Annotated in this window: 179 protein-coding genes (1 of these 179 cut by a window edge); 116 read left to right on the top strand and 63 right to left on the bottom strand. The window is 41.5% G+C overall.

The annotated features are described in order from the left end of the window. The 4 genes from FLL46_RS27720 to FLL46_RS21675 form a co-directional block, all read left to right on the top strand. Positions 1-2,827, top strand: the final stretch of a protein-coding gene (locus FLL46_RS27720; RefSeq protein ID WP_142933648.1) for an Lcl domain-containing protein. Its footprint begins 9,179 nt before the window's first position; the window shows 2,827 of its 12,006 coding nt (coding positions 9,180-12,006); its start codon lies beyond the left edge, outside the window; it ends in the stop codon at positions 2,825-2,827. An 11-nt stretch (positions 2,828-2,838) separates the two neighbouring features. Then, positions 2,839-3,252: a DUF4279 domain-containing protein gene (locus tag FLL46_RS21685; RefSeq protein WP_142933646.1), complete on the top strand. Its 414-nt coding sequence runs from the start codon at positions 2,839-2,841 to the stop codon at positions 3,250-3,252. A gap of 568 nt (positions 3,253-3,820) precedes the next feature. Next, on the top strand, positions 3,821-4,021 hold the full coding sequence (locus tag FLL46_RS21680) for a hypothetical protein (protein ID WP_142933644.1): 201 nt from the start codon (positions 3,821-3,823) through the stop codon (positions 4,019-4,021). A gap of 278 nt (positions 4,022-4,299) precedes the next feature. Next, a complete protein-coding gene (locus FLL46_RS21675) occupies positions 4,300-8,265 on the top strand; it encodes a hybrid sensor histidine kinase/response regulator (protein WP_142933643.1) in 3,966 nt (1,321 codons plus the stop codon). Positions 8,266-8,451: 186 nt separating this feature from the next. On the opposite strand, the gene FLL46_RS21670 is transcribed toward FLL46_RS21675, so the two are convergent. Next, the gene (locus FLL46_RS21670; protein ID WP_142933641.1) at positions 8,452-8,853 is read right to left on the bottom strand and encodes a DUF4345 family protein; all 402 of its coding nucleotides are present in this window, start codon (positions 8,851-8,853) and stop codon (positions 8,452-8,454) included. A 105-nt stretch (positions 8,854-8,958) separates the two neighbouring features. On the opposite strand from FLL46_RS21670, the gene FLL46_RS21665 reads away from it, so the two are divergent. Beyond that, the gene (locus FLL46_RS21665; protein WP_142933639.1) at positions 8,959-9,687 is read left to right on the top strand and encodes a helix-turn-helix transcriptional regulator; all 729 of its coding nucleotides are present in this window, start codon (positions 8,959-8,961) and stop codon (positions 9,685-9,687) included. A gap of 164 nt (positions 9,688-9,851) precedes the next feature. Here FLL46_RS21665 and FLL46_RS21660 read toward each other — a convergent pair whose 3' ends face one another. From FLL46_RS21660 to ygfZ, 4 genes are all read right to left on the bottom strand, one after another. After that, positions 9,852-10,385, bottom strand: coding sequence for a hypothetical protein (locus FLL46_RS21660; protein WP_142933637.1), 534 nt, complete (start codon positions 10,383-10,385; stop codon positions 9,852-9,854). A 166-nt stretch (positions 10,386-10,551) separates the two neighbouring features. Beyond that, on the bottom strand, positions 10,552-14,088 hold the full coding sequence (locus tag FLL46_RS21655) for a DUF6701 domain-containing protein (RefSeq protein ID WP_142933635.1): 3,537 nt from the start codon (positions 14,086-14,088) through the stop codon (positions 10,552-10,554). Positions 14,089-14,258: 170 nt separating this feature from the next. Continuing rightward, positions 14,259-15,095 carry an HDOD domain-containing protein gene (locus FLL46_RS21650; RefSeq protein WP_142933633.1) on the bottom strand — a complete coding sequence of 279 codons (837 nt, stop codon included), beginning with the start codon at positions 15,093-15,095 and terminating at the stop codon, positions 14,259-14,261. Between the two features lie 14 nt (positions 15,096-15,109). Continuing rightward, positions 15,110-16,057, bottom strand: a complete 948-nt coding sequence (ygfZ, locus tag FLL46_RS21645) for a CAF17-like 4Fe-4S cluster assembly/insertion protein YgfZ (protein ID WP_142933631.1) — start codon at positions 16,055-16,057, stop codon at positions 15,110-15,112. A gap of 325 nt (positions 16,058-16,382) precedes the next feature. Between ygfZ and FLL46_RS21640 the strand changes: the two genes are divergently transcribed. Both FLL46_RS21640 and FLL46_RS21635 read left to right on the top strand, forming a co-directional pair. Continuing rightward, entirely contained in the window at positions 16,383-16,640 is a 258-nt protein-coding gene (locus FLL46_RS21640; RefSeq protein ID WP_142933629.1) for an FAD assembly factor SdhE, read from the top strand. Between the two features lie 16 nt (positions 16,641-16,656). Then, positions 16,657-17,136, top strand: a complete 480-nt coding sequence (locus FLL46_RS21635) for a protein YgfX (RefSeq protein ID WP_142933627.1) — start codon at positions 16,657-16,659, stop codon at positions 17,134-17,136. 60 nt (positions 17,137-17,196) lie between these two features. Here FLL46_RS21635 and nadB read toward each other — a convergent pair whose 3' ends face one another. Continuing rightward, positions 17,197-18,810, bottom strand: a complete 1,614-nt coding sequence (gene nadB / locus FLL46_RS21630; protein WP_142933625.1) for an L-aspartate oxidase — start codon at positions 18,808-18,810, stop codon at positions 17,197-17,199. Between the two features lie 421 nt (positions 18,811-19,231). Between nadB and rpoE the strand changes: the two genes are divergently transcribed. The 4 genes from rpoE (at position 19,232) to FLL46_RS21610 (ending at position 22,950) form a co-directional block, all read left to right on the top strand. After that, complete coding sequence (rpoE, locus tag FLL46_RS21625; protein ID WP_142933623.1) at positions 19,232-19,813, top strand: RNA polymerase sigma factor RpoE; 582 nt, start codon at positions 19,232-19,234, stop codon at positions 19,811-19,813. A gap of 325 nt (positions 19,814-20,138) precedes the next feature. Beyond that, on the top strand, positions 20,139-20,846 hold the full coding sequence (locus FLL46_RS21620; protein ID WP_142933621.1) for a sigma-E factor negative regulatory protein: 708 nt from the start codon (positions 20,139-20,141) through the stop codon (positions 20,844-20,846). A gap of 232 nt (positions 20,847-21,078) precedes the next feature. After that, complete coding sequence (locus tag FLL46_RS21615) at positions 21,079-21,561, top strand: SoxR reducing system RseC family protein (RefSeq protein ID WP_142933619.1); 483 nt, start codon at positions 21,079-21,081, stop codon at positions 21,559-21,561. Positions 21,562-21,576: 15 nt separating this feature from the next. Then, positions 21,577-22,950, top strand: a complete 1,374-nt coding sequence (locus tag FLL46_RS21610; protein ID WP_142933617.1) for a Do family serine endopeptidase — start codon at positions 21,577-21,579, stop codon at positions 22,948-22,950. A gap of 61 nt (positions 22,951-23,011) precedes the next feature. Here FLL46_RS21610 and FLL46_RS21605 read toward each other — a convergent pair whose 3' ends face one another. Beyond that, the gene (locus FLL46_RS21605) at positions 23,012-23,998 is read right to left on the bottom strand and encodes a phosphotransferase (RefSeq protein ID WP_168204281.1); all 987 of its coding nucleotides are present in this window, start codon (positions 23,996-23,998) and stop codon (positions 23,012-23,014) included. A gap of 393 nt (positions 23,999-24,391) precedes the next feature. On the opposite strand from FLL46_RS21605, the gene FLL46_RS21600 reads away from it, so the two are divergent. From FLL46_RS21600 to FLL46_RS21570, 7 genes are all read left to right on the top strand, one after another. Continuing rightward, positions 24,392-24,841, top strand: a complete 450-nt coding sequence (locus FLL46_RS21600) for a TlpA disulfide reductase family protein (RefSeq protein ID WP_210418784.1) — start codon at positions 24,392-24,394, stop codon at positions 24,839-24,841. Between the two features lie 4 nt (positions 24,842-24,845). Then, a complete protein-coding gene (locus FLL46_RS21595; protein WP_142933611.1) occupies positions 24,846-25,070 on the top strand; it encodes a DUF4266 domain-containing protein in 225 nt (74 codons plus the stop codon). Then, the gene (locus FLL46_RS21590) at positions 25,061-26,362 is read left to right on the top strand and encodes a DUF3570 domain-containing protein (protein ID WP_142933609.1); all 1,302 of its coding nucleotides are present in this window, start codon (positions 25,061-25,063) and stop codon (positions 26,360-26,362) included. Before FLL46_RS21595 ends, FLL46_RS21590 begins: the two co-directional genes overlap by 10 nt. A 122-nt stretch (positions 26,363-26,484) precedes the next feature. Next, complete coding sequence (locus FLL46_RS21585; RefSeq protein ID WP_142933607.1) at positions 26,485-27,435, top strand: FAD:protein FMN transferase; 951 nt, start codon at positions 26,485-26,487, stop codon at positions 27,433-27,435. A 162-nt stretch (positions 27,436-27,597) separates the two neighbouring features. Next, the gene (locus FLL46_RS21580) at positions 27,598-28,560 is read left to right on the top strand and encodes a transposase (RefSeq protein WP_142933605.1); all 963 of its coding nucleotides are present in this window, start codon (positions 27,598-27,600) and stop codon (positions 28,558-28,560) included. A gap of 461 nt (positions 28,561-29,021) precedes the next feature. Continuing rightward, positions 29,022-30,713 (top strand): M12 family metallopeptidase, encoded by a 1,692-nt coding sequence (locus FLL46_RS21575; RefSeq protein ID WP_142933603.1) that lies wholly within the window; start codon positions 29,022-29,024, stop codon positions 30,711-30,713. Between the two features lie 482 nt (positions 30,714-31,195). Further along, positions 31,196-32,521, top strand: a complete 1,326-nt coding sequence (locus FLL46_RS21570) for a S41 family peptidase (RefSeq protein ID WP_142933601.1) — start codon at positions 31,196-31,198, stop codon at positions 32,519-32,521. A 57-nt stretch (positions 32,522-32,578) separates the two neighbouring features. Here the strand turns inward: FLL46_RS21570 and FLL46_RS21565 are convergent, their stop codons facing one another. Both FLL46_RS21565 and FLL46_RS21560 read right to left on the bottom strand, forming a co-directional pair. After that, the gene (locus tag FLL46_RS21565) at positions 32,579-34,399 is read right to left on the bottom strand and encodes an ATP-binding protein (RefSeq protein ID WP_142933599.1); all 1,821 of its coding nucleotides are present in this window, start codon (positions 34,397-34,399) and stop codon (positions 32,579-32,581) included. A 27-nt stretch (positions 34,400-34,426) separates the two neighbouring features. Continuing rightward, positions 34,427-35,233 (bottom strand): response regulator transcription factor, encoded by an 807-nt coding sequence (locus tag FLL46_RS21560; RefSeq protein ID WP_142933597.1) that lies wholly within the window; start codon positions 35,231-35,233, stop codon positions 34,427-34,429. 278 nt (positions 35,234-35,511) lie between these two features. Between FLL46_RS21560 and FLL46_RS21555 the strand changes: the two genes are divergently transcribed. Beyond that, positions 35,512-36,975 carry a hypothetical protein gene (locus FLL46_RS21555; protein WP_210418783.1) on the top strand — a complete coding sequence of 488 codons (1,464 nt, stop codon included), beginning with the start codon at positions 35,512-35,514 and terminating at the stop codon, positions 36,973-36,975. A gap of 135 nt (positions 36,976-37,110) precedes the next feature. After that, entirely contained in the window at positions 37,111-37,755 is a 645-nt protein-coding gene (locus FLL46_RS21550; protein WP_210418782.1) for a vWA domain-containing protein, read from the top strand. A 102-nt stretch (positions 37,756-37,857) separates the two neighbouring features. Here FLL46_RS21550 and FLL46_RS21545 read toward each other — a convergent pair whose 3' ends face one another. Together FLL46_RS21545 and FLL46_RS21540 are read right to left on the bottom strand one after the other, a co-directional pair. After that, on the bottom strand, positions 37,858-38,454 hold the full coding sequence (locus tag FLL46_RS21545; protein ID WP_142933596.1) for a LysE family translocator: 597 nt from the start codon (positions 38,452-38,454) through the stop codon (positions 37,858-37,860). A 30-nt stretch (positions 38,455-38,484) separates the two neighbouring features. Continuing rightward, positions 38,485-38,937, bottom strand: a complete 453-nt coding sequence (locus FLL46_RS21540) for a DUF2000 domain-containing protein (protein ID WP_246119375.1) — start codon at positions 38,935-38,937, stop codon at positions 38,485-38,487. Positions 38,938-39,966: 1,029 nt separating this feature from the next. Here FLL46_RS21540 and FLL46_RS21535 point away from each other — a divergent pair. The 11 genes from FLL46_RS21535 (at position 39,967) to FLL46_RS21485 (ending at position 50,936) form a co-directional block, all read left to right on the top strand. Further along, positions 39,967-40,782, top strand: coding sequence for an iron-containing redox enzyme family protein (locus FLL46_RS21535; protein ID WP_210418781.1), 816 nt, complete (start codon positions 39,967-39,969; stop codon positions 40,780-40,782). Positions 40,783-40,790: 8 nt separating this feature from the next. Further along, positions 40,791-42,020: an ATP-grasp domain-containing protein gene (locus FLL46_RS21530; protein WP_142933594.1), complete on the top strand. Its 1,230-nt coding sequence runs from the start codon at positions 40,791-40,793 to the stop codon at positions 42,018-42,020. Between the two features lie 11 nt (positions 42,021-42,031). Then, complete coding sequence (locus FLL46_RS21525) at positions 42,032-43,309, top strand: MFS transporter (protein ID WP_142933592.1); 1,278 nt, start codon at positions 42,032-42,034, stop codon at positions 43,307-43,309. Positions 43,310-43,320: 11 nt separating this feature from the next. Beyond that, positions 43,321-44,103: a 2OG-Fe(II)-dependent halogenase WelO5 family protein gene (locus tag FLL46_RS21520; protein ID WP_142933590.1), complete on the top strand. Its 783-nt coding sequence runs from the start codon at positions 43,321-43,323 to the stop codon at positions 44,101-44,103. Between the two features lie 168 nt (positions 44,104-44,271). After that, entirely contained in the window at positions 44,272-45,873 is a 1,602-nt protein-coding gene (locus tag FLL46_RS21515; protein ID WP_142933588.1) for an ABC transporter substrate-binding protein, read from the top strand. A 112-nt stretch (positions 45,874-45,985) separates the two neighbouring features. Continuing rightward, the gene (locus tag FLL46_RS21510; RefSeq protein ID WP_142933586.1) at positions 45,986-47,002 is read left to right on the top strand and encodes an ABC transporter permease; all 1,017 of its coding nucleotides are present in this window, start codon (positions 45,986-45,988) and stop codon (positions 47,000-47,002) included. A gap of 1 nt (position 47,003) precedes the next feature. Beyond that, positions 47,004-47,915 (top strand): ABC transporter permease, encoded by a 912-nt coding sequence (locus FLL46_RS21505; protein ID WP_142933584.1) that lies wholly within the window; start codon positions 47,004-47,006, stop codon positions 47,913-47,915. Continuing rightward, entirely contained in the window at positions 47,912-48,883 is a 972-nt protein-coding gene (locus FLL46_RS21500; RefSeq protein WP_142933582.1) for an ABC transporter ATP-binding protein, read from the top strand. The genes FLL46_RS21505 and FLL46_RS21500 overlap by 4 nt, the downstream gene beginning before the upstream one ends. 2 nt (positions 48,884-48,885) lie before the next feature. After that, complete coding sequence (locus tag FLL46_RS21495) at positions 48,886-49,932, top strand: ABC transporter ATP-binding protein (protein WP_168204280.1); 1,047 nt, start codon at positions 48,886-48,888, stop codon at positions 49,930-49,932. A 36-nt stretch (positions 49,933-49,968) separates the two neighbouring features. Continuing rightward, positions 49,969-50,280 (top strand): 2Fe-2S iron-sulfur cluster-binding protein, encoded by a 312-nt coding sequence (locus FLL46_RS21490; protein ID WP_142933579.1) that lies wholly within the window; start codon positions 49,969-49,971, stop codon positions 50,278-50,280. A 71-nt stretch (positions 50,281-50,351) separates the two neighbouring features. Then, a complete protein-coding gene (locus FLL46_RS21485) occupies positions 50,352-50,936 on the top strand; it encodes a nitroreductase family protein (protein WP_142933577.1) in 585 nt (194 codons plus the stop codon). Positions 50,937-51,076: 140 nt separating this feature from the next. Here FLL46_RS21485 and FLL46_RS21480 read toward each other — a convergent pair whose 3' ends face one another. Continuing rightward, the gene (locus FLL46_RS21480) at positions 51,077-51,967 is read right to left on the bottom strand and encodes a LysR family transcriptional regulator (protein ID WP_142933575.1); all 891 of its coding nucleotides are present in this window, start codon (positions 51,965-51,967) and stop codon (positions 51,077-51,079) included. 339 nt (positions 51,968-52,306) lie between these two features. Beyond that, on the bottom strand, positions 52,307-52,861 hold the full coding sequence (locus FLL46_RS21475) for a thioredoxin family protein (protein WP_142933573.1): 555 nt from the start codon (positions 52,859-52,861) through the stop codon (positions 52,307-52,309). Positions 52,862-53,239: 378 nt separating this feature from the next. On the opposite strand from FLL46_RS21475, the gene FLL46_RS21470 reads away from it, so the two are divergent. The 3 genes from FLL46_RS21470 (at position 53,240) to FLL46_RS21460 (ending at position 56,730) form a co-directional block, all read left to right on the top strand. Beyond that, the gene (locus tag FLL46_RS21470; protein ID WP_142933571.1) at positions 53,240-55,183 is read left to right on the top strand and encodes a DUF885 domain-containing protein; all 1,944 of its coding nucleotides are present in this window, start codon (positions 53,240-53,242) and stop codon (positions 55,181-55,183) included. Positions 55,184-55,320: 137 nt separating this feature from the next. Then, positions 55,321-56,121, top strand: a complete 801-nt coding sequence (locus FLL46_RS21465) for a DUF817 domain-containing protein (RefSeq protein ID WP_210418793.1) — start codon at positions 55,321-55,323, stop codon at positions 56,119-56,121. A 129-nt stretch (positions 56,122-56,250) separates the two neighbouring features. Continuing rightward, a complete protein-coding gene (locus FLL46_RS21460; RefSeq protein ID WP_142933567.1) occupies positions 56,251-56,730 on the top strand; it encodes a hypothetical protein in 480 nt (159 codons plus the stop codon). Between the two features lie 115 nt (positions 56,731-56,845). On the opposite strand, the gene FLL46_RS21455 is transcribed toward FLL46_RS21460, so the two are convergent. The 7 genes from FLL46_RS21455 to FLL46_RS21425 form a co-directional block, all read right to left on the bottom strand. Further along, on the bottom strand, positions 56,846-57,424 hold the full coding sequence (locus FLL46_RS21455; RefSeq protein ID WP_142933565.1) for a GNAT family N-acetyltransferase: 579 nt from the start codon (positions 57,422-57,424) through the stop codon (positions 56,846-56,848). Between the two features lie 142 nt (positions 57,425-57,566). After that, positions 57,567-58,874, bottom strand: a complete 1,308-nt coding sequence (locus FLL46_RS21450; protein ID WP_142933563.1) for a glycerophosphodiester phosphodiesterase family protein — start codon at positions 58,872-58,874, stop codon at positions 57,567-57,569. Between the two features lie 219 nt (positions 58,875-59,093). Continuing rightward, positions 59,094-62,450: a PKD domain-containing protein gene (locus FLL46_RS21445; RefSeq protein ID WP_142933561.1), complete on the bottom strand. Its 3,357-nt coding sequence runs from the start codon at positions 62,448-62,450 to the stop codon at positions 59,094-59,096. A 27-nt stretch (positions 62,451-62,477) separates the two neighbouring features. Further along, positions 62,478-63,365: a tetratricopeptide repeat protein gene (locus FLL46_RS21440; RefSeq protein WP_142933559.1), complete on the bottom strand. Its 888-nt coding sequence runs from the start codon at positions 63,363-63,365 to the stop codon at positions 62,478-62,480. A 924-nt stretch (positions 63,366-64,289) separates the two neighbouring features. Continuing rightward, the gene (bamJ, locus tag FLL46_RS21435; RefSeq protein WP_142933557.1) at positions 64,290-65,102 is read right to left on the bottom strand and encodes a BamJ family beta-barrel-assembly machinery protein; all 813 of its coding nucleotides are present in this window, start codon (positions 65,100-65,102) and stop codon (positions 64,290-64,292) included. A 205-nt stretch (positions 65,103-65,307) separates the two neighbouring features. Continuing rightward, the gene (locus FLL46_RS21430) at positions 65,308-69,705 is read right to left on the bottom strand and encodes a PKD domain-containing protein (protein ID WP_142933555.1); all 4,398 of its coding nucleotides are present in this window, start codon (positions 69,703-69,705) and stop codon (positions 65,308-65,310) included. Between the two features lie 572 nt (positions 69,706-70,277). Next, complete coding sequence (locus FLL46_RS21425) at positions 70,278-73,094, bottom strand: TonB-dependent receptor plug domain-containing protein (RefSeq protein ID WP_142933553.1); 2,817 nt, start codon at positions 73,092-73,094, stop codon at positions 70,278-70,280. Positions 73,095-73,796: 702 nt separating this feature from the next. Here FLL46_RS21425 and FLL46_RS21420 point away from each other — a divergent pair. From FLL46_RS21420 to FLL46_RS21410, 3 genes are all read left to right on the top strand, one after another. Next, positions 73,797-75,914, top strand: coding sequence for a winged helix-turn-helix domain-containing protein (locus tag FLL46_RS21420; protein ID WP_142933552.1), 2,118 nt, complete (start codon positions 73,797-73,799; stop codon positions 75,912-75,914). A 410-nt stretch (positions 75,915-76,324) separates the two neighbouring features. Beyond that, entirely contained in the window at positions 76,325-77,545 is a 1,221-nt protein-coding gene (locus FLL46_RS21415; RefSeq protein ID WP_142933551.1) for a hypothetical protein, read from the top strand. A 289-nt stretch (positions 77,546-77,834) separates the two neighbouring features. Continuing rightward, positions 77,835-80,078, top strand: coding sequence for a S8 family serine peptidase (locus FLL46_RS21410; RefSeq protein WP_142933550.1), 2,244 nt, complete (start codon positions 77,835-77,837; stop codon positions 80,076-80,078). A gap of 140 nt (positions 80,079-80,218) precedes the next feature. Here the strand turns inward: FLL46_RS21410 and FLL46_RS21405 are convergent, their stop codons facing one another. The 4 genes from FLL46_RS21405 to FLL46_RS21390 all read right to left on the bottom strand — a co-directional run bounded on the left by FLL46_RS21405 (position 80,219) and on the right by FLL46_RS21390 (position 86,051). Next, positions 80,219-80,476 carry a TonB-dependent receptor gene (locus tag FLL46_RS21405; RefSeq protein ID WP_142933548.1) on the bottom strand — a complete coding sequence of 86 codons (258 nt, stop codon included), beginning with the start codon at positions 80,474-80,476 and terminating at the stop codon, positions 80,219-80,221. A 545-nt stretch (positions 80,477-81,021) separates the two neighbouring features. Next, complete coding sequence (glsB, locus tag FLL46_RS21400; protein ID WP_142933546.1) at positions 81,022-81,939, bottom strand: glutaminase B; 918 nt, start codon at positions 81,937-81,939, stop codon at positions 81,022-81,024. 296 nt (positions 81,940-82,235) lie between these two features. Further along, positions 82,236-84,368 (bottom strand): S8 family peptidase, encoded by a 2,133-nt coding sequence (locus FLL46_RS21395; RefSeq protein ID WP_210418780.1) that lies wholly within the window; start codon positions 84,366-84,368, stop codon positions 82,236-82,238. Between the two features lie 441 nt (positions 84,369-84,809). Next, on the bottom strand, positions 84,810-86,051 hold the full coding sequence (locus tag FLL46_RS21390) for a hypothetical protein (RefSeq protein WP_142933544.1): 1,242 nt from the start codon (positions 86,049-86,051) through the stop codon (positions 84,810-84,812). 682 nt (positions 86,052-86,733) lie between these two features. On the opposite strand from FLL46_RS21390, the gene FLL46_RS21385 reads away from it, so the two are divergent. From FLL46_RS21385 to FLL46_RS21350, 8 genes are all read left to right on the top strand, one after another. Beyond that, positions 86,734-89,283 carry an Ig-like domain-containing protein gene (locus FLL46_RS21385; protein ID WP_142933542.1) on the top strand — a complete coding sequence of 850 codons (2,550 nt, stop codon included), beginning with the start codon at positions 86,734-86,736 and terminating at the stop codon, positions 89,281-89,283. A gap of 236 nt (positions 89,284-89,519) precedes the next feature. Continuing rightward, positions 89,520-91,172: a lytic polysaccharide monooxygenase gene (locus FLL46_RS21380; RefSeq protein WP_142933540.1), complete on the top strand. Its 1,653-nt coding sequence runs from the start codon at positions 89,520-89,522 to the stop codon at positions 91,170-91,172. Positions 91,173-91,504: 332 nt separating this feature from the next. After that, positions 91,505-92,893 (top strand): gluzincin family metallopeptidase, encoded by a 1,389-nt coding sequence (locus tag FLL46_RS21375; protein WP_142933539.1) that lies wholly within the window; start codon positions 91,505-91,507, stop codon positions 92,891-92,893. Between the two features lie 270 nt (positions 92,894-93,163). After that, on the top strand, positions 93,164-95,998 hold the full coding sequence (locus FLL46_RS21370; RefSeq protein ID WP_142933537.1) for a coiled-coil domain-containing protein: 2,835 nt from the start codon (positions 93,164-93,166) through the stop codon (positions 95,996-95,998). Between the two features lie 546 nt (positions 95,999-96,544). After that, positions 96,545-99,022, top strand: a complete 2,478-nt coding sequence (locus FLL46_RS21365) for a M6 family metalloprotease domain-containing protein (RefSeq protein WP_168204279.1) — start codon at positions 96,545-96,547, stop codon at positions 99,020-99,022. Between the two features lie 498 nt (positions 99,023-99,520). Beyond that, a complete protein-coding gene (locus tag FLL46_RS21360) occupies positions 99,521-101,305 on the top strand; it encodes an RCC1 domain-containing protein (RefSeq protein WP_142933532.1) in 1,785 nt (594 codons plus the stop codon). 463 nt (positions 101,306-101,768) lie between these two features. Then, complete coding sequence (locus tag FLL46_RS21355; RefSeq protein WP_142933530.1) at positions 101,769-102,710, top strand: YbgA family protein; 942 nt, start codon at positions 101,769-101,771, stop codon at positions 102,708-102,710. 119 nt (positions 102,711-102,829) lie between these two features. Beyond that, complete coding sequence (locus FLL46_RS21350) at positions 102,830-104,236, top strand: cryptochrome/photolyase family protein (protein WP_142933528.1); 1,407 nt, start codon at positions 102,830-102,832, stop codon at positions 104,234-104,236. A gap of 73 nt (positions 104,237-104,309) precedes the next feature. On the opposite strand, the gene FLL46_RS21345 is transcribed toward FLL46_RS21350, so the two are convergent. Continuing rightward, positions 104,310-105,038, bottom strand: coding sequence for a ChrR family anti-sigma-E factor (locus tag FLL46_RS21345; protein ID WP_142933525.1), 729 nt, complete (start codon positions 105,036-105,038; stop codon positions 104,310-104,312). Continuing rightward, positions 105,035-105,601, bottom strand: coding sequence for an RNA polymerase sigma factor (locus tag FLL46_RS21340; protein ID WP_168204278.1), 567 nt, complete (start codon positions 105,599-105,601; stop codon positions 105,035-105,037). The genes FLL46_RS21345 and FLL46_RS21340 overlap by 4 nt, the downstream gene beginning before the upstream one ends. 320 nt (positions 105,602-105,921) lie before the next feature. Between FLL46_RS21340 and FLL46_RS21335 the strand changes: the two genes are divergently transcribed. The 12 genes from FLL46_RS21335 to FLL46_RS21285 all read left to right on the top strand — a co-directional run bounded on the left by FLL46_RS21335 (position 105,922) and on the right by FLL46_RS21285 (position 114,488). Further along, positions 105,922-106,479: a DUF3833 family protein gene (locus tag FLL46_RS21335; RefSeq protein WP_142933521.1), complete on the top strand. Its 558-nt coding sequence runs from the start codon at positions 105,922-105,924 to the stop codon at positions 106,477-106,479. Next, positions 106,466-106,621, top strand: a complete 156-nt coding sequence (locus FLL46_RS27150; protein ID WP_168204276.1) for a hypothetical protein — start codon at positions 106,466-106,468, stop codon at positions 106,619-106,621. Before FLL46_RS21335 ends, FLL46_RS27150 begins: the two co-directional genes overlap by 14 nt. Beyond that, complete coding sequence (locus FLL46_RS21330; RefSeq protein WP_246119374.1) at positions 106,612-107,703, top strand: acyl-CoA desaturase; 1,092 nt, start codon at positions 106,612-106,614, stop codon at positions 107,701-107,703. Before FLL46_RS27150 ends, FLL46_RS21330 begins: the two co-directional genes overlap by 10 nt. Continuing rightward, positions 107,703-108,119, top strand: coding sequence for a nuclear transport factor 2 family protein (locus FLL46_RS21325; RefSeq protein ID WP_168204275.1), 417 nt, complete (start codon positions 107,703-107,705; stop codon positions 108,117-108,119). Before FLL46_RS21330 ends, FLL46_RS21325 begins: the two co-directional genes overlap by 1 nt. A 1-nt stretch (position 108,120) precedes the next feature. Then, positions 108,121-108,882: an SDR family NAD(P)-dependent oxidoreductase gene (locus tag FLL46_RS21320; protein WP_142933516.1), complete on the top strand. Its 762-nt coding sequence runs from the start codon at positions 108,121-108,123 to the stop codon at positions 108,880-108,882. Then, positions 108,879-110,159, top strand: coding sequence for an NAD(P)/FAD-dependent oxidoreductase (locus tag FLL46_RS21315; RefSeq protein ID WP_142933514.1), 1,281 nt, complete (start codon positions 108,879-108,881; stop codon positions 110,157-110,159). Before FLL46_RS21320 ends, FLL46_RS21315 begins: the two co-directional genes overlap by 4 nt. Beyond that, on the top strand, positions 110,122-110,958 hold the full coding sequence (locus FLL46_RS21310; protein ID WP_142933511.1) for a DUF1365 domain-containing protein: 837 nt from the start codon (positions 110,122-110,124) through the stop codon (positions 110,956-110,958). Before FLL46_RS21315 ends, FLL46_RS21310 begins: the two co-directional genes overlap by 38 nt. Then, positions 110,951-112,351 carry an SAM-dependent methyltransferase gene (locus tag FLL46_RS21305; RefSeq protein ID WP_246119373.1) on the top strand — a complete coding sequence of 467 codons (1,401 nt, stop codon included), beginning with the start codon at positions 110,951-110,953 and terminating at the stop codon, positions 112,349-112,351. The genes FLL46_RS21310 and FLL46_RS21305 overlap by 8 nt, the downstream gene beginning before the upstream one ends. Beyond that, on the top strand, positions 112,335-112,880 hold the full coding sequence (locus tag FLL46_RS21300; protein ID WP_142933509.1) for a DUF2878 domain-containing protein: 546 nt from the start codon (positions 112,335-112,337) through the stop codon (positions 112,878-112,880). The genes FLL46_RS21305 and FLL46_RS21300 overlap by 17 nt, the downstream gene beginning before the upstream one ends. A gap of 175 nt (positions 112,881-113,055) precedes the next feature. Next, positions 113,056-113,331 (top strand): hypothetical protein, encoded by a 276-nt coding sequence (locus FLL46_RS21295; RefSeq protein WP_142933506.1) that lies wholly within the window; start codon positions 113,056-113,058, stop codon positions 113,329-113,331. A gap of 154 nt (positions 113,332-113,485) precedes the next feature. Next, positions 113,486-113,929 carry a GNAT family N-acetyltransferase gene (locus FLL46_RS21290; RefSeq protein WP_142933504.1) on the top strand — a complete coding sequence of 148 codons (444 nt, stop codon included), beginning with the start codon at positions 113,486-113,488 and terminating at the stop codon, positions 113,927-113,929. A gap of 127 nt (positions 113,930-114,056) precedes the next feature. Further along, positions 114,057-114,488, top strand: a complete 432-nt coding sequence (locus tag FLL46_RS21285; RefSeq protein ID WP_142933502.1) for a hypothetical protein — start codon at positions 114,057-114,059, stop codon at positions 114,486-114,488. Positions 114,489-114,683: 195 nt separating this feature from the next. On the opposite strand, the gene FLL46_RS21280 is transcribed toward FLL46_RS21285, so the two are convergent. Together FLL46_RS21280 and FLL46_RS21275 are read right to left on the bottom strand one after the other, a co-directional pair. Beyond that, positions 114,684-116,237 carry a M17 family metallopeptidase gene (locus FLL46_RS21280; RefSeq protein WP_142933500.1) on the bottom strand — a complete coding sequence of 518 codons (1,554 nt, stop codon included), beginning with the start codon at positions 116,235-116,237 and terminating at the stop codon, positions 114,684-114,686. Positions 116,238-116,639: 402 nt separating this feature from the next. Beyond that, the gene (locus tag FLL46_RS21275) at positions 116,640-117,530 is read right to left on the bottom strand and encodes an NAD-dependent epimerase/dehydratase family protein (RefSeq protein ID WP_168204273.1); all 891 of its coding nucleotides are present in this window, start codon (positions 117,528-117,530) and stop codon (positions 116,640-116,642) included. An 89-nt stretch (positions 117,531-117,619) separates the two neighbouring features. On the opposite strand from FLL46_RS21275, the gene FLL46_RS21270 reads away from it, so the two are divergent. Further along, the gene (locus tag FLL46_RS21270; RefSeq protein WP_142933494.1) at positions 117,620-118,525 is read left to right on the top strand and encodes a LysR family transcriptional regulator; all 906 of its coding nucleotides are present in this window, start codon (positions 117,620-117,622) and stop codon (positions 118,523-118,525) included. A gap of 143 nt (positions 118,526-118,668) precedes the next feature. Here FLL46_RS21270 and FLL46_RS21265 read toward each other — a convergent pair whose 3' ends face one another. The 5 genes from FLL46_RS21265 to FLL46_RS21245 form a co-directional block, all read right to left on the bottom strand. Then, positions 118,669-119,817 (bottom strand): hypothetical protein, encoded by a 1,149-nt coding sequence (locus FLL46_RS21265; protein WP_142933491.1) that lies wholly within the window; start codon positions 119,815-119,817, stop codon positions 118,669-118,671. 352 nt (positions 119,818-120,169) lie between these two features. Continuing rightward, positions 120,170-122,287 carry a TonB-dependent receptor domain-containing protein gene (locus FLL46_RS21260; RefSeq protein ID WP_142933488.1) on the bottom strand — a complete coding sequence of 706 codons (2,118 nt, stop codon included), beginning with the start codon at positions 122,285-122,287 and terminating at the stop codon, positions 120,170-120,172. 139 nt (positions 122,288-122,426) lie between these two features. Continuing rightward, on the bottom strand, positions 122,427-123,185 hold the full coding sequence (locus FLL46_RS21255) for a winged helix-turn-helix transcriptional regulator (protein WP_142933486.1): 759 nt from the start codon (positions 123,183-123,185) through the stop codon (positions 122,427-122,429). Between the two features lie 160 nt (positions 123,186-123,345). Continuing rightward, on the bottom strand, positions 123,346-123,534 hold the full coding sequence (locus FLL46_RS21250; protein ID WP_142933484.1) for a hypothetical protein: 189 nt from the start codon (positions 123,532-123,534) through the stop codon (positions 123,346-123,348). A gap of 203 nt (positions 123,535-123,737) precedes the next feature. Next, entirely contained in the window at positions 123,738-124,223 is a 486-nt protein-coding gene (locus FLL46_RS21245) for a GNAT family N-acetyltransferase (RefSeq protein WP_142933482.1), read from the bottom strand. Positions 124,224-124,465: 242 nt separating this feature from the next. Between FLL46_RS21245 and FLL46_RS21240 the strand changes: the two genes are divergently transcribed. The 5 genes from FLL46_RS21240 (at position 124,466) to FLL46_RS21220 (ending at position 128,481) form a co-directional block, all read left to right on the top strand. Continuing rightward, the gene (locus FLL46_RS21240; protein ID WP_142933480.1) at positions 124,466-126,379 is read left to right on the top strand and encodes a hypothetical protein; all 1,914 of its coding nucleotides are present in this window, start codon (positions 124,466-124,468) and stop codon (positions 126,377-126,379) included. 110 nt (positions 126,380-126,489) lie between these two features. Then, positions 126,490-127,143, top strand: a complete 654-nt coding sequence (locus FLL46_RS21235; RefSeq protein ID WP_210418779.1) for an RNA polymerase sigma factor — start codon at positions 126,490-126,492, stop codon at positions 127,141-127,143. 98 nt (positions 127,144-127,241) lie between these two features. Next, positions 127,242-127,556, top strand: coding sequence for a DUF3619 family protein (locus FLL46_RS21230; RefSeq protein ID WP_142933478.1), 315 nt, complete (start codon positions 127,242-127,244; stop codon positions 127,554-127,556). After that, a complete protein-coding gene (locus FLL46_RS21225; RefSeq protein ID WP_142933475.1) occupies positions 127,553-127,990 on the top strand; it encodes a hypothetical protein in 438 nt (145 codons plus the stop codon). Before FLL46_RS21230 ends, FLL46_RS21225 begins: the two co-directional genes overlap by 4 nt. Further along, positions 127,990-128,481, top strand: a complete 492-nt coding sequence (locus FLL46_RS21220) for a DUF3106 domain-containing protein (RefSeq protein ID WP_142933472.1) — start codon at positions 127,990-127,992, stop codon at positions 128,479-128,481. The genes FLL46_RS21225 and FLL46_RS21220 overlap by 1 nt, the downstream gene beginning before the upstream one ends. A 191-nt stretch (positions 128,482-128,672) precedes the next feature. Here FLL46_RS21220 and FLL46_RS21215 read toward each other — a convergent pair whose 3' ends face one another. After that, positions 128,673-129,611 carry an autotransporter outer membrane beta-barrel domain-containing protein gene (locus tag FLL46_RS21215; RefSeq protein WP_142933469.1) on the bottom strand — a complete coding sequence of 313 codons (939 nt, stop codon included), beginning with the start codon at positions 129,609-129,611 and terminating at the stop codon, positions 128,673-128,675. Positions 129,612-129,987: 376 nt separating this feature from the next. Here FLL46_RS21215 and FLL46_RS27900 point away from each other — a divergent pair, with 376 nt between their 5' ends. From FLL46_RS27900 to FLL46_RS21195, 4 genes are all read left to right on the top strand, one after another. Next, positions 129,988-131,052 carry a bifunctional transcriptional activator/DNA repair enzyme AdaA gene (locus FLL46_RS27900; protein ID WP_142933466.1) on the top strand — a complete coding sequence of 355 codons (1,065 nt, stop codon included), beginning with the start codon at positions 129,988-129,990 and terminating at the stop codon, positions 131,050-131,052. A gap of 120 nt (positions 131,053-131,172) precedes the next feature. Beyond that, positions 131,173-132,066 carry a DMT family transporter gene (locus FLL46_RS21205; protein ID WP_142933463.1) on the top strand — a complete coding sequence of 298 codons (894 nt, stop codon included), beginning with the start codon at positions 131,173-131,175 and terminating at the stop codon, positions 132,064-132,066. Positions 132,067-132,120: 54 nt separating this feature from the next. Next, positions 132,121-132,627, top strand: a complete 507-nt coding sequence (locus tag FLL46_RS21200; protein WP_142933461.1) for a DUF1203 domain-containing protein — start codon at positions 132,121-132,123, stop codon at positions 132,625-132,627. Continuing rightward, positions 132,624-133,112 carry a GNAT family N-acetyltransferase gene (locus tag FLL46_RS21195; protein ID WP_142933459.1) on the top strand — a complete coding sequence of 163 codons (489 nt, stop codon included), beginning with the start codon at positions 132,624-132,626 and terminating at the stop codon, positions 133,110-133,112. The genes FLL46_RS21200 and FLL46_RS21195 overlap by 4 nt, the downstream gene beginning before the upstream one ends. 47 nt (positions 133,113-133,159) lie before the next feature. Here the strand turns inward: FLL46_RS21195 and FLL46_RS21190 are convergent, their stop codons facing one another. After that, the gene (locus tag FLL46_RS21190) at positions 133,160-133,465 is read right to left on the bottom strand and encodes a DUF1330 domain-containing protein (RefSeq protein ID WP_142933457.1); all 306 of its coding nucleotides are present in this window, start codon (positions 133,463-133,465) and stop codon (positions 133,160-133,162) included. 249 nt (positions 133,466-133,714) lie between these two features. Between FLL46_RS21190 and FLL46_RS21185 the strand changes: the two genes are divergently transcribed. From FLL46_RS21185 to FLL46_RS27145, 5 genes are all read left to right on the top strand, one after another. Continuing rightward, positions 133,715-134,044, top strand: a complete 330-nt coding sequence (locus tag FLL46_RS21185) for a hypothetical protein (RefSeq protein ID WP_142933454.1) — start codon at positions 133,715-133,717, stop codon at positions 134,042-134,044. 312 nt (positions 134,045-134,356) lie between these two features. Beyond that, positions 134,357-135,058 carry a DUF3581 family protein gene (locus FLL46_RS21180; protein ID WP_142933452.1) on the top strand — a complete coding sequence of 234 codons (702 nt, stop codon included), beginning with the start codon at positions 134,357-134,359 and terminating at the stop codon, positions 135,056-135,058. A gap of 180 nt (positions 135,059-135,238) precedes the next feature. Continuing rightward, the gene (locus tag FLL46_RS21175) at positions 135,239-135,949 is read left to right on the top strand and encodes a ParA family protein (protein ID WP_142933449.1); all 711 of its coding nucleotides are present in this window, start codon (positions 135,239-135,241) and stop codon (positions 135,947-135,949) included. A gap of 296 nt (positions 135,950-136,245) precedes the next feature. After that, positions 136,246-139,119 carry an insulinase family protein gene (locus tag FLL46_RS21170; RefSeq protein ID WP_142933447.1) on the top strand — a complete coding sequence of 958 codons (2,874 nt, stop codon included), beginning with the start codon at positions 136,246-136,248 and terminating at the stop codon, positions 139,117-139,119. A gap of 99 nt (positions 139,120-139,218) precedes the next feature. After that, complete coding sequence (locus FLL46_RS27145; protein WP_168204272.1) at positions 139,219-139,389, top strand: hypothetical protein; 171 nt, start codon at positions 139,219-139,221, stop codon at positions 139,387-139,389. 8 nt (positions 139,390-139,397) lie between these two features. Here the strand turns inward: FLL46_RS27145 and mnmC1 are convergent, their stop codons facing one another. From mnmC1 to FLL46_RS21155, 3 genes are all read right to left on the bottom strand, one after another. Then, entirely contained in the window at positions 139,398-141,455 is a 2,058-nt protein-coding gene (gene mnmC1 / locus FLL46_RS21165) for an FAD-dependent 5-carboxymethylaminomethyl-2-thiouridine(34) oxidoreductase MnmC1 (protein ID WP_142933445.1), read from the bottom strand. Positions 141,456-141,479: 24 nt separating this feature from the next. Then, entirely contained in the window at positions 141,480-142,031 is a 552-nt protein-coding gene (gene folE, locus FLL46_RS21160) for a GTP cyclohydrolase I FolE (RefSeq protein WP_142933442.1), read from the bottom strand. Between the two features lie 69 nt (positions 142,032-142,100). Next, positions 142,101-142,649, bottom strand: a complete 549-nt coding sequence (locus FLL46_RS21155; RefSeq protein WP_246119371.1) for a LysE family translocator — start codon at positions 142,647-142,649, stop codon at positions 142,101-142,103. 227 nt (positions 142,650-142,876) lie between these two features. Between FLL46_RS21155 and FLL46_RS21150 the strand changes: the two genes are divergently transcribed. Next, positions 142,877-144,055: a 4-phosphoerythronate dehydrogenase gene (locus FLL46_RS21150; RefSeq protein ID WP_168204271.1), complete on the top strand. Its 1,179-nt coding sequence runs from the start codon at positions 142,877-142,879 to the stop codon at positions 144,053-144,055. On the opposite strand, the gene FLL46_RS21145 is transcribed toward FLL46_RS21150, so the two are convergent. Next, entirely contained in the window at positions 144,047-145,135 is a 1,089-nt protein-coding gene (locus FLL46_RS21145) for a DUF484 family protein (RefSeq protein ID WP_168204270.1), read from the bottom strand. The genes FLL46_RS21150 and FLL46_RS21145 overlap by 9 nt on opposite strands. Positions 145,136-145,521: 386 nt before the next feature. Between FLL46_RS21145 and FLL46_RS21140 the strand changes: the two genes are divergently transcribed. The 7 genes from FLL46_RS21140 to dinB all read left to right on the top strand — a co-directional run bounded on the left by FLL46_RS21140 (position 145,522) and on the right by dinB (position 154,486). Next, positions 145,522-145,746: a hypothetical protein gene (locus FLL46_RS21140; protein ID WP_142933435.1), complete on the top strand. Its 225-nt coding sequence runs from the start codon at positions 145,522-145,524 to the stop codon at positions 145,744-145,746. Between the two features lie 1,542 nt (positions 145,747-147,288). Next, a complete protein-coding gene (locus tag FLL46_RS21135) occupies positions 147,289-148,947 on the top strand; it encodes a DNA recombination protein RmuC (RefSeq protein WP_246119370.1) in 1,659 nt (552 codons plus the stop codon). Positions 148,948-149,161: 214 nt separating this feature from the next. Continuing rightward, a complete protein-coding gene (locus FLL46_RS21130; protein ID WP_142933434.1) occupies positions 149,162-150,550 on the top strand; it encodes an aminoacyl-tRNA deacylase and HDOD domain-containing protein in 1,389 nt (462 codons plus the stop codon). 372 nt (positions 150,551-150,922) lie between these two features. Further along, the gene (locus tag FLL46_RS21125; protein WP_142933431.1) at positions 150,923-151,189 is read left to right on the top strand and encodes a PepSY domain-containing protein; all 267 of its coding nucleotides are present in this window, start codon (positions 150,923-150,925) and stop codon (positions 151,187-151,189) included. Positions 151,190-151,194: 5 nt separating this feature from the next. Then, the gene (locus FLL46_RS21120) at positions 151,195-151,875 is read left to right on the top strand and encodes a response regulator transcription factor (RefSeq protein ID WP_142933429.1); all 681 of its coding nucleotides are present in this window, start codon (positions 151,195-151,197) and stop codon (positions 151,873-151,875) included. Positions 151,876-151,883: 8 nt separating this feature from the next. Continuing rightward, positions 151,884-153,221 carry an ATP-binding protein gene (locus tag FLL46_RS21115; RefSeq protein WP_142933427.1) on the top strand — a complete coding sequence of 446 codons (1,338 nt, stop codon included), beginning with the start codon at positions 151,884-151,886 and terminating at the stop codon, positions 153,219-153,221. Positions 153,222-153,427: 206 nt separating this feature from the next. Next, positions 153,428-154,486, top strand: coding sequence for a DNA polymerase IV (dinB, locus tag FLL46_RS21110; protein ID WP_142933425.1), 1,059 nt, complete (start codon positions 153,428-153,430; stop codon positions 154,484-154,486). 56 nt (positions 154,487-154,542) lie between these two features. On the opposite strand, the gene FLL46_RS21105 is transcribed toward dinB, so the two are convergent. After that, entirely contained in the window at positions 154,543-155,301 is a 759-nt protein-coding gene (locus tag FLL46_RS21105; protein WP_142933424.1) for an SDR family NAD(P)-dependent oxidoreductase, read from the bottom strand. Between the two features lie 254 nt (positions 155,302-155,555). Beyond that, entirely contained in the window at positions 155,556-155,942 is a 387-nt protein-coding gene (locus FLL46_RS21100; RefSeq protein ID WP_142933422.1) for a hypothetical protein, read from the bottom strand. Between the two features lie 103 nt (positions 155,943-156,045). Between FLL46_RS21100 and FLL46_RS21095 the strand changes: the two genes are divergently transcribed. Then, positions 156,046-157,059, top strand: a complete 1,014-nt coding sequence (locus FLL46_RS21095; RefSeq protein WP_142933419.1) for a phospholipase A — start codon at positions 156,046-156,048, stop codon at positions 157,057-157,059. Between the two features lie 81 nt (positions 157,060-157,140). Here FLL46_RS21095 and FLL46_RS21090 read toward each other — a convergent pair whose 3' ends face one another. Then, on the bottom strand, positions 157,141-158,256 hold the full coding sequence (locus tag FLL46_RS21090) for an isoaspartyl peptidase/L-asparaginase family protein (protein ID WP_142933417.1): 1,116 nt from the start codon (positions 158,254-158,256) through the stop codon (positions 157,141-157,143). A gap of 246 nt (positions 158,257-158,502) precedes the next feature. Between FLL46_RS21090 and FLL46_RS21085 the strand changes: the two genes are divergently transcribed. The 8 genes from FLL46_RS21085 (at position 158,503) to FLL46_RS21050 (ending at position 170,402) form a co-directional block, all read left to right on the top strand. Beyond that, on the top strand, positions 158,503-159,897 hold the full coding sequence (locus tag FLL46_RS21085; RefSeq protein WP_142933415.1) for a sodium-dependent transporter: 1,395 nt from the start codon (positions 158,503-158,505) through the stop codon (positions 159,895-159,897). 184 nt (positions 159,898-160,081) lie between these two features. Then, a complete protein-coding gene (locus FLL46_RS21080) occupies positions 160,082-161,482 on the top strand; it encodes an amidohydrolase (protein ID WP_142933413.1) in 1,401 nt (466 codons plus the stop codon). Next, positions 161,479-162,795, top strand: coding sequence for an amidohydrolase family protein (locus FLL46_RS21075; protein ID WP_142933410.1), 1,317 nt, complete (start codon positions 161,479-161,481; stop codon positions 162,793-162,795). The genes FLL46_RS21080 and FLL46_RS21075 overlap by 4 nt, the downstream gene beginning before the upstream one ends. 17 nt (positions 162,796-162,812) lie before the next feature. Further along, entirely contained in the window at positions 162,813-164,561 is a 1,749-nt protein-coding gene (locus FLL46_RS27710; RefSeq protein ID WP_246119369.1) for a Na+/H+ antiporter NhaC family protein, read from the top strand. Further along, positions 164,539-165,420 (top strand): MBL fold metallo-hydrolase, encoded by an 882-nt coding sequence (locus FLL46_RS21065; RefSeq protein WP_142933409.1) that lies wholly within the window; start codon positions 164,539-164,541, stop codon positions 165,418-165,420. Before FLL46_RS27710 ends, FLL46_RS21065 begins: the two co-directional genes overlap by 23 nt. 565 nt (positions 165,421-165,985) lie before the next feature. Beyond that, positions 165,986-166,801, top strand: a complete 816-nt coding sequence (locus tag FLL46_RS21060; protein WP_142933407.1) for a DUF4097 family beta strand repeat-containing protein — start codon at positions 165,986-165,988, stop codon at positions 166,799-166,801. A 647-nt stretch (positions 166,802-167,448) separates the two neighbouring features. Next, the gene (locus tag FLL46_RS21055; protein WP_142933404.1) at positions 167,449-169,413 is read left to right on the top strand and encodes a response regulator; all 1,965 of its coding nucleotides are present in this window, start codon (positions 167,449-167,451) and stop codon (positions 169,411-169,413) included. A 200-nt stretch (positions 169,414-169,613) separates the two neighbouring features. Beyond that, positions 169,614-170,402 (top strand): substrate-binding periplasmic protein, encoded by a 789-nt coding sequence (locus tag FLL46_RS21050; RefSeq protein ID WP_142933403.1) that lies wholly within the window; start codon positions 169,614-169,616, stop codon positions 170,400-170,402. 94 nt (positions 170,403-170,496) lie between these two features. On the opposite strand, the gene ppsR is transcribed toward FLL46_RS21050, so the two are convergent. Next, positions 170,497-171,315, bottom strand: a complete 819-nt coding sequence (gene ppsR, locus FLL46_RS21045; RefSeq protein WP_142933401.1) for a posphoenolpyruvate synthetase regulatory kinase/phosphorylase PpsR — start codon at positions 171,313-171,315, stop codon at positions 170,497-170,499. Positions 171,316-171,463: 148 nt separating this feature from the next. Between ppsR and ppsA the strand changes: the two genes are divergently transcribed. Then, positions 171,464-173,836 (top strand): phosphoenolpyruvate synthase, encoded by a 2,373-nt coding sequence (gene ppsA / locus FLL46_RS21040; protein WP_142933399.1) that lies wholly within the window; start codon positions 171,464-171,466, stop codon positions 173,834-173,836. Between the two features lie 436 nt (positions 173,837-174,272). Next, a complete protein-coding gene (locus FLL46_RS21035) occupies positions 174,273-178,928 on the top strand; it encodes a hybrid sensor histidine kinase/response regulator (RefSeq protein ID WP_142933397.1) in 4,656 nt (1,551 codons plus the stop codon). Between the two features lie 71 nt (positions 178,929-178,999). Here FLL46_RS21035 and FLL46_RS21030 read toward each other — a convergent pair whose 3' ends face one another. From FLL46_RS21030 to cobA, 6 genes are all read right to left on the bottom strand, one after another. Further along, entirely contained in the window at positions 179,000-179,881 is an 882-nt protein-coding gene (locus FLL46_RS21030) for a flagellar protein MotY (protein ID WP_142933395.1), read from the bottom strand. Between the two features lie 240 nt (positions 179,882-180,121). Continuing rightward, positions 180,122-181,933 (bottom strand): bifunctional protein-serine/threonine kinase/phosphatase, encoded by a 1,812-nt coding sequence (locus tag FLL46_RS21025; RefSeq protein ID WP_142933393.1) that lies wholly within the window; start codon positions 181,931-181,933, stop codon positions 180,122-180,124. Continuing rightward, positions 181,923-183,386 carry a NarK family nitrate/nitrite MFS transporter gene (locus FLL46_RS21020; RefSeq protein ID WP_210418777.1) on the bottom strand — a complete coding sequence of 488 codons (1,464 nt, stop codon included), beginning with the start codon at positions 183,384-183,386 and terminating at the stop codon, positions 181,923-181,925. Before FLL46_RS21020 ends, FLL46_RS21025 begins: the two co-directional genes overlap by 11 nt. Before the next feature lie 2 nt (positions 183,387-183,388). Then, positions 183,389-183,763 (bottom strand): nitrite reductase small subunit NirD, encoded by a 375-nt coding sequence (gene nirD / locus FLL46_RS21015; protein WP_246119368.1) that lies wholly within the window; start codon positions 183,761-183,763, stop codon positions 183,389-183,391. A gap of 32 nt (positions 183,764-183,795) precedes the next feature. Next, entirely contained in the window at positions 183,796-186,351 is a 2,556-nt protein-coding gene (nirB, locus tag FLL46_RS21010) for a nitrite reductase large subunit NirB (RefSeq protein WP_142933391.1), read from the bottom strand. Positions 186,352-186,361: 10 nt separating this feature from the next. Next, positions 186,362-187,216: a uroporphyrinogen-III C-methyltransferase gene (cobA, locus tag FLL46_RS21005; RefSeq protein ID WP_142933390.1), complete on the bottom strand. Its 855-nt coding sequence runs from the start codon at positions 187,214-187,216 to the stop codon at positions 186,362-186,364. A 525-nt stretch (positions 187,217-187,741) separates the two neighbouring features. On the opposite strand from cobA, the gene FLL46_RS21000 reads away from it, so the two are divergent. Together FLL46_RS21000 and rnt are read left to right on the top strand one after the other, a co-directional pair. Continuing rightward, complete coding sequence (locus FLL46_RS21000; protein ID WP_142933388.1) at positions 187,742-190,540, top strand: nitrate reductase; 2,799 nt, start codon at positions 187,742-187,744, stop codon at positions 190,538-190,540. A 266-nt stretch (positions 190,541-190,806) separates the two neighbouring features. Continuing rightward, complete coding sequence (gene rnt / locus FLL46_RS20995) at positions 190,807-191,415, top strand: ribonuclease T (RefSeq protein WP_210418786.1); 609 nt, start codon at positions 190,807-190,809, stop codon at positions 191,413-191,415. A gap of 723 nt (positions 191,416-192,138) precedes the next feature. Here the strand turns inward: rnt and FLL46_RS20990 are convergent. The 3 genes from FLL46_RS20990 to flgA form a co-directional block, all read right to left on the bottom strand. Next, on the bottom strand, positions 192,139-192,600 hold the full coding sequence (locus FLL46_RS20990) for a flagella synthesis protein FlgN (RefSeq protein WP_142933384.1): 462 nt from the start codon (positions 192,598-192,600) through the stop codon (positions 192,139-192,141). Between the two features lie 72 nt (positions 192,601-192,672). Next, the gene (gene flgM / locus FLL46_RS20985) at positions 192,673-192,984 is read right to left on the bottom strand and encodes a flagellar biosynthesis anti-sigma factor FlgM (protein WP_142933382.1); all 312 of its coding nucleotides are present in this window, start codon (positions 192,982-192,984) and stop codon (positions 192,673-192,675) included. A gap of 3 nt (positions 192,985-192,987) precedes the next feature. Next, positions 192,988-193,755 (bottom strand): flagellar basal body P-ring formation chaperone FlgA, encoded by a 768-nt coding sequence (gene flgA, locus FLL46_RS20980; protein ID WP_142933380.1) that lies wholly within the window; start codon positions 193,753-193,755, stop codon positions 192,988-192,990. A 312-nt stretch (positions 193,756-194,067) separates the two neighbouring features. On the opposite strand from flgA, the gene FLL46_RS20975 reads away from it, so the two are divergent. From FLL46_RS20975 to FLL46_RS20910, 14 genes are all read left to right on the top strand, one after another. Beyond that, positions 194,068-194,994, top strand: coding sequence for a chemotaxis protein CheV (locus FLL46_RS20975; protein ID WP_142933378.1), 927 nt, complete (start codon positions 194,068-194,070; stop codon positions 194,992-194,994). Between the two features lie 25 nt (positions 194,995-195,019). Then, the gene (locus FLL46_RS20970; protein WP_142933376.1) at positions 195,020-195,826 is read left to right on the top strand and encodes a CheR family methyltransferase; all 807 of its coding nucleotides are present in this window, start codon (positions 195,020-195,022) and stop codon (positions 195,824-195,826) included. A gap of 487 nt (positions 195,827-196,313) precedes the next feature. Continuing rightward, complete coding sequence (gene flgB / locus FLL46_RS20965) at positions 196,314-196,724, top strand: flagellar basal body rod protein FlgB (protein WP_142933374.1); 411 nt, start codon at positions 196,314-196,316, stop codon at positions 196,722-196,724. Positions 196,725-196,819: 95 nt separating this feature from the next. Beyond that, positions 196,820-197,245, top strand: coding sequence for a flagellar basal body rod protein FlgC (flgC, locus tag FLL46_RS20960; protein WP_142933371.1), 426 nt, complete (start codon positions 196,820-196,822; stop codon positions 197,243-197,245). 58 nt (positions 197,246-197,303) lie between these two features. Further along, positions 197,304-197,981 (top strand): flagellar hook assembly protein FlgD, encoded by a 678-nt coding sequence (locus FLL46_RS20955; RefSeq protein ID WP_142933369.1) that lies wholly within the window; start codon positions 197,304-197,306, stop codon positions 197,979-197,981. 104 nt (positions 197,982-198,085) lie between these two features. Next, on the top strand, positions 198,086-199,393 hold the full coding sequence (gene flgE / locus FLL46_RS20950) for a flagellar hook protein FlgE (RefSeq protein ID WP_142933367.1): 1,308 nt from the start codon (positions 198,086-198,088) through the stop codon (positions 199,391-199,393). Positions 199,394-199,466: 73 nt separating this feature from the next. Further along, positions 199,467-200,204, top strand: coding sequence for a flagellar basal body rod protein FlgF (locus FLL46_RS20945; protein WP_142933365.1), 738 nt, complete (start codon positions 199,467-199,469; stop codon positions 200,202-200,204). A gap of 58 nt (positions 200,205-200,262) precedes the next feature. Next, complete coding sequence (gene flgG / locus FLL46_RS20940) at positions 200,263-201,051, top strand: flagellar basal-body rod protein FlgG (protein WP_142933364.1); 789 nt, start codon at positions 200,263-200,265, stop codon at positions 201,049-201,051. A 30-nt stretch (positions 201,052-201,081) separates the two neighbouring features. After that, complete coding sequence (gene flgH, locus FLL46_RS20935; protein ID WP_142933362.1) at positions 201,082-201,780, top strand: flagellar basal body L-ring protein FlgH; 699 nt, start codon at positions 201,082-201,084, stop codon at positions 201,778-201,780. Positions 201,781-201,789: 9 nt separating this feature from the next. Next, positions 201,790-202,884 (top strand): flagellar basal body P-ring protein FlgI, encoded by a 1,095-nt coding sequence (locus tag FLL46_RS20930; protein ID WP_142933810.1) that lies wholly within the window; start codon positions 201,790-201,792, stop codon positions 202,882-202,884. 27 nt (positions 202,885-202,911) lie between these two features. Then, positions 202,912-204,078, top strand: coding sequence for a flagellar assembly peptidoglycan hydrolase FlgJ (gene flgJ, locus FLL46_RS20925; protein ID WP_142933360.1), 1,167 nt, complete (start codon positions 202,912-202,914; stop codon positions 204,076-204,078). Positions 204,079-204,172: 94 nt separating this feature from the next. Beyond that, complete coding sequence (gene flgK, locus FLL46_RS20920; RefSeq protein ID WP_142933358.1) at positions 204,173-206,161, top strand: flagellar hook-associated protein FlgK; 1,989 nt, start codon at positions 204,173-204,175, stop codon at positions 206,159-206,161. A 97-nt stretch (positions 206,162-206,258) separates the two neighbouring features. Further along, a complete protein-coding gene (gene flgL / locus FLL46_RS20915) occupies positions 206,259-207,473 on the top strand; it encodes a flagellar hook-associated protein FlgL (RefSeq protein ID WP_142933356.1) in 1,215 nt (404 codons plus the stop codon). Between the two features lie 319 nt (positions 207,474-207,792). Next, entirely contained in the window at positions 207,793-208,281 is a 489-nt protein-coding gene (locus FLL46_RS20910; protein WP_142933355.1) for an SRPBCC family protein, read from the top strand. 101 nt (positions 208,282-208,382) lie between these two features. Here the strand turns inward: FLL46_RS20910 and FLL46_RS20905 are convergent, their stop codons facing one another. Continuing rightward, on the bottom strand, positions 208,383-209,258 hold the full coding sequence (locus FLL46_RS20905) for a LysR family transcriptional regulator (protein ID WP_142933353.1): 876 nt from the start codon (positions 209,256-209,258) through the stop codon (positions 208,383-208,385). A gap of 132 nt (positions 209,259-209,390) precedes the next feature. Between FLL46_RS20905 and FLL46_RS20900 the strand changes: the two genes are divergently transcribed. From FLL46_RS20900 to FLL46_RS20880, 5 genes are all read left to right on the top strand, one after another. After that, entirely contained in the window at positions 209,391-210,473 is a 1,083-nt protein-coding gene (locus FLL46_RS20900) for an NAD(P)/FAD-dependent oxidoreductase (RefSeq protein WP_142933351.1), read from the top strand. A gap of 75 nt (positions 210,474-210,548) precedes the next feature. Then, the gene (locus FLL46_RS20895; protein ID WP_142933349.1) at positions 210,549-210,953 is read left to right on the top strand and encodes a hypothetical protein; all 405 of its coding nucleotides are present in this window, start codon (positions 210,549-210,551) and stop codon (positions 210,951-210,953) included. Between the two features lie 56 nt (positions 210,954-211,009). After that, the gene (locus FLL46_RS20890) at positions 211,010-211,306 is read left to right on the top strand and encodes a putative quinol monooxygenase (RefSeq protein ID WP_142933347.1); all 297 of its coding nucleotides are present in this window, start codon (positions 211,010-211,012) and stop codon (positions 211,304-211,306) included. A 34-nt stretch (positions 211,307-211,340) separates the two neighbouring features. Beyond that, complete coding sequence (locus FLL46_RS20885) at positions 211,341-212,273, top strand: hypothetical protein (RefSeq protein ID WP_142933345.1); 933 nt, start codon at positions 211,341-211,343, stop codon at positions 212,271-212,273. A 139-nt stretch (positions 212,274-212,412) separates the two neighbouring features. Further along, a complete protein-coding gene (locus tag FLL46_RS20880; RefSeq protein WP_142933343.1) occupies positions 212,413-213,492 on the top strand; it encodes a serine hydrolase domain-containing protein in 1,080 nt (359 codons plus the stop codon). On the opposite strand, the gene FLL46_RS20875 is transcribed toward FLL46_RS20880, so the two are convergent. Beyond that, the gene (locus FLL46_RS20875) at positions 213,489-214,397 is read right to left on the bottom strand and encodes a carbon-nitrogen hydrolase family protein (RefSeq protein WP_142933341.1); all 909 of its coding nucleotides are present in this window, start codon (positions 214,395-214,397) and stop codon (positions 213,489-213,491) included. The genes FLL46_RS20880 and FLL46_RS20875 overlap by 4 nt on opposite strands. Positions 214,398-214,557: 160 nt before the next feature. Between FLL46_RS20875 and FLL46_RS20870 the strand changes: the two genes are divergently transcribed. After that, positions 214,558-214,917: a YybH family protein gene (locus tag FLL46_RS20870; protein ID WP_142933339.1), complete on the top strand. Its 360-nt coding sequence runs from the start codon at positions 214,558-214,560 to the stop codon at positions 214,915-214,917. 71 nt (positions 214,918-214,988) lie between these two features. Here FLL46_RS20870 and FLL46_RS20865 read toward each other — a convergent pair whose 3' ends face one another. The 7 genes from FLL46_RS20865 to FLL46_RS27890 all read right to left on the bottom strand — a co-directional run bounded on the left by FLL46_RS20865 (position 214,989) and on the right by FLL46_RS27890 (position 221,988). Further along, positions 214,989-215,471, bottom strand: a complete 483-nt coding sequence (locus tag FLL46_RS20865) for a GNAT family N-acetyltransferase (RefSeq protein WP_142933337.1) — start codon at positions 215,469-215,471, stop codon at positions 214,989-214,991. Positions 215,472-215,606: 135 nt separating this feature from the next. Beyond that, positions 215,607-215,927: a hypothetical protein gene (locus FLL46_RS20860; RefSeq protein ID WP_142933336.1), complete on the bottom strand. Its 321-nt coding sequence runs from the start codon at positions 215,925-215,927 to the stop codon at positions 215,607-215,609. Between the two features lies 1 nt (position 215,928). Continuing rightward, positions 215,929-216,330, bottom strand: coding sequence for a flagellar export chaperone FliS (gene fliS / locus FLL46_RS20855; protein WP_142933334.1), 402 nt, complete (start codon positions 216,328-216,330; stop codon positions 215,929-215,931). 32 nt (positions 216,331-216,362) lie between these two features. Further along, the gene (fliD, locus tag FLL46_RS20850) at positions 216,363-217,745 is read right to left on the bottom strand and encodes a flagellar filament capping protein FliD (protein ID WP_142933332.1); all 1,383 of its coding nucleotides are present in this window, start codon (positions 217,743-217,745) and stop codon (positions 216,363-216,365) included. 165 nt (positions 217,746-217,910) lie between these two features. After that, positions 217,911-218,351 carry a flagellar protein FlaG gene (locus FLL46_RS20845; protein WP_142933331.1) on the bottom strand — a complete coding sequence of 147 codons (441 nt, stop codon included), beginning with the start codon at positions 218,349-218,351 and terminating at the stop codon, positions 217,911-217,913. 109 nt (positions 218,352-218,460) lie between these two features. Beyond that, positions 218,461-219,960, bottom strand: coding sequence for a flagellin N-terminal helical domain-containing protein (locus FLL46_RS27895; RefSeq protein WP_142933329.1), 1,500 nt, complete (start codon positions 219,958-219,960; stop codon positions 218,461-218,463). Positions 219,961-220,479: 519 nt separating this feature from the next. Next, positions 220,480-221,988: a flagellin N-terminal helical domain-containing protein gene (locus FLL46_RS27890; RefSeq protein ID WP_142933327.1), complete on the bottom strand. Its 1,509-nt coding sequence runs from the start codon at positions 221,986-221,988 to the stop codon at positions 220,480-220,482. A gap of 415 nt (positions 221,989-222,403) precedes the next feature. On the opposite strand from FLL46_RS27890, the gene FLL46_RS20830 reads away from it, so the two are divergent. Further along, positions 222,404-223,732: a class I SAM-dependent methyltransferase gene (locus FLL46_RS20830; protein WP_142933325.1), complete on the top strand. Its 1,329-nt coding sequence runs from the start codon at positions 222,404-222,406 to the stop codon at positions 223,730-223,732. A 230-nt stretch (positions 223,733-223,962) separates the two neighbouring features. On the opposite strand, the gene FLL46_RS20825 is transcribed toward FLL46_RS20830, so the two are convergent. Together FLL46_RS20825 and FLL46_RS20820 are read right to left on the bottom strand one after the other, a co-directional pair. After that, positions 223,963-226,896 (bottom strand): hypothetical protein, encoded by a 2,934-nt coding sequence (locus tag FLL46_RS20825; protein ID WP_142933323.1) that lies wholly within the window; start codon positions 226,894-226,896, stop codon positions 223,963-223,965. Positions 226,897-227,152: 256 nt separating this feature from the next. Beyond that, positions 227,153-227,446 (bottom strand): DUF6289 family protein, encoded by a 294-nt coding sequence (locus tag FLL46_RS20820; RefSeq protein ID WP_142933322.1) that lies wholly within the window; start codon positions 227,444-227,446, stop codon positions 227,153-227,155. A 484-nt stretch (positions 227,447-227,930) separates the two neighbouring features. On the opposite strand from FLL46_RS20820, the gene FLL46_RS20815 reads away from it, so the two are divergent. Beyond that, complete coding sequence (locus FLL46_RS20815; RefSeq protein ID WP_142933320.1) at positions 227,931-228,482, top strand: hypothetical protein; 552 nt, start codon at positions 227,931-227,933, stop codon at positions 228,480-228,482. A gap of 241 nt (positions 228,483-228,723) precedes the next feature. Beyond that, the coding region (locus tag FLL46_RS20810) for a winged helix-turn-helix domain-containing protein (RefSeq protein WP_142933318.1) at positions 228,724-230,686 on the top strand (1,963 nt) is incomplete at its 3' end.

The raw sequence follows: 230,686 nt of genomic DNA, 5'->3' as shown, positions 1-230,686 counted from the left end.
AGTTGACGAAAATAATGATTTACGTCGAGTGGAATATGACGATCAAAGTGGTTATGACTTTGTCTACCAAAATTCACTGATGACGGAAGAAACCGATCCCAAAGGCAATCAATTCGTTAAGACATACAATACTCTAGGCAGAGTTGAGCAGGTCGAGGATCCGGAAGGGGGCGTGTGGGGGTTCTTCAACGCAAAAGACGAAGCGACCAAGATTGTTAGTTATGGTATTACAACCGCGGAGAATACTCGGTTTGAAACCCAGGAATCCAGGTTAGCTAATGGTGATACGAGCTATACAACGACGCACCAAGATTTATCGCAGACAGGCATTATCAGGCAGGCTGATGATCTGAAAGAAACTTTCACCGGATCTGGTGTTGTGACTGTGATTGATAAAGTGATTGACACGAAAACTCGTCAGGAAATTCCTCATACGATCACCACGACGTTACCGAGTGGATTAATCAGCACTTCTCAAGTTGAAAAAATTTACGGTGAAAATGGTACTGACCTGAGCCAACTGACGCTCGAACTGACCCAGAATGGCAAAGTCAGTCAGGTGTTCAGCAATTTCGTTAATGGTCAAAAGACAGTGACTTCAGCCGAAGGTCGCACGACGACCAGCACCTTTGATCCGATAACGCAATTAATAACCGGGCAACAGATCACAGGACTCAACGCGGTTAGTTTTGACTATGATGACCGCGGCCGCTTAACCCAAATGAGTGTGGGTGATCGCAGTGTGACTTACGCCTTTGACGATGCGGTTAGCAAAGGTCAATTGACTTCATTTACTGACTCGCTGCAGCGAACCACTGCTTTTGAATATGATGCGCTGGGGCGTTTGAAAAAAACTATTTATCCCGATGGTAGCGAACTACTCCAAACTTGGGACGCTAATGGTAATCTGGCGACCTTGCAGCCACCAGGACAACCGGTTCATCGATTTAACTACAACAGTGTTAACAAAGAAAAGCAATACACACCGCCAGCAGTCAGTGGCGTGACCAAACCAGAGACGGTTTATGATTATGATAAAGACAGAAAACTAACCAAAATCACCCGACCTGATAATCAGGAGATAGGTTTTAATTATAAGCCTGGGACTGACCAATTATCATCGGTGGATATTCCAAGGGGCAGTTACACCTATGGTTATGATGGTCATGGTAATGTTGGCAGTATTACCGCGCCAGATAATGGTCAGTTAAGTTTTGATTATGATGGTAGTTTGCTGATCGAGCAAACCTGGGCAGAGAATATTGTTGGAAAAGTTAGTCAGAGTTATAACGCAGATTTTCTTGTTGACGAGCAATGTGTAAATACCAGTGATTGTGTGAGTTATGGTTATGATGATGATAATTTGCTTGTCAGTGCTGGCGGTTTAACGATTAGTCGGGAAGTCCAAAAAGCCGGCTTAATCAATGGCACCATGCTAAACAAAATCAGTACTAACATTGACTATAACCTGTTTGGAGAAATGAGTGGCTCCAGTTCGGTTTATGATAACAACACCAATTTATTTGAGACAACTTATGTGCACGATAAGCTGGGAAGGATTAGACAAAAAACAGAAACTATTGAAGGTAGCAGTTCCACCGAAATTTACACTTATGATGACGTTGGACGTATAGAGACTGTTACCAGAGGGAACGATACTACAACTTACACTTATGATGGTAACGGCAACCGTTTAACCAAAGTGAAAGATGGGAGCACCGAAACCGGGGTTTATGATGCGCAAGACCGACTGCTAAGTTATGCGGGCAATACGTATTCTTACAGTGACGATGGCGAACTGAAAAGTAAAACTGATACCATCATTAGTCAAACTACTACTTACACTTATGATGTATTAGGGAATTTGACTTCTGTTGTGATTCCAAATGGTCAATCGAATACAACGATTGACTATATTGTTGACGGACGAAATCGGCGAATTGGGAAAAAAGTTAATGGGACGTTGCTGCAGAGCTTTTTATACAGTGACAAACTAAATCCTATTGCTGAGTTGAATGGCAATAATCAAATTGTTAGTCGATTTGTTTATGGCACGAAAATTAATGTACCGGATTATTTGATTAAAGGAGGGGTGACATACCGAATTATCTCTGATTATCTAGGTAGTCCGAGGTTGGTTGTTAACGCTGCAAATGGTGATATTGTCCAGCGGATGGATTATGATGAGTTTGGGGTGGTTACCAATGACACTAATCCGGGATTCCAGCCATTTGGATTTGCTGGTGGTATTTATGATCGAGATACCAAACTTGTTCGTTTTGGGGCTAGGGATTATGATGCGGCAGTTGGGCGTTGGACGAAAAAAGATCCGATAAGGTTTAGTGGGGGTGACTCTAATATTTATGGGTATGTATTTAGTGATCCCATAAACCTAATTGACCCTGGCGGAAAACTGGCCTTTGTAGTTCCGTTTGTGCCTTGGATTATTACAGGCACTGACTTAGCAATCGTCGGTCTTGGTGGGGCTTGTATATTCACGAATTGTACAAAAGAGGCGGGAGAAGCGTTAAGCGATATTGTTAATCAGTATAATGAGGAAGCGGACGATTCTAAAGAGGTAGATTGCGACAAGGGGGAAGATGGGCGCTTGAAAGATAGGCCGCACGGATACATGCCAGGAGACAAAGGTGCTGAAAAATGGGGAAGAAAAGAAGGAGTCGGAGCAAAAGAAGGACGACGCAGATTTCATGAGATAAAATGGGACGACAATATGGCTGGAGCAAAAGAAAATTATTGGGTTGATCCTAACACTGGAGATGTTATTGATCCCGCTGGTGACTGGGTTGGAAATTTAAACGATGGATAAGTTAAGAGGTTATGAATATTTCTAAAGTCAAAATAATCGAAGACGTTACATTTAGAGTTTGGGGGGAGGAATTAATACCAGAGATAATTACTAGTGCTCTCGGTATTTCCCCAACAAAATCTCAAGTAAAAGGCGAGAAAATTATGTCGAAAAATGGCAGGTTTCGCTATTCCAAGATTGGTATGTGGGTTTTAAAAGCGAATGAATTTGATGGAGGAACTATAGAAGAAAAAATATGGAACTTAGTTAAACATCTTAAAAAGGCGAATAAGCGTTTGATAGAATGCAAGGGAGTTGAAGGGATGGTTATTAATATTTTTGTGGGTGTTGAGGAAGGAGAAGATAGTATAGAATGTCAATTCTCTCCAATGTTATTAGGCGAACTAGGTACGTTAGATATTGAACTGTCCTTAACAGTCCTTTAACTCAATTATCAAAAATACTAACCACTTAATAATTTATCGTGGTTTTAACTAATGGATAATCTCTTTCAGTTTCGTAGCCTCGATTAATAATCGAGGTTTTCTTAATGCAAAACAAAGCTAAAACCAGGTATTCTATTGTCGGCTAATCTCTTGCAAACAAAAGCTACTTTTGCTGACAAGCTTTCGAGCTAAAAATATTGTAAGACAAGTAAAATTACTGATAAGCCGATCAATAGTTACTTCAAGGCTAGGACAATCTACTACAGAGCTTTCGAGAATTTGACTATAAGTTGAATGCCCGTTTAAACTTATACCGTAAAGTGATTTAGTCGTAATTGTGCTTGTTTCTAGAAAGAATAATTTGTGTGCTGATAGAATCGTGTTATTTGCTCAAATCTACTTAAATGATAGAAACATCTCCCCGCTGATTATCAAGCTAGTCCAATTAATAATACTATCCGGGTATTTGTGGTTACTGGGTCTAATTGGATCCAATCCTGCCAGACTTTTTTCCCAGGGAGCAATGGGGCGCTTTCCATAACCATCCAACCATTTTGGATAACGATAGTTGCGACAACGTGAACGCCAATTGGATCACCACTGGAAAGCAATTGGCCAATACGAATATCGTTTGCAGGAAGAGCAATCTTCTGATGCAGAAACAGGACATTTGATGGAAACCATGCATGTGCTTGACATCAATGGTAAAAGCTTTATTCAACAAGTAAGTTTTAAAGGCCCGGATACCGCAGTGCCCAGACGCCGTTAGCTTGAGAATTACCTTATTGAGGAACTTCTAACAACCTGCATAGGCACAATGACTGGCTTGTGCAGGCTTTTTGCTGAAGTATTCTTAAGGTTAATTTAATCAGGCTTCTATAGTCGTGTCTGAAAGTATTACGGTGACCGCCAAACAATGTAGGCAAGATTTTTTAGGTTTATTTAGCATAGTTCGTTTGCGAGTCTGGCGAATGGCGTTATTTGCTTAGGCAATAAATTAGAACTATGTTTTGAGTATACTTTTTAATATTCCCATTGGATGGGCATATGATATCCGGTAACAAAAGCTTAAAATATCGAATGCCGAGTTTTGAAAAATTATTCATCGTTAACGATTTAGTTGAGTTAATCTGTTGGCTGAAAAAAAAGTCGAGTGAATCAACAATACCTGTTTTTATGTGTATTTGTTCGATTCGAACTATTTTTAGCGCTACATCATTTGTTTTAGTTGTCGGACTCATAACATTAATATCGCTACGAGCCTGGTCTTCATCTATGGCTGAAGTTGGTCGCCTACCTATTCAAAATTATAGCGTTGATGACTATGGCGCTCATCCTCAAAACTGGTGGGTGACTCAACACCCTAGCGGATTACTTTACGTCGGTAACTCAAATGGCTTGCTTGAATACGATGGGGTTGCCTGGCGACATATTCGGCTTGCGAATCGAGGGATTGTAAGGTCAATAGCTATTGATAAGCTTGGTCAGATTTTTGTCGGTGGAAATAATGAGGTAGGTTATCTGGAACCTGATTCAGCTGGCACTTTACAATACGTTTCTTTGGTTGAAAAACTGCCGCAACAAGCTCGTCTCTTTGGGCATGTGTGGAAGACCTTTGCAATGGCTGACGGGGTCTATTTTGCTAGCTATAAATTTTTGATGCGGTGGCATGAAGGTCAATTCAAAATATGGAAGCCCAAGCGGTATTTCTTTGCTTTTTCGGTGGGGGAGCACATATACGTGCAGGACAGCGCGCGTGAGTTGCTGCGCCTTGAAAATGATCAACTCATACCGGTGCAAGGTGGAGCTCAGTCTGGCCAGCCCAATCGTCCTATTAACGCGGTGCTGAAAAATAGAGACGATGGCTACATTATTGTGACCGCCAGACACGGATTATTTCAGTGTTTTAATTCTGCGCCTGTCGATAAAGAATGTAATCCATTTGCGCCGCAGCTTACCCAATTTTTAAATCAATTAAAACCTTATCGAGCGACCTTATTACCAGATGGCAGAATTGCCATTGCTACCTTATCCGGTGGCGTTGTATTGCTGGATAGTTCAGGCCAATTGTTTCGAGTTATCAATAAAACTCAAGGGTTGAGAAATGACAATGTGTGGTTCGTTTATCTCGACAGACAGCAGGGCCTGTGGATGGCGCTGAATAACGGGTTGGCCCGGGTCGACATGAGCGAAGAAATTTCTAAATTTGACGAAACTTCGGGGCTTAAAGGGAGTGTCCAGGCGGTAGTCAGGCACAAAGATGAATTGTTTGTGGGGACTAATAACGGGATTTTTCAATTGAAGTCGGGAGGTGGTGAAAAGCCTTCTCAATTTTTACATGTGAAACCGATTAGAGCTTGCTGGTCAATGGTGTCGACTGAGGTCGGATTGCTCGCGGGTTGCGGCATTCAAGTTTTCAATTTTGATATTCAGAAAGTTGTGTGGCAAACCCAAAAGTCAGGCCTTGTTTATTCCATGTTCCGCTCGCGCGTTGAGCCGTCTCGAATTTACCTTGGCCTTGAGAACGGGTTGGCTGTTTTGCGGTTACACCAGGGAGAGTGGCATTTAGCCGGTATGGTGGAAGGCGTTGATTTTGAAATACGTGCTTTCGCAGAAGATGCGCAAGGCCAACTCTGGATCAAAGCAGCAACTCAGGGGATATGGCGACTCAGGTTTGAGTCATTATCATCTGGCGCAGTTCGTTTGCAAGGCAAAGTCCAGGTAAAAGGATTCACCAAGGGGTGGATGCAGATCGCATCGGTGGGAGACAAAATTCTCGTGACTAATCGGGGGAAGCTTTATCAAATTCAGGGGCTTTCTGCTAACGAACCATATTTTATTCCCGAAGAAAAACTGTCCCAAGTCGCACCGCAAGAATTCTCATTTGAACAGATTGTTGAGGATAGCCGAGGAGTGGTATGGATGGTGGCTAAAGATGGGGGAGGAGTGGCTTTTCCTCAACAAGGCGGTGGATATGAGTTTTCGTTAACACAACTTGATCTATTACCTAAAAGAAATATCGAACATATTTATTCAGAGTCGAGTGAAACCACATGGGTAGGAAGAACAGATGGTTTAATTCGCATGACATTACCATCAAAGCGAAAGCGTTCAGGCTATCCAGTTTGGATTCGGCAAGTACAGACACAGGACGATAGAGTTCTGTTTGGCGGCGACCGTTCGAATGAGTCTAACAAGCTTATCTTACCTTATCGGGAAAATACGTTGCGTTTTTCTTTCGCCGCACCTCAGTTTGAGCGCCCCGAGCTGACAGAATACCGTACCTGGTTAGAAGGGCTGGATGAATGGTCGAACTGGCGCAAAGAAACATTCAAAGACTACAATAATTTGTCTGAAGGCCAATACTCTTTTCATGTTCAAGCAAAGGATGTGTTTTCGCAAAAAAGTCAGGAAGATGTTTTTAGTTTTGTCGTTTTACCGCCCTGGTATAGGATGTGGTGGGCTTGGACAATTTATGGTTTAGCTGCCTTTTTAATAATCTGGGCGGGTTATTATCTGCGAACTCGTCGTCTTTACAAACATAACCGCGAGCTTACCCTGGCAGTAAAAAATAGAACGGCAGAGTTGGTTGAAGCTAGAGATGCTGCCGAGGCAGCCAACCGAACTAAGAGCGTTTTTCTCGCCAATATGAGCCATGAACTGCGCACACCACTCAATGCAATACTGGGGTTTTCTGAAATTTCCGGTCAATCCAAAGGCGTGCCCAAGGTTGTCAGAAAATATTTGGGGACCATTCATGAAAGCGGACAGCATTTACTAGAATTGATTAATGATGTGCTGGATATGGCTAAAATTGAAGCTGGTAGAACGACTTTTGATGGGGTTGCTTTTGACCTTCATGTAGCGATTGACACCATTAAAGATATGTTCCATTTGAGTGTAGAGGAAAAAGGAATTGATTTGTTTTTTGAAGGCGTTGAAAGTGCCCCTCGCGTGATTAAAACGGACCAACGAAAATTGCGGCAGGTATTGATTAACTTATTGTCCAACGCAGTTAAATTTACAGTCAAAGGAGGCGTGAGTTTAAAGATTCATTACAGTGAAAACAGCGCACCTGGACGATTGGGTTTTAGTGTAGAAGATACAGGACCAGGCATTTCCAAACAGCAATTAAAGTTGTTGTTTAAAGCATTCAGTCAAACCGATTCCGGCAGGCAGGCCAATGAAGGATCTGGTTTAGGGCTGGCGATTAGCCGTGAATTTGTTGAGTTGATGGGGGGAGAAATTAAGGTTGACAGCGAGGTTGGAAGAGGCACGAAGTTTTCCTTTGAAATTGACTTTGAAGAGGCAGAGCTCGCGCAATTGGACGGCGGGCCAAATAGCAAAATTATAAGGTTAGCCGGCCAAGAGAAACGGCATCGCGTCTTGGTGGTGGACGACAGTCTTCAAGGACGCGAATTATTAGCGTTATTGATGGATAGATCGGGTTTTGAAGTCCAGCAGGCTGGTAACGGAAAAGAAGCGTTTCGGGAGTGGCAAAAATGGCATCCTGATTTAATCTGGATGGATATGCATATGCCGGTGATGAATGGCTTTGAGGCTACCAAAAAGATCAGAGAATTTGAAAAGATCCGAAAGACTAAAATTATAGGATTAACCGCCAGCGTGTTAGAGGAAGAACGCGAAAGAGTGATGATGTCCGGGTGTGACGATTTTGTACGCAAGCCCTATAGCGCTAATGACTTATATGATATTTTGAGTAATCATCTGGGCGTACAATTTGAGTATGAAGAGGTGGCCAAACCTAACCAGAGTCGGCAAAAAACTTTGACCTCAAAAGATCTATCTGAACTTTCTGAAATTCAAGTATCTGTTTTATTAGAAGCTGCAACAAGTGGTGATATTGAACGACTGGAGCAGCTAAGTGACGACATTTCGAAAAGTAATAGTGAGCTTGCTTTACAATTAAATTTTTTGATAGAGCAGTTTGAGTTTGAACCAATTATTGAGGCCATCAAAGGTCAACCCCATAATGATAAATCAACCCCATAGTGATAAATAATGAAAGAACAACCTTAATTGGAAATTAAATAAGTTGCATCGTTATAAAACGGGGTTGAAAGATATATTCCAATTTTTTGTAGAAAATTGTGCAGACTAATTTACAGATACTAAAAATATTGATACTTCAGAAAGAATCTATTCCAACTAAGGCTGTTTTTAATTCATTACTCTTAATTACGCTGTTTTATCAGTCGTGCTGACCATAAGTTTGTAAGCAATCAACATCAGTATCATAGCGATAGTTGTTGGTATGACGGAAACAACAAGCTGCGGAAACGAACCGTCCGCAAAATAACCCACAAGCCGACCTACAAAAACCATCAACAATGCGATAAAACCAACACAAATATAATCAACATTGGATCTTATTGCACCAAGTAGCACACTAGCCCACACCGCGATGGTTGTTCCTCCCCAAATCGCGCGGATACTCGAGAGTCCTCCCGCAGATTCAATAGGCTCGATAAACATGTGGTTAAGCATGTTAGCAGGGCTAAACATCAGCATCAGACCCGTTCCCATAAAGAATAAAGCTAAGAGTCCAAAAATACACCGGCCTATATCTGTCTTTTTCATAAAACCTCCGATTTTAGTTGAGTAAATAGTGTTATGTTTTCAAGTCAATTGAGTTGGATTAAGTATATGGACAAATGTGTCATTATATGACATATTTGTTTTGCTATGCGTGCATCCACTATTTCCCGAATCGACAGGCTTGAGATCATCACTGCTCGATTAAAAACAGACGAACCCATAACCATTGGCGAGATTGCCAGGGAAATAGGTGTCAGTGTTCGAACGCTCAATCGTGATATTGACCTATTAAGAAGCCAGGGATTACCAATTGAAACGGATGTTGGCAGGGGAGGTGGTATTCGTTTGGATAGGCACTGGGGGGTTGGCCGTATAAATCTCAACTATACGGAAGCTGTTGATCTAATGATTAGTTTAGCTATCGCTGAACAAATGAATTCTCCGCTTTTTATGGCACACTTAAGCAGCATCCGCCATAAGATCATGGCTTCTTTTTCGCCTTCTATGAAAAGTAAAGTGAATGGAATAAAGGCACGTATTATCATCGGACACTCCGCATCTGAATTTGTGCTATCGAATTTCTCTTCTCCGAAACACAAGGCTGTAGAAAAACTCCACCAAGCATTTTTAATGCTGCAACGTATTAGCGTTACATACAGAGACGAAAGTAGTAACAAAACTACTCGCACCATTGAGCCGCACTATCTTTTCCTCAGTTATCCTGTCTGGTATGTTTTGGCCTGGGATCATTTGCGTGACGATATACGGATCTTTCGTTGTGACAGGATTGAAAATATTCAAATTCTGGAAGAGGATTTCACACTTCTAGCGCTAAGTGTATTCAAAAATAAACGGGATGGAATAGCGACAAATTAAGACTCATATTTCAGATAAGTGAGATCTGAATCAATAGGGTTTGAGTATTATTTTTTTAATTATAAAAATAGTTTATGTTTTTGTCAGAGCAGATCTTAGTTTTCAATTTATGTAAAAAAAGAGTGACATTGTCACTCTTTTTTTTGGTTAGTTTGATTCGCTGATCAAACTTCATAAATGGCACGAACTTTTCCACTCCAGCGACTATGTTTTACTCTAAACTCGCGATATCCCTGTCCTCTGACTTTAAACACAAGCGTGTATTTAAAAGTCTTAAACCCGGCATCAACATTTTCTGCTTCGATAACTCTCGCGTGCCGTAAACCATACTTTCGCTTTATCTGGTGAATGGCCTGGTAAACATCGTCCACTGGAAAGTCGTAGTGACGGATTTGCGAAAAGGCATTGTGGTTATCATGATACCGACGAATCTCGCGACAGCTTCCACCACCTAACTCGATAAAGTACTGCTGTTCCGAGGTAAATTTACCGCGTAGCTTATGACCCCATGAATCGTGACATTTAAACAGTTGCACATCATAACCATAGTCTGGCTGATTCCAGTGACGTTCATGATTGCGGAAAACTTTTGTTTGCGCTGATTTACTTTTCACCTGCGCTTTTGCCGCTGTTTTGTTTGTCGCCGCGTTAGCCGTCAGTAATGGTAATAATAAAGTAAGTGCCAGTAGCTTTTTCATTTTTAGCCGCCTTTTTCAGTATGCTTGTAGTCTATTATGCGTGGCGCGACTGAACCTTAAATGAACGATATCAAAAAAACTAAAATTGGCAATTTTACCGGTTTCAAAACCTATTTTTTAAGACAGACTTTACAATTCCTAATTCCTAATTCCTAATTCCTAATTCCTAATTCCTAATTTCGCGCCAGTAAATTATTCGATCACTACCACGATAATAACCAAAGCTCAGTAAGCCGCTGGTTGGGTCCAAAGTATTATCACCATCCCAATCAAAACTCAGCCAGTTCTGACCTGTTAAATTTAGATTAACGACAACGCTACCATAGTTATTGACGCCAGGAGCCGAGAACTGGATGCCGTTAGCAATGGTACTGATTCCGTTTGCTAAATTTTGTGTTGTTACCGGTGAAAATGTTGCTGTCTCGCCTGCGTTCAGATTATCGGTGTAGCTAGCGGCATCGAAACTGGCGTCAGTTTGAATATAGGTTGTGCAACTATCTGCGTCGTTAATAATCCAGCTAGTTCCATCATAGTATTCACTTCTTAGTCGCATTTCGAGATCGCTAATTTCAGGTCCATAACTATCGATTAATCGAATTCGCCCCAGACGAACTTCAAAAGCATTTGAGTTAACTGTGCCGCTAGTAACGTTGTCGGAATCGGTTGCAGTCAGATCGAGGCGTAAATTAAACGCAGCCGCTAAACTGTCAAATTGATAATCTGTTGTGGGAGAGGAATAGTTGGTCACACCATTCACAAAGTTGAGTGCTGCTGGTGAGAAGTTGACTTGTCCTGAAGCATTGAGCCCTGTATTTGTGTTGAATGGTTGCACCGCTATATCTGAGTTGGTTAGTTTTGCAAATGCACCCGCATAGTTTAGTGTTGCTGCGTTGGCTGAATTTCTTGCCGTGATTGAGCCTGAAACATCGAAAGTTTGCCCATTTCTATCTAGCCCTGCGTTGACGCCGTCAAAAAATCCTGCATAGGTAAATGTGCCGCATTGCTCAGTGATTGCCGGCGCAGTCATCAGGAAGTTGTCTGGAATAAATCGACCGATATTAATTCTTTGACCGGTAACATTTTGGCCGCCGCCCATAAAGTCGTTAGTGAATGCGTCGATCTGTAAAATGCCGACTTCGCTCCAGCTTTGATTTAGCGTGAAGCTACCTGCGCCTGCCGCCCCGGGGGCAGGAAAGCTGGCGAATGAGACACTGGGATTCGAAAGGATTCCATTAGAATTGGTCACTACAAGCGCACTGGGGGTTAGCGCAATATTCCCTGTAATTTGTGAAATATTCGGTGTCACGCCATTGTTACTCAAATCACCGCCGCTATCGGGTTCGCCGTTTGCATCTGTATCGATAAATGGGTCGGGAACACCGTCATTATTTGTGTCATCGCCAGCCTGCCATAAGACACTGCGAATGGTCATAGAAAAATTATTGCCCGCGGTTGCAAATACGTCGTCATTGCCGTCGTCCGCATAGGGGTCGCCGCTAATCTGAATGTCATATCCAAATGGGCGAACAACAAACGGGCTGATGCCACCGATGATTTCATCGGCGCTGCCTGCTGGCGGTTCGCCGATGCCAGTTTCGTCTTTTGCGCTGATACCGATTTGACCGACGTCATTATATTGAGCGGCGATAACGGCTACACCATTGGTAAAAGTGATATTTTGCGCAACAGAAGCAGCTTCAGTGGCGGCAATATTGCTACCATTCACGGTAACCGACGTGTTGCTGGATGTTGGAGAAGAATAGGTTGACCAAAAATTGAGAGCTTGTACGCCGTTGTACTCTTCAATAACGCCACATTCTGGTTGTAATGGCGTTTGGCCTGCCGCGGTTAAAGTAATGTTGAATGGGCGACCGGCAACCTGAGTCGTTATTGGTGATGGAGTAAACACGAAACCATAGGGGCGAAAAGTGATATTGCCTTCGCTATTATCATCAGTAATCAGACCTTCGGCAACGCCGATATTCGCAGTTTCCGCGACAGTATTTTCCAGGTATAACACGACTGTTCCGAGATCAGCTGCAACAAACTCATAGGTTGCTGCGCCATTATTATCGCCAGCAGTGTCAGTTAATGTGCCTTGTGCAGGATCAGCACTGGCTCCAAAACTATCAACGGTAAACCAGTTGCCGTGGGCGGTAGAAAGGCTCAGGTTGGTTGTTCCTGCGTAGTCTGTGACCGTTGCACCGCCACTATCAACTGCGGTAATTGTGATGGCTTCGCGCAAGCAATTGATACCGTTACCATCGTGAGTGATAACAAAGTGATCGACTGCCGGTGCGCAGGGCTCCACTCTGGTGGCGGTAATGGTGACATTGTCAATTGCGATAAACTCAGTCGAGCCACCATAGTTATTTTCAATTCTTAATCGAATTCGGGTGTTTGTTGCCAGGAAAGATGAAATATCGTAACTAAAACTACCGGTAACATCGTTGGAAAAAGATTGCAGAATAGTGTAACTGGCGCCACCATTCGACGACACTGAAATATCGAATCGGTCGCTGCTTTCCAGATTGTTTGGCGTTCTCAGGTCAAGTGACAAAGTGGCAGAGATGTATGTCGATAAATCGACTTGCCGTTCAATAGCCGGTTCTCCACCTGTATTGGGAAAATCATCCATCACCAACTCATTTCCACTTATCAACACGTTTCCTGAAGTCGCCGAGCCGTCGTCGTCACTTTCAATCCAGTTGGCTGCCCAATTCTGCGTGCCATCATTGTTGCCGTAATTACTCGATGAGAATTGATCAATAAAGGTGTCGTTAACCTGGTTACCGAGAATAAATGTCGTATTCTGAGTGGGAAATGTGGTCGATAAAGTATAGGTGGTGCCAGTCGTCAGCGTACTGGTGGTTAACTCCACGGTGGTTGAATTGATATAAGTCGCTCCGGTGACAGTCACACCATTGTCGATGGAAAAGTTACTGGGATCATTGGCTCTTGCCGGCGAAATATCAGCGACAAAAGTGACAGTGACTGTATTTGGATCTGCGCAGCTCGCGGTGGCATCATCCAGGGCAGGAAATTCTCTTATCCAGAGAATATCATTAGCATCACTGACAGAATTACTGGTGTTGTATGAAAATTCGGTAAAATCAGAGTTTGAAACTTCAATCCCGATAGTCGCGCTTGAGCCGTTGACGTCATCGTTTCCATAACGAAATCGAACATTGCCGTTTTCATAAATGACTATCTGGGTAGAATAACTGGTTCCCGGGCCGTTGTAACGAGGCACGTTCTCCCATGATGCAACGAATCGTCGATTGGGCGCAGAACCTAACGTGCCATATCTGACTGTGCCGCCAAGGCTGGGTTCCAGATCGTCCCAATAACCTAATATTGCCCTGTCCGCAGCTTCTTCAAAACCGGGCCCGTCAATAATTCCTGTGATTGCTAAAGGTTCATTCGTATAGTCTTTGTGAAAACCTTGATCAGCACCAAAATGCAGTGCGCCATTGGCCAACACTCGAACTTGTGTGTAGCCTGTTTCGCCAAGATAAAAGGTAAAACCGATATTGACCAGCTCGTAGTCATCGTCGGTGGGAAATCCGGTCTGACTTGCGTCATTTGTCCACGCCACATCTGTTGTGACGGTATCAAATGCCTCGCCGGTGACCGTTTGAAATACATAGGCTGCATACAAATTCGTGCTAGCCAGCAAGCATAAAGTGAACGCTGTCCACACTAGGAAACTGCGTGTATTTTTAAGCAGATTTGCTACTTCGTTCGAACGCATGATAGACGAATAGTAACACGGTTAAACATTAAAGTTCGTGCGAACCGATTGGTATGTTGAAATGCGATTGCCGATTTTATCAAGGTAGTACTGCTCATCAGCCAGTTTGACTGGACTAATTAGGCAAATGCCTGTTTAGCTTCTTCGACTTCAACGGCGAGTTCGTCAACCTGGTGAAAATCAACTTCATGAGATAATCCAAGTTTTCTGAATGCCGGTACGGTGGCGGTATCTAAACCAGCGTAAGGGCCTTCGCCTTCAGGATAGGATTGAAGTTTGGCCACAGTAACCACGTCAACATAATCTGCGGTAGTACTTTCGTCTCGGGTAAAATCGGTACAACCGACCGGTACCGCGCGGAGTTCATCCGGAAATTCCCAGGCTTTTAGAATTGCGCGTCCTACTTTACCGTGTAAGCGAGAGATTATTTTATCCAAAACCGCTTCGTGTTCGAGTATTTGAGGGTTTTCTTCTGCGAGCGTTAGTATTGGCAAAATACCAATTTCATGGACTAAACCTGCGAGAGTTGCCTGATCCGGTTTCAAGCGGGTGAAGTTACTGGCCAATACATGGCTAATTGAGGCGACTTCTAATGAGTGCTCCCAGGAAGCTCTAAGTCGTTGGTCAACTGCGTCATGGGTCGCCTGAAACATTTGTTCCATCGCAAGACCAGTAGCGAGGTTTCTTACAAAAGTTATTCCCATTCTGGTGATCGCCAGTTGCAGATTATCGACCACAACCGCGCCGCGCATTAAAGGACTGTTAGCTACTTTGATTATTCTCGCTGCTAAAGCTGCATCTTGTCCGATAACAGAGGCAAGTCCGCCAGAAGAAACATCAGGATCGTCAACCGCTTCTCTAATTTTCAGCGCGACTTCCGGTAATGTCGGCAAGGTCAGCCGATCGTTGGTGATAGCGTCAATTAATTCCGCAAGAAATTCTTTTTCTAAACTCATAGACAGGTCTTAGTTTAATGATAATTAACTAACTCAAGTATAGGACCATTTTCATCATTCAACCGAAAAATTTTAGCGTCCAGATATCGGTCTTTCGCTAACGCTAATAAGGTTGATGTTCCATTGTGATTAGTGGCGCCACATATCACTTCGGCTGCTGCTTGCGATTCCACGTAAATCTTGTCGGTTGTGGTTATGTTTATTTCGACGTTGCAGCGGAATTGTTGCATGTGTGATTTCAGTTTTCCTTTGTATTGCATGCGCGCAATAACTTCCTGGCCCGTGTAACAACCTTTGTTGAAGTCGACGGCTTCCAATGTTGGTAAATTTAAATTGTGGGGCAAAAAGTGTGATGCACTCGCTTGACTTATCCATGGAATGCCATTCGAAGCCACGTTAAACAACCAGTCTTGCTCGGTTAATTGAGTTTTTGCCTGTTGGTCAGCTGATTGAGCTTGCGCCTGAGCATTTTTTGTCACAGCCATAATTATTGATGAGTCTGGCTCGGTAAAAGTCACATTAATCAGTTTGTGATTGTCAGAGTCATTTGAATTTTTTGGGTCTGTTATTGTGCCATAAATGTTTGTTGAATCAGTTCGATCATTAATTTCAGTTTTAAAAAATACCGCGTATTTTTTAAAATGATTAATGGTTGCTTCAATATTGTCTTTGGGCAAGATAAACCAAAATGAGTCGTGGTTAGACTCGTTCTGACTTAAAGTATCTTGATTGGCTGCTTCTTGAGTTGATGCACCAGGTTTTTTGGTCGCAAAAAAAACAGCGACACAGCGACCTTGCGGATTACAAACCGCCGCCAGAGATAATTTATTTTCAACAATGGAATCGGTATTGATGGTTATTTGACCTTGGAGAAAACGAGCGGCATCAACACCGGAAATTTCAAAAGTACCGAAACTTTCCAGCCTGGTTTGGTTGCCAATTAGTTCATCATGCGATGTCATTTATTCCATTCTCACAGAATTATGTTGGTTGTTTCCATTTTATCTGATTAGGCTTGATAACACACCTAATTAAGTCGTGATTCTTGTGTTGAGGTTGGCGGCCTGCTCGGATTCGCGTCGGTAAGCTTTAGCTTTGCGGTTGAGACTGATATCATTTCGTATATCGTGTGAGGCCATACAGCCATCACCCTCGATGGGTTTAATTGATGGCTGCTCGACAAACATGGTTTTTGACGAAGGTGATTAAATGCCGTGGGATTGATCAAAGTGAAATGACTGAGCAGTCAAATTAAGTAATAGATAGTGGGTAATAAATAGTAGAGTTATGAAAGATACCAGTGAAAAAAAGAAACTGACCTGGCAATGTCGCAGAGGAATGCTAGAGTTAGACGTGATCTTAAGCCCATTCTTACAGCAGCATTTTGATAGTTTATCGGTAGAACAACAAACTATTTTTGCTGATTTATTGAACGAAGCGGATCCCGATCTTTACACCTGGCTGATGGGGTATGGCACCTGTGATGATCCAAGGCTTGATCAAATTATTCAATTGATCAGAGTGAAAATGCAAATCAGCCAATAACGTAACAGGGTTTTAGTTGAAAACTGCAACTCGCTTTCCGGTTAAAACAGCTAAGTTATTAGTCGTCGCAATTGGTTTATTCCACGTCATTCTGCTGTTAGTATCTTTTATCTTTTTTGGAGTTAGCTGGTATGTTTTGGCAATATTCATTGCGTTATTGGTCTCCTGGTTTTATTCGAACAAAAATTACCGAAAGATTACTAACGCCATGGATGATCTTTGCTGGAGTGGTGAAAACTGGTTGATGCAATCAGATGAACGACTTGGTTCAATCACTTATCTTGAATTACAACCTGATAGCTGGGTTTCAAGTTTTGCTTGTTTGTTGCATTTCTCCGTTGGTGAAAAGCAATCAGTTGGTGACAAACATTTAGTTAGTGAAAAACAATATCACTGGTTATTTGTGAAAAAAAATTTAGGCGAACGATTGTATAGTGAACTCGTTTACCTGGTCACTCAAGATTTAAAAGCTAGTCATCAATCTGATGATGTCTAAATTCTATGTTGATTAATTTTTGGTCTACTCAAGTTAGTAATCGGGTCTGCAACCAAAGCATTAATCAAATTTAGAAACGATGGTATCTTTGGCGACATTGTCCGTTTGCAGGTAATCTAAAGTGTAGTGTAGCCCGCGACTTTCTTTACGCCGCATTGCACACTCGATGATTAGTTCTGCGACTGTAATCAGGTTTCGAAGTTCTAACAGATTACTGCTCACCTTAAAATTCGCGTAATATTCTCTGACTTCCTGCTTCAAAAGCTGAATTCGCCGTTGAGCTCTTTCTAATCTTTTGGTGGTGCGTACAATACCAACGTAGTTCCACATCAAATGGCGCAATTCGTGCCAGTTGTGGGAAACCACCACTTCTTCATCAGAATTTGAGACACGGCTTTCGTCCCAGGCTGGAATGATTGCTGATTCTGTCTTGATATCGTTTTTCTGGGAAATAATTTTGTCGGCCGCAGCTCTGGCATAAACCAGACATTCCAGTAAAGAATTACTGGCCATTCGATTGGCACCGTGAAGACCGGTAAAAGCAACCTCTCCAACGGCAAACAAATTAGGAATATCGGTTTCGGCGTGTTTGTTGGCCACGACACCCCCGCAAGTATAGTGGGCAGCAGGGACCACGGGGATCGGATCTTGTGTGATATCGATGTCTATTTTGAGCAAGCGTTGATAAATCGTTGGAAAATGAGATTTAATAAAGTCGGCGTCTTTATGGCTGATATCAAGGTAAACACAGTCAATTCCCAAACGCTTAATTTCATGGTCGATCGCTCTGGCGACTATGTCCCTGGGGGCCAGTTCTGCGCGCTCATCAAAACGCGGCATAAATCTTTCGCCATTCGGCAGTTTTAACAAAGCACCTTCACCGCGTAGTGCTTCAGTGATCAGGAATGAGTGAGCTTTACTATGGAAAAGGCAAGTCGGGTGAAATTGATTAAACTCCATGTTGGCGACTCGACATCCGCTCCGCCAGGCCATGGCAATTCCGTCACCGCTAGAGACGTCAGGGTTGCTGGTATAAAGATAAACTTTACTCGCGCCGCCAGTGGCTAGCACTACGAACTTTGCTTCAAATAACTCGACTTCACGGGTGGTTCGATTCAATGCGTAAGCGCCCATGCATTTATTTTTCGGCCCAATGAGTCCTAGCTTGTGAGAAGTGATCAGGTCAACTGCGTTATATTTTTCGAAAAGCGAGATACTGTCTTTTGTTTTGATTAACTCAGACAGGGTCGTTTGAACTTCTTTGCCAGTTGCATCGGCTGAGTGAATAATTCGCCGGTGACTGTGTCCGCCTTCACGCGTGAGGTGATAACTTTGCTCACCGTTTCCGTTCGATTCGGGCTCAAGGCTAAATGAAACTCCTTGAGAGATTAACCATTGAATGGCCTCTTTACTATTTTCTACTGTATATCTAACGGCATCTTCGTGGCACAAATCAGCACCGGCAATTAGCGTATCACTGACATGAGAGTCGACGGAATCTTCGTTATCCAAAACTGCGGCAATGCCACCTTGCGCGTAGTAAGTTGAGCCTTCACTTAATTCACTTTTGCTCAGGATATTGATTGAGAAATGATTGCAGAGCTGTAAAGCACAGGTCAACCCTGCGGCACCACTACCAATAATGAGGACATCGGAACGATGTTGTATGGTCATATTTTAAACCAGAACTTTTCCTACCAAACCTTAACGTGTTCGGCATATTAAGACGAATTCGCGTATTTTGCTGAAATATGACAGGAAAATCCAATGATATCTGGTGATTTGAGGTTAGTTCAGTGGAATCAACCGGGTTTTGCTATAATCCTAAGGCAGTCTTTAAATGGTGTCGTTAAGAAAAGAATAATCCTGATGTTTGGGGAACTAATGGTCACACTTAGTAGTCAACTCATGCGATAATCCGCCTGAAATGGCGGCGAAACTTTTTGTAAAATTGAGTTTATGAAAAAGTCATGTAAAGAACCGATGTATAAGAAAGTTCGTCAAAGAAAATTAGCGATCTAAAAGAATAATCACTCTGTCGGCCAATCAAAAAGATTCAACGGCTGACATGTTATTGGTGGAAAATTAAAAATAAATGAGTAATACGACTGACGCCGAATTAGTAGAAAGAGTTCAGAGAGGCGATAAAAGAGCATTTGATCTACTGGTTTCAAAGTATCAAAACAAGATTTTTGTGATTATTGGCCGATTTATTAATGATCACGCAGAAGTACACGATGTGGCACAAGATACCTTTATTAAAGCTTATCGCGCCTTACCTAATTTTAGAGGTGAAAGTCAGTTTTATACCTGGATTTACCGAATTGCGATTAATACTGCGAAAAATTACCTCACGGCACGGGGTCGACGCCCACCGGCGTCAGATATTGATTCTCAAGAGGCGGAAAACTTTGGTATTAGTGCTTCTCTCAAGGAAAATGCTTCTCCTGAGAGACTGTTGGCACGTGATCAACTTAAAAAGGTCATATTCGACACCATTGATGACTTACCGGAAGATTTAAAAACTGCGATTACGCTCCGTGAAATGGAAGGTATGAGTTATGAGGAAATTGCAGAATCGATGAATTGTCCGGTCGGTACGGTAAGGTCGCGAATTTTTCGAGCGCGAGAAGCAATTGATGAGCAAATTAAACCGCTAATGGATAGTCGTGATTAATTTGTATAAAAATGAAAAGATTCATGAACTTTTTGTAAACAGCTGTGTCAGAGTGAAGCATAAAGATTGAGGCTTATTGGTAGTTAGATTACGAAATAAACAAATTTAAATAGTTAAAATGTTTATTAGCGTCAATATTATAGTTTTTATTTAAGTTAAAAAAATAAAAAAGCTTAACTTTGAGTCAGTTGTTAGAGAGCTAACCCAATGATTTACAATATATTATTGAGTTAGGGTTGAGTCAGGTTGATTAACTTCTAAAATAGAAAAGTTTGCCTGAAGTTTAAAGCAAACACTTATTAAAACGGGTCGAGAGTAGCAAAGTATGTCAAACGATAAGTTGAACAAAAATCAGCACTTGTCTGATTTAATGGACGATAAACCTAGCAATCTAGCCATTGATGAGTTGTTAGGTGATGATGAGAAGGCCGAAACCTGGTTTCGTTACCAAACTGTTCGCTCCGTTTTAAACGATGAACATTCTGCGTTCAGCTCTTATGAATTTACTCAAGCGATTTCAGCGAAGATTGCCGATGAGCCGGCGATAATTGCACGACCCGACGTATCTAAAAATACCACTAATTATGATGATGTTTTGCCACAGCCGGCAGCGACAGCTCATGTTATCAGTAGAAGCTGGAGAAGAGCGGGCGGTGGGTTAGCCATTGCTGCGTCAGTTGCATTTGCAATGGTATTCTCAGTGCAAGTGAATAACAATTCATCATCTTCGTCAGCGCCTGGTTTGGCAAACACGCAAAGTGAATCCTCAACCGCGGCTGAAAATAATATTGCTCACGCGACTGTGTCACCATCGGATGATGCAGAACAGGCTAAACTCGACGCAATTCAGCGGATTCTTGAAGGGGTTAACAGGCCTGATGTCAATGAACAGTTGGTGAGTGGCGAGGTTATGGTTCAATCATATATTGTCAAAACCAATGACCCGGTTAGCCAGTTTGTACAGGAAGTTCGTAGTATGAAAAAACCTTCAGAAGTTAAAAAAGCTTCTAAAACAAATGAGAAAAAACAGTAACTTATCCCTTTGATTGATTAATTAATGGCGGATTTTTAATCCGCCTTTTTTTTCTCAACAATAATGATGAAATCAACCTTCAGGTCATAAGACCCTGAATCCTCTCAATTTTTCCGCTAATTTCTGCCGATATGTCGATTTAAGTGCTATTTGTTTACAATAGCAGGAAGTTACAATAATCGTATTGTTTTCAAAATCTTTGAATTACTTCATTCAATAACAGGCAAATAGAATGTTGCAAGAAACCGGCTTAGTCACCAAGATAGAGAATGATATTGTGTGGGTTAATACACAATCTAAGCTCGCATGTTCATCTTGCAAGGTTGAATCAACCTGCGGTAATGCTATTCTTGAAAAGTACCTATCAGGCAAAGTGTTTGTTTCCAAGATTAAAAATGAGCTGGGTGCTAAAGTGGGAGATGAAGTCATTATCGAAATACCAAAAGCCAGCGTCACCCGAGCATCTTTCATCGCATATGTCATTCCCTTATTTGGACTGATTATGGGAGCGGTGATTGGAGAATATTGGTTAAAATCTGAGTTAGCATCAATTGCTGTCAGTTTTTTCGGGTTGATTTGCGGATTAGCTTACATATCTTTTTACAATCGCAAGCAGGCTGATAATGAACGCTATACGCCTAAGATGGTCTCTAAAGTGTCTACGTCAATCAGAGCGTTAGAATTTGATTCTATTAAAGTTAAAAACATCGAATAATTAAAGAGATAAATAATGAAGCCCATAAAAATTATTGTTCCGCTGCTAATTTTAATTATCATCCAGTACTTTTACTTTGAAAATAAGCTAGAAAACGCACAAAAGCAGACTGCCGAATTTTCCAAACCATCCACCGAGTCCACTAAAACGACTCTCCAGCTGCCAGCATTTTCCGATTTGGCAGAACAAGCCAAGCAAAGTGTGGTGAGTATTGAAGTGTCTAGCGGTGAAACACGGCGTCGCGTTGATGGGATGGGGTCGGGTTTTGTTATTTCAGAAGATGGATATCTGCTGACCAATAATCATGTTACTGATGGTGCAAGGGATATTGTTGTCAAATTGGCTGATGGCAGTGAGCATAATGCTGAGTTGGTGGGAAGTGACGCTGATACTGACTTATCGTTACTCAAAATTGACGTCGCAGGGTTGAAACCTTTTGAATTTGGTAATGTAGAAAATACTAAAGTTGGCTCCTGGGTTGTTGCAATCGGCGCGCCGTTTGGCTTTGAGCAGACTGTTACCGCTGGAATTGTGAGTGCAAAAGGGCGAAGTGTCGGCGAGCAGTATGTTCCCTACATTCAAACGGATGTTGCCATTAATGTTGGTAATTCCGGCGGGCCGTTGATTAATATGGACGGTAAAGTGATCGGTATTAATTCTAAAATTGTGAGCACCTTTGGTGGTTCGTTAGGGCTTTCTTTTGCAATTCCAATTGACCTTGCCGTCGATGTAGTTAATCAATTGAAGACCAATGGTAAGGTAAAGCGCGGTTTTCTTGGCGTGGGTTACCAGGAAGTGACTCGTGAAATAGCGGAGAGTTTTTCCCTGAAAAGAAATCGCGGAGCATTAATTAACGGGGTGTCTCGAAACTCTCCTGCTGATAAAGGTGGGCTAAGAGTCGGTGATATAGTGACTGCCGTTGATGGTAAAAAAATCATTAATTATACCGAGTTACCATTTTTAATTGGTCGGTTAAGACCCGGAATGGAAACTGAGCTTTCTATCATTCGTGACGGAGAGCATGAAACTTTGAAATTGATCATAGGTAGTCGTGATCCACAGGAACGAGTTACCTATGAACAACCTGTGTTAGAGCCGGAGCAAGAAGACAATCCGCTCAAAATAAGAGTTTCTGATGTTCCTGACGACGTTAAGCAAGCACTGAACTTAAATGAAGGTATTTTAGTGGAGGAAGTTGAAGAAGGGCCGGCGTCTCAGTCTGGATTACGCCGTGGCGACATAATCATTTCAATTCAAACGACACCTATGAATAGCGTATCTGATTTTAATAACATTATGGAAAATCTGCCACAAAGCCGGACTTTTGCCGTGTTGATTACCCGGCCCGGCCAGGGGACCCGTTATATTGTCGTTGATTTAGACGGTTAACCTTAGCCTGCGAAAAGTCATGTTTCAGAAGCCTCAAATCTTTGAGGCTTTTTTTAGCCTTTTAGGCGGGAAAAAGCTGCGCCGCAATTTGTTGCCATGTTTCACGAGGACCTATGGTTGGAACTTGCTGCAGTACAAAATTAAAATCACAGGCAGGTCGTAACAAAGACACTGTCATTAATTCTTGTTGTAATTTTTTTGAGTTAGCTTGATCGAGTAGTTGATAATTTTTTAGCAAAGTATCGATGAGCATTTTATCCCCTTGGCACAAAAATAATATTGGGGTGGCTAATTCAAGTAGCCGACTACGACCAATAATCGCATCGCCAAAATCCAGAACGCCGCACAATCGATAATTATTGTTGTTTTTCTCGACCATTAAGTTCCATGGATGCAAGTCCATATGAATGAAAAATGTTTTACCATCATCAAAATGATAATTTGAATCTGATAAATAAGTCGGAATTTGTTCAATCAATGATTGTGGGACTTTATTGCGAGTGTGTCGTGGAACGCAGTCGGTATTAAGTTGCGCAATATAATTAGGCCAATCAACATTCATCAACGAACTATGATCGACAGGCAATTGATGTAGCTCGCGTATGAATTGCCCAAGCTGCCCGGTGATTAATCGTTTATTTTGAAAGTCCAGCTGATCCCAAACATCTGCGAGTGTTTCCCCCTTTAATATCGACATTACCACGTAAATCCAATTATTAATTTTGCCATGGGCAATAACTTCCGGTGTCGCCAAAGACAGTTTGCCTGTTACCATTTTTGATGATTCAATTTCGGCGTCTCCCTGGCCTACCCAGTTAGGGGGAACAAGTTTGATAATTAAAGATTGGTTTAGCTTGAATAAAGCATTCGCGCCTTCCTTAATTCGCACGAAATCGCCGCTTCTGAGTTGATGAGCATTTCGTATATGCTCCAAGGCCGGGGACCAATGTTCATCTGGCGCATTATCAATTAAGTCGCAGCTTTGCTGGTAAGTCGGTTGCGTCGGTAAAATGGTTTCCAATATGGAATGATTAGTATTGATTTCCATAATCATTATTTTATTGAGCGTTAAATTTCGCTGATGTTCTCGTTTGGGTAGAGGACTTTGCCATTGTTTCGCTATAATTTGAAGCTTAATTGGTCAATTTTGAGTAAGAAAAAGGTTTCTTAAGGAAAGAACAGGGGGAGACAGGACATCTTCCACTTCAAAAATATTGTATTTAGTGCAGTGCTAGTTGGTTATTTTTGAAACAATCCCTATGAGATTGAGTCGATAATATAACCCCTAAAGATTTTGTTAATGTTTTAAGTCATAAGGTATAGATAAACGCACAAAACGATGCAACTAACCGGCCTGTCTTCCGTATATAGATATTAAGGCTAGCGATATTCGAACGCTATTAATTGGCCAGTTTAGAATCTGACAGAGCACAGGAAAACCATGCGTTTCATTTTTATTTTGATAATTGCTTTATCCGCTAGTACCAAATCAGCGGCTCAAGATGTCGTTGATATTTCCCAATATAAAGGTAAAGTTGTGTATCTCGATTTTTGGGCTTCGTGGTGCATTCCATGTCGAAAATCATTTCCCTGGATGAATGAAATAAGACAAAAATATTCTCCAGATGAATTGGCTATTGTTGCTGTCAATCTTGATAAAGAACGAAAGTTGGCGGAAGAATTCCTGAAAAAATATCCAGCCGAGTTTGAAATTGTTTTCGATCCTGCAGGCAGCTCCGCGAAGAAATACCAAATTCTCGGCCTGCCGAGTAGTTTATTAATTGATAGAAATGGCAAAATAATTAGTACGCAAACGGGTTTTTTCAAAAAGAAAATTTCTCTCTACAACTCGAAAGTGGAAGCTGCCGTTCGACAGAAATCGGAGGAATAGTCATATGAAATCAAGTATTCGGTTTTGGTGTGTCATAGGGCTCGCAATAATACTGACAGGCTGTTCTTCAATGGGGGTTCAACCCTGGGAGCGAGATCTTCTGTCTAAACAGGTGATGGCGATTAATAGTTTTCCAGTCGACCAGGCAACTGACGAACATATTTACTTTAGTAAAGAAGCATCCAGCGGCGGTAAAAGTTTTGCAGGTGGCGGTTGCGGATGCAATTAAAAAAACGCAGAAAATTTTCGATTGCGGACAAACTGGCTGTTGCAGCAACTGCACTAGTCGGTTCGTCTGTTAATGCGGAAGCTGAAGAAGATGAATGGTCATTTGTCGGGTCTATTTTAGTCTATGACGAACCTGATAGAGTCAAAGCAGTTGAGGCGTTATTGCTGGCCGAAAAAAACTATGATGAGACAGCAAAGCTCACCTATAAAGTGGTTCTTGATACTTTGACGGGAGCCTCTGCTAATGGCGCAATTGCCCAAAATCAGATTCAGACTTTTACTCGCCCGTCGGGTAACGGGCAGTACACCATAGCGCCTCGGGAAACTCCACTTGACGACACCTTTCGAGATACTCGTGCACAGCTGAATTTGAGTTGGAGCGATGTGTTGGGGGAAGATGATCGTTACACAGTAGGCACCAATCTTTCTCGCGAATATGATTATCATTCGATCACTGTGAGCGGAGAGTATGCGAAAGACTTTGATCGAAAAAATACGACCTTGTCAGTTGGGGCATCATTTGCATTTGATAGTGTTCTACCGGAAGGCGGGCGACCACTAGCGTTTTCATCAATGGTGATTAATCAAGGGCAATTTGCGAACGATGCAGCATTTCGAAATGCGTTTAACGCGACACGAATTGATGGTGACGGAAGTATTGATACGGCGGAATTACTATTGGGTTGGACTCAAATTGTTAATCGACGAACCATCGTGCAATTTAACTACAGTTTTGCAGATATGAGTGGTTACCTGACCGACCCTTTTAAGGTTTTGTCGGTAGTGAATAACAACGCGATTTCTCAAGATTATGTGTACGAAAACCGCCCCGACTCAAGAACCCAACATACGCTGTTTGGACTGGTTAAACACCACCTGGAAGAATCTGTTCTGGATTTCTCTTATCGGTTTTTAACCGATGACTGGGAAATCGATTCTCATACATTGGATTTCAGATGGCATTTTTTCAGTCGCGATAATACATTTTGGGAACCCCATATTCGCTTTTATCAACAATCGGCGGCAGATTTTTATCGTCCATACTTGGTAGAAAACGAAGCGTTACCCGAATATGCAAGTGCGGATTATCGAGTAGGTGAGATGACTGCCTGGACGCTCGGATTAAAATATGGGTTTACCATAAATGGTGGCAAACGTTCCGAGGTTCGAGTTGAATATTACAAGCAAATGCCTGAAGCCAGCGGAGCAGAAGTGGTGGCAGCGGCTGAATCCCTTGACCTTTATCCTGAAGTTGACGCCATGACAGTTTTGTTTACTTATTTTTTTCAATAGAAGAATTTGTTTGCATATGTGAGCTATTGGTTCTAACTTATTCGATAAATTAAGTTTGGTTAAACTGAATAAGCTCAAGACTATTATCATTTGATGTTTAAAATTATGTTTGCCTGAAGTCTATGTCCGATATTCAAATTGAGCAGCAGAATAACCACTATAAAATTGCTTTTAATGCGATGGCCAGCCCCTGTGAAGTTTTACTCAATACGCGTGATGATTCTCTGGTCAATCAAATCGCTGAGTTAGCCGTTAATGAAACTCGGCGTGTTGAGAACAAGTTTAGTCGTTATCAGCAAGGCAACCTTTGTTGGGCAATGAATCATAGTGAGGGCCAATCTGTTTCAATTGACCAGGAGTGTTTTCAATTGCTGGAATATGCAGAACAGCTGTTTGAGTTAAGTGGCGGGCTGTTTGATATTACCTCCGGCGTTTTAAGAAAAATCTGGCGTTTTCAATCTGGTGAAAAAACGCCTTCAAAAGATCAGATAACCGCACATTGCCGTCATATTGGATTTCAAAAACTCCAATTTACTCAAACGAAATTTATTATGCCTAAACACATGGAAATCGATTTCGGCGGTATAGGTAAGGAGTATTGCGTTGATAAAGTAGCTAATCTAATAACACCACTTTGCCAGAAAAGTGGTGCTAGTTTTCTAGTCAATTTCGGCGGAGATTTAATTGCTGCCAATTTTAATAATACGCATCCTCCATGGGTTGTTGGCTTAGAAAATATTCAACAAGAGGAGGCGGGCACATCAAAAGAAACAAACTCGCCAAACCAAACCTGCTTACCAAAACAGAACAAGCAAACAGTTATTGAAGTGTCGCAAGGAGCTATCGCAACAAGCGGAAGTACAAAAAGATTTTTGGAATACGAAGGTAAGCAATATGCACACATTCTTAATCCAAAAACAGGTTATCCAATTAATGGGGCACCTCGAACGGTGACAGTGTTTGCTCAAACCTGCTCGTTAGCCGGCGGCATGAGCACCTTGGCCCAACTTCAAGGCAGTAGTGCAGAAGCGTTTTTAAAACAGTCAGGAGTAAAATATATTTGCAGCTGGTAGTTTTTATAAACCAAAAATACGCCATAAATCAGACACCCCGATCATATCTCAATTCTCACGAGTTTAATCAGCAATTTCGCACATCAATTTAATCAATCGACAATTCGGTTGTTTAAGTTGATCAGATAAACTGTCCTTCGATTTATTTTCAAGGAAGAATTTATGGCAATACCACGGCGAGAAATCGTTGACTCAGAAACACCGGGCTTTTATCACTGTATTTCTCGATGTGTTCGTCGTGCTTTCCTTTGTGGCGATGATCCATTTACTGGTAACAATTGCAACCATCGAAAAAACTGGTTGGAAAAACGAATGCTAGAGCTAGCAGATATATTCTCTGTTCAACTTTACGCATATGCTGTCATGGACAACCATTACCATTTAGTTCTCTATCTTGATCCTAAGGAGCCGCTTAGTTGGAGTGACGAAAAAGTTGCCGAAAATTGGTTAAGGGCCTATCCCGGAAAACTTGATCACCCAGAAAACAAATTGCTTCGAGAAGTCAAAAAGCAAGCCATATTAGCTAACGACAAAAAGCTCAAAAAATACCGGAAAAGACTCGGAAGCCTTTCCTGGTTTATGGCTAGACTTAATGAACCACTAGCCAAAAATAGTAATTTCGAAGATGGTGTTAAGGGACGTTTTTGGGAGTCTCGTTATCAGTCTATCGCGCTATTAGATGAGACAGCGGTGCTATCCTGTATGGCTTATGTTGATCTTAACCCCATTAGGGCGGGAGTTGTTAAGGAAATAGAAAAGTCTTTGCATACTTCCATGCAAAAAAGAATCAGTAAAGTCAGTAAGCTTGATGTTCCCATCCAGGCAATCGCAGGGGCGACCGGTGGACACTCTATTCAGATAAAATCTATTGATTACCTGCAGCTCGTCGAATGGACTGGTCGCGCTATTGTTCATCCGGAAAAAGCTTCCATACCACCACACCTTATCAGCTTATTTACTCGCCTTAACCTGCAACAGGATAATTGGTTGACCCAGATACATCGATTGGGAAACAACAATAGGGCAATTGGTTCACTCGAAAAACTAAGACTAAAAGCAATAGCGTTAAAACGAAAATGGATTAAAGGGGCTTCGGTTTCTTCACAACTATACGTTAGAGCTTGATAGACACTTAGTTGAAGGTAGTGACTCCAGGCCCTAATTAGAGCTTGTTAAAATTTACTTTTCATACTTTCTCTTCAAGAGTTGATTAAAAACTTTGCGACTTTACCGGCTTTTTACTTTCAAAAACTAAAACCGGGGTGTCTTGAATAATAAGCTCGAAGATTTCGATTTCAGCAGCTAGCTACCTTATTTCTTATTCATTTTTATTATATTTGATTTGCTCAAAAAGTGTGCTATAAATATTGGGGTGTATCTGAGAATGCTTTAAGGATTGTGTTTTTTTATAATGAGGAGGTGTAATTTACAGGTATAAAAAGATGGTCACACGCCGGAGCTTCGCTATTTTCGGTCTTGAGTTCGGACGCTTGTATTGATTTTGCCCGCTAAAATTGGAGGCTAAGCGGTCAGTAGGTGCGAACCGGTAATTACATTTTAAACAACCAGCAATTGGGGAATACTTAATGATAATAAAATCCGTTCTAAAAACAGGTGTAGTTGCTATTGCCAGCTTTATCACATGTTCTCATGTGTCAGCCACAGAAAGTATGTCTGCTAGCACACTTGACGTGGTATCTGAAAGTACGCAGCAGAGCGCAATTAGCCACAATCCCTTAACCTTAGGCGCACATAACGACAGCCAGGCTAACAGCCATTCTGGAGATAATTTGTGGGGCTATTCTAGCAAGGGAAGGGAAGTGTTTGATGTGGTGACTAGTGAAGGAAATATTATTAAAGCCGTTGATGTTAATGGGACGGCCTATTCCGGTGATATTATATTGGGGAATACTAGAGCGCTCAAAAATTTCGGTTTGAAAATTGTTCAATCTGATGAGGATGAAGCGCTTATTCAGCAAAACAGGCGTCACGAAATTCACGGGACCGTTATTCAACCTACTTCAGGTGCTAAATGGCCCAATGGTATCGTGCCCTATGTATTATCTTCCAACTTAACGACTGCTGGTCGAAATGCCGCTAACTACGGTATTAACCATTGGAACAATAACACCAACATCCAATTTGTTCCCCGTACCAACCAAAGTGACTATATCTTAATTCAGGATAGCACCGGGTGTGGTTCTAATGTTGGCCGCGTTGGTGGAATGCAAACAGTGAATCTTGCCAGTGGTTGCGGTAATCGCGGTGGTGTGCATGAACTTGGGCATGCTATTGGTTTTTGGCATGAACATACCAGACCAGATAGAGATAATTATGTGAGTATTAACTGGAATAATATTCCTTCTGCTAACCAACATAACTTTAATAAACAAACGGGTTCTGCTGGGCGAGGCTCATACGACTTTTATTCAATTATGCATTATCGCTTGAATGAGTGGGGAATTAATGGTTCGCAAACTATCGTACCGCAGGTAAGTGGTGTTGATACTTCGCGAGTTGGTTATGGCTCCACGTTAACCAGTGGTGATATTTCTGCTGCTAACTATTTGTATCCTGGTTCGGGCGGTGGAGGTGGTGGTGGGCAAACCGATACACCAATCCAGAACGGTTACTCAACGACGTTAAATATTAATTCAGGTCAATGGCGTTATTTCACATTCCAGGTTTCTTCTAACGCGAATCTGCAGTCAATTAGTGCGCAAACTAGCGGTGGAACCGGCGACGCGGATGTATTTATTCGGCTAGGCCAAAGACCCACCGGGCAAAGTGGATCAGCTTGTTCATCTGCACAAAGTGGCAATACTGAAACTTGTACTGTGAATAATCCGCAGCCAGGCACTTATTATATCGGAGTGTTATCCTGGACTGGACAGGGTTACACCACGCCAGTGAGAAACGCGAACTTCAGCTTCTCAACCACTACTAATAGTAACGGCGGTGGCCGCGGCAACACCGGCGGAAGCACAAGTTTCGCTAATATTTCTGGTGCAGCAGGAAGTTGGACTAACCATGAAATTCAGCTCCCTTCTGGTATGTCTTCATTGAATGTCACCATGTCCGGTGGAACTGGTGATGGGGATTTGTATGTACGCCGAGCTTCTTTGCCGACCCAACAAAGTTTTGATTGCCGTTCTTGGAACAGTAATAATAACGAGAATTGTTCAGTGGCGAATCCTGCCGCAGGAACTTGGTATGTCAGTGTGCGAGGCTACTCCAGTTTTTCTGGTGCGAATATTAATGTTGAGTGGAGCCCCTGATTAAAGAAAGTAATTAGCCCTGCAAAAAGCGGGGCTTTCTTATTTACTCAGTAGCGTGAATCCAATTTCGCACATTTGAAATTAGTTCTCAAACGAATATCGGCGAAAGAATATCAGACACCCCGGTTTGCGCGAATAATTTACGCTAGTGAGCTGGCGGCTTTCTTCACACTCAATCCTTTTTTAGTTACTAACCTTTTAAACAAGGTAGAGTTCGGAGTGTCTGGAATTAGTTTGGAAATCAGGGTGTCTGATATCCGTTTTGCTTAATCGATTTTCTTTAGTTATTAATGCCTTAAGTAAGGTAGAAATCGGGGTGTCCGGTATTTGTTGTCCGATATTTGTTTTTTAGCTTTCTTGCTTTTTTGGGGAGATTGCCTGCAAATTTTTTAACCCCGTAAAAAGAGTCAGTCCGTTTTTACTTTGCTCAATATATCAATGCTAAATTGCCGACTGCTAATGTTGAATAATCGAGGTATTTAATGAGAAATTTACTATTAAAACTATTCTTACTATTATTTTTCATCGCTAATTCCAATTTTGCGAATTCAGGCACAGAGAATAATCCTCTGACGTCAAAAGAGATAGAGGAAGTTATCCTCTCCTTGGGAAATATACTTAAAACGAACTACGTGTATCCAGAAAAGGCCAACAAAATGGCTGAGTTACTGGACAAAAATTATAGAGCTGGTAGATATCATCGAGTTAAGGAGGCACGTCAATTAGCAAGAAAACTACAAGAGGATATAAAATCCGTTTACCAAGATAAACATTTGCGGGTCCGTTTTGACCCAAAGGTAGTATTACGAATTCGAGCGCAAGAAAAACAGAGTAAAGATGATTTTTCGGATGAAAACGAGTTTCGAAAGATGCAGTTTCGTAATTTTGGTTTTAACGAGCTTAAAATATTAAGCGGAAACTTAGGCTATTTGGATCTCAGAGAGTTTTCTGATACTAAATATGCGACTGAAACGGCTGCTGCTGCAATGAATTTTTTGAGTAATACTGACGCCCTGATTATCGATCTACGATTTAATGGTGGCGGCTCTCCAACAATGACACAGTTTCTCAGCAGTTACCTGTTCAACTCTAAACCTGTGCACTTAAGCGGTATCTATTGGCGCCCAGATAATGAATATACCGAGTTTTACACCCTGTCTCAGGTTCCTGGAAAACGCAGACCAGACATCGATGTTTATATTTTGACAAGCGACAATACTTTTTCTGCAGCAGAGGAGTTTAGTTATAATTTGAAGAATTTAAAGCGAGCGACTTTGATTGGAGAAACAACGCGTGGTGGCGCTCATCCGGGGGAGCGAAAAGTTGTGAGTGATCGGTTTACTATATGGGTGCCTAGTGGTCGTGCCATTAATCCAATCACAAATAGCAACTGGGAAGGCGTTGGAGTAAAACCTCATGTAGAAATCCTGGCTTCAAAAGCACTACTGAAGGCACAAATAATTGCATTAGAAAAGCTAGCTAAACAAAAGGAAAATTTGGATAGTATTTATACCTGGTATATTACTGCATTGAAAGCTGAGTTAGATCCCGTTCAAATTGATGATGCAACACTTCAGCAATATGAAGGGAAATTTGGTTTCCTCACATGGTCTTTTGAAAATGGTAGCTTATATTCGAAAAGGAAAGGTGAGGAAAAACGCCAATTAGAAGCAATTGATAATAATTTATTTAGATTTCAAGGAGGAAAAAACTTGAGATTCAAAGTTCTAATGGAAAACGATAAAGTCATTGGCGTGCAGGAAGTATTTTATAACCGAGTCGGTAGAACCTTATTTAAATCGTCTTGAATACATTATATTGTTTTTTCGCGAATTCTTTCTTGAATAAAACCTGGAGATTAAGTTCTAGGTCAATGTATTCATTGAACGATTCATTTTTTCAACCTGCTGATCGATATCATCATCGATCATCATTGGCTCATCGTTTAAATGGGACTCTGCTGTGGGAATTTTAATATGAAAACAAACTCCCCCGATATCCAGAGGCTTAAAAGTGAGCTGATGTTTTTTCTTAAACGCATTCAGTTTTATCAACCATCGTGATGGCAAGTTTTCTGATGGTTCAAGCCACTCAATCGGATATCTACTGTCGGTATTTATTTCAAGTTGTTGTCTATCCGTTGAATTTGACTTTAGCTCGATGGCCTCAACAGGAATATCGTAGGATAGTGTCATTTCATCTATCCAGTTGTCTTCGCTCTTATCATCTGTGTTATTGTTTTGATAAACGCGCATTTTCCCGTCAATAAACTGGCAGGTTAAGCTCGACTTTATTGATTCTCCACTTGCCAGAATAACCGTTAAATGATATTGAGTTTCAGTGTTTTCAATATTGTCGACTTGAATACGGCCCTGGTAACCGTTGATAATTTGTTTGACAAAAAACAATCCAAGTCCTTTCCCATGATGTTGCTTATTTCTTCTTGTCGAATAGCCAAGCTTGAAAATCTGTTCTTTTTGTTCGTTGCCGATATGTGGGCCACGGTTGTATATTGAGAATGCCGCGTGGTTTTTTTCGGCAGTCAGATGAATTGAAATTCGATCTGAGGCTTGCTTGAAACGAACTTTGTTGGAAAAAAACTGAGCATTCTTAATCAGGTTTTCAAGTAGCAATATAATGTGGTTATGGTTGCCGAGCAGTTCAGGTGTGTGATGTAGTTGAAGTCGAAAAATTTCATTTTCAAATGTAAAGGTTTCTTTTAATACGTCAATATTTATTCTTGCCAACGATATCAGGTTTTTGATTTCCGCTTCATCACATAACAGAGCGATTGTTAACAAGGCTGCCATTTGCGGATGAAAAGTTGGAGATGTAGGAATGCTCTGTGTGATATCAAGACTTTTTTCTGAGTCTAGTTGTAATTGATAGTAATGTTCCTCGCACTCTATCAATTGATTTCCGATGTGGAGCTGCATGTTATCAGCAGTTGATAAATCTAATAGATCCCAAAGGTATCGCATGGCGTCGATCGCATTTTGGTAATTGGATAACGCGCTTAATGTGTGTGGCGATAGTGAATCCTGATCTTCATTATCTTGTTCGAGTTGATTATTTTTCTCATAGATGGTGAGAAAGTCCTGCTGCTCAATTGCCTTGTTGAGTGCTGTTATGACTTTATCGTAGCTAATCACACCATTGTGTCTTACTTCAGACGCTATCCCTTTAAAGTGAAGAAATTTCTCATCATATTCAATGTAGTCTAAAAGCTTATCACTAATAAATGTTTTAAGTTTATCTGCGTGACCTGAGTAAGTATTGGCTCTTTGCTGTTGCTTTTTCTTGGCTTCAAGTACTTTGGCAAACTGTTGCTGTATTTCTGAAATTTGTTGTTGAGCTCGTTTTTTTCTCGATAAAAACAGGCGCGCATCGAATAGATAGATAAATCCTAGAACGACGATATAAAGAATAAGAACCTTATCAGTCAATAAGTAATCAGGTAGCTGATAGTAGGTTTGTAGTATCTTATCTGATCGTGCAATCAACAAAACAATTAGTAGCAGTGAAGACAAAATGCTCAATAGTGGATAATGGAATCCTGGTATGTTGCTCGTTATTTGTTGAGTACTATCAGTGGCCGAATTTTGTTGGCGATGCATATCGGGCGTTCGAGTAGGCTGGTTTACCTTGTCGCCATTATTATTGTGATTGTTACTGCTATTATCCATATCAATTCCTCAAAAACTGATTACCCGCTACTTCACCCATAGGTAAGCGCCTTCGTCACCAAAGGTCACGATCCCTTTGCCATTTTTACAACGTTGCAGAAAGCTTGTTTGTTTTTTTAGTGACGCTTGTTCGAAAGAGTGACGCAGGGTTTTTATATGTTGACGATAATTAGCATAACTAAATTTATCAGAATCAAGTTTTTCAGCCATTTGAAATGTTGTTAACGGTCTCGGGGAAGACTCAACCAGAAATTTAAGAATTTTTCTCGGCGTAGGAGCCAGCGGGCGCTGATTATTAATCGGATTCATCAACCGCTCACCTTGCCAGTAAACATTCCAGGTAGTGAGATCAATAGTGAGTTCACCGCTTTTTATCATATCATTGTCAGGAGGACCGCTAGAGCCCATTTTATCCGATTCATTTTGAATAACTTTGTGCCTCAGTAGCGCTTTTATTCGCCAACAAAGGACCTTTTCTACGTTGAGTTGGTGTTTAGCAATAAAATCTTGCGCATCAGTTTGTTCAAATGCCTTTTCTTCTATTCCGGTTCCACTGTGTTCAGAAAGATAGATTACCGGTACTTGCGGCCATTTCTTTACCAGCAGTTTCGATACTGTAAATCCGGCATCGTCGTTGCCATTCATATTGGCGTCGAGAATAACGATATCTGGTGGCAACTTGCGTTGCTTTATTGCCTGGCAAGCAGATTCTACAAACTTGTGAACTTCAACCTGATTCGTATTTTCTTTGTCACCAAAATCAGCGGATTCGAGCACTGGTTTAAACTTATCAATCCAGTGAAACTGGTCTTCTACCCAGAATATTATCGCCATACTCAGCCAGGAATTAATTCAGTCAGGTTTGTGATTGATATCTAGTGTATCACCACAGGAAAGTTTAATCTTGAGATTGGTCTCAGAATTGATTACAACTCTCTTAAAATTATTATTGGTGGTTAATATTGCCATCAAAATCAGTCACTTGGCTATTTCTCACAGATTTTTCACCGGCGCAAGTCATACTCCAACTTCGAAATTAAATATGCTTTGAGTTAATGCGGCGACGGTTATCGCTAGCTGGCTTAAACCAATGAAATAGAGGAGATGTCATCATGACTAACGAGCTATTAACATTGTGGTCGGATAGTCCGGCTACTTCACTAGTAATTTGGGCGATTATCGCTATTGTCGTTTTTTACCTGGGTCGAAAACAGGCACATCAGGTCTTTAAGTCTTCAGGTGCGGCGGTTTACACCACCATGCGTATATGGGCGCTAACCCTCACCAAACTAGAAAATCGACTGGCGAACCGAAATCGCGAAATTCTGTTGGCCAATGGTGCTAAAGCTGCGGAAAAGTCGATTGAAAGAGAATTCACCCGAATCAGTAATATTGTTCAACGAGATTTATCAAAATATCCCGGGCTTCACAGGCAAATTGCGGAAGCTATCGAGAAAATTGAAGTTGATTACCAGAAATCTGCTCAGTCTGCGCCATTACCGCCTGCCTGGGGAGACGTGGTTGAGACTATCGCGAGTTTGCCGAGTTCTGGTGATCCCACGGTCAATAAAATTCTAACGAACATTAAAAAAGCGGTTGAAGAGTCTCATCAACAAACATTAAAAGCTTATAAAAAATCAGCCTCGGAAAGTCACCGTTTATTAGCTGGTATGCAACCGCATTGGCGTAGTATCGACGGTAAACTCGAACAGGTGAGCGAGAAAATTAAAGGGCTGGAAGAGTGTTCTAAGAATATTGATCAACAAATTGAACATTATTCTGAAATAATGGCAAACAAAGATGCGGCGGTTAGTTCTTTGGGATCATCTGCACTCACCCAGTTTTTTATTTCTGGTCTGGTATTGGTGATTGCGGCTTTAGGCGGTCTTATCAACTTTCAGTTAATAGCGATGCCAATGTCAGAAATGGTGGGTGGTTCAAGTTATATTGGAGATATGAAAACCTCAGATATTGCAGCGCTGGTGATTATACTGATTGAAATTGCGATGGGATTATTTCTATTTGAGTCTCTGCGAATTACCAATCTCTTTCCAATCATCAGCACCATGGACGACAAAATGAGGCGTCGAATGATGATTGTTACTTTCACCATTCTGACAATATTGGCGACGATAGAAGCATCACTTGCTTATATGCGAGATCTATTGGCCCTTGACCGCGAAGCTTTGCAACAGTCTTTAATAAGCACTGGAGTCACCGGCGGTGTCGTCGAAGCACAATTCCGTTGGATTCCGTCTATTGGTCAGATGATTATGGGATTTATTTTACCTTTCGCACTAGCTTTCATTGCGATACCACTTGAATCTTTTATTCACTCACTAAGAGTGGTTTTGGGAACAATTGGGATTGGTATATTGCGTGCGCTACGCGTGGTTATTCGAATGTTTGGCGGATTGGTAAAGCACTTAAGCAAAGTGATGATTCATCTATTTGATCTGATCATTATGATTCCTTTAAGTGTGGAGCAATTGATTAAACAGAAGACACAGGATGATACTGCAACTAAAAATGACAACGAAGCAATTCATTCGAAGCTGGATAAAACGATAGTATAAAGTTTTGTGTCGTAAACGAATAGATTAGTTAGCGATCAGATTAAACAAGAGAAATTAGTCGTAATTCCTGTTTATTTGATCGCTCACAAACTAGAAATAGAGGTAATACTCATGAAATATTTTTTAAGAAGTTGTATGAAAAGTTTAGCAGTTCTTGCTTCACTGCTGTTAGTGGCGTGTGGTAACACCAAACCTGATACTCGTGCGGTATATTTGCTGATTGATACTTCGGGCACTTATACAGCAGAGCTTCGAAAAGCGCAGGCGATTATTAATTATTTGTTGGCTACGCTTGAAAGTGGTGACTCAATAGCTGTCGCTCGAATCGATAGCGGTAGTTTTAGTGAAAAAGACATAGTAGCGAAAGCGACTTTTGATTTACGCCCGAGTACCGCCAACGATCAAAAACGATTATTTAAACAACAGATCGATAATTTTGTGGAAAACGTTAAATATGGTAGTCGCAATACCGACATTACCGGCGGTGTACTCCAAGCATCGGATTTTGTTAATGAGACCCAGGCCGGAGATAAATATGTGTTGATATTCTCTGATCTTGAAGAAGACCTGAAAAAAGGTCATGTTCGCGATTTTCCAATTGATGTTCAGGGAATAAAAGTAGTTGCGCTTAATGTCACTAAGTTGCGTAGCGACAATGTTGACCCTCGCGACTATAAACAGCGACTGGTTGATTGGCAAAGCCGCGTTGAACAAGGCGGTGGAGAGTGGCGTGTGCTTAACGATCTGGAGCGGTTAGAGCGTTTGATTGTGCGCCACTAAAGTTTAGTAATCGGTTTCCTTGACTCTCTCTTGATATAGAATATTTACATAAGAGAGAGTTTTAGTTATTTTATTTTTGGGGGACCGTTTCTCAAATTATTTTTACTGGAATAACTGCAGATAAAGTAAATAAATTGACGTGCCTATTAGCATTGTTCCCATGGCAATATTAAAAATTCTCAACCTCAACTCGCTATTAAGAACAATTGACACCCTATCTCCTAAAATTGCCCAAACGGCAAGAGATGCGTAGCAAACAATAAAGTACACTGTGACAAATGTAATCAATGTTAGGTGGGTATCCGGCGCTGAAAATAACGATACGCCTGAAACACAGGCAATCCAAGCCTTTGGGTTCATCCATTGCAACAGAAAGCCTTCATAAAACTTTGGAACATTCTGTTCACTAACTTTTAAATCAGGAAGTGATGACGCAATCTTGTAACCAATGTAAATAATAAATGCGGAACCGGCAACAGCAAGGTATTTCAAAAATGCAGGATAATTAGTTACGACTTGATATAAGCCGAATCCTATAAACAGTAATAACAAAGTAAAACCAATTGTGGCGCCTGAAACAAAAGGCATTGTTCGTCTAAAGCCGTTGTTAACACCTGAAGATATTATTATCATATTAACTGGCCCCGGAGAAATTGACATTGCCAGGGAAAATGCTGCCATTGCTATCAGTAAAGACATGAAATTGTTCCTTTATCTAAGTTTAGACGGTTACCTTAGCAACCCCAGACTACCGGTAAATTTATTTACAAGTTTTTTAGCGCCAAACAAACCGATACCAAAGTATTCCAGTTTTTCTTCTGGTGTTTGTATTAGTTGGTCAGCGTACTCCTCGTAGCTCTTAGTCGTTTTTGTCGCTCCGATCAGGTCGACGACGAACAGGTCTGGTTCAAATTCTTTGAGTTGAGGTCTTATTTTTTTTAAAAGGCGCCCATCTCCCTTCAAAATGGGAATTGCTCTTGTGGTAATTCCTGCTCGAATAAAACCGTCATTATCCGCCAATTCAAAGCCAACCAGATCTGGATAGCTTTTGCCGATACTCATAGAGAGTATGGCAGCGGTATTGGCTATTACACCTAACGGCAAGTTTTCATCGATAACTAATACGCACTTATTTTCCGGTGCTATTTCTTCTTTCATCGTGTTACCTAGTTTCTGTTCCATTAGTAAGCCACCTGTTTTTCCGTGCTAGCGCCAGATAATAAGGTGCTTAAATGCTGAGTGGAAAGTAAGGCTCAATTTACAGCGAAAGCGTAGTTTTGATAACAGAAAATAGCTGAATTGTATTGTTTAGGTATCTACGGGATTGAGTTGTTAGTTATAAAACAATGAACGGAAAGTTAGTTATTTGAGCGTGAGAACTTGCTGTTTCGTTCTCGCCAGGAGATTTTTTTGAATAAAAATATGCTGCATTTCTTCTTAGATCGACAACGAAAGGTACAACGCTTTCCAAGTGTTGAAAAATTTGTATGAGTTGAAAAGCCTATTCAATTTTATCGTTCCTCAGTAAAAATACAAAATTAAACTTAGTATCTTTTTTTAGGTGAAAATATTGAATTTGTTTTTTTTGTTTTTTGAAGCGTTCAGACAGGTTGAAGATTGAACTGTTAAGGTTGGCTAAATAATAATTATTTTTTTGTTTGAATGCTTGTGAACTTTTTTTGATGCATGGTTTTTTATTTCATAGTCCTGTAATAATTAGCCTCTTGTTCACGACTTGCGTACGCCCTTTTTTTGACTGGGTTGCTTCTGTATTTTTTTTCTGAACAATATATTTAGATATTTTTGTGATTATCAAAAAACATTTTTGCCTGTAGATTAATGTGCAGCTTGATTCTGATTCTGTTTTTGAAAATGAATTAAGTTTTATTATGGGAGGCAGCAATTTGTTTTAGTTAAGAGCGGTTCGGTAGTTCTTTTCTGAACGAATAGTTGTTTAGAAATGTTTATCCTTGATTTTGAAAGCTATTGGTTGCGCTAGCAACTAATAGCTCTTTTTTTCTGGTTGTTTTAATCGTGAGTTTCCGATGTAAAAGTTGCTGTTGATTAAAGTCAATTATGGACTGTTGTTACTATGGAAGTTGTTTTTACGATTTAAGTCAATTCAAAAATACTGTCAATTGTTCAAAGTTAAACATTATTTCAATGTTAAACCATGTTTCAATCTAGGATTCTTTAGAAAGGGGAATTGTTGTGGAAAACGTAGAAGCAAGTAAAGAAATGAACAATAATAACAAAGAGAAAAAAGAAAATATTCGCTATTTGATTCCGGAAAGTGAATATGACTATGATCACCCAGAAGTCATTCGATGGACAAAATATTTCACTGAAAAAGCACAAAAAAGAAATGTCTTCATCAATATCCGTGCAACGCTTGAGAACCAGAGAACCTGTAGTAATCGTTCAATGATTGCTGCACAAACTATGGCAAGTGCATGGTATGACTTCACATGTTACGTACCTGTCTTCATCACAAAAGCGGTGACAATGACTGATGACCCTGAAAGGCAGCATCATTTAATTCAAATTGCTTACGATGAGCTAGGTGGGCGGGATAAAAACTTTATCCACTCAAACTTGTTTTTAGAAGCCATCGAAGAGATTGGTGTGAACAGAGTGGATGGTCCTTCAACTTCATCAATTAAAGAAATTCTTGATGTATTAGATAAAACACTAGTCAACACTAAGAGCCAGGCAGGTATTGTTGGTCTGTTGCTGAGTTTTGAAATAATCGCAGAAGAAAACATCGAAATGCTATTTGATTGTTTATGTCACGATGAGTCAAGCTCAGAAATACTCTCTAAAAGCCCGTTCTTTAAAATTCATCGAGCTGATGAAACTGAGCACATTCGTCACTCGGTTGCTAACTTCCTTCGGTTTTGCAACACCGATGATGATCGAGGAGAGTTTGAAGAATCTTTTGACGCAGGTATCGATTATTGGCACCGATTCTGGGATCAAAATGCACGTTTAATCAACATCGCATCTAGCATGAAAGCGTCTGCGTGAGGTTAAACATGAAAACAATCGTATTTATTGAAACCAATTTCAGCGGTCTTGACACGTTTAAATATTGTAGCGAAAGAGGTTATAAGTCGGTACTGATAACAGATAGCTTTGATCGTTTTAAACATTGGTTTCCTGAGTCTTGTTTGTACAAACTTGAACACGCCGACCAAGTGATCGAAGTGAAAAATTCTGATGATATTGACGAGTTGACCAAGGCAATTGAAACCGAAGTTGGCCAAGTTGATGCGGTGTTGACTTTTGCGGAAATCAGAACCAAGGTCACTGCGACCTTGGCACAAAGGCTTGGATTAGCAGGGTCGAACATAGAAGCGATCAATATTGCACAAGATAAGTTTCGTTTTCGTAAAGTTATTGAAGAGAAAGGCGTTGAGAAGGTCAGTTGTATTAAGGTTTCTGCGATCACTGAGTTAGTCGATATCAAAGATACCTTAAGTTATCCGTGTTTTTTAAAGCCGGTTCAGGGGCATTCTAGTCTGGGAGCAACGGTATGCAACAGTCAAGACGATGTGAATGATATTGTTGCAAAGTTCAGTCAGATTGACGAAGAGTGGATATCCTCAGCGTTTGTTGTTGAGGACTTCTTACAGGGTGACCTGGTTAGCGTTGAAATACTAACAACTTCTGAAGGTCACCATCAGGTTGTCGGCGTTTCGGACAGAGATGTCATAAAAGATAGCGTTGAAACGGGGGCTTCATTTCCTCTGGACAATGACATTCGCGAAATTGTTGAGAAAAAAGCATGTGATGCACTTGATGCAATTGGCTATGACTTTGGTCCAAGTCATGTCGAGTTAATTCTTACCCAACAAGGTCCACGATTAGTAGAAGTTAACAGCAGGGTTGGTGGTAGTGGACACTCGGTCATGATGGATCTTGCGACTTCTCGGTCAATCGTTGGCGATTGTGTTGAACTTTGTCTGGGTAACATAAAAGAAGAAGGCCGTTTATACCCGCACGTTAAAGGCGCCGCATGGAAATGTTTTGTCAGCGATTCGGCAGGTACTATCGACAAGATGCCGTCTGTTGATGAAATCAAAGCACTAGAAGGAGTTGAGGAAGTTTGGTTACACCATGGTGTCGGTGAAAAAATTGAGTCAATTGATTCGAATTTTAGCTGGATACTACAAGTGATGTGTACCGGTAAAAATCAATTCGATGCTAAAAATAATGCGGCATCAGCGGTTAATTTCGTGGCGGATAACACAGTTATTCAATAGGGGAAGAAGAAGTGATCCAGTTAAATAAAGGGCGAATAAATTTACTGTTAAGCACCGCTGCATTCACAATATCGTCTGCAGGTTCAGTCTTACTACATATCGTTTTTGCCATGGCAATATACAAGGAAACAGGCTCTGGTTTATTAACCTCATTGTTTGTTTCTTTACAGTGGTTACCGATGTTGATCGTGATATTGTACCGAAGTGATTGGGACCACGGAATGGAGCCTCGAAAGCGTTGGTATTTGCTCGATTTCGGGTGTGCAGTATTAACATTGCCAATTTTGTTTTTTACTTCGGATCACGCTTATCTTCCCATTGTTGTTTTATTACTGTTGCGCGGAATCATCGAGCAAGTTAATAGAATTAATAAAACCGTGGCGGCGCGAACGTTGTTTCCCGCCGATAAAGTCACTCACTATGCGTCATTTATGCAAACGGGATATCATTTGGGAATTGGTATCGCGGCTGTTTTGGGCATCTTTCTGGCGAGTAGACTCGAGTTATCATTAGTTGTATTAATTGATGCGGTGACGTTTGTAATAGCTGCGGTGTTAATCTTGATTACTTACAATCTAGCACCGCAATCAGAGTCAGAGAAGGAAGCGACTCCAAGACGAAAGGTTTCAGAAAGAGTCAAAGAATATGTCGATGCCTTAAGCTCAAATAAAAAGCTATTTTTTTGCGCAATTCTTCCGCCGATTACCGCCACTTTTTTTCAAGGCACTTATAGCGTATTGCAACCAATCTATCCGATTGAAGGATTAAAGTTGGATGCATCAGCTGTTTCCGCATCTTATGTGTTGGCAAGTTTGGCGATTGTCGCAGGGTCTTCTGCATTCTCACTGTTTTGCAAACAAACGAAATTGTTTGAAAGAGACTTTCGAATGACTCGACACTTAACGATCGCGCTTTCAATTGTTGCCTTCACTGTTTACGTTTTGAGTGTATGGATCAAAATACCGATTTTTGCTGCAGTCTTTTTTACCGCCATGGTATTCATCTTTGAATTTATATGGATGATGGGATATTCAGGCATTGTGACTTTTGCGCCTAAAGGGCAGCTAGGTTCAATTTTTGGAATATCTTTTTCAATAGGTTGTTTGCTTGCCAGCGTTATTGCAACAATTTTAGGTGGTCTACTCGACTATTTCGGAAACGACTTTGTTAAAACAACGCTTCTTTTCATGTCGGCATACCTTTTAATAATTTTTGCTTCAAATGCGATATACAAACGGCTTTATCAATCATCTTCATCTGATTTAAGCCAAAAAGTATTCGCTGAATAGGGGATAGAAAAATGGGAAACTGGATTAAAAACGAATTATGTGAACTTAACGAAGAAAACCTCAACTTACTGTTTGATTTCAAGATTCCCGGGATCATTGTTGAGAATTTCTTATCGAAAGAAATTTGTGAAGTCGTTGCTGAACGGCTGAAGGCTGAAAGCTTTGCTGGTTATGAACACTTGAAAGATATCCCGGTTAATCATATTGGGGTTTGTCATAACCAGTGGGCTCACGATCCCAAGTCTGTTTATTTTGAGAAAATTCGAGCGGCTCGAAAGACCGTTCAGGATATGTATCGGGGATTAGATATTGACCCTGTTCAAATGGTTATTGAAGCAATAGAGAAAAAAGCGAATAGAGCATCAGGTCTATTTTATGAGCCGAAATTCGGAGAGTATTTTGCCGGCGCCTTTCGAAGTTTTAAAGGGCATGGAAAACTTCACGCCGATCACGCTCCCAGTCACATCAAGCAAGATTGGGCGGTGACTGAAATCACCAGGCAGCTAACCTGGAATATTTACTATTGTGTCAACGAAATCGATGGTGAGCTGATTATATATGACACCATCCACACCGATGAAAACGATAAGATGAAGGTACCCGGAGACTACTACTTTCCTTATGAAGTGTTAGAGCGGGAAGACCACTTGAAAACAAGCCCTAAAGTTGGCGATCTTATTATATTTAATACTCAGAATTTTCATGAGATTTTAGGTAGAAAAGATCAGAGTCGAATTTCTCAGACGTCATTTATGGGCCTTCAGAAAGACGGTAGTTTAAATCTTTGGTCATAAATTAATGATCTTAAACTGGGTTCTTAAATTTGTGTTCGTAGATTAGTCATCTTAAATTAAACGCGAGTTTTCTCAGTCGTTATTATTAATAATATCTGCCTCTCACTCGTAGCTGAGTTGACAGGCGGCGCTGATAAATCTCGTTAAATAGGAAATTATTGGTAAAAAATGAAACTTTCAAATAAATTTATTCAAATATTTTTAGCCGGTTTGCTAACAAGCCCGATTGCTTACGCTAGTGAGAATATTGTCTATTGTTCAGAAGGTAGTCCTGAGTCATTCAATCCTCAGAAAATACTATCTGGCACTGGAAGAAATGCCACATCTTTAACAATTTATAATCGGCTACTAGAGTTCGAGCCTGGTACAACTAATGTCATTCCCTCATTGGCAACCAGCTGGGATATTTCAGGTGATAAAACTGAGTACACGTTTAAGCTCAGAAAAGGCGTTCAATTTCATCAGACTGCTTATTTTAAACCGACCCGAGAATTCAATGCTGACGATGTGATTTTCTCGATTAATCGACAACTCGATTTGAAGCATCCATATCATTTAGTTGGCGGTGGTGCCTATCAGTATTTTCAGGGAATGGGCATGCATAACCTGATTGAATCCGTTGAGAAAGTTGATAACTACACCGTTAAGATAAAATTGAATAAACCGGAAGCGCCTTTTATTTCAAATATGGCGATGCCATTTATGTCGATACTTTCTGAAGAGTATGCTGCGCAACTTGCAAATCTCGGCCGAAAGGAAAATATCGATACATTGCCTGTTGGTACCGGGCCTTTCAAATATCGACGATATTTAAAGGACAGTGTTATACGCTACAACGCTCATGCGAGCTACTGGCAGGGTAAAACAGCTATCGATAACCTAATTTTTTCAATCACGCCGGATGCGAGTGTCAGGTATCAAAAATTGAAGAAGGGCGAGTGCGATATTGCCGTCTATCCGTCACCGGCAGATATAGCTTCAATCCAGAAAAATGAGAAGCTAGAACTGCGCGAGTTAGATGGCCTCAATATTGGCTATTTGGCTATGAACACAGAGAAGCCACCATTTAATAATTTGTCAGTAAGGCGTGCTATCGCTCACGCACTTGATAAGCAGTCATACATCAACGCGATTTATTTAGGAAAGGCTAAACCTGCTATCAATCCGTACCCTTCGACAGTATGGTCGTATCATGAGGACATTGATACCTATGAGTATAATCCACAAAAAGCCAGACAGTTATTGAAAGAAGCGGGTTTCGATAAAGGGTTTAAAACGACTTTGTGGACACTACCGGTGAGTCGACCATTTAACCCTAACGGGCGAAAAATGGGAGAGTTAATGCAACAAGATCTTGCGAAAGTTGGTATTGAAGTTGAACTGGTTACCTATGACTGGGGAACATACCTTGATAAGGTAAAACGGGGTGAACATGATATCGTTCAGCTCGGTTGGACTGGGGATAACGGTGACCCTGATAACTTTTTATACACGTTATTTAGTTGTGATTCCGTTGATCGAGGTTCAAATAATTCACGCTATTGTCAAAAATCATTTGATAGTTTAATTAAAACGGCTCGTTCCGAAAGTGATAGGAAAAAAAGAGAAGCGCTGTATCAAAAAGCATTGCAAATATTTAGTCACGATGTGCCCGTTATTCCGATTGCCCATGCGAAAGTTTACCGCGCTTTAAGAAACACGGTATCGGGGTATATTATGGACCCGTTTGACGTTGATCATTTTTATAATCTAGAAGTGATTAATAAGTAGCGCTCTATTTTTATAGGCAGAGGGGAAAGAGGCTATATTGTTTTCCCTTGTCTGCTCATGTCAAAGGTATTATTTCTCATTCATTAACTACCATCATTAAATAGCAGCACTTATGAACGGAATAAAGCATACCGTTGGAATAATGATAACGGTTATCTGTATCACCATATTAGCTTTTGGATTAATTCGGTTAACGCCGGGTGATCCTGTCTTATTGATGATCGGAGAAAGAGGGTCTGATCCCATTCAGTATCAAAAAGTCGCGACACAACTGGGACTGGATAAATCAATTACAGAGCAATACCAGAACTTCTTATCCCAGGCGGTTCAAGGAAATTTTGGTACTTCAGTGGTATCTTCCAGGCCGGTTAAAGAAGAACTACTCGCGCGATGGCCTGCGACAATCGAACTGGGGTTATTCGCCATGTTATTGTCTTTGTTGATTGGTATTCCGGCGGGAATTATTGCTGCTGTTTATCGGCGACGTATTGCTGATTATGTGGTGACAATTTCTTCGTTGGTCGGTTATTCAATGCCGATCTTCTGGTGGGGACTGGTGCTTATTTTAATATTTTCAGTCACGTTAGATTTAACACCTGTATCAGGGCGTTTAGATATTCTCTACGATATAGAGCCTCATACCGGATTTATGTTGATTGATTCGTTATTAAGTAACGCGCGAGAAGAATACCAGCTCGATGCTTTTGCCAGCGCATTACACCATTTATTGTTACCCGGAATTGTAATGGCAACTGTTCCTATTGCGGTTTTTGCAAGGATTACTCGTTCCAGTATGCTTGAGGTGCTATCAGAAGATTATATTCGCACAGCAAGAGCAAAAGGATTATCTGAGTTCAGGGTGATTATGTTTCATGCGTTTCGCAATGCTTTAATTCCGATTATTACAATTGGTGGATTATTTTTTGTCAGCACTGTGGTTGCTGGCGCCATTCTTACCGAAACCATCTTCGGTTGGCCTGGAATTGGAAATTATATTGTGAGCAGTGTTTATGCGCGAGACTATCCGGTTATCCAAGCGTGCATTCTTGTCATTGGTATGTTGGTAATCATCGTCAATATGACAACTGAATATTTATACCGACTTGTTAACCCAAGAATGAGGCATTGATATGTCTGACTTTTCTTCGCAAACACAGCCCGCTCATTTTTCTGGTAATCAAAAGTTTTTAACAAAAGTTAAACTGCTTTTTTTTCGCAATAATCCTATTGCAAATTTCGCGCTTGTCATCATTTTATTGTTGTTGGCCATCGGTTATATCGTGCCAATAATTTTAAATTTAGATCCCTTTGGTACATCAAGTGAGTTGTTATTGTCGCCAGGGACAATGTCGAGCAACGAAGTTTACTATTTGTTGGGCACAGATGATCTTGGTAGAGACCTGTTTTCGCGGCTGGTAATTGGCGCCAGAAGTTCCCTCAACATTGGTTTCTTTATCGTATTGGTGTCGGCATTTGTCGGCACATCAATGGGACTGGTTGCCGGCGTTTATGGCGGCGCAATCGATGCTTTTATTATGCGACTCACTGATGTGATTATGTCGCTCCCAAGTATTTTATTAGCGATTGTCATTGTTGCGGTATTGGGTGGTGGTTTGGTTAACGCGGTTATTGCCGTGATTATCGTTTCTATGCCACGCTACATTCGCGTTGTTCGTTCCGTGGCTATGTCTGAAATGAAAAAGCAGTATGTGGTTGCTGCACAATCATTCGGAATAAAGCGGTTTAGAATTTTATGGTCAGAAATTTTACCGAATTGTCGCGCGCCGGTGATTGTTCAATCGACATTAGGCTTCAGTGAAGCTGTGCTAGATATTGCGGCCCTCGGGTTTCTTGGTTTAGGTGCCAGACCTCCGGCTGCGGACTGGGGAGCAATGCTTGCTGATGCGCGAACTTATATCGAATCAGCGCCCTACCTGGTGGTTTTGCCCGGTGTCTGCATTTTGATAACGGTGTTGTGTTTTAACATTGTTGGTGACGCGTTAAGGGATCGGTTTGACCCGAAATTAGGTGATTCAAAATGATTCTTTCGATTAAGAATTTAAACATTGGTTTTTACGATAACCAGGTTTACAAGCCAGCTATTCGAAATTTGAGTTTTGAGTTGGCGGCGGGTGAAGTTCTCGGGGTTGTTGGTGAATCTGGCTGTGGAAAAAGTATCACTAACTACGCACTGATGGGACTGCTGCCGAGCAATGCCCTGGTGACTGCTGATAGATTAGAGTTATGCGGTAAGAAATTACTTGAACTCAATAAAAAACAGTGGCGAGATTTTCGTGGCAATGATGTCGCGATGATATTTCAAGATCCGATGAATGCATTAAATCCAACCATCACGATTGAAAAGCAGCTGGTTGAAATGTTGAGCAAAATGCAAAAAGGAAAAAGTGGAAAAGAATACCGCCAGATGGCACTGAAGTTATTGGACAAGGTTGGAATTCCCGCTGCGCATTTACGTCTTAAAAATTATCCTTATGAGTTGTCAGGCGGAATGGCGCAGCGAGTCGTTATTGCTATGGCGCTTGCGTGCAAACCATCAATTTTAATCGCAGATGAACCAACCACAGCGCTTGATGTGACCATTCAGGCACAGATACTTAACTTGCTCGATCAAATCAGAATTGACTCCAATATGGCCGTTATTATTGTTTCCCATGATATTGGTATCATCAGCGAGTACGCTGATCGAATTCAAGTGATGTATTCGGGAGAAGTAGTTGAGTCGGGAACGGCCAGACAAGTTACAACTAATCCTTATCATCCCTACACTAAGGGGCTTCTGGAGTCTTTACCGGGGCAAGGCGATAAAGTGCCTAAGTCAGATCTTAACACCATTCCTGGTGTAGTCATTCCCATTGAACGGCAAGTTGAAGGTTGTCGCTATGTCGAGCGCTGCCCAAATGCACAAGATATTTGCCACACAACGCCGCCAGAACTTATTCAAATATCAAACAATCTCAGCGATTTAAGTCGATGCCACTTGAGAGGTTAGTTGTGCAAAATCAAAAGCTCATGAACATTGAAGGAATTGGTAAAAACTACCGAGTATCAAAGTCTTTTTTCGGTTCGGAAGAAATTGCTGCATTAGACAATGTATCCCTGGAATTGTTTATGGGAAAAACACTGGCAATTGTTGGTGAGTCAGGAAGCGGTAAAACAACATTGGCTAAAATTATCATGCGCCTGGAGAATTCTTCTGCTGGCAGTGTTTCTTTGATTAACAAAGCAAAGGAAATAACCAATATTGAGCAAATACCGAAAGCACAATTTTATTCTAAAATTCAAATGGTTTTTCAAGATCCATTTTCCTCTTTAAATCCGAGAAAAAAAATCTGGCAGATTATTGTTGCGCCACTGGTTAATTGTAAAACACTAACTCGAGAGGAAAGTAAGGATGTTGCTGCAAAGTATCTGGAAATGGTCGGTTTAAGCGCAAGTTTTCTCGACTGTTATCCGCACACTTTAAGCGGCGGCCAACGTCAGCGAGTTGGTATCGCACGAGCGTTGGTTCTTCAACCCGAAATATTAATTTTAGACGAACCTTTATCTGCATTAGACGTTTCAATTCAAGCACAAATTATTAATTTATTGCTCAAATTACAGCGCGAATTAGGACTGACCTATCTTTTTATTTCTCATGATTTATCCGTTGTAAAACACTTCTCTGATTATGTGGCAGTTCTTTATGCGGGGCAATTGGTGGAGTATGGCGGTGCTATCGATGTTATTGATAATCCAATGCATCCATACACAAAAGCATTAGTTGAGAGTAGTTTTAGCTTTAAAAATTATCGAGGAAAGAATGTAGAGATAAGAAATGACGAAAATATGGAAACTGAACGTCATGAAAAAAAGTGGAAAAAGCAAGCCGTTGAGGGAGAAATCGAGGTTTCCAAACTGCGCTCCAGTCATTGTAACTTTGCCTCGCGGTGCGAATCTTCCACCGATGCTTGCTATCAAAGAAAACCTGACTATTTAGAAATAAACGTTCGTGAAAACCTAAGGGAAAGGAAGAGAAATATTGCTTGTCTACATGTTTAACCAATTTTTTGCTTTAAAGAGGAGAGTGAGCAAGAAATGACTACTCAGTATTTTATTTTGACAGTCCAGTTTAATGGAAAAAGTTATACCGGCCGAGGTTGTCCTAACAAAACCTTGCTGGAAAACATTGAAGATATGTCGTTGCCAATACGAAGTTCGTGCAGGCGAGGGCGATGTGGTTCTTGTCGCGTTCAGTTGGTTAATGGTGAGCTCGATTCCGATAAGTTTTCAATTGAAGATGGAGAACTTCTTTCTTGTACAACTTATATAACTCAAGACACAGAAGTGGCCGTATCCTACGGACAAAAAATAACAAGACGTAGAAAAGTAGTAGCCGAGCTGGCCTAAGATAAATTGTTAGTTATCACTTTGTACAGAAACAATTTGATGACTGGTAGCACCTTATTTGGAGAGTATTGATGAGATTAGTTCGTTCTATTTTAGCTAGAAAGTCGCAGCCACTGGTTGAGGGTGAGATCTCGATCGAAGACCTACACACCATTTTTAGTTGTGCTTTGACCGCACCTGATCACAAGCGTCTGAAGCCCTGGCGTTTTATAGTTTGTGGCCCACAACAAAAAGCGTATTTTAAGGAAATGATCACTTTATCATTGAGGGAGAGTAATGGCGAGGTCAATGAAATAACAATGAAAAAGATAGATCGAAAATTGAATTCTGCGCCCTACATTATAATTTGCATCGCCGAGCTTAATAAGCAGACATCGGTTCCAGAGGTAGAGCAAGTTTTGTCGACAGGGGCGTCAATCCAAAATATGATAATTGCTGCCGAATCAATGGGCTTTTGTTGTTTTTGGCGTACAGGAGATTGGGCATACAATCCAATTTTACACAAAAAACTGGCGTTAAGTGAAAACGCCATTATTGCTGGTTTTTTAGGACTAGGAGAGAAAATAAGCAATCAAAATGGCGCCAAAAATAACCAACGGCCAAGTGTCAGCGAGCATTTTTCTTACTTGAAAACGGGCGAAGCATTTGAAGCCTAACGGTTGTATTTTATTGCTGACTTCACAGATTTCCGCTGAAGTCTCAAATTGCTTTCGATACAGTTTTTTCGCCACTGAATTTTAAAAACTATTACAATAAGACTATCAAATGATAGAACTACGCACGATAAAAGCTCAGATTAAGTGCAACTATCACTCTCCGGTGAAACTGATTGAATAAAATCATAGATCAAACTATTGGTTGGCACATTGGATGGCCAGACAGCATAAACTTTTAGAGAGTCAACGGACCAGTCTGGCAAAAGCTCGACTACTTTGTTATTCGCTAAGTCGTCGTTTGCTAAAAAGTCAGGTGGCACAGCAATACCTGAGCCTAATTTAGCCAAACGATAAGCAGCATCAATGTTGTCAACAAACGTCTTCGGCGAATATTTTATTTCGATCTTGTCACCTTCAGCATTGGTGAAAGTGCGAGTGCTTGCTCGCATTGTTAGTCCAATCCAGGGAAATTCCTGTAGATCTTTAGGATGAGTGATTGGCGGATATTTATCCAGTAGCTCATTGCTCGCAACAACTTTTCGGTTGAAAGAAAAAACGCGTTTTGCCTTTAAGGTGCTATCCGGCATATCACCAATTCTAAGTGCAATGTCAATGCCGTTAGCGATAATATCGTTTCTGATATCGCTATAGAGTAAGCTTAAATTAACATTGGGGTTGTTGTCGATAAATGCAGCAATTTTCTGCATAAATTCACTGTGAATAAAGAGTGCTGGTACTGAAACTTTTAAATTGTGACAGGATGTTTTGTCAGAGCGTTTAAAGTCGTAGATGCCATTTTCATATAAAGACATGATATCTTTTGCAACTTCAAACACTTTCTCACCATCGGATGTGAGGGAAAGTTTACGAGTGTTGCGATAGAGTAACGCGACGCCTAAATTCTCTTCCAGTCGAGAGACATATGCACTCACAGAGGCTGTTGACAAGCTCAACGAACTTGCGCCTGCGCGAAAAGATCCTTTCTCGACAACTTTTGCAAAAACTATGAGATACCTTACATCTTCTATCACGTTATTAACCCGTTACTTCTAACCAAATCTAAACGCTTTACTAACCATTTAGTAAAGACTAGATTTGTGTTTGAGATTGCTATGGAATTAACGCTCATTCTAACCTTATGTAAGGAATGGAACCAAGAAATATAACACAAACTAGATATGGGTATAGATCCCTGCTAATCGTTAATTGGAATAAGTGATATAAAGACTTTTGCCTTAAAAATAAGGTCCAAATTTTTTAAAAAAATATCTCTCAGGGAGAATTGTTAAGTTTAAAAACACCTGTAGTTTTATTAAAAAAGTTTTTTCATTATCATCGTTTGGTACTAATGTCATTTTTGCGAAGCGTATTTATTTCCATTTAATGTTGCAACCAATGCTCGGTTTTTGTTCATCAGAAATAGGCATTCCCGCTAACAGATTTTCAATTGCTTGTCGTATATCTTTCCCCGTTACCGGAATATTATTTCCCGGCCGAGAATCATCAAATTGTCCACGGTAAACGCAAGCCAGTTTATCATCAAACAAAAACAGATCAGGCGTGCAAGCGGCCTGGTATGCTTTTGCAACGGATTGAGTTTCATCATAAAGGTAGGGAAATTTAAATCCTGATTCAGCTGCTTTTTGTGCCATATGTTGAGGACCGTCTTGCGGGTGCGATTCAACACTATTTGAGCTAATGGCAATGATAGATAAGCCACTATTCGCGTAGTCTTCACCTAGACTGGCTAGGGCTTTCTCGATATGAATGACAAAAGGACAGTGATTACAAATAAACATAATCAATGTTCCTTGTTTTCCTCGCAGCTGTTCAAGCTTCTCCAGCTTGCCGTTGACAACATTTAGCAGGTTGAAATCGGGGGCAATACTGCCTAATGGCATCATGTTCGACGGAGTTAGTGACATTTTGAGCCTTTCCTTTTTTGAGAAATTGAATAGTATGAATTGAGTCAGTCCTATTATAGCGTTGCTTTACTGATTAGGTGGGCAACTGATTAGTTCCTGTTTATTATTGAGAGCTGGCGCTGCCTTTCAACGAATGATTTGAATGAGTTTTGCTGTTATTTACGACAGTTTTCGTTGTTAAGTCTGGTTTATCTGCTCTCGGGCTCGAAATCATTTTCTTATTATGGCAAACTTTGTGTCCAAAAAAATGTTTTAGATTTTACTAACAAGAACTCGGGATAAGAAGAGTTAACCCATTCAACGGCTTCATTATATATGCCATGGTTTAGCGGTTTTTCCTATTCTGAGTTTAGATTGACTATTGGGATGAAATAAAAAATGAAACTTTCGACCTCGTTAAGAGTATTAGGCGCGGGTAGCGTTTTGGCGACAGCACTGGTTATTTCAGGGTGTGATTCTAGTAATAATGGCACTAAGGAAAAAGCAGCTAAAGAAAAAGTTACTCAAGAAAAGCCTGCTCTCCAAAAAAATGCTTCGCAAGACCTGTCATCAAAAAATGAAGTTGCTCAATTACAAGACTTAACAAAGATTTATCAAAAAGCAACTCAGGCTTTATTTAAGAAACGAGCCTTATCTGCAACTTTATACGGGTTGTCGGAGGACGAAGTGGGGCAATATTATGCGGACCAAATGGAAGACTACTCGCCTGAGAATGAAGCGGCGCTTCGAACAGAATTATTGGCTTTAACTGAAAAGATTGCTGGTTTTGCTAACCAGTCCAAATCATCTTCTGCCATTGAGAATCAACTCGTAATGGCTAGCTTAACAAGGTATTTTGGCGGACACCCCGATTTTTCTATTGGATATATTGACGTCTGGATGGGGCTTTCTCCATTCATTGTGAATCAAATTAACGGTCCGTTAATTGATATTCCTCGTTACATGCAGAGTGATCAAAAAATTTCCAATGAGAAAGATGCAATGGATTATATTGAGCGGCTCGGAAAGTTTGATTCATTGATTGGCAGTATACAGAATAAACTCAGCGCTGATGTTAAAAAGAACTGGATTGCACCTAAAGTCAACTTGCAGGGAGCGGTTCGATACTTCGATAGTTTTTTGCAGCCAAAACCCGAAGAGCATCCGTTGGTGAATGCGTTTGTTGAAAAACTCGCGCTGTTAGACGGCGTTCCTGAGGAGAAAAAACAGAAACTCATTCAGTTAGCGAAACAAAAAGTAGCTGACGTGGTTTATCCCGCGTATCAAAAAATTTCTGAGCAAACCAAAAGCTTGATGGATAAAGCAAGAGATGAGTCAGGCATTTGGGCGCAGCCAAACGGCGACAAATATTACCAGGACGCTATTCGTCAATTGGGCGATAGTGATCGAAGTGCAGAAGAAATTCATCAAATAGGTCTGGATGAAGTGGCTCGCGTCACCAAAGAAATGGACGCGATCTTAAAGTCTCAAGGATATGATAAAGGCAGCGTCGGCGAGCGAGTCATTGCTGTTACCGAAGAACCTCGCTTTCTTTACGCCGATAGTGATGAGGGGCGTAAGGAATTACTTAACGATTTGAACGGTTACATCGCTGAAATCACCGAAAAAATGGCTGATTTGTTTAAAACCAAGCCGCCTTACCAGGTTGAAGTTCGAGCCTTTCCTGTGGAAATTCAAGATGGCGCGCCGGGTGGACAATATACACCGCCATCGGTTGATGGAAGCAAACCAGGAATTTATTGGATTAACCTTCGGGATATGAAAGCAGTGCCGAAATTTAGCTTGAAGTCATTGACCTATCACGAAGCCAATCCAGGACACCACTGGCAAGTGGCACTAAATATGGCGCAAACAGAGTTGCCTTTCTTAAGACGAATTGCGCCATATAATGCTTATGTGGAAGGCTGGGCGTTATACTCGGAACAGGTCGCTGCTGAGATGGGATTATACGAAAACGATCCCTTTGGCGATCTCGGTCGTTTACAGGCAGAACTTTTTCGGGCCGTAAGATTGGTGGTTGACACCGGACTCCATCACAAGCGTTGGACCAGAGAACAAGCGATAGCCTACATGGCTGAACAAACGGGTTCAGCTGAGTCTGATGTGGTTGCTGAAATAGAGCGTTATATGGCCTGGCCCGGTCAGGCATTGGGCTATAAGTTGGGTATGTTAAAAATTCTTGAATTGCGAGCGCATGCCAAGAAAGCTTTAGGTGAAAAATTTGATCTGGCTGAGTTTCACGATTTGGTATTACTGGGCGGCGCGGTCCCTATGGTCGTGTTGGAGCGTAAAGTGAAAGATTGGATTGCCGGTAAAAAGTAGCTTTTGTCCGAATAACTGCCTGGCTCATTGAGCCAGGTGGTTTACTCAATGCTTCTTTCCTTTAGCGAAGGAGCATTAGTTTATTTTCCAGAAACGCTTTTTCAAATTGCCAGTATGTCGGCCCTGAGGGACAAGGAATAGCGACTATTAAATACACCATACACGAACTCATTTTATTTGCAGTCAAACAGGCACATGCTTGTTTATTCGGAGGCTTCTTACTCGCAATAATGTTAGTTACCCGCTATTGGTATCCCATCGATTTTCTTCATCGTTACGACTTCATTTTTATTGCAGCTATTGTATTCCAGCTTTTTCTGCTGATCTTTAAATTAGAAACAATAAAAGAAGCCATCGTCATTATCGTTTTTCATCTTGTCGCTACAGTGATGGAACTGTTCAAAACCTCGGATGCGATAGGCTCATGGTCCTATCCAGAAGCTTATGTTTTTGGTGTTGGAAATGTCCCTCTTTTTACGGGATTTATGTATAGTGCAGTGGGCAGCTATATTGCCCGAGTTTGGCGTATTTTTGAATTTAGATATGAAAACTATCCCAACAAAAGATGGACTATCATTTTAGTTATTGGAATTTATGTGAATTTCTTTTCGCATCATTTTATTGCCGACTTTCGTTGGTTACTGTTATTTATAACCGGTTGGCTATTTTTCAATACAAAAATTCATTTTAAAATTATTAAAACATACCGAAATATGCCATTGCTGTTGGGATGGTTTTTAGTTGCTATCTTTATCTGGATTGCAGAAAACCTGGCTACCTATGCCAACATCTGGATTTATCCTAACCAAACGAATGGATGGGAATTAGTGCCTTTGGCGAAACTGTCTTCCTGGTATTTATTAATGTTATTGAGTTTTGTGTTAGTTTCGTTAATCAATGAAGTCAGGGACTACTCAAAGCCGAAAAACGAGCAGTGAATTTGGTTTTAAGTGTCAATTTACATTTTGTAGGGACTATTTTGAGCTGTAAGGCGTTGAATGATAGCTTGCAACAATTAGCCAGGTTTTTTCTTTACCACAAAATATAAAGTAGAAGGCAGAATAATAGTGAAAAAATATATCATAGTGTTAGGTTTAGTTATTGTTTTGGGAGCTGGATTCATCTTTCTGAAAGTAGATTTGGGAACTGGCCATGTATATCGCTCAAATGAAGTGTTGTGGAGCAGCGCTGAGCAGAATAACCAGAAGAAAAGAGCTTCAATTAATAAAATAGAAGTCGTTAATGAAAGCTGCGACAAAATAGTATTTAGAGTCTCTTACCAAAATACCGGCCAGACGGATGGGTATATTCGATTTAACACTAGTGCTAAGCCTTACGTTAAAGGGTCAAGAGGAGATCACTCTAAGACGTTAAAAAAAGGTGTGGCGTCAGATATTTATGAGCAATGGATTACAGATGAAGTGACCAAAGCTAATACCAATGAACTCTGGGTTTCATTGGAAGAAATTGTAGATGAAAAATTTCATGACATTGTTGACAGAGTTAAAATTCCATTTAGTAAAACATGGGATCATGAATGTAAATAAAATTGTTGATATTAAAATCGCTTTTTGATTGTTGCCAATTTTACTAAGCGACTCCCTCATTTATATTAGAGGGAGAAGTTATAAAAAGAAGAGGAAAAAATAGAGCACGGCTACTTTACAATGGCAATATCTTTTCCAATTCTTCAAACTGCAAATTATCAACTAACGAGACTTCGTTTCCTTGCTCACTCTGAAACGGTTTGGTTTTTCCGGTCCGGCAATAGCCTCGCCGTTCATAAAAAGCGATCAGTTCTGTGCGTATATCAATTACCGTCATCCATATCTTTTTGATATCCCATAAGTTCTGGACTAAAGATTCCGCTGCTTGTAAAAAGGTCTTACCGATGCCGCTTCCCTGTAGTTCAGGTTTAACGACAAACATTCCTAGATAACAGCCGTCTTTATTCCTTTGTAAATGAACGCAACCGACAATATTGTGATCTTTAAGACAGAGCAAAATGAGTGAGTTCTGAACTTCGATTAACTCTTCTACTCTTTCTGCCGTAATGCGTGTTCCTTCCAGAAGATCTGCCTCGGTCGTCCAGCCGGCACGACTAGAATCACCGCGGTAGGCGCTGTTTACCAATTGTGCAATTACCTTTGAGTCACTGGTTGTCGCGTGGCGAAAAGTAACGGCCGTCGAAATATGACTAATTGAACTGATTGCATCTGCTAAAGTTTGAGGGGCTGTCATCAAAAGCGTATCCCTGATAATGTTGAATTTTCAGAGGATACATCGATAGTGATTTTTGTAAAGATGTAATTTGCTCATTAAATCCTCCCCAGCCGTCCTTTGCTAAAGGAGGGAGTTTGCTAAACTTTTTATTGTTTTTTCATTATTTCAGGCCACGACAGTTTGCGTAGTAACTGACTGTTGCTGGCCAATCTGAGAAAACGCCCAGTACACCAACATCCTTCGCAAGCACGTCGAGAACTTTCAGCATGTCGCCGTCGTTATTAATAACGGGAGTCACAGATTGATAGTACCAACCGCCGCCTGAAGCTAATGGTCCTGATCTTTCCAGTGTCCAGGTAATAATATCGAGCCCGGCGTTTTTAGCTGACTTTGCATAAGCAGATGGAACAATCTTGTTATTGCTGTTGAGATCGATCAACATCCACATGGGAGGCGCGACGATTTGTACACCATCGGCAGCAAGCTCTTCCATGGTTGGTGACCAGGTAGCTGGATCACGAAAGTCAAAAGTTGGATCGTCATATCTGTCATCCAGATATACCGCTTGTTTGCCGAATCTTGGTTCGTTTTCAATCCAGTACTTAACATCGTCTAGATTAAATGATTGTGGGAAAACATTTTTCGGTTTTACCCTGGCCAATTTGTATTCGTTAATCATTTGCTGTGCATACTCCTCTTGCGTGTAATCTCCCTCGTATGGCATTTCGACGCTGGGAGATTTTAATTCCGGGGTCATTTTTACACCGAGAGACTTAAACAACTCAATACTTTCTGCGTGACTGAGTAGCGTTCCATTTTGAGTGTAAAGATCAGTTCGCCAACCTGCTGTTGCGTCCATATATTCTTCGACGTTAGTTGCCTGGCTGTTGCCTGCATCCATTTTTCCTTTTAGTGTTTTGAATTCTGCTAAGGTGATATCACTGGCACAACAACGAACCGATGCTGGTGACAGCAGGTTACCATCAACGTCGAAAGTTGCCGGGCTGAAAGGTTGTGAACATTTTGCGGCAAGCGGCGTTTCGAGAATATTGGTGGTCGTATGTAAGTCACATTGAGCGTGGCGACAAACTAGCTCACGGTCTTTGGTAAAGGTGACATCGCATTCTAAAATACCGGCTCCCATTCGGGCCGCGGCGACATAAGATTCTTTAGTGTGCTCTGGAAATTGCATGGGAGCGCCACGATGGCCAATAGAGAAATCAGTTTTTTTAAAGCGCCGTTTTTTGTTTGCGCAATGCTGAAGCTTACTTTTCAAATAACCCAAGTCCATGTCTTCTACCAGGTAATACGGGCGCGGGCCAATTTGAGCCGTCTTATTTTTCTTGTGTTTAAAGTAGTGATTCTCAGAATGTTTGTCTGACAAAGAGGTCGCACTGGCTGTGGTACTGATGGCAGAGCAGAATATCGTTAGTGCAGAAATACCAAGAATAGACTTAAGCTTGTTCATTTTTTCTCCGGTTATTCGTTTTGGGAGATGCTAAGTTATTCGTTGAATATTGCTGTCCTATGACAATTTAATGAATCGCCGATGACTTACTTTTTTTATTTGTCGCTATGTAAAAGAGAGCTTGTGCAACTTTTGGGTATTGCGCCAGTTAAGGCGCAATACAATTCCATATTTATTTGATAATTTGTTTATTTGATAATTCGTGGATAGTTAAGTGGTTTAGTTGACGCCGGTTACAACCAGATTGTCGATTGCCATGTCGCCACGCCAACCGCCTGCAGCTGTTGCACGAAAGCGAATTCTAATCGTTCCGTTGTAGCTGCTTAAGTCTACTGATGCGCTAATGTAATCTGCGCTGCCAGAAGTATGTTGTTCGCCAGAAATATTCCACACATCGTTGGCCCAGTTTCCATTGATGAAAACATCAACAGACAAAGTTCCAATTTGTGAGCCATACATGTGATAGTCAAAAGTCAGCGTGCGATTACTTCCGCTCAACTCGATGCTTTCCAGGTAAGCTGTTTCACCTGCGTTGTAAGCACCACGACCTCCGTCAGAAGTTTCCAGGAACAAATAAAAACCGCTATTACCTGCGCCACTAGAAGGACCGGTATTGGATGAAGGTGTGCCGTTGGAATCTCGAGTCCAGTCATAGTCATCTTCTCCAGTTGGGTTTGTCCAATCACCTAAATCTGATTCGAAATCACTACTACTAATGACCACTGGCGTGCTGCCGTCATTGACATTAATCGTCACGGTTGCCTGGGAAGATAAACTACCGTCAGAAACTTCTGCGACAAAACTGTTGTTACCGAGGTCCGAACTGCTTGGTGTGCCACTTAAGTTACCGTTTGAAGCGATATTTAACCAGGCGGGTCCAGATATTTTGCTGAATGTCAGCGCATCGCCATCTGGATCACTGGCATCATTGGCGATGGTATCGGAATAAGCGACATTTTGTGTCGCACTCGCTTTAGTTAAATTGCTGTTATTGAACGCCGGCGGGTTATTCGTTCCTGCGCCTGGTGCAGTAAAGTTTGCATAAATTGAGTAGATATAATTGCCTTGAGAACCAGAGCCGAAACTGGGTGGCATGTTGTCCCCTGAGGAACTCCATGTTTGTGACGAATGATAACGTCCGGGTGTTCCAGATTCATAGGCAATGCCCGGATTGTTTTCAAATATCCAGGCTAACCAGATTTGAGAGCCCGATGTCACTTGAACGGGCGTGGCTAAGTCTATTGTTTGCCACCCATCAGTTGCGCTAACCGGTGTAATTGCAGTCACACCAATTCGACTTCCAGGCGTGTTGTTTGCGTCGCTATAAACACCTAGCATCATGTCGCCACTGCCGCCTTTATGATACATAGTGACACTGGTGATTTTGCCGGTTTCACTCATGGTAAATGGCATGGCTCGCCTGTTCGCTGTCGTCGTATTTCTAGGAAGAACTGTGTCGTTACCAACGTTTCCGGTGACTATCACATTGACGGTGTCAGTCGAAGTTGCAGCGCCGTCATTTGCGGATAATTCAATTACATATTCGCCGATTGAACTGAAAGTCACGCTGCTATTTAAAGCGTTAGCATTACCAAAAGTGACGTTACCAGGTCCGCTCACTTTAGACCAATTTGTGGTTAGACTTCCACCGCTAGGCCGTCCATCGTCGGTTGCTGTACCAGAAAGATTGGTTGAACTTCCTGATGATGTTGAGAAGTCACCACCGGCGTTGACGACCGGTGGTTGGTTGGCTTGCTGCGGAGTCACGGTAATGGTCGCCGTATTAATGCCCGTTAGTTCCGTATCGTTGCAACTTAAAGTCAGGACGTAAGATCCGTCAGACGCAAATGAAGCCGTTGTATTGGCTGAAGCCGGGTTGGCGAAAGTTACACCTGAGGGACCTGTCCAACTTGCAGAAACCGATGCACCCACTGGTAAGCCGTCGTCACTGCAACTGCCGTTCAAAGTCGCTGACGCTGGCAATTCAATGGTTTGGTTTCCACCGGCGTTGGCAACCGGTGCCTGGTTGCTGGGAGGAGCGCTCACTGTGATTGTTGTGTCATCTGTTGAAATAAATTCGCCATCGTTTGCAGTTAAACGTAAAACATAAGTTCCTGCAGTATTGAAAGTGGCAGTAGTCGCCGCTGAATTTCCATTGGCAAAAGTCGTGGTACCTGGTCCTGACACTTGCGACCAGTTTATCGTGAGTGTTGTTCCCGGAAAATTATCATCGGTTACAGAGCCATTTAAGTTCACTGCATTTGGAATTTGGACGCTGGCGTCTGCGCCGGCATTGGCAATAGGCGCGCTGTTAGATGCCGGTGTTTTGCTAATAGAAAATACATCATCTATCGCGCCGGTTTCACGTAAATAACGTCCAGTTAAATTGTCACCGTCAATATCAATAACAAAAGAGCCCAGGTTATAGTATCTGGCAACATTTGCATCGTGTGTGTCGATACTATAAGTGACTTTGCCTGCGCTGCCAGACATTACATAAACGGCTCCACGCTGATCAGTTTTATTGTATGGTGTGGTACCGCCGTCGCCATTTTGAACTTTGTGAGTACTCGGATTAAATGTAGACTCAACGCCATAATGACCGTTAATAAAGTATGAACGATTGTAACTGTGGTTATGGCCGCCGAGTACAACGTCAACACCATATTGCTCCAATAATACATTAGCGTTTTCACGCAATTTTCTCATTCCCGTTTCACTATCGGAATTATGTCCGCTGGTTTTTGAATAAGGAGGATGATGCCAAAAAGCAATGACCCAGGATTTATTATTGGCTTGTAAATCTTGTTCTAACCATTGGTATTGGGGCGCGCCAGGATCGATATCAATGGCGCTGGAATAAGAGTCCAGGCAGACAAAATGGATATCACCATAGTCAAAGGAATAATAAAGTTCTGAACCCGAAGCAACACCACCTGCTTCACCATTGGTAGGGTGGGTAAATAAATCTTCATAAACACTTTGATTGCGTTCGTGGTTGCCTTGAGTTGACCAGATTGGTGTATTTAAAAACATACTCTGATACACGTCAAAAAACTTGTTAACGTAATCTGAGTCGCCACCATTACTGTAGGCGTTGTCGCCGAGAGCCAGCACAACATTGGTTCGTGTTGAGCCGGTGTAATTGTAGTAAGCATCCCTCACTGCGTTTTGATTGCTCGTTCCCGTTCCAGCATCACCAAGTGCCCAGATGCGAGTTTTGACTGCGCCGTTTGGGCTGGTAATAAAATATTGTTCAGCAGCATTATTGGGTGTTTCCTGGGCGCTACCATTGCCGACTCGATAATAATATTTGGTATTCGGTTGAAGCCCGGTGACTGTCACTATGTGTTTACTGGTTGAGCGACTTTCATCGGCTGAAAGATTAAGATTATTTTGATCGGTGCCATAGGTAACTCGTCCGACTCCGGCGCTGGAAGAGCGCCAATGAATGGTCATACTGGTCTTAGTCGCGTTTTGAAGATATGGTCCTACCGTTACCGCTGCCTCAATAAATGCAACCTGAAAAAGTAATAGGCTCGAAAGCGCTATTCGAATAAAAAATTTGTTTAACATGATGATTCTCTCTATTGTCAGTTATTATTAATTTTTCTCGGCATTCATTTTGCTTTTGAGTGTTTTCTTAAGCTTTTGCGAACTCGCGGAATTGAGAATTTGAGGGTTACGTGTATTTAGCTGGGTGTAGGCTTGTCGATAGACTGCGGCGGCAGCTTTTGACTGTCCGGACAATTTGAGTAGATCACCTTTTTGGACCAGGTATTGTTCTGTACGTGATTCAGTGCCTAACACGTCAATAATTTTATCCACTGCAATAATGGCCTTAGTGTAGTTACCCATTTGTTGATGGTGGTAGGCAATTTTGTTTAGGAAGAGCGGTAGGTTTCCTAGTTGTGAAACGCCTGACTCTAAAGATTTAATCGCTTTTCTATGATCACCCAATGCTTTATAAGCTTCAGCTTGATAAAGAAACAGGTCTGTTGTTGGGCGCTGTTTTATTGCCTTTCTGAAAGCTTTGGTGGCACCTTTAAAGTCTCTTAATTTCATTTTTGTACGGCCGCTTAGAGAGAGGCCTCTTTCGTTTGTTGGGTTGTTGGCAACGAAACGGTCGACAAATTCATTCGCCAGAGTGAAGTCTCCTTTTTCAAATGCGATAAAGGCGCCTTCAAAATCAAGGGATTTGTCGTGAGGTGTTTGTGCACGTAATAAAACTAACTGTGATAAGGCTTCATCGTAATGTTGAGTATCTCGTAATGCATGGATGTATTTTTTTCGTAGCTTAAAGTTGTTAGTGTCTGCCGACAGTTGTGTTCGGTATTTATCGACATAGCTGGCGACTACACCGTGCGCAGTCACCGGCTCAATGGTTAATGCTGTCGCATAAGTTATTCCAAGAACTAAGAATAATCGTTTTGGTGTTGCTTTTAACATTGTACGATTGTTTTTCTTTTTTAAACTCAATAGGTCGTTCACTTTTTTCTCCTCGTTATTGATAAGTCTCTTGTTATTAGGCGTTGTGTTGTTGTCGTGCTTTGTTGCTAAACAATGACGTGCTCTTTGTGCTCATTAGTTATTGCTTTTTGAGAACTAAACTTTTGAACAGCTTTCAAAATTCGGCTGGTTGAAAGCGGCTTAAAATAATTCTCTGTTGTTATTATTTCCGTGAGATTACTGGTTTGATTTTTAACGACGTTAAATTAAAGTTGTTTTTTACTTGTTGTTTTTTTGTTATTTTTGAGATAGTTTTGTTGTTGTGAATAGTGATGTTTGAATCTATTCTCTTGGTGTGTTTGTCGCAATGTGGTGGGTGTCTTTTTTATGTCTATTTAATCTCTATTTAATCTCGTTTTTGCTTTTGTTTTTTTATTGAGATTTTATTTTGGTTTTAGTGTGAGGTGGTTTGTTTTTTTTAGGGCGTTTCGCACCGCTTTGCTTGCGTGCGACTTACTTTTGCCAACAGCTGCAAAAGTAAGCAAAAAAGCCGTTGACGTTTGCACTGGGCCATTTATTAGCGGAGACTCTTGCTTAAACTTTACCCAAACACAGACTTCTTTCATTCGCTTTTATATTTAAACACCAGTCAAAAAGAATCCTGATTGACAATTAACTAATATGCACTAAATTCGAGACTACCCAAGTACATGAGATGTAGCTAGTTAATCATTAGCATGTCTCGAAAATAGTTCTCATTACTAATTGCCCATACATAAAAACTGATTAACTGGTGTGTAAATCTAATAGCAAGCGGAGGTGGTACGAGTTTGGGGTTGCTCGCAAAAAGTACATCTGTCAATCCATGCTCAGCGCGAGCGTCAAGGGCTTTTTTGCCTTCTTTTTTAGCTCTTGAAAAAAGAAGGTCGCACGCAAGCAAAGCGGTGCGAAACGCTCTAAAAAAAATCACCAAGAAAAACTACTAGACACCCCCAACAACTCAATTTCAAAAACCAAAACCGAATCCGCCGGAATATTCCCTCGCCTCGAAGATCCATAAGCCAGATGAGAAGGCAGTGTTATTTCCCATTTGTCTCCAACACGCATCAACTGTAATGCTTCACTCCACCCTGAAATGACACTGGCAACTCGAAATTGCTCCGGTTGTTTTTCGTTCCTGTATGAATTCGCAAACTCAGTACCATCGATCAGTCGCCCAATGTAACCAATGGTTACTTCACTTTCGTAGGTTGGCGAGGCCCCGGAACCCTGTTGCAGGACTTTATATTGAAGACCACTTACAAGTGTAGTAACGCCGTTCTTTTTGGCGTTCTTATCCAGGTACTTCTTTCCAACGATTCTATTTTTTATCGCTTCTTTTTGAGCGAAAGACTGCTCGATTTTAGCTACCTCCCGTTCAAAGCCATAAATTAAACTTTTCAAATCTTCAGAATTTAAACGTGCCTTGCGTTTGTCTTTGTCGGTCACATAACTGTCGGAAATTGCGTCGACGAATCCTTTTTTGATTTCTTCTCTATCGAGTTCAATACCTCTTTCTTTCAGATATTGATAACGGCTGATGCTACCTCGACCTTTGTCCAGGCCAATGGCATAAGCCAGCGCTTTTCGGTCATCTTGAAAACCTTTGTCAACATAGTTTCTTGAAACCTGCAGCGTACTGTCGGTAGATTGCGATTCTAAACTTTTATCGACAAAAATTGGTTCAGAACATCCTGAGAGAAGGATTAACAGGCAGAGTCGGGAGAAGGGTTTCGTCATAAGTTTACTCTAATTTTATTGATTGGATTAAGGTGTTGGTGTTATTAAAAATTTTATTTAGCTGACCTGCTTTACCAGGGACTTCATCGACAAGCTTGGTTCAACTTTTTAAAAAATAGCCAACACTCAAAAAGAGCGTTGGCTTGAAGGCCAGTAACCAGGAATTTTGTTTTCCCTGACTGGCGTGACGGGCTGTTTTTTTGAATTAATTAACGCCTGTTATTACAATGTTATCGATGGCAATATCGCCGTGCCAACCACCAACAGCTGTTGCCCATATGCGAATTTTTATCGTTCCGTTATAGCTACTCAAATCAACGGTCGCGTTGGTATAATTCGCACCTGCTGAATTATGTTGTTGACTTGAAAGCGTCCACACATCATTGACCCAGACACCGTTAACAAAAACGTCAACTGACAGAGTACCTATTTCAGAACCATACATGTGATAATCGAAACTCATGGAACGGTTGCTACCGGTGATATCAATACTTTCAATGTACGCCGTCTCGCCGGCATTGAAAGCGCCGCGTCCGCCGTCGGAAGTTTCAAAGTAAAGGTAATAATCACTGTTACCTGCGCCGGATGATGGGCCAGTATTAGATGAAGGCGTTCCGTTTGAATCACGAGTCCAGTCGTAGTCATCACCTGTTGGCGAGTTATTCCAGTCGCCTAAGTCTGATTCAAAATCACTCGTGCTCAACACTACCGGTGTACTTCCGTCACTCACATTAATTGTCATGGTTGCCTGAGAAGACAAACCGCCGTCAGAAACTTCAACCACAAAACTATTTATTCCTACATCTGAACTTGTCGGTGTGCCGCTCAGCACTCCATTTGCCGCAACATTCAACCAGGCTGGGCCGGAAATTTTGCTGAAGGACATTGGGTCGCCGTTAGCGTCGCCGGCGTCGTTGGCAATACTGTCGCTGTAACTTTGATTCTGGGTCGCACCAGGTTTCGCAAAAGGATTGCTATTAAAGGTGGGAGCTACCTGGGCGTGTATGCCGCTAACTCTCAAATTATCGATTGCCATATCACCGCGATAACCGCCAGCTGCTACAGCTCTGAAACGAAGCTTAAGAACGCCGTCGTAATTGCTTAGATCGATGGTTGCCGTGTCGTAATTGGACGAGTGAGAACCGTGTTGTTGTCCTGACAGTGCCCATACATTGCTCCAGTTGCCACCGGCGACACTGACATCAACATTGAGTGTCCCCATATTTGAGCCATACATGTGGTAGTCAAAGCTGAAACTTCGGTGAGTGCCGATGATATTGCCACTTTCCAGGATGGCGGTATCACCGTCTCGGTATGCGCCGCTTCCATTGGAAGTTTCCAGGTAAAGGTACCAGGTGCTGTTGTTCGAACCATTATCTGGTCCGGTGTTTGAAGAAGGGGTCCCGCCAGAATCACGACGCCAGTCATAATCATCACCGCTGGTGTTGTTACTCCAGCTACCCAGATCCGTTTCAAAGTTATCGCTAATTAATTCAACCGGTGAGGCAGACACAGTAACGTTCAGATTATCTGTTGTGCTCAGGTCGCCATCGTTTGCGGTCAGGCTGATGACATAATTTCCTTCAACCGAAAAAGTCACATTACTAGTCAATGAACTCGCATCACTAAAAGTGACATTACCTGGACCAGACACTGCTGCCCAGGTAGTAGTTAGGCTGCCACCTTGCGGACGCCCATCATCAGAGGCGGTACCATTTAATGCAATCGAAGTACCTACCAGCGCATCAGTATCGGTGCCGGCATTAACGGTTGGCGCAATATTTTGTTGCTCCGCGATTACTGTGACTAATGTCGAATCATTACCAGTTAATTCTGTGTCGTTACAACTCAAAGTGAGCGTGTAAGAACCTGGCGCTGAAAAGTTCGCCGTTGTGGTCGCGGAGTTGGTGTTTGCGAAAGTGACACCACTTGGGCCGCTCCAATTTTCAGCGACGTTGGCGCCGACCGGCAAGCCGTCATCACTGCAACTTCCATTTAAAACTGCTGAAGCCGGAAGTTCAATTGACAAGTTGGGTCCTGCATCGGCGACAGGCGTCTGGTTTTGTGGAGGCGGTGTAACGGTAATAGTCGTTTCGTCGGTGGCAGTAAATTCGCCATCGAAAGCGGTTAGCCTGAGAACATAGGTTCCGTCTGTAGAAAAAGTTGCGGTCGTTGTGACAGAGTTGGCGTCGGCAAATGTTGTGGTGCCTGGGCCCGATACCTGTGACCAGCTATTGGTTAGATTCGTGCCGGGAAAATTATCATCGGTCACTGATCCGTTAAGCGTTATCGCATTCGGGATTTGAACATTACCGTCTGGGCCTGCGTCTGCAATTGGCGCTGTGTTACTCGAAACGCCGCCGGTTGCAACCAGGGCATAATCTGCGTCGAGTTGTGTTGTTTGTACATGACCATCCTGGACAATGTCATCGCCGAATACTTCAATGTTCCAGGTGCCTGTTTCCGGTGTTTGGATAAAAACATTTTCAACGGTATCAATAGTATTAGAAGTGCCGCCGGGCGTTGACCAGTTTCCTTGTCTTAGACCATTATTACCCCAATAGATAACGCCGGAAGGACTAGTCACTTTTAAAGACAAATCATTAATTCGTGCGATTGATGAGGCAGGATTACCGCGAGGATCTTTGTAAACCAATGTAGCTTTGAGCGGTTGACTGCCGTCGACCGTTAATGTGTAGCTGTTACTTGTCCCGGGGAGTAGCACATCATCTTCATTGACTAATATTGGCAACTTCCAATTGTTGTTTTGCGCAGTTTGGTATAAGTTTTTAACATCTGGAAACCCCCAACCTTGTTTGACTCTACTCAGGTTGTGGCTATCGCCGGAATTAAAACTATATTGGAAAGCGGTGTGAATCATTAGTGCTTTTGCTGTTGCCGCATGGGGGCGAACGTCGAACACGTCTCTAAACTCTGGCGCATCTTGCTTACCCGGTCCACCATCAAATACGCCATCAGCCCACATTTGATACAAAATACCAAAAGCGCCTGCGACGGCCGGTGTACTAAAGCTGGTTCCGTTGCGTGAGTTATAACTAGAACCTGAACCGTCAGCGATCATATCGAAGGCATCGTACTGACCAGAGAGATCGGGTTTAATGCGATTGTCAGCCGCTGGTCCGATGCTGGCTCCGTTATTCCAGCCGTCGTCACTTCGAGAGACGGTACTTAAAGTTTTAATACCGCCCACAGCAACGATATTTTTCGCCCAGGCTGCTGGACGTGATTGTTGGTCTCCGGCGTTGCTTTGTGATTGTGTTTTCAGCAAATCTAAATCAAATAAAACTTCATCGTATTCAGCGGACCAGGTCGTGTAATTGAGCGTTCTTGAATAGTCAGTACTGCTGGTTTGTACGACGGCACGATAAGGGCCGTTTGGATCAACTAGTTCCTGGAGATGTGCGCGAAGTTCTGACTCATTAGGTTGATTATTTCCCGGAAAGCCACTGTAGCGAGAAAATACAATGGGCCGGGCTGCGTCAGGTAGTAAACCGCGATACTGAGGGTCGACGCCTTGTGCAAATAAAATACCGGAAATGTCAGTACCGTGATCGGCACCACCGCTACCTTCCGCCTGAGGACTACGAACAAGTATCGGGTTTGGTGTGTTCACCAGCTCCTGGTGGTCAATTTGAAATCCTCTATCGTAAACTTCGATACCAACGCCTTTACCAGTGTAACCTGCAGCAGATTCGAGCCAGTTAAAACCGTCTCGGGCTTTAACATCGTCAATATCCTCACCGTCTGGATCGCCTAGCTCGTCAATAAAAAGCGTAAAGGGATTTTTCGCGACAAATGATAATTGTGATGGCGTCAGGTTCGCAGATATTCGACTGCTTTTGTTAAAATGATCATTGCTCATTTTTGTTTTTATGCTGCCGCCAATTGAAGTAATAAAATTAACAAGTATGTTCGTGTGTTTTTTGGTTACCGCCAAAATTGAGTAGGTTTTGACTTCGTTATTATTTTCGGCAATTCGATTCTCCAGACCTTCCTCCAATTTATGAATTGGAAGGAAAGGCACAACTGCACGTACAGTATTCAATTGTCGTAGTTTTGAAAGTTGATTCGGTGCAATCAATACGAGCACTGCGTTTGGGGGAAATGCGGTTGAAATTTTGCCGCCTGCCTTTGTAATATCTTTTTGATAGTCTGGTAACGACTGGGTATGAAATTGGACAATATAAGCACCAATATTGTTGCTTATGCTCTCAACGTAAAGTCCGGGTAATTTTGCGCGATTGTCGCTGCTAAATGCAGCGAGGCGATTTGTGTGAGATTTTTCTAATGGGTCAAAAAGACTGCCGCGGCGAAGATGAATAAAACGGTTAAGTGGGCGTGCGCGGCTAATTTTTTGTCCTTCAATTTGAACCTGGTAAGTTCCGTTACTATTAATCAATGTCTGAGAACGACTACTTTTTATTATTCGTCTTTGCGGTTGAACCTTGGTTGACGGCGAGGTTGCGTTGCTAAGATGATTTAAGCTGTCCTGGGAACCGTGTTGTGCGCCGGCGGAAGCAGCAATCATCGTGGATAAGGTTAGGGAAGAGGCTAAGGTCGGCCAAAAGTTTGTTTTTTTCATTATTGTTCCTCTTTCAATTGAATAAAATTTATTGCGAGACCCGAAAGCTAAAAAACAAGTGGCGGGTAAAGTGCGAAATCAATTGGGACAAACTTAAATTAAAATACTGGCGTTAAAATTAAGAAGGAAACTCAGTTGCTTGATTAAAATACAAACAGTTGCATAGCGATTTTCTATTTGCCTTTCTTTTCCAGTTGATGATTTTTTGTTATTAAAATTTGAATTCGCTGATTGGATTATCAGCGTGTCAGAAAGCAAAACTCAATATGGAAGGACTCTTTTTACTGTCGTTTTAATATCTATTTAAAATCTTTTTTTGAAACTGTGGGAGTTTTAATTTTTGTATCAATGTCTTTTTATTTATTTTGTTCGTTTCGATTTATTTGCACAGTTTTCACTGTGATTCTGCATCTCAAAGAAAAGGCAGCACACATCAATGAGACAACGTAAATTCCCTTTTTAGTAAGAGTAGGGTAAATACAAAGGAATAAAAAAGTTGGACAAGAAAAGTCTAGTGAATTCTCCGCCCAACTTATCGTTTTTTTAGAAACAGATATTTTTATAAACAGAATTTAAAATGATGCAATTGCTCGAATATAATAAAAACGCTGAATTAAGTCGTAACTATACAAGTCAGTATTTCGACCGTCACGATAAATAACCGGTGCGCCTTTATCAAACACGTTGTTAATACCAAAAGTGACCTTAGTGTCTAGCTCATTAAAATGGTAACTAAACTGCATATCTGTTTTGCTGTAGTCTCCAATGTCTCGCTCACTGACAAAGTTAGGATTATCTTCATCACCTAAGTCACCGGGATCTTCAGTAACATTGCTCATATATCGAGTGCGTATACTGGCACTCATGTTATTCCTGGACCATTTCAATCCCAGGGTCGCCCGAAACCGAGCAAAATTGCCGATACCATTTCCTCTTGGTTCATAAGTGCCGAGTGGTTCGACAACAGTTGAGGGATCGCCGAGTACTTGTTCGTTGCGCCATTCTTCAGTATAAGTTGAATCGAAGTCGAAACCGATCTTACCGAGAGATGTATCGGTTAAATAATGAAATCCAAAATCAACTCCTTTGGTATTTAACAAACCCAGGTTACCAATTTGGCGATTAATATTAGTAATATTTCCGCCGGCGTCACGAGTAATCTTGTCGCAGTAAAGTTCAGCTGCACTATGACAGGAATTTAAAATCGTATCTTCACTGGTTGTTCCCAGTAAATCCTCTAGTTCAATCTCCCATCCATCGACGGTAAAACTTGCGCCTTCCAGCCAGTCTGGACTATAAACAAAACCGTAGGTTGTCACGTGACCTTGCTCTGGTTGCAGGTTTGGGTTTCCGCCGCGTGATGCAGGCACGCGCGAATCTTGTTGAACGTAATCGGCGGGTACGTCTTGACAAAATGTCGAGCCGCCGGCGCCGTCACAAGGGTCGCTCACTTCGCTTGAGTTGATGCTAATTCCACTAAATAAATTTGAAATTGTCGGTGAGCGGAAAACTTCGGAATAGGTCGCACGTACTAACCATTCATTTGAGGGGCGAGATTCAATGCCCAGTTTAGAGTTGGTGGTTGAGCCAAAAGTGCTATAGTCAGAATATCTGCTGCCCAGTGACACATCGAGTAAGCTTTCAAATATCGGAAAATAAAATTCAACGTATAAGTCATCCTGTTCATAGCCTCCAGACTCGCCAGAACCTCCGCCGTCGGTAATCAAGTTATTTTCTTCCAGATAGGAAACCTTATCCTCGCTGTCAATAGCACGGTGTTCTACGCCTGCGGCAAATTGCAATGTACCTGCGGGCATATCGACGATACTGCCTGTGATGTTAAAATTTATTTCCTGGGAGGTGAACCAGGAAGTGCTGGAATTATGTTTGACAACTAAATCTTGGATTGCCTCTATTTCTTCGCTGGTAAGGCTATCATAGTCAGTAAAAAAATTAACCGGCGTGCAATTATCAATAACATTAGCTGCGTCCACGCCGCAACGCCAAACTCCATCTGCATCTTGAAATGCAGGCCCTAATGCATTGGCTGTTCGTTGCCGATCAAATTGTCCGAAAGCTGAAGTTTCTGATTTTGACTGGCCCCAGGTAAAAGCGGAACTCCAGGTCCAGTCATCACCAATACTTCCTTCCAAACCCGTTGTTAACTGAAATCGGTGTGTATCAGTTTCGGCATATCTTTCTCCCGCGGCCTCGGGGCGATAGCGCCAAGTGAGATCGGTGTTAAAAACATTATAGGGATTTGATGCTGATATTATTCCCGGGATAAAACTACCGCCACTTGAGCCGTTATTAAGTGGATTTTCCGCGAGTTGACGCGCTGCATTGGTAAAGGAGAAAACCGCGTCGGTAAACCAGTTAATGTCGCCAACAAGCGACTTGCGAGAGTCGAGAAAAAACGCCAGACGTTCCTGGGGGGTTAACGCAAATTCTGACACTAAAAAATTATATTCGTCGTTGCCAAAAATGAGTTCTCCATCGCCGTCGCCTTGGGGAATAAAGCAACGATAATCATTGATATCGCGGCCGGAACGACCGTCAATTCGCGTAAATCGATCGCTGATGCAACTGGAATTATCAAATCCGGTCGGGTAATTGGCATTGGGGTCATTGTTCGTATCATATCGGCCCCAGCGACTTCGGGAAGAACCGTCGTTAGAGATTTCGCCGTTGAATAATTTTAAACGTTGATCCAATACTTCTCGATCAATCGCTCTAATTTCATCGCGTTTGTTATAGCTAACACCCCAGATAATATTCGAGTTTGAGGTTGATGTTCCGCTGATTACCGATACCGATGATTCGGCCCCGTCATCTCTAGAAGAAATACCGTATTGCGCAGAGATTTCGACGCCGTCAAAGTTCTTTTTGGTGATATAGTTAATGACGCCGCCGATGGCGTCAGAGCCGTAAATTGCCGAAGCGCCGTCTTTTAAAATATCGATACGTTCTAAAGCGGAGACTGGTATCGCGTTGACATCTCCGGTGACGAAGCGACGACCGTTCAATAAAATCAGTGTTCGCCCTGAACCTAACCCCCTGAGAGAAACTGAAGTTCTCCCCGTTCCTCCACCGTTATTCACTTGTGGGCTTGTACCGGCGCCGGAAATGTTAGGTAAAGAAACCATTAGCTCTCCAATCGTGACCGCACCGGAATTAATCAGTACGTCTTTATCGATGACTAAAACAGGGGAGGCGGTTTCTATCTGGGTACGATTAATTCGGCTGCCGGTGATAATGATGCGTTTTTCTTTATCTTCAACTTCTTCTGCGAAGCTCATTTCTGAGTAAGGTACTGCTGCGAATGTCGTAGAAATTAGGGTTAACGCGGCGCTATCTTTCATTAATTTCGTTTTATTTTTATGTTTCAAAGCATCACTCCTAAAACGATTTATTTTCGTTTTGTTGTTTTTTTGATTTAGTTATTTTTCTAAAGCTCAATGGAGCTCAAAATTGCAAATCCTCTTTTAATTGTGTTGATACGCAAATTTCGAGACTGTCAGGTTCCCCCGCTGTTATGAATGTGAATAAATATAAGGCTGTTTTTATTATGATCTTTTAAAAGAGTTCGAATGATTCCTAAGTACTGATAAATAAGTACTGATAATAAGTACTGATAAGAAACGGTTTCCAACTCATTTCAAATGACCCTTCGATGGTTGTAAAAGATTGGTTACTCTGGCGCAATATTGCCTGCCTCTTTTTACTCTCCTTTATTTATCTATTTAATCTCTGTTTATTATTTTTAATAAAATCAAAAGGTAAGAGCGTTGGTTTGAATTGACTGAATGTCAGGTAAAAATATTTCGGCGGGTTGGTGATTCCTGAATTTAAACCGGTTGTAATTGAATTTTTATTGAATAGTCGGCGGAAATATCGATTTTTTGTTAGAGGTCTAATCAGTAGATAGCAAGTCAGGAATTTTAAGAAAAATGTCGCTTTTTTTGAATTGAATATAAGGTATATTATTAAAGTCGTAAAAACTTGGAGATATTAAAAAGTTTCTTAGTTGAAATTTAGGTTGGGAAAAGCATTAAAGTCAAAAAATAATAAAATTGATTGGGGAATTGGCAATGCAATCTGATACACCTTTTAAACTGGGCCAGTTTACTGTAAATCCACGTGAATATCTTATTGAAGCATCAGATGATAAAAAAAACTCATTGCAGCCGAAATTTATTGAAGTTCTGGTTTATCTCGCAACGAAATACCCACACCTGGTTGGTCGGCGGGAATTAATCGAAAATGTTTGGGATGGCAATCACTATGTCGGTGAAAAAGCGCTGACAAATGCGATTTGGAATCTTCGACAAGAATTAAAACAAGGTGATGATCAATTGATTGAAACAGTTCGTAAGATTGGTTATCGCTTGTCAATCAAACCAGAGTTCTTGTCTCAGGAAAATAAACCTGATGAACAGCCTGTCGAGCAATTTCAGTTAAGTCAATTATTGAATTGGAAGCGATTTTCTTTAGTATTATTTCCAGTTTTTGTTATCGCTTTTTCTATATTTTACTTTGTTCATGCCCTTCAAGGAAACGCGCCGGTTAAAATTAGTTCAGTCACAACAGAGCCTGGTCGAGAGGTTTTCCCTGCCGTTTCCCCTGATGGTCGTTACATTGTTTATGCCACACGTCTTATTAGCCGCAAGTTTGATTTACACCTCAAAGATTTGTCGCAACCTGATCTATTGCCGAGGCAGCTAACCTTTAGTTCAGAAGGTGAAGGACGACCAGTATGGGGAGCGAAAGGCGAGAAGATTTATTATGTCAGAAAGTCATGGGATTATACTCGTTGCGAAGTGATGCAGATGACATTGGTGACGGCTGAGCAAAAAGTGATTGGTTTATGCCCAGGCCACGAAAATTTTTCTATCTCAATATCCGGTGATGGAAAAGTTTTAGCGTATACTGGAATCAGTGAAGGTTATTCTAAATCTGGAATTTATTTTTTAGACTTAAGCAATCCAGAAGCTAAACCTCAACGATTCTCCTGCGGTAACGAATGTACTTATAGTGATCGAGATTTTGCGTTTTCGCCTGATGGGAAATTTATTGCGGTCACTCGTCGTGAAGAATCCTTAGTCGAAGATATTTTTCTGGTAGAGCTTCAAACTAGAGAGTCACGTCAACTTACCTTTGGTCAGGGCGATATTAGAGGTCTCGCATGGCATCCCGACGGTAAGAGAATCGTATTTGGTAGTGAAAATTTTGGTGCTCGCGAAGGGTATGTGATCTCTCTGGATGATAACAAGATTACACAACTCAATATTCCGGGATTCAGTTATCCTAGTTTCTTTCCTAACAGCCATGAAGTTGTCTTTCACAGTTGGCAGGTATTATCACACATCTCTTACCTGTCGTTGTTAGAAGTTGTGGCAGCGACGCCTTTTCCTTTGGTTCAATCTGAATTTAATCACGGCAGCCCACATTATTCGCAACGAGCCAACCGTTTGGTTTATGTTTCGAATGAATCTGGTTATAACGAAATTTGGAGTTCCGCAGTTGATGGTAGTCAACGAAAAAAATTAACCAATATGAAAACCAACTTGTCTTCTCCGAGGTGGTCATACGATGGTGAGTCGGTTGCTTTTCTCGGACCTAAAAAAGAGAGGTTGGGTGATAATTTATATGTTCTGAATGTTAAGACTCGTAGTATCAAAAAATTAGTTTCGCCATTTAATGAACATTATCGTCCATCCTGGCGCCGAGATGATAGTGCTGTTATCGCGGCTGCGTCACAAAATAATGAGTCAAAACTTTATGTGTTTTCCTTAGATGGAAGCAACCCAAAAAGTTTGGGTAACAGCTCTGCAGTTTTTGCAATCCAGGCAACAGATAACAGTGTTTGGTTTACGAAAGGGCGTAATCAGGGGTTATGGCGTTTTAATCCCGAGAAGCCTGATGATGAGGCTGAGCGAGTGTTGAGTGGAGAGCAGTTTGGCGTACGCTACAACTGGACAATTACCGAGCGAGGACTCTATTATCAATTTGATCAAATTGATCATCACCGGATTAATTATTATGACTTTAACAGCAAAAAAGTGACTCCGTTAGTCAAGTTTCCCACCAGAACATTAGATCGATTTGGCTCGATCACTTATATTCCAGAAGAAGAAAAAATTGTTTTTACTCGGTCAGAATATCCGCAAGTTGACATCAAACGTCTTGATCACCCTATACTCCATTAAGGCGTTACGCTGCTAAGTGACGCTTCATCGGACAACTCGATAATTAAGAAAATGACTTGAAGCAGGTTAAAGTTTGCTTCAATATATCGGTGACTCTAATTATTGGGGCATGAGATTCTCGAAAAATAGGGGAAGAGGAACTGATCAAAAGTCGATTCATTCGCTAATCAGTGGTAACCTCCCCCGAAAAATACACGGTCACACTAAATATAAAATCTACTAATAATGACTAGAATAAAGTTGAACAGATGTTTCCGGGTAATGGCCTTTGTTGATTTGAGTCAACTTTGTAAGAAAAATGATCAGAACTATTCAATAATCAATGTACTAAACTGTCAGAGCATTAAATAGCCAAACTGAACAATAACTATAGCTAATGAATAGTCAATTATCGATAGGGTTGCTGAAATATGGGAAGAGATGATTTAGCGGAAGTTGAAGCTCGTGGTGAAAATATTCGAGCGTTGCTAAAACAAATATTGGTTTTTATTCCTAGAACTGCTCAATCAATTTCTGGTTTTGGGGATTTCTGCGGCCTCAATTTTTCGACTAGTCGTCGTTTTGTTAAAGCACTCACTGAATCTAAATCTGGCGTGGATACTGCGCTGACATTGCCTGGTCCTGATGGTTTGGAAAAAATCGGATTAGCCCTAAATAGCAAGCTACAAAACCCTGAGATTGAGCGCCTGTTTGTGCTATTGGTAGAGCAATTTCAAGATCTCATTTTAACCTACGCAAGAAGTCATGCTGAGTTGAAAAGAAATCTTTCCACCCTGGTGGCGCAAGATGGCCAGAGTGATGGCGATAAAGCAAATGAGATCAGAAAGCAGTTGTTTCAGGAAAATGCTAGCTTAATTGGAGAATCGGTTGAACACTATTTGAGTATTCATTGTGTCAGTGAAAATGAGTTGAGTAATAATTATGTTAGTAATCTGGTGATTGCTGGCTGCAGAAATGTCGGCCTCGCCCACGGCGCTCGACCTTATTTACAATCTTTTGGGGAGCATACTGGGCCGGTTAAATTATCAGAGCCTCAATTTTTAAGAGGCGTTAATTATTCACCGCTGGCACCCGATCAAAGTAGTGAATTTGTCTTAAAGCACTTCAGCCAATCGAACATTGAAGCCTACTATTCAGGCATCGATAAAAGCGGTAGTGCGATTGTGTTTTCTCCACCGTCAAACCAGTCCAATTATTTCAGTTTTACTTGTGGCCGATACGAGCCAAAGTATTTGTCACATCCTGATAATAGTAACTCGCTGGTCACCTCCCACAGCATCGTTTGTCGATCGCCGGGCAAACGGTTAACCCTGATTGTGTTGTTAGCAAATAACCTGGCCAAAAAATGTCTCGCCAAATCGGGCTGTTATCCAAGCAGTGTTAAGAGCGATGAAATCATTAAGACAAATAGTGAAGCCAGGTTTGAACAGCTGATGACCGGTCCAGATGTGAGGTTATTTAATCCTGTTTCCCATGATCTTGATAAAACTTTGAGGATTAACGGCGTTAACGAGATTCTGCGCTCGGCTATGAAGTTGCAGGCCAGTGCGCTTGAGGACTACGCTGGCTATTACATTGACGTTGATTATCCTGCCTGGTTGTCCACTTACAATCTTGGTTTTGAGTTTTAGCTGCGGTATTAGTCGAAAATTCTCAATGACCCGGAGTTCAGGTTGATTAGAATTGTTCCAAATTTACCGGTCGAGTGCTGGTTTCACTAGTCGTCAATTACACCTTATTCCAAAATTATATCGATAAGAGATTGCTTGCCTGTTGCGATCAAGTAACAGTTAAACTAATATTTTATTGCCCTTAGGTGTATCTGAGACGATTCTGTGTATATTGAGTTTGAGTGAAGTCCAGGAGTGAGTGCATTCGTTAAAAATCAATACTCTTAATACATACCAGGAGTGACAATCTATGAAAAATAAGAACGAAACAAATAGTGATAGAGCGGTAGGTTTTAAATCATTTAGCTTAGTGGCATCAGCAGTCGCATTGTCTTTCAGTTTTTCTTCTATGGCTGAGCAGGAGCGGCCGTATACGGTATCCAGACAAAATACACAATTGCAGTCTTTTTCGCTGCAAACCCAAAGTTTGATGCAAATGGATGTTCGCAAATTTCAAATTGAAGAGGCCCGAAATACATTATTCGTTGATGTCAGCGATATTGGCGGAAATTTGACCGGTGGGCTTCAGTTATTAGCGCCTGTTTCTTTTGTCACCATGACACCGTCCCAGGCTCAGATGTTAAGAAACATGGGTTATGTCGTAGAACCAGACCATCAGGTGGAACAAGTGATACCTGTCACCGAAGAACAACAGTTGGCAGATGATCCTGGCTGGGGGGTTGCCAAAATCAGAGCGCCGGAAGTGTGGAGTGATGGCTACACCGGGAACAATATTCGGATTTGTATAATTGATGGTGGTGTACAAGCTAACCACCAGGAATTTGCGAATAAAGTGCTCGCACAAAATGCCTGGCTGGGTAGCTTAAGCGCGGACAGTCACGGCACTCACGTCGCTGGAATTGCTGCGGCGCTGGATAACAATGGCGGGGTAGTGGGAGTTGCCCCTGATGCTGATATTCTCAACGCCGATGTATTTAACGGGCCTTTCGTGCAGCAAAGTACATTCATGGAAGCGCTTGACTGGTGTGTTGATCAGGGCGCTCGTGTCGTTAATATGAGTTATGGTGATCCAAATGTCACGAACAGTAATTATGAGTCGGCTCACCAGGCTGCATACGATGCTGGCGTTGTTCTGATTGCGGCATCAGGTAACGATGGCAATGGCAACTCACCTAAATACCCGGCTGCTTTTTCAAGTGTGGTTGCGGTTAACCAGAGTAATTCAAATGATTCACTCACTGGCGTTGGACAAAATGGTGAAATTACTGCGCCTGGCGCGAATATTTATTCGACCGATCTTGGCGGCGGTTATTCAACCAAAAGTGGCACTTCCATGGCGTCTCCTCATGCGGCTGGTGCCGCTGCGCTGATTTTAAGTGCTAATTCTAATTTGAGTCCTTTGCAAGTTCGTCAGGCGTTAGCCAATACTGCGGTTGATATCGGTAGTCCCAACATGGCCGGAGCTGGTCGTATTGATGTGAAAGCGGCTATCGATTCTCTAACCGGTGGCGGCAATGCTCCTCCAACCGCCTCCTTTACCCAAAGCTGTAATCAACTGGCTTGCAATTTCGATGGGGCAGGTAGTAGCGATAGTGACGGCAGCATCACAAGTTACGCCTGGAATTTTGGTGATAATAGTTCCGCTAGTGGTGTAGCGCCTGCGCACAATTATGCATCGGCGGGCACTTACATCATCACTTTGACCGTCACAGATAATGACGGGGCGACTAACAGTACTTCTCAGTCAGTAACCGTTGCTACTGACGGCGGAGGAAATGAAGGTGAACTAAAAGACGGGGATGCCGTCAACATCAATTCTTTGGCACAAAATATGTGGCAGCGGTATTACTTTGATAATGATGGCAACTACTCGCAGTTCACCGTGACCACGGCTGCTAATAATGGTGATGCTGATCTTTACGTCAGTTTTGACACTGAGCCGACCACGCAAAGTTACGACTGTCGCGGTTATACCTCATCGAGTAATGAAACTTGCACCATCAACAATTTGCAGACGGGGCGTTATTACATTGGCGTTCGTGCTTATGCAGCGACAAACAATATCACGGTGAGTTTGGCGGCAGAGGTCGATAATGGCAGTGGAGAAAACGAAGCGCCAACGGCTTCCTTTAGCCAAAGTTGTAACCAGTTGGCGTGCAATTTTGACGGTAGTGGAAGTTCCGATTCTGATGGCAATATTGTGAGTTATAGCTGGAATTTCGGGGATAACAATACTGCTTCAGGTATTTCTCCGTCACACACTTTTACGTCGGCGGGCAATTACACCGTTACCCTGATAGTGACGGATGACGATGGAGCAACTCATTCGGCTTCTCGCATTATTACGGTGACTTCTGATGGTGGCGGAACTTGCAGCGAACCTGCATGGAATGCGACCTCAACCTATACGCAAAATCAACGGGTGAGCTACAACGGTCGAATTTACCGCAGCACTCAATGGTGGTTTAACACTGGCAACAATCCTGAAACCTCGCCTGATTGGTGGGCTGATGAAGGGGCTTGTACTTTATAAATTACTGTCAAAAGTTTTGAACTTGTTTTACCTGTAGGCCCACCCGCTTTTTGGGAAAAGTCTGATTAGCATTTCCTCTCCCTAGCTGATGTTAATTAGACTGGGCTTTTTTTAAAGCTGCATCAAACAAAACATTCACTTCAAAATCGGAAATTAAATCCTAATTTCCACCAGCGACCGGTTTGAGGATAGGGAACTACCGTTGTTCCTCCCTGAAACCATTTTTTGTCGAACAGGTTTTGAACATTGAAAGTGAGGTTTAGCTGGTTAAGCGGTAGTTCCCAGCGCAGGTTTGCATTAAACAGGTAGACACTATCAAGGCGATTATTCGGCAAGGGAAATTCGACCCCTTGAGCTGGAAAATTGTCGCCTGCTAAGTTAATTGGCGATAAGTCCATTCCTGTTCGAGACCGGTAGTGTTTAGTTTTCTTGTGCTGCTGTAAAAAGGTTGATCGGGTGACGCATTATTGTCACGAAAAACAACATTGGTATATTGGTTTGAATAAATATTTAATTTTAAATCGGCACGGGAGTCTGATTAATGTTTTCTTTGAAACCAGATGCGACTTCAACTTTGATATTCATTAGCTCTTCAAGAGACAGAACAAAGAGATCCTGGTTGGGAGTTGCATGGATTGAGAAAACAAATAGAAGTGATATCTTTATTGTTAACTTGGCGAGTTTTGGGTAACTGGTCATTGGTAGTAATTAAGAGTTTGTTTGATTCTTAATCCTCTTAATCCTTACGCAGAAAGTTGCCGATTTTTTTTCATATGTCGAAGAGTTTCATTAATTATTAGTCGATAGTTAGTTATCCAATAAAATATAGTCAAGAATGATTAATTTAACAATTAGATTAATCGCTTAACTTTTACTCTGGTTATCTATTTTGATGAAATGATTGACGTTGAACTCACCTGGTTAGTTAAACTGCCAGTCTTAATCAAAATACTGAACTATCCAAAGCTTGCGAAAGTAATTCAAGGGCTGCAGTACCGGCAAGAGAGTTTCCCGCTTCGTTCAATTCTGGCGACCAGACACACACAGAATAACGGCCGGGAATAATGGCGATAATTCCGCCGCCAACGCCACTTTTTCCCGGTAATCCAACTCGAAAAGCAAAGTCACCGGAAGCGTCATAAAGACCGCAGGTTGCTAGCACTGCGTTCACTTTTTTAACATGTTCGGCTGACAATACTTGAACTTTTGAGTCGAGAGAGCTGCCTTTATTTGCCAGGTAAATACTCGCTTTCGCTAGTTCAATACAGTTCATTTCTATCGCGCAGTGGTGTGCGTAACTTTCTAATACCGTTTCGACGTTATTATCAAAGTTTTGATAGGATTTCATTAGATACGCCACGGCGGCATTTCTTGCGCTGTGTTGCATTTCAGAACGGGCTACCTTGGCATCGGTCTTAATACGATAATTTCCAGAGAGTTTTCTTAGTAACTCCAGCAATTGATAATTCGGTGCCGAACAGCGAGACTCCAGCATGTCGCAAATTAATAATGCACCTGCGTTGATAAATGGATTTCTGGGAATTCCCTGCTCAGATTCTAGCTGTATTAACGAGTTAAATTTTTGACCGGAGGGTTCGCGTCCAACTCTTTGCCAAATGTCACTATCATAAATTTTTAATGCGAGAGAGAGCGTAAATACTTTGCAGATACTTTGGATGGAAAAAGGTGTATTGGCATCTCCAGCGCTATAAACTTTTCCGTTAATGTCACAGATGGCGATGCCGAGTTGATTGGGGTTGATGTTTGCTAGTGCAGGTATATAGGCAGCAGTTTTTCCCTGCCCGATTAGCGGTGTAACTTTTTGTAAAATTTTCTCTAGTGTCTCGTTAATATTTTTCATTAGTTTTGTCTGAAATCAGCATGCTTATCGTTTTATTTTTTGAAGTTTTGTTGAAACTGTTGTTTGCGAAAGATAAACAGATTAATTAACCTGAATTTAGATTAATTATATAAGGCTTGCGTTGATTGATCTTGAGAAAAACAGGCTAATTTCTTTTTGTTCTAGCAAATTTTTATGCTGGAATGTTTTTCGGCTTTTTTTTGACAAGTTTTACTGAAAGCCATAAAAAAACCCCGAGTTAACGGGGTTTTTCCTGGTTGTAAACCATGGGTTTACAGAAGTTTAGAGCGATGGAATTATGGCTTCCACTCAACACTAACATTAGCGCCTGAGTAAGTGCGGTAGCCATAGACGCTAACATACCAGGTTCCTGCAGCCGGATTGCTTATGGTACAGGTTTCTGTGTTACCGTTTTTCCATGGTCGACAGTTGTAAGAACTAAGCGTCGGCTGAGAACTCTGTCTAACGTAAAGGTCTGCATCACCGCTACCACCTGACATGTTAACCACTAAGCTAGACATACCTGCAGGAATAGTAATCTGGTGATGTTTCCACGCACCTTGTGAGCCAGAAAGACTGTTGTAGTTAGCTGTTCCACCGTTGTTACCACCGCCAGAATTTTCTGTGTAGCTGGCTGTTAAACTAACGCCTGAGAAGCTGCTATAACCTCGAACCATCACGTGATAAGTACCAGCTTGAACATTTGAAATGTCGCAATTTTCGGTATTACCGCCTTTCCACGGACGACAGTCATAAGTACCGGTTGTTGGCTGACTACCGAATCTGACATAAAGGTCTGCGTCACCGCTACCACCGCTCATTGCGAATTTCAGATTAGTTGCGCCTGCTGGTACGCTAAAGGTGTAACGCAATTCAGCACCTTGAGCACCTTGCAATCCAGTTTTAGCAACACCGTTTGCAAGCTCGTTTCCACCAGGAGGGTTACCACCACCACCGCCTGAGACAGAATCGATAGCTGCTTTAGCGTCAACAATTCCTGAACCACACTGAGAACAGGTGCTAGGGAAACTACGTGCAGTATTTTTTAACGCATTCTCTACTTCTGTTGGCGTGATATTGGGCTTTACTGCATAAAGTAAGGCAGCTGCGCCGGCAACATGAGGTGCTGCCATTGATGTACCCTGACTATAAGAGTAATTATCGTTAGCTGGGCCGTTGGTTCCTGAATTCAAGGTTGAAAGAACACCGTTGCTCGAAGTTGTTTGAGTTAGTTCTCCGCCTGGTGCTGCAACATCAATAGATGCACCATAGTTTGAGTAGTAAGAGCGTCCGCCCGCACGGTTAGTCGCTGCTACGTTGATAACGCCAGGACAGCTTGCCGGTGTGAAGTTAGCAGCGTTGGCGTTTGAGTTACCTGCCGCAACAACAACAGTTGCACCGTTATTTCTAGCTGTATTGATTGCGTTTTGGTAAGTCGTGTTACAAGAACCACCACCACCAAGACTCATGTTAATAACTTTGGCTGGGTTAGCATTGGCTGGTACGCCTGAAACGCTGCCACCAGAAGCCCAGACGATACCTGCAGCGATGTCTGATGTATATCCACCACACTTACCAAGTACACGAACTGGAACAACTTTTGATTTGTAAGCAACACCAGCAACACCACTACTGTTATTGGTGACTGCAGCGATAGTTCCTGCTACGTGAGTTCCGTGCCAGCTTGAATTACGTGCTGGAAGCGGGTTACCGTTTTGGTCATTTCCACACTCGCCGGTAGTGGTTGCGTCACCAGGATCTCTAGCGTCAGAATCACGACCGTTACCGTCGTTAGCTGTAGCGACGTCGGTGATCATGTCATACCCAGGAAGAATATTGGCATTTAAGTCCACATGTGGGCGATAACCAGTATCTAGAACTGCGACAACGACGCCTTCACCCTGAGTGACGTCCCAGGCAGCTGGCATGTTCATACCGCCGGTCGCTTCATAGTAATGCCATTGCAGGTTGTAATGAGTATCGTTCGGCGTTGCCAATGGGTACATTTTCAAATCTGGCTCAGCGTAGAGAACATTTGAGTCAGCCTGAAGTTCGCCGATAAGGCTGTTAAGATCGCTTTGTGATAGCGATTTGTCTAATTTGAATACACCAGCACCATGTGGCGTTTTCTTAACCATTTTGGCGTTAAGTTGACGGCCGATATTGGCACTCCAACGGCTTACTACATTTTGAGTGGTTTGTGCCATTTGGCTGTTCAGAGTCGACAGACCATTTTCTTTGTACTTAACGATGATTTGGTCGGTGACAGCATTGTTGACCGCTGCGTTCATTGCTACGTCAGCAGCAGATGTTTCAAATGTGATGCCTTCGTCAATCGGAGAGGGAGTTTGAGCGAGCGCGTTGCCTACCATTACGCTAATTAAGCTCAGTCCACCTACAAGGATTTTCTTTTTATTAATAAACGTCATTGTTGGTTCCTGTCTTGTTGGTACCGGGGATGGCGTACCTGTTTTTTGTGTAACTGTTATAATTATTTGCCATCATTTTGAGAATTTTTATAAAACATTCTCAGATATGGCTCGGTCCAGTATGGATTAAATATTGCACAGATAGCACGTCATTTTTGCATGCAAAATAATGGTATTATTTACTTGTTTTTATCGCACTGTGAGGTTAGGTGAAAAATTAGGCGAATTCGGCGAAACTTTAGTTTAAAGTATATAATTCAATAAGTTAAACCTACTTTAAGTTGTCGTATAATCGCTAATTCGACGTGATATTATTCTATTGAGATTAGGAGTTTTTAGACTTTAACCGACTGTTCGGAAAGCTGATGAGTTTTTATTCACTGTTATAATTTTTATCGAAGTTTTTGTGAAAATTTCGATTAATTTCTGCGAGTTTTTGAGTTACCCATACTCAAAATAAATTCGGTAGGTAGTAAACCATAACGGATAATCCACGACAATATAATAACCCACTAAATCGCTAAGATTTCGATTATTGGCCCTGGCAGTTGCATTGAGTAGCAAGTTGAGTTCAGGAATTTGAAGTTTAGTTGCCAGGTCCGTTTCACCCGGATTGAATATTTCTAGCTGAATATTGTTAGAAAAGCGATCACTCCAGATTTCTTCAGGGAAGAAGCCGCTTTCTTGTGCGGTGTAGCTAGTTGTGTAGTTTCCTGCTTTAGCAATGGAGTTGGTGGCAAGCCTTTTATCTAGTAACGATATCAATACAATTTTTTGAGACGGGTTTCTGCATTCAACGCCATGAATGGTAATGTCGTGTTGTTGGCTTAAGGGATTAGGTTCAGAAATAGGGTCGATATGGCTGAGAGTTATATCCAGCAGATGCTGCCCTTGTGACATTTCTTTGATGTCATAAATGATTTTATTACCGTCAGGACCGAGTCCCCGGAAACAGCTTTCAATGTTTGGAGAGGAATAGTCTGTGAGTAAAAATTGGCGCGAAGTTTTTTCTGCTGAATGCTGAAGTTGTTCGCTCCGAATCAATTTGGGCTGGTTTAACTGATAGTTTCTTTCATTACCGACAAAGGGTTGGATATAAGGCCGTGCTCTTGAACCAAACTTCAAGCCACGTCGACTGGCAAGCACAACTTCCGATAGGTAGTCAGGGATTGAATCGTTAATCACGGAGCAATCTATACCCAGATTGAGCGTAACTGATTCGTCAATTAACTGGCTGTTCAACTCGAAAATAGTTTTTCTTTTGCTATTATTTTCGTCTGGCTCAAGGGTGCGATTAAAAGCTTTGTCTTCTTTTAATTGAACTTTTAGCTGATTATGGCTAATCCCAAAGTCGATCAATAAAGCTTCAAACTGCCCTATCATTTGATTGAGTTGAATTAAGTGCGGCGTTTCAGGATCTTTTTCAATGACTGCTCTGACAAACTTGTGAAGTCCCTGTGGGGAGGGCATCAGTTGAATAACTTCCAATCCATCGGATGAGGTTAAAACCTGCAAAACTCTCTGGCTGTTTGAACGGCTGATATTAAACCATTTTCCAAGTCCGGTCACAGAACGCGCATTACTCGGGAGTCGATTAATAAATTTTCGAATGATCGATTTGTATCTTTCGCCCTGACGTTCCAGGGTTTTTAGTTGTTTCGGCGTTATTTGCGTAGTGACCATTCAAACCTTGTTTTTTCAGATCTGGAAAATGACTATCTCATTGTATCAGATGTATCGGCGAATTAAAGTGGGATTAGTGGTTTTTGCGGATCTAGATTATGTCACTGAAGGACTCGGAAGTGGTTAATTGACTAATTAAGGTTTGCTTGAAAATAGTGAGACCTGGTTGCCCAACATTATGTGACTTAATTCGCCTGAATTGAAATCTTTCCGTGTATTATCGGATGTAAAATCATTGCGTTAATTTTAGTGAAACAGGCTGAGAAATAACAAAGCGATCAGTCATCTTTATCTGTCGATTTTTACAATATATTTGACTGTGAGATAGCGCTGTCATTTTGAAGGATTCTTTTTAAAAGAGGCATTGAGTCTCAGCAAATGATGACATAACCAATTAGTCTAGCCTCAAAAATAAGATCGGCGTATGCTAGGGCAGGGCACTTTGATATCGAAATTCGGGATAACAGGTTTTGAAAGTCAGGTTTTTGAAATTAGTGATTATCTTTTTTAATCAAAAAAATCCTTTTAAACGAGATAATCATTTTAAATAAAATAGCCGTTTTAAATAAAACAATAAGATTATCAGACAGTTTGGTGCAAGGGAAAAACAAACCACTTATCTTTTACTTAATTGATATCCAAGTAATTCCTTATATTACAAATCAAAATAAAAGGGGAGTCTATGAATCTTTTAGTAAAACGAATCTTGCGAACAGCGCAGCTAATAATAGGACTTTATTTTTTCAGTTTTATGACACAAGCTGCAGAATCTTGCGTTAATCTCGAACAATGGCAAAGTAACAAAGTTTATCACGGTGGAGACCGAGTTCAATATAGCAGTAACGCCTACTCGGCAAACTATTGGACACAAGGTAACAATCCAGAAACTTCCTCAGGGCCATGGGAACATTGGAAACTAGATGGTCCCTGTGACGATCAAAATCAAGCACCTTCGGTTTCTATTTTGTCGCCTGACGATGGTTCTTTTTACGCTGCTGGTGACAGCGTTGTCATAAGCGCGGACGCAAGCGACAGAGATGGAAATGTTGAATCAGTTGAATTTTTTGTTGCGGGATCAAGCGTCGCGAAAATTAATAGCGCACCTTATTCCTATGAATGGACTGCTAGTGGAGATGGGTCAATTGAAATTCGAACCGTTGCAACAGATGATGCGGGTGCGCAGGCTAGTGCTTCGGTGGTTGTTAATGTGGGCGATACCACGAATGTTCCACCAACGATTACGCTAACCAGTCCATCTAACGGGAGTCAATTTAACGTTGGTGATTCTGTCACTGTATCGGCTAACGCCAGTGATTCCGATGGTTCAGTAGAGTCTGTGAGTTTTTACATTGATGATGCGCTGTTAGCGTCTGATTCAACAGCCCCCTATTCGGTGAGCTGGCTGGCTGAAACTGGAACTCATGAAGTCAGGGCCAGTGCTCTGGACGACAAAGGTGCGACGACCAATAGTCTCGTTGCCAATATCACCGTGAATGATGGTAACGGACAAGGAAAGTGCGCTGATGTTCCTGCCTACCAGGTTGGTGGTAATTATAGCGCCGGCGACCAGGTGGTTAATGTCAATCATCTGTATCGGTGTGATATTGCCGGCTGGTGTTCGTCTAACGCGGCCTGGGCATACGAGCCGGGTGTCGGCGCACACTGGCAACAAGCATGGACCGATGAAGGAGAGTGTGGTTCTGCGCCTGAAGTGGTTTTAACTTCTCCGACCGACAATGCTGTTGTGCTTGCCGGCGCTCAGGTTAACTTGCAGGCGACGGCGAATGACGTGGATGGAACGGTTACCCAGGTTGAGTTTTTTGTTAACGATCAATCTGTCGCGGTTGATACTAGCAAGCCTTATGCAGCGAGCTGGACAGCGTCCGGTTCAGGGGAAACCCAAGTGAAGGCGTTAGCAACTGATAACGAAGGTCGGTTATCCAATCCTTCTAGTGTCATGGTGACTGTGAGTGAAGAGCCAATTGTCGCCAGCATTACTTCACCATCTAACGGAACTGTTGTTAAGCAAAACACGGCAATATCCATCACAGCAGACGCTTCGTCGATTACAGGCAATATTACCGAAGTGATATTTATGGTTAACGGGGCCGAGGTTGCCCGTGATACGAGTGCACCATACTCCGCTAGCTGGCAGACTGGGCAGGTTGGCAATTATTCCATTAATGTTAAGGCAACAGATGACCAGAATAATTCTGCTGCGTCGACTGCGGTGAGCGTTCAAGTTGTTGATCAGCAAATCAATGATCATGTCTTAGTAGGCTACTGGCACAATTTTGTGAACGGTGCCGGGTGTCCAATGGACCTTAGCGAGGTTTCCGACGATTGGGATGTCATCGTCATTGCATTTGCAGATAATGATCGAAACAGTAACGGAACGGTTCACTTTAATTTATACAGTGGAGATATTCACAGCACTTGTGACGCGATTGATCCTGATAAATTTAAACAGGATATTTTATCGCTGCAGGCGCGAGGGAAGAAATTAGTATTGTCCCTTGGCGGCGCAGAAGGGACTATTACTTTGAATACTGATTCTGACCAGATTAATTTTGTCAGCAGTCTTACTCAGATTATTCAAGAATGGAAATTTGATGGTCTGGATGTAGATTTAGAAAGCGGCTCAAACCTGATCCACGGTTCGCAAATTCAAGCGCGCTTACCCGGTGCATTAAAGCAAATCCAATCTAATATTGGTGGTCAAATGTATCTTTCAATGGCACCGGAACACCCTTATGTTCAAGGCGGGATGGTCGCTTACTCAGGAATATGGGGAGCATATATTCCGTTGATTGATGAATTGCGTAGCGATCTCGACCTGCTCCATGTCCAACTCTATAACAATGGTGGCTTAACCAATCCTTACACATCTGGCGTCGCACCAGAAGGTTCTATCGATATGATGGTGGCGGCTTCGCGAATGTTAATCGAAGGATTTGAGTTGGCTGACGGCTCTCAATTTCAACCACTTCGCGCTGATCAGGTGGCGATAGGTCTTCCTTCCGGCCCCAGCTCTGCTAATTCCGGGCAAGCGAGTATCGCTAACATTGTCGCGTCACTCGATTGCATCATGCTCGGTACTAGCTGTGACTCTTTTGATGCCGGTGGTGTTCACCCAACTTTTGGCGGTGTAATGACCTGGTCTATCAATTGGGATAAACATGATGGATTTAATTTTTCAAAACCAGTAGCGGCAAGATTGCGCGATAAATAAGAGGAGGTTATCAACCTGAATTCTTATTTTCGAGTTCAGGTTAATCAAAGTGTCAATAAAATTTGGGTTCGACTTTTCAATTCTGTTTTCTCGCATAGCGACGGCTACAAAATTAAATGTCGAACCCGCAAAAAAGAAACAGAAGTATGCGGGGCTTTAGCTCCAAATAAATAATAAAAATCATTAGGTAAATCTGAGCGGTATTGCCTTTTTAAAAACCTAAAGAGGAGGCCATAATGAATCGTTCATTAATGCTCGCGTGTGCGCGAGTTAAAAAAATATCGATCATTTCAAAAGTAATTTCATTTTTTTCCATCATTCTTTTTTCCAGCCTGTTACATGGTCATGGCTATGTTGATCATCCAAAAGCAAGACAACAATTTTGCGTTGACGATGGGGGATATTGGTGGCCGGATGACGGCTCTGCCATTCCTAACGAAGCTTGTAGAATGGCGTTTTTAGAGTCAGGAACATTTCAATTTGTGCAAAATATTGAGTTTGCTGCCAATGTAACTGACTATCACAATCTTGATGCAGTTAAAGCCGTGGTGACCGATGGTAATTTGTGCTCGGCGGGTGATAACGCCAAGCGGGGCATGAATCTTCCATCAACCCATTGGCAAAGAACCACGATCGAACCTGATAGCAATGGAGAGTTTGATTTCATTTTTTATGGCGCGACGCCGCACAACCCTAGCTTCTGGGAATTTTACTTAACTAAGCCGGGTGTCGATATCGATAATAAAGCACTCACCTGGAATGATATTGAGTTAATTGATAGTAAAGGGAATATTCCCATTAGCCAGGTTGGTGGACGTAATGTTTATCTAGCCAAGGTTAAAATTCCGGTAGGCCGAACCGGTGATGCCATTCTTTATACTCGTTGGCAGCGGAACGATATTGCCGGTGAGGGATTCTATAACTGTAGCGATATTACTATCAGTGGTTCGACTAATCCGCCGTTTGAATGGCATGATAAAGGCTACTATGTTAAGCAGGGAACAGAGGCACAAGCTGGTGATGAGATCTGGTTTAGAGTGTTTGATACTAATGGTAATGAAGTCGTGTTCGAAAAACTCGCAATTTCAGAGTCTAATCAGTCTCAAGCAATTTGGGCGGAACAGTTAGCGACACAGGTCAATCAAACCCATCAACAAATCACTCAAATCGGAGTAAGAAATTCAGAAGACATTATTGAATATAGCGCGGCTGACACCTTGACGAATAAAGTCTGGGTAAAAAATAATAATTATACTTTTGCACTCGATGTGAAAAAGCCAACCACCAATCAGCCACCACAGGTTTCTCTAGATGCTCGTTTTGAAGTTAACGCGGGTGAGTCAATCAACATCACTGTGAGCGCTTCAGATCCGGAAAATACACCATTGAGTTATCGTTGGAATGTTCCCGCTGAACTAAGAGCGACTAACACTGACATGGCCACGGTGAACATTCAGGCAAATACTCCGGCACAAACTACAAACTATTCTATTTCGGTAGTAGTTTCTGATGGTGAAAATGACGTTTCTGCTTCAACCACTTTAGCGGTCATTGTTGAAACCGGCGGGTGTCAAACGACAGATCCGGATGCGGCCAACCACCCAGCTTGGGAAGCGAGTAAAACTTATCAGCAAGGCAATAAAGTCAGTTTCAACCAACTTGTGTGGCAAGCCAATTGGTGGAATCAGAACTCTCAGCCCTCAGCAGCAAACGAAGTCTGGAAGTTGTTAAGCGATGTTGAACTAGGTTGGCAATCGGGCATTGCCTACAATGCAGGGGATGAAGTCGATCACCAGGGGCGACGTTGGAAAGCACAGTGGTGGACCAAGGCTGAACCGGGCAAAGCGTCGGTGTGGCAAGATATTGGTCCGGCGAAATGCGGTTCATGATACTAGATATAAAATAATCATTGGAGTTGTTTTATCCGGCCACATTTCATTCAGTTAGTGTGGCCTTTTTTATTGGATGCGGTTTGGAACTTACATCCTGAAAATCCATAATTCTGAAAAGTTTGTTGACATATTTTGATATTGTACTCAATATGTTTTTGTGTTGTTTGAGAATACCGATTTGAGGGACTTATCTAAAGTCGACGCTTTTAACCTCTTCTTACTAACGCGGTTCATTTATACAAATTAAACACCTACAAATAATATTTTATGCAGGCATTCTAGCGATACGTTAAATTTTGTTCTGGCTGTTAAATTATCAAGGAAAATTGATGAAGTTTGTTCTATGTTTACTCTCTTTTATTTCAAGTATGGTCTTCGCAAATGAAAAAGTACCTTTACTAACTGGAACAGTGAAAATATCAGTCGCAAATGGAACTATAGACAGTGATTTTATCTTGAAAGACATACCCAAGATAGAGGATTATGTGATATTACTCAATGCTGGTTTCAATATTGAGTACTTTAGAAATCATTCGAAACAATATAACTATTCTTTCAAAAAATATTATAGCGAGAACTCTTTTTCCAATAGTTTTAGCTACTACCTTCCTGATAGTTCAGGAAAGAAAAAATTTATTCCTGATTCTTTACAACTCAAATACACGGGAAAGTTTCCGGTTGTTGTTGATCTGAGCAAAACAGATGACTATTCCGACTGGAAAGGAAATATTGCATTTAATGGTAAAACAATCAGGACTGATGGGGCGCAAACAGGATGGTATCCGATTTTATATGATATAGAGAAAGACAAATATTACTATAAATTGAGGTACAACATAGAGGTTACTTGTGACGATTGCGATTCAATATATGTTAATGGAAGTGACCCTCTCTCCGGTAATAAAGGTCGATTCAAGAACGAAAAACCGACAGAAGTAATTTTGTTTGCAGGCAAATACCAATTCGAGAAGCATGATGGAAGTTACTTTCTAAATTCTGGATTGACTAAGCAACAAATAGAAAAGTTAGCAGGCTTTGTGAAAACATATCAACAACATTATGAAAAAATGTTATCTATTCCTTATGGCGATAGTATTGTCTATATACAAACTACTCCGGTTTGCAAAAAGAGAGCATGGAAATTTATTTCATATCCAGCGATGGTTTCAATTGGGCATGAAGGACATGGTTTAAAAGACTTGTTTAGGAAAGATAAGATTAATGATAACAAGCAAACTATAGCTCATGAGTTAGCGCATTATTACTTTGCCAGCTTTCGGCAGTTTAATTCGGAGCTTGGTGATATGATTACCGAGTCTTTTTCGGAATATTTGGCGCTAAAAACGATTCAGAAGTTTGTCGATGGAAATGCTTATGCCAGCGCGGTTGAAAAGAAAATCAATGAACTAGCTGGTAGCCAGTTTATGCCAGTCGGAAATATCACTAGTCACAAGGATTATGGTAACAGAAATACTTATGTATATATCTATGGTCCTACTGTTTTGCTGGCGATAGAAAAAGAAATTGGCGAGAAAAACATGTGGTTGTGGATGAATAAAGTCTTATCCGTTAACTCTGAGCGTACCGATTATGAGTTTATCGTTAAAATGTTGGGCGAAGTGCTGGGTGATGAAAAGAAATTAAAGTTTCTCACACGAACTTATTTCACTGGCGATCAGGTCTTAACTAATATCAAAAAAGCACTATACTCGAATTAAAAAGAAGGTACGCTTTTAGAAATTAACGTTTAAGCGATAGTTAACACGTTGGGAGATGACGAAACAAGAAAGTAACCAGTTGATACAGGTCATTTCCAAATGATAGTTAATAGAGTATGTCGCCGAATTAAACTTGTGAGTGTTTATTCATTGTCAGTTCATTGTAAGGTAGTATTATAAGTAGTGATTACTTAATTTATTGATATTGTGAACAATACTAAGTGTTAGCTATAACATAATTCAAATATATAAAGGCTACATGGAGCATTAATGAACTCACTTTCCTTCCTTTTCATTCGGGCAATTCCCTTCATTATTTTTCTATTGCTAGTGTGTATTAGCACTTCGCCATTGGCTGATGGTGAAAGTTCGAATGCTATTGAATCTGATTACGACAAGACTGTTTACAACAAAGCAAAAACTTTTGTCGAAAAATTATCACGCCGTTTTGACAAGCTTGAAAATCGCTGGACCAGACTGTTTGAAGACAGAGTGTTTTACCTCGGAGTCGCAACCACACGCGAGGATCTCATCAATAAAGCGACAGGTCGAACAACGGACTTTCAGCGATACGATTCCGTGTTAGAAAAATACCGCAATTGGCAAGCGTACCAGGATACATCGGCACGAGACTATTTCAGACGTAATATCGCTGCATTAATTAATAACTCGGTCAATCAAACCTGGCGCATGCAACAAGATGAAGCCTGGTACCGAATTAAAACGATTGAATTTGAGTTTTTCGATACGCCGGAATTCAAGACTTTCGATAAGGAACTAGCAAAGATTGGTAAGCGTTATGGTTATGTTGGCAAGGAGTATCAGGCGGCTGTTTCCGCGTTTAAAAACAAAATAGCGGTTGTTGAAAATAAAAAGAGAAATAAGGCCCTGAAAGATTACAAAAATTTAACCGGGGAAATGCTTGAGCGACGCCGAGAACTGGTCGCTGCAAGCTGGGCGTGGGTTGCTTTATTTAAAAAGCTCGGCGATACCAACTCAGCACTTGCGATTAAAAAAAATCTCTACACTGAGCTGGCGGTCGACCTGCGTTATCGTCATAAACCGGTTCATAAAGAATTGGGGATAGATTTTTTTACCTGGGATTCCACCTTAGATGTGTGGCATAGAAAAACACAACCTCAAGACAGGCTGCGACTAAACATCTACGCACTACCCAAGGAGACTCAATATTTTTTTAGTATGCAGGATGATTTTTTCAACGAGCGAGTTGATTCTGTTAAAGCCATTGCTTTAGATGATAAACCCGTCACTTATCGTATTGCAAAAATCGAGCTTGATGATATCCCGTGGTTTACTAGTTTCGCTCAACTTAAGCAAGATATCACTAACACTAAAATTGAACTCAAAGACACCAAACAACGAGTTGAACAGAATGCGCTGGTCGTTAAGAAATTGAAAGAAAAACTAGTCGCGTCGAAACAACAACAGGAACGCTTTACTGCCAGACTAAAACAAGCCAAGGCGTTTATTGAAAGGCAAAAAAGTAACTATCCCAAAGAGCTCGAATTACATTTGAACAGTAGTGAATATCTTCAACAACATATTGACTCGATTAATCAATTAATGAAACAGCTTGATGGTGAGAAAAACTCGGCTGAGCTTTTAGCGCTAGCAAAAGAAGAGGAAGCCCTTTTACAACAGAAAAAGGTGAGTGATGATATTCTTAAAAAATACCGCGATAGTAATCAAAAAATCCAAAAACAAATGTTTGAGGCCAGTAAGCTATTAGGTGAAAAAAACAGCCAGCTAATTGCCTATCAACATCAGGTTCGAATCGCTAAACGTGATCTAAGTTACGCTAATGCGAGACTGGAAAGCAGTAATCAGGAGGTGGAGCAACTTCAGCAGATTTTAGCGCCACTGGAAAAAGCAAAAAAGAAATTTGAAAAAATAGGTAAAGATATTGAGTCTAAGGGAACATTGGTCAATCATATTACTGTTTATGCTGATAATAAAATGAAGCTAAGTACTCATCGTTGGGCGCCCGGTGACGTATTGCCAGAGTTGGAGGCCGAAATTAGACAGGCGCGTCGTCGGTTGGCTGACGCAAAACAAGGATTAACCAGGGCCAGTGCACAATTTACTAATGCATTAGAGTATGCACAGGCAGAGTTGTCTCAGTTGACGCGAGTTATTTTAGGAGCTGCCTATAGCCAGGCCGTTATTGAAATTGCAGATTTTGCTTATGATGTATTAAAAGCCAATAAAAATGGCGGGCCGCCTGCAGCATTGGTTGAAGCTTTGTACAAATTGGCTGAGCAGAAGGTTACTGGGAACCAACCAATCGAAACGCTGAGTGATCAAGCAGTAAAAGACATTGAAACTGAAGTGCGTCTTGATCTTGCGAGGCAGGTGAGTGCTTCTATTCGGGCAAAAACGAAAGACATACCGGGTTACATTAAAACACGGACATTTGAGGAAACTATAGGAAATTATGGGAAGTCGGTTGCCCTTAAAACTAAGTTAGCTGGATGGGCGCAAACTATGGTAAGAGATAATAGAGCCTATTCGTTGCAACAGTTTTACAAAAATACGCCAGACCTGAGTAAACATCTTAAAACAATGCGTGCGAAACAAAAAGCGCTCGATCTTGCGCAAACCCAGCTTGAAAACCTTCAGAAACCTTTTAGTTTTGATGTTAAAGAGATTGCTGGTAACTATGCAAAGGATTTCGCGAAAGATTGGGCCAAGAGCATTTTAAAAAATGCAGAACACGCAGCCTGGTATAAATATTACCTGGCAGACATTAAAGCGAGAGCGCTTCATCCCACCTGGCAAGAATGGCAAAGGTTATACTTTGATACGCAAGACGAGTTAGCAGGGTTACTAAAAGCGAGGGAGATCCTGTTGAAAGGATATGATAAGAATACAGGATTTAAGGCTAATTTAAATCGTTCTTTTGAAAAAGGGCAAGTACTCAGAATTTTGTTAGAGGTTGATGGTTATGATACGGAATATGAAGTTTTCCTGAACAACGAAAAAGCTTCGTCTGATGACTATCGTCGCTTCCGAGTAGAAAGTAATTACATTAATGCCAAAAATCCTGAGCTCACCTTAACGATTAAGGAAGAATCAAAACGGTAGCTAGCGCTGAATCAATATAAATTCATTGAGGCTGGTGGTTGTTTTCTGATTGTTTTGCAAACAATACACGCAGCTTTTAATCTGAAAAACTCAATAATTAAAAAAACGTAAGAACTTTTTAATATATATTTTCGAATAATTGTTTTGGTCGAAGTTCTGTAACAAAAGTGAAGCTTATCATTCCGCAGCCATAAAGATTATTCCCGTTTTAAAAAAAACTGTACATATAAAAGCAAAAGATCTTGAATTTCTTTTAATCGTTCTGCTCATAAAAAATTTACTTCTTGTTTTTTTATCATGATGGTCAGCCTTTCTGTTTTAGTTTTTTTGTAAAAAAAATATCGCATATAAAATCAAATTTAAAAACTAAACGCGTTCATTTTTCATTAACAATCTCTGGTTAGGATAACGCTGTCATTTAGCGAAGGCATGTTAACCGCTTCTCTGAATAGACAGTTATCAGCGCAGTCGTTAATCCAGAATTTATTTGATTCTGAAATGCGCACTGCATTACATCCTGTTTTTAAAATGAGAGTTGGATTAGTGATGAAAAAAATATTTAAGCCACTATTAACCGGGGTGGCACTTTCGATGTTGTCGACTTCGGTGTTCGCTGATTATGTGAAAAATCAAGCCACTGAAGTAAATTTACCTGATGGTTCTTCAATCACTGTTTATATTACCGGTGATGAGTATTACAAAGAAGTTCGCTCAGGTGATGGACGTCTTTTAACGTTGGGTGATGATGGATATGTTTATTACGCTCAGCTCAATGCAGATGGCACTGATCTCGAGCCGAGCACATTAAAATTTCAAAAAGTACAGTCGGCCAGCGTAAATCGAATGCCGATTGTCAACTTACCTGAATCAGTTATTAAAGCAAAGCGAGCGGCTGCTATCGCCGAAAATCAAATGGACAAGCCGGTTGCTAATCGCGCGGCATCCGTTACTGCTGATGACCACCTTTTGGGTGACGTTGTCGGTGCGACTGTTATCGTTGACTTTTCAGACGATCCTGCTGCTTTTAGTAAGGATCAGGTCGAAGATCTGTTAAATGGGCAAAATTATTCTGAATTCGGAAATCAGGGATCCGTTAACGAGTATTTCAAAGATATTTCTGGTAACAAACTTAACTATACGAATCTTGTAACTCATTATTATCGCGCAGCTCATCCTAAATCAGTTTATAACGATCCCAGAAGTGGAGTCGGCAGAAGAGATCTGGTTAAGGAAGTGATCGATTTCTTAATGAGTAGTGGTGTTGATACTAGTCGCCTGAGTGTCGACAAAGATGGCCGAGTGCATTCTTTAAATATCTTTTACGCGGGCTACCCGAATACGCCTTGGTCAAAAGGTTTGTGGCCTCATCGCGGATGGTACAATTATGAGAAAGACGGGGTCAAATTTAGCAACTATCAAATGACTTCAATGAACCGCTCTCTCAGTATTGGTGTTTTTGCTCACGAAAATGGGCATATGCTGGCCGATTGGCCTGATCTTTATGATTATGGTCATGATTCATCTGGAACAGGTAGCTACGACCTTATGTCTGACAGCGGTGGTACATCGCCAATGCCGCCGAATCCTTATTTTCGTTGGTTAGCAGGTTGGGAAACTTTAATTGAACTTAACCCGGCGGTTGATGCGGGAGCTCCTGTAGGTTTACTTAGTGCGACTGCACACAGTAATACCAGTTATGTGTACTCAAACCCTGATAACACGAATGAATTTTTCTTTTTGGAAAACATACATCGAAGTGGCCGTTATATGCGCACACCGGATGAGGGTTTGATGATATGGCACGTCGATAAATTTGGTAACAATAGCTCGCAAGATGGAACACCATATAACCATTATATGGTTAGTGTTGAGCAGGCTGATGGCCGTAAAGATCTTGAAAATCACCGTAATTATGGCGATCAAAATGATCTCTTCGATGAAGGAGTTGAATATCAATTTAATGATATCAGTCGCGCTGCAGGCGTGTGGTGGGATCGTTCAGTTTCTAATATTAATATCAACACTGTGAGTAAGCCCGGAGAAACGATTACTTTTCGATCCGAAGGCGTCGGCGTTGTCGATATGAACAATATCAACATGGGTGAAACGCTTTATCCTGTTAATGCAATTACTAGTACACCAAAATATTATCGTCTCGAATTACCCGATGATACTTTCAGTTTTACCGTTGAAACTTTTGGTGGTGCTGGTAATGTGGATCTTTACGTGCGTAAAGGTGAGTTACCTACTGCGACTGAAAGTGATTGTATTTCTAAAGGTGAAACCAACGAGGAATCGTGCGAACTGAGAACGTCTATTTTTGATTATGTTAAAACCTATTATATTATGGCCGTGGGTTCACCTGTTGCTGCTAATTTTAATCTGAAAGTTACTTCTAAGACTGGCGAAATTGTTGAAATATACAGCGGTGTTCCAGTCGAGAACTTGAACGGGGAAGCAGGCTCTGAGAAATATTTCAAGCTAACACGTCCGTTTGGATTACCTTTTTATAATTGGTACACCTTCATGGAAACCACCACAGAAACTGGCGAGATCAAGACTCAGATAAAGAACAACGACATACCGTCTGATGACAATTTTGATTGTGAGTACACGTCGCTATCAACTGAGCCATGTATTACTAGTTCTTCAAATGATTATCTTCGTTTAGTTGGTGTGAGTGATTACACCGGCGGTACACTTTCTGCCAGACAAATTTCTACGCTTCGATTATTTGGTAGTTTTGATTACGACGCAGACGTGAGTGCCAATGAAGAACACCTTTATAATTACTGGGTAGCGAAAGGTTATGAAGCAACAATTGACTTATCAGCTGCAAGCGGTGACGCCCAGTTGTTCGTGAGAAAATCTCTTCCAGTAGTCGGTGAAGAATATGATTGTGTGGTTTCAACAAATGATGGTAATACCTGCCCAATGGTTGGTGGTAATCATGAAATTTTATTGAGAACTAACACTGATGTATCTGGTTTAAGAATTGAACTCATCGAATCAGAAATAGACTGAGTTGTTCAATCATTATTGGATAACCAATTGACGTTTAATCAACCATCCTGAAAATTTCAGGATGGTTGATTATAGTTAACGTCAGAAACGATTCATCTCGTGCTAACGTACAAACGCTTCAGAACTAATACTGATGTTGAAAATCTGAAGATTGGAATTGTTGAATAGCATGGTTGATTTTTAGGCAAGTTACTCGGAAAGGTGTTCGATAGTTGCTGGATAGTTTTTTGTATTGTTTTTGCTCTTATTAGTATCGTTTTCTTCTTAATAATAAAGGTATTAAATTAGAAAGTTTTCCTATTTCAATATAGCTATAAACATCGACTAAATTTTATTCATCTCATAGTAAGATAAAAAACAAATTTATTTTATTTGTCACTTTTTATTCATTGAAAAAAATATCGTTTTATATAGTCTGTCAAATTCGTTACGCGTGTTGAAAATAAGGTAACGAAATTAGGGGTTGTAAACTTTAAATCATTTTTTAAGGAATAAATTATGAAATCATTTTTAATGTCGATGATATTGGGTGTTTCACTCACACTATCTACTGATGGCCATGTTGAGGTGTTGAGCGACAGCGGACTAAATAACATCAATGTAATCGAACAGCCTGCGGTGGCAGGTATCCAGTCTCGCTTGTCGAGCCTTTCAGCGAGTCGAAAAAATAATTGTGTAATAAAAAACAGCAAGTATCTATTGTGTTGGGGACGAAATGGTTTTCAGGAGTGGGATGGAGAAAATATCTATCAACTTCCTATTAGTGAAAACCTGACCAGAGCTAATCTGGTTGCAACGGGTGACGCTCATACTTGTTGGGTTTACAAAAATGAAATTCAGTGTCTTGGTGAGAAGTGGGATGATAAGTTAAATGCGCCGAAATTATCTGATCCCATTGTTGCTATAGATGCGGGAGGCAACCATACCTGCGTAATGACACAAGACGATATCAAATGTTGGGGAAGTAATTATTACGGTCAAAACATACTGCCAGAAAACTTTTCCAATCCAACCGCGCTAAGTGCCGGCGGCGCACACACCTGTGCGATTGGTGACAATGAGCTGAAATGTTGGGGAGATAATACTTATGGTCAGTCTACGGTTCCTGAAGGTTTGACTAGCGTAAGCAGCCTATCTGCTGGTCAGCATCATACTTGTGCCGTTGATTCTGGTGAAGTGCACTGTTGGGGAAGAAATGATAATGGACAGACTGATGTTCCTTATTCTCTGGCTGACGTATCAGCGGTCTCTGCCGGTGATAAAAACACCTGTGCCATCACCACGGCAGGCGTTGTCTGCTGGGGCAATGAGCAAGGTGACAGTGAGCATCAGATCGTGAATGTACCGAGCGGCCTGATTAACCCAACTCAAATTTCTGTTGGAAGCGATCACGCCTGTGCTGTGCATGATACTCGTAAGCTCGCTTGCTGGGGACAGGGGCAAAATGGTGAAACAGTGGTTCCTGAATTTTCTCTTCCAATTAAGAAAATAGTCAGTGGTCAAAACTATTTATGCTTCCAAAATGTACGTTCACTCACCTGTACAGGAAATGCGAATATTATCCCACCAACGCGCTACTACACACCACTAAAAAGTGACGCAAAAGTTGAAGGTGGAAGAAGCCATGTTTGTGTGTTGCAAAATAAAAAATTAGAGTGCTGGGGTGACAATCGATTTGGGCAAATAGATATACCAGAAAGTATTACGAAGCCTTCCGATTTTAATGCCGGTGGGTCAAACACCTGCGCTGTACAAAATGGCAAAGTGACTTGTTGGGGACGTGAACCCTCAGTCAACAATGTGCCTGAGAGTGTTAGCTTTCCTGATCAGATTGATGTGGGTGGCGAACATGCTTGTGTGATAAAAAATAACGAAGTTAGTTGTTGGGGAATCGATGAGTTTTATGCGACAAAGCCACCGGCAACGCTTTCTAACCCTTCTGCATTGTCATTGGGGTCTTATCATAGCTGCGCGCTCGACGATTCTGGTGTGGTTTGCTGGGGTGCAGAAGAAGCATGGGGCTACGACTACGGACAGGCTATCGTTCCTGACACATTGTCTAATCCGACCGCGATTTCTGCCGGCGAAGCTCACACCTGTGCAATTGATGACACAGGTTTGGTTTGTTGGGGGGCGGAAGGCCTTGATGAAGGATTAGATCAAGTCGTTAAATTTCCAGAAGGTATGGGCCGGCCAACAGCCATCGGAGGTCAATATTTTACCGGATGTGCCGCAGGTAAACGTCGCGTCAATTGTTGGGGAGTTGATCCAATTCAGCGATAAGTTTGTCATATTTTTTGATGGATAACCTTCTGTGTTACGGCTTGAGAACATTCGAGCCGTGACCATTATCCTTGTTCAGGTATAAATACCCGAGACGCTGATTTCAGGCTGTCTAACATTAATACCGACTGTCTAACACTAAAACCTCTAGCGCTAATGCTCTCTGACATTCATACCTAAATAGCCAATTTTCACCAATTACTGTGAAGCTATTGTCCCTGTTCAAATTATAACCATGCCGTTTTTATCGCAATATACTTTTATATGATCTGGTTAGGCTTTCTTGAAATTTTCCAGACTCAGCAGGTAGCTATCTACCATTGGTACGAATTTTCGATTAAATAAAGCCAAATTGGTTTATTTTTAAAAAAATTAGTCAAAATTTCTATAAAAAACGATCTGCTATTTCCATCCTCTCGTATATATTTTATTAGAATGTTATCAAAGTGATGTTGGGGAGCTGATGATAAAAGTTGGGATTAGCCAGTGTTTGATGGGAGCGAAGGTCAGGTATGACGGGGGACATAAACAAAACCGGTTTTGTAAAGATGTCTTGTCAGAAGTTTTCGATTTTGTTTCACTCTGTCCCGAAGTCGGCATTGGACTAACGACCCCCAGAAAGACTATTCGGCTGGTTGGTGATCCCAAAACGCCACGAGCGGTATTAAGTGACGATATCGAACAAGATTTTACCGATGCTTTAGAGATTTTTGCTGAAGAGCGAGAAGGCTTGTTAGCCGAGCTAAGCGGCTACATTTTTTGTAAAGCATCGCCAAGTTGTGGGGTTGAACGGGTTAAAGTTTACCGTGAAAATGGTTATGCTGAAAAAACGGGCATTGGAATATTTGCCGCCAGGGTTAGAAAATTGTTTCCTCATTTGCCACTTGAAGAAGATGGTCGCCTTAACGATCCGCTGTTGCGAGATAGCTTCATCAAGCGGGTCTATGTTTACAGCGAGTGGCAGAAAATAAATAAGTCTGGTTTGTCCACGAACAATCTTTTTCGGTTTCACGCCAGGCATAAAATGACTTTACTAGCTCATTGCCAAAAAACATATCGAATGCTTGGGCCGTTAGTTGCTTCAGCCAATCCTGGAAACTTGAAAATTATTGCTAATCAGTATTTCGGCTTGTTAATGCAAGCGTTGGCGAAAGTGGCCACTCGCAGCAATAATACCAATGTGCTAATGCACTTGCAGGGCTATCTGAAAAATGAATTATCTGCAGATGATAAAGCGGAATTAACTCAAAGCATTCTTGGCTATCGAAACGGAACAGAACCTATTTTGGCACCGTTAGCCTTACTCAAACATCATTTCAGGAATTTTCCTAACTTGTATGTTGAAGAGCAGTCGTTTTTAGAACCATATCCAAAACAATTAGCAATTCGGGTGAAAATGCAATGAGCCTCAAATGCGTCTCTGGATAATTCTGGGCAAGTGGCTAAGTTTATCGTGCGAAGTTAAACAGCGCAGACTTGACCTGCGCTGAAAATAAAATAATAACGAAAATGTGGTAGCTGTTAATGAATTTAATCTGGTTTAGAAACGATTTACGAGTAGATGACAATCCTGCGCTGCACCATGCGGTCAATGACAAAGCCCAGCAAACAGTGGCAGTTTACCTGCTATGCCAGACACAGTGGGAACTGCACAATGTTGGAAATAATCAGCGGGCGCTAATTGCTTGCGCGCTGGAAAATCTGAAAGAAAAACTAAATGGGCTTAATATTCCCTTGTTGGTCGTCGATGCCGATACTTTTTCACAAGTGCCCGATATCTTGAGTGCTATTTGCCATCAATTCAATATCCAGAATTTATACTTTAATGTCGAATATCCACTTAATGAGCGTTTGCGTGATCGCCGAGTTGTTGATGTTTTAGCGGGTAAAGTTAAGTGCCATCGTTTTGTTGCTGACTCACTTGTGGCCCCCTGGGAAATTGTTACCGGAGAAAGGCAAGGCTACAAGGTTTATAGTGCTTTTGCGCGAGCGGTTTATAGAAATATCGATCAACAACCCGTTGTGACATACTCTCCACCCGATAAATTGCCGAAGGAAAACTTATCGCTAGTTGATTTTTCCAAAGTCAGCTCAGCGACCTCAGGCGAGCCAATAAAGGTCACGCCGACGGCAAAGCGAGTGCCTGATGTGGCAGAGCAGAAAATGCACAAAAAGCTGAGAGTTTTCTGTAAAAATACGATTGACCAATACGAATCCGATAGAGACTTTCCTGCAATTGAAGGCACTTCTGATTTATCTGCAGCATTAGCCGTAGGAACGATTTCGGTTCGCCGTTGTTATCAGGTGGCGAAAGATGTTGCAGGTGAAAAGGCACATAAGTGGATAGGGGAATTGATATGGCGAGACTTTTATCGTTCTGTTATTTGGCACTTTCCGGATATTTGTAAGGGACGAGCTTTTAATCCGGTTGACTCTCAACTAACATGGTCTCGCTCAATTCAGAATGAGTTAGCCTGGCAAAAAGGTGAAACGGGCATACCGATTATCGATGCAGCAATGCAGCAACTGATTCAAACCGGCTGGATGCACAATCGCTTACGCATGATTGTCGCCAGTTATTTCACCAAGAATTTGTGGTTAGACTGGCGAAAAGGAGAAGCTTTTTTTGCCCAACATCTTTTTGACTATGATTTCGCCAGCAATAATGGAGGATGGCAATGGTGTGCTTCCGTGGGCACTGACGCAGCGCCTTACTTTCGAATATTTAATCCACAGGCACAGCAAAAGAAATTTGATGTAGACGCTTTTTTCATTAAGCAGTGGGTGCCGGCATTAAAAAGTATCGACGCTAAAACAATTCACCGTTTTGAGTCGCAAGAGATTTCAGGCTATTTTAAACCTCAGGTAGACCTGAAACTTTCAAGAAAGCTTGCTATTGAAAATTTCAAGAAAGCAAAAACAGCAACATAAATTCAGCCAAGAATTATCATTTAATAATTCCTAATTCCTAATTCCTAATTCCTAATTCCTGGCTCCTATCCCCCTAATCCCTTGCTTTAGTCAGCCAATTCAAAATAGGTCCAAATGTACCGGTGAACTTAAGTGGTGCATCGGTGACCGCCAGGCAAATACAACCGTTCTCTCCTGCGATCGGTTGGTGTTCATGATGCTCATTTTGTGCGATAAATGCGCCTTGAGTGTATTGGCCTTGTTTGTCGCTAAAGTCGCCTTGTAAAACCAAGGTATACTCATTACCTCTGTGCGTGTGGCGTGGTATTTTCGCCTTGGGTTTAAATTTTAGTAACTCCATTTCAAATTGCGTGTCATTAATCTCAATATTTGCGCGAGAGATATTTCTGCTGACTTTTTCCCATTTTATCTCATCGAATTCGCGTTTAGCGAGTTGAACAACAATAGGTAAATCTGATTCGGCAACAGCGCAAATATCATATTCATTTGAAGATAGAGTCTGTTGCATTGGAACTTCCGTCTCAGAAGTTTGAGGAATTGCCTGAATATCTTCTAAGAGGCTGTCGAATCCAGTATTAGATATTTCCTCATCGGCTAATGACTCCAGCGAATTTCCTGCAAGCAGTTCAATATCTTGAACCTGACGGCGGCAAGTCTCGCACTCATGATGATGCACACCAATTGTAATCGCGAGCGCCGGTGCCAGTTTGCCGTTTGAATATTTTAACAATAAATCGATATCAGGATGGTATTGCAAATCGTTTTGCTTTGTACCTGTTTCATTGGTGCTTTCCCAACTCATATTCGATCACCTCCTATATGAGCGCGCAGTATTTTCAGTGCACTTCTAATTCGAGATTTAACCACGCCAGGTGACATCTCTAGTTCCTTGGCCGCTATTTGATGGCTTTTATCTTCGAAGTAGACTTTTTGCAAAACGTTTCGTTGCTCTTCGTTGAGCTGATTAAAAACCGAAAGAAGTCTTGATTTATCCCTGTCGATGCTAATTTTTTCACTGAAGTTGGCTTCTTCAGCAGGATCTGGCAAATTCTCATCGTTAACTTCGTCAATTCGCTTTTTTCGCAGAAAATCAATTTTCAAATTTCTGACAATAGTGAAAATCCAGGTTGATACACTAGCTTTTTGTGGATCGTAACTGGCTGCTTTTTGCCAAATTTTCAAGAATACTTCGTGAGTGAGTTCTTCAGACTTCTCTCCCATTCCATGTTGTAAGTAAAATGATTTAATTTTTGGAGCGAAATATAAATATAACGCCTTGAAAGCATGACGATCATGCTGTTTGGCGATAGCATTGAGGTGTTCTCGCCAGCGTTCACTATCTGTAACATTGACCTTTTGAGTCATTGAAGTCGATTTTTTCTTTAGGCTGGTTATTGGCCAATATACTAAATTATCGGTTGTTTGTCTCTGTTGAAGCATGCTCAAGTTGCCGGAATTATTGTTCTGGTCAAGATTCTTTTTTACTCGCTTATGTTGTCGAATCGACTCTGTAACCTAGTGTGTTAACAATAAATACGTAGAAGAACAAAAATGGATCACTTTATTTTCCGATAATTTGTCTTTAACTGATCCAACCGGTCAGTCTCATCGTAACTAACTTGAGTATCGCCATCGTGATTGCGATTAAGTGTTTATTTTGTTAACTGAGAGATTATCTGGACTTTATGATGCTTTTGAGACTGATATTGTTACTAACATCTCTAGGATTGCTCTCGTGTTCCGTGAAACAAGAATCTTACCTGGACAATACACCAAAACTCGATTTTGCCGATTATTTCAATGGGAAATTGTGCGCTTGGGGAGTTGTTAGAGAAAGATCGGGAGAGTTGAGTAGAAAGTTTGTCGCGGATATTAACGCGTACTCACTGGCAGAGTCGATAGTGTTAGATGAAGTGTTTCTCTTCGACGACGGTGAACGGCAAACCCGTCAATGGAAGTTTAAATTGTCTGGTGGTCAGTGGATTGGCACCGCGGGCGATGTTGTCGATACTGCAATTGGAGAAGTCGTCGGTGATAGCCTCCACTTAAATTATCAGCTTGAGGTAAAGGTCGATGGAGACAGCTGGGTTATTAATATGGATGACTGGCTTCACTTGATCGACAGAAGAACATTGATGGGAACCACAAACATGAGTAAGTGGGGATTTAATGTCGGAAGAATTGATATTTTAATGCGTAAACAACCTGGTGGATCTGCAAGGTGTATCAATGAACCGCATTAATTATTGGGAGCTCATCCTGGCAAACCTGATCCAATATCCTGGTAGTAACGTATACTCAAAAACAGAAACAAAAAAAGAAAAAGGGGCTGCGAAAATTGAGTATCGAGATATTTCTAATAATAGAGCGGGTCAATGGAGATGAACTTTATGGCAACACCTGAGCAAGCAAAATTGGACCAGGAAAATTCAAATCGAAAAAGTTCTAATTTGGCCGGGACCAAGCCGGATAGCTCTTCTAAATCAAAGCTTGGTTTCAAGTCGAAAGTTAATATTAAATCGACTCTCTCCGCATGGTTTGATACAAAAGCTGATAACGCAGGTTATAACACCCAAGTTGACAACTCAGAAGGACTAGAAGCAGATGAATCAGACAATCGAATAAACTGGGTGAGAGTCTTACCTTTTATTGCCATGCACTTGGCCGTTCTAGGTGTGATATGGGTTGGCTTTAGTTGGTTCGCATTTTGGGTGGCGGTGGCTTTGTACTTTGTTCGAATGTTTGCGATTACCGGTTTTTATCATCGCTATTTTTCCCATAAAAATTTTAAAACTTCTCGTTGGTTACAATTCATTTTCGCGTTTATTGCCGCCAGCTCTGCACAGCGGGGACCGCTTTGGTGGGCGTCACATCACCGAGAACATCATGCCCACTCTGATAAGGAATCCGATCCTCATTCTCCCAGGCAGCATGGATTTTTGTGGAGCCACACTTTATGGTTTCTTGCAGAAAAAAACTTTACAACTCGCAAGCGACGTATAAAGGACTTTTCTCGTTTCAAAGAACTTGAGTGGTTAGATCGCTTTGATATTGCAGCACCAGCAGCCCTCGCGCTTCTTCTTTATGTCGTGGGTAGTTTACTGGAGAGTTATGCGCCAGCTTTAAATACTAGCGGTGGTCAGCTAGTGATCTGGGGATTCTTTATTTCAACGGTTGGCCTATACCACGCTACCTACACGATTAACTCGTTAGCTCACCGCTTTGGAACGAGGCGTTTTAATACGCCGGATGATAGTCGTAATAACGCGCTGTTGGCCCTTATTACCCTTGGCGAAGGGTGGCACAACAATCATCACTATTTTTCGGGAACCGTTAAACAGGGATTTCGCTGGTGGGAAATTGATATTACTTATTACCTGTTAAAGTTGATGAGTTTCTTTGGTTTAGTGTGGGATCTCAAACCGATTCCTGCTCGAGTTAAACAACAAATGGTTGGGAGTAAATAGTGATCCTTGAGAAATTTAAATCAACCTATCAACAATTGAACTCAACTAATATTGATTCGATTGGTGAACTTTACGCCAACGAAATCATTTTTACCGATCCTTTTCATCGAGTTGAGGGACTCCCAGAGTTGAAACAATACTTTGCTAATCAGTACCAAAATATTGATACGGTGGAATTTAGTTTTGGCGAAGCGATCTACCAGGGAGCTCGTTTTTTTGTTGAATGGGAGATGAATCTAAAGCATCCGCGGCTCAACGGCAATCAACCGTTTTGCGTACCTGGGTGTACTTTATTTAGAGTAAATCAAGACAATCAAATTATTTTCCATCGTGACTATTTTGACGCCGGAACCTTATTGTACGAAAGGCTTCCGATCATTGGTGGGTTGGTTAACTGGGTAAAGCGAAAGTTCTGATATGACTTATCATTTTAAAGATAAAGTTGTCTGGATAACCGGTGCTTCAAGCGGCATTGGGAAATCACTGGCGCTTAAGTTAATCGAGGAAAAAGCAAAAGTTGTTGTGACTGCTCGAAATGCTAACCAGTTGCAAAGCTTATACTCCAAATTCGATAACGTGCTAGTTTCGGCTGGTGATATTACTTCCTTTGAGGTTAATCAAAATATTGTCGCTCAGGCGTATGAAATATTCGGTGGGATAGACTGTGTCATTCTCAATGCCGGTAGTGCTGAATATATTGATATTGATCACTTTTCATCACAGCCGTTTCAACGCATGATGGAAACCAACTTTCTGTCAATCGTTAAAGGGATCGAGATCGCGCTTCCTTATTTACGAGTTTCAAAAGCGCCCTATCTGGTTGGTATGAGTAGCAGTGTTGCCTGGATGGGACTACCGCAGGGACAAGCTTACTCAGCAAGTAAAGCCGCGATCAGAAATTTGTTTCAAGGATTAAAGATTGAGCTTGCGCCGGAAAATATTGCGGTGAGCTGGATTTGTCCTGGTTTTATTAAAACACCACTTACCGATAAAAATACTTTTCCGATGCCTGCGCGTATTACCGCAGAGGAAGCTGCTGATATTATCTATCGTAAACTGTGTCAGCAGAAAACTGAAATTCACTTACCAAAACGCTTTACTTGTTTATTGAAATTTATTTCGATGTTACCTGCCGGTTGGAGCGCAAAACTACTTAAGGGGACGGTGCCTGCTAAATGAAAATCGCAATTGTTGGAACTGGGATTGCCGGTAATGTCGCCGCACATTACCTTAACAAATCTCACGATATTACTGTGTACGAAGCCAATGATTATATAGGTGGCCATACGCACACCCACGGGATCAAAATTGGGTCGAAGACGCATAATGTTGATACAGGTTTTATCGTATTTAACGAAAAAACATACCCTAACTTTATTAAGCTTTTGTCGGACCTCAATGTTGAATATCAGAAAAGTGATATGAGCTTTAGTGTTCAGTGTCATCAAACTGGTCTGGAATATAATGGTACGACTTTGAATAGTTTATTTGCTCAACGACGCAACTTATTTAGACCAAGTTTTTATCGAATGATTCGCGATATCATTCGATTCAATGAAAACAGTTTAGAGCTACTGTCAGAGCCAGAGAATAATATTTCACTTGGCCGTTACCTGGAAGCGAATAACTATTCGTCACAATTTTGTGACCATTATATTTTTCCAATGGGGGCTGCTATTTGGTCCACTAGTCATGAGAAGATGTTCGACTTTCCTGCCAGGTTTTTTGTACAGTTTTTTAATAACCACGGTATGTTGAGCGTTAATGATCGACCACAATGGTATGTGATTAAGAATGGTTCATCGATGTACGTTGACCGCCTGATTGAAGATCATAAAGACAAGATAAGATTATCGTCGCCGGTGGATCTCATTCGAAGGGAAGACAATAAAGTTTACATTTACTCTAACGGAGAAGTTGACCATTTTGATTATGTTTTTATTGCTAGCCATAGCAATCAAGCATTAACGATGTTAGAGCAACCGACTCGCCAAGAAAAAGAAGTTTTATCGGCGATTCCTTTTACCAAAAATGAGGCTATTTTACACACCGACTCTAGTGTATTGCCTAAACGAAAGCTTGCATGGGCCGCCTGGAACTATCACTTGCAGAAAGAACAGTCAAACCAGGTGGCATTAACCTATAACATGAACATACTTCAGTCATTGAAGAGCGAACATACCTTTTGTGTGTCGTTAAACTACAGTGACCATATTAAAGAGTCAAAAATAATAAAGAGAATGCAGTATACACATCCTTTATTTACTCGAGAAGGCGTGGCCGCGCAGGCAAAACATTCAGAGATTAACGGCACCCAAAGAACTTTTTATTGTGGCGCTTACTGGCGGTTTGGATTTCACGAAGATGGCGTTGTTAGTAGTTTGCGAGCGCTTAATGATTTTGAAAAAGTGGTGAGTGATGAAAAGCAAAATATACTTTGGCCGCGTTCAGCATAGGCGTCACAAGCCGAAGTCTCATCAGTTTAACTATGGCATTTGTATGCTGTATGTTGACCTGGATGAGTTACCCAGGTTGTTTGAACCCTTTTGGTTGTGGTCAAAGGATAAACGAAACATCGCTTGTTTTCGCAGCCAGGACTACTTATGTGATGATAGTGGCAATGTTAAAAAAGCTGTGATTGACGAGATTCAAAAGCGGTATGGCGTCAGCCATAAAGGCCCTGTTCGAATGCTGACGCATTTGCGCTACTTTGGATATTGTTTTAACCCGGTGACCTTTTACTATTGTTTTAACGAAGATAACGGCAACTTAGATTTTTTATTAGCACAAATTAATAATACGCCCTGGGATGAAAGATATTGCTACACATTTGATAATCGGCAACAGCAATTGCAACATGGCTCGACTGATTCAATTCGAATGAACTTTAGCAAAGCTTTTCACGTTTCCCCATTTTTGCCGATGCAAATGAGATGTGATTGGCGTTTCTTAATACCGGGAGAAAAACTGACAGTTTTCATGTCGTCAACCTCAACAGACGTTGGTGAATCTTCGAACGACTTTGACAAGTCGGGTAGCAAAAGTAATAAAGTTTTTGACGCCACACTGGCTCTTGAAGCGAGCGAGATCAGCTCTCGTTCGCTGGCCAGGGCGCTCACTCAATATCCCTTTATGACGTTGAAAGTGACGTTTGGAATTTATTGGCAAGCACTCAAGCTCTGGTTGAAACGTGTGCCATTTTACTCCCACCCCAAACTACAACAATCTCTAAACTGGAACAAAGATTATGAATAATGAGTTATCGGTTAAGACTATGGCGCAAAAAGTCGTTGCTGCGCAGGCGTTGAGTGCTAAAGGTACTATGGAGCGTATTTTTAGACAAGAAAATTTGCAACGAAGCAAAGCCACGTCACTGTTAAAGCGTGCAATGCTTAAACAGCTTGCTGAGCTTCGTTATGGCAACTTGACATTAATTGATGGCGACGAAAATTACCAGTTTCATGGAAATGAAGTGAGTGAGTTGAGCGCAGATATTGAAGTTGTTCACGATGAGTTTTATTGGTTTGTCGCGTTAGGTGGCAGCGTGGGGGCCGGTGAGGCATTTATAAATGGTTTCTGGAAGTCGACTGACCTCACAAAAGTCATCCAGCTATTTGCAGTTAATCAAAGTGTCATGGATTCTATGGAGAGTGGGCTTGCCAGGTTAACCTCACCAATTAAGAAAATGTTTCACTGGCTCAACAAGAATACCCGAAAAGGGAGCCGGAAAAATATCGTTGCTCATTATGACTTGGGAAATGAATTTTTTGAAGCGTTTCTCGACTCAACTATGATGTATTCGTCAGGTATCTTTTTTGATGAACGAGAGTCGATGAAGCAAGCGTCTCTCAATAAGCTAGAGAGAATATGTCAGCGATTGCGGTTAAATGAAAATGATCACCTACTTGAAATTGGAACTGGGTGGGGGAGTTTTGCTATTTATGCAGCGAAAAAATTTGGTTGTAAGGTGACAACTACAACAATTTCTGATGAGCAGTATGCTTATGCAAAAAAACGAATTGAAATATTAGGACTCACTGACAAAGTATTTTTACTAAAGGAAGATTATCGACTGCTGGAAGGAAAAGAAACTTATGATAAGCTGGTTTCTATTGAAATGATTGAGGCCGTCGGCCACCAATACTTTGATACTTTTTTCTCAAAGTGCAGCGAGCTTTTAAAACCAAATGGAGAAATGTTGTTACAAGCAATAACGATTTCCGATCAACGCTTCTCGTCGGCAAAAAAAGAAATTGACTTTATCAAGCGGTATATATTTCCAGGGAGTTGTATTCCGTCAGTTGATGCAATTAGTGATAGCTTGCGCAAATCAACGGACATGCGTGTTCTCAACCTTGAGGATCTGGGCATTCACTATGCTTTGACACTTAAAAAGTGGCGTGAAAACTTTATTGATAAGGGTGCGGAAATTAAAAGTCAGGGATTTAGTGATGCGTTTATGAGAATGTGGGAATTTTATCTTTGTTATTGCGAAGGCGGATTCAGGGAACGTGTTATCAGTAACGTGCAATTGCATTTAGTTAAGCCAATGGCTCGGGTGCCGATGACGCTCTCTCCATATAGCAACAAACCTGGAGACAATGAAGATAAATTGAACATTTCACAAACATATCACGAGGAGATTTAAAATTCCTCTCTGGTTTTCATGGTGTGTATTTCAGGCGTGCTGGTTTTTGGCTGTGTTAGGACGTGATTCGATTTTATATTTATCAGTCATTCCTATTCTGTTGGTATTTATTCTGACCGAAATAAAGCTGGTGCCAAGTAAGTCGAAGAGTGCGTGCTATTCCCGCTATCTCACAAGGCTTGCTATTGCCTCTGTCGGAATTCTATTTGATTGGTTGTTAGACCATTTCGCAGTTATTCGTTTTTCTGCGGATAATAATGTGATCCCCGTTTGGTTGCTATTACTCTGGTTGACTTTCGCCTTATCTTTCCCGGCTTGTTATAGCTGGTTGCAAAGTCGGCCCGTTAAAGTGGCCGTTATTCTCGGTTGTGTTTTTGGCCCGCTGGCATACTGGGGGGCCGCCAAGCTTAATACCGTTACTATTGTTTTGCCGGTTCTCTTTACATTGTTGAGCAGCGCTTTTTGGGGCGGTTTATTCGGTGTTATTTTGGGAAATAGAAAAATACGCAAGCGAGTTTTTACAGAATGATGTTCGTATTAATAACGAAATCATTAGACCTTGCATTTAAAATGAACATCTAGCAATATTTTGTCATCATCTGTAAACTGCCGATTGAGTAAAATCAATATTCAGTGCTGATAAGACTCACCAATTTAAAAAAGTCTGCTAATTTCAACAAATAATTTGAGTTTTAGGGAAAAAAATGAATCGATTAAAAAATTTGATTTTGGGAATGCTATTGACCTCGACATTACTTGGTTGTTCAGATGGATTACCAAGGGTAGAAGAGATGGAGAATGCTGTTGTTTATTTTCGTAATGTGGATCATAATCTTCATACTTATTATTGGCTAAAAGGAGACTTGACACTTAGCTTTTACGAGAACTACGTCAAAGTTGAAGAAAGCAGGGCGGAAACTGTCCATTTTATTCCATTAGACAAAGTTGTTTATATTGGTGATCTAATCGAAATCCAATGACGAGCCGCTAAACGAATAATCAGGAGAAACATCGATTAGTAAATTCGGTATCTGATACAATTCTTGTGTGCTTATCTTCAGGTAGTCAAATTAAGTTTGAGGAAAAATAATTCATACTATATTGAAGTGTCGTATAGGCCAAGCTAATGCATTGGTGTTTAGAAAGTGTACTAATGTAGATAAGGAAGATGTTTGGAATATTTATGTTGATGCCATGCAACACCATATTGAAAAAATATGGGGTTGGGATATTGGCTGGCAAACTAGAGAGTTTAAGGAAAACTTTTTCAAGCTTAATACTTCTTTCATACTATTTGAGGGAATAGAGGCCGGGTATATTCAATATCAAGAATCGGCCGACGAAATTTATGTCAACATGATTGTTCTTAAACCAGAACATAGAAGTAGCGGTTTGGGAATGCCCACCTTAAATTTATTGCAGTCAAACCATCCAGGCAAAATTCTTAGATTGCGTTGTTTCAAGATTAACGAAGGGGCGCTTCGATTTTATCAGAAGAATAGTTTTCGCATTATCAAGGAAGAAGATAAGTTTTATCTTCTTGAGTTGAAAGCACCATTCAATAAAAACGCTAAATAATCAGAAGGAAATTGTCTACTTAATCAATAGTGAGCAGGGAATATTGATGCATTTTGTCCGTTGATTACAATTGTTGTTAATTAGTCAAAAGAAAAATTGAGTGTCAGAGTTTGGATGGTGACCTAATATGATAAAACGTGCTTTAAGACTTGCTGTAGTTCCGGTATTGATTGCTTTAATTGTTACGCCTGTTCGCTTTTTTCTTGAACTAGCTGGAATACCCGAAGTTTTCATTTTTCTTATCGGATTACTTTGGTTGACGTTGGGAGTCGCAATTTATTGGGGGATCAAGTTATCGACGGAAAAAGATCCCTACTTACTTCTCTTGCTAGCTTTAGCCATCTTTTCACCGTTATCGCGGATCCCTGTTTTTGTACTTTGGTGGATAACTAAAACCTGGGAGTTGGGGACTCATTATGACATTTTTGATAATTGGAGCCAGGCGCTGATTGGGCAACTATTTTACGGATCGCTTATTCAAATAATCCCGGGCTTTTTATTAGGCGCTTTGACTCTTGCTATTATGAGGCGGAGGAGACACCTTAAAGCGGTACAATAATTGGCAAAGATGTGTGCGAGTAATATATAGAGAAAGCGGAGTAAGGTTTAGTAATTAACCTCAGGTTAATTAAATTTTTCTGATTACCAGAGTAATGAAGAAGGCGCTTGTAATGTAGAAGAAGCCAGTAATATCATCTCCACACAAAATACATTGTGTGGAGATTTATGATAGATAAAATAAACTCGTTATTAACTAACGTAAATAAGTGCCAGCCAATGCCAAGATTGGAGCGGCAGTCGGTTTATCATGTTGCCAATCGCCAGACTCAACGCCACTACCTGCAATATCCACATGAACATAAGGTACAGGTTTCTCACTATTGTTACCGTGATTATCCAGGCCTGAAGCTAAAGATAAAAATGCCATTGGGAATTGGTGGCCACGCTTTGTGGTTGCTGATGGACCATTGTTAGAGGAAAGTACATCATCGGCTTTAGTGCGCGGGCGAATAATATCCCAGTCTTCACGACGTGAGCGACTTATATCGCATCCATCGCCCCAAAGGTCACCGGATTGAGCGATATGATCCGATAAATTTGCCTGGCGCGCCGGACCATTTTCAACTAATGCTGTGTATGGACCGACACTTAACAAAGCATGGCCAGTCAGTGTTGCGACAGTAAATAATTGTGGATTAACTTCGTTCACTGCTTGTGCGCGGAAATGAGAGAGAGAATCAACCATCGCCAAACGACCTTCTGCATCAGTGTTGCCAATGCGAACTCGCTTACCAGAGTGCCCGGTAATAATTTCGTCAGCGACATAAGCATCGGTACCAATGGAATTTCTTACTGCGGCGATTTTTGCAACTACTTTAATTCCTTTGGGTTTGAATTCCGCCAATGTTTTCATAAAGCCTGCTACTGCCGCACCGCCCCCTTTGTCTCGGCTCATTCCGGCCATATGACCACCGGTCTTAAGATCGGCACCACCGGTGTCATAGGTAACTGCCTTACCGACTATCATTAAAGTTTTTTCGATCGGGCCGTCGCTTTGATATTCGAGTTCGATAATTCTTGGGTGATGGCGCTCGACTGAGTAAGAGGCTCTCGCGACCGCGTCAAACAGCGGAAAATCTTTTGCAAATCTCTCTCTGTCGTCAATCACATTGACTTTAACTTCGCTACCAGAAAATGCTTCAACACAGTAATTTGCGAAACCGATGGGAGCCATTCTTTCTGGTTCAGTACCGCACAAATCTCGGCCAAGTCGTCGGCCTGCTTCTGCTGCCGATAGATATTGCAGGTCGACTTTTGAGTCTGGATCAAAAAGGCCAATGGTTTTAACTGATTCTATTTCTTCTTCTCCTAACGCTTGACGTGCTTCGAGCGGTTGCCACAAACCCTGGCAAGAACCTAAGTAAGCGAGTTCCAGTGCGTGTTGATAATCGTTAGTTTGAGGAACTTGGTCAACAATAATTGCCGGGTTAATCGCGCCTGCGTTTTTCGCTATCTGCAGACCGGCTTTAGCAGCATCACCAAAATTACGGACATCATCGTAATCTTTATCCAAATTACCAGTAAATGCGTGAATTAAGCGGCCACCAGCGATCTCTGAACAGTGAATAAGAACGTGGTCATTACCAATTCGGCGGTCAACTTTTTGTGCGTTTTTTAGCGCATTGTCAATTGGTGCGTAGGACTCCAATTGTGCTTTTGGAGATACCAGGATAACAGCGTCAAAACGACTGCTGTTGTTTGAAAGATCGTTTGAGCTTTCAATTCTGACGGGGGTTGGATAAGCCATTATTTTTCCTTTATCAAAATGCCTGATGTTAAGGCTTCTAGGTTAACTGGTAGATTGCTTCGAATAGCTCTCCAGTCGTTATATTCGCTTTTAAGTAATCATACCGATTTTCCTAATCAAGATAAATGGTGTGTAAAGCGTTATTCATTGAATTCGAGTCTTAAAGAGGGACTAGTTGAAGTGTATTAACCTAACTAGAACTTTAACTTGAAGCCTGCCTTGGGGCTTGCTGTGACTTTAAATCGCTAGAAAGCCTTGAATATTAAGGCTTTAATATAGATTCCTGTGGATGACGTGACAGTTATACCCAAACTACTTGAATCCTGCATCTTCAAGTAGTTTGGGTATATAAATAGGAGCAGGAGACTTAGTTTGAATTAAGTCTCGTTGACCACTGTCTCTTTATTGATTTTTGAGATTTTTCTGAAAATCTAAATAAGCAGCCTCGGCATGATGGGTGAAGTCGGGTTTTTCTGGATGCCAGCCAGAGCTACGCGTTTTGGTCGTATCTGTGAGGTAACAGGTTTGCATATAGGACGCGACTTTTCCTAAAGTTTCTTTCGCCTCTTCAAATTTAACTGGCACTAGCGGCGCAGAGTATAGATTAGAAAGCTGGCTTAAAATGCTGGATACTTTGGTTTCTACACCGTCGGCTCCGTGGAATATCCCCTCTATTTTATTTTTCGCAATATGCAAATAAAGCCGTGCTAAATCTTCGACGTGAATCATTGGCCAAGTCGCGGTAGCTGATTCTACATAATGCAAATTTCCGTCCTCCTGCTTAGGAACCATGTGCCACAGGTAACCACCCGCACCACCATAAACGAAACCAGGGCGAATAATTGACGATGGTTGAGATTGGTTTAATACCAGGTTTTCTGTTCTGATTCGCCAATTGCTGTCAGAGGGATAAGCTATTTCACTAATTTGATTTTTGACGGTATTTTGCGCCGGCAATGGACAAGCAAAAAGGTTGCCGGTGTAAATAAAATGGCTGTTGTGCTTCAGTAATTCTATTACGACGTTTTCATCGAGTTCAGACACTTCTTTTTCGCCATCGGTATAACTCATTGCACAATGAATGATTGTGTTTTGCGGTGGTAAAAGTGGTGCCCATTGCTTAACCGATTCTAATGAACCTTCTAACCAGGTTAGGTTGGGTGATGATATTTGAGCCTGCTGGGTGCGGTTGAGTTGTCGGGTGAGCGCGGTGACCTGATAACCGCTTTCTAAAAAAACTTTAACGATATGTCGTCCGACATAACCTGTTGCGCCCGTGATAAAAACTTTCATCTTACTCTCTTTAATTGATATGTTTTTGCAGTAGGTAAATTTCATCACTTTTGCTATATTGAGTAAAATTAATGATGTTGAATTAGATTATGAAGTATATTCATGAGTATGATTTAAATTTGCTGGTTATTTTCTCGTTACTATTTGAAACTCGTAGCGTTACCCAAACCGCGGAGCGAGCGGGGGTGACGCAGTCGGCAATTAGCCACGCTTTATCTCGAATGCGAACTCAGTTTGGTGATCCATTGTTTATTAAGTCATCAAATGGAATGGTGCCGACGGTTAAATCGGAGCAGTTGTATGAGTCAGTTCAACTGCCATTAAAGCAACTCCAGGTTGCGGTTAATCCTGAAATTCAATTTGATCCGCAAAAAAGCCAGAGAACCTTTGTGCTAGCAATGTCCGATTATGTTGAAACTTTGTTGCTACCCAGGCTCGTTAATTATCTTGCGGAGCACTCACGGCAAACGACGATTCGATGTACGCGAATTAACGATTTTGAATTAGAAAAGACTGGTAGCGATGTCGACCTAATCATTGGACGCTTTGAAAAGGCTCCGGAAAATTTTCGAAAAAAATTACTCTGGCGGGAAGATATGGTCACAATTGTTAGCAAGAATCATCCGCGGGTAATTTCAAATAGAATTGGGCTCCAGCAATTTGTTAATGAAGAGCATGTGTTAATCAGTCCTAAGGGGAGTGGTGTTTCATTAGTTGATGCAATCTTATCGGAGAAAGGTTTAAAGCGACGGGTTAAAGTCTATTCACATTACTTTATGTCGCCGACAAGAATTGTTGCTGAAACAGAACTGATTGCAACCATTCCAAGGAAGATAGCTGAGCTTGCAAGCCGTGAAGTCGCGATAAAATGTTTGAAACCACCAATTGAGATTCCTGCAATTGATGTGAGTATGTTATGGGGCCCAGTGGTACATTATGATCCTGCTCATCAGTGGTTAAGAAATTTGATTAATGAGATTTTAAATGCAGGTTGAAAACAGGAAGCAGGTCTGAAAAAACTTCATTCTAAAAATTTACTTACGGTAAATACTATCTTTTAAGACACACGGAGACCTTCGTGTCTCCACGTGATCTTTAGTCATACAATTTATGATCTATGTAAATGCCAAATATGATATCAGCGACACATTTGGCTATATTCGTGTCGATTCATTCTTACAGAAATCTTCCTCATGCTTATCGTAATTTTACCACCGCTAAAACGCGCAGTTTGAACCCAGTAGCTAAATTCAACCATATTGCCATAGCTATTGCTGCCGGTACATTGTCCTGCAAATCCGGCGTTTGTTCCTCTTTGGTCGGTAACGGGTACATCTAGTATCTCTAAGGTCGTTTCGATCTCTTTAAAAAAGCAACTGTCTTTTTCGTCAATAAGGCTATGCCCAACCCATTGCACAGGACCTTGCTTACCGGTTCGGCTAAAAAAGTTAGAAAATCTGATTGATGTGTTTAATGCGCCCAATGGTGGCGTATAACTATTATCTAAATCTAAGTAAGGTTCTTCACCGTCAAAGACATAGCGAGCGATACCACCATCACTAAATTTGATATCAGAATACTGACCCGTCGACCAGGCGTAGCCGCCGCCCGCAGTACCACTAACTCCATCTTTACCAAGGCTAATACTGGCGTTAATCTGGCGAACTCCATTCTGGCGTCGCTCGAAGACAGGATAGTTGCCTGCTTTTATTTGTTGTTGAAAGTAACTATTAATATCTCTTTTGATCACATCAAGAGAACTATCCATCAGCTCATTACCTTCTCCCTGAGTACAATCAGGTTTGCCATTAATTGTCATTTTCGCAATTGGTATGGTTCGATTTCCGCCATTGGCAGCCTGAAAATCGTCGGCAAAGTTTTTGAGATTTTGCTTTATTTCCGCACGGCCTTCTTTAACGTATTTTGATAGTTCTTTATCGTTAGCATTTAATGATAGTTTTTTGATGATAAGACCGTTAGGTCCTTTTGAAGCCTGGTATTTCAATAGTTCGGCAAGAGAATCATTGACGAAAAAATGAATTTCAGGATAAGCCGGCGGGATAAGTTTGATGACTGGTTCGCATTGATCACCGCGTTTAATACTAGAGCGACCATAAAAATCACAAGATGTTGGATCCTGGACTTTCATATAATGGCGCGTGATTTGACCACGCAGTACATTATCCTCAACATTAAAGGTATAGCTTAAGAAGCTCTGTGCCGCTAAATCCCCCGAAACAAATATTACACTGAATAACCCCACTAATATTTTAATAATCCATTTCATTGATTTATTTCCTTTTGTTTAGATGGAAGCTCGATTGTAAAAAGGCTGGGGAAAATTACTAATAAATCAAAATAAATATCACTAATTCAGTAATAAATATGAATAAATAAGCTCATTTTGGATTGTTTGATTTTTTACTGGACGCATTAACAATATTTTCATATTCGTTGACTATCTAATATTCGATAGTTAGCTTATCCAAAATTTAGATTTTCTAATTTCTGAGGGATGGTTAAGAAGAACTATCAATTTAAAAGCTTTCAATAAACTTTTAATCAGACAGTTTAATTATTGGCGTGGTTTGTTGTCTAGAGTGGTAGAAACCCACCCCGAAGGGTGGGCAAGTATAAAGCTAAAATTGATACGAGATTGTCATTTTTATATTTCTACCTGGCTCATAGTCGAGCAGGTACAATTGACCAAATAATGGATGAGATGAAACGCCGGTTCGCGAAGACTGTGATGCATAAAACTCATCAAATAAGTTGTCGACACCCAGTGTGAGTGCTAGCCCTTCGACACTTTGGGGTAACCAGCGAGCCGAAATGTTATGCACGGTGAAACCTTCTTTGTTATTTAACAAAGTAGGACCATCTAAGTCTGGACCTGCAGGAACGTCATCAACAACCATAAAATTCCAATTGAGCGATAAATCGGTTAAATCGAAATCATAGTCAAGATTAAAACTAATGGTATCGCCTTGAATTCGATCAATGCGCGATCCGTCGAGGCTTGAGTAATCAGCAAACGCTGACAGTTCGCTATCGGAATTTGAAAAGGTTAACAGGGCAGTTAAATTATTTATTGAATAGCCAAGATAAGCTTCAAAGCCATCAATAGTCATATCGCCAATATTGTCTTTCCATGTTCGCGGCCCATTTGGATTACTCGCATAATCGTAAATATGGTTTTCAATTTCTGTGTTGAAAAATGTAATGCCGGTGCGCAAATTATCTGCGCCTAAACCTTTCCCCTGATAGGCGACAGAAATTTCGCTGTTGGTGCCGGTTTCTGCTTCAATATCGGGGTTGGGTGTGTCATAAAGTCCGGCGCCAATAAACGTCTCGCCAATTTCAGGTCCCTTAAATAGTTGAGTGGTGCTGGCTCTTAGTAGTAAGCTTTTGTTCACTCGATATTCTGCTGCTATTGCGGCGGTGGTTTCGTTAAAGGTCTTGTCGACTACCTTCGACTGAATATCAAAGCTGTCATAGCGGAGGCCAGGAATTAAACTAAACCCATTATCGAAATCGATTCGATCTTCAATGTAAAGCGAGCGATTCGTAGCTTCTTCTCCAGAGATATCTGCGCCGTCGACTCGGTATTGAGTTTTATAATTAATGATATCAACGCCGTAAGTTAATACATGATCACGGGGTTGGTTAAGGCGGGTTGTCGCTATCAAATTGAAACCGGTATTTTGAGCTTCGCCTTCGTTGATTGTCGCAAATGGTGGTCGCCAGGCAATTAGGCCTCTTTCATCACGCCACAAGGTGCTTTCGTTGTCGAACAAAACAAATTTCAGGGTTGAGTTCTCTGTGGTCACATCATAGTTTAAGGTGATCGTGTCTCGTGTGAACTTGGTGGGGTAGACTATCGGGATATTGAGCGAATCGGCAATGGCAATATCTGTTGCCAATCCCATATCAGGACGATAACTGTAGTTACCTTCGTCGTTATATGCTTCGTAGCCAAATTCAAATCGATGATTAGCGTTAACATCCCAGCCAAATTTTATGAGTGCGTCATCCAGATCGCCTTTCAAGCCACGGACAGTTCCGTCGGTGCCGGCAATTTCATTTCCGTCTGCGTCCAGAATTTTTCCACCGCCGACTTCAAAATTGTCTCGTTCAATCGCGTTAAAGTAGGCTAGAACATCCAGCTCGTCTGTTAATTGTCCGAAGCCAGAAAAAGAGTAACCATTAGATGCGTTGTCATTGTAAGATGCTTGCAATCGACCACCGAAAGTCTGGTTGCCGCGCAGTAGCTCTTTCGCCTGTTTGGTTTCAAATCTGACTGCGCCACCTAGTCCACCGTCGATTACCGAGTTTTTACCGACTTCGACATCAACCGCTTTTAGTATATCGGCGTGAATTTGAAGGTTACCCAAATGATGATACATATAGGTGTTCTGGTTGGCACCATCAATGGTAATTCTGAGATCCTTGTCGTCCATGCTGCGGATAGTGATTCTCTGGTTAAGGGAATGGGCACCTCCGACATCCACACCAGGAATGGCACGTAACAGATCACTGATATGATCGGCTTGTTTGATTGCTATCGTCTCGTCGTCCATGTAAACCGAATTGCTGGTGACCCGAGTTCCCCAAACAATCATATTTTCTTCTTCAGCTGCTTTTTCTTCCGTTGCACTGTTTGACTCACTGTCAGTTTCCGCAGCGATGACCCATAATGGGTTTAACAATAATGATGAAATTACGACCACCTTTCGTAGCCTGAATCCCCTAAACATGTCTAACTCCAATTTACTATAAATGATAATTATTCTCATTTGTAATTTTATGGCAAACTGGGATAAGTCAGTTATCGTCTTTACATTCTTTACACTATTTTTGTTAGGTTGTTATTTGATTCTTTGAGCCCAATCTAATCTAACGATAACAATAGCCAAAACCACGAACCGCGAATATTTGATCATCAGGGTGACCTGACTTGCCAAGCTTACGGCGCAAGTTACTCACATGCATATCGATGCTGCGGTCATAGCGAGAATAGGGACGTTTCAAAACGTGCATTTGGAGGTAAGGCTTGCTGAGATATTCACCACGAAATTTAAGCAGAAGCTTTAATATTTCGGATTCCGAGCTGGTCAGGGAGATTGGCTCGCTTTTCCAGGTGACCTGATTATTTTCAGGATTAAGGCTCAGATGGTTAGCTTTTAATGCTTGTTGCCCGGGCCGCCAGCTAGAATCGGAGTTTTCAAATAAGCGGCTAATTCTCACGAACATTTCGTCTTTGCAGAACAGATTTGTGATCACGTCATTGGCACCGGCGGAGAAGGCTTGAAATCTTTTTTCAGCATTTTCTTTTTGCATTAGGAGCATTATCTGCGCGTTGCTGGATTGCCTGGCTCGGCTAATGAGTTTTATTGCGGCATTTTGTGTTACCTGGTTATGGCCTTTAGCGGGTTTCTCTTGAACTTGTTGGCATTTTTCACAAGCTATCGATTCAGTGACCATAATCAGATCAGGATTATCTCGCATAATATAGCTGAGTCCCTGACACTCGTTTGTTCGAATAGCCACTTGAAATTTCCGGTTGGCCAATTGCTCGATGGTTTCGGTTAGGAAGGGGTAGTCGTTTATTTGTTGATCAGGGACAACGACGAGGGCACGGGCTTCGGTTGACATAGGAGGCTTGGTTTAAATGGTAATGATTCTTATTATTATATGGCGATTAAGTGAGGTTGACCAGCCCTTCCGCAGGAACTAGCTAGTTGTTTGACTAAATTGGGAGAAATTACTGTTTATCTTAAATTTGAACTCAACAGTTGAAGAGGGATTACAGGTGCTAATTGCCGCCGCTCACATTATCTGCTTTTTGTTGATTATTTTCGTGGCTTTCGTGTTTATTGCGGTGGTTCTTTTCCAGAGACTTTATCAGCTTCTTTTTTTCATTTTCTTCAATTTTTTTACGGATCGCTTCCAGTTTTTTCTTGTGGGCTCTTTTTTCTGCCCGCGAGCTTTGAATTAAAGCCATTGCTCCGAGAAGAAAAGCGAAAAACATTATCCAGTAAAACATAGCAACGTGGTGAAGCCTTTAACCGAGTGATGAATTAGCTAATATCGTATATTCAAAACCGACAAATGCAATCAATATATTCTCCAATAATATTGAATTTTAGTTGTATTATATGGAAGTGTTATAAGTAGATTTTGCGTTTATCGGTTAGGCGTCGGTACTTAGTTAAGAGATTTCTCCCAAAACAATGCTTTACCCATTTCTGGATCCAATTCATACCCGGCAAAGCCAAACTTGAGATAGGCTTTTTGAGCAATGGTATTTCCTTCCAGTACCTCCAAAGTTAACTTACAACAGTTTTTTTGTTGAGCGAGTTTTTCGACTTCAACTAAAAGCTGTTTGCATATCCCTTGTCCGCGAAATTGCGAACTGACAATGATATCGTGAATATTCATTAAGGGCTGACACTTAAAGGTAGAAAAACTCTCAAAACAGTTGGCCAGACCGGCAGGTTTTTCGTCGATGTAAGCAATAACTGTGTATGCATCATTTCGTTTAGAAAGGCTAACAGCAAGATTATCAACCACTTCATCAGAAAGTGGCTTTCCGCCACCCATTGGGTCTTGGGCATATTCGTTAAGAAGTTGAGTGAGGTGTTTCGCTTCTGTTGGATTGGTATAGTCAATCAATTTGCATTCAACTGTCATTATTTGTCTCGGTAATGTCGTCAGGGTTGGTTTCAATGATTATATCGATTTAGCGATAATATTTTGCGGCCAATAAGCATAATAAACCCGAATTCAGGTTAATTAAAAAGCCGTTCGGTTCAAAATCACTTTTAGTTCTGCCTATTGAGTAACAGAAAAACCTGAAAAAGAAATTCTGTCAGGTGTCAACCGAACTAATTGCACTGCGTTGTAAGAAATACAACAACCGCAGGAGACGAATAATGATTAATCGAATAACGCTTTTTATGTCGCCTTTTATGGCAACAATTGAAATGAGGCTCAAAAGCCTTTTGTTAACGTTTTTTCTGGTTACACTTACCGCTTGTGGTGGCGGTGGAAGTGCTGTTGAAGAGGAGGTTCCAGTTGCCCAGGCGGTGAGTTGCGAAACCAGTGACGATGGTACGATTGAAGATGGATGTGGCATTTTATTATTAGGATTAACCGATGCTGACGGTGATTTTCTTAATTACACTGTTGATGTAACTGGCATTGAACTGACGCGACTGGACGGTACTCAAGTTTCGGCAATGCCCTCTACTCAATCAGTGAATTTTGTTGATTATGTTGAACTGAGTGAGCTTACAACCGCCGCGACTATTCCGGCAGGTATTTATACCGCGGGAAGTATTACTATTGATTATACCAATGCTGATATCCAGGTGGAAAAAGAGGGAGAAGCTGTTGCTGCTGACATGGTCGATGAGGTTGGTGAGCCACTTTTATCCCAGACACTCCAATTACAATTGGATGAAGACAATCAGTTGGTTATTGCACGAAACCGGCCGGCATTGCTTGAGCTTGATTTTAATCTGGCGGCCTCACACACGGTAAACCTCGAAACCGAACCGGTCACAGTGACAACTGAGCCCTACGTGATAGCTGAAGTCGACCCAATTCAGAGTAAGGAATTTAGAATTCGAGGACCGCTCATTCGCGTGAATGAAGACGAATCTTATTTTCGTGTGGCCGTACGTCCTTATTATCGACATGATGGCCGTTTCGGTGGCGTCAATGTTCAGGTTGAAGACGAAACTAATTTCGAAATTAATGGTGAAGCTTTTAGTGGTGCGGAAGGATTAACCCAGATGGCGACCCTCGAAGCCGGCACGCCGACTGTGACGCTAGGACTATTTGATCGCGCGGCAGATAGCTTTACTGCAATTACTGTAATGGCTGGTTCCAGCGTTCCCGGCAGTGATAAAGATGCTGCCAGAGGCGTAATCGTTGCACGTGATGGAAACAACCTCACTGTGAGAGGTGCATCTTTAATTCGAGACGACGGCATCGTCACATTTAGAGATGAAATAACAGTATTGATTGCTGAGACAACCAAGGTGAGTAAGCCGCGAAGAATTCAGGACGAAGTGACTATAGCTGATTTGTCCGTTGGGCAAGCTGTGACTGTCTTAGGTACGATTACGACTGATGAATCTGACGGTACTGTCATTGATGCAACTGAAGGTGGGATCAGAATGAGACTGACTTTTGCATCAGGCCATACCTTGTCGAAAGATGATGTTTTGCTAACGATGGATTTGCAGCAACTCCAGGGGCGTTTACCTGACGTCTACGACTTTAGCGGGACAGGAATGGATGAGACTTTTGATGCCTCCCCGGATGCTTATGAAGTTTCTATTGAAAACTTAATGGTGACCAATCTCGACGACGGTGACCCAGTAAGAGTCAGTGGGTTTGTTAGTCCATTTGGCGCCGCGCCTCCCGACTTTGAAGCCCTTACAGTGATTAATTACGCAGAGTCAAGAAGTCAACTTTATGTTAACTGGCCTGACGGAGATGATGTCACTGCGTTTTCAGAAATAACGACAGAGAGTTTAACTATTAATATCGTCAACGGCGGAGAAGATGGCATTTACAAGCTAATTCAAGGTGGTATTCGGACTGACCTGACATCCTTTGACGAAGCTGTAGTCATTCAGCCTAAAGGAGAAAGAGGTATTTATACGCTAAGAAGCAACGATACTATCATGGCATTTTCTGACTTCGCCGACTTTGTTGCTGAGCTCCAGCAGAAACTGGATGAAGGAAACTTAATTGATGGCATGCATGCGACAGGGGGCTTTTCAACAGAGAGCAAGACCTTTAGCGCCCTGAAAATTGCCATCAGACTTAACTGATAATGATTACCATACTATCCAATAGCGATAGCGTAATAATTGCCAATTTTTAGAATGGTAAGCGCCGTTGTACCTCAACGGCGCAATGTTGTATCCTCGAGAGCAAGTTGATGTTTGCGAAAGTTGTTGATTCGAGTATTGGACAAGACTGTATTGGACGGGACTGTATTGGACAGGCTTGTATTGGACAAGAAGTTGTTGGAGAAGACACTCAAAACACAAATGGGGGGTGGGTTCTGAGTAACTCGATAGAGCAATTTCTTGCCCAGGTGGAGAAAAAGGCTTACCGAATGGCAGAGATTGCAACACAAAATCAGTCGGACGCTCTGGATATTGTTCAGGACGCGATGATTAAGCTGGTAGAAAAATATTCTGATAAGCCGGCGGAACAATGGAAGCCCTTGTTCTATCGAATTTTGCACAGTCGAATCATGGATTATTTTCGACGCCGAAAAATACAACGGAGCATTTTCTTTTGGAAAAATTCGAATGATGATGAGCAAAGAGACGATCAAATTGCTCAGGCAAGCGACTTTATTACACCAGAACGAGAAATTTCAGGAAAACGAAATATCGAAATGGTCATTGCTGGACTCAAACGATTACCGCCTCGGCAACAGCAATGTTTTATGTTACGCAGCTGGGAAGGGCTCAGTGTCAGTGATACTGCGAAAGCGATGGGCTGTTCTCAGGGAAGCGTCAAAACACATTACTCCAGGGCTAAAGAGTCGCTTAAAAATGTATTAAGTGAGGAGTTGGTGTAATCTAATGTTTAATAGTCCTCTGATTGTAAGTTTTGTAATTGTAAATCTTGAAAGAAGCTCTGTGAATTTATTGATGAGATATCGATTAGGAAATAGACATGAATGACAATCCACCCGTTGAAGATCAAGTCAATCAGGCGCTCGATGACAGTATTGAAAACCTGTCACCTGAAATTCGACGCCGTTTAAATCAGGCTCGGATTGATGCGGTTGCGCAAAAGCAAAAATCACGGCCTTTATGGAAGTTGGCGAGTGCATTTAGTTTTTTGTTAGCGATAACTTTAGGTTGGCAATTTTGGTCGGCACCTAATGAGGAGCCGATGGAGTCATTTGCAGAAGTTTATCAGGAAGATCCTGAGTTACTTGAAGAGCTGGAATTTGTTTACTGGATGGCTGAGGAAAATGGTCGATGAAGTGGAGTCAGGGGCGTGTTAGCTTGGCCTTGCTAATGACAACGTCAACCGTATTAATCGAGCCGAGTTTGGTCTTAGCTGCGGAGAAACAGACGGGACTTTCTCAAAAAGAAAGCCTAACCTCTCAACAAAAAAAAGTGGATCAAACGAAAAATATTGAAAAGTCGAATTCGCAAAGTATAGAAATGGAACAACCCGACGAAGCTTTTTTAGAGTTTCTGGCCACTATGTCGGTTGTTGATGAAGAAATTAGCGACCCCTTAGATATGCTGGAAATTGCGGATGAACAGATGGATGATGAAGTTGATCTCGATGAGAAATTAAATAGTGAAGAGTCTCAGGACAAAACTGAGACTAAAGTAATACCTGAAGCCAAAACTGGTTCTGGTGTCCTTAACGCATCCAGAATTGCAGCGGCAAAGGAGAAGCGATAATGAAACGATTATTTTCCCGACTATTGATGAGTATTGTGATTGCTGGATCAATTGTCATTGGTCAGGTTAATGCGCAAAGCTCAGACTGGCAGGATTTAAAACCCGAAGTAAAAAAAGTGTTAAAGCAGTTTGAAAAAAACTGGGATAGTTTGCCTGAGAAAAAGCGAAAAAATCTGGTGTTGGGTGCTCAACGTTGGGTTTCCATGTCGCCTGAACAAAAAAAGGTTGCCGGTGAAAGATATAAAAAGTGGCGAGCATTGAAGCCGGAAAAGCGAAGCCAGTTGAAAGAGCGGTATCATAAGTTTAAGCAACTACCCTTGGAAACCCAAAAGCGATTACGCGATACTTTTAGCCAGTTTAAAAAGTTGACACCTGCGCAGCGAAAAAAATTAAGAGAAAAATTTAGAAATTTGTCGCCGGAAAAAAGACGTCAATTACTAAAGCGTATGTTAAATCGTCAAAAGAAAAAGGCGGCGAGAAAGCGACACTAGATAAGTGCGCCATCTCTCTATTGTCATCTCGAGCGAAGCCGAGAGATCTCCCAAAGTTTTAGGTGCACGTAAAAACAATGATTTATTTGAAAAGCGCGACTTCCCTAGATCAACATTCGATAATTTATTAGGATAATTCAATGTCTGTTGAAGAACTTTCCACGTTGGTCGAGATGGCACTACATTTTTAATTAAAAACTAAACCCAATATCAATTGAAAGACTTTCTAAATCTTCCTCTGCAGAAATACTTTTCCCGTAAGCTAAGCTACTACTCCAGTCGTTATGCCAATCGAAATTAAAAGAGAGTTCCCAGAAGCCGGAATCTGGTGTTCGAAAAGTTCCCATCAGGCGATCATTAAACTGAGTGAAAACGCGGCGTTCATCGCCTCGACTTATAACCAATAATGGGTCGCCGCTACTTGATATTTCCCAGGCCCAACTCAAGGTTAATTGAGGCGCCCAACTAAAATCATCGTTTTCAAACCAGTGACTGATATCCAGATCGACGAATGAACTCCAGCTGGTTTGGTCAAATTGCGCTGAAGCGACTGTAACGGGTTCGTTTAAAGAGGTTTGGCGAGTTCTATTTAGACTGTCGGAATGTTGGATCCCGAGGCTCCATCCGAAAGTGAATAATTCACCATCAAAATAGTCATCATAACTAAAGCTAAAAACTTTATCTTTACCCTCTACGAGCTCTAGCACTAATGGGCCTCTGGATAGCGATCGTTCATTATTTTCGATCTCGCTATAAGAAAGTGACAGATTGAAATCTTCGGTTAGCCAGCTAGCACTTAAGCCGACGGCCTGCGATTTTGTTTCTGCCCTTTCTAATACATCGCTTCCGTTTCTATCTGTCGGCCAGGTACCATCTCCCTCAAAGTCGCCGTAGCTGAGGGCTATTTGCCACTGGTCAGCAAATAACTGGCTAATACCAAGGTTGAGTCCGTCGGGTTTGATCTCGCTATTTCTGTCGTCAAAGTAATCTGACCGATTTAGTGTGTATCCGATCCACAAGGTGCTATTATAAGCGACTTCTTCGTTCGCCAAACCGTATGAGGGATTCATAAGCAGCGGCGTTCCCATCAATACAATTGCTAGCTTGAGAGTCGATTGTTTTATTATCATTTTTGGCTGCATTTTATCAATGACGCTAAACTTTAGATGAATTATTATAGTCGAAACTTTGTCAGGTTGAGCGGGACTTGTAAGTTCCCATGGAAAAGTTGGAAAATATACCTGACGATTTGATTGATGATAGCCTATTTCTCAATTGGATAATATCACTGAGTTATCAAAGTTGACCGATACTCGTTGCCTTTCCAAGATTGTAAAAATAAGACGGTAAAAATAAGACGGTAAAAATAAGACGGTAAAAATAAAATTAGTTGTTCATTTTTCGGATGCAATATTGATAGGGGATTCCCATAATTGAAATAGTCAATCAGCCCAATGGTTGAATTGGCATGTGGATGATAAAAATCGATGTTTTGGAGAACCTTTTATGAGCCAGATTTCACTGCCGGATACTCGAGAAATGTATCAGGCATTACTCAACAAAGATGCGTCCTTTGAAGGTGTCTTTATTGCCGGTGTCAAGACCACTGGCATTTGTTGTCGGCCGACTTGTAGTGCAAGAAAACCGAAGGAAGAAAATGTTGAGTTTTTTAGTGATGTTAAACAAGCACTCAGTTTTGGTTATCGACCATGCAAGGTCTGTAACCCGCTCCAGCCATACGGAGATACACCAGACTGGCTTAAAGGTTTATTGCAAGACATGGTTAAATCTGCCAATGAGAAATTTAAAGATCAAGATTTAAGAGAACGTGGTTTAGACCCTGTGAGAGTGCGGCGCTGGTTTAAGAAGAATCACGGAATGACATTCCAGGCATATGCAAGAGCTTTGCGGATTAATAGAGCCTTTGGTCTGATCAAACACGAGGATAAAATTATCGATACTGCGCTAGATAGTGGTTATGACTCGGTGAGTGGGTTCAATGAAGCTTTCAAAAAGCTGACCGGACAATCTCCATCTGGTAGCAAAAGAGCCGAAGTGATTACAGTGACTCGTGTGCTAACTCCGCTAGGCCCAATGTTTGCCGGTGCCACCGAGCGCGGAATTTGCCTGCTGGAGTTTACTGATCGAAGAATGTTTGAGACGCAAATTGCTCGTTTGTCCAAATTACTGAATGCGCGTTTTGTGCCTGGAGAACATCCACTTTTTAAAATGCTTAATCATGAGTTAAAAAAATATTTTGCCGGAACTTTAAAAAAGTTTAACGTCCCGCTGGATGTTCCTGGTACAGATTTCCAGCAACAAGCCTGGACCGCTTTGCAAACTATTCCCTATGGTGAAACTCGTTCATACCAACAACAAGCAAGGGTCATTAATCGCCCTGAAGCCGTGAGAGCCATTGCTAAAGCTAACGGTGATAATCGAATTAGTATCATTATTCCGTGTCATCGAGTTATCGGAAAAAATGGCAAGCTGACAGGGTACGGTGGCGGTTTATGGCGCAAACAGCGTTTGCTGGAACTTGAAACAGGCAAAGTGAACTGGGCTGAATAATCTGTTGCAATTCTCACGGAAGCTAAAACCGATTAATTGAAGTATTAATCGGTTGAAGATCCTTTAGTAAAAAACTTGTTAACAAGTACTTATTGCAAACTCGGGTGTTACAAATTGAAAATGAATAACCGAAATATTTTTGACCTGATTTTATTAGCTGCCCTGTGGGGAGCTTCCTTTTTGTTTATGCGGGTTTCTGTTCCAGAGTTTGGTGCGGTGCCGATGATGATGGTAAGAGTAGCACTTGCGGGACTTTTTCTTTTGCCTTTTGTGTGGTGGAAAAAACGACAACAGGTGATGATCGAAAAAGTTGTTCCGATATCGATTGTTGGCATCTTTAACTCGGCCATTCCATTTTCGCTGATTGCATACTCTACTTTGTATGTGACAGCAGGGTTTGCATCGGTATTAAACGCTGCAACGCCAATGTGCGCTGCTGTCATCGCATACTTATGGCTAAATCAACGGCTCACTCGTAGCGCGGTTATTGGATTATTTATCGGGTTAGTCGGCGTGGTTTTATTAGTTTGGGATAAAATAGGATTTTCTGGAGACGAGAGCACCTTCGCTATTTTAGCTGGATTGGGCGGCGCATTTTTTTATGGAATTGCAGCCAACTATAGTAAGAAGCGTTTGGCAGGAGTTGATGCTTTGGCAATTACCACTGGAAGTCAGATTTCCGCGGCGATATTTTTATTGCCTATGGCTGTCGCATGGTGGCCTGCGCAAATGCCTTCGATTGCAAGCTGGATAAATGTTGTTGTTCTCGCCATTGTCTGTACGGGTTTCGCACAAATACTTTATTTTCGCCTGATTGATCAAGCAGGTGCCGCGAATGCGACTACAGTCACTTTTTTAATTCCGGTATTTGGCATGGTCTGGGGAGGTCTTTTTCTGGACGAAATTGTTACCTTAGATACTTTGTTAGCCTGCGCAGTGATTTTGGCCGGAACCGGTTTGACCACAGGCTTTTTAAAGTTACCGCTAAAAAAGAAGGCCGTTAACAAAGCGTGAACGTGAATTAAACTTATTGATAGAAAACAAACAGACCAAAACCTCGGGCAGCTTATGAAATTTAAAATTATTCCTATCCGACCTGATTTCCTGCTAAAAGTGAGAAACGCGGGAATCGATGACCAAAACCAACCCATTGAAAAAATGATTGCTCAAGGAGGTGAGCCATGCAGAGATGTATTGCGTAGAGCTTTACCTGGCGAAGAAATTATTCTCGCAAGCTATTGTCCATTTACCAGACCTGGACCTTATAAAGAATACGGAGCCGTATTTGTTCTCGCTGAACAATCCTCAGAAGTTCCAGACTTTAATCGCTTACCTTTGCCGTCAGGTTCCGAAACTGATTACCTTGGAGACACTTTCGTGGTAAGAGCCTACAGTGAAGATGAGCGAATTGTTGATGCAAGTCTGTCAATGGCTGGTGACGCACAAAAGGTCATTGAACAATTTTTTTCCAATGAAGAGGTCCATTTTATTTTGGTTAGATTCGCGGCTTACGGCTGCTATGCTTTTAGAATTGAGCGTGATACAAAGCTTGAATCGAAAAGAGTAGAACAATGAATATTTCTCAGATAACAGAAGAGGACTTTAAGTCATTTTGGCCAACATTAAAGTTGATCATTGAAGCGGAAGAAACCTATGCTTTTGATCCTCAGATGAGTTTCGAACAAGCTCATCATCTATGGTGTGGGATACCACAAGTAACTTATGTCGCGAAAGAAGATGACGTTATTCTCGGATCTTATTACCTGAAACCAAACATGGCTGGACCAGGCTCTCATGTTTGCAATTGTGGATATATGGTAACGCCGGCTGCAAGAGGAAAGGGCGTTGCGAGAAGGCTTTGTGAACATTCTCAAGATGTCGCGAAAGAGTTAGGGTATTTAGCAATGCAATTTAATTCTGTGGTTTCTTCGAATGATATTGCGGTTAAGTTGTGGCAAAAGTTGGGCTATGAAATTATCGGAACCATTCCACAAGGGTTTCGCCATAAAAAGCTTGGTTTAGTTGATAGTTACATTATGTACAAACAACTAAACCCTTAGTGACTAAATAAAGGTTATGAAAGCTGGTTATTAGTTAATAAGAATCACTATTCAGACCTTTCATAATCTGCAATTAAGGTTCGGTGCGCCACTGAATTAACGAAGAATTTTTCTTTGACGACCAGATAGTTAGCATTGGAGAAAAACGCTTGTTGCTTTTCTTTACTGGGAAAGCAAAGCGTAAAGACGCGGTTGATAGGATTATCAGTCTCAGATTTAAGGACTTCACCAATCTTAAAGTCGTACCCAAAATGACCGCCGTGTTCTTTCAAAATTGGCATCATTGACTCGCGATATTGAGTGTACATATTGTCATCAACAACATTTAGTCCTACAAGCATTTCGTAACTCATGGGGTTCCCCGTTAGAAGTATTTTTGGTTTCTGGAGTATTGTTGCTAAAATTTGGGGGATTGCAACTGTTAATCTAGCTCATCAACAAAAGTTATTGGCGAGCTAGAGAGTAGGGTGCAAATTATATGAGTATTTCAGTACTCTGTAAGAGCTGAGGAGCTATAAATAATAATAAAATCAAAGTGTTAGATAGCGCACAACGATAATGAAATAGCTGCTATCGTTAACTGACAACCAGAGGCAAAGATTATGAATGATCCAACCCAGCCGATTTGTGAAAAAGCGATGGCGTTCCCTGATGTTGTTAAAGGCATGTCATGTAATCAAACGTCTTTCAAAGCATCTAAGAGTAAATTTCTATTTATCGGTCCAGGCCCAAAAGGTCAGGGGTATAAGGCGATGTTCAAATTAGATCAATCTGCGCCACAAGCACGAGAGCTAGCGGAAAAAGAGCCTGGTCGCTATAAGATCGGCGCATCCGCCGGTTGGGTGACGGTTTTGTTCACAGCAGAAAAACCAATGCCAAAGATCGTTTGGGAAAAATGGCTTAAAGAATCCTATCAATTAAGTTGTAAGTAACATCAATTTGGAACGGGTAAATAACCTGAAGCTAAATATTATGATGATGTTATAGAAGTATTCTGTGGAACATTGTTATCATTACGCTGCATAGCCAAGACTGGTACGACCTGCCAATGATGGCTATCCGAACTAATCACAGGTATAGTGCGCGCTCACTTTATAGCCAGCAGCGCAAGCTATGCTCAACTGCTGGGTCGTGTGAGGGTTTGGCTGATATTTTTTGATGCTATGTCTACTTTTATTCAGCTAAATCATCATGTTACGTCGAATATAGTGCTACTTCCACTTTGAAAAAATAGCGGAGAAATAATGTTTGTTGAAGGTTTTTACAGTCAGTCTGGAGAGTCATTTTCCTTTACTCGTGAGCAAGGTAGCGAGTTCGCCAAAAAGATTGCAGGTGATTATAACCCGTTGCATCACCCGGATAATAAGCGTTTCTGTGTCCCTGGAGACCTCTTATTTGCGTTGACATTAAGTCAGTTTGGCGTCAGCCAATCGATGACATTTGATTTTCAAGGAATGGTAAGCGGCGACACATCAGTGCATTTTGTTGAGAATGAAAATCAGATTTCCGTACAAAATGAGAAAGAGAAAACCTATCTTACTGCTGCGAGAGAAGGGGAAATAACGCGAAACGAAGGATTTGTAGAAGCACTTATTCGTTCTTATGTCGCCTTTTCCGGTAAAACCTTCCCACATATTCTGGTCGAATTGATGAATGATGAAGGCGTTATGATTAATCCGGAAAAACCAATGGTTATTTATGACATGATGAAACTTACATTTGACAAGTTTGTTGATGGTAAACCTGAGGTTGTTCTTCAAGGTTCGCGTTTCGATGTGAATGGAAAACGTGGCATGGTAATTATGAACTTCAATATTTGCGCTGATAACGAAGTTATCGGTAGTGGTGAAAAGCACATTATTATGAGCGGATTACGTCCTTACGAACAGGTTGGAATAGACCTTTTAGTGAGATCTTACGAGGAAGATCGCGTCGCTTTTAAGTAATAATCTCAACCAGAAATTGAATTGTTCGCGGCTGAAAGGCCGCGTTTTGACCTCTATAGATTATTCAGTCATATAAAATTGAGTGATTAAAAATTTGCTTTATTAGTCAAAAACTCCTAAATTATCAGTCAGATAGAAAAAATAACGATTTAAATCATTGACGATTGTGGGTATAGGTTTATGACGGCAAAAATCATATCTGTTGCTCAGGCAAAGGGCGGGGTAGGCAAAAGTACCATGTGTGCTAATCTTGCTGTCACCTTTTCTCAGTCCTCAAAAGTATTAATGGTCGATTGTGACCCTCCTCAGCACTCGCTTAGCGCCTGGTTTAAAGTTCGCTCAGATCTCTATGAAGACACTGGTCTAGTGCTCGAACAAGCCGCGACGCCGGCTCAGCTCAATAGTTTAATTGACAAAAGCAAGGAAACCTACGATTACATTCTGATTGATGGGGCACCTCACGTGAATGCCACCGTCAGAGCGATGATGTTGGTTTCTAACCTGGTTTTAGTACCCTTAGCGCCTTCATCAGTAGAGATCTGGTCGTTTAACACGTTTGAAGAGCTGATTCACAAAGCTGAAAAGTTTAATAAGTCGATGAAAACCAAAATATGCTGGAATCGAGTACGTCGCAGGGTTCGTTCTTCTGAAGAAGTGATTTCATCGGTTGCGAAGGATTCTAAGCTCACGGCACTCAAAAATCAGCTCACCTTTCGAGTCGCGTATATGGATTCCTTTGCAGAGGGTTGTAGTGTCTATGAATGGACTGATCCTGTGGCAAGCGCTGAAGTTTGGTCGCTGAGTTCCGCTATTAAGCGTGTAGTCAACAAACTGGAACCGGTTAACCCATCTAAATCGGCGGCAGCCCTTGAATTTGTTAAGAAAGGGTAGTCAGTCGATTAAAGTCCTGTTGATTAGAGTCCCGTCAAATAGAGTATAAAAAGATAAAAGGGTAAATAAAGATAAAAGAGTGAATTATGTGCGGTAAGGTTAATTGTTAATATTACCGCCTGAGAAACCACTAATTTTCACAAATCGAAACAATTTCAAGCCAACCTCATCGATAAGAGTCCCTATAATAGTCCGTCTGCACTAACTTGCCTGTATTGCGCCAGTTAAGTATTGCTGGTCAGTTTCAACTGAACCAATTTATTAAGTCCAACTAAATCAATGATAACGGAAAAAATATGAAGCGATTAACCTTAAGCGTTTTATCTGCGGCAGTGATTTTTACTGCAGGTAGCGGTATTACCGTCGCGGCTAAAACTAAAGATAGCAGCCAGACAGTGGTTGTTAGCCCTAATGATAAACGTGATTATGCAACGATTAACCTGGAAAATGGGATTACTGCGTTATTGGTCTCAGACCCGACTGTTGATAAATCTGCTGCTGCGTTAAGCGTCGGTGTCGGTTTGCTTCATGACCCGATGACTCAACAAGGAATGGCACATTACTTGGAACATATGTTATTCCTGGGAACCGATCGTTTTCCTGATACAAACGGCTACAACGATTTTATGTCGAAAAATGGCGGTTCTTCGAATGCTTATACCTGGTTAGATATCACGAATTACATGTTTGAAATTAACAATGACGCGTATGATGATGCGCTTGATCGTTTTTCAGATTTTTTCAAGGCACCGAAGCTATATCCTGAATACACAGATAAAGAAAAAAATGCGGTTAACGCTGAGTGGTCCATGCGACGAGAAATGGACTTTTTTGGTATGTACAAATTGAATCGTTCAATGATGGGCGAGCATCCTGCCAATCGTTTTTTGATTGGAAATCTGGAAACTTTAAGTGACAAAGAAAACGCAAAGTTGCACCCACAGACTGTCGAATTTTATAACCAATATTATTCGGCTAACGTGATGAAAGTTGCCATGGTGAGCAACCAGCCAATTAAAGAAATGAAAAAGTTGGCTAAAAAACACTTCTCAAGTATTAAAAATAAAAAGATCGACAAACCTGTCGTGACCGCCAAGTTAGATTTCGACAAAGTCGGTGGAAAACGAATCCATTACGTCCCTAATCAAGATGTTAAAAACCTGATTCTAGACTTCACTATTAAAAATAATCAGCAAGAATATAAAACCAAGCCGAATCGATTTATTGGCTATTTGCTGGGTAGCGAAATGCCAGGTACACCAGCTTACGTATTAAAAAAGGCTGGATTAATTTCAAGCTTGAGTTCCAATGCAGCGCCTGATTTATACGGTAACTATGGAAGGCTTTCAATTGATATTGAATTAACTGATGCTGGATTGAAAGCGCGTGAGGAGATAACTCGCGTAGTCATGAGCTACATTGAAAAAATAAAAAAAGAAGGTGTAGATAGTAAATACTTTAACGAAATAAAAACTTCTTTAAACAACCGGTTTAGGTTTTTAGAAAAAGGTAACGCTTTTGGATATGTTTCTAATCTTGCTGATGAAATGCAGTCTTACCCGGTAAGAGATGTTATCAGCGCGCCTTATACCTATGAGCAGTTTGACGAAAAATCAGTTAACAATACGCTTAAGCAGTTATCACCAACTACATTACGTATTTGGTACGTTAGCAAAAACGAACCACACGACAAAGAAATGCACTTCTACGATGGGAAGTACAAAATTGTCGACATCGATAAAAAGGAGATTGCGTCATGGAAAAAGCCAACTAAATATGCGCTGGAGTTACCTAAAGTTAATACCATGTTACCGGAAGGTTTCGATATTAAAACTGATGCATCCAATAAACAGGAAAAACCTGTTGTAGCTTACGACAAGAAAGGTATTACAGTATGGCAATATCCTTCTCAGGCATTTAGTTCTCAGCCGAAAGGCGTTCTAAGAGTCTTTATCAATAGCCCTGAAAGAGAAAAGTCCATTCAAGGGCAGATTCTTTTTGACCTCTGGTCAGATTTATATAACTTAAAACAAAGTGCATTGGCCACTGAAGCATCAATTGCCGGTATGAATCTTAATATGTACTCCACTAACGGTTTGGAGTTATCTGTTAGTGGTTTTACCGACAAACAGCCACTTCTGTTAGAAAAAGGTTTAAAAGCAATCACTTTTAAAGTTGATCAAACGGGGTTTAAACAAGCGGTTGATCGTTACATCCGAGGCGTGAAAAACCAGGAAAAGCAATTTCCTATTTATCAACTATTTGATAGTTTCAATGACGTTATTTCTAGTTCTGGTTACAGTAATAAAGCTCTGGTTGCAGCGGCGAAAAAGCTTAAGCCTGAAGATTTAACGCACTTTATGGAAAAAGTGATGGCGAACAATCAGATTCGAGTTTTTGCATTTGGTAATTATGACAAAAAAGACGTTGACTACTATGTTTCTCAAATTGATAAGGCAATGCCTGAAAATCGAAAAGTGACAGATTATGTGAGAACCCGTGTATTAGCGCCGAAAAAAGGCCAGACTGTTTCATTGAAAAGAGATTTAGATGTTGCCGACGTGGCAGTTTATGATTTGCATGTTCACCCTGAACCGAGCGTTAAGCAAGAAGCTCGTGGCATGGTATTGCGTGATCACCTCCGAACAGTGACATTTGATAAACTTCGTACAGAAGAACAATTGGCTTATGCTGTTACTGCAATTGCGCCAAAGATAAAAGACTATGCAGCGTTAGGTTTCGCTATTCAAACACCAGTAAAAAATGTCGAAGAAATGCAACAGCGTTTTGACGCATTTAAGAAGGAATATGTTGAAAAGCTAAATGCGATCACGCCAGAAGAGTTTTCAAAGTTGAAAAATAGCGTTTTGATTTCACTAAAAGAAAAACCTAAGAACTTAAGCGAAGAACAAGCACCAATACTCAACGATTGGTACGATGAAAATTGGGATTTTGATACGCGAAAAAATCTAATCGCTGAAGTAGAAAAAGTGACATTAGACGATATAAAAGCGTTTTATCATGAAACTGTTGGTGACAAGAATGCATCACGTTTATCGATTCAATTGCGCGGCAGCAAATTTAAAGATAAATCTTTTGCAAAACTTGAAGGTGAAACCGAAATAAAAGATCTCGCTGAGTTTCATAAAAAGGCTAGTTATCAGAAGTAATATCAAACTTAGTTTATTTTCGGAAAGTGAGAGCCGGCTATTAGCTGGCTCTCATTGCTTTGAGAAAGTTAAAGTCAGGGAATTAGTAGGGATAAATGAATGGATAAAGTGAAAAAACTAAATTTTTTTCAATTGGTTTCGCGAAACTTAGTTGCTTTCGCAAAAGCACTTAATACTTCCGCTACAACTTTATTATTAATGATTACTTTTGCTGCAATTTGGACAAACTTGGACGATATTGAGCGTTTTTTTGAATTTATTTTTAGCTAGCTCAACATCTAATCACGTGCATTAGAAGATTGAGAGCGTTTGAGAGAATTAACAAAAAATCTGGCGGGATGAATCGCCCAACCAAGTTGTGAACCAACTGGAGAAATATCATTATTGATTAAACTTGCCAAATATTCGCTGCCAAGAAGAGAATAAAGCAGTCCATGTGAACCATAAGCAGTATTTAGCCAAAGTCCGGGATTGTTGTAACAACTGATATTATCTCTGGCAATTCTTTTTTGACCTAATTTTTCAAAGTCCTTGCTGAGCTTTGCATGATCAGTCGCTCCGCCAATAATCGGTAATCGATCTAAGGAATGTAACCGGTAACCAACGGTACCAGCTAACTTTTTTGTATTTATTTCATTTGTTGACAAAAAAGGAATTGAAAGTTCATTCAAAAATGCTGAGGTTTTGTTGAGTATGTCATGTTGGCTGTGGAGATTGAGGTCGTCATCATGAAAATCCTCAAAGGTGGTGCCAATATGAAAATCGCCATTTTGATGAGGCACCAGGTAAACTTGCTCACAAAGTACATGATTAATGTGTTCGGTTAATGGTTGATGGCTGAGATAGCAGGTTTGACCGCGAGTTGTATTGGTTGAATCCACTGTCGATTGATCGAGTAGGTGATTCTTTGCACCAGTACACAAAACAACATGTGAATATTTGTCATTCATTTTGGCAGACTGAATAGTCCAATTGTTCCCATTCCAATTAAGTCCGGTCACTTTGTTGTTAGTAAGCAGTTTCTTTTTATGAACAGGTATTTTATCGAAAAGCAACTGACAAAAATTCGATATGTCGAGCGCTGCGCCGTGAGGAAAACTCACAGCGTTGCTGTCTGAATATTTTTCATCTTTTTTAACCCAATCCTGTATACCAATAGAATCAGCTAATAAGAGTAATTGTTTTTTGATAGTTTCATTCGCTAGAAATCGAGTAATCCCGTGGCTTAATATAACTTGCTCTTTTTCGCTTTCAGTTAATCTGGAAATAAATCTTAGTAAGTAAAGGTAAGCTAACCAGTTAAATTGACTGTTTATATTCATATCGCCGGTAAGCTGGGGATGAAATATTCCTGCGGCAGCGCCTGACGCGCCCATTGCTAAATCGTTATTCGATTCATATAAGTCGACGGAATATCCTTTACTTGAAAGGCTGTAGGCTGTTGCGCATCCGGCTAACCCACCACCGATAATGGCGACTTTATTCGAAGCATCACTTTGCGAGTAATGAAACCAGGGTTTCTCAAACTTAATATTGATAAATTTTGATTGGTTTAAATTATCAGGCCGCTGTTTTAATTGAGCGGTTAACATCTCACGTTTACGCCCAAAACCTTTACGTTTTTTAATTTCGAACCCTGCATTTTGCAACGGTTTTTTTACTGAAGCGGCAACGCTAAAAGTAGCCAATCGTGTTCCAACTCTTGAAAGCTTTGCGATACTTTGACAAAGTTTATCTCCCCACATGCTTTCATTTTTGGCAGGTGCAAATCCATCGAGAAACCAGTGATCGAACTTTAGCTTATTTTGTTGATATTCTGACTCTTGAAGCAAATCATTTAATGCTTCTTCGACGGGCATATAGAGAAGTGTTAAAGTCAGATTGATTTTCTCAAATTTAAGTTGGTGACGACCATAAGTTTGAGAAGGGTAATCCTCAATCAGTTGTTCGGATATTTTAGAAAATTGGGGCCAGTGTTCACAGGCCCGTCGAAAGTCACTTAATAGTAGCGGGTGCTTTTCGATAGAAATGTAATGCAGATGTTTTGATTTTAGTTCTGGGTGCGCATTAATTTTTTCTTGCCAAAGATTGGCTGTGATCAAAAAGTTGAGCCCACTGCCAAAGCCGAGCTCAGCCAGGAAGAATTGCTTTTGATCTAATGTAAGCCAATCATTTTCGAGTTGATTGCCTTCGATAAAAACATAGGTCGATTCCGCGAGGCCATCTTCTGACGAAAAATAAATATCATCAAACTCTCGACTATAGGGAAGGTTATTACGCCACTCGATATCTGCCGGTTTAATACTGGCAAACTTCTTTAAATGAGCACTCGACATGGCGTAAAAATCAATTGACTAAAATTACTTAACCAGTGTTAAAAACTCTGCACGAGTAGCTGGTTTAGATCGGAAAGCGCCGAGCATAACAGAAGTTGACATGACTGAGTTTTGTTTTTCGACGCCGCGCATCATCATGCACATATGTTTGGCTTCGATAATTACGCCAACACCTGATGCTTCAGTAACTTCCATAATGGCTTCGGCAATTTGTTTGGTCATGTTTTCCTGGATTTGCAGACGACGGCCGAACATATCGACAATACGTGCAATTTTTGACAGGCCGATAACTTTACCGGTTGGCAGATAAGCAACATGACATTTACCAATAAATGGCAAAAGGTGATGTTCACATAATGAGTAAAGTTCGATGTCTTTAACAATGACCATTTCATCATTGTCTGACTCAAAAATTGCACCATTAACGACTTCTTCCAGATTTTGGTGGTAGCCGCGAGTTAAAAACTGCATTGCTTTGGCCGCTCGCTGTGGCGTATCTTTAAGCCCATCCCTTTCCAGATCTTCGCCTAGTTCAGATAGAATATTCTCATAGTATCCTGCTAGTTTGTCACTCATTCGGTATTCTCTTGTTAATTTATCGGCTCGGTTGGCCAAAGACAGCTAATTGTAATCGACTGTAATCAGTTAGCCAAGCGCCAACCAGATCCCTATGCCAATAATCAAGGTGCCGGATATTCTGTTAATCGTTTGTACATTGCCGCGTTGTTCGAGCATTTTTCGCAGTGTTTTTCCACCTGAGGCGTAAACGGTCATAAATAAAAACTCACTTGCCATGATGATAAGTACCAATATTACTAATTGGGGACCTACCGGTAACTCTGGATTGATAAAGGGAGGCAGTAAAGAAATGGTAAATGCCCAACCCTTAGGGTTGGCGATCGCTGTGATAAATCCTTGTAGCGCTAGCTTGCTACCGGCAATATTGGCGTGAGAATCTTCGAGGGTGATAACCAGCTTGCCTTTCGAGCGCCACATCTGAATGCCCAAATATATCAAGTATCCACCACCTGCATATTTTAAGATGCTAAATGCGAGCGGGTAGTTGAGCATAATGCTAGCGACTCCGATAACCGCAAGAATGGATACCAGGGCGACGCCCAAAATCTCTCCCCACATCATCCAGAATGTTTTACGTACACCAATAGTCATGCCCAAAGTTAATGCTAAGGTCATGCACATGCCAGGTGTAGCTGATACCAGCATAAATGTTGGAATGAACAATGCGAGTGATGTTGTATCTATCAAAGAAGTTGCCGGCCCAGGTTTTTGCGGCAGTTTATCATAAAGTCATTTTTAATTTTAGAAACAGGTACTAGAAATTCTTAATATAAAGAGATTAAGAACTGGTGAGATTCCGTTACAATACTGTCTAACTAAATTTGGGCATGAGTTTAAATATTTTGTCGAAGCCATTTAAAATTGTCGCGGATGAAAATATGCCGCATATTGAGAAACTGTTTGGTTCAGTTGCTGATATCACCTATCGTGCCGGGAGAGAAATTACTGCGCAAGATGTGCGACATGCAGACGCACTTTTATGCCGCTCAATTACATCTGTCGATCAATCTTTGTTAGCCAATTCAAACGTCCAATTTGTAGGCACTGCGACAATCGGCATCGACCACCTCGATATCCCCTGGTTGGAATCAAAAGGAATTGCGTGGGCAAATGCTGCTGGGTGTAATGCGGCGGCTGTGGCGCAGTATGTTATTAGTGCTATTGCTTTTTGGTTAAAACGAAATGATAAACAATTTGATGAAATCAAAGTTGGTATTGTCGGCGCGGGAAATGTCGGTTCGGAATTGGCCCGGTGTCTCGAAATTCTGGGAGTAGATTACTTGTTATGTGATCCGCCTTTGCAGAAAAAGATGCAAAGCCAAACGCAAAAATCACAAGTACAGATTGAAAGTGCTCACAAGCTAAAGAGTTTTGATGAAATATTGCGATGTGATGTGGTGACGTTGCACGTCCCCATTACAAAAGTGGGTGAAGATAAAACTCTCCATCTGGTTGATGGCGAAGTGCTTAACCGGTTAAAAAAAGATCAGTTACTCATAAACTCTGCCCGCGGCGAAGTCATTAATAATGTCGATTTACTGACTTACTTAAGAGCGCAAAATGCTGCTTCGGTTATTCTCGATGTATTTGAATGTGAACCTGATATTGATCATGAACTTGCCAATTTATGTTTACTGGCAACGCCTCATATTGCAGGGCATACATTAGAAGGGAAATTGCGGGGTAGCTATATGGTCTATCGCGCATTTTGTCGGCAATTTAATCTGCCGGTTGAGGTTGATGAGGCGGACTTGTATCCAGAAAAAAACTTATTCGAGATTTGCTCAGAAAGTCCGCAGGAAAATCTACTTCAATTCTATGATATTGAAAGAGATAGCAAACGTTTGTTAAGCGTGGATGCTCCATATCTTGCCGCGCATTTTGATGAGATGCGTAAAGATTATGTTACCCGTTGTGTTGATAAACCCAGAAGAGATTATTCTGGTTGGCAAGGTAAGTCAGAGCTTTCGCCGGTGAATGCTGATTCAGAAGCCATTTATCAACTGATGGATTTAACCTGATATTGAGCAAACCTGATTTCTACCGGTTTGTTTTGCCTGGTATACCGCTTTGTCGGCCTGGTTAATCAAGTAGTTTTGAATGGACGCGGGATTGCTTGGCATTTGTTTATCAGGTTTCCAGCTACTAGCGCCGATTGAGGTTGTGACACGGAAGATTTTCCCTGAGTCGTCCAGTATTTCGATATCGGCGACTTTTTTCCGTATTCTTTCTGCAATTTCCAGCGCTTGTTCAAGCGCGGTGTTTGGTAACAGCACGGTAAATTCTTCTCCACCGAATCGGGCGAGAATATCTGATTGACGGAGTAAAGGCTGAATGTGTTTGGCTATCTCGCGCAAAGCCCTGTCTCCTACTAGATGACCACGGCTATCATTAATTCGTTTAAAGTGGTCAATATCCAGAAACAGGCAAGATATTGGGGATTGAGAACGACTGGAGCGGGCTATTTCTTTCGCCAAGGCCTGGAAAAAGTAACGTCTATTTTTTGCTCTGGTGAGCAAATCAACCAGACTCAAATGTTTATATCTTTCCTGATTGAGTGAGTTTTCGATACAAACACTAATAATTGAACCCAAATGTTGGAGAAAGTTACTGGCAAGGTCAGGGTGAAATCGAGAGTGATCGCTGCTACCGAGGTGGAGGCTGCCGATAATTTGTTGTCCGCGATAAAGTGGGATCAGCGCGACACTTTGACTAATTGATGCCTTCTTTTCAAACAACGAATTAATAAGCGATTGCTTCTGAGACAATGTTAACGCTATCGAATCATTATATATCAGCTTCAGCGGCTGGACATTTTCGATGTAAAACAGGTTATCGTAGTCGAGCTTGCCATATATTTCAGAAATCAGCAGTTGTGTTTCACCGTCACGATCAATTAAAAACAACTCAACTTGCGCCAGTTTGAGCTTGCATTTCAGGTCAACAAGAATTCGTTCTATCAACGTCTGATAAGAACGAGATTCTAAAAAATAGAGTTCTAACGCATAAAATCGTTCTTGGGTTTGTTGGTTATGATTTGCACTCTCAATCAGTTGTTTTAAGGTATTTTTCAGGCACCTATTTTCTTCTTCTATTGACAATATCTCAGTTTCCTCGATACTAGAGCAGGGCGATGAAATTCGACTATTCGAGATTTTAGAGGGTTGCAGGCCCTGGAATATTTTGATTACCCGTAAAATTGACTGGTTAATCACTGATAATTAGATATCTACATTATTGATTATCTTATTTAAATATTTGGAACTAAATGTTGGTTTTTTGTACCTAATTGCAGCGCTAACAGCACTTCTTAGTTTGGCACAAATTTTAACTAAATTCTGAGCAATTAGACGGAAATTAAGCAATTTTAAATATTTTGCTGAAGCAGTGAGTTTTTTAGATTTTTCTGTTCTGGCAATTTATTTTTAATCGCGATTTGTTCGAAAGAAACTATACTTTAGTTACCACTCACTAACTGAAACAAACCATGGCGGCTGATGATTTGAGCTCAGATCTTTTGGAAGAAGAAGTGACTTGGTCTTCGCGTAAGCGAGTAAGAGGCGGTGGCGACCGTCGAACCGGAAATGACCGGCGTCAGCTGTCAGGACGTGCTATTACTGTGCCCGATATGCGTTCGGGTTATGATCGCCGAAGTGGCAAAGACCGACGTAAAGTCCGTTTAACCATAACCGGACGGGCAATGGATCTCTAGGCATAAAATTTTTCGATAAATACTACTTGATCAAGTAGTGGTTGTTTTGCTAGTATTTAATCTGTTGAAGATGACTTCTGACAGTATTTCTGATTTTGATACTGTCTGAAATATTGCTGTCTTTAAACGCTCTTTTTTGAATAACATTGTTTTTGAAGTTTGGATTCTTATACTGTTGCAGCTTTTTCACTGATTTACGTGATAAAGAAACTTTTATAAGAAATCTGTTATAAAACCATGTGCGGTTAAGATTAGATGCGAGAGAGATAACTTCGATTTAGGTGTGTATTAGCAAGTAATTATGAGCAATTTAAGCAAATTGAGTCGTATTTAGTGCAATTTAAATGTTTATGGACGAATCCTATGTTTGGGCGATTAAGGACGGTTGCTAAGGAATGGATGATCTATTGAATAGTGTTTTTTAGAATGACGACTGATATATTAGTCCTTAAGGTTTTGATAGAAATAGTGGTGGCGTAAATAGCGGTTTAGAAGGATCTAGGTTTAGCGGCATCTAGGTATAGAGGCATCTAGGTTTAGAAGGATCTAAACGATGGCGAAAGTACTTAAGTTCATGATCGAAATATAGAACTATAGTGCCGGCTTTATGGAAACGCTGATAATCAACTCATTGAAGTTAGTGCTATCAAATCTTTGGTCTGAATTCAGCCATATTCAAATTAACATTGTAAGATGCTGTCGGGTAGCGCTTATTATTGATAAGTTTTGTGCCTATGGGTCTTACTATTGATAGATTTAATGGAATAGGAACATAATGGCGCACAAGGCAAGTTAGTTGCACAAGGACGCGTGGTGACTGCTGGCTTGAGATTGCTTAAACGATTGTGCCTGGTTGCATATTACTTAATATTAAATCTTGTTATTTTAACTTTTCAATTCGATATCTGACACTAACCTGTTCAAGCTGAGTAGCGTTTAAATGCCTTGTCAGCATTTTAGCTGGTGTCTTACCCGGACTTTTTCTCCACAAGAAATATTATCGTCGCTGGGTTGGCTCCCGATTGGGAATATCTGAAACACTTTTTCATAACCATCACAGGGGCGTGATTATGAAAGTTGGCTGGTCTTGTGAATTGATTCGACAATGGTTGGTTAAAATTCATTGAGGTTATTCGAAAGTGTCAGGAGTTATTTTCAACACAAATTAATGACTTCAGGTTAAATGACTCCAGTTTAAAAAACTAACTTCAGTTTTTTCTGTTTGGTGAAACAGGTTAGTTGGATTTAAGTGGTTAGTTTTTCACCAGGTATTGAATTTCTTCAGCTATTCTCTTCTTGCCAGCCTGTCGCTAAAGCCAGTACTAACACGTTAATCAATAAGCGCTAAAGATGAAAAGACGAGTATTGGAGACAATATTCTAGAGGTTTTTCTAAAGAGTGGTGATATGATAGCTAATCTGAGTTAGTGATAAAAAACAACTGTGCTTTATTTGTTAAAGGACTGCAATAAGTTAAGCAAGATGGCTGTTTTTATCCTGAATTCAAGTTAGTTATCAACTTATTTTAACTGGGCGGACTGAATTGATTGAGACAGCACTTATGAATATTGGATTAACGCAAACAACTGCGATACTGCTGTTGTTAGCGTTTGCTGGTGTTAGTCTGATTTTATTGGTCGCTCTAGTGATTCGTAGTTATCAAAGTCAGCAACAAGAGCTTTGGCAGAAAACCAGTGATGCATTTGTTAATTTGCAACAGACGCTTACCGACTCTCAAAAAAATCTTGACGACAAGTTATCAAGAGACCAGCAGCAACTATTTAATACGATTCTCCAGGATCGTGAGAGACAATTATCCTCCATTAGCGAGTTAAGGATCGAACTTGAAAAGAGATTTTCAGATACCGGGTTAGTATTAACGAATACCGTGCATGAGTTTAAAACTCAAATGGTGGAGAGATTTGAAAAACTACAACGTAGTTCATCACAATCTCTTGCTGATGGTCAGCATAAACTTTCAGCAACAGTTAACCAGTTTGGTGAAAAAATTAGTCAGACACTAGAGCAACATCAATCTCTTACCCGCGACGCAATTGTTGATAATATTCGCAAAGGGATTAGTGAATTGCGGAGTGATCTTGATCGAAGTCTGAAATTGCAAAATGAGTCGATCAACAAAAGTATTACCGGCCTAACCGATAGCACTGATAACCGATTAAAAGAAATTAGCGGCCAAGTAGAAAAACGATTGAATGAAGGTTTTGATAAAACAACCAAGACATTTAATGATGTATTAAAACGATTGGCATTAATTGACGATGCGCAGAAAAAAATCACTGAGTTGTCCAGCAATGTCGTCAGTCTCCAAGAAATCCTCAATGACAAAAGATCTCGTGGTGCTTTTGGAGAAGTTCAACTGCAATCTCTGGTGAGTAATATTATGCCGGAGACTCATTACAATATGCAGCAAAAACTATCTAATGACAAGATCGCCGATTGTGTTTTAGTGTTACCTGAGCCTACTGGAAAGATTGCAATCGACGCAAAGTTTCCACTAGAAAGTTATAAAATAATGATGGATATCTCGGTTGCAGATGTAGACCGAAAACAGGCTTCAAGACAATTTGCACGTGATATTAAGAAGCATATTAATGATATCGGTGATAAATACGTATTACCTCCGGAAACTTCCGATGGTGCTGTAATGTTTATTCCTGCAGAAAGTGTTTTTGCTGAAATTCATGGTCATTATCCTGAATTGGTTGAGCTGGCTTATCAACGTAAAGTTTGGTTAGTTTCTCCAACAACACTCATGGCGATTTTGACTACAGCGTCCACTGTGATTAAAGACGAGCAAACTCGTAAACAAGTACATATTATTAAAGAGCATCTGTCTGCACTTGGAAAAGACTTTTCTCGTTTTCAAACAAGAATGGATAGTTTGTCCAAGCATATTGGACAAGTTAGCAAAGATGTCGAGCAGGTCCATACTTCGGCGCGCAAAATATCATCTCGATTTAATAAAATTGAACGGGTTGAGCTCACTCACGAAGAGGAGCTTGAACAAGAAAAAATAGGTGTCGTTGAATATGATGAAAAAACAAATCAGCGCAAAAGTATACCGCAAGACTCCCTTGAAGATGATTCAAGTGAAAGCTCAATAGTTGAAGATGAAACAGGGTTAAAAAAACAATCCAACGAAAATATTGATGAAGTAGATAATTTAACCACAGAGTTTTAAATAAAGCTGAATCAATATACCGGCATTTTGAGGTAGCACTGAGGTATGCTATATCTTTGTTAATTTCACCTCAGAATCAAATCTGATAAAAGCAAATGGTTTTAAATTGAACTTATTTTAGACTTATGTCTCACTTCTTTAGCAAATTATCACGATCAGTCTGAAAAATTGACTATATTTTAAGTAATGTTATTAAATAAAAAAGGTGCGCAGTTTGGCTATTCCAAAATCCATTGGTGAATATTTCGAAGAAAAAGATATTGAGTGTCAGATAATAGAATTGCCAGAATCTATGGATATTCAGCAAACTGCCTGGCATCTTCGGGACAAGTCAGCCAATTTGGTTCGGACGGTTGCATTGAAGGGGGCTGCTAAAACGGTATTGGCGGTTTTGCCATATCAGCATTTATTAGATATTAAGATGATTTCTGATCAGATGCAGGATGAGTTTAATGTCATGGATGATGAGCAAACGGCTAAAATCTTCGATAGCTGTTCTGAGACTAGCTTTCCACCCTTACCCGGTAGATTTGATGTCCATTTTGTAGTTGACTCTAGTGTGCTTGAATTACCCGAGTTATATATGGAAAGCGGTAATCCGAATGCCATCATTCAGCTTGATAAAGCGTCAATAGAAAAAGTATTCAAGGATTGTGAAGTGAAAGACTTTGCGTCCACTCCAGAGCGGCTTTATGCTGGCAGAAACGCTGATGCAGGAAAATATGAACTTGACGTGAGCTTTACGCCAATTCGGTTAAAACAGCGCATAGACGATACATTTGATCTACCGGCAATGCCTGAAATTGCTCAAGATATTATGAAGTTGCGGGTTGATCCAAGCGCTGATGCGAACCGTCTTGCACAAATTGTTTGTCGCGATCCATCTCTGGCTGCGCAAGTGATTAGCTGGGCGAGTTCTCCTTATTATGGTTACCAGGGAAAAGTCGACTCGGTAGAAACTGCAATTGCAAGAGTTTTAGGCTTTGAGTTAGTGATGAATCTGGCCCTTGGAATTTCAATTGGTAAATCGCTGAAAGTGCCGATGGACGGCCCATTAGGTATCAGGCAATTTTGGCGTCAGGCGATCTACTCGGCCAATTTAGCCGAAAAGCTTTGCCGGGCAATGCCCGTTAAGCAGAGACCCGAGCGCGGATTAATCTACTTAAGTGGCTTGTTACATAATTTTGGTCATCTATTGCTTGGCCATATATTCCCTCCGCAGTTTAAATTGATTAATGACACCATTCAGGCAAATCCTCATATAGCTGTGGAAGACATCGAGTTTTATATTTTGGGCGTTACTCACGAGGAAATTGGCGCCTGGTTGATGAATAATTGGCATATGCCTGATGAGTTAATTGTTGCGGTTCGCCGACATCATCAAGAAGAGTTCTGGAGTAAACACGCGGTTTATTCAAATATCGTGCTGGTGACGAACAGAATGTTGAAGCGGCTGGATATTGGAGATTCTGTTGAGACTGCGGTTCCTCAATCGACTTTGGAGTTGCTCTCACTCGACGAACCTACTGTCGAAATGGTTTTAGAAGATATTCAATCAGAATCTGAGACGCTGGACGTTATGGCAAAACAGCTTGTTGCTTAGCTAATCGTATTTGACCAATCTTATCCAGATGTCTTTCTATCCAGACGGTGAATCCACCGCTGGGTCATTATCGATGAACATTTCTTTCGGCTGCCTTTTCGTTCATCATAGTCTCTGAATTTTCAGGCTTTTGCTGCTTACCGATGGATAAAACCAGAGCCGGGCGGCACTTTCCGCAAAGTTCAGTTAGAGTTCAGCTAGTTGACGTTAAGCTTGGTTTAACATTTGCTTAAGGTAAGTAAGGTAAGATTAGCAATTGTCCCTTGTCTCAACCGTTACAGACTGATAGAGTCGCTGTTAAAATGTGTAGTAGCAGTACTTTTTCAGCTAAACCAAGCAAATAAAACTGAACTTATTGAAGCCGAGAAACTTATGTGCAAACTCAGAATCTTAGTAACCATTCTTTTTCTTTTTACAGGAATGGGATTCAATGTCAATGCACAAGAAAGTGTCCGCGCTAAAGCGCAAGATTGTCGACTCATTACAAGTAAGGATGCGGTTAAGAAAGCGCAAAAGAAAACTGGCGGTAAAGTTGTTAGTGTCAAATTAAAGCGCAAAGGAAAAAACTCTGAATATAAAGTCAGAGTATTAGTCGGCGAAAAACGTATCAAGAACATATCCATCAAAGCCTGTAGATAATTACCATGAAAGTACTTATTGTTGAAGACGAGTTACGTCTTAGAGAAAACCTTGTCGCCTCCTTTAAAAATGCGGGTTACGCCACAGAAGCCGCTGAAAATGGAGAAGACGGACTTTTTACTGCATCGGAATACCCGCTCGATATTGCCGTCGTTGATATCGGTCTTCCTGGTATGTCTGGTTTGGAAATGATTGCTAAGTTGCGCGAACAAGACAATCAACTACCGGTCATTGTACTTACCGCTAGAGATTCCTGGCAGGATAAGGTGGAAGGTTTATCCACTGGCGCAGATGATTACATGGCTAAGCCATTTCAATTTGAAGAATTGCTCGCACGCTGCAATGCGTTGTTGCGTCGAAGTGCTGGGTTTGCCTCGCCGACAATTAAGTTTGCTGATATTGAATTGGATACGATGGCGCAATCTGTGACTAAAAACGGTTCTGTGATCGATTTGACGGCCTATGAATATAAAGTCATTGAATATTTATTTTTAAATCCCAAAAAAGTTGTCTCAAAAACTGAGCTAACAGAACATATCTATGAGCAGGATTTTGATCGTGACAGCAATGTTTTAGAAGTTTTTGTCGGGCGACTACGTAAGAAAATTGATCCTGACCAAAATCTAAAGTTGATTCAGACATTGCGAGGCCAGGGGTATCGATTAAACCCTGAATACGTTTCCTGAGCTATTTTATGAAAAGCTGGTCGTTAAAAAGACGAATGAGTATTGTGAGTGCTTTGGTGCTTATGCTAGCTTTTTCAATTATTTATCTAGTTACTAAAACAGCTTACACCAGCGCAAGCAAAGCTCGAATTCAAGAGAGCCTAACTGCGCAAATATACGCCCTCATGGCGGTTGCTGAAGACAGGGATGCGCAATTAACAATTCCAGAAATACTCAGAAACGATCAGCTCAACCATCTCAATTCGGGGTTGGTTGCTTATGTACTCGATGTTGACGGTGATTTAATCTGGCGCTCTCGCTCTAGCGACACTTATGCGGTGCTTCCCGATATCTCTCTGAACTATTCCTTGCAAAAGTTAACCGAGTCGACGCTCGATGGGCGCGCGATGTTCTGGATTGGGGACAGGATTGTTTGGGAACATGAAAATGAGATGGAAGGTGAGTATCTTTTTTTGATTGGCGAAAAACAGTCAATCTTGAGTGCGCAGGTCAGGGAGTATAAAAGGGAAATAGCCACCTGGTTATGGATAACCATGTTTGTTCTGATTTTTGTGTTGGTGTTTGCGCTCAATATTTCACTTAACCCATTGAAAGACGCGCAACAGCAAATTGAGTTAATTAGTGGTGGTGATGCTGATCGAGTAAAAGGAGAGTTTCCAAAGGAACTCGCACCTTTGACCACCAGCGTTAACCTGCTGCTGAAAAGTGAGGCATTACAAAAACAGCGCTACCGAGACACTTTGGGCAACCTCGCCCATAGTTTAAAAACCCCCTTAGCGGTCATAAATAGCGAGCTACAAAACTTCCCTGATTCTCAACAGCAGACACAATTGATAAAGCAGGTGGAAAGGATCAACGACATTGTTCGATACCAGTTAAACCGCTCAGTGGTTACTGCGGGTCAAACCATGCGTCGAAAGTCGATGGTTGAACCTGAAGCGAATAAAATAATCGACGCGTTGCGAAAAGTTCATGCCGCTAAAAATATTTCCATTGACGCTAATGTTGGCAGCGAGACATTTTTCCCCGGCGAGCAGGGGGACTTGATGGAGTTGGTTGGAAATCTTGCAGATAATGCCTGCAAGTGGGCGGCGTCTAAAGTGATAATTGATATTAGTTCAAACCTCGAGGAGTTATTACTGAGCGTTCAAGATGATGGGCCGGGAGTTCCTGCCGAGAAGCGTAAACTCATTCTGGATCGAGGTAAACGACTTGATCAACAAGCCGAAGGTCAAGGATTGGGGCTTTCGATAGTGATGGATATTATAAAAACCTACCAGGGAGATATTCAAATTGACGATAGTGATCTGGGGGGAGCCTGGTTTAAAGTCAATATTCCCTTGTAGCGACCGCTGCTCAGCTTTATTTTGCCAAAAAAATATCGATTTCTTGCTTAATACCACCAATTCAATCTAAGAATTACTTCTCACTATCTTAAAAAGTGATATTATAGCTACTTATACAATTAGTGTCTTAGTTAATTAGTACTTTGATTAGTTAGTACTTTTATTAATTAGATCTTAGCTAAATAATAAATACGTCAGCAGGTCCAATGCGCAAGATTATTCATGTTGATATGGATTGCTTTTACGCTGCAATTGAGCAAAGAGACGACCCAAGCTTAGCCAATCTGCCTGTCGCTGTTGGTGGACGGCCCCATTCGCGCGGTGTCATTGCGACTTGCAACTATGAAGCGCGCCGCTTTGGTGTTCATTCTGCAATGCCTTCAGCCCAGGCGGCTAGACTTTGTCCTGATTTGGTTTTTGTAAAACCGAGTATGTCGAAGTACAAAGATGAGTCACAAAAAATTCGCAAAATATTTCATCAATATACCGAACTTGTTGAACCTTTATCCCTCGATGAAGCTTATCTCGATACAACCGACTCTCCCCATTGTCATGGAAGTGCTACCTGGATTGCACAAGCAATCTGTCAGGAGATATTTGATAAAACCAACTTAACAGCATCAGCCGGTGTCGCGACCTGTAAATTCCTGGCGAAAATTGCTAGTGATTGGAATAAGCCCGCAGGATTGAAAGTGATATTACCGGAAGAAGAAATGGATTTTATCGAAACTCTGCCGGTTAAAAAGCTTCACGGTGTTGGTAAGGTGATGTCGGCAAAACTTGAAGCAATGGACATACTGACCTGCGGCGAGTTGAGAAAGGTAGAGCTAAAGCTGCTAATCAACAAATTCGGCAAAACCGGCAAATATCTTTTTGATTTGTGCCGGGGGATCGATCCGAGGAAGGTAAAACCGCACTCGTCAAGAAAGTCGGTGAGTGTAGAAACAACTTTTGAGGAAAATATCAGCCGATGGGATGACTGCGAAAACCAATTGCTTAAACTGGTCTCCAGTTTATCCAGGCGGCTGGAACGTGTTGGTAACGCGGAGCAAATCAGGAAAGTTTACGTCAAAATTAAAACCGATAAATTCAGGCTTCATACTGCGGAATCCATATCTCAGGGGTTAGACGTGAAATTATTACTGGCATTGTTTAAACGATTACGTGACCAATATCCCGATCCCATCAGGCTTCTCGGGATTGGTATTCGATTTCCCGAAAAAAATCGTCAAAAAATGAGTCGGCAACTTAATATTCCATTTTAACGCACCGACTCACTTCACAGTGACAGTTTTCACCATAACTGTTTTCACGGTGACAGTTATTGCAGTCGAGCAGCACCATCCAGACGAATCACAGTTCCGTTTAACATTTGGTTTTCAACAATTTGCTGAACCAGTTGGGCGAACTCTTCGGCTTTGCCAAAACGAGAAGGGAAGGGAACCGTTGCGCAAAGTTGCTCGCGAATGTCATCGGGAACGTCAGCAATCATCGGTGTTTCGAAACTGCCTGGGGCAATGGCCATACAGCGAATGCCTGACTTAGAAAACTCTCTCGCCAACGGCAACATCATTCCAACGATTGCAGATTTAGTCGCAGAATATGCAACTTGACCGAACTGCCCCTCAAATGCAGCAATTGAAGCCGTGTGAACAATCACGCCTCTTTCGCCACTTTCCGGTTGATTGTCATGCATATGTTTCGCCGCTGCGCGGGTTAGCAGGAATGTTCCCATTAAGTTAATATCAATTACTTTTTGAAAGTATGAAGCGGGCATAGGGCCTTTCTTGCTGATCAAACGTCCTGCGCCTAATATACCGGCACAGCCCACTGCCAGATTAATTTTTCCAAATTTTTCAACGGCTTGGTCAACCGCGGCGTCAACCTCTTGCTCATTGCTAATATCAGTTTTAATAAACATTAATTGCTCAGGGTGTTGAGCGGCAACAGCTTCTCCTTGCTCAGTATTGATATCCAGAATAGCGGCTTTGCCACCTTGTTCGACTATTCGATTAATGACACCTAAGCCAAGGCCTGATGCCCCGCCACTAACGACGGCAATGGTATTTTCAAATGACATAGCGGTTTCTTTCGATGATTAATTTGGCGCAATTGTAGCAGTTAATTGAAGTGCTCGCATAGCGTTAGCATTCAGCAGAGTAGTATAAAAGCTGGTGGTAGCTTGCTGGCGCAATTCGACTTGTTCGTTGCGTGCAATTATGAAACGCAGATAACGAAGCGCAAAAATTTTCTCCATTTAAATTGAGCTTAAATGGAGAGCGATTGGTTAAACTGTTTTTTATTCGTTAAGCAATAATGCCCAGACCAAAAAGTCTAGCCGAATATGCTTAATATTTGAGATTTGTCATTATGCCGATTGTTACCTGGTAACGAATCATTGTTGCGACGAGAGAAGATTTCATTAATATCATCAATAGTGTCGTCATCGCGGCAATAACGGTTTTCTTTGAGTGATTCCATCATGCTGGAAGCGAAATACTCAAACTCCGTTTGCCAGAGGTGAGGGTTGTTGGCCTGTTTCATGCGGCGGTTAATCCGGCCCAAAATTCCATATAGGCGCGGAGCGTCATGTGTGCGACAATAGTCCTGAATAACTTCCTTCATCATATCGTATTGCGATGAAGTGATTTTAATTGCATTTTGTTCCTTAAATTGAGGACTCATAGTCTTCAAAATTGTTGGAATTTGTTGAATTGACATATGCAACTCCTTTATACAACGATTCCCAAAAAACGAGTTTGTGTTGTAGCATTTGCTACTCTTAAGACTATAGAAAAGTATTAGAAGAAAAACCATATATATAATGAAACAATCTCACTTTATTATGTTGATAGTGTTCTTGGGACTAACTACCAAAAACGCGATTGCGACCGAAATTTCAGAGGCTACCAGAGAGTGTTATATCCAGAAAATCGAGGAGTCTGATAAGAATCTTACCGTCGATGAGATTAAAGCTTTTTGTAAACAACAGGTTACTGAACAGAAAAATACTCAGGAAAGAGAGTTATCGGCGTTAGAGAAGCGAATTGTTCAGGAACAGCAGACTCGAGATAATCCTGCTGTTATTACACCCCATAAGCGCAATTATCTCCTCCCGATCAGTTACGTTAATAATCCGAATGCTTCTCCATTTGAGAATTTGGCCGGCGATGCTGAATTAGATAACTTCGAGGCGAAGTTTCAACTGAGTTTTAAAGCGCCATTAGCCGAATCGTTATTCCAGAAAAAAGACGTTCTATTTTTTGGCTTTACCATCCAGTCTTATTGGCAAATGTATAACAGTGAGGTTTCATCACCATTTCGAGAAACAAATTATCAGCCAGAGATTTTTTATGGTTTTATGAATGATTTCAAGGTGGGTGAATGGACTAATCTGGTTAATGTCATCGGCATCGAGCACCAATCAAACGGTCGTTCTCAACCACTGTCCCGAAGCTGGAACAGGCTTTATGCTCAGTTTGTGTGGGAAAATAACGACTGGATTTTTATGTTTAAGCCCTGGTATAGAATTCCGGAAGACAGAAAAACTGAACCCAATCAGGCAGATGGAGACGATAACCCTGATATTCATAAATACATGGGGTACTTTGAATTCACGAGTTTGTATCGTTGGGATACTCAGACCTTTGGAATCATGTTACGTAATAACTTACGCTCTGATAACCGTGGCGCGATTCAATTAGATTGGACTTTCCCAATGGGCAAACGATTTAAAGGCTACGCTCAATATTTTCATGGTTATGGCGAGAGTCTTATCGACTATGATCACTCCACTTCCAGATTAGGCATTGGCGTGCTTTTGACTGATATCTTTTAGTTTGAGGTCGTTTCGCGGGACAGCAGCAAATGCACCTAAAAGTTTAATTTAAGTTATATTTGCACTGCCACGTCATTGCTTTTAGTGCTGGTAAATAGCCGTGAATATTTTGCCGTTTTTATCGATGTAACCACGGTACATTCCTGAGGAATTAAAAGAAAACACTGGCTCGCCGGTTGGTGACATGCCGACAATACCACCATCGCCCTGCATCGCTTTGAGTTTTTCTTGTATGACTTCATCTGCCGCTTGTTGTAGAGATACCTTCTTGTATTTCACTCTGGCACAAATATCATGGGCGACTGCGGCGCGAATAAAGTACTCGCCGTGTCCGGTGGCTGATATTGCGCAGGCCTGGTTGTCTGCGTAAGTTCCCGCGCCGATAATCGGCGAATCACCAATACGACCAAATTTTTTGTTGGTCATACCGCCGGTCGAAGTTCCCGCAGCAAGATTTCCCGAATGATCCAGGGCCACCGCTCCAACGGTGCCGAACTTATCATCATCTGGCCACTGAGTTAATTGAGCTGTTTTTGCACTGTGTTCGTTGTTCAAATCTTGAGGGTTTTTACTTTGCTGAGCATGTTTATCATCTTTATCTTCGGATAGCTTGAATGAGTCGGGCTCATCTTTTAACAACTTTAATAGTTGGTTCCAACGACGATCGGTATGAAAATAGTCTGAGGAAACCAGTTCAACAGACTGACTGTTGGCAAACTCTTCTGCACCTTGGCCGCTCAGCATGACATGCTTCGAGTTATTCATCACCAAAGTAGCCAACTTAATGGGGTTTTTTATTCTTGATACGCCCGATATTGCACCGGCGTTAAGGGATTTACCCTCCATAATAGAAGCGTCTAACTCATTGGTTTTGTCATGGGTAAATACCGCACCTTTACCGGCATTAAACAAAGGGGAGTCTTCCATAATGACAATCGCGGCTTGCACCGCATTCACGCTTGAGCCGCCTGTTTTCAACACCTGATAACCAGCCTTAAGGGCTTCCGCCAACTTTGCGTGGTAAGCTTTTTCAAGCTCAGGCGTCATATTGGCCTTTAAAATTGTTCCCGCACCACCGTGAATTGCAATGGCAATATTGCCTTTGGCGGTATTACTTTTAAGGTTTTTGTTGTTATCAGCCAAGGTATTTGCACTCACTAGCATCAATAAAAAGAGAAAAGTTTTGTTAATACGCATGAAATCGGTCTATTGTCTGCGGTCAGGTTTGCCTAAAACTACCTTTAAGCTGGGTCAATTGCAACGATTGATAGAATTCTCTTAAGCACTCTGATCAGACGAGAATAAAAATTTGCATTATTCCTCTTGTCGAGACCATACAATCTGTGGTCTCATGAGGAATTTAGGGCATTTTGGCAATGGATTCGTTAGATCGCGAGTGACTTGCCATAACCAACCAATACTTATAACAAAGAAGGATAAAAAATGGCGGTTCAGCGTGGCGGATTTAGTACAAGAATGGGTTTTATACTGGCAGCGGCAGGTTCCGCTGTTGGTTTGGGTAATATCTGGAAGTTTCCCTTTGAAGTAGGACAAGGGGGCGGTGCTGCTTTTGTTGTCTTGTATTTAACGTGTTGCTTTGTGCTGTGTTTTCCTGTTTTGGTTGCCGAAATTGCAATAGGGCGAAAAACTCGTCGTAATGCTGTTGGGGCGTTCAAAGCGCTTGGGTATCACAAATGGGCGTTTATCGGCTATCTAGGTTTGACGAGTGGTGTCCTGATACTCTCGTTTTATAATGTTGTCGCGGCTTGGGCGCTAGGTTACTTTGTCGAAATGGTTACTGGTAATTTTGGCATTGGTAAGATGTTTGGCGATTTTACCGCTGATTATATCTCCGTTGGTCTTTACAGTATTCTGTTTATGGGCGGTACAGCCTTCGTTGTGTCTCGAGGGGTTTCCGGTGGGATTGAAAGAGCTGCCAAGATTTTAATGCCAACACTTTTCATAATGGTTCTTTGTTTAATCATTTATGCCATGACGTTACCCAATGCCGTCGAAGGGCTGAAGTTTTACCTGGTTCCAGATTTTAGCCAAATAACCGGTCAGGTAGTCTACTCCGCGTTAGGCCAGGCATTTTTCTCATTGTCTCTGGGGATGGGGGCATTGATTACTTACGGAAGTTACGTTAATCGAGAAGATAATATTGTTAGTTCCGCGTCTTTAATTACGCTAACTGATGTCGGGGTTGCGGTATTAGCTGGATTCATGATTTTCCCGTTTGTATTTTCACAGGGAATTGAAACCGATGGTGGAGCTGGATTAATTTTTATTACTTTACCGGGTGTATTCGAATCTCTTGGCAGTACTTTAGGGGTCGTTATTGGCGGACTCTTCTTCTTGTTGTTATCGTTTGCGGCATTTACTTCAACTATCTCATTACTTGAAGTTCCTACCTCTTATATGGTTGATGAGCATAAAATTGAGCGTTCAAAAGCAACCTGGATTGTTGCACTGATTATTTTTGCTGTTGGAATACCATCATTGTTGTCAAATGGTGCGGTGGAAGCGCTTGGTAAGTTTGCGAGTTTACCAGGAACTGGGACATTAGATTTCATGACCTTTGTCGGTTTAATTGCTAATGACCTATTTTTACCACTCGGTGGATTTTTAATTGCAGTGTTCACGATCTATGTCTGGAAAAAAGAGAATTTTAACGAAGAGTTAACTCACGGTGATTCGCACTTAAAAGGAAGCTGGTTGCAGTCTTATGTCAACTTTGCATTGAGTTATATCTGTCCGCTACTGTTAGGGCTTATTTTCCTCGTTACTGTTTTGGATAGTTTCTTCGGTGTGAAGTTAATCAACATATTGTTAGGATAATTGGTTCGTTATAGAACGGACCGTTCTGCAAATTAACATTCTATGCGGTCAAGTTATCAGGCCGCTTAGAAACTGAAAAATATTCCCTTTAAATAAGGCTTTTACGCAAAGCAACAAAAAATAATTACAAAATAAAATTATAACAATTGAATTAAAAACAAAATCATAAAATCTGGAGTTTAACTTGAAATTAAAATTACTGGTTATTCCCGCTCTGTTGGCTTCATTGCTCGGGTGCGAGGAAAAAGAAGTTGCAAAAAAAATAGAAGTTGAAAAGCCGAAACCTGTCTATGTTTCCACTTACCAACCACTTGGTTCAGAAGAGTTTGTTATTACTAATGCGACGGTATTAGTGGGTAATGGTGAGCGACATGAGAATACGTCCGTTTGGGTCAAGTCAGGAAAAATAAAAGGCGTCGGTCAAACGCTTCAATATCCTAAAGATATCACCATCTATGATGGCAAGGGAAAATGGGTCACTCCTGGGTTAATTGATGTGCACTCCCATCTTGGTGTTTATCCTTCACCGTCACATGAAGCGAATGAAGATGGCAACGAGATGACCGAGCCGGTTACTGCGCAGGTTTGGGCTGAACATGCTGTATGGACCCAAGACCCAGGGTTTGATTTAGCTAGAGCTGGTGGTGTCACTAGTCTACAGATTTTGCCGGGTTCAGGTAATTTAATTGGTGGTCGTGGGGTGACCTTAAAAAATGTACCTTCGATCACAGTTCAGGGAATGAAGTTTCCCGACGCGCCTCATGCGCTGAAAATGGCCTGTGGAGAAAATCCAAAAAGAGTTTACGGTAGTAAAGGCCGAGCGCCAATGACAAGAATGGGAAATGTTGCCGGCTATCGAAAGGCCTGGATTGATGCGACAGCTTATAAAGAAAAATGGGATAAGTATTATGAAGCGGCTGAACAGGGAGAGGAAAAAGACAAGCCAAAAAGAGATTTGAAACTGGAAACTTTAGCTGAAGTGTTACGCGGCAATGTACTGATTCACAATCACTGTTATCGGGCCGAGGAAATGGCGGTTATGATCGATGTGGCTAAAGAATTTAACTACGAAATTTCTACTTTTCATCATGCGGTGGAAGGTTACAAAATTGCCGACTTGCTGGCAGAGAATAATATTTGTGCGGCAATGTGGGCTGACTGGTGGGGCTTTAAACACGAAGCTTATGATTCTGTCAGAGAAAACGTCGCTATGGTTGATAAAGCGAATGCTTGTGCCATTGTCCACTCCGACTCTGCGATTGGTATCCAACATCTAAATCAAGAGGCCGCAAAAGCAATGGCGGCGGGAAATAAAAAAGGCCTGTCACTTAAACCAGAAGATGCGATTCGCTGGATCACATTAAACCCTGCGAAATCGATTGGCTTAAGCGAGAAGGTTGGAAGTCTTGAAACCGATAAAATGGCAGATATAGTCCTGTGGGATCAAAATCCTTTCAGCGTTTATGCGAAAGCGGAAAAAGTCTTTGTTGATGGTGCTTTAACCTATGACCGTTTAAATAAACAAAAAAATCCGGTCAGTGATTTTGACCTTGGCATTGTGGATCCACAAGGAGAAAGACTATGAGGCTTATAAAAATTGGACTGACCTGTCTGGGAGTAAGCGTACTTTCTTCTGTGATGACTTCACAAAATGTACTTGCTAACAATCAATCGAATATATCAGCAAACAAAAATTACCTGATAAAAAATGCAACTCTACATACCGCAACCGCTAAAGGTAAATTGAATAACGCTGACTTATTGATTCGCAATGGCAAAATAGCTCAAATTGGCCAAAATTTAACGGCGGGCAGTAATGTCAAAGTCATTCAGGCAGCAAATAAGCATGTTACTCCGGGCCTGATTAACGCTTCAACTAATCTAGGTTTGGTTGAAATAAGCGCGGTATCTAGTACAGTGGATGCCGCGACCAAAATGCCGGGTGCGGGCGCTTCATTTGATATCGCCGCCGCGATTAATTTTCGCTCAACTTTAATCCCACAAAACAGAATTAATGGATTGACTCGGGCAATTGTGATGCCACGTTCTAGTAATTCTATTTTTGCCGGTCAGGGCGCGGCCATAGCGCTTCACTCTACCATGCAGGGAATTTTGTCGGAAAATGTATTGCAAGCTGCTAGTTATGGGGCAAGTGGTGCGGGTAAATCCGGCGGCTCTAGAGCTGCCGCGATGCAGAAACTGGCACAAGCATTGGAAGATGCTCGTTATTTGCGAAAAAATGAGAATCGTTATTTACCAGGGTTCAAGTGGGAGTTCAGTCAGTCGATTGCTGATCTTAAAGCACTTTATCCGGTACTGGATAAAAAGATTCCTCTGGTAATTTCCGCCAACCGCGCTGACGATATTTTGAGGCTGATTCAATTAGCCAAGACCCATCGATTTAACCTGGTGATCTCAGGCGGTGGGGAAGCCTGGACAGTTGCTAAAGAGTTGGCTGACGCTAAGGTTCCGGTAATCATTGATCCTATCAGAAACCTGCCCAGTTTTGAGTCATTGTCAATTCGTCTTGATGGCGCTTTCAAATTATATCAGGCAGGCGTAAAGTTGTTGTTTTCTGGTGGCGGTAGTCACAATGCTTATCTTGTACGTCAATCGGCCGGTAACGCGGTTGCTTACGGATTACCACCAGAGGTGGCCATTGAAGCCATGACAATTAATACCGCTGAAACATTTGGAATTGCTAACTACGGCCAACTGGAAGTCGGAATGGATGCTGACGTCGTTGTTTGGGACGGCGATCCGCTAGAGGTTACTTCAAATCCTGATGTTGTTTTTATCCAAGGGCAAAAGCAACCACTAGTCTCTAGAGCAACCCGACTAAGGGACCGCTATTGGGAGCTAAAAGGCAATCATCAACAAGCATTTAAACGACAATAACGACGAAAGGTTTATTTATGAATAGCAATAAAAAACAGGCGAGTTTAGTTGATGCCCTGATTCCAGTTATCGCGTTAATTGTTATGTTAGCGACCTCAGTATCGTTGTATGGGGATGACTCTTCTTACGGCGCAAACCAGATTGCTTTACTCGTTGCTGCAGGCATCGCAATGATCATTGGCTATAAAAATGGTTACAGTTGGGTGGAGTTGGAGAAGGGAGTTATTCAAGGGATTTCGATGGCATTGGGTGCCATATTAATTCTGTTAATGGTTGGCTCCCTGATCGGCACCTGGATTTTGGCCGGAACTGTGCCAACCATGATCTACTATGGCCTACAAGTTCTTGACCCGAGTATCTTTTATGCCGCGGCATGCATTATTTCGGCGATGGTAGCGGTTAGCATTGGTAGTTCCTGGACGACGGCAGGAACAATTGGCGTTGCATTAATTGGTATTGCCGCTGGATTGGAGATGTCATTACCAATCACTGCAGGTGCGATTATTTCCGGTGCCTATTTTGGCGATAAAATGTCACCGCTTTCCGATACAACTAACCTGGCACCGGCGATAGCTGGTACCGAGTTATTTACTCATATTCGGCATATGGCCTGGACTACCGGACCAAGCATACTCATTGCTATCGTTGTTTTTGGCGTTTTAGGACTGACTGAAGATGTGTCGGGAGCGTCTGACGGGTTGGCGGTTACCTTGAGCGTGATCGAAACCAATTTTTCAATTTCATTTCTCTCATTAATCCCTTTATTCTTAGTATTGTTCCTCGCTTATAAAAAGATGCCTGCATTTCCGACACTGTTTGTTGGCGCATTGCTTGGCGGGCTATTTGCTGTTTTTTTCCAGAGCGCGTCGATTGAAAGAATGGTCTCTGCGTCAATATATTCGTGCGATGCTGTTGCTGCTGAGTCAGCTGTCGCTGAGGGGACTAACAGTCGAAAAGTGAAAGAATGCTCTGTATCTTTTACTCAGTCAAAATCATCTCCAGATACACTCGCCGCAGTTTTTGAGTTCAAAATGGAGAACGGAGAAACATTGAATGCCGACGGACTACTAGTTGAAAGTAAGGCTTCACAAATTATTTCTGTTGAACAAGATGGTCAGGTATTTCAGGTTGATGCAAGCCGACGAAGCTATCTGGTGAGCGCAATTGATGCGGTCTGGCGCGCGATGGCGAAAGGTTATCAATCGACCACCGGTGATGCCACTGTTGATGAATTACTCAGTCGCGGCGGTATGCTTAGCATGCTCAATCCGACTGTCTGGCTCATTCTTTGCGCAATGACTTTTGGCGCGGTGTTAGAGAAGATAGGATTGTTACAAAGACTGGTCACCAGTGCGCTCAGTTTGGTGTCAAGTACAGGTTCTTTAGTGACCACTGTGATTTGCACTTGTATTGGTGCCAATATTATCGCTGGTGATCAATATATTGCCATTGTATTACCCGGGAGAATGTATCGGGCGGAGTTTAAGAGGCGAAAGCTTCATCCGAAGAATCTATCGAGAGTTTTGGAAGATTCAGCCACTATTACCTCGCCGTTGATTCCGTGGAATACCTGTGGTGCATACATGGCTGCGACGCTGGGCGTCTCTACTTTTGCCTATCTTCCATTTTGTTTTTTCAACCTGGTTAACCCGATTATCTCTGTTATTTATGGTATTACTCACTTCAAAATTGAAAAGTTGGCTGATGATCAATCTGATGACGATACTGACGTAGGAAAAAGTAATGAAGAAGTTGTTCTCAATTAATGGCAATTCACAAAAGCTGGATGGTGGCGCTATGTTTGGCAACGCGCCAAAAGCCATGTGGCAAAAATGGGTTGAGGTTGATGAAGAAAACAGAATTGATCTGGCTTGCCGGGCGCTATTAGTAAAGCAGTCAGATCCGGTTGTTGGGAAAAGCCGGAATATATTATTTGAACTGGGAATTGGCGCATTTTTCGAACCAAAACTTAAGCACAGGTTCGGCATTGTTGAGTCCCACCACGTTTTATTGGAGTCTCTTGAGAAACATGGCTTAACCCACGAAGATATTGATGTTCTAGTTTTATCCCACTTACATTTTGACCACATTGGTGGCTTATTAAGTGAATGGAAAGAAGGTGAGGACCCTCATCTCTTATTTCCAAATGCTGCGATACTTGTTGGCAAAGAAGCCTGGGAAAGGGCATTAAACCCGCATTATCGAGATAGGGCATCGTTTGTTCCACATTTAATGTCGCTACTGCAAGCCAGGGATAATGTTCATATTGTTGACGGTGACAGCCACCCAATTCTTGGTGATGATTATCGCTTTTACTACAGCAATGGTCACACACCGGGAATGATGTTGGCAGAAGTCTTGATGCCTGATGGGCCAGTTGTCTTTTGCGCTGACTTAATTCCCGGCGTGCCCTGGGTGCACTTACCTATCACCATGGGTTATGACAGGTATGCCGAATTGCTCATCGATGAAAAGGAAACGCTGCTAACTCAGTTGATTGAACGCAAAGCGAGATTATTTTTCACCCATGATTCAGAGGTGGCAATGGGAAGGCTTGCGAAAAACGATAAAGGAAAGTTTTGCGTAAGCGATACGCAAACCGATTTAGATGGTGTATCGGAATAAAATTAATCGATAAGTTATTGATTTTCAGAAAATTATATAAAAAGTGAAAAAATCCTTAAGAAATTCTGAACTTATTGCCTGGCACCCGGTCATAGTTAACAGAGAATGTAACTCCCCTTCGGTTGTTAGTTAGGCAATCGGGTTTCCTGAAGAGTTCTCTGTTATGAACTTAATGCAGAAAGCTTAGAATAGAATCTCCGATAAAGTTTAAACCACCTTATTTTAGGTGGTTTTTTTTTGCCCCGTTACTTTAATTGTTCATGGACTCCAATCTCAAAGTGCAGCAATTTATGATGATTCGGTTATATCTCAGGTCCTGACTAATTTTTTTGTTATTTTCACCACTATTTGCATTAAAGCACCAACCAAATCGCCTTTTATTACGTCTAATCTGCTAAACCACCGGGCTTTCGCTATGGCATATCAATTGCTAAACAGTATTAGCGCCTGGTTTTGATTTCGTTTTGAAACAGTTTGCCTGATGATCTGAAGCAGGCCTGATTGATTAAACGGAGCAGGTTTTCGATCCAATCAACGGATAAATAACAACACGGGGTATAATTTGATGACTAAGACTTCCGCTATTTTGCCTTTTACGATAATCACCTTTTTCGCTGCGGTGTGCGGTACAGCAATTGCCGGCAGTATAGAATATGAAACCACTAAAACCTTATCTCTCGATGCGAAAGATTTAGATAAGTTTGAAATAGACGCCAGAGCCGGGTTCTTGAAAATTGAGGGGGAAGAGGGTCGCGACTCGATTGAAGTGGTTGCGGAAATTGCGGTTGAAGATGAAGATTATCGACTATCCTTAGACCGAAAAGGCAGTAAAGCTGTTTTAATTGCCGATCCAAATCCAAGTAATACCAATAACTGGTTTGGTGATAGTCCCAAGATCGATTTGACTATAAAAATGCCAAAAGCATTGGTGCTGCAAATAGAGGATGGCTCTGGATTTATTGAACTGGAAAATTTGACAGGTGATCTTCGGATTGATGATGGTTCAGGACATATTAATGCCACAAAAATTGCAGCGAACGTCAATATTGAGGATGGCTCCGGGCATATAAAATTGTCTGATATCACCGGTAGTATCAAAATTCATGATGGCTCAGGAAGCATTGAAATTAACGGAGCCGGGGAGTCGGTCGATATTAAAGACGGTTCTGGCGGAATAGAGTTGTTCGATATTGGTGGGAAAGTCGATGTTGAAGATGGCTCTGGCGGTTTGGTTGTGAAATCGGCCAAGGGACACGTTACTATCGACGATGGTTCGGGTGATATTCGAGTCGAATCTCTTGCTGCCGGATTAACCGTCATTGAAGCAGGTAGTGGTGGTCTTTCGATGAAAAATGTCGAAGGTGAAATTATTACTCACTAATTTGTAGTCACTAAATGCTGGTCAGTCTGATCCTGGCGAAATGATGTGTGCCGATTCGATTGAGAAAGTTTAGACTGGCCAGTAAATATGCACGATTGGTACGTTCTCAGATTTCTTGAGTATTTCTTGTAAAGTTTTTATCAACCAAACCTATAACTAATTGCGTTGTATTGCCCGAGGTTCCAAAGGCAACCTGCCGTATTTTAATAATTGTTCCATTATTCAAACTGTCTTCCACCTATATTGAAATACTACTTGCTCAAATTTGAGTAAATAATATTCACCGTCGATTTAATAGTAATTATTTTACTTTGAAAAAATATTTCTATGTGTTTTCATTCTAACCCGAGTCAGGTCAGTCGGCTTTCCTGAACGATAGCTTTGGCTGATATTTTGTCCGATCACGTTAAAAACTAAGTCTGCAAAGCGACCATATTGCTCATCTTTTGCCTGGTTGTTAATAAAAGGCACATTCGGCTATTTGGCGCTGAAAGTAGGTGAGGTTTTTGTTTAGTTGTTTGAAAATTGAAGTTTCTACTATAAGTCTTATACTTAAAGCTAGTTTCGCTTTACGTACGAACACATGTGAAAGTCATTGAATGGATAGTGATTTTAGGGGTTGATGCTGGGTTGATGGTTTGATGTAAATGATAACAACTGACAAAAAAAACTATTTTAGCGTGCGCAATCGTTTGTTGCTGAGATTGTTGCCTATCATTTTTGTCGCTATCGTTTCTCTACTAGCCACTTTTGAATTTCTCCAGTATAAAGAGTCGCTCGAAAAATTACGTACTAAGGAATTGAATATAGCCAAGAGCCAGAGTCTGGTTTTGAGTGAATCAGTATGGAAAATTGATGAGCAGCAAGTTCGCAATATTTTGGATGGTTTTAGTGCTTTCACCGAGTTTCAATACGCTGCAGTTTTTGATGAAGACAATAAATTAATCGCGCAAAGTGGTGTCAAGGATGAAGAGGATGATGATCGTTTATTAATCAAGCAAACTATTTTTTTAGAGAACTCGGGGGAAAAACTCAATATAGGTTACCTGCTTTTTCAATTTAATACCAAGCAACTACAGCAAGAAATTGTACGTAGCGTTTATCAAACAACTGTGCAGGTATTGCTTTTATTTGGTGTCGTGATCTGGGGCGTCACGGTTGGTTTTAAATATTCGGTTGGCGCTCCACTTAACAATCTTCTTTCTTCAATTCAAAAAACGCGACGTTCAGGTATTCAGCACCCGGCGAAAAAATTAAGAAATGATGAGCTTGGCGAAGTTGTAGAAGCCTATAACGAATTACTGGACGAACAATATCAAATTAAAGAATCTCTAAAAAAACAACAGCAACTATTGGAAGAAAGAGTTAAAGAAAGAACCGAAGAACTCAGCGTTCAAAAATTGCGAGCGGAAAAAGCGAATTCAGCTAAATCTGAATTTCTAGCGGTGATGAGCCACGAGATACGAACGCCAATGAACGGTGTGATTGGTATGACTAACTTGTTGCTTGAAACTGAGTTGAAAGAAGAGCAGCTAGAATATGCTCAAACCGTTAAAACTTCATCTGAAGCATTGCTGGCGATCATTAACGACATTCTGGATTTTTCAAAAGTTGAAGCTGGTAAGCTGGTTTTAGTCGAAGAAAAATTTGATTTAATCGCAATGTGCCGCCGCATACAGAAAATGATGAAGCCGATAGCAAATGAGCAAGGGATCGAACTTAATTTTTACTTACCGGAAAACATCAATAATATTGTTATTGGCGATGAAGGCCGCCTGGGACAAATCTTGCTCAACCTGATAGGCAATGCACTTAAATTTACTCAAGAAGGCGAAGTCAGTTTATATTTAGATGAAGGTGATTCTCTGAGTGTCAAAAAACGCTCCGCCAACACACAACTGTTTCATTTTAAAATTGTTGATACTGGTGTCGGGTTTGGACCTGATGTTCGTGATAAATTATTTCAACCATTTAGCCAGGCTAGCAAAGACACTTCGAGAAATTTTGGTGGGACTGGATTAGGACTGGCGATTTCAAAACGGTTAGTTGAATTGATGAGCGGTGATATTGGCTGTAGTAGCCAACTCGAACAAGGTAGCCAATTTTGGTTTACCGTTGATTTAAAGCTTGCTTCCCAGCAAAAAGAAAAGACGAGCGACAAATTACCGAACGCTTCGTTTAGCCGGGAAATGAAAGCATCTCAATCAGAAGTGGAAACATCACCAAAAATAAAATTATTAGTTGCTGAAGATAACATCGTTAATCAACGGGTTGTTTTAGGGATCTTAAGAAAACTGAATGCCGAAATTACTATAGTCGACGATGGAGAAAAAGCGGTAGAAGCGGCGCGAAAAAATAGGTTTGACGCGATTATCATGGATATGCAAATGCCCAAGTTAGATGGTATTAATGCTTGCCAACAAATTCGTGCATTTGAAGGAAAAGCGAGTGATGTTCCAATTATTGCGTTAACTGCAAATGCAATGAAAGAAGATGAAGAGAAATGTCGAAAAGCGGGTATGAATGACTATCTTGCCAAGCCGGTTAAGGCAGATAAACTCATTAGCAAAGTCACTTATTGGTCCTCATTGAAGTCTGAAATGTCTAACTAAATTCCTTTACCATTTATTATTTGTAAGGCTTAACGTGATGTGGGTCACATCTTGGGTTAATTATATTGACAAAGGCATGATTAAGTAATTGCTGAAAAGATTGTTATTGTTATTATGAACTTTTAGGCAAAACAAAGTCGAAGTGTTACTTGAGCTGTTGATATTCGACATTCTTATTTGAGATTGTTGACGGGTTGCAAATGAAAAAGATTTCACATCTAATATTGTTATTCGTTTCGCTAATGGCTTTGCCTTCGATGGCAAACGAACGGGTGTTGGTGCTAACTGAAGAGTGGGTGCCGTTCAACTTTTCGAAAGATAACGAAATTGTTGGGATTAGTACCGAGTTGGTAAAGGCGACACTAGAACATGCCAACGTCAGCTACGACATGCAACTTTTACCCTGGAAACGCGCTTACAAAACCACGCTCAAACATAAAAACACATTACTTTTTACTACCAACCGAATCGCGCCAAGAGAATCTCTTTTTAAATGGATAGGACCGCTTTATCGCCAAGATGTTACTTTTTATCGATTATTGTCGCGCGACGATATCAAAGCAGACAGTATTGAAGATTTGAAAAAATATAAAATGGGTGTGGCACGAGGTGGATCGGTCGAAGGTTATTTAAAGGCAAATGGGTTTGTAAATAACGTCCACTATTTTTCTTATGAGTCGGAAGAGCAAGGAGAGCGAATGCTAATGTCAAACAGGATAGATTTGATTCCTACTTCAAAGTTGAATGTTGCTTATCGCCGTTCGCGAAATGATCTCAGTTTACCGGATATTTGCGAAGCTTATACTATTGCTCATGCCGATTACTATATCGCTGTTAATAAAGAAACGCCGGATGAGTTAGTCGATAAAATTCAGCGCTCACTCGATGTTGTTGTCAAAAGTGGCTTTAGGGATAGAGTAACGAGAAAATATATTCAACAACGTATTGCAGATAAAACAGAAGAAAAGAAACTGGAAAAGCTACCCTGAATTAACTAACCTACGCTCTTGTCCCAAATCCAGATCAAGTAGTTACAACAAAGACCTTTTTATAACTTCAACTTTAAGATCGGTAAAATTAATACTAAAACACCGAGCGCTTGATCCCTGTTGTCGCTAATATTTTCGCAGCAAGCTCTTCTACAGAGCGGCTGGTTGTATTGAGGTTCGGGATTTTTTCTCGCCGATAAAGAGACTCAACTTCTCTCACTTCGTATTGACATTGTTTGAGAGAGGCATACCTGGAATTGGCCCGTCTTTCTGTACGAATCTCATGAAGCCGGTTTGGGTTGATAGTTAAGCCGAATATTTTGCTTTTATGCTTCTTCAGATCGATAGGCAGACGTAATTTTTCCATATCATCTTCAGTAAATGGATAGTTAGCCGCCTTAATCCCAAATTGCATCGCCATGTAAAGCGATGTCGGCGTTTTTCCACAGCGTGATACCCCCACTAAGATGACGTCAGCTTTGTCATAGTGGCGAGTTGTCACACCGTCATCATTATTGAGCGAAAAGTTGACCGCTTCGATCCGATGGTCATAGGCTTCTTCATCGCTCAAAGAATGGGTTTTACCCACCCTGAACCCAGAAGTTTCGCCAAGTTCGGTTTCTAGTGGACCTATAAAGGTATGAAAAAAGTCTAATACCAGGGCGCCGCTCGCCTGAATGATTTGTCGGATTTCAGGGGTAACGATGGTATCAAATACAATAGGGCGTAGTCCGCTTTCCTGTTCAGCTTTTTTAATGACCTGACAGGCTTCTTCTGCCTTAGCTATGGTATCGATAAAGGGAATTGTCGTTTCGTCAAATGCAACATTTTCAAACTGGGATAACAGGGATTGACCAAACATTTCTGCCGTTATTCCTGTTCTGTCTGAGATAAAAAACACCTTCCGTTTCATATTTTTGCGCCCTTGCAGTAAAATAGCCGGTTTCCAAGGATCGAATTTAAACACGCAAGGGATTTATCGGCAACTGGAACCTGACACAGAGTGACTGTAACGGTTCCTATTTCCACGATAGTAAACACGACTTTAGGAGTGACTGGCTGTGCAAGAATATGTGCTTTGGTACGATGGTTTAGGAATGAACGATGTCGACCGAGTGGGCGGCAAAAACGCCTCTCTGGGCGAAATGATCAGCAATCTGAGCAATATGGGCGTGAGTGTGCCTAACGGGTTTGCAACGACTTCTCAGGCTTTTAGAGATTTTATGGCTCAGAGCGGTCTACATGACAAAATTCAGGCGGAATTGAAAACTCTGGATGTTGAGGACGTTGATGCGTTGGCTGTGACCGGCAGTAAAGTACGCCAATGGGTGATGGATACACCATTTCAGCCCGAATTAGAGAAAGTCATTTATGAGGCATACCTGGCACTAAAAGGTGATTCGAATGAAGAATTTGCCGTGGCGGTGCGTTCTTCTGCGACTGCTGAAGATTTACCTGATGCTTCTTTTGCAGGGCAACAAGAAACTTTTCTCAATGTGCGTGGTTGGGAAAATGTCAAACTGGCATTAAAAGAAGTCTTTGCGTCCTTGTTTAATGATCGTGCGATATCTTATCGCGTTCACCAAGGGTTTGAGCACGCTGAAGTTGCACTGAGCGCAGGAGTTCAAAAAATGGTGCGCAGCGACATTGCGTCAAGCGGTGTGATGTTCACTATCGACACAGAATCAGGCTTTTCTGATGTGGTATTTATCACCGGTGCTTACGGCCTGGGTGAGACTGTCGTGCAGGGAGCCGTTAACCCTGACGAATTTTATGTTCATAAACCAACGCTTGCCGCAGGGAAGCCATCCATTATTCGTAAAACCCTTGGCGGAAAAGCTATCAAAATGGTTTATACCGATGACTCCGGCCATGGCAAGTCTGTCGCTACTGTTGAGGTTGAGCTCGCTCAGCGGCAACAATATTGTGTTACACCGGAAGAAATTGAAGAGCTAGCTAAGCAAGCAGTCATTATAGAAAAGCACTACAACAGACCAATGGATATCGAATGGGCTAAAGATGGTGCTGATGGCAAAATTTACATCGTTCAAGCCAGACCAGAAACTGTGCGTAGCCGTGATGACGGTCGTGTAATAGAACGATTTGTTCTGGCTGATAAGTCTGATGTTTTAGTGGATGGTCGCGCTATTGGTCAGAAAATCGGCAAGGGTCAGGCGAAGGTGATTTCTGATTTATCAGAAATGTCGCAAGTCAAGCAAGGTGATGTATTAGTTACCGATATGACTGATCCTGACTGGGAACCCATTATGAAACGCGCCTCGGCAATCGTTACTAATCGAGGCGGCAGAACCTGTCATGCCGCGATCATTGCACGCGAGCTTGGTATTCCGGCTGTCGTTGGATGCGGCGACGCAACCAGTCGCATCAGTGCTGGACAGGAAGTCACAGTTTCTTGTGCAGAGGGCGATACGGGCAATATTTATGAAGGTCTGCTTGATTTTGATGTAAGTCACAGCCAGGTTGACGATATGCCTGACCTTCCTTTTAAGATTATGATGAATGTCGGCAACCCTGACAGGGCGTTTGATTTCGCGCGATTGCCACATTTTGGCATCGGCTTGGCGCGGTTAGAATTTATTATCAATCGAATGATAGGTGTTCACCCGAGGGCTTTACTGGAGTTTGATAGCCTCGACGATGAAGATCTCAAAGAATCCATTCGTGATCATATGGCTGGATACGCTGACCCCGTCAGCTTCTACGTTGACCGATTAGTCGAAGGAATCGCAACGCTAGGTGCTGCGTTTTCACCGCAGAAAGTGATCGTCAGAATGTCTGATTTTAAGTCTAACGAATATGCAAACCTTGTCGGTGGTCATCTATACGAGCCGGAAGAAGAAAATCCCATGCTCGGATTCAGAGGTGCTTCACGCTATATTTCTGAAGAGTTCGAAGACTGTTTTGAACTTGAGTGCCGTGCCATTAAAACTGTCAGGGAAAAGATGGGGCTGGAAAATGTTGAAATCATGATCCCATTTGTCAGAACACTTGAAGAAGCTGCTCAGGTCATTCAATTACTCGAAAAGCATGGACTTAAGCGCGGCGAAAATGGTTTACGCGTGATTATGATGTGTGAGCTGCCTTCTAACGCCTTGTTGGCAGACGAATTTTTAGAGTATTTTGACGGTTTCTCAATTGGGTCGAATGATTTAACTCAGTTAACATTGGGGCTTGACCGTGATTCCGGCATCATTTCTCATTTATTTGATGAAAGAAACCCTGCGGTAAAGAAGCTCTTAAGTATGGCGATTCAAGCCTGTCGCAAAGCGAATAAGTATATTGGTATTTGCGGGCAAGGGCCGTCCGATCATCCTGACTTAGCTAAGTGGCTAATGGAAGAGGGGATTGATAGCGTTTCACTCAACCCCGATACTGTGCTTGAAACCTGGCTGTTCCTGGCTAATCAAAAATAAAAAATTTTAACCCGTTATTTCATTTGTCGGGTTCAAAGTAATCTATATTTCTACGGGCGGCTTACCGCCCGTTTTTATTGATGCCAATTAATTTCCCCTCATTTTTGTTAGCTGGCATGATAGTCGCGCTCACAGCGATAATGGCGCCGTTTTTGTCGAACTTCTTAAAACATTATTCCCCTGACCAATAGCTGACTGCGAGTCTACTAATAACACCACTTTTGCCAACGAGCCATCTAGTTGACGCATTTATAGGCCAACAGAGGTTTTCTGAATTATGAACTACACTTAACAGATGCGAGAAAATAGTGTTCGCCCATTTTTCTTGTGAGCTTCATCGCTGAATTGTGGCTTATTATCAGGTTGGTTTTGGTTAATGAGTTTTCAAGGTGGGCGAAGTAAGAGGTATTAGATTGAACTTTTCACCGTAGAAAAGATGCTTGTCGAAATAATTAAGAATAAAGCAATTAGTTTTGTGAAAGTCTTTGCGTTCGTCGTGGGGGCAGGCTGTGTTTTTTGCCAATCGCTTTTCGCCCAGGACAGATTGAGATTTAAACATATTGGGGTTGAGAATGGTCTCTCACAAGTAACCATATTAGATATGGTGCAAGATGGAAAAGGTTTTATCTGGTTCGCTACCCAGGAGGGGTTAAATCGTTACGATGGCTATGAGTTTAAAGTTTTTAAATTTAGCCAGGTTAATCCACACTCACTTTCCGACAACTTTATTAAAAAGCTCTACATTGATTCACAGGAACGCTTGTGGGTCGGTACTCGTAACGGGCTTAATCTATTTAATTACAAGACCCATCAATTTGTACGCTTGTATCATGAGCCAACTAACTTAAACAGTATTTCGAGTAACCATATTACTGCAATCGCAGAAGACAAACAGGGGTTTATCTGGGTTGGTACCGCGGGTGGCGGGCTCAACAAATATAACCCCACAACCAATCGGTTTGAGCGGTTTCGATATGATCCCGACAATGCTAATAGCTTACTCAATGACTACATTACCGACCTATTGGTTGATAGTAACGGCATTTTGTGGATCGCATCCGGTAGTGCCAGATTAGTGCCGGCCAATCGAGCTGGCGGACTTAATAAAATTCAGTTAAATGACCTGCCGGTTGACCGGCAAATCGTGGAGCGGGTTCAACTTCCCGTAAGCAGTGATTTTAATGATGCAACTTTTGGGGTGGTATCACTATTTGAAGATAAGGATCAAAACCTCTGGATGGGAACGATTAGATCCGGGCTACTCAAAAAGAGTGCGAATACCAGTACTATTTCCCGTTTAGCTTTTACTGAGCTCTCGAAAAAACAAAATCCGATTACTTCGATCGGGCAAGATCAGTTCGGAAAAATCTGGTTCGGCACACAATACAACGGATTGTTCAGCTACGACGATTCAACGGAACAGTTAACCAATTTCTCGCCTGATGCACCTGCCAATTCAAATATTAATGACAGGGATATTGTTTCCATATTATTTGATCGTACTCAGGTATTTTGGGTAGGTACATGGGCGCGGGCCATTAACCGGCTCGATTTTGGTTCCAGCCAATTTAAGCAGTATTTGCAAGTGAAAAGTACGACCCACCAGGCAGGCCAAACGATTCGCGCCATCGTCGGTGATAACCAGAACCGGATCTGGTTGGCTGCGTGGGATAGTGGTTTATTAGAATTTGATCAAGATACCGGGGAAACTCGCAGGCATGCTCTTATTGACATCGAAAAAACTGGAAATGTTCGCGAAGTTTTTTTTGATAGTAAAAATATATTGTGGTTGGGGTCCAATACGGAGGGATTGATAAAATATGATACTGAGCAAGAGACAGTAGAGTATTTTCGGCATGACCCTGAAGATTCATCAAGCCTGAGCAATAATCATGTTCTGCATATTACTGAAGATCCCATGGGCAATCTTTGGATCGCAACTCGCGGCGGAGGTTTGAATCGGTTCGATAGGAAGAGTAAAAGTTTTTCTCGTTACCAACACGATATTAATGATCCTGATTCGCTTTCAAGCAACTTGGTCAGTTTTGTATTTTACGATGATTCCAACTTGCTATGGTTAGGAACTGAAGGAAGCGGACTGAATATTTTTGACATTGAAACAGGTAAAGTGATCAAACGATATCTGGCTGACTATTCGACCGCTTCGGTTATTGGAAATAGCATAAACTCAATCATAAAAGATAGTAAAAATCGTTTTTGGATTGGAACCAACAAAGGGGCTAGCCGAGTATATTTTGTCAACAAAACTAAAAATAAAATGGACTTAACTTTTGAGTTGATTGGAGGCAGCGACGAAAATGCAACTGGCGCCGTCGGCGGGCTTTTGGAAGATAACCGAGGTGACATTTGGGCAAGCAGTATGCGAGGAATATTTAAAGTCAATACAAACACACTTGAAGTCACTAACTATCGACCCGATCACGGTACCATACCGGAGGGATATTATATACGCGCCCGATATAAAACAAAGTCAGGAGGAATGTTTTTTGGAAGCGTTAGCGGTTTGACCTATTTCGACCCAGAAAAAATAGAGTTTGATGACAAGCCGCCAAAAGTCATGATAACGAAGCTGATGTTGTTTAACAAAGAGCTGGTATTTTCGGCAATGGACTCGAATTCCCCATTAACCCAATCGATTGATGAAGTAGATAATATTTACTTTAATCACAGACAAAATGTTTTTTCGCTAGAGTTTTCCGGCTTACATTATGCCAGTCCTGAGTTAAATCAATATGCTTATAAGTTAGCCGGGTTTGATCAAGAATGGTTATTTACCGATGCACTCAATCGGCGAGCAACTTACACTAACCTTGATCCTGGCTGGTATACTTTTAATGTTAAAGCAAGTAATAAAGATGGCGTTTGGAGTGATAACATTGCCTATCTTAGAATCAGAGTACATTCTGCACCCTGGACTTCATGGTGGGCTTACAGTCTCTACCTGATTGCGTTACTTGCATTTTTGTTTTTTATTTTTCGTCAGTCGGCGTTAGCTGAAAAGTTAGATAAAGAAAAAACAATTGCGCAGATTGAAAAAGACTTTGCCGTTAAATCTAATGAACTTAAGTCTAAGTTTCTGGCTAACATGAGTCATGAAATCAGGACGCCAATGAATGCCATTATTGGTTTAAGTGGTTTGGCATTACGCGTACCTATGAATGAAAAATTAAGAGATTACCTGTCAAAAATTGAGACCTCGTCCAGTGCTTTGTTACGTATTATTGATGATATTCTTGATTACTCAAAGATTGAGGCGGATAAACTGGAACTAGAAAAACGCCCATTTTCTTTAGAGGAAGTTATTAAAGAAGTTATTAATGTCATTTCCCCGCGGGCGAATGAAAAAGGTCTTGAGTTAATTGTTTCTCATCTTGAAGATATCGATTTTAAATTAGTTGGTGATGAGTTAAGACTTCGTCAGGTTATCATTAATCTGGCGAATAATGCGATCAAGTTTACCACACAGGGATTTATTGAAATATGTTTTGATAAACTGGTTCAAAATGATAATTCAATAGAAATAAAAATTTCTGTCATTGATACGGGAATTGGGCTCACGCAAAAACAGATCCAGAAAATTTTTACGCCTTTTACTCAAGCCGACATGTCTACCACCAGAAAGTATGGTGGTACCGGTTTAGGGCTTTCACTGAGCCGACGGTTGGTTCACTTGATGGGCGGAGAAATCCATGTGGCCAGCCGAATTAATCAGGGCACAACTTTTAGCTTTAATGCGCGTTTTGGAATCGACTCTCGTGCTCAATCACTTTATTTTGAAGATAAACCACTACTCAATCAATTAAATGTCCTGGTTATTGAAGACAATAAAGAAACGCTAGTGACGTTAATTCGTATGTTGGAGTCCTTTGGAATTTGTGCAATACCCTATTTGGCTTCTGATATTAGTCCAAAGCAGTTGCAGTTAGCTTCAATGGACTTTAATCAATTTAACCTGATTATGCTGGACGCGTCTTTGCCATCGTCTAACTTTGTCGATATCGGCTACTTTTTAAGACAAAAAATAATGGCTCCATCAACCCATGTTTTATTAATGACGGGTATTTCGACCGTCGTTGAACCTATCCATCGACGTATCTTTGATACGATTATTGAAAAACCAGTCACGCCGTCAGAGCTGCATGATGGTTTGCTCTCTAGCCTTGATCTCAGAAAGCCATCGTCGAATGATGTTAGTTTTTCCGGTGAAGAGCGCGCAAGAATATTAGCTAAACTGGCATCGAAAAGTGTTTTGCTGGTAGAAGATAACGCGATTAATCAGCAAGTTGCTAAAGAACTCATTAGTGCATTTGGTGTGCACGTCGAATGTGCGAATAATGGTCAAGAAGCCATTGAAATGATTAAAATTCAGCATTTTGATATGGTTTTTATGGATATGCAGATGCCGATTCTGGATGGTAAAGAAACCACTCAGATCATTCGTAAGCAATCGTTGCTTGACGAGCAACCAATAGTAGCGATGACCGCGCACGCTATGGTCGGCGATAAAGAAAAATGCATCGCGGCGGGGATGGATGATTATATTTCCAAACCTATAAAGCCGGAAGCCTTGTATCAATGCATGCAGTCTTGGTTATTTAAAAATGAGCAGCAATCATTAGGCGCGTTGAGCTTGTTGTTAGAAGAGCTAACGAATTCCATGGTTAATGAGAAAGAAAGTCGTTTTCAGCTGCCGGAAGAGAGTTTAGAAAAAAAATCTGATTCTTCGCCGGTTAATTTTAAAGCCGGACTTGCTTCAATGGATAATAACGATGAGCTTTATCATGAAGTATTAAAAATGTTTGTCGACAGATATCAACCTTTGCGGCGTCGGGAAGACCTTTTTGAGAGGAAAAAGCCTGATGAACTGGGACGTTTTTTCCACACGATGAAAGGTCTCGCAGCGACTATCAGTGCCAGCCAATTACAACAGGAATGTGAACGTCTTGAATGTGAGTTTTCTGAGCATAACCAGGTAAAAGAACAGGATATCGATATATGTCTCAGGCAATTAGCGCTGGTCTGTGATGCGATAGAAGATATCTTAAAAGAAAATCAACTCAGCAGTCGTTAAACGACATTACCTGGCAACCGTCATGAATTTATCCAGACCGAATAGGATAAATAAAAAACTCAACAACTCAATTAATTTTGAGCGATACGAATATAAACTCGCCGGTTTTTAGCGCGGCCTTTCGCCGTTCGATTCGAAGCGGCCGGATTTTTCTCACCATAGGCTCTGATTTTGAACCGCTCCGTTTCAACTCCAACAAGCGATAGTGCTGTTTTGACGGAGTTGACTCTACGCTCAGAAAGTTTCTGGTTGTAACCACGTGAGCCTTTACTGTCGGTGTAACCGCTAATCAAAACAACTTCAATACTTGGGTCGTGTTTAATGTATTGAGCAAGCGCTTGAAGTTTTGACCGGTATGGTGAGCGAATAAACGATTTGTCGAAATCGAAAAAAAGCGTTAACCGGGTTAGTTCTTTCAATTTGTAAGGAACAAGATTCGCCAGACAATCCAGAAACTTGTCATACTCGGCTTGAAAGCCGACCGAGGATAGTGCAACCGAAACTTGATCCTGAACCTGGTTAAAGTCCTGATAGAAAAAAGTCGGAAAGCGTCCAATTTCCAGCTCATTCAGCAGGCGCCAACTCGCGATATCCTGGCTGGAAATAATATATTTGCCCGGCTGCAAATTCACTTCGCCCATTTCGCGGCTGGTCTGGAGTGGTTGCCACGAAGGCGCAATCGCTCGGACAGATGCTGATTTGTTAGCCGCAATTTGATGGCGTTTATAGCCCAGGTTAAACGCGAGTTTTTCGCCTTTTCCAGCAATTTTTTTAAACTCGGCGTCGCCGTAAGATGGAATGTTATGGTTTAAGTGACAGCTGAGAGGTGTACCGTCATAAATCCAGCGAGACTCATCCACTGGCGCTTCAAAGGCTTTAAAACTGGCATAACAGCAAAAGCTCGATGCTGTCACGCTCGCAGATATGATTAGTTTTAGGAGAATTGTTCTCATGTTACATTTTTCTGCTGGTTAATTTTGACGAACACTCAGGCAAGCAGCCACAAGACTGCCAGATGAGTTGATGTAGTATTTATCGGCGTCAAAATAGGCGACTTAAATATAATTTTATATTTTTATTAGATCGTTATTGTTCTGAGTAAAACGAGATACGACTCTTAGCAGATTCATCCATAGAATTGATTGTCTTGTTAATGCGCTAGCCCCCTCATTTCGCGATGGAGGGCGGGTTATTTAGAATATTAATGAAATAATCAATAGCAATGCCAACAGAATACTGACAGTCTGCCAGAATTTAACCGGTTCTCGCTCAATCAACGGCCGATGAGCATACTCTATTTCAGCTTGTTCGTTCGGTGTAGAAATATCGGTAATAAACTCAGAATAAGCTTGATAACGTATTTCAGGATCAGATTCAACGGCTTTTCTCAATGCGAGATCTAACCAGAAAGGTAAATCGTTACGAAAATCCAGTGCGCTTCGGTAGTGCCACTTTTGGATACTTCGCGATTTGTTATTAACGTGGTAACGAACACTGGTTTTAGTTGGATAAGGAAACCTGCCTGTCAACATTTCGTAAGCGATTACGCCGAGAGAAAAAAGATCGCTTTGATAGGATGAACTCAAATTGATCAATGTTTCGGGCGCAATATAGTTAACAGTACCTAGCGGATAGTCCTCATTAATATTATTCATGTTTTCCGCGAGTGCCGCTACCGAAGCTGTGCCATAGTCAATCAATTTAACCTGGCCATTCAAATCGATCATCAGGTTTTCAGGTTTGAGATCTCTATGAATAATTTGCAGGCGTTTAAAAATTCTTAGCGCGTTGGCAATCTGTTCGAGTATTTGTCGTACTTGCCCGCAAGAAGGGTGTGGGTGATCGTGCATCCATTGTCTTAAGGTATGACCTTTAATATATTCGCACACATGATAAAGAAATTTGCTATCGGTTTTGGGCGGATAAATTCTCATAATCGCAGGATGTTTTACCTGTGCACCAACCCAGGCCTCGCGAATAAATCCCTGTAAATAAACTTCATCGTTTTCAAAATTCAGCGAAGGTGCTTTTAACATGTAAAAACGTTCAGTGAGGATTTCTTTTACCAGGTAAAGGTGGGAGCGTGAACTGGCGTGTAAACTTCTAATAACCTTGAAACCGTCGAGGATTTGCCCGTCTTGCAATGGTGGCGGAATGACTTTATCGGCGAATTCCTGACGAATTTCTTCGGGCTTCAAAGTCGGCATCTCGTCAATTCTCACCAGCAAGCAAGTTTGATCATCCTGGCTGGCATTTTGCTGGGCTTGCCGAACGATCCTCTGGCTGATTTTTTCCACACTATCATTTGATCCACAAAGCTCGACAAGTGTATGTTCATCAATGTATTCATGCACACCATCGGTGGTTAAAACGAATTGGTCACCCGGGCGAATTGTGATCTGCTGATAGTCGACTTTCAGGTGTTTATCTGCGCCGATAACCCGTGTTAGTACACTGGTATGGTTACCCAGTTTCCGGTTATGTTTTTGAGTCAGGTGAGTTAACTTATTGTCTCTGATACGACAAATATTGGTATCTCCAACGTGAAAAATATGTGCCGTTGCAGACTTGAAAATAACACCACTTAAAGTCGATAACCACTGACTGCCTGTCGAAGAACGCTGAGTTGTGGTCGAAATAAAACTTTCACCGCGTGATGTAGTCTTCTCGGTTTGGTTGTTTTTATCCGATAACCTGTTGTTTATTTTTGCTAATACCTGGGAGATGGCATGTTGAGTTGACCAAGTGTGCGGGCATTGAAAATACTCTGCAGTAAATTCGTTAACACAATAGCGACTGGCTTTCGCTGCCTCAGATGCATAAGATACGCCGTCAGCAATCACGGCAACCGTCCCTTTCGTTGAGTTTGTTGATCGTGTAGGCTGCTTAAAAGAAAAAGCATCTTCATTGAGTGATTTTTTGCCTGAGTTTGAGCACGCACCGGACGCCAACTTAAGTTGATTTCCCTGCCCGATGAGTGCCGATTGTTGGGGTTTAGCCGACACCGATTAACTCCACTGTTCCATCTTCATTGATCTCAGTGATGGTGCCTTTGGGTTCTTGTAAAAATGCCAGGCAAATTAAGCTAACGGCGGCGCTTGCCGCAATAATCAAGAAAAACCATTGGTAACTTACGAAAGATAAAACTGTCAAATAACAGACAGCGCCAACATTACCATATGCACCGGTCATGCCGGCAATTTGGCCGGTGAGGCGACGTTTTATCAGAGGTACAGTTGCAAATACCGCGCCTTCCCCTGCTTGTACAAAAAAGGAGCAAAGCATCGCCACGGTTACCGCTAAAACGAGTGGCCATTGGTGAGTGATCAGCGACATTAACAGATAGCCCACTGATAATCCTGTGGTGAGTATAATCAAACTTCGTTTGCGGCCAAAGCGGTCACTGATCCAGCCGCCACCGGGTCTGGAAATCAGATTCATAAATGCATAACTCGATGCTAATAACCCTGCCGTGACCATGCTTAAATCAAACACTTCCGAAAAATAGAGCGGCAACATAGAGACTACTGCGAGTTCTGAACCGAATGTGGCGAAATATAGTAAATTGAGAATCGCAACCTGTTTAAATTGATATTGGTGGGCTTCCGCAACAGGTTGATTAAAAATGTCGCGGTTGACTCGATAACATTGGTAAACTTCAAACAGGTAAAGCATGATTAATCCCGCATAAATAAGTTGGGATTGACTTTCCGATAGTAGTTGAGCTTCGCTGGCAGATAATTTCCAGACTAATAAACCCATCACCAGGTACATCGGAATTTTCATTAGCAGTAACAGGAAGAAATCGCCGATGCTCGTTACTTCCATAGCGCCGGTTGATTTCGGTTTATAGTAAGTCGATCCTTTGGGTGTATCAGAAATTTGAGTAAAAAACAGGATGCTATATCCGGCACAAATAATTCCGGTTGAAGCAATGGCGTAACGCCAGCCGTCATCGCCGCCGAAAACTAATGCAAGTCCAGGAAGAGAAATCGCCGCTGCCGCCGAGCCGAAATTGCCCCAGCCGCCATAGATTCCTTCAGCCACACCAAGCTCGTTAACCGGAAACCATTCGCTCACCAGGCGAATACCTATGACAAAACCTGCGCCGATGAAGCCCAGTAAAAATCGGGCGATTGCAGCCTGTTCGAAGTTGTCGGCAAATGCAAACATAAAACAAGGCAAGCTACTGACGAGCAGCAAAGCACTGTAAGTTATTCGTGGGCCGAAGTGATCGGTAATCATCCCGATTATGACTCGGGCTGGAATTGCAATTGCCACGTTGAGTATGAGTAGAATTTTGATCTCTGCAGGTGACAAGCCAAGTGATTCTGCGATGGCCCCGAGTAATGGAGCATGGTTGAACCAGACAAAGAAAGTGATAAAGAATGCGACCCAGCTTAGGTGCAAAACTTTCATTTTCCCCGAGAAACTTTTCAGATTAAAGCGAGTCGTCATTTTTATTGCTCCTCTTCAATCACCAGCGCTTGAACTTTATTGTCTTTCATCCTCACTTGATAGGTCGCTACCTGAATTTCGTCATCTTGCAAACAGCGGCCGCTATCCAGGCAAAAGTGTTGTTTGTAAAGTGGTGAGGCGACGACTCTTTTCCCATCGATTTCCGCGACTATGCCACGGGACAAAACACTTGCCTTAGCAATAGGATCGAAGTTGTCAATTGACTTCAATTTCTTTTCTGGATGCAAATAAAAAATAGCGATCTGCTGATTGTTCAGTTGAGCGCACACGCCTGTGTTAGGTGGTATGTCCTGAATGTCACAAATGTCAGTCCAAAGATTTTCAGATGGCATTTCATTAAGCAATTGGTTTTTCATCGGTTGTTATCCTTTTAAAATCAAGGGTTGAATTACACAGGCGTTTTTTCTTCCCAGGTGGCTGGTCTGATTTGCTGGCGTTCTTCAACGAAAATAACTTGTGGGTCTGCCTCTTTACTATTAATAAAATGGTTAAAGCGCTTGAGTTTTTCAGGATTTTCTATCGTAGACTTCCATTCGCATTGATAACTGCTAACTAAATAGTTCATCTGCTTTTCCATGTCCTGATTGATAGATAGTTTGTCTTCAATGATGACTTGTTTGAGGTAATCCAGACCTCCCTCAAGACCTTCAAGCCAAACCGAAGTTCGTTGCAGTTTTTCTGCAGTACGAATATAAAAAATCATGATTCGATCGATGTAGCTGATTAGCGTTTCATCGCTGAGATCTGTGGCAAAAAGATCAGCATGTCTTGGTCGCATTCCACCGTTACCGCCGACGTATAAGTTCCAGCCTTTTTCTGTTGCTATTACGCCGAAATCTTTGCTTTGCGCTTCGGCACATTCTCGGGTACAACCGGAGACTGCCATTTTTATTTTGTGTGGCGATCGAATTCCGCGGTATCGTTTTTCCAGTAGAATTGCCATTGTCGTGCTGTCCTGAACGCCGAAACGACACCAGCTGGTGCCAACACAAGACTTTACTGTTCTTAGTGCTTTACCGTACGCGTGCCCAGTTTCGAAACCAGCGTTGATCAAGCGTTTCCAGATGATTGGTAATTGGTGAAGTTGAGCGCCAAACAGGTCGATTCTCTGACCGCCGGTTATTTTGGTGTAAAGTGAAAAATCCCTGGCAACCTGACCAATGACGATTAATTTTTCTGGCGTAATTTCTCCGCCTGGAACTCTCGGTACGACGGAATAAGTGCCGTCTTTTTGCATATTGGCTAGAAAGGCATCATTAGTATCCTGCAGACCAATATGATTTTTATCGAGGACCGGTTCGTTCCACAAAGAGGCAAGAATAGAAGCAACAGCAGGCTTACAGATTTCACAGCCAAGACCCTGGCCATATTCTGATATCAATGCGTCGAATGTACGAATTTTTTTTACGCTGATTATGTCGAATAACTCAGCCCGGCTAAAACTAAAGTGGGCGCAAATATGATTATTAATTTCTACGCCCAGTTTCGACAATTCATCATCGAGAATTTGACTGACAAGTTGTGTGCATCCGCCACAGCCGGTGCCGGCGTTACACTGGTCTTTCAAGCTAGCGATGTCTTGTGCACCTTGCTGAATGCAGTCCACAATATTTCGTTTTGACACGTCGTTACACGAACATATTTGTGCTGTTTCAGGTAGGTTGGTTAGACTCGATCCCGTATTTTGGTTAGCTGAATCAGTATCAATCGGAAGTAGCAACTGCTCCGGCGGTTGAGGTAGTTCCATCTGGTTAATATAAAACTGTAGCCAGCTACCATAGTCTTCAGTATCGCCAACCAGCACCGCGCCCAATAACTTTTTGCGATCGGCGCTAATAACAATTTTTTTGTAAACGCCAGACGATTCGTCGTTGTAGCTGTAAGACAAGGAATTATTTTGTTCGGCGTGCGCATCACCGATGCTCGCAACGTCAACGCCAAGTAGCTTTAACTTGGTGCTCATATCCGCACCGGTAAATGGCAAGTTTAACTTGTCAGTTTGTGACGCTGCCGCTAATAATGATTGATTACAATGGGTTGCCGCGGTCATCGCCATTTTATAACCGGGGGCTACCAGGCCAAAAATTTTGCCTTGCCATAAAGCACATTCGCCAATGGCGTAAATATCTTCGTCTGAAGTCTGGCAATAATCGTTTATGACTATGCCGCCACGTTCACCAATCTCAAGATTGGCTAATCGAGCTAACTCATCCTGGGGGCGAATGCCTGTAGAAAAAACAATCGTATCTGTCTCCAGGCAATCTCCATCAGCAAATATAAGACGATATCTCTGCTGATTGCCGCTAACAATTTTTTTAGTGTTCTTACCGGTATGGACGACAACGCCTAATTCCTCTATTTTTTTACGGAGAAGCTTGCCGCCGTTTTTATCAAGTTGAACGGGCATTAAGCGCGTCGAGAACTCTACCACGTGGGTTGATAAGTTAAGTTGCTTTAGTGCGTTAGCGGCTTCTAATCCCAGCAAACCGCCACCGATAACTACTCCAGATTTTGAAGCTTCAGATGAGGTTTTTATGGCATCCAGATCCTTTAAAGTTCGATAAACATGGATATGCTCATCGCTTTCCAAAGGTATTGGTGGAACAAAAGGAGTTGAACCGGTGGCGATCACCAATTTATCGTACTGGTATGATTGACCCGTGTTGGTGAAAACCATTTTTCTGGAACGATCAATATTGATGACTTTTTGACTTAAGTGGTAGTTGATACCGAGTCGCTGGTATTCGTCTGACGAAGTTAGTGACAAGTCATCAGCACTTTTTCCTGAAAAATAGCTACTGAGTTGAACTCGATCATAAGCCAGTTTTTCTTCTTCAGAGAAGGTTATGATTTCGATATTTTTATTATCGAATTCCGAAAGGTGCTGGATGATTCTATGACCGACCATTCCATTACCAATAATTATTACTTTATACTTCTTCATCGTGTTTCCTTTATGCAGACAAACGAATGCTTTTCTTGTCGTCAAACTGAGCTTTTTGAAACCAGTCCAACTGTTGCTGATAGCGAACAACATCGCCAATTACAACGAGTGTTGGTGATTTAAATTGTTTTAAATCTGCCTGTGTTGAAAGTTCTATTAAGCTAGATGTGATAACCCTTTGTTGAGGTTGACTCCCATTTTCAATTAATGCTGCAGGTGTATTTGCGTTCAATCCGTGTTTAATGAGTTGGTGACTAATAAAGGAGAGCCGAGTCAGGCTCATATAAAAAACGAGGGTATGGTCAAGGGTGGCAAGGCTTGCCCAGTTTAATTTGAGTTCATTTTTGGCGTGGCCGGTAATGAAGGTGCATCCTTGTGAAACTTCACGGTGCGTTAATGGAATGCCTGCGTAGCTAGTACATCCTGACGCAGCGGTTATGCCTGGAACAATTTCTACGTCAAGGCCGACTTCACTAATCGCTAACATTTCTTCGCTCCCTCGGCCAAAAACAAATGGGTCCCCGCCTTTTAATCGGCAAACCTGTAGTCCTTTGTGACATAATCTCACTAATAATTGGTTCAGGCTTTCCTGAGCAATGCTATGGTTATCTTTACTTTTTCCCACAAATATTTTTTTACAGCCTTTCGGAAAAGATGACTTTATTTCATCGCTGACTAGTTTGTCGTAAAGGATGACGTCACTGCTTTGAATAATTCTCAGGGCTTTAACTGTTAATAAATCCATAGCACCGGGACCTGCCCCGACGAGGTAGACTTTCCCTGTTTTTTTAGAACCAGTTTGAGTTATATGATCGACTTGCGAATCAAGTTTATGGTATCCAGTTAAATTTTTTTTGATAGTCATTTCGTTGTGTTAGCTCTTTATTTTTTTCTAAGCATCAACTCCTAGAGCAAAAGCAATGCCAGCCTTTTTGTATGTTTTGTAATTGCTCTTTTATTATTTAAATACAATAAGTTATCTTGTGTTTTTCTACCTGCTATGGACGTGGCCGTTTTTAGTGGTGCACTGAGGCGGTGCGAGAAGGTAATGCGTTTTTTGGTGTTGCACTGGCGTGGTGCAAAAGTTTTACTCGGTGTCACAATGGTTTCTAAAATTAATCGGCTAGCGTTTAGTTTGATAAATGAGTTTTGAGTCTGAGTTTTTCATCTAAAAACTTTTGAGACTTTTTAGTTCTAGTTTCTTTACGCCCTTCCCGACGGGCGAAATGCTTGTCAGGCTGAATAAAGAAGTTGACATTTTTTGCAACCGTTACTGGTCAAACTGAACTGGGTTACGGTAGTTGACAACTTAAACCTGTTTTAGTTGGCGTGATTGTTGCCTTAGTAATTATTCGAATGATTCACTGGTGACTGATTACATATATTCAAAATGTCAAAATTATCGACTTCTTTAAACAGAACAAAAACAACCTGTCCATATTGCGGTGTTGGATGTGGAGTTGAAATCGCTTGTGAAGAAAATGAAAACTACTCAGTTCAGGGCGATCAATTTCACCCGGCAAACTTTGGGCGACTTTGTACTAAAGGGCGGTTGTTGCCAGAGACTTTATCTAACGAAACTCGACTGAGTTATCCTACTGTGAAAGGGAAAAGAGCGACATGGAAAAAATCAATCGCATATGTTGCTAACCAACTTAATCAGGCGATCGGCAAGTACGGAAGAGACGCTGTTGCTTTTTATGTTTCGGGTCAGTTATTAACGGAAGACTATTATGTCGCTAATAAACTAATGAAAGGTTTTATTGGTAGTAGTAATATTGATACTAATTCCAGGCTCTGCATGTCGTCACCGGTGGTTGCTCATAAAAGGGCGTTCGGCAGTGATAGTGTACCTGTGTCTTATAGTGATCTTGAAAGTGCAGATCTCGTTGTGCTGGTTGGGTCAAATCTGGCCTGGTGTCATCCGGTGTTGTATCAACGGTTGAGAGCTGAGAAACAGCGTCGACCACAATTGAAGATAGTCGTGATTGACCCCCGAGTAACAGCCAGCTTTGAAATAGCAGATCATCATCTTACCATTAAAACTGGAACTGACTTATTGTTGTTTAACGGGTTGCTTTGTTACTTGTTTGATAAGGGGTACGCTAACACGCAGTTTTTTACTCCCAACAATATTGATGCAACTATTGAAGCTGCCAGAAAAAATTATCTCGGTATTGAGCCGTTGGCTAACGGTATCAATGTCTCTTCAGGAAATTTAGAAAGCTTTTTTCAATTGTTTGCCAAAAATGAAAAAGTAGTAACTATTTTTTCTCAAGGAATAAATCAATCCACTCAAGGTGTGGATCAGTGTAACGCAATTATCAATTGTCACCTGTTTACTAATCGAATAGGGCGGCCGGGCATGGGACCATTTTCTATCACGGGGCAACCCAACGCAATGGGAGGACGTGAAGTAGGCGGCATGGCGACGGTTTTAGCGGCGCATTTAAACTTTGATGACAGAGAGGCTTCACGCTTGTTGAGCGAGTTTTGGCAAACTGAACGATTAGCGAATAAACCAGGCTTAACTGCAGTTGAATTATTTCAACAAATCGAGCGAGGAAAAATAAAAGCTTTATGGGTCATGGCAACTAATCCGATTGTATCAATGCCAGATAGTAATCGAGTGAAAAAGGTGCTGGAGAAATGTCCGTTAGTTGTGGTTAGTGATTGTTTTAAAACCAGTGAAACTTTAGATTACGCAGATGTCATTTTTCCTGCGCAAGCCTGGGGCGAAAAATCAGGGACAGTGACTAATTCAGAACGACGAATTTCTCGACAGCGGCAATTTCGTCCTGCATACCAAGAATCAAAACCTGATTGGTGGATTATTTCTCAGGTTGCGAAAGGTATGGGATTTGGAAAGCATTTTAAATATCAAAATGAGTTCGATATTTTTAAGGAGCATGTTGCGTTATCTAATATGGCAGCGGGGCATACCGGCAGTTTTGAGTTGGCCGCATTATCGAACATTGATCGACAAGGGTATGATAACCTGGTTCCGTTGCAATGGCCTCAGCGCGATAAAAATGCCATTAAGTTGCAAAGCTTAAAACCCTTTGCTGATGGGAAATTTCATACCTTCGATCAACGAGCGAATATGATCCCGGTTTTTTCTGTTGATAGAAATTCCATTAACCGCGAAGTTAATCGGGGCGCGATGAATAGTGGGCAATTCGAATTTGTTCTAAACTCTGGCAGAGTTCGCGATCAATGGCACACCATGACCCGCAGCGGGCTCTCTCCTCAGTTAAGCCTGCATTCCACCGAGCCCAGGTTACTGATAAATCCAGAAGATGCAGCATTGCTCAAAATCTCCGATGATGAAATTGTTTGCGTGGCTGCCCAATCGTTGACAATGGGAATCAGGATTAAGATCAGTTCACAAGTTGCAAGCGGTGAGCTTTTTGTTCCAATTCACTGGAGTCATGCAAATTTCAGCGGCGGTGCGATTAACCAGTTGGTTGATAACAGTGTCGACCCACTATCAAAACAACCGGCATTTAAACAGGCGAAAGTCACATTAAGCGTTATTCGAGTTGACGCGGAAACTAAATCTTCGAGTAAAGCAGAGGTCCCTGCATTAGATAATTTGCCGACCAATCGCCGGCCGATCAGGAGTGAGGCATTGCTACTCTGTCGACTGCCGTTAGACCGACAATTGATAACAGGATTGGATTATTGGGTAAAACAGAAAGTCTCACAAGGCGTTTTGTATCATATTGCCAGTTGTGTCGAGCCCGATGAACTTTATACAAAATTAACCGGGCAATTGAAAAAAATCGGTGGTAAAAGCAAGTATTGGTTGAACACTAGAGCGAATGGTCCTAATGAATTTCAATCAACTGTATTTGACGGTGATAGACTTCTGTGGAGCATGCAGATTAGTTCGCGAAAATCCGGTATTGATGATAGTTGGTTTACTGAATTACTGAAAGCGGAAGTATCACCGCAATTAGCCAGGGCACTTTTATCAGGCAATGCGAATAAAGAAATTGAGCAGGATAAACCACTCTGTTTGTGTATGAAGGTGAGTAAAAAGCAAATTGAGAGCACTATCGTGGGTTGTGGTATTAGTGATATTACAAAGATTAGTGAGTTGACTGGAGCGGGCAGGGCGTGTGGCAGTTGTATGGGAGATATCGCCATGATGCTCCACCAACGTCATCTCACATTGTTTTCATAAAAGACGCTTTCATCGTTAATATCGCTATAAACAACAGGAATTTTCGGTAATATTTCCAGTTGGAGCGCAACAGAGCTGTATTTATGGCTTGATTGATTGGTTTAGGTGATAATCCAGTGTTAGAATTCTTGAACTATCACGGGTATAGTTCCTGAGTGATAATAGATAAAAGCAGATCGACAGATTAATAGCAGATCGACCAAAAATACAGTAATTCAAGGTAGTGTTTGGGAAGGTCTTAAGGATCAGATAATAAAATGACAATGATGAGTCGCCGGTTTCGGGGCTTTTTTCCAGTGGTGGTCGACGTTGAAACCGGCGGGTTTAACGCATCAAAAGACGCTCTGTTAGAAATTGCCGCAGTATCACTTCAGTTTGATGAGCAGGGATATTTAAAAATTTCCAACCGATGGCATTTTCATGTTGAGCCATTCGAGGGCGCGAATATCGAGCAGTCATCACTCGACTTTACTGGTATTGATCCCTTTAATCCTTTACGCGGTGCAGTTTCTGAAAAAGTTGCTCTCAACGAGATATACAAAGGCGTTAAAGTTGAGCAAAAACAGGCGGAATGCCAACGAAGCGTTTTAGTTGGACACAACCCTGGATTTGATCTGGGGTTTCTGATGGCTGCGTCAGAACGTATTAATACTAAACGAAACCCGTTTCATCCATTCACCACTTTTGATACTGCGACCATGGCTGGCCTGGCACTTGGCCAAACGGTTCTTGCGCGAGCTTGCCAAACGGCAGGAATTAGTTTTGATAGCGAGCAAGCGCATTCCGCGCTCTATGACACAGAGAAAACGGCTGAGTTATTTTGTTATATCGTCAACCGATGGAAAAAATTAGGCGGTTGGCCGCTGGGAGATTAATTTTCAGCGGTGACTGCTTTACGGTAATCCAGAAACCAAATTAAAACCATGCGGCAACATCGCCTGTATTTCCAATCATGATCAAGGCATCAGTAAAAATGCGTTAATTTGATCATAAAATTTCGATCAAAAAATATTCAGATCAAGAATTCAACAATTGTCTGCAACCAAGATATCTCAAAGTGTTGAAAGAGTTATCCCCAATGATATCCACTAAAAATGGGGATAAATGGGATAAAATATTTGGTGTTTAAAGTGGTAAGTCGATCATAATTTGATCATTTTTTTTAAATTGAATCATTTTGTTAAAGTTTGATGTTCAAAATTCGGCAATTAATTTTAATTTAGTTTCTCGGTCACCTCGGCCAGCGTGGAGATGACAATGTGTGGTTCGGACTTTTGGTTTAGCTTCTCTGCCGTCTCTCTATTGCATTCGAGATTGCAGTTTGCTGTTTTACTTCCTCACTTAAAAAAATTTTTTCGATCAAAGATTACTCAGATCAAAGAATGATCAGATCAAGAAATCAACAATTGTCTGTAACCAAGTTATTGCAACGGGTTGCAAGAGTTATCCCCAATGATATCCACTAAAAGTGGGGATAAATGGAATAACTTTTTGAGTGATTTAAAATATTTAATCGATCTAAAACATCTAATCGATCATAAATTGATCGTTTTCGAACTTTATAAACAGGCAAACTGAGTTCTTATCCAGAACTCAGGTCAGGCAGAAATAGAAGCGCTAAAATGTTTCACGGCAGTTCTATCACCGCTGGCGTTATAAATATTATTATCGGGATCGAATCCCTTAATCAAATTGAAAGTTCTTCTGCAAGAGACATTAAGAAGTTCAATAAGCCTGGAGTTCACTTCGTTTTTAAAGCTACATTTTTCTACCAGTCCCATTAATTCTCGCCAGACAGGGGCGAGTTGTTCGTCGGCAAAACAATAGTGTTTGAACTCATTCATGCTAGATACGCTAATGCCGTGCTGTTTTAAAATCGGCGGAATATTGTGTTTGTTAATCGTCTGGACCAGACTATCTTTTTCTTTGATAAGCTTAGTTAATGACGCGAAATCTCGGTTTTCTAAAGCAACCTGTTCGCTGTTGAGAATATCGTGTAACTGCTGGTAGTCTTGTTGCCATTGATTAATCAACGTTTGGCAAAGTTGAGCACTGTTCATAGTTGCACCTTATCGTAATTCGATTGAATGATTTGCTGAGCTGGCTGCAAATAAAATCATCATTCATGACCATTAATGGCGATAATAATCAGCTTCGAAATCGAGCATTTTATTGGCCACCTGCTCATATTCAATTTCGTATTTGTTATTGTCCAGCTTCTCTTTTACCGGAGAAACTCTATCTGGGTCGAGCACAGGCGCAGCCTTCATTTGTTGAATAAGGCTATTGATCTGTGAAGCCTGTCCCGTCAAACTGACAGAGTCATCCGCTTCAACTGCGTTGGAACTGGATTCGTTAGAAGAACCTTTCTTACGAGATTTATCTGTCTTTCCCAGGTTAGCTTTGGTGTGCCCCGGTACCAGACTGCGAATATCCATAACCATAATTTAATTTGTACCTGCTAAGTTAACGCTTAATTGGTTTTTTCCGGTAACTATAGCACCAAAAATGCGTTTTGATTTTGAATTTCTCACCTGGGCTGTTTCACCCAGCGCTGCGTCATTAAGCGCCATACCGTCCACGTTAATAGTAATAAATTGACTGTTTGCCGAAACACTCACTTTCTGACCTTTACAAACCATGCAAACGCTATCCTGAAAAATCACAGAACCGCTACGCATCGAGCGCTTCGGGCTCGTGTTCATAATAAGCGCAATGTCTTCAACCGGAATTTTGCGCATATTAGTAGTCAATACTCTTTGCCTGGTTAAATCTGATTTGGTCAATATATCACTCGGTCTTAAGTTCCTGGTTGTCACCCACACATGTTGGTAACGCTCAATTTTTGCAGAAAGAAACAGCTTCCAGCTTTGTTTACCATTACAACGTACGCCAACCGTGGTTTTACCCTTTAGTCGGCTGCCGCTTGGCAGAAAAGCAACCAATCCATTGTCACATAATTGCAATCGAGTTCTAGGGTCAATATGACCGACAGTAATCTCGGTACTTGCTATATCGGCAGAAGGTTGCTTTTCCTCAAGGAATTTTTTTGCCGCTTGGCGAATTTCTTCCAGAGACTGATAGTTTTCAGCGTTTTTCGCCGTTAATGGCAACGAGATTATCAATAGCAATATCATTAAAAAAAACATTGAATTGTCCGTAAACTGCCTTGTTAGGGCTAATTTCTCTGGATCGCTATCGTTAATTAATTTCATGATTTTCCTGTTGTTTTACGAATATTGACTATACTTAAAACCAATAACACGCAAGTTGCGGTATTTGTCTGCGCGCTTGTTAATTGCCTCACTTTCAGTGCTTTATCGAGGCTTAACCATTATTTAACTGGTATTTAGTCAAAAATACGTCTTAACCTGAATAAAATGTGCCGTTTTGGCACCATTGACGCTAGTCTCTACCAATATGACCCGCTACAAGTTAAGCAAAGTTAAATATATAAACAAATAAGCAAATTGTGTGCCGCATAGAGATAAATCATTCATATTTTTAAAGTGATAGGAAGGTAAGTAATGTCGAGTATTCTTGATTCGGTTAACCAGAGAACACAAATGGTGGGTCAGAACCGGCTCGAACTGCTTTTGTTCAGGTTAAAAGGCAAGCAGGTTTATGGCATTAATGTTTTTAAGGTGAGAGAAGTTCTTCAATGTCCTGAACTGACTGAATTGCCTCAACGCAACCCGGTTGTTCGTGGCGTTGCTCATATTCGTGGGATGACAATTTCAGTCATCGATTTGAGTCTCGCCGTGGGAGGACCTTCGCTGGGTAATGTGCAAAATTGTTTTGTGGTGATTGCGGAGTATAACCGGAAAGTACAGGGGTTTCTGGTGAATTCAGTAGAACGGATTGTCAATATGAACTGGAGCGATATTCATCCACCACCCAAGGGTTCAGGAAAATCCAGTTATCTAACCGCTGTTACTGACATTGGCGGTCAGTTAGTTGAAATTATTGATGTCGAGAAAGTTCTCGCTGAAATTACACCTAACGATGCAACTGTTAGTGCGGAGATCGTGGAAGAGCAAGCAGGCAAAGCGCCACAAGATAAAGTCGTGTTAATTGCGGATGATTCTTCGGTGGCTCGTGGACAAATCAAAAGAACAATTGAACAGTTAGGTTTTCAGACTAAATTGTGTAAAGACGGTAAAGAGGCATTGGAATATCTGGAGGGGATAGTCGCGAATGGTCAGTCGGTTGACGATGAGGTCTTACTACTTATTTCCGACATTGAAATGCCGGAGATGGATGGATATACTCTCACCGCTGAAATTAGAGGTAACGATAAACTCAGTCATATGTGGGTAATGCTACATACATCATTAAGTGGTGTCTTTAACGAGGCAATGGTGCAAAAAGTTGGTGCAAATGATTTTATCCCTAAGTTTAATCCGGATGAGCTGGCACAAGCTGTGCAGAAAAGAATGGAACTAGAAGATTAATAAAGTAGAAGATTAGACCCAGCTCATGGAAATATCATTAGCCGATTATGAGCGCTTTAAACTTATCTTAGAGAAGCAAAGCGGAATACTGCTCGGCGATAATAAGCAGTACCTGGTCGTTAGCCGACTCAGTAACCTCATTCAGGAAAAAGGGCTTTCCTCTTTATCCAATTTGTTAGATCAAATCTCGAGGCCCGGCGGCACGCCGCTTCTCAAACTTGTTGTTGAGCGTATGACGACCAACGAAACTTTGTGGTTTCGTGATCGTTATCCCTTCGAATATTTGCGCTCAACTATTGTCCCCGAACTCAGAAAAAAGAGCTTTAATTTTCGGATCTGGTGTGCGGCCTGTTCAACCGGTCAAGAGCCTTATTCAATTGCCATGCAATTGGATGAAATGGGCACTTTAAATAACAGTGAGATTATTGCGACGGATCTGTCTGATAGAGTGCTTACCAAAGCGCGCACTGGAATCTACCAGCAAATTGAACTCAATCGCGGCATGCCACAAGAAAAACTCAAGCGTTTTTTTTCACCTGCTGATGGTGGTGACTGGCAAGTTAATACCAAGCTACGTAACAAGATTCGCTATCAACCTCTCAATTTGCTCAGCCTGCCCTATAGCTTGGGTAAGTTCGATGTTATTTTCTGTCGTAATGTTTTAATTTATTTTTCTAATGAAAATAAAACCCGTGTTATCAACGGGTTAATTGACAATTTAAAACCGGGCGGATATTTATTTCTGGGTTCTTCTGAAGCGCTGACTCGTGGTTCTAAACCAATGAAAATGGTTCGTTGCAACCCCGGTTTGGTTTACCAGAAAGAAGCTTGATTCATTTCTCATTGGGTAATTAACCTGAGATTCAGATAAGGAAATTCCCCAGCGCCCCTATTTTTGCGGCTCTCTACGTTAAGTCTGTTTTCAATAGCTTGCTATTGCTTCACATCCTTGCCTTGATAGACACAAAAATAGTGACACTGGCCAATATTGAGTTAATCAATTCATCAAAAATTATTTTAAAGGATTGAAATAATAGTCTACTGGGAAGTCTTTTGAATTCCCTTATCCAAACCTCAGGTTAATTAACAGTCAAGCCAAGTTCTCTTGACTGTTTTCCTGCTCAAATCCACACTTTCTTTCCTTCATCTTTTGCCGCTCAAGCGGATTCGGGTTGCCGCTTTAAAATGGCGTCGAGCTTGTAGCCCAATAAAATAGCCTTCTGGTTATTGGCATAACGATTGCAATGTTGTTATTTGAATTTATTCCTATGGCGGTCAGAGGCCCGAATAAATCCTAGATATTGGAGCTGCGGAAAACTATGTCAATCAACTTTGAAAAAGCATTTGGTATTCACGAAACGGCGTTGACCATCCGGTCTCAGAGAGCCGAGGTGCTTGCGAATAACTTAGCCAACGCTGATACACCAAACTTCAAAGCAAGAGACATAGACTTTTCCAAAGCGCTCCAGTTAGCTCAATCGAATCAATCGGGTGCATTAAAAAGAACACACGAAGCACATTTGGATAGCAGACTCGGCACCCAGTTTGATAATGCAATTCCCGGGCTGAGTTACAGAATTCCAACGCAGCCGGATACGGGTGATGGTAATAGCGTCGATGCACAAACTGAACAAGCCAAGTTTGCTGAAAACGCCATGCAGTACCAGGCCTCTTTGAGATTTCTGAATGGAAAAATCAAAGGTTTGATCGCAGCCATTAAAGGCGAATAAAGAAAAGTTAAATAGTCAATTTTCGGAAAGCAGATCTTAGGAAAGTAGACTTTCGGAAAGTTTTTAACCGAAAAATATTTTACAGGAGAAGTCAGGTGGGTTTATACGACATCTTTGATATCAGCGGTTCTGCCATGTCAGCGCAGAGTATCAGGTTAAATACGACGGCAAGTAACATTGCCAATGCTGACAGCGTTGCTAGCAGTAGCGGTGAAACCTACAAGGCTCGCCATCCAGTATTTCAGGCGGTCATGAATGGGATTGCCGCCCAGGGACAAAATGGCAACGCGAGTGCTGGTGTCAGTGTCGCAGGCATTGTCGAAAGTCAGGCCGCACCTATAGCGCGTTATCAGCCGGAAAATCCGCTCGCGGATGAGCAAGGTTTTGTTTATGCCCCCAATATCAATATTGTGGAAGAAATGGCGAACATGATTTCGGCATCGCGCTCTTATCAAAGTAATGTTCAGGTCGCCACCATGACGAAGCACCTTTTAACCAGAACGCTTACATTGGGGCAGTGATTTTAACACTAGCACTAAACCCGAGAAACACGTTAAGTAGAAACAAGAGTATAAAGCCATGACAACAGGTATTAACTCAACCGATTATTCTGAACTGGGATTAAACACCCATCAGGCAGCAACCAGAGAAGTTAAGAAAGAACTGGGGCAAGCTGACTTTCTTGCATTGTTGACGACTCAGTTGGCTTATCAGGATCCAACTGCGCCGGTTGATAACAAAGAATTTATTTCTCAAATGTCTCAATTTGCCAGCGTCGACAGTTTACAAACGCTGGTGAATCAATTTGGTGAATTATCAAACTCGTTAACTTCCAATCAGGCGTTACAAGCTTCTTCTCTAGTAGGACGAAGTGTATTGATCCCCGGATCAGATGCCTACTTGATGGAAGGGGCCGCAATTGGTGGACAGTTAAATCTGGAAGCTTCAACAACGAACATTCGAGTGGAAGTGAAAGATGAGGCCGGCCAAGTTGTTTTTTCAAGTGATTTTGGTTCTCACGAAGCCGGCGATGTTGACTTCGTTTGGGATGGATTAGACAGCAACGGTGAAAGATTACCACCGGGTTTATATTCCATTGCCGCTTATGGTCAGGTTGGTGGTTCTACTGAGCAGTTGGCAACTTCCGTTGTCGCGCGCGTGGAAAGTGTCAACCTCGGCGGATCAGAAGGTGGTGTTTTGCTCAACCTGACAGGGTTGGGCCAAATTGAATTTAGTGACGTTAAAGAAATTGGTTAACCAGTTTACAACATTTTTTAAAGAGTTCTTTCGACAGACTTTTTTGACAGATTTTTTTCGACAGACTTTTTCGACAACATCCGGCTTAATACAGGAGAGCAGTTATGTCATTTAATACAGCATTGAGTGGGTTAAATGCAGCACAGGCAGAATTAAATGTCACCGCTAACAACATTGCAAATGTGGCGACCACAGGATTTAAAGAATCCCGAGCAGAATTTGCTGATATTTTTTCGACAACCTCTTTTGGTAGTTCGGGAACAGCGATTGGTAACGGTGTTTTGTTAGCCAATGTTGCGCAACAGTTTAACCAGGGTAATTTAGAATTTACTTCTAACACATTAGACCTTGCGGTTTCAGGAGAAGGCTTTTTTATCTTGAGCCCCAGTGAAACTAATTCAAATAGTATCTTTACACGAAATGGCGAAATGGGCGTTGATAGTAATGGTTTTGTGGTTAACAACGCGGGTGCCAGGCTTCAGGTATTTCCGGTAAACGCAGACGGAACCGTGACGGCAACTAGTTTGTCTAGCACTATTCCTTTGCAGTTACCACAAACTGCAGGTGTTCCAACGGTGACTTCATTGGTTGATATTGGGGTAAATTTACCGGCCAACGGAAATATTCTTGACCCACTTGCTTTTGATCCGCTACAAACTTCAACCTTTAACGCGTCAACTTCATTGACAGTTTTTGATAGTCTGGGCGAAAGTCATGTTGTGACCGCCTATTACGTGAAAATCGCGGATAACCAGTGGGCGACTTATTACAACTCTACTGATGCCAACGGTGCGACACTTCCTTTAAATATCGCAGACGTGGGCCCGGGTGATACTGCGCCGGTTGGTGCTGGTGGACAGACTTATCACACCCTGACTTTTGATAACTCTGGTAGTTTTGTAGCGAATGTTCCATCGGTCATTACTACCACTGCTATCGATTTCTTAAATGGCTCTGATCCAACACAGCTAATCAGTTTTAATTACGCCAATAATAATGCGACCCAATTTTCCTCACCCTTTACTGTAAATGTGTTAGACCAAAATGGTTTTCCCATCGGTCGACTAACCGGTGTGGAAATTTCTGACACTGGTGTCGTTCGAGCCAACTTCAGTAACGGCCAAACGACGGCGCTTGGAAAAATCGCATTAGCACGTTTTCAAAATGCTCAAGGTCTAGGGCAGGTAGGAAATAATTCCTGGCAAGATACCATCGATTCTGGTGCACCACTGGTTGGGGAAGCATTGACGTCGAGTTTTGGTCAGGTTCGTTCTGGGGCCCTTGAAGTTTCCAACGTTGATTTAACTGCGCAATTGGTTAATTTAATCGCGGCGCAACGAAACTTTCAGGCGAACGCGAAATCGATTGAAACTAACAACACTGTGACTCAGGCGATTATTAATATCCGTTAATTTTGATCGACGAATATTAGTAACACGCATGTAGTTTGAAACGAAAAGTTAGATTAGAGGCGAGAAGATATCAATGGATAATATGTTGTACATTTCCATGACCGGGGCGCGCGAAACTTCGCTGGCGCAAGCAACCACTGCTAATAATCTGGCGAACGCAAATACCACTGCATTCAAAGCTGACCTGGCTCAATTTCGCTCTATGCCTGTTTACGGAGAAGGTTTGCCCAGCAGGGCGTTTGCGATGACTGAGAGACCGGGTTATAACTTTGATGCCGGTAGCGCAGTTACAACAGGAAGAAGCCTTGATATTTCCATTCGCGGCGAAGGTTGGTTTGTTGTTCACAATGAGCAAGGCGAAGAACTTTTATCACGACGAGGCGATCTAAAAATAACGCCTAACGGTGCATTGCTCAATGGTGCTAATCAGCCAATTGTAGGCGATGGCGGCCCTATTGCATTACCGCCGTTTGAAAAAATTGATATCGCCAAAGACGGCACAATCACAATTTTGCCTCTGGGTGCTGAAGCCAATGCAACCGCAATTATTGATCGTATCAAGATGGTCAATCCTGATATTTCTACGTTAGAAAAAAATCGAGAAGGTCTGTTCATTAGTCGCAACAATGAGCCTTTTATTGCTGACGCTGCGGTGTCTTTAGAGAGCGGCGTTTTAGAAGGAAGTAATGTTAGCGTGGTTGAAGAGCTGACCAATATGATTTCGTTATCTCGTCAATTTGAAGTTCAGGTAAAACTTATGTCATCGGTGGAAGAACGAGGACGTTCTCTCGACCGGTTGTTACAGCCGTAGGTTAATCTGCTAATTATTAATTAGCAATTATGAATTATTTTTTTAAGAGGTAAAAATTATGCATCCTGCATTGTGGATTTCGCAAACGGGTCTCGAAGCGCAAACCAAAGATTTGGCAGTTATTTCAAATAATCTTGCGAACGCGGGAACCGTTGGATTTAAAAAGTCTCGGGTCGCATTTGAAGATCTCTTTTATCAAAATTTACGTCAGCCGGGGGCACAATCTTCGGCTGATAGTCGGTTACCTTCAGGTTTGCAATTAGGAACAGGTGTAAAGGTTGTAGCGACACAAAAAATTCACACCCAGGGAAGTTTTCAAACTAGCGAAAATCAATTAGATATGGCTATTCAAGGAGCCGGTTTTTTCCAGGTGTTACTACCAGACGGTTCGACTGCTTATACGCGAGCAGGAAATTTTGGACTCGATGAAAATGGGCAAATTGTTACCCAGGGAAACGGCTATGTTTTGCAGCCTGGTTTTACCATTCCACAAACTTCAACCAGTTTAGACGTGGCGACTGACGGTACGATTTCAGTGCAGGAGCAAGGCGTTGCTGCGCCAACGGTTGTCGGTAATTTACAGTTAGCTGATTTTGTGAATCCGAGCGGATTACAACCAATCGGCGAAAACCTCTTCATTGAAACTGGTAGTAGCGGTGCGCCAGTCGTTGGTACGCCTGGACTCGATGGCCTGGGTGCAGTACGTGGTGGACAATTGGAAACCTCTAATGTTTCTACGGTGGAAGAGCTGGTTGCAATGATCGAGACTCAACGAACTTATGAGACCAATGCAAAAGTTCTTTCTGCGGTGGATCAAATGTTGCAGTTCATTAATCAGACACTTTAAATGATTCGGCGCTTTAGAGAGTATTTGTTTATGAATTTTAATCGAACGCTGCTAATAATATTCACGGGATCTGCTTTTTTGTTATCTGGTTGCAAAACTATTTATCAAAATGCGTCTATGGATGATCCTAACTGGGCGCCGGCTTTCCCTGAAGTGACAGACACTAGTCAAAGTAATCCTGGCGCGATTTTTAATCCGGCTTCTGCACAAATGTTATTCCAGGATAAAAAAGCCCATCGAATCGGCGATATCATTACCATTGTTTTGTCAGAACGGACTAATGCTACGAAAACAGCAGATACAGAGCTTGGTAAAGACACAACACTAAGCATGGGAGCGCCGACGTTACTAGGCAATGCCAATGTCAATGTTGGTGGCGGAACCTCAAATCTGGGAGTTAGTTACACTGGTGCGAACTCTTTTAAAGCAGAAACCGATAGTGAGCAGAGTAATCAGCTTCAAGGCACAATTACCGTTACTATTCATCAAGTATATCCAAATGGAAATTTAGCGATTAAGGGTGAGAAGTGGATATCGCTTAATCAAGGGAGTGAGTTTATCCGTGTTGCCGGTATTATTCGCCCAGAAGATATTGATAAAGACAATCAGATCACCTCAACGAGAATTGCCAATGCCCGTATTTCATACGGCGGTACAGGTCCTCTTGCAGAAGCGAACGAAGAAGGTTGGTTATCGCGTTTCTTTAATTCTGGCTGGTGGCCATTTTAGGAGATTATGATGAAGTTACCACGTTTACTTTGGACACTTTTAATTCTCGCCAGTTGTGAAATTGCCATGGCTGAGCGTATTAAAGATATTACCAGTGTACAGGGCGTGCGGGAAAATCAATTAATCGGTTATGGCTTAGTCGTTGGGTTAGATGGTACCGGTGAAAAAACACGTTACACCGAACAAACTTTTCGAACCATGCTGGCACGTTTCGGTATCAATGTTCCGCCTGGCAGTCAATTAAAACTCAACAATTCGGCCGCTGTCGCAGTTCATGCAACTTTACCTGCTTTTGCTAAAGCCGGGCAAACGATTGATATCACCGTGAGTAGTTTAGGCGAAGCGAAAAGTTTACGCGGCGGCACACTTTTAATGACGCCATTAAGAGGCGTTGACGGAAAGACTTATGCGATTGCACAGGGTAACTTGGTCGTGGGCGGATTTGGTGCTCAGGGGAGTGATGGTTCGAGAATTAGCGTTAACCATCAAACGGTGGGAAGAGTGCCTAATGGCGCTTCAGTCGAGCAGACTGTGACTACTAATTTTCTGACTAATGAGTTCCTGGTTTTCAATTTACACAAGCCAGATTTCACAACCGCAGTTCGCCTGGCAAAATCAATCAACCGATTGATCGGGCCTAATACTGCTAAACCGATTGACCAAACTTCCGTTCAGGTCAATGCGCCAAGAGATGCGGCACAACGAATTAACTATCTTTCTGTTTTAGAAAATATAGAAATCAGTCCCGCCGAACCAATTGGTCGAATTGTTGTGAATTCTCGAACCGGCACCATTGTCATCGGCAAGCATGTTAATTTGAAGGAAGCGGCAATCGCTCATGGTAATTTAATTGTCAGAATTAAGGAAAGCCAGGATGTGAGTCAACCTGCACCATTAGGGCAGGGAGACACAGTTACTACCCAAGATTCTGAAATTGAAATCGATGCTGAAAATACCCGAATGTTTCATTTTAAACCGGGTGCAACTTTGCAACAGTTGGTTGAAGCGGTGAATGCTGTTGGCGCTGCTCCCGGTGACGTTATGGCGATTTTGGAAGCGCTAAAACAAGCCGGTGCGATTAGCGGCGATCTCATCGTGATTTAACTTTTTATTTCGTAACCGAGCTACTTAATGGACGCTATTAATACATCCAGACAATTTGAACAAGCGAGCATTTATTCAGATTTGAATTCGCTGGATGCTATTCGTCAACAAGGACTAAGCGATGAGGCCGGCGCACTAAAAAAAGCCGCCAAAGAGTTTGAAGCCTTTTTCCTTAACCTGATGCTTAAGTCAATGCGCCAGGCAAGTGAAGTGATCGGTGGTGATTCACTTTTTAGCAGCCAACAGGAAAAAATGTTCACCTCAATGTTAGATGAACAGCTATCTATCGATTTATCACAGAAAGGAACGCTGGGAATTTCGGAATTAATGATGGCGCAATTAATGCGGCAAAAAGGCTCGTTGTCGGCTATGGATTCGACTAAGGAAAAACAGATTAACGATCAGGATAGTCTGGTATCTGAATTAACAACAAGTGTAAAAGAACGTTTTAACCTGGATAAGTCATCTTCAATTGATGGGGTTTCAGATTCGGTATCTCTGAAGTCTGCTGAACCGTCTAATCCAATTGACGCTATTGACGTGACAAATGTTGTTTTGGCTCAGAGTAATTTAGCTACTAAGAATTCAAGTTTTTTAACCAGCGAAGATGAAAAACGAAAAGTCGACTCTGCTGACTCAGCGCTTGTTAATAAAACAGTTGTTAATACGAACGTTATTAATACAGAGGTTGTTAAGCCAGAGAAAAAGTCATTGTTTAGCGAAGCGAAAGAATTTGTGGCTGAGTTGTGGCCATACGCTAAAGCCGCTGCTCAAAAGTTAAATCTTGAACCTAAACTGTTGATCGCCCAAGCCGCGTTGGAAACTGGTTGGGGAAAATTTATTATGCACGATAACTCGGGCAAACCTGGTTTTAATCTTTTTGGGATTAAAGCAGGCAACAATTGGAAAGGGGAGAGCATCAATATTGATACTTTAGAAGTCGAGGCTCAGCAGGTTCATAAGGTCAATGCTTCATTCAGAAAGTATCAAAATTTTTCTGAGTCTTTTAACGATTACGTAGACTTCATTTCAGGGAGTCCTCGTTATCAAAAGGCACTAGAGTCGAGTGAAAGCCCGAATGTTTACATTCAGGAGTTGCAAGATTCAGGTTATGCGACCGATCCAAACTACGCAAATAAAATTTTGCGGATTCTCGGTGAAGATGTGATTCAAAAAGTTGACTCGGGAGAGTAAGTTTTGGAAGTAAGTTAAATCGCAGTAAGTTAAATCAGACTGATTTGGCTGGGGGGCGATTGACCGAGAACCATTTGATTATCAGGTTAAGACTATGGGTATTTTTGACATCAGCATTTCGGGGTTATTGACCAATCAAGCGTCAATTGCCACCACTTCTCACAATATAGCCAACGCTAATGTCGAAGGCTATTCCCGCCAGAGAATTGACCAAAGCGCACGAACGCCTGAGTTTATTGGTGGTAATTTTTTTGGTACAGGTGTCGAGGTAGGTAATGTTCGGAGAATATTCGAAGCGACCCAACAGTTAGAACTCCAGGCGGCGACTGCAGATTTTAATAACTTTGAGAGTTTTCTCAACCAAGCTCAGCGAGTTGATGGATTATTGGCCGATAGTGACAATGGTATCAACAATGCCATTCAAAAATTTTATACGGCGTTGCAAGGCGTCGTTAATGATCCGGCTTCGGTTCCTGCAAGACAAGTTATGCTCAGTGAAGCCGAGACGATGGCTTCACGGTTTGAACAGGTGCATTCGCAATTAGAAAATCAGATTAGTGAAATAAATGGAAGCATTGATTCTATCGCCAGTGAAATTTCGGCTCTTGCTGATTCCATTGCAAAATTGAATAACCAGATAGCTGGTTCTCCAGGCAGTGCACCACCTGATCTGCTGGATCGAAGAGATAGAGAAATTACGCGGCTCAGTGAATTAATTGGGGTTCAGACTCTCGAGCAGGATGATGGCAGTCTTAATGTATTTATCGGTACCGGCCAATCATTAGTTGTCGGTTCTTTATCAAATACGCTTAGCGCGACCGTTGATCCATTAGACCCAAGAAGCATGCAGCTCAGTATCACTGCAGGTAGTTCCGCAATTGATATCACAAACAATCTGACCGGTGGTGAGTTGGGCGGTTTATTAGATGTCGTGGACGATGTCATTGAACCTGCATTCAATACTTTAGGAAGAGTGGCGATAGGAATTTCAAATTCCTTTAATAATCAACACCAGCTCGGACTTGATTTAAACAACCAGCTTGGCGGTGCTTTTTTTACTGATATGAACTCTGCCAGCATCGAAGCGTCAAGAGTGATTGCATCAACCTCAAATACCGGTAATGCGACGTTAAGTATTACCATTGACGATCCTTCTTTGCTTACGGATTCTAATTATCAATTACGTTTAATTGGTGGGAACTACCAGTTGTTTGATTTATCCAATAACGCTACCATCGCGACCTTCGCGCCGCCTGGTGTAGTACCTGATACCGTGCAGGTCGCTGCTGAAGGATTTACGATTAATTTTCTTTCTGGCGCAGCGAATAATGGCGACGCATTTGAGTTTCAAAATACGCGAAATTTTGCGCGAGATATCGACGTTTTAGTAACGACACCAGAACAAATTGCTGCGGCATCGCCCATTCGAGGTGAACAAGCTTCAACTAATATTGGATCCGGTAGCATTACTGCGTTGACGGTGACTGATACATCAACCGCGCAATTTACCACAACGCCAGGAAACCTTGCGCCTCCAATTAGAATCGAGTTTGATGCGACGCCCGGAGAGTTTTCTCTCTATGATATGACAACAGGCGTTCCAGTGCTATTGGTCGGCGGTGTTACCGGGTTTGTTCCCAATCAGGAAAATAATATGTTGGCTCTGGCCGGTGCGCCTTATAACGCCTATGGATATGAAGTCACAATTTCTGGAGATCCGCAAGCCGGCGATGATTTTGACATTAGTTATAATGCTAACGGCGCGGGTAATAACTCAAATATTTCTTTACTGGGCGAGTTGCAGTTTGCAAACACATTAGACAACGGTAACTCTAATTTTCAGCAAGCCTTCGGACGAATTATTAGTAGTGTTGGTGTTAATACTCAAGCCGCTGAAATCAAACGTGATGCAGCCGAAAGTCTTTTGTTCCAGGCAAACGAGAGAAAACAAAGTACTTCAGGCGTCAACTTAGATGAGGAGGCGGCGAATTTAATAAAGTTTCAACAAGCTTATGAAGCTTCAGCCCAGGTGATCTCGGTAGCGAGAACCTTGTTTCAGACGGTCTTGGATTCAGTAAGATAAGAGTTTTAAGAAATTAGCGAGTAAAACAGGATTATTGGTGAGATCGCCTGATATCTTTAACGCCAATTTCGTTTATTAAAGAACGAGAGTAAAGTAAATGAGATTATCGACAACACAAATGACCAGTGCAGGCGTGAGAGAACTTCTCTTACGGCAGGCCGATATCCAGCATACTCAACTTCAGTTAGCTACACAGAAAAGAGTGTTAAAACCTTCTGACGATCCAGTAGCGGCAACGTCGATTAGTTTTTTACAAACGGAAATTGCGCAATTAGAACAATTTAATGTGAATGGCGACGCGGCCAAATCGAATAATGAATTAGAAGAAAGCGTGTTAGCTAGCGTAACGGATATCTTATTTCGCATTCGCAGTCTAACCGTTGAAATGGGAAATGGTACTTATGGTGAAGATGAGATCAATAGTGTCGCCGTTGAAATGAAAGAAAGGCTGGGGGAATTACTCGGCCTGGCCAATACAAAAAATGCAAACGGCGACTATCTATTTTCCGGTAGCAAAGTAAAAACACAGCCGTTTGCGCGAGATGCTGCAGGAAATTATGTTTACAATGGCGATCAAAACCAACGAATGTTAAGAGTCAGTAGTGGCGTTGTTGTCGCTGTATCAGATCCGGGATTTGATGTTTTCGTTGATACAAAAAATGGTAACGGAAAATTCATCACTTCCGCAAATACTGCGAACACCGGTTCTGGCATTATTTCGCCTGGAGACTATCAAGCGCCTCCCAACTTTTTGGCCGAACCATACACAATTACTTTTGGTACAGACATAAACGGTAACACAACCTATACTGTCACCGGTGACGTCAGTGCGGGGACGATAGTACCCGCAACCATCTGGCAAGAAGGCGATCAAATTTCTTTCAACGGCATTACAACACAAGTTGCCGGCGCGCCGGTTGCTGGTGATCAATTCCATATCGCGCCCAGTAGTTCAGAAGATCTTTTCACAACAATTCAAACCGCGATTGACGCGGCGGAAAGTTTTTCTCAAAGTCCCGCTAATACTGCTAAGTTCCTTAGCACAATTAATAGTGTTCAAGAAACTCTGGAAGGACATATGCAAAATGTTGATGTTGTCCGCGGTAGAGTTGGTAGCAGGCTAAATGCGGTTGACTCGGAATTTAATAGTAACCTGTCATTATTAATCACCAGCAAATCAACCTTGTCTGATGTTCAGGATTTAGATGTTGTGGAGGCATCGACACGGTTTTCTCAGCAGCTTGTTGTATTAGAGGCGGCTCAGGCCAGTTTTGTTAGAGTGCAAGGGTTAAATCTGTTTAACTTTTTGTAGGGGGAGGGTAGCTTTAACTTATTGCTTTATGTTTTATCGATTTTTTCTCATATCAGAACCACGTTTCAACATTCTCCAATTTTTGCACTTTCATTACTTTCTCTGATAACAATATTTATTTGATTATTTAAATAAACCGTCAGTGATAGTTAAGTTTGTAAAGAAACACCGCTAATCTTAATAAGTCCAATGTTGACTTTGCTTAGGAGTCAGGTAAATATTCGATACAGTTATGGTTAACTACACAGTGAGTCAATCTGCTAACAAAAAATAAGACCTTTATCTGGCTGTGAAATTTGATTAGGCATTAGGTAATTATATGGCGATAGCACAATTTGAAATTGAAATATCCTCTTCACCGGATGAAGTTTATAAAGTTTCTCAGGATTACTCCGTCAGATATGATTGGGATCCATTCCCTGAACGAGTTCAGCTTCTCAATGGTGACGACAAAATATCTAAAGGCACTAGAGCATACGTGAAAGCGAAATCTTCCCTGGAAATGGAAGTTGAATTTATACAAGTTTCACCTCCAACAACAACGACAATAGCGATGGTTAAAGGGCCAATATTTCTAGATAGTTTTGTCGGGAGCTGGATTTTTAAGCCTTTAGATAATGGCAGAACAAAAGCTAAGTTTCGATATTCCATTAAGTCGAAGAAGTGGGCACTACCATTTATTACTGATCGGCTAGCTGTCCTGTACTTTAGGAAGACAGTTAAAGATAGATTGGTAGGTCTTAAGAGTTACTGTGAAGATACGTTTGACAATCGCAGTAAAAAGGCTGCTGATACAGGTGACAACTGAAGGCATGGGCGCCAGAACATTATGATGAGGGGCATTGGCAAAACCCTATAAGCTCTATATCACCTTTTGTAGCATTAATAGACGGGGACATTGTTGTAAATTCAGTTAGACCCTTCTCGAAACAATTGCCAAAGTCTTTGAGCAACGGGTCCAACAGGCTCAGATTCTAATCTAACAATTCTCAACTCAACGCCAGGAGACTCAACATTACCTTCAACTTTCAAGGGAGCCAGTAGTCTCTGTTCAAGCTCATCTTTTATAAGGTGTTCAGGCAAACTCCCCCAGCCCATGCCTTGCATGATAATTTCTTTTTTAGTTTGGAAATCATTGACCCTCCACTGATCGCCGCCTTCAAGAACACCATAAGTTTTATTTGAAGATTTACGACCACTGATGATGACTTGCGGATGTTTCTTCATGACGGCTTTAGGTACAACGTCATATTCTTGCAATAAAGGAGAATCTGCTGCAATAACTGACTTGAAACGCAAATTCATAAAGTGCATTGATTCTAATTTTTCAAAATTTTCAATCCAGGGAATGATCAAAATAGAAGCTCGTCCGTCTTCCAGCAAATCGAGGGGGCCCATTCCATTTTCAGAATAAACCTCTAGCCGAGTGCCGGGAAATTCCACTTTACACTGCCTGATAGTGCTGATAATAGGCGAAACGGGAATCGCAGAAGTAAAAGCAATGCCCACCTCAAGTTCTTCTCCGGTGGCCAGTTGATTCGCCAGGTTTTTAAATGATTGTGCCTGGCCTAATACCAATTTCGCTTTTTCATAAAGGGCTTTTCCTTGTGGTGTTAGCTTGTTTCTATACTGGTCTCGATCGAATATTTTCAGGCCAAGTTCGTCCTCAAGATTCTTTATCGCTACGCTAATTGTCGGCTGCGTTCGGTTTAGATTCTGAGCGGCTACTCTCAGGGAGCCACCTTCAACGATTGCTTGCAACGATTTAAGTTGATCTAGCGTCATAGTTTCTCCTTAGAAAAAAACTTACATATTGATAAAAAATAAGAAATTTCATTAGATTAAAGCTAATGTTACCTTCTATCTATCGTTAAGTGAATTCTATTATTCAAAATAATCTCAATACTGAAGGTAATTATGCAAAAGCAAACAGATGTACTTATTATTGGTGGTGGCTTTGGAGGAGTTGGTGCAGCTCAGAAGTTGTCGAAAAATGGCGTCAGCGTTACATTGGTTGACAGAAAAAATTACTTCGAAGTGACCTTTGCAACGCTACGCGATGTTACTGACCCCGGAAGACTTGGTAATTCGCCACGTAAACTCTACAGTGATTTTATTGACGGGACCTTTATTCAGGGCAGCATTGAGTCAATGAATGATAAAGAAGCGAAGCTTACAAATGGATTGAGTATTCGGTTTAAGCAAGCCATCATCGCATCTGGAAGCCGCTATCCCTCGTTGCCGCTGGCAAAGTCGAATTCTGCATTTGACTATAGTGAGCGCAACCAGGAAATCATGAATGAGCATAAATCAATTGCATCCGCGAAATCGATTCTAGTGATTGGCGGCGGCGCTGTAGGGGTAGAATTCGCAGGTGAAATTGCAAGTGCCTTTCCCGACAAAGATATTACTCTAGCCCATTCAACCGACACGCTGTTGGATAACATGAAACCTAAGGTACAACGCAAAGCATTGGAGCAATTAACAGCCAAAGGTGTAAATGTGAAGTTTAACCGCAGGTTTACCAAAGACGGGAATGTTTATCGCTGTTCCAAAAGCCAGGAATCCCTTCAGGTGGACATCGCTTATGCTTGCGTGGGGATGCTTCCCAATACTGAGTTTTTAAAAGCTGAGCTTCCAGGTATTCTTGATGATAAAGGCTTTGTCAAAGTGGATTCATTGATGAAAGTGCAGGGCTATGAAAACCTGTATGCATTAGGTGATTGTGCAACGCTTGATAACCATAAACACGGTTACGTAGCTAGTGTTCAAGGTGCTATGCTGGCAGATGCTCTACTGAGATCGGCGAAAGGAAAAAAAATTAAACCGTATAAAACCCCGCCGTTCGCAGTAATCACTCCAACTGGAACTGATTCTGGAGTTGCACAAATGCCCTTTGGTGTAACAACCGCGAAGTTTTTCGTGAACTTGAAGCAAAAAGACTTAGGTATTAGTAATATGTACAAAATCTATGGAAGCAAACCAGACAAATTGAATTGATTCATATTAAAAAATCTAACAAACATGGTAAATTAGGATAAGGTAGGTTGGATAAATTATAAGACCGATTATTTTATGTTAGATATTGATTACTTTGATGGCTTCACAGAGGAGCTTATTTCATTTAAAGCTGCTATCGATGGAGAAAAATGTAATATTACATTTGACTGTTTCATCGGTCGGATAAGAGGTGATTCATTTACAATTGAGCTAGCTGATAGGCCACTTGATATACTAAGTGTAATGGAAGCGCTTCTAGAACTTGATGAAAGGTACGAATTGGAAATCGATGATATTGGTTCTGTGAGACTTTGTTTTAATTGGGATGGTAAAGATATTCATAGATACTTCGATGGTTGTAATCTTAGTCAATACTCAAAAGAAATAAAGCATAAAGCCCAATTGGAAAACTTAGAAAACTATTTGTTTGCTATCAGGAAGAATATCGTCGAGCGATCAAAAAAGAAAGCAAAGTTATAAGCAATCGTTTCAGTATTTTTAGTGAGTGTTCACAAATTAAGTTAAGGAGAGTTCACTTGAGTTTTGTCGCAATATCAAAGGTAAAGTTTCCACCTGCGCTGAAAGAAGCAATTCACGCGTTTGGCTTAGAAATGGTCGCCGAAGCCAAGTCGCAGGCTGGCCTTATATCCATCAGCTTCCATCAGTCACATGATGAAAATGAGACGATGATGTATTGGGAGTGGGAATCTCAAGAAGATCATGAAAGATGTATGCAATCTGAAGATTGGAATGTCCTGATGAAAAAGTCCGGTACTTTATTTCAATCAAGTGATGTCGTATTTTCGATTCAAACCTATAATCGGTTAGCTTAGTCTTAATGAGTTTTTGTGTGATCTAAGGAGCGCAATGCACTTTTTAAAAAAAATAAAATTAGTAACCGCCTTTCTAGTATTTTCTATTTTCCCCCTAAACTTATGGGCTGTTGAGCTATCTAAGCATGAGTGGAAGTTTATTGAGTCCTATTTGCCAATGGCCGCTAAAAGCAATCATTTTAGCGAAGTTGTTGCCGGCATTATAATCGCTAATCAAACGGGCCATCTTAACCAATTAGAGCTGCTTTATTCTCGCGCTCGAGCTATAGGGTATGAAAATAAGCTTTGGGTTGATCACGAGATTAAATCCTGTTTGATAGCAAAAGAAAATAAAAACTGTGATCTAGAACTTTTAATCAGTCAACTCAAAAAACTTGATAGTGAAAATGCTTTACCTTATGTCTACTCAGCGCTATTTCGAGCAAAAAATAGAGAGTGGTCATTGGCGTTGGCCGATTTGGAAAAAGCGGCGAGTCGAAAAAAATATGATGATTACTACTTTAAGAGATTTTCCTTGTTATTGGAAGTCTTGAAGAACAGTGACTTTCCTACTGAATATTTACATACTGCCTCAATCAAACTTGCACACTATATGGTGGTTCAGCCATATAAAAAACTAATGGATTTGTGTAATGCGCAGGCTAAGTTGAGCCGGGATTGGAAAGTGACCTGTATTCAACTGGGAGAGTTGCTTGAATCCGAAGGAACCATCTTTTATGCCAATATGGTTGGCTTCGCTTTGCAACGGGAAGCACTTAGTAATGATGAAAAGGATACGAAAAAGCTAGTAAAGGTAAAAGCTGATAGAGAAGCACTAAATCAATGGAGAATAAACGCGGTGCAGATTCTTGATTTCATCGAAGCGAAGAAGAAAGGGCCTGATTCCTATTATGCGGACCTCATCAATTTGGGGGAGCGAAAGGCAATCGAAAATGCGTTAAAACTGATTACAAATAAGGGCCTATAGAAGTAAAAATCGCTGCCAACCTTTTTACCGTATAAAATGTCGAACAAATATAAAGAATATCAATCAAGCACTCAATTGAATGACTATTGATATGTTTAAGCTGGTCATTAAAAGAAAAAACAACTAAAAAGAGAAATCGATGAAAAAGGGAATTTTGCTCCTTGTATCTATACTTGTTATTACTACATCTTGCTTCGCTGCTAAAAAATCATGGTTAGAGCAGGCAAACGAAAGCATTAAAAGCAACGCCTACTCTAAAATTGATAGCATGTTGGTCTACCATAAGAACTCGCTCATTTTCGAAAGTTATTATGGTCGTTTCAACGAAAACACGCTACACAGAACCCACTCAACATTTAAGAGTATTAATGGTTTACTCGCTCTGATAGCTTTCGATCAAAAAATATTACAAGCAAACGAATTTGTTCTGCCTTTACTAAAGCGGTTTGGAGAACCGAAAGCGCTTGATTCTCGAAAAAAACTTTTGCGAGTAGAACACTTACTCGATATGACGTCTGGATTAGATTGCGATGAAGCACCAGGCGGCGTCGGCCCGAGTCATGAGTGGGGCGTTGATGAAGGACCAACGCCATTTGAATATAGCTTAAATATCAGGATGAAAAATAAACCTGGGGCTAGCTGGCATTATTGTAGTGCTAATAGCTTTTTGCTTGCTGCCGTGATTTCCGCCGCGCTTGAAAGAGCGAACAGGGAAAATATTTTTGAGTTCGCACATCGCTATTTATTTGCACCGTTAGAAATTGAGAAAAATAACTATCGCCTGAGAACCAGTCATGACGGCCAATTTTTAATGGGGCAGGGCAATTCAAATTTTAAGTCGAAGGATTTAGCTAAGTTTGGATTGGTCGTTTTAAACAAAGGCATATGGCGAGGAAAAAGAATCGTATCGGAAGCCTCAATCAATGAACTTTATCAGGCAAACGAGAAAATCAATTGGTCATGGACAGATGAAATACCTGAACATCCCGCGAGTCAAACCTTATACGGAAACCAATGGTACCAGACGACATTTGAGGTGAAAGGCGAAAAAGTTACCTCGCTCCATAGTTGGGGAAACGGTGGTCAATTTATTTTCGTTGTACCGAAGCTTGAGGCGGTTGTCGTATTTACCGGCAGCAATCAAGGGAATATTAAACGGCAAAAGCAACCGTTTGATATTATGTACCGTTATGTTTTGCCTGACTTGATGTCTCGCTAGTTTTTAATTCGTTCCTCTTGATCAACATTCAATTTAAAAATATCTGGCCTAGAATAATGCCCGGAAGCATCAAAATCATAACGGGCTTTAATTACATCATCCAGGTTGATCTCTGCGGATAGTAATTTTTCTTCACCATAAATGGGGCCTGCTAGTACTTCTCCCATAGGTGAAACAATAACACTGCCGCCTCGAATCAGTTCTTTATCGTCAGGCCACTCGGTGTCGAACCCAAGACTCGATGGCGAGCCCAGATATTGGCAGGCACTGATCAAAAACATTCGACCTTCATAAGCGATATGGCGCATTGAGGCTTGCCATATTTCTCTGTCGTCAACAGTCGAAGCACACCATAAATTGAGGTCTTTTGAATACATGTGCGATCTTAGCAAAGGCATATAATTTTCCCAACAAATCACACTACCGGCTTTAAGGTTTTCAGTTTTAATCAGCGGCATTGTTGAACCGTCACCTTGAGCCCAGATTAATCTTTCACTTGCTGTTGGCATTAACTTTCGATGAACACCGTTAAGCTCGCCTTGGTTGGAAATGAAAGCCGTTGTGCAATAGAGCGATGAGCGAACTTTTTCGATGACGCCAATGATCAAATTCGTCTGAGTACGCTTGGCCATTTGCCTGATGTCTTTTAAGTCATCTGTCTGTAAGTTGACCGTCTGGTTCCAGTAATGTAAAAATTGTTCTCGACCGACCTCTTTGCGATAGCCGATTCGAGTACCGAAATCCCAACCTTTTGGATATCCACCAATGAGTGCTTCTGGTAGAACAATGAGTTCACAGGCTTCATCTTTGATTTGGCTTTCATAATCCAGAACTTTTTGAATGGTTACTTTGCTGGAGCTCAAAGCGCTACCAATTTGGAGTGCACCGATTTTTGTCTGGCTCATGTGGAATCCTCAGAAGTTTTGTCACGATGACTTTTAATATATTCTTAGTCTAACTATTATTGAAGTGAATTATCGAATTTAATTTTTAGTCATCAATTTTTTGATTGTTTGGCGTATGCGTCATCAATCAACTTACAGTTTAAGCAGCATAGGTTCAACCATGTATCAGCCAGCCAAAGACCCAAATGATCTTGAGAAATTCTTCGTTGAGCGAGCTAACGCCGGCGACGTTGAAGGACTTGTGTGTTTGTATGAGTTTGATGCAACACTCGATTCTGGCGACGGCAAGGTTGCTCAGGGCCACGAGGAAATTAGAAGCTTCTTTATCAAATTCTTATCGAGTAAGCCGCAACTTCTACCGAGCAAGCAAGCTAAACCATTGTTAAGTGGTGAGCTGGCGCTAACCTCATCACGACTTCACAACGGTGATGTCACGGCTGAGATTGCTCGGCGACAGTCGGATGGTAGTTGGCTTTGGGTTGTTGACCATTTTGCCATCGGGAAATCTGAGGTTAGGTAGAGACACAAAACGACGAGTATTTTATGTTAGAAGTATAATCAGACGTAATCTAGGGTAGGGTAAAATACTGCTTAATTTGAATCGGGTAATTTTAACATTTTTCGCGCGGTGACAGTTCTTTGAAGATATCCCTGTTTATCCCAGAAGGATTTCGCTAGGTTATTATGAGAAGTATAATTGCACTCGATATATCCAATACCAACGGATATAAAACACTGTTCAATTTCACTAACTAGCGTGTCAGCAATATGTTGTTTTCGATGATCTTCATTAATCCACAATAGTTGAATGATACCTTTCGCGGGAGACTCTAAAAATCCGTTATCATTGATGATACTCGACGCTAAAATAAACCCAATAGGTTGAGCATCAACTTCGGCAATAAGACAAAGGTTTCCAGTATCTTCCAGCTGTCCCGATAACCATTGCTTCAGGTGAACAGGAAAGTCAGCATGCGCTTTTAGTTCGCCATCGTCCTCATGATGGTGGAGCTGCAGTGTCCATTGGAATATTAATTCGATATCTTCGGTATTTGCCTGGCGAATGTCTAACATATCAATTTATTTATTTTATTAATCTCTCGAATCTACGAGTTTGATTGCCGATAAAAAACTGGTGTGGCTAGGATTTTATTATAAATAAGATTTTAGTATAAAAAGGCTCTGGTATAAAAATGATTTTAATACAAATTAGTGTTCAGTGGCAGAGTTATGTGTGTTTTTGTAGTGGTTAATCGCACGGTGGGTTTTTCTTAAATTAATACCCGACTGGATCGCCGACTCTTTGTGTTTAGCAACCGCCGAACCCACAAGTTGGTCACAGGTATTTACTTTTTGGGCAATGAGTTGCAGCTGTTCTGCACTCAGCTGATTTTGGTTTTCTTCGCAATAGTCTTGAATAAGCTGGTGTCTTTCGCCGGTTAATCCTAAAACGGTTTCCCACTCAAGTTTGTCAGCATAGCGCCTGATTTCATCATTGAGTTTATCGAGCTTGGCGGTAATAGTAGACATGTTAAGATTGCATTTCCTGTAACGCTTGTTCGCGAATGCCATCCCAACCTTCTTTTACCTGCTGCATCACTCCTAGCACGTCATTGAGTTTTTCTTCGCTATTTTCCAGGTTAGCCGCAACTAGTGCAGTACAACAGTAGTCATATAAAGCGTCCAGATTATGTGCGAGATCACCGCCTTGCTCCATGTTAAGGCTTCCTCTCAAACCACCAATAATCGAAATCGCCCAGCTGATATGTTGACCTTTTTCCGCCAGCTTTTTATTGTTCATAAAAAACTTCGCTCGGTTGATTTTTTCAATTGCACCGTCGATGAGCATTTGAATTAATCGATGTGGATCTGCATTTTCAACACCGGTCGCCGCACTCATTTTGGTGTAGGCGTTAGCTCCAGTTAATCCCATTGATAAAACCTCTTTAATGATTATTAGTTAAACTATTCGCTTTTATTACTCGAGAAACCGGGTAAGTTAGCAAATTGTTGGGCAATAAAACTTTGCGTAGAATTAAATTGTGCCACGATGGCATCCATAGTGGCGAATTGATTAGTTAATCTTAAAGTCAGCGATTCAATTCTTAAATCGAGAGAAATTCTTTCATCGGCGATTTGGCTTAGCTGCTCATTGAGTGATTCTGTTCTAGAAGTGATAACACCGCCACTGCCGGTATAATTGTCAATCAAGCTTCTAAGTTGGGTTGCAAAGCCTTCTTCGCTGGCGAACAGATCGTCAAATTGTTCAAAGTTACTATCTATCGCTGTGTCGAGTGTATCGTTGTCGATTTCCAGTTTGCCGTCTTGCGTGGTGGTGATACCGATCGCAGATAAGCTGTTAAAATCCCCGGTGATTGTTGACACCGTTGATGCAAATAAATTTCTGATTTGCGAGTCGACTTGCCGTAAAGTTGAGTCCCCAAGAAGTAGACCTGGTTGGGCGGTATCGGCTGAGCCCAGTTGTTTGGAAACGTCAACGTAAGCATTAAAAGTGTCGACAAAGTTGGTTATTAACGATTTGGTGCTGTTAGTGTCCAGAGACACCGTTAGTGTGTCGGTGGTGCCCGCTGGAGTATGCGCTTTCGACACATCAATCGTGACATTTTGAATAATGTTTTCGAATTTATTCGTGCTGCTGGTTGCAGCGAAACCATCCACTAGAATGCTAGCATCAATGGCGGTTTGAGTCTGGGTTAATCCAGTTGAGAGGTCGGCCAGAGATGCATCGCCGCTAAATGTAACAACCAGATCATTACCCGTACCTGTCGTGGTTGAGTTAAATGTCAGAACACTACCTGTGTCTGGTCCGCTGGTAACATTGTTTAGCAAGTTTACTGAAACAAAGTCGTTACCGGTTGCTGCGTTAATGTTATTACGAATATCTTCTAGCGTATCGGTAGCTGAAACAGCCACATCAAAAGTATCACTGCCGATAGTGAAGGTTAAAGTACCATCACCAAAAGTGGTTGAGCTGCCACCGGTAAAAACTTGTGATTGGTGAATGCTGCCGGCCGCGAGGGTGCTGACTTCTATAGCGTAAGTTCCAGCTGTTGCGCTGGAGGTAGCTGTTGCGGTGAAAAAGTCACTATCAGACACAGTCACTGAGCGTTTACTAAAACTTGTTGATAAGCTCAGATCGAAAGCCGCCGTGCGCAACTCATCGAGCGCTGACTTTAAACCGCCTAAGCCCGTTAGTGAAACGGTGACATCTGTCTCTAGCCTGTTAAGGCTATTTTCCTTTGGAGCTCTTTCTGCGGCTACTAAAGCTTCAACGATACTTTTTGTATCGAGTCCTGAGCCTAAGCCGCCAATTGATATGAGTCCCATAGCTGAAATCCTGTATTAACAAAAAAATAAACTAATAATCGACAAAACTCAATTACCACTAAAACTGACTGACTATTTACTAAAAAATAGCAATTTTTGCGCCAGTCTTACTGGTAACAAGTCTTGAAGGTAAAGAAAAGGGAGCAAGGCTCCCTTTTCAAGCCCTTACACTTTCTCTTGAAGAAGAATTCCACTGCTGGAGATATCTTCCTCGTTAAGCTCCTTCAACCGCTTGGATAAGTTGATTAGTTCTTCGGGTGGGAATTGCCTGATGAGTTCATCGGTTTCTTTATCGACTACTCTAACAATTGTCACGCCGAGTTCTTCGTCAACTTTGAACTGAAGGCTTCGGTCAATACTCTGATTGAAGCTTTGGAACTCTTCAATCTGTGATTTAACTTCTGCCTGGTTCTCCGTAGGTTTCTCGTTTTGATTGACCGCCACAGATTGAATGGTATTACTATTCGTTTCTGTATTGGCAACCACTTTCAATCCATCATTATCCACTTTAGCTGTTGAAGGCGCTCTGCTACTCGGTTGCGGCAAACGGCTGCCGGTCTCAACCGATGGCGGTTGAAAGTTGCCTGACAAATTATGTATAGCCATAGCACGTTACCTTTATAGAGCGAATGGGAAAGTGGTGAAAAATCGAAATAATTGTTCGTACCAACTTTCCCGCCTGACGTTAAATTTTAATTTAACGCCTGCCATCAACTTACTGAAGTAATGACAATACTGACTGACTAGAAGCGTTAGCTTGCGCCAGGATAGATAATCCAGCCTGTTGCAATACCTGGTTTTTAGCCAGATTCGCTGTTTCCGCAGCGAAGTCTGTATCACGAATACGAGACCGTGCGGCCGATACGTTTTCGATGATGCTTCCAAGGTTAGAGATGGTGCTGCTTAATCGGTTTTGAACCGCACCGAGCTGGGCTCGTTGAGAGTCTACCGCCGTTATTGCCGCGTCGATCGTACTTATCGCTGCCTGGGCACCGCTTGCAGTACTGATGTTAACGCTAGAAACCGCTGTAAGACCTGAAGCGACGCTCGCTGCTGACAACAAAGTTGTACCTGTGTCAGTTGCAACTGTGTATGCACTACCAGAAGAAAAACGAAGCTGACCTGAAATACGAGTTGCATCAGTTGCACCTGAAGCAGCATCCACCAGGTTAGTAGTAGAAGCAGTCGTTGCAGTACCGTCATAGTTCAGCGATGTGACCGTGATTGTTCCAGTACCATCATCAGCTGTACCAACGTCAAATGCGTCGATGGTGATGTCATCACCAGCTTCATTCACTAAGTCAAGTGTTGCACCGTTAGCTGTTGCGATAATACCCGTACTAGCTGAAGTTGCATTGATAGCTTCGGCAAGTCCAGATAAGTCACCCACAGAAGTTACGTTCACCGAAATACTTGATGCCACACCGCCAGTACCGGCGATATCAAATGAAACGGTTCCAGCAGTATCTAATCCACTTAATCGAACATTGGTTCTTGCATCAGCGGAGATACCGGTTGCACCAGTTTCTGCATTGACCAATCCAGCAACGGTCGCTGCACTGCTGTTCACACCAACGGTTGCAGTTGCTGAGCCTAAACTACCATTTAGCGTTAGTACTTGCGCCGCGACGGTATTTGCTGCTGGTGCCGCTGCTGCTGCCGCGACTTCACCAATACCACTACCACCAACATCAATTCGGTTATCACCAAGGTTTGTGGCTCGAGCACCACTAATGGTCACCGAAATGGTTTCATTCGCCTGTGCTCCAACCTGGAAAGACTTGGTTGAAAATGAACCGTCAAGCAGGTTAGTACCACCAAATCGAGTGGTGTCAGCGATTCGGTTAAGTTCTGATTGAAGTTGAGCAACTTCCTGTTGTAACGCGGCACGCTCTGTACCACTGTTACTACCGTTCGCACTCTGGATAGACAGGTCACGCAAACGTTGTAAGATATTGGTCGATTCCTGAAGTGCACCCTCAGCAACCTGTGCCAATGAAATACCATCGTTAGCGTTTCTAACCGCTACACCCAACCCGTTGATTTGAGAAGTCAAACTATTTGAAATCTGCAAACCTGCGGCGTCATCTTTCGCGCTGTTAATTCGAAGCCCGGTTGATAGACGTTGGAAAGTCGTTGAGAGTGCGTCGTTAGTACGACCCAGTGAGCGCTGAGCGCCAATAGACGATACATTCGTCTGTATTACATTACCCATGATTAAATCTCCTAAACCTTTGATATTCAAGAGGAAATGAAATCCGCCTGAAATTACAAAGTGCTTAAAAAGTAAGACAGCTTATGGCCTGAGAAACCGTTTGCTATCCGCATATTTTTGTTTTATTAAAGTCGTCCTTCAAGTGTTCCTGATAAAATCAACTTTATAAAAACATTGGTTGAAAAAAATGTCTGAGAAACACCTCTTTCAAATTCAACTGGTGTTTCTTAAGGAAATGAAATTTGAGAGTGCTCTTTACGAGCGATCATCGCCTGAGAAACAACAATTTGAAGTGTTCGCAATTTGCTGAGAACAAGTTGCGTTCAAAAGAAGTATCGGCTCTGAAATGGGCGACTTTACTTTTTGATCAGAAATAACTGAAAAAAAATAGGGTTTTTTGAGTAACTATTTGATTTATAAAGGATAAGTTAAGGCGTTAACAAAGGCCTGAAATCTCCAGACCTTTGTTTGGGCACCTAAAGTTGTCGTACGGTAGGGGCTTTTTCGGCTTTCATGGTATTACCCTTGTAGTAAAGATAATACAGATTGACTAGATGCATTGGCCTGGGCCAAAACAGACAATCCGGCTTGCTGAAGTACCTGGTTCTTCGATAATTCCGAAGTTTCGGTCGCATAATCTGTATCACGAATACGAGAGCGAGCTGCAGCTACGTTTTCGATGATACTTTGCAGGTTAGATATGGTTGATGACAACCTGTTTTGTACCGCACCGAGATCAGCACGGTTACTATCAATCTGTTTGATTGACGCATCTACCACAGCAATAGCGGCCTGAGCACCGGTATTAGTGGAGATATCAAGAGCACTTACCCGAGTACCCGAGGTCACATTACCTGCGACAGAAGCGACACCGATAACACCGCCAGCGCCAGTTGCAGTCGAGCCAATCAACGAGAACGTTGAATTAGTATCTGACGTTGTAAATGCGATATCGCCGGTTACCACGGTTCCTTCAGAGACTGCGTCAAGAACCACTGGCGTACCACCAGGTGTGCCGCCGGTATCAACGAAGTCCACAGTGAGATCTTCGTCTGCGTCGCCACCGGTATATGCTGTCAGTTGTACCGTGACATCGGCACCGGTCTGATCGGTGATTTCAACATAGTTATTGGTTAAATCAACATTCACTTCCAGGTTTGATAATGCGCCAAGTTGTTGGATCCCAGAACCTAATGAGGTTAAAAGATCGTCCTCAGTTGCACCGGTTACCACGATAGAGGTATTACCATTAATGCTGACACTAAAGGACTCATCGCCGTCCAGCGTTCCCGCAAAAGCTAGTCGGGCGGTTGTCTTCGCATCTGCGGTAACATTAGGCACCTCAGAGTTGATTTTGTCAGCGATCTGCTGAGCTGAATCACCGGCCGAAACTGCGACTGTTGAAGTGGCACTGTTCACGGTAAAGGTCAGATTGTCAGCGACCATTGCACTGGCAGGTGTGGTGGAAGTTGCCGCGACACGATTCGAAGCAAAACCAGCAAAATCCAGGTCGTTAATGCCGAGGTCGTCGGCTCTGGCTGAGTTAATAGAAATATTGATGGTTTCAAAAGCCTGTGCACCCACTTGAAACTGGGCGCCGGTTAATGTTCCGGTCAATATATTTCGGCTACCAAACCGAGTGGTGTTGGCAATCCGGTCCACTTCCTGGATGAGCTGTTGCACCTCGGCGTTCAGTGCTGCTCGTTCGGAAGGACCATTACTGCCGTTCGCACTTTGAATCGCTAAATCACGAATTCTTTGCAGTATGTTGGTGGTTTCCTGCATCGCGCCTTCAGCTACCTGAGCCAGCGAAATACCGTCATTGGCATTACGCGATGCGACTGAGAGGCCGTTAATTTGCGAAGTTAAACCGTTGGAAATTTGTAGACCAGCAGCATCGTCTTTCGCGCTGTTAATCCTCAAACCTGAGGACAACCGCTTGAAAGTCTGCGCCAGGCTACCGTTAACATTAATCAGGTTACGCTGAGCGTTTAGAGAAGAAACATTAGTCGATAATACGTTTCCCATTTTATGACTCCTTAATCTAATGCTTCGAAACAACAAGGCGGTCAGAGGCTACTGTTGTTTGAGCACAAAAATTAAAAATAAATATTTTGGGAAAGAAGAACTGAGAATTATTCTTTCTTGACTAATCAACCTGCTGAGAACTGGTGATGAACTTTAGATGAGGAACTGAGAATTTCTTTTCTAAAGCGAACAGGGGTGAGAAATCCTGTTCAAACCTGTTATCGGCGTTGAAAAAGTCGACTTTAAATTATTTTTAATTTTTTTTTCGTCAGCTGAAATTTATTTTACAAACTCGCTTTTTGGTGCTTCAGAGCCAGCTTTATTGGCGAAAGGGAAATTTTTGGCAGGTTTCGTGCTAGATTTAACCCATATGTTGAGATATACCTTTTATGCACACTAACTTTTAGGAAAAACAATGACAGCAGAAACGATGAGCATTCCAGAGGCATTGAAACTGGCCCAACAATTAATCACTCAGGGACAGTTGGGAAGCGCTCAAAATATTTGTGTACAGGTGTTGCAGCAACAGCAAAATGTTGAAGCAATGTTTTTGCTGGCTATTGTTTATCAGCAGCAGGCGAAACTGGATGAAGCAACCAACCTTTACATTCAGTTGTTGCAAATCGAGCCTAATCACGACGCAGCGCTTTCTAACCTGGGTTTATTATGTTCATCGCGAAGTGATTACAAATCAGCTATTGAGATATTGGAGCGGGCTTATAGTTTGTCTCCGTCGAATATGGTTACCTGTTTTAACCTGGCAAATGCGTACGCGGAGTATGGGTTGTTAAAGCAGGGGATTAAGTATTACAAAAAAGTGCTGCGAAAAGATCGCAAAAATCCAGACCTGGTTTTTAACCTGGCCAAATCATACGCCGAAAGTGGCGATAAAAAAGAAGCGGTTAAGCTTTACCGTCGAGTGTTGGCCATGCAGCCCAAACATGTTAAAGCCAATTTCAATTTACATTCATTGGTTTATTCAGATAGTGATGCCAAAGAGTCGATTGCTTGTTTAAAAAAAGTCGTATCCCAAAATTCCGCTTATCAGAATTTAGGCCGTTATTTTCTGGGGTGTATTTTGGACACTCAGGGAAACGAGGAAGACGCCAATGCGTTGTTTGCTGAAATTGAAACTACTGAAGAAGATCTTTCGCATTACCTGGATGCGTGGCAATACATTCGCGAAAACTCAACCAGCAACACGCGGTATATGACCTATAGTTTCGAGGTGTTGGATTTTGCCGTGTCACAAATTTCTATTGAAGGGTTGCACCTGGAATTTGGAGTGAGGTTTGCAACTTCGACGAATCATATCGGTAAAAGCATTCCGGGAAAACTTTACGGTTTTGATTCATTTGAAGGGTTGCCTGAACATTGGAATGAGACTGCCGGTAAAGGAGACTATTCCACTCACGGGGTATTACCGCCGGTAAGAGAAAACATCGAGCTGATTGATGGCTGGTTTGATCAGACACTCCCCAAGTTTGTTGAGTCGCATTCTGAACCTGTTGCCTTTATCAACGTCGATTGCGATCTTTATAGTTCCACCAAAACGATTTTTGATTTGCTGGGTAAGCAAATTGTATCAGGCACTATTTTAGTTTTTGATGAATATATTAGCACTTCAACCTGGCGTGAAGATGAGCATAAAGCGTTTATGGAACTGGTTGAAGAACATCAGTTAAAGTTTGAGTATCTCGCGTTTAGTCCTTCTAGTCGTCAAGCGGTTGTGCGGATTCTGTGAGGTATTTGCTAATTTTATCTTTTATTGAGGAAAACGACACACAAGAAAAAGACCGTCAACTTGATTTATTAACCTGAACTAATTGACAAAGCCATTATCCAAAAGATCAATGTGAAAACCGAGATCTTTTGCGATCTCGGTTTCGCTCTGTTAACCTTCAAATTTGATGAACACTCACAATTTTCATTGTTACTTTGAAAGTCCCTTTTGAAGCTAATCAGTTTTTTATTTTATAGGCTATTAAATAAATTAAAAATAGCTTCAAATCTTAGCTTCCAATCCTTAGTTTGACTCTTATACCTTTGATGATGTTTATAGGTTTGAAGGTGGTACATAAATAGACCGTCTGACATACCGTATATTTCCCTAGGTACTGTGTTTAAATAGGCTATGTCAGTGTTAAGGTGAGAATCATAGCCAGTCACATAAAACAAGGGGTATATTCTTGTTTTAACATTGTTTATACCTTTCTTCACCATTTTTAATTGTTCCTTAATTCCTAGCATATAAACATCGTTACCATTGCTATCCTTATCTTCATGTATATATTCTCCCACTAATGGTGAAACACCTCGATAGCTACCCACTATTTTTTCGTTTTCATCTAAATGCCTGAAATCTGTGTATTCCATCAGAACATAAATGATCCCGTCAAATGAAAAGCAAGCGCCGTTTTCGTCGGAAATATTGGTACCGCAGATAATTCTGTAGCTATTAGTTTTGCTCTGTTTATTACGTGAGTAACCAAAGAACTCGTTATGTAAATAAGCTGTTATTAATAAGTCTAATGGTCTTTGGTTTGCTTTGAGCACTTCTCTTATTGCCAATAATTCAGTCGAATTATATTCAGTAGGTTTTTCGTCGATTACCCGTGTCCAATCATCAATAGCGACCCCGGCAAAATGTTCATTAGTACCAAAATCTGTCACAAGCTTTTCAACTATTTTTTTGAGATTTCTCTCAAAAACACCTATGGGAGGAGTTCCTGGAGGAGTAGTTCCTACATTAATGTCTTCGCCTGGCGAAAGGTAAGCATATACTTTTGTGTTTGGAGCTTTTTCATTTAGTTTATTGATAAAGTCACCAAATTTATCCCAATGTGTAGGAGAGTGACCACTAAAACGATAAAAATAAGTGTTGGACTTGCTTTGCGCTACTCGATGAGCGAGACAATCTAAATTTAAACCGAGCTTGTCGTAGTTATGGTCATAACCAGTCAAATTTTGAACAGTGTTTTTCTCGCGGCAATTATCTTCATAAATACCTTCATCGTGGCTATCGCCTTCGAAAAAAACATGTTTTTGCCCATAGTTTTCGAAACCATCTCCATCTGCATCATTATCAGCGTCACTATTTTCAATAGCGCTACCAGTTCCCGTATCTACTCGATCGTCGATATCGTGGCCTTTATATAAGTAAACACCTGCGTAGGTGGCTTCCATTTTAGGATCGTTGGAGGCTCTTACTTCGATTGTTGATTGTGCTGAACTATGTTTTTCTCCGCCTGCCCAATGATTGGTACAAGTAAGCGTTTTCGTTGTTGTTTCTGTCAAGGTATAAGTTTGGGTCCCTGACGTAGAGACAATATTCCCATCCAATGTACACTCATCTGCGTAGGTGGAGTTCCAGGAAAAAATTGCTTGGGAGTTGTAGTTCATCGAGTGGGCATTCCAGTTGGCATCGACAACTGGATTTTGATTGTCAAGGTCAACTTCGACTTTAGCGGTCAGCAATCCCCCGCAACCATATTGGTTGCAACTATGAACGACATAGGCGTAACTGCCATTGGTACGACCGGACAATGCATAGGATAATGTAGAAGAGGGAAGTTTACATTCTGTTGTGATGTAAGAACCTAGCATAACATCCGTGCAGGGAATATTTTTCCAGACACCATCTTTTTTCTCCCAAAGTACGTAGTAGTCAGCTTGCTGAACTTCTCCCCAAGTGACAGTATAAGCGCCGTCTCCATCTACGAATTCTTGAACATTAAGAGGAATTGGTGGAGGCTTGACACCAATTGTTGCTGAAGCGCTTTTATTTAATTCACCGCCAGCCCATTTATTTTTGCAAGTAAGCGTTTTCGTGGTTTCTTTTGTTAAGGTATACACTTGGTTACCGGAGGTGGAGACTATACTTCCATCCAATGTACATTCATCCGCGTAGGTAGAATTCCAGGAAAATGTTGCTTGTGAATTGTAATCAACTGCATTGGCATTCCAGCTGGCATTGACAATAGGATTTTGGCTGTCCAGGTCAACTTCGACTTTTGCGGTCAGTAACCCCCCGCAGCCATATTGGTTGCAGCTATGAACGACATAGGAATAATTGCCGTCGGTACGACCAGATAATGCATAGGATAATGTAGAAGAAGACAGTCTACATTCGGGAGTGATGTAAGAACCTAACATGACATTCGTGCAGGGAATGTTTTTCCAGACGCCATCTTTTTTCTCCCAAAGCACGTAGTAGCTGGCTTGCTGAACATTTCCCCAAGTGACGGTATACGCGCCGTCGCCATCTACAAAATCTTGAACATTAAGAGGGATAGGCGGAGGTTTGACACCAACTGTTGCTGAAACACTTTTATTTAAATCGCCTCCTGCCCATTGGTTAGTACAAGTCAGCGTGTTCGTTGTTGTTTCTGTCAAGGTGTATGCTTTACTACCTGATGTAGCAACCTGGCTTCCATTCAATGTACACTTATCCGCATAGGTGGAATTCCAGGAAAATGTTGCTTGTGAGTTGTAATCAACTGCATGAGCATTCCAGCTGGCATTAACAACAGGATTTTGACTGTTCAAATCAACAGTGACGGCTGCAGTAAGTAAGCCTGAGCAGCCGTATTGGTTGCAAGAATGTATTACATAGTAATATAAGCCGTTGGTGCGACCTGAAACTGAGTAACTCATTTGTGAAGCGGGTAAGTTACCGCCGATTTGCTTCCACGCCCCGTCAGATCGCCTTTCCCAAAACTTGTAAAAAGTGGCTTGACTAACAAGTCCCCAGGTTACATTGTATGCTCCGTCTCCATCTGCAAATCTCTGAACATTAAGAGGGATAGGTGGGGGCTTTTCTCCGAGAGCAGCAATTGCGAAATTGGGGATGAAAACAAAAGTTTTTACCATTAACAAAAAACCAAAAATAAGTGTGTTTTTCACCATAATTTTCCTTTATTTAAATTTGTTCAAAACAAGAACTCATATCAGACACCCCACTTTGAATCATTGAAAAAACAATGAGATAAGTACTGATATTTGAATATGGTCTGTTGGTAATGTTGGTTTCAAATAGCCTGACGTTAATTTTTCGGCGAACCTGATTTGGTAAACAGACTGTCTATCTAAAATATTAAAACGGGAGAAACACCGAGACCTTTGGGATACTCGGTGCCACTAAGCTGACCATCAAAATTAATGATTACTCACAGTATGGTCTTCCCCAAGGATCTTGGTAGAAACAATCAGTATCTAGATCCGTGTCTGTGCATTTTTCGCTCTTCACTGTGTAGTAAGGCGATCTTTCTCCGTCTAATATATTGCGGCCATTATTTTTACAGCTGGTTACTTCTGTGCCGATCTCAGTTGTTTTTGAACTATCAGAGTAATACGTGTAAGTGTGTTTTTGGAAAACGGCTGCATAGGCCGCGAAAGAAGTCAGGGAAATTAAAGTTGTTACCAAAACTGCTTTTTTACTATTGGCAAGTATTTTCATTATGTTAAACCTAATTTTGAATTAATTGAACGAAAACCTTTTGTTGTCACTTCGACAATTAAGGCCTCTGTGCTTCAGTATGTTTGTAAAAAGTTATTGCTTAAATTTTGAACTAAGTTGTACCTCCGGTTATGTCGCTAAATATAAATTGAAATTTGAACAGTTATTAAACTTTGAATACTGGCGCTATCAGCGAGAGTTATTGTGTATCGAGATTAAGTACAGAAAGTTAGCAAATACGCGGGATGCAGAGGTAATAAAAATGAGACAGGAAATAGTAATTTTGGGAATATTTTGCGGACAGGAGTAGATAATTAGGAGGAATTCATCATTAGCTTCCAAACCAAATTTACAAAATCCAGGTTTCACTGTAGGGTCTCAGACTCTTCTTTTCATAGAAGAACAGGGCAATTGGTGACGTACTTTTTACAATTACCATCTCGATGTTTAATTATCTATTTATTCATAAAGCGAGAGTAGACAAATGAAAATCATTTCTTGTAATTATATAAAAGTAGTAACACGTTTAGTCTTTTTGTTTCCGGCATTCATTTTCACGATGCCCGCATTTTCAGGTTCGGGAAGTGCAATTATTCCGCATCTTAATGCTCGTGATAGTGGTGGTGACAACAGAGTTAACTGCTATATCTCTATTTCTAATATCAGTAACAAAACCGTTAGCGTTGCGGTGACATTTTATAATGCCGCAGGGCTGATCGCGGGTGATTCAGATGATAGTCCCAGTGCAGGGCATATCAGTGCTTCATTTGATTTTTCAAATTATGATGATACACATACAGATAAGTCGGTTACGTTTGATTTAGCGGCGCACAAAACTGTACAGATAAATTTGAAGAGTGATAGTAACGGTTCGTATACCACGCTAAGGGGTTATGGAACTATCAGTTGGAGCGCGTCTGATGTTAATGGAGTGGCTTTAATCAGTCATGTTAATATCGACGACTTTTGGCGAAACTCTACTAAACAGAGTAGAGGTAATTACACTGTTGAAGTCAATAATAGTTTGCCGTTTTAGTGTTCAATAGAACTATTTTGATAAGAATGACAAGGTAAAAGAACACTCAGCTCATTAGAATGCGTGACCAGGAAATTTGAAATTGATTGTTGCACAAATATTGATAGCATAATCAGATAAAAATCTAATTTTTTGGGAGATGCTGGTTTTGGGCTGAGTGTCTTGTTTAAGACTTGGAATTTTCTACATCTGGATAATTTTTAGTCAAAGAAAGAGTTTGTTTGTTGGAGTTAGAAGTTGAATGGAAGATAACAAAAAGAATAAATCAGAAAAAGAACTATCCCTTAGTGATGCTCGCGAAATAAAGTTCATTTCATTTGAAGATCTTCGATATTATCCCAAAGTCAGTAAAATCTCTCGAAAGAAGAAGTTATCGGCTCTTACTGCTAAACCTGCGCAAATTTTAAACTTTCTAATAATTAACCAGCATAAAGCGATTACTCGACAAGACATAATTGCCAATGTATGGGAGGAGAAAGGGTGTACAGATGAGAATTTTCATAAAACGATTGGGGTACTTCGTAAAGAGCTAGGTGATAGCCAGAAGCCTTGGCGGTATATAACCAACCCCACAAAAAATCACTATGCGCTTGCTCCCAAAGCAAAGGTTCACTATGTTTTTTGTCGTAACAAGTTTTGGCAGTTGACGAGAAGTCTTGCTGCTTTTTTGGTTGTTGGAGTAATGGTTGCTACAGCAATCTTAAGAATTCAAACTGCTGATAAAGTTGCGGGGTATAAGGCTGTTGATTTTGAGTTGTTGACGGATCTGGAAGGGGAGGTTGAGAGGGCCGTTGTTTCTCCAGATAAATCTATATTGGTCTTTATGCACCGTCTTAATCATCAGTTAGGTTGGGGGCTAAGAGCTCTACGAATTGGAACAGAGGAAAGTAAGATCCTTGTTAATAGTAATGACTCACAAGGCTATCATACTGAGCCAAGCTTCTCGCCTTCTGGTCGACAAATAGCTTGGGTAAAAACAGACTATCGCAGTTATTGTGAAATTATGATTGCGGATTTCCATTCGGCAAGTTTAAGTCTAAGTAATTCTCGCTCTATTTCTGGTTGTGTTAATCGATGGGCTAGGACACCACAATGGCGAACTGAAAGTTCGCTGATGGTAGCTATGTCTGAGAAGGTCAACAGTACTAAGGAAATTACAGAGATTGATCTACTAACGAATGAGCGAAATGTCATTACTTCGCCTGGGCGGTCTGATCATGGTAACTACGGGATCTTTTTTAACTTAGCTAATAATAAACTTGCCTATCTAAGATCTTCAATGGTTGATTCTGGTAGTGAACTGAGAATATTTGATTTTTCAAACAACTCGGATTCGTTGTTAAAGTTGTATTCCTACCAACCATATTCCGCGGCCTGGCTGAACTCAGAAAGTATTTTGATTAAAGGTAAAAGAAAGTTTGAAGTAATCAATCTAGAGGGAAAAACCTCTCAGGTATATTTTGATAAAGCACATCAACAGAGCTTTCCTTTTTCTATAGATAACAATCGAGTCGGTTACGTTCGTGGAAGATTGGTCGATAATGACATTTTTATTGTTAACTTAACCAATGGAAAAATAGATAATAGCCTTTCTCTACCAACTCATGACTATAGAGCTGTAATAGCAAAATATACCGGAGATATTGGATATATGTCGTTGCATGATGGGAAGCGACAATTGTTACTTCGGAAAGGCTCGATATCTTCAAAAGTGTTAGGGTTTGACGAATACGCGGGAGTTGAAGATATCGCAATAGCTGTGGATGGGACACTTTTAGCTTTTAATAAAAATGCGCAATTAAACATCGTGGACAGTTCAGGCGACTTGAAATTCAGCAGAAGTATGATAGTCAAAGGTTTTTCGTTCAGCCATGATAATAAGGCTTTGTTTGTCGGTGTTAAGGAAAATGATAAGTTGAAAGTAAAGAAAATTGATTTAGCCGATCCCACGAAAGAAACCATATTAACTGATGGTTTTATGCCCAAAGCAACAGAAAACGGCGATGTATATTTTTTCAGACAGAAAGAAAATAAGAATTATCTTTATCAGATTTCGTCTGATGGAATAATCGATGAACTATTCGAAACACCAATGTCCTTTGTTAACCTAAACTCAAATAGTTTTGATGTGATCAATAACCGACTTTTTTATGTTGAAGGAAATGGCGAAAGTAAAATGTTGGTCAGCAAAGATTTATCAAGCG

The sequence above is a fragment of the Aliikangiella coralliicola genome (genome assembly GCF_007004725.1).
Taxonomy (GTDB): domain Bacteria; phylum Pseudomonadota; class Gammaproteobacteria; order Enterobacterales; family Kangiellaceae; genus Aliikangiella; species Aliikangiella coralliicola.
This window is presented reverse-complemented; position numbering and strand designations above follow the sequence as displayed.

Coding starts and splice junctions, on each gene's coding strand:
- FLL46_RS21685 (WP_142933646.1), top strand. CDS start 2,839: ATGAATATTTCTAAAGTCAAAATAATCGAAGACGTTACATTTAGAGTT.
- FLL46_RS21675 (WP_142933643.1), top strand. CDS start 4,300: ATGATATCCGGTAACAAAAGCTTAAAATATCGAATGCCGAGTTTTGAA.
- FLL46_RS21670 (WP_142933641.1), bottom strand. CDS start 8,853: ATGAAAAAGACAGATATAGGCCGGTGTATTTTTGGACTCTTAGCTTTA.
- FLL46_RS21665 (WP_142933639.1), top strand. CDS start 8,959: ATGCGTGCATCCACTATTTCCCGAATCGACAGGCTTGAGATCATCACT.
- FLL46_RS21660 (WP_142933637.1), bottom strand. CDS start 10,385: ATGAAAAAGCTACTGGCACTTACTTTATTATTACCATTACTGACGGCT.
- FLL46_RS21650 (WP_142933633.1), bottom strand. CDS start 15,095: ATGAGTTTAGAAAAAGAATTTCTTGCGGAATTAATTGACGCTATCACC.
- ygfZ (WP_142933631.1), bottom strand. CDS start 16,057: ATGACATCGCATGATGAACTAATTGGCAACCAAACCAGGCTGGAAAGT.
- FLL46_RS21640 (WP_142933629.1), top strand. CDS start 16,383: ATGAAAGATACCAGTGAAAAAAAGAAACTGACCTGGCAATGTCGCAGA.
- nadB (WP_142933625.1), bottom strand. CDS start 18,810: ATGACCATACAACATCGTTCCGATGTCCTCATTATTGGTAGTGGTGCC.
- rpoE (WP_142933623.1), top strand. CDS start 19,232: ATGAGTAATACGACTGACGCCGAATTAGTAGAAAGAGTTCAGAGAGGC.
- FLL46_RS21620 (WP_142933621.1), top strand. CDS start 20,139: ATGTCAAACGATAAGTTGAACAAAAATCAGCACTTGTCTGATTTAATG.
- FLL46_RS21615 (WP_142933619.1), top strand. CDS start 21,079: ATGTTGCAAGAAACCGGCTTAGTCACCAAGATAGAGAATGATATTGTG.
- FLL46_RS21610 (WP_142933617.1), top strand. CDS start 21,577: ATGAAGCCCATAAAAATTATTGTTCCGCTGCTAATTTTAATTATCATC.
- FLL46_RS21605 (WP_168204281.1), bottom strand. CDS start 23,998: ATGGAAATCAATACTAATCATTCCATATTGGAAACCATTTTACCGACG.
- FLL46_RS21600 (WP_210418784.1), top strand. CDS start 24,392: ATGCGTTTCATTTTTATTTTGATAATTGCTTTATCCGCTAGTACCAAA.
- FLL46_RS21595 (WP_142933611.1), top strand. CDS start 24,846: ATGAAATCAAGTATTCGGTTTTGGTGTGTCATAGGGCTCGCAATAATA.
- FLL46_RS21590 (WP_142933609.1), top strand. CDS start 25,061: ATGCAATTAAAAAAACGCAGAAAATTTTCGATTGCGGACAAACTGGCT.
- FLL46_RS21585 (WP_142933607.1), top strand. CDS start 26,485: ATGTCCGATATTCAAATTGAGCAGCAGAATAACCACTATAAAATTGCT.
- FLL46_RS21580 (WP_142933605.1), top strand. CDS start 27,598: ATGGCAATACCACGGCGAGAAATCGTTGACTCAGAAACACCGGGCTTT.
- FLL46_RS21575 (WP_142933603.1), top strand. CDS start 29,022: ATGATAATAAAATCCGTTCTAAAAACAGGTGTAGTTGCTATTGCCAGC.
- FLL46_RS21570 (WP_142933601.1), top strand. CDS start 31,196: ATGAGAAATTTACTATTAAAACTATTCTTACTATTATTTTTCATCGCT.
- FLL46_RS21565 (WP_142933599.1), bottom strand. CDS start 34,399: ATGGATAATAGCAGTAACAATCACAATAATAATGGCGACAAGGTAAAC.
- FLL46_RS21560 (WP_142933597.1), bottom strand. CDS start 35,233: ATGGCGATAATATTCTGGGTAGAAGACCAGTTTCACTGGATTGATAAG.
- FLL46_RS21555 (WP_210418783.1), top strand. CDS start 35,512: ATGACTAACGAGCTATTAACATTGTGGTCGGATAGTCCGGCTACTTCA.
- FLL46_RS21550 (WP_210418782.1), top strand. CDS start 37,111: ATGAAAAGTTTAGCAGTTCTTGCTTCACTGCTGTTAGTGGCGTGTGGT.
- FLL46_RS21545 (WP_142933596.1), bottom strand. CDS start 38,454: ATGTCTTTACTGATAGCAATGGCAGCATTTTCCCTGGCAATGTCAATT.
- FLL46_RS21540 (WP_246119375.1), bottom strand. CDS start 38,937: ATGGAACAGAAACTAGGTAACACGATGAAAGAAGAAATAGCACCGGAA.
- FLL46_RS21530 (WP_142933594.1), top strand. CDS start 40,791: ATGAAAACAATCGTATTTATTGAAACCAATTTCAGCGGTCTTGACACG.
- FLL46_RS21520 (WP_142933590.1), top strand. CDS start 43,321: ATGGGAAACTGGATTAAAAACGAATTATGTGAACTTAACGAAGAAAAC.
- FLL46_RS21515 (WP_142933588.1), top strand. CDS start 44,272: ATGAAACTTTCAAATAAATTTATTCAAATATTTTTAGCCGGTTTGCTA.
- FLL46_RS21510 (WP_142933586.1), top strand. CDS start 45,986: ATGAACGGAATAAAGCATACCGTTGGAATAATGATAACGGTTATCTGT.
- FLL46_RS21505 (WP_142933584.1), top strand. CDS start 47,004: ATGTCTGACTTTTCTTCGCAAACACAGCCCGCTCATTTTTCTGGTAAT.
- FLL46_RS21500 (WP_142933582.1), top strand. CDS start 47,912: ATGATTCTTTCGATTAAGAATTTAAACATTGGTTTTTACGATAACCAG.
- FLL46_RS21490 (WP_142933579.1), top strand. CDS start 49,969: ATGACTACTCAGTATTTTATTTTGACAGTCCAGTTTAATGGAAAAAGT.
- FLL46_RS21485 (WP_142933577.1), top strand. CDS start 50,352: ATGAGATTAGTTCGTTCTATTTTAGCTAGAAAGTCGCAGCCACTGGTT.
- FLL46_RS21475 (WP_142933573.1), bottom strand. CDS start 52,861: ATGTCACTAACTCCGTCGAACATGATGCCATTAGGCAGTATTGCCCCC.
- FLL46_RS21470 (WP_142933571.1), top strand. CDS start 53,240: ATGAAACTTTCGACCTCGTTAAGAGTATTAGGCGCGGGTAGCGTTTTG.
- FLL46_RS21455 (WP_142933565.1), bottom strand. CDS start 57,424: ATGACAGCCCCTCAAACTTTAGCAGATGCAATCAGTTCAATTAGTCAT.
- FLL46_RS21450 (WP_142933563.1), bottom strand. CDS start 58,874: ATGAACAAGCTTAAGTCTATTCTTGGTATTTCTGCACTAACGATATTC.
- FLL46_RS21445 (WP_142933561.1), bottom strand. CDS start 62,450: ATGTTAAACAAATTTTTTATTCGAATAGCGCTTTCGAGCCTATTACTT.
- bamJ (WP_142933557.1), bottom strand. CDS start 65,102: ATGACGAAACCCTTCTCCCGACTCTGCCTGTTAATCCTTCTCTCAGGA.
- FLL46_RS21430 (WP_142933555.1), bottom strand. CDS start 69,705: ATGAAAAAAACAAACTTTTGGCCGACCTTAGCCTCTTCCCTAACCTTA.
- FLL46_RS21420 (WP_142933552.1), top strand. CDS start 73,797: ATGCAATCTGATACACCTTTTAAACTGGGCCAGTTTACTGTAAATCCA.
- FLL46_RS21415 (WP_142933551.1), top strand. CDS start 76,325: ATGGGAAGAGATGATTTAGCGGAAGTTGAAGCTCGTGGTGAAAATATT.
- FLL46_RS21410 (WP_142933550.1), top strand. CDS start 77,835: ATGAAAAATAAGAACGAAACAAATAGTGATAGAGCGGTAGGTTTTAAA.
- FLL46_RS21405 (WP_142933548.1), bottom strand. CDS start 80,476: ATGGACTTATCGCCAATTAACTTAGCAGGCGACAATTTTCCAGCTCAA.
- glsB (WP_142933546.1), bottom strand. CDS start 81,939: ATGAAAAATATTAACGAGACACTAGAGAAAATTTTACAAAAAGTTACA.
- FLL46_RS21395 (WP_210418780.1), bottom strand. CDS start 84,368: ATGACGTTTATTAATAAAAAGAAAATCCTTGTAGGTGGACTGAGCTTA.
- FLL46_RS21390 (WP_142933544.1), bottom strand. CDS start 86,051: ATGGTCACTACGCAAATAACGCCGAAACAACTAAAAACCCTGGAACGT.
- FLL46_RS21385 (WP_142933542.1), top strand. CDS start 86,734: ATGAATCTTTTAGTAAAACGAATCTTGCGAACAGCGCAGCTAATAATA.
- FLL46_RS21380 (WP_142933540.1), top strand. CDS start 89,520: ATGAATCGTTCATTAATGCTCGCGTGTGCGCGAGTTAAAAAAATATCG.
- FLL46_RS21375 (WP_142933539.1), top strand. CDS start 91,505: ATGAAGTTTGTTCTATGTTTACTCTCTTTTATTTCAAGTATGGTCTTC.
- FLL46_RS21370 (WP_142933537.1), top strand. CDS start 93,164: ATGAACTCACTTTCCTTCCTTTTCATTCGGGCAATTCCCTTCATTATT.
- FLL46_RS21365 (WP_168204279.1), top strand. CDS start 96,545: ATGAAAAAAATATTTAAGCCACTATTAACCGGGGTGGCACTTTCGATG.
- FLL46_RS21360 (WP_142933532.1), top strand. CDS start 99,521: ATGAAATCATTTTTAATGTCGATGATATTGGGTGTTTCACTCACACTA.
- FLL46_RS21355 (WP_142933530.1), top strand. CDS start 101,769: ATGATAAAAGTTGGGATTAGCCAGTGTTTGATGGGAGCGAAGGTCAGG.
- FLL46_RS21350 (WP_142933528.1), top strand. CDS start 102,830: ATGAATTTAATCTGGTTTAGAAACGATTTACGAGTAGATGACAATCCT.
- FLL46_RS21345 (WP_142933525.1), bottom strand. CDS start 105,038: ATGAGTTGGGAAAGCACCAATGAAACAGGTACAAAGCAAAACGATTTG.
- FLL46_RS21340 (WP_168204278.1), bottom strand. CDS start 105,601: ATGACTCAAAAGGTCAATGTTACAGATAGTGAACGCTGGCGAGAACAC.
- FLL46_RS21335 (WP_142933521.1), top strand. CDS start 105,922: ATGATGCTTTTGAGACTGATATTGTTACTAACATCTCTAGGATTGCTC.
- FLL46_RS27150 (WP_168204276.1), top strand. CDS start 106,466: ATGAACCGCATTAATTATTGGGAGCTCATCCTGGCAAACCTGATCCAA.
- FLL46_RS21330 (WP_246119374.1), top strand. CDS start 106,612: ATGGAGATGAACTTTATGGCAACACCTGAGCAAGCAAAATTGGACCAG.
- FLL46_RS21320 (WP_142933516.1), top strand. CDS start 108,121: ATGACTTATCATTTTAAAGATAAAGTTGTCTGGATAACCGGTGCTTCA.
- FLL46_RS21315 (WP_142933514.1), top strand. CDS start 108,879: ATGAAAATCGCAATTGTTGGAACTGGGATTGCCGGTAATGTCGCCGCA.
- FLL46_RS21310 (WP_142933511.1), top strand. CDS start 110,122: ATGAAAAGCAAAATATACTTTGGCCGCGTTCAGCATAGGCGTCACAAG.
- FLL46_RS21305 (WP_246119373.1), top strand. CDS start 110,951: ATGAATAATGAGTTATCGGTTAAGACTATGGCGCAAAAAGTCGTTGCT.
- FLL46_RS21295 (WP_142933506.1), top strand. CDS start 113,056: ATGAATCGATTAAAAAATTTGATTTTGGGAATGCTATTGACCTCGACA.
- FLL46_RS21285 (WP_142933502.1), top strand. CDS start 114,057: ATGATAAAACGTGCTTTAAGACTTGCTGTAGTTCCGGTATTGATTGCT.
- FLL46_RS21280 (WP_142933500.1), bottom strand. CDS start 116,237: ATGGCTTATCCAACCCCCGTCAGAATTGAAAGCTCAAACGATCTTTCA.
- FLL46_RS21275 (WP_168204273.1), bottom strand. CDS start 117,530: ATGAAAGTTTTTATCACGGGCGCAACAGGTTATGTCGGACGACATATC.
- FLL46_RS21270 (WP_142933494.1), top strand. CDS start 117,620: ATGAAGTATATTCATGAGTATGATTTAAATTTGCTGGTTATTTTCTCG.
- FLL46_RS21265 (WP_142933491.1), bottom strand. CDS start 119,817: ATGAAATGGATTATTAAAATATTAGTGGGGTTATTCAGTGTAATATTT.
- FLL46_RS21260 (WP_142933488.1), bottom strand. CDS start 122,287: ATGTTTAGGGGATTCAGGCTACGAAAGGTGGTCGTAATTTCATCATTA.
- FLL46_RS21255 (WP_142933486.1), bottom strand. CDS start 123,185: ATGTCAACCGAAGCCCGTGCCCTCGTCGTTGTCCCTGATCAACAAATA.
- FLL46_RS21250 (WP_142933484.1), bottom strand. CDS start 123,534: ATGGCTTTAATTCAAAGCTCGCGGGCAGAAAAAAGAGCCCACAAGAAA.
- FLL46_RS21245 (WP_142933482.1), bottom strand. CDS start 124,223: ATGACAGTTGAATGCAAATTGATTGACTATACCAATCCAACAGAAGCG.
- FLL46_RS21240 (WP_142933480.1), top strand. CDS start 124,466: ATGATTAATCGAATAACGCTTTTTATGTCGCCTTTTATGGCAACAATT.
- FLL46_RS21235 (WP_210418779.1), top strand. CDS start 126,490: ATGTTTGCGAAAGTTGTTGATTCGAGTATTGGACAAGACTGTATTGGA.
- FLL46_RS21230 (WP_142933478.1), top strand. CDS start 127,242: ATGAATGACAATCCACCCGTTGAAGATCAAGTCAATCAGGCGCTCGAT.
- FLL46_RS21225 (WP_142933475.1), top strand. CDS start 127,553: ATGAAGTGGAGTCAGGGGCGTGTTAGCTTGGCCTTGCTAATGACAACG.
- FLL46_RS21220 (WP_142933472.1), top strand. CDS start 127,990: ATGAAACGATTATTTTCCCGACTATTGATGAGTATTGTGATTGCTGGA.
- FLL46_RS21215 (WP_142933469.1), bottom strand. CDS start 129,611: ATGATAATAAAACAATCGACTCTCAAGCTAGCAATTGTATTGATGGGA.
- FLL46_RS27900 (WP_142933466.1), top strand. CDS start 129,988: ATGAGCCAGATTTCACTGCCGGATACTCGAGAAATGTATCAGGCATTA.
- FLL46_RS21205 (WP_142933463.1), top strand. CDS start 131,173: ATGAATAACCGAAATATTTTTGACCTGATTTTATTAGCTGCCCTGTGG.
- FLL46_RS21200 (WP_142933461.1), top strand. CDS start 132,121: ATGAAATTTAAAATTATTCCTATCCGACCTGATTTCCTGCTAAAAGTG.
- FLL46_RS21195 (WP_142933459.1), top strand. CDS start 132,624: ATGAATATTTCTCAGATAACAGAAGAGGACTTTAAGTCATTTTGGCCA.
- FLL46_RS21190 (WP_142933457.1), bottom strand. CDS start 133,465: ATGAGTTACGAAATGCTTGTAGGACTAAATGTTGTTGATGACAATATG.
- FLL46_RS21185 (WP_142933454.1), top strand. CDS start 133,715: ATGAATGATCCAACCCAGCCGATTTGTGAAAAAGCGATGGCGTTCCCT.
- FLL46_RS21180 (WP_142933452.1), top strand. CDS start 134,357: ATGTTTGTTGAAGGTTTTTACAGTCAGTCTGGAGAGTCATTTTCCTTT.
- FLL46_RS21175 (WP_142933449.1), top strand. CDS start 135,239: ATGACGGCAAAAATCATATCTGTTGCTCAGGCAAAGGGCGGGGTAGGC.
- FLL46_RS21170 (WP_142933447.1), top strand. CDS start 136,246: ATGAAGCGATTAACCTTAAGCGTTTTATCTGCGGCAGTGATTTTTACT.
- FLL46_RS27145 (WP_168204272.1), top strand. CDS start 139,219: ATGGATAAAGTGAAAAAACTAAATTTTTTTCAATTGGTTTCGCGAAAC.
- mnmC1 (WP_142933445.1), bottom strand. CDS start 141,455: ATGTCGAGTGCTCATTTAAAGAAGTTTGCCAGTATTAAACCGGCAGAT.
- folE (WP_142933442.1), bottom strand. CDS start 142,031: ATGAGTGACAAACTAGCAGGATACTATGAGAATATTCTATCTGAACTA.
- FLL46_RS21155 (WP_246119371.1), bottom strand. CDS start 142,649: ATGACCTTAGCATTAACTTTGGGCATGACTATTGGTGTACGTAAAACA.
- FLL46_RS21140 (WP_142933435.1), top strand. CDS start 145,522: ATGGCGGCTGATGATTTGAGCTCAGATCTTTTGGAAGAAGAAGTGACT.
- FLL46_RS21125 (WP_142933431.1), top strand. CDS start 150,923: ATGTGCAAACTCAGAATCTTAGTAACCATTCTTTTTCTTTTTACAGGA.
- FLL46_RS21120 (WP_142933429.1), top strand. CDS start 151,195: ATGAAAGTACTTATTGTTGAAGACGAGTTACGTCTTAGAGAAAACCTT.
- FLL46_RS21115 (WP_142933427.1), top strand. CDS start 151,884: ATGAAAAGCTGGTCGTTAAAAAGACGAATGAGTATTGTGAGTGCTTTG.
- dinB (WP_142933425.1), top strand. CDS start 153,428: ATGCGCAAGATTATTCATGTTGATATGGATTGCTTTTACGCTGCAATT.
- FLL46_RS21105 (WP_142933424.1), bottom strand. CDS start 155,301: ATGTCATTTGAAAATACCATTGCCGTCGTTAGTGGCGGGGCATCAGGC.
- FLL46_RS21100 (WP_142933422.1), bottom strand. CDS start 155,942: ATGTCAATTCAACAAATTCCAACAATTTTGAAGACTATGAGTCCTCAA.
- FLL46_RS21095 (WP_142933419.1), top strand. CDS start 156,046: ATGAAACAATCTCACTTTATTATGTTGATAGTGTTCTTGGGACTAACT.
- FLL46_RS21090 (WP_142933417.1), bottom strand. CDS start 158,256: ATGCGTATTAACAAAACTTTTCTCTTTTTATTGATGCTAGTGAGTGCA.
- FLL46_RS21085 (WP_142933415.1), top strand. CDS start 158,503: ATGGCGGTTCAGCGTGGCGGATTTAGTACAAGAATGGGTTTTATACTG.
- FLL46_RS21075 (WP_142933410.1), top strand. CDS start 161,479: ATGAGGCTTATAAAAATTGGACTGACCTGTCTGGGAGTAAGCGTACTT.
- FLL46_RS27710 (WP_246119369.1), top strand. CDS start 162,813: ATGAATAGCAATAAAAAACAGGCGAGTTTAGTTGATGCCCTGATTCCA.
- FLL46_RS21065 (WP_142933409.1), top strand. CDS start 164,539: ATGAAGAAGTTGTTCTCAATTAATGGCAATTCACAAAAGCTGGATGGT.
- FLL46_RS21060 (WP_142933407.1), top strand. CDS start 165,986: ATGACTAAGACTTCCGCTATTTTGCCTTTTACGATAATCACCTTTTTC.
- FLL46_RS21055 (WP_142933404.1), top strand. CDS start 167,449: ATGATAACAACTGACAAAAAAAACTATTTTAGCGTGCGCAATCGTTTG.
- FLL46_RS21050 (WP_142933403.1), top strand. CDS start 169,614: ATGAAAAAGATTTCACATCTAATATTGTTATTCGTTTCGCTAATGGCT.
- ppsR (WP_142933401.1), bottom strand. CDS start 171,315: ATGAAACGGAAGGTGTTTTTTATCTCAGACAGAACAGGAATAACGGCA.
- FLL46_RS21035 (WP_142933397.1), top strand. CDS start 174,273: ATGCTTGTCGAAATAATTAAGAATAAAGCAATTAGTTTTGTGAAAGTC.
- FLL46_RS21030 (WP_142933395.1), bottom strand. CDS start 179,881: ATGAGAACAATTCTCCTAAAACTAATCATATCTGCGAGCGTGACAGCA.
- FLL46_RS21020 (WP_210418777.1), bottom strand. CDS start 183,386: ATGACGACTCGCTTTAATCTGAAAAGTTTCTCGGGGAAAATGAAAGTT.
- nirD (WP_246119368.1), bottom strand. CDS start 183,763: ATGAAAAACCAATTGCTTAATGAAATGCCATCTGAAAATCTTTGGACT.
- nirB (WP_142933391.1), bottom strand. CDS start 186,351: ATGAAGAAGTATAAAGTAATAATTATTGGTAATGGAATGGTCGGTCAT.
- cobA (WP_142933390.1), bottom strand. CDS start 187,216: ATGACTATCAAAAAAAATTTAACTGGATACCATAAACTTGATTCGCAA.
- FLL46_RS21000 (WP_142933388.1), top strand. CDS start 187,742: ATGTCAAAATTATCGACTTCTTTAAACAGAACAAAAACAACCTGTCCA.
- rnt (WP_210418786.1), top strand. CDS start 190,807: ATGAGTCGCCGGTTTCGGGGCTTTTTTCCAGTGGTGGTCGACGTTGAA.
- FLL46_RS20990 (WP_142933384.1), bottom strand. CDS start 192,600: ATGAACAGTGCTCAACTTTGCCAAACGTTGATTAATCAATGGCAACAA.
- flgM (WP_142933382.1), bottom strand. CDS start 192,984: ATGGTTATGGATATTCGCAGTCTGGTACCGGGGCACACCAAAGCTAAC.
- flgA (WP_142933380.1), bottom strand. CDS start 193,755: ATGAAATTAATTAACGATAGCGATCCAGAGAAATTAGCCCTAACAAGG.
- FLL46_RS20975 (WP_142933378.1), top strand. CDS start 194,068: ATGTCGAGTATTCTTGATTCGGTTAACCAGAGAACACAAATGGTGGGT.
- FLL46_RS20970 (WP_142933376.1), top strand. CDS start 195,020: ATGGAAATATCATTAGCCGATTATGAGCGCTTTAAACTTATCTTAGAG.
- flgB (WP_142933374.1), top strand. CDS start 196,314: ATGTCAATCAACTTTGAAAAAGCATTTGGTATTCACGAAACGGCGTTG.
- FLL46_RS20955 (WP_142933369.1), top strand. CDS start 197,304: ATGACAACAGGTATTAACTCAACCGATTATTCTGAACTGGGATTAAAC.
- flgE (WP_142933367.1), top strand. CDS start 198,086: ATGTCATTTAATACAGCATTGAGTGGGTTAAATGCAGCACAGGCAGAA.
- FLL46_RS20945 (WP_142933365.1), top strand. CDS start 199,467: ATGGATAATATGTTGTACATTTCCATGACCGGGGCGCGCGAAACTTCG.
- flgG (WP_142933364.1), top strand. CDS start 200,263: ATGCATCCTGCATTGTGGATTTCGCAAACGGGTCTCGAAGCGCAAACC.
- flgH (WP_142933362.1), top strand. CDS start 201,082: ATGAATTTTAATCGAACGCTGCTAATAATATTCACGGGATCTGCTTTT.
- FLL46_RS20930 (WP_142933810.1), top strand. CDS start 201,790: ATGAAGTTACCACGTTTACTTTGGACACTTTTAATTCTCGCCAGTTGT.
- flgJ (WP_142933360.1), top strand. CDS start 202,912: ATGGACGCTATTAATACATCCAGACAATTTGAACAAGCGAGCATTTAT.
- flgK (WP_142933358.1), top strand. CDS start 204,173: ATGGGTATTTTTGACATCAGCATTTCGGGGTTATTGACCAATCAAGCG.
- flgL (WP_142933356.1), top strand. CDS start 206,259: ATGAGATTATCGACAACACAAATGACCAGTGCAGGCGTGAGAGAACTT.
- FLL46_RS20910 (WP_142933355.1), top strand. CDS start 207,793: ATGGCGATAGCACAATTTGAAATTGAAATATCCTCTTCACCGGATGAA.
- FLL46_RS20905 (WP_142933353.1), bottom strand. CDS start 209,258: ATGACGCTAGATCAACTTAAATCGTTGCAAGCAATCGTTGAAGGTGGC.
- FLL46_RS20900 (WP_142933351.1), top strand. CDS start 209,391: ATGCAAAAGCAAACAGATGTACTTATTATTGGTGGTGGCTTTGGAGGA.
- FLL46_RS20895 (WP_142933349.1), top strand. CDS start 210,549: ATGTTAGATATTGATTACTTTGATGGCTTCACAGAGGAGCTTATTTCA.
- FLL46_RS20885 (WP_142933345.1), top strand. CDS start 211,341: ATGCACTTTTTAAAAAAAATAAAATTAGTAACCGCCTTTCTAGTATTT.
- FLL46_RS20880 (WP_142933343.1), top strand. CDS start 212,413: ATGAAAAAGGGAATTTTGCTCCTTGTATCTATACTTGTTATTACTACA.
- FLL46_RS20875 (WP_142933341.1), bottom strand. CDS start 214,397: ATGAGCCAGACAAAAATCGGTGCACTCCAAATTGGTAGCGCTTTGAGC.
- FLL46_RS20870 (WP_142933339.1), top strand. CDS start 214,558: ATGTATCAGCCAGCCAAAGACCCAAATGATCTTGAGAAATTCTTCGTT.
- FLL46_RS20865 (WP_142933337.1), bottom strand. CDS start 215,471: ATGTTAGACATTCGCCAGGCAAATACCGAAGATATCGAATTAATATTC.
- FLL46_RS20860 (WP_142933336.1), bottom strand. CDS start 215,927: ATGTCTACTATTACCGCCAAGCTCGATAAACTCAATGATGAAATCAGG.
- fliS (WP_142933334.1), bottom strand. CDS start 216,330: ATGGGATTAACTGGAGCTAACGCCTACACCAAAATGAGTGCGGCGACC.
- fliD (WP_142933332.1), bottom strand. CDS start 217,745: ATGGGACTCATATCAATTGGCGGCTTAGGCTCAGGACTCGATACAAAA.
- FLL46_RS20845 (WP_142933331.1), bottom strand. CDS start 218,351: ATGGCTATACATAATTTGTCAGGCAACTTTCAACCGCCATCGGTTGAG.
- FLL46_RS27895 (WP_142933329.1), bottom strand. CDS start 219,960: ATGGGTAATGTAATACAGACGAATGTATCGTCTATTGGCGCTCAGCGC.
- FLL46_RS27890 (WP_142933327.1), bottom strand. CDS start 221,988: ATGGGAAACGTATTATCGACTAATGTTTCTTCTCTAAACGCTCAGCGT.
- FLL46_RS20830 (WP_142933325.1), top strand. CDS start 222,404: ATGACAGCAGAAACGATGAGCATTCCAGAGGCATTGAAACTGGCCCAA.
- FLL46_RS20825 (WP_142933323.1), bottom strand. CDS start 226,896: ATGGTGAAAAACACACTTATTTTTGGTTTTTTGTTAATGGTAAAAACT.
- FLL46_RS20820 (WP_142933322.1), bottom strand. CDS start 227,446: ATGAAAATACTTGCCAATAGTAAAAAAGCAGTTTTGGTAACAACTTTA.
- FLL46_RS20815 (WP_142933320.1), top strand. CDS start 227,931: ATGAAAATCATTTCTTGTAATTATATAAAAGTAGTAACACGTTTAGTC.